Consider the following 230686-nt stretch of genomic DNA (forward strand, 5'->3'; position numbering starts at 1 on the left):
AGGAGGCATATGTCACTTCCGGTTTTTGTTTCATTGTTAAATAACATATGCTAAGATATAGCATAGATATTATATGGGAGGAAACAAATGAACGAAGTTCATTTCTTGTTAATGTTTCCGACGAAATGCCGCTGACCGAAGGGAGGGGGCAACACATATTAGACAGGGAGGAAACAAATGAAGGAAAGAAAGATAAATTTAATAATTAATGTAATATGTTTTCTGATGATTGCAGCTTACGCAATATATATTATAGTTGAATGGAAAAATATACCGGGAACGGTTCCAACTCATTTTAATGCTGCCGGGAAACCTGATAATTATGGCAGTAAGGCAAGCCTGATTGTTGAACCTATAATTGCATTACTACTTATGGGACTGTTTATTTTTATAGAAAAATTCCCACAGGCATGGAATTTTCCGGTTAAAGTTACTGAAGAAAATAAGGAACGTCTGTATGGGTGTGGGCTTAAAATAATTGGAGCAATAAAAATTTTAGCAGTTAGTGTATGCATTTATGGGGGACTGAGTTCAGCTTCAAATAATCAGCTTCCGGGCTGGCCGGTATTGGCTGTTATAGTAGCAATGTTTGTGGTTGTTATAGTGGGGATTATTTATACAATCAGGAATAAGTAAAAATCTATGTTATTAGTGTGTTGGTTAATGAGTTTTACGACTATTGTTCCTTTGATGAGGCGTGTGATTTTTATAAGCGGTATACAGGTAGCAATATAAAAATAAATAAAACTGCTCAAACAATTTCAGTGTCGGGGTATGATGTTAGAAAAGATAAATTTATAGAAAATTATATTACAATGGATTGGAAAAATAAATTGTACATATATAAAAATCAAGATGGGAAAGATATTGTTTTTGACGGGAAATAAAAGTTACAAGCCGGGATTTATTCCCTGCTTGTAGTCTTTGCCGTAATGTATCACTTTATAAGATACTCATAAACCATTCCACTGTTTCAGGAGTTGGTGAAAAATTCTACGCTTTTTTGCTTTACAACGAACCTTGCAGCACCGTACAGAGAAATGCTCAGTCAGAGAAAATCCATTCATATAACAGATAAAGAGACAAATGTTACATATTATTTAATTAGTAATAAGGGATTTTACAATATGATTTAAGGAGTGGTAAAGGTATTTGTTTTATGTGAGAATCTGGGAGGAGAGTTTGTAAATAACATTGAAACAGTTGAAAGCAGATATTTTGCAAAAGAGGAAATACCGGATAACTTAGCAGAAGAAAAAGTAAATCGTCAACAGATACTAATGTGTTTTGAAGCAAATGAAACTGCTTACTGGACAACAAAGTTTGATTAATGGTACTATATAGGCAAAGAAAAAACTCCTGATAGAATATGATTAATTAAAGGAGAAAAGAAAGAGAGGAAAAATATGAATCCATTAGAGTTAATGAAAGCAAAGGGAATGATACAGGACTTTGGACAAAGACATCCAATGATTCCAAAATTTTTCAAGCGTGCCAGTCTTGAAATAAAGGAAGGTACAATAATAGAAATGGTGGTTACTGCACCGGATGGAGAACCTATAAAGACTAATTTCAGAGTGCAGGCGGAAGATTTGGAACTTTTAAATAGTTTAAAGGGTATTAGTTAGTTTTAAAGGAGGAGAGTCATGAATAAAAAGTTTATATTTAAAGCAATGACAATTTGGGCTTTATGTGTTGTAATGTCAACACCGGTTGTGGCTGCCACTAAAAATGATAACAGGGAAGCGGTGACAACTGCCACAAAAAAGTCAGATGAGTTGTCGGGGAAACTGGTTACCAAAAAGGGAAAAACATATTATGTGGTAAAAGGTAAAAAGGTCAAAAATAAGGTTATTACCATTAAAAAAAGCAGATATTTATTTGATGAAAATGGTGTAATGGTTAAAGGATGGGCAAAATATAATAAACATTTTTATTTCTTTGGACGTTCAAATGGTAAACAACTTAAAAACAGAACTATTGACGGAATAAGAATTTGCAAAAACGGCAGAGCAAAAATAACAAAACTTAATGCTCAAAAAATTAAAACTATGATTAGAGCAAGAAAAATGGTGGATAAAATATGCAAGTCAACAGATTCAAAAGAAGTGAAATTAAGAAAATGCTTTGACTGGATTTCTGACATACCTTATAAAAGATATCGTTTTCTAAATAAGATATATAAAGAGAAAGGATGGGAATCTACATTTGCCAATGATATTTTTATAAAGGGTGAAGGCTGTTGCGTTTCCCAGTCATCAGCACTGGCATTTATGGTACATGAATGTGGGTACAAAAATGTTTATGTAGTTCACGACACAGGACATGCATGGATGGAACTAAAGGGCAGGGTTTATGATGCTTTGTTTGCAAAGGCTAAGGACTATGAAAAATATTATAATCTTCCATATAAAGATTATGGCTGCCATATAGTAGATAAAAGAAAAATATAGAATACATAAAAGGGTTTCACTCTAAACTGAGTGGAACCCTTTTCCAATAATTTCGCTGGTATTTGAAATAAGCAGGAAAGCTCCCGGAGAGTTTTCCCTTATAAAATTACGAAGCTTAACCGCTTCACTTGGACTTAAAACCGTAAGTATAATATATTTGTTATCCCCCGTAAATGAACCGGTGGCAGATACCAGTGTGGAATCACGTTTTAGTGTGGTTTCTATGTATTGACAGATAGGTTTGGGGTCAGTGCAGACAACGTGAAAGTATTTTGAACGGTTAAGACTTTCAATAAAGTTGTCAATAAGGGCTGAACGGACAATTAGTCCAAGCATTGAATAGAGACCTGTTTTTACATCAAAAACAAAGAAACCGGCAGCTGTAAATAAGATATCAGAGAAAAGGAGTCCTCTTCCAATATTTACGCTGGTATACTTCTTTAAAATCATGGCAATAACATCTGTTCCACCACTTGAAGCCCCGATATTAAATAAAACGGCAGAGCCTAGAGCAGGAAGAAGTATGGCAAAAACCAGTTCCAGCAATGGCTCGTCTGTAAGGGGCTTACTCATAGGAAATATCCTTTCAAGTAAAGACAATGAAACAGAAAGTAAAATAGTGCTGTAAGCAGTTTTAGCTGCAAAATCACGTCCAAGTATTATAAAGCCAATAATAAGTAATAAAATATTGGCAATAAATGAAAAATCACCGGCTGACAGAGGAGTAAATCTGGCAACTAAAACTGCCATACCCGTTATGCCACCAAAAGTAAAATTGTTAGCAAATTTAAAAAAGTAAATGCCCACAGCCATTATTAAAGTGCTTATGGTAAGAAGGCTAAAATTCTTTAATTTAGATTTCATAATAACTCCTGATATAATTTCTAAACACACTAATTGTTATAAAAATTTTAACGTTCATTACACATAAAGTCAATAAATGATATGTCATAAAACCTACGCATAATTATATTTTTTTCTTTGTTCTACAAAGAAGAAAATAGTAACACATAATGTTAAAACTTCTGCTACATTTACTGCAGACCAAATTCCTGCAATACCGAAAATAATCGGCAAAATAAGCACCGACACAATTTGAAATAACAGTGTGCGGAGAAAGGAAATGGCAGCAGAAACCAGCCCGTTGTTTAAGGCAGTGAAGAATGAGGAACCAAATATATTGAACCCGTTTATTAAATAAACAAGACAGTATATTCTAAAGCCTGCTAAAGCCATTTCAAATAAATCACTATCATATCCTACAAATAACCAGGCAAGGGTAGAAGCCGATAACTGTGCCAGAACAACAAGAACGATACCGGAGACACCAATAAATGTAAGACTTTTCTTAAACAGACTTTTTAGTTCACGATGATTTTTAGCACCATAATGAAAGCTTGTTATAGGGGCACTTCCTATTGAATAACCAAAGAATATTGACATAAAAATAAAGTTTACATACATAATTGCACCATAGGCAGCTACTCCGTTTTCCCCGGCAAAATTCATTAACTGAATATTGTAGAGAGAGTTTACAATTGAACTGGAAAGGTTAGTCATAAGTTCAGATGAACCATTGGCACAGGTTTTTAAAAGTATCCTCCCTTCAAAGTGGGTTTTTCCAAGACGAAGCTGACTGGAATTAGGTCTTGCAAAATATAGTATGGGAAATAATCCACCTATAAATTCACCACAAATTGTTGCAATGGCAGCACCTGTAAGCCCAAAACCTAATAGGGCAACAAAAATATAATCAAGAACAATATTGGTAACTCCGGCAGCTATTATGACACCCAATCCCAGCTTTTGCTTTTCCGCGGTAACAAAGAAACTTTGAAAAACATTTTGAAGCATAAAGGCCGTTATGGAAATAAGGGACAGCCGGCCGTATAGTATGCAGTTATTTAAAAGTTCTCCTGTTGCACCTAGAGCTTTGGCAATAGGTGGAATAAGGAAAAAACTTATAATGGCAAGTAAAATACCAAATATAATTGTTACATAAACTAAAAGCGAGAAATACTCATTGGCTTTCTTTTTATTACCTTCTCCCAGAGTTTTAGCCACAATGGCACTTCCTCCTGTTCCAATCATAAATCCAAGGGCTGATATTGCCATGATAAATGGAAGGATAAGATTTATGGCGGCAAGGGCAGTCTTTCCCACATAATTAGATACAAATAAGCCGTCAACCACACTGTAAATAGACGTAAATATCATCATAATAATAGGTGGAATAACAAATCTAAGCAGTTTTGAATATGTGAAATGTTCTGATAATTGAGTACTCATTTTAATCTCTATTCCGCCTCCTCGTGGTTCTTAATTTTGTTAAATGCTTCTCTAAGGGCTGTTATATGTTTGCTTTGCAAAATAAGCATTTGACGTCGCTCATCTTCCGTAAGACTTGAAATGGCTTCATTTTCTAAAGTAATAATAGGGTAAATCGTCTCCTTAATATAATCCCTTCCGGCATCAGTAAGGTTTATGTGCATGTTTCGTCCTTTACCGTTGCTTAAATAAATGTATCCTAATTTTTCCAGTGAACGAATAGAAGAATGAATTGTCTGTTTGGGAATAAATGTACTCTTACTTATATCGCGTTGAAGACAACCGTCTCCTAACTCGCAGATTGAATATAGTATGTCCAGTGAACTGTTGGATATTCCAAGTTTTAGGGCGGCATCGTGATAGATGTTATTAAATTCCTTAAATAATTTATTTGATTCCAAAAGAGCGGGGCTCATTTCAGGTTTTTTAATATTTTTTGTATTCATAAATTATAAATCACTCCTGCAAGTCTGATTTCGTACTTAACAGCATAGTACGAAATCGGACTTGTGTCAAGTACAAGATATAAGCAAATTTTGTTGTATGGTTGTAAGCGTTCACAAAATTTTCACAAAAAAATTAGCACTCACCTCTTGTTATTGTGACGTTGGTTTTGTCTAGTTTCATATAGTCCCGTAACGCCCTAGTTACAAGGGTTTCACGGATTTTGAAAATTTGTAGCTGTTCATCAAAAATCGTCATTTTTCAGAAATTTGGGGTCAAAATTGGCGTCAGATAGCACACCAGAGAGAAAAATTAAATATTTTATAGACTATGGAACGTACACTTTTGGCGTTCCTTTTCTATTTCCAGTCGTTCAGAAATGGACGGCTTTTTTCATACCCAAAATCGAAAGGAGAAAGAGAAAATATGAATAAGCTAGTAAAGCGATTGCTGACAGGAACGCTTGCTTTTGCAACCATTCTCACGGCATTACCAGTGACGGCGGTTCATGCTTCCGGCAATCAATATTGGACAGAATCAGCAGAACGTGTCGGCTACATTGAACACGTTATGAATGATGGTTCTATCAAATCTACATTCAATGAGGGACACATGAAAGTTGAGGGCGAAACTGCCTACTGCGTGGATATCAACACCAGTTTTAAGAATGGATATAAAACACGTTCTGACGCAAGCTCCCGTATGAGTAGCGATCAGATTGCGGACGTTGCTCTTTCCTTAGAGTACGTCAAGCAATATACCGCTTCTCATACGAACTTGAATTACAAACAGGGATACTTGCTGGAACAATGTGTTGTCTGGCAGAGATTGAGTGAACAGCTCGGCTGGCAGTGCGACAACGTCAGAGCTTCCTATAATGAAATCTCACAGGCAGTACAGAATGAAGTGTACGCTGGTGCGAAAGCATTTGTGAAAGCAAATAAGGGACGCTATGAATGTGGCGGTTACATTTACACTGGCGAAGGACAGGACATCGGACAGTTCTGGGCGAAGTTAAATGTGGGAAATGCAAAGGTCAAAAAGACTTCTTCCAATCCCACTGTCACAGATAGCAATGCCAATTATTCTTTTGAGAGTGCGACATTTGGTGTCTATTCTGATAAGGGCTGTAACAGCCAGCTTGCCACACTTACTGCCGATGGAAACGGCGATACCAAAGAAGTTGAGGTAAAAGCCGGAACAGTTTACATCAAAGAGCTTTCTGCTCCAAAAGGTTACAAGCTGGATTCTACTGTCCATGCCTTAAATGTGGAAGTTGGAAAAACAGCGACTTTGACTGTTGCCGACACTCCAAAAGTTACAGAAACTTTGATTGATTTATTCAAAATTGACATGGAAACAGGCAAATCCAGTCCACAAGGAACTGCTTCTTTAGAGGGTGCAGAGTTCACATGGAGCTATTATGATGGTTACTACAATGCAGACAATCTTCCTGCAAAAGCTACCCGTACATGGACAACCAAAACCGTTGCCGAAAAAGACAGTGACGGAACTATCCATTATGTATCCAGACTTGCCGACAGCTACAAAGTATCCGGCGACAGCTTCTATACACAGGACGGTAAAAATGTATTGCCACTTGGTACACTCACTGTCACAGAAACAAAAGCACCAAACGGCTACTTATTAGATGGTGCATATATGCAGGCTGACGGAAGTTCCGAACAGATTAAGGGAACGTACCTTACACAGATTTCCGAAGATGGAGAACTTGCCGTACTTTCTGGAAGCAACCAGTATTCCGTATCTGACAAGGTTATCCGTGGCGGTGTAAAAATCCAGAAACGTGACCTTGAAACAAAGGATACCAAAGCACAGGGAAGTGCGACCTTACAGTACACAGAGTTCAATATCATTTCTTTAAATGACAGTCCTGTACTGGTTGTGGGAAAATTATACAACAAGAATGAAACCGTAAAGAAGATTCAGACAGGCATTGATGGAATTGCTTCTACTTCTGCCGACTTGCTCCCTTACGGAAATTACAGATTAGAAGAAAGCAAAGCACCAGAGGGCTACTTGACAGATGGTGCAAAGGCAATCGACTTTTCTATCACGGAAGATGGAAAAATCGTGGACTTGACCGACAAATCCCACTCTGTCTACAACCAGATTAAACGTGGCGATATTGAGGGTGTAAAAATCGGTGCAGGTACACACAAACGTCTTGCAGGTGTTCCATTCAGAATTACAAGCAAGACAACGGGAGAATCCCATATTGTAGTTACTGACAAAAACGGTCAGTTCTCTACTGCTTCAAGCTGGGCTTCCCACAAGGTCAATACCAATGCCGGAAAATCCAGTGAGGACGGTGTATGGTTTGGGACATCTGAACCAGACGACAGCAAAGGTGCATTACTCTATGATACCTATGTGATTGAGGAATTAAAGTGTGATTCCAACGCCGGATTTAAGCTGATTCCAGCCTTTGAGGTGGTCGTATCCAGAAATAAAGTGACCGTAGATTTAGGGACACTGACCGATGAATACGAAAAAGAAATCACAATCCATACCACAGCTACCGACAAGAAAACAGGCGAAAAAATGATTGTTGCCGGAAAAGACATCAAGATCGTGGACAAAGTCACACTTGATGGCTTGGAAACAGGCAGAAAATATAAACTTTCTGGCTGGCAGATGTTAAAGGAAGAAAACGCCGAACTTCTGATTGATGGGAAACGTGTAGACAGTGATTACACTTTCACTGCTGACAGCGAAAAAATGACGGTTGAGATTACTTACAGTTTTGATGGTTCAGCTCTTGGCGGTCAGAACCTTGTTACCTTTGAGGAATTGTACGATATGAGCAATCCGAAAGAGCCTGTCAAGGTTGCCGAACATAAGGACATCAACGATGATGGACAGACCGTTCTTATCACGGAACGTATCATCAAAATCCATACTACCGCTACGGACAAGAACGGCAAGAAAGAAATCGAAGCCGGAAAAGATGTAACGATTGTGGATAAAGTCACATTAGATGGTCTGGAAGTTGGAACAAAATACAAACTTTCCGGCTGGCAGATGTTAAAAAAGGAAAATGCAAAACTTCTGATTGATGGAAAGAAAGTATCCAATGATTATGAGTTTACAGCCGACAATGAAAAAATGACAGTTGAGATTGCCTTTACCTTTGATGGTTCTTTTCTTGGTGGCAAGAGCCTTGTCACATTTGAGGAATTATACGATATGACTAATCCAGACGAACCAAAGAAAGTGACGGAACATAAGGACATCACAGACGATGGACAGACTGTGACAATCAAGGAAGTGCCGGAAGTCCCAGACACACCAAAGGATACCGACACGCCGGATACACCATCTACGATTACTAAGACAAGTGACAGTCCAAAAACAGGCGACAATACCAATATCTATGCTTATCTTGTCATGCTCAGTCTTTCCTGCGTAGGGCTTGGCGGTATGCTTTACTTCAAACGCCGTAGAAAGAAATCATAAGGCGGTAAGGTAGCGGTTGGTAGAGCGTTCAAGGTCGCCACCCTTTTTGCAACTTCACGCTCCCGTGAAGCACTTGGTTTACAGGAGCGTGAAGTCCACTAGGGGCGTGGGGAGTGTAGCTCCCCACAACGTACAGCAGGAAAGAAACTAAAACTGAAAGAAAAGAGGTCAATTATTTATGGAATTAAGATTTGTCGTACCAAACATGGAAGAGACTTTCGGGAACTTGGAGTTTGCCGGAGAAAACACTACGAAACAGCAGAGAATCAACGGGCGTATGGCTGTCATTACCAGAAGCTACAACCTGTATTCCGATGTGCAGAGAGCCGATGATGTAGTTGTGACACTTCCTGCCAAAGCTGGCGAAAAACATTTCTCGCCGGAGCAGAAAGTAAAACTTATCAACCCACGTATTACTACCGATGGGTATAAAATCGGGGAACGTGGATTTGTCAATTATATCCTGCTTGCAGACGATATGTTACCAGCAGAAAGTAAATAAGGAGGTATTCAGATTATGAGATTAGCAAATGGAATCGTTATTGATAAAGAAAAGACTTTCGGAGTGTTGAAGTTCTCCGCATTACGCCGTGAGGTTCATGTACAAAATGAAGATGGAACGGTAAGTGAGGAAATTAAGGAACGTACCTACGATTTGAAATGCAACACACAGGGACGCATGATACAGGTATCCGTTCCAGCGACTGTGCCGTTAAAGGACTATGACTACAACGCCGAAGTGGAACTTATCAACCCTGTGGCAGATACGGTAGCCAATGCAAATTACCGTGGTGCAGATGTGGACTGGTATGTAAAAGCAGACGATATTGTTATGAAAAATAAAAGTAATTTGGGAGAAAATGTAACACCAAACCATGATAAAACAATAGCTAATAGAAACAAATAAAACCTACTTAGTATTTGATTGCAAGTAATGCTGATTGACGATATAATGTCCTTAAAATATACAAAGGACGTGATATAAATATGGTTGAGAAATTGCTGGATACTTTAAAAATTTTTTTGGAAAAATATTTTATTCCAACGATAATTGCGGTTGTGTTGGCTTTTATTACATATTATAAAACTCCAGCAGACAATGCATTATTGACAAAACTTACTACTACAGGATTTGGTGTTTTTGTTTTTTGCTTGTGGTTTTTACTAATTGTGTTAATTATCTGGGGAATAGATAAAGTCAAGGGATTTTGGGCTTCGATAAAAGATAAAAAACATCAAGAAGCTCTCGTTAAGCAAGAGAATGATAAGGCTATAGATTTTCTTTGGACAGAAATAGATAAATTGTCTTTGAAAGATTACAAACAATTACTCGAATTTGTAGATAATGAAAACGCACCTATCACGGTATCGGGAATTGACTTTCAACAGACATTTTTAAATTCTAATTGGTTTCATCGAACTGAAATTGAAGCTTCTAAACAAGTTCCAATTTCATTCGTCCACAATGAAAATACATCATCAAATTTTATTCCTTTACCAGCTTATGAAACAATTCCTGCAAAATATCAATATGTACTTAAAGATGAAATTTATGAATTGATAAAATATTCGCTAGATAATTATGGAAAAATTGGTCATATACAAAGATAAAAAATTTAATGTAAAAGCAGTTAGTCTATAAGATTGACTGCTTTTCTTATACCCAAAGAAAGGAGCTTTTATGAAAACATGGAAATTTAAAGGTAACAGGATTCGTGCCAGTGACAAATCTCTGGTCTATCATTTCTGTATCGGCTGGCTGTTGCTCCTGTTCGTTGCGGTGTTCCTGTTACTGAATCTGCGACAGCTTCTTGTTACAGACTGGAAAGATTGTAACCTGCTCCATGCCGGAATTACTTGGACTGCCTACAATTCCATTACGGTTCTGATAGCGACTGGTGTTTGTGCATTAGTCGCTTTTCTCTACTACCGTTACGGATATGACCGTATCAAGAGGTTATTACACCGACAAAAACTGGCTCGTATGGTGCTGGAAAACAAATGGTATGAAGCGGAAAACACCAAAGACAGCGATTTTTTCACTGACCTGCAAAGCAGATCAAGAGAAAAAATCGTGTGGTTTCCGAAAATCTACTACCAGATGGACAAAGGATTGCTCCATATCCTGTGTGAAATCACAATGGGAAAATATCAAGAACAGCTCCTGTCCTTAGAGGATAAACTGGAATCGGGGCTGTACTGTGAGCTGACCGACAAGACACTGCATGACGGCTATATTGAATATACCCTGCTCTATGATATGATAGCGAACCGTATTTCGATTGATGAAGTGATTGCCGAAAACGGCGGTCTGCGGTTAATGAAAAATCTGGTGTGGGAATATGATTCACTTCCCCATGCCCTTATCTGCGGTGGTACAGGTGGTGGAAAGACCTATTTTTTGCTGACCATCATTGAAGCATTGCTTAGAACCAATGCGGATTTATATATTCTTGACCCGAAGAACGCTGACCTTGCAGACTTGGGAACAGTCATGGGAAATGTCTACCACACGAAAGACGATATGATTGACTGCGTCAATGCCTTTTATGAGGGCATGGTCACACGCTCGGAAGAAATGAAACTGCACCCGAACTACCGCACAGGAGAAAACTATGCCTATCTGGGGCTTGCTCCACAGTTCCTTATCTTTGATGAATATGTGGCGTTCTTGGAAATGCTCACGACAAAAGAAAGCACTGCACTGTTAAGCCAGCTAAAGAAAATTGTCATGCTCGGCAGACAGGCTGGATACTTTCTGATTGTGGCTTGCCAGCGTCCAGACGCAAAGTATTTCGGGGACGGTATCAGAGATAACTTTAACTTCCGTGTGGGGCTTGGTCGCATGAGTGAACTCGGCTACGGTATGCTCTTTGGAAGTGATGTAAAAAAACAGTTTTTCCAGAAGCGAATCAAAGGGCGTGGATACTGTGATGTGGGAACAAGCGTCATATCAGAATTTTATACTCCCCTTGTACCCAAAGGCTATGATTTCTTGGGTACGATTGGGGAACTTGCACACATAAGGCAGGACGGACAGGTGGCGTGCGAAGCGAAAGCCACAGGTACGGATTAGCCTTGCTGGTGTGGCGGTAGCCACGCCAGCAGACAACAGCCCCTCGGTATCTAACAGAGGGGCACAAATCACAAGGAAACATACACAAAAGTTGCCGATTCTTGGCTCAAATCAAGCGTTTGGTAGCTTTTTTTACTGCTGTGACATCGGATACAAAATGTCACAGTTTTTTCGTAAAGGGGGTATCGCACTGAATGATACAGAGTGGATACAGGATTTTGCAGACAGACGTTTGCAGTACGGTGTATCCCAGACGAAACTTGCGGTCATGGCTGGAATCAGCCGTGAACATTTAAGCCGTATCGAATCCGGCAAGGTGGCGGTCACAGAAGAAATGAAAGTGAAACTTTTGGAAGCTCTGGAAAAATTCAATCCAGAAGCACCGCTTACCATGCTGTTTGATTATGTGAGGATACGGTTTCCGACACTGGATATTGGACACATCATCAAAGATATTTTACAGCTCAATATTCAGTACATGATACATGAGGACTTCGGGCATTACAGTTATACAGAACACTACTACATCGGAGATATTTTCGTATATACTTCTCCCGATGAAGAAAAAGGTGTCCTGCTGGAACTGAAAGGAAAAGGCTGTCGCCAGTTTGAAAGTTATCTGCTGGCACAGGAACGGAGCTGGTATGATTTTCTTATGGACGCTCTGGTGGACGGTGGTGTGATGAAACGCCTTGACCTTGCCATCAATGACCATACGGGAATGTTAGATATTCCAGAACTAACCGAAAAATGCCGGAATGAGGAATGTGTATCGGTGTTCCGTTCCTTTAAGTCCTATGCTTCCGGCGAACTGGTCAAGCATGAGGAACAGGACAAGGCTGGTATGGGGTATACGCTTTATATCGGTTCACTGAAAAGTGAGGTGTACTTCTGTGTCTATGAAAAAAGCTATGAGCAGTACATCAAACTTGGGATTCCCATTGAGGAAGCACCCATAAAAAACAGATTTGAAATACGGTTGAAAAATGAACGTGCTTATTATGCTGTCCGTGACCTGCTGACTTACTATGACGCTGAACGGACGGCATTTTCTATTATCAACCGTTATGTACGCTTTGTGGATAAGGAAGCAGACAAGAAACGGAGCGACTGGAAATTATCTGTCCGCTGGGCGTGGTTCATCGGGGAAAACAGAGAGCCGTTAAAGCTCACGACCAAACCCGAACCCTACACACTGGACAGAACTCTACGCTGGATTCAACGGCAGGTTGACCCGACACTTAAAATGCTGGAAACAATCACAGCAAAAACAGGCGTTGATTATCTGAAAGAAATCCGTAAATCCACAAAACTGACGGAAAAGCACTACAAGATAATCGAACAACAGACCACATCTACCGAAGATGTGATTTTAGAAAAGGAGAATTGAAAAATGCAACGATTATTATTTGACTTCCTGCTCTTCTCTTTAGGTGGAACAGTTGGCGTGATTGCCATGTGTATTTTACAGGCTGGCAGACAGTCTGACAGAAAAATGATGGAACTGAAAGGAGAAAAGAAATAATGAATTTTGGACAGAACCTTTATAACTGGTTTTTAAGCAACGCACAGAGCCTTGTACTGATGGCGATTGTTGTTATCGGTATCTACTTGGGATTTAAGCGTGAGTTTTCCAAACTCATCGGATTCTTGGTAGTTGCCTTAATAGCCGTTGGTCTTGTATTCAATGCATCCGGCGTAAAAGACGTATTGTTACAGTTATTCAATAAGATTATTGGAGCGTAAAATTAAGAATCCCACATTTTGAACACAAACTTGTGGTAATATACTAATATCATTAAAATGTTTAAAGGAGATTCTTATTATGGTTAGATACAGTATTGAAATCGGACAGAAAGAACAAGATATTTTAAAAGAAATCGTTTTAGCCAGTGATAAAAATGTAAAGAAACGTAAATTTGCAACAGGGTTATCGTCTGTGATGGCTGTCATAATGTTAATATACACGATTCTTTGCTTTATGAATAGTCGTATTGGCTATGGTATTATTGGATTATTATTTTCAGTTTTCTTTATCTGGATTATCATAAACGGAGCTAACACATTTCAGAAAAAAGTAATAAATATTGTTCATTCAAAGATGGATAATAAACTGACTTCGGGAAAACGTGAATATTGTTTTGATACCGATGGAGTTGCAGTTAGTTCTGATATTGGTAACGGGACTAATCATTGGAACGCCTTTAAATGTTGGGGGATTTTCAGAAATTACATATATATCAGAACAATAAAAAATGAAATGGTTCTTGTTAATCAAAATGATTTGTCTGAAAATGATGTAAAAGAGTTAAAATCCCTTTTGAGTCAGAATTTAAAAGAAGAAACGCTTTAATATTGTTTTAGAGTTAAGCAGTCTTTCAGTTATGATCGACTGCTTTTTTCATACTCAAAATTAGAAGAAAGGACTGAATTACGATGGAAGAATGTAGCGTATTGATTGAAACGACCAAATCAGCAGAGGATAAAACCTCTCGCTGGTTTGATTTACCCATTGATTATGAGCTGTTCCGTGACCTGCTCGGTGTGGAAGCTGACAGCAAAGACTATCAAATCACAGATATGAAGCTCCCCTTTGCTGGCGATATTGTAAGGACAACTTCTGTCAGACGATTAAACAAGCTATACTTTGCTTACACGGATTTATCGCCAGAAGTTCAGCAGGCATACAAAGAGTTGATTCCTTATTGTGGCGGTGTAGAGGATTTATTGCAGGAATCCGAAGAATTTTTGTTTTATCCAGAGTGTCACAACATCATGGACGTTGCCCGTTACCGCTTGGAGCATAACATTGAATTTTCTGCTCTTTCCGAAAAAGGAAAGAAATATTTTAATCTGGAAGCCTACGCCCATGAACTGGAAGAAAAAGGACGTTATGCTCTCTGCAACAACGGTATGTTCAAACTTTGACAGGTGGTATTGCTTATGGCAGAAATGAAAGTATTTGTTATCAATCTTGATGAACAGGAAAAAGATACAGGCTGTGCGTGGTTTACACTTCCCTGCAACATAGAAGCATTAAAACAATCCATTGGTTTACCGCCGGACAGTGACCGTTATCTTATCAGTGATTATGATTTTCCTTTTGAAATCCTGCAAGATACAGACCTCGACTTGCTAAATAATGTCTGCCTTGCAATTTCAGAGAGTGAAATCCCACCCGAAGATATACCTGCAATTCAAAGAGAATGGTTTTCAAACCTGCAAGAGCTGGAAGCCGGACTTTGCAATATTACATACCATCGGAACTGTTCAGATATGGAAGAAACATCAGAACATTTCCTGTGTGTGCATGGCAGATTTTATGAATACAATGAGTGAAAGGAAGTGACCGTTTATGCTTGATGATATGCAAGTCTATATAGCCAATCTTGGCAAGTACAATGAGGGAGAACTGGTCGGGGACTGGTTCTCTTTTCCGTTGGACGAAGAAGTGATTGCAGAACGTATCGGCTTAAATGCAGAGTACGAAGAATACGCAATCCATGATACGGACAACTTCCCGATGGAGATTAGCGAATACATTTCCATCGAAGAACTGAACCGTATCTATGAGCAGTTGGAAGAATTACCGGATTACCTGCTGGACGACTTGGACAGTTTTATATCCTGCTATGGAAGTCTGGAAGAACTGGTGGAACATAAGGACGACATCATTCTGTATTCCGGCTGTGAAACGATGACCGATTTAGCCTACTATCTGATTGATGAAGAACAGATACTCGGAGAAATCCCGTCCTCTTTACAGAACTATATCGACTATGAAGCCTACGGGCGTGACCTCGATATAGAGGGGACATTTATTGCAACAAACGCTGGTATCTGTGAGGTACTGCGTTAAGGGCTGGCAGATCAGCACCGCCACTGGTGCTACTGTCAGCTTTTCTCTTGGGGGCAGTCTGGAAAATCCGGCTGTCCCTGTTGTTATGAAAATGAAGAAAGGAGCATTTACAAGTGAAGAAAATCCGAAGTTATACAAGTATCTGGAACGTGGAAAAGGTACTGTATGCCATCAATGATGTAAACCTGCCATTCCCTGTGACCTTTACCCAGATTACATGGTTTGTACTGACGGAATTTATCATCATTCTGTTTGCAGATGTACCGCCACTTTCCATGATTGAGGGAGCATTTTTAAAATATTTCGGGATTCCCGTTGCTCTTACATGGTTTATGTCACAGAAAACCTTTGACGGGAAAAAGCCATACAGTTACATCAAGACGATGGTGCTGTATGCTCTGCGTCCCAAAGTGACTTATGCCGGAAAAGCCGTGAACCTGCATAAGCAGAAATTTGAGGAAACTATCACGGCAGTAAGGAGTGTGACCTATGTTCCCGATTAAATATATCGACAATAACCTTGTCTGGAATAAGGACAATGAGGTGTTCGCCTACTATGAGCTGATACCGTACAATTATTCATTCTTATCCCCAGAACAGAAATACCTTGTGCATGACAGCTTCCGTCAGCTTATCGCACAGTCCCGTGAGGGAAAGATTCATGCGTTGCAGATTGCAACTGAAAGTTCAATCCGAAGCATACAGGAACAGTCAAAGAAGCTGGTCACTGGAAAGCTCCGTGAGGTAGCAATCCAAAAGATAGACGACCAGACCGAAGCCCTTGTATCCATGATAGGCGACAATCAAGTAGATTACCGTTTCTTTCTGGGATTCAAGCTCATGGTCACAGAGGACGAAGTCAATCTGAAGAACATCAAAAAATCGGTATTTCTGACATTCCGTGAGTTTTTGAATGAGGTAAGGCATACGCTGATGAACGACTTTGTTTCTATGAGCAATGATGAAATCAACCGTTATGTGAAGATGGAGAAATTACTGGAAAACAAAATCTCCCGTAGGTTCAAAATCCGCCGACTGGAAGCCAAAGACTTTGCGTATCTGATGGAACACCTCTACGGCAGGGACGGGATAGCCTATGAAGATTATGAGTATCCTCTTCCAAAAAGAAAATTAAAAAGAGAAACACTGATTAAGTATTATGACCTTATCCGTCCTACCCGTTGCGTGGTGGAAGAAAGCCAGCGATATTTGCGTCTGGAACATGAGGACAGTGAAAGCTATGTGTCCTACTTTACGGTCAATGCCATTGTCGGAGAACTGGACTTCCCATCATCGGAAATCTTTTATTTCCAGCAACAGCAGTTCACATTCCCTGTGGATACGTCCATGAATGTTGAGATTGTCGGAAATAAGAAAGCCTTAACCACTGTCCGTAATAAGAAAAAGGAATTAAAGGACTTGGACAATCACGCCTATCAAGCCGGAAATGAAACAAGTTCAAATGTGGTGGAAGCCTTAGACAGTGTCGATGAACTGGAAACAGATTTAGACCAGAGCAAGGAAAGTATGTACAAGTTAAGTTACGTCATACGGGTATCTGCACCCGATCTTGACGAACTGAAACGCCGTTGTGATGAAGTCAAGGACTTTTACGATGATTTGAATGTGAAGCTGGTTCGCCCTGCCGGAGATATGATGGGACTGCATGGAGAGTTTCTTCCAGCCAGCAAACGTTATATCAATGATTATATCCAGTATGTGAAATCCGACTTTTTAGCCGGACTTGGTTTCGGTGCTACCCAGATGTTGGGAGAAAATACAGGAATCTATATCGGATATTCCGTGGATACGGGAAGAAATGTCTACCTACAACCGTCCCTTGCCAGTCAAGGGGTAAAAGGTACGATCACAAATGCGTTGGCTTCTGCTTTTGTCGGTTCGCTTGGTGGTGGAAAATCATTCTGTAATAACCTGCTGGTGTATTATTCCGTCCTGTTCGGTGGACAGGCAGTTATCCTAGACCCGAAAAGTGAGCGTGGGAACTGGAAAGAAACACTGCCGGAGATTGCAGAGGAAATCAACATTGTAAACATTACCAGTGATTCCAGCAATCAAGGGCTGTTAGACCCGTATGTGATTATGAAAGATGTCAAGGACGCTGAAAGTCTTGCCATTGATATTCTGACGTTCCTTACAGGTATCAGCAGTCGTGATGGCGAAAAGTTTCCTGTCCTTAGAAAAGCTGTCCGCACGGTATCCCAGAATCAGAACCACGGGCTGTTGCAGGTCATTGAGGAACTGCGGAAAGAGGATACTGCCGTATCCCGTAACATTGCAGACCATATCGAAAGTTTTACTGACTATAATTTTGCACAGCTCCTGTTCTCGGACGGTTCGGTGGAAAATGCAATCAGTCTGGATAACCAGCTCAACATCATACAGGTTGCAGATTTGGTTCTGCCGGATAAGGATACCACCTTTGAGGAATACACGACCATTGAGCTGTTGTCGGTATCCATCTTAATTGTTATCAGTACCTTTGCCCTTGACTTTATTCACAGTGACCGAAGTATTTTTAAAATTGTAGACTTGGACGAAGCATGGGCGTTCTTAAATGTGGCACAAGGAGAAACACTCTCAAACAAGCTGGTGCGTGCTGGTAGAGCCATGAACGCCGGAGTTTATTTCGTGACACAATCCTCTGGGGACGTATCGAAAGAAAGTCTGAAAAATAACATCGGTTTAAAGTTTGCTTTCCGCTCCACAGATACCAATGAAATCAAGCAGACCTTAGAGTTTTTCGGGCTGGACAGTGAGGACGAAAACAACCAGAAACGGTTGAGGGATTTGGAGAACGGACAATGCTTAATGCAGGATTTATACGGGCGTGTCGGTGTGGTACAGATACACCCTGTCTTTGTAGAACTGCTCCATGCCTTTGATACCAGACCGCCGATAAAAAGTGAGGTGGATTTGGAATGATAAAATCTATCACAAGAGAAAAGGTATTCCATGTACTGAAACTGGTACTGCTTGCCGTGACCGTTACGCTGGTACTGCTGTCCCTGCTTGGGACGGTAGCTCATGCGTCTGGACTGGTCGATGATACGGTCAATGCAGACAACCTGTATTCAAAGTATCCGCTTTCCAACTATCAGCTTGATTTCTATGTGGACAATAGCTGGTCTTGGCTACCGTGGAACTGGCTGGACGGCATTGGAAAATCGGTGCAGTACGGGCTTTACTGTATCACAAATTTTGTCTGGACAATCAGCCTGTATCTTAGCAATGCCACAGGATATGTGGTGCAACAGGCGTATAAGCTGGACTTCATCAATGACATGGCAGACAGTATCGGGAAAAGTATCCAGACACTTGCCGGAGTGACCGAAAACGGATTTTCCAGCAGTGGATTCTATGTGGGATTCCTGCTCATTATCATTCTGATTGTAGGTGTTTACACCGCCTATACAGGGCTTCTCAAACGGGAAACAAGCAAAGCACTTCACGCTGTTATCAACTTTGTGGTGGTGTTCATTGTGTCTGCGTCCTTTATTGCTTATGCTCCCAATTATATCCAGAAAATCAATGATTTCAGTTCGGACATCAGCACCGCTTCTCTGGACTTGGGGACAAAAATCATGCTCCCCGATTCACAAAGCAAAGGCAAGGACAGCGTAGACCTTATCCGTGACAGCCTTTTTGCGATACAGGTAGAAAAACCGTGGCTGTTGTTGCAGTTCGGGAACAGCGATACCGAAGAAATCGGGACTGACCGTGTAGAAGCTCTGGTATCTGCCAGCCCGTCCGATGAAGATGGGGAAACAAGGGAAAATGTTGTGAAAACAGAGATTGAAGATAACGACAATGACAACCTTACCATTCCACAGGTCGTCAACCGTCTGGGTATGGTGTTCTTCCTGCTCATTTTCAATCTCGGTATTACAATCTTTATCTTCCTGCTTACCGGCATGATGTTATTTTCCCAGATACTTTTTATCATATATGCCATGTTTCTGCCTATCAGCTTCTTACTGTCCATGATACCAACCTATGAAAATATGGCGAAACAGGCAGTTGTCCGTGTGTTCAATGCCATTATGACAAGAGCCGGAATCACACTGATTGTGACCGTGGCATTTTCGATTTCCAGTATGTTCTACAACATCTCCACGGACTATCCGTTCTTTATGGTGGCGTTTTTGCAGATAATCTGCTTTGCCGGAATCTATATGAAACTCGGAGAACTAATGAGTATGTTCAGTCTTAATGCCAATGACAGCCAGCAGATAGGTCGCCGGATATTCCGTAGACCGATGGTATTCATGCGACATCGGGCAAGACGTATGGAACACAGGATTGCAAGGGCTGTCGGTGCTGGAAGTGTTGCAGGTGCGGTGGCTGGTGCAAGTGTTGCCAGAGCCGGAAATCCAGCAACGAACCAACCGCCAAAGAAACGGGAAAATACCTCTGCCAGCATGGGAAGCCGTGTCGGTTCTGCGGTAGGTGCTGTGATGGATACGAAAAATAAAGTCCGTGACAGTGCTTCCTCTCTGAAAGAAAATGTGAAAGACCTGCCGACACAGGCTGGTTATGCCGTCCATTCTGCCAAACAGAAAGCAAAAGATAATGTATCGGACTTTAAGCGTGGCGTTGTGGAAGAACGGGAAAATCGACAGGAACAGCGTACACAGAAACGCAACCTGCACAGGGAAAATATCTCACAGAAAAAGCAGGAATTACAGAAAGCACAGGAAGCAAGGCAGACAGTTCATGCGAATGGATCAGCGACAGCCGGAGCTACCAGAAGCCATGAACGCCCTGTTGCCACACCTGTTCCAAAACCTGCACCGACCGATACAGTTACGAAGCCAGATATGAAACGTCCTGTTACTTCTCCTGTGATAAAAAATGCAGAAGTCAAGGCTGGAAAAGAAACTATCCGAACCAACATCAGACAGGAACAACAGGTCAAATCGGTTGCCAGAACAAACCAGACAAACATAGAGGAATCCAGAAGTAATCGAAAGAAAACCACTGTACAGAAACAGGTCAACCAAAAACAGAATCGTAAGACTGTTACGAAGCAACTAGAGAAAGGACGGAAGAAATGAGATTAAAACGTATCCTTATCATAGGTACGATATTTCCAGTCCTTTTCTCCATTGTCCTCTTTTTCGGGATATTGATTTCCGGCGAAGATGACGACAATTCAAACAGCTATTCGCCTGTCTATTCTGGCATGAACCTGTCAGCCGATGTCCTCAAACATCAGCCGATGGTAGAAAGATACGCCAGAGAAAACGGTATTTCGGAGTATGTGAACGTCCTGCTTGCCATCATACAGGTGGAAAGTGGCGGTACAGCTACCGATGTCATGCAGTCCAGTGAAAGTCTGGGGTTACCGCCGAACTCATTAAATACAGAGGAATCTATCAAGCAGGGGTGTAAATATTTTGCGTCCCTGCTTTCTTCCTGTAAAGGGAAAGGTATGACAGACATTAACGTGGTCATTCAATCTTATAACTATGGCGGTGGCTATGCTGACTATGTGGCGAAGAATGGGAAAAAGCACAGTTTCAATCTTGCAGAGAATTTCGCAAGAAACAAATCTGGCGGTACAAAAGTGACCTATACCAATCCGATAGCTGTCAGTAAAAATGGTGGCTGGCGTTATAACTACGGAAATATGTTTTATGTGGAGCTGGTCAACCAATATCTGAATATAAAACAGTTCAGTAACGAAACGGTACAGGCGGTTATGAATGAAGCATTGAAATATCAAGGTTGGAAGTATGTCTACGGTGGCAGTAACCCGAACACCTCTTTTGACTGTTCTGGTCTTACCCAGTGGTGCTACGGAAAAGCAGAAATCAGCCTGCCACGAATCGCACAGGCACAGTATGACGCAACCCAGCATATCCCATTGTCACAGGCACAGGCTGGCGATTTGGTCTTTTTCCATTCCACCTACAACACCAGTGACTATGTTACCCATGTAGGAATCTATGTGGGTAACAATCAGATGTATCATGCCGGAAATCCAATCGGCTATACTGATTTGACCTCTGCCTACTGGCAACAGCACATCATTTGTGCCGGAAGAATTAAGCAATAGAAAGGACTTGAAATATGTTTAAGAAGAAAGAAAAAACAATGAAAGAACCCAAAGAAAAGAAAGTGCGTACCATAAAAGTCGGGACACACAAGAAATCTGTCCTGCTGTTGTGGGCGGTGCTTCTGGCAAGCACCAGCTTTGGTGTGTATAAGAACTTTACCGCCATTGACACCCACACGGTACATGAAAAAGAAATCATTCAGCTAATATTGAACGATACCAACGGTATTGAGAATTTCGTCAAGAACTTTGCGAAAGCCTACTACTCATGGGATACCAGCAAGGAAGCCATTGAAGCAAGGACAACAGAAATCAGTAAATACCTTACCAGAGAATTACAGGACTTGAACGCCGATACCATCAGAACGGACATACCGACCAGTGCGACCGTTACAAATGTGCTGGTCTGGAATGTAGAACAGTCTGGAACGGACGATTTTACCGTTGCCTACGAAGTAGATCAGCAGGTAAAAGAGGGAGAACAGACACAGGCAGTCACAGAAAACTACACCGTGACCGTTCATATGGATAAGGACGGTGCAATGGTCATTACCCAGAATCCGACACTTGCTCCGACAGTGCAGAAATCAAAGTATGAACCGAAAGCACAGGAAGCCGATGTCAGTGTCAGTTCCGATACAGTCAAGGACGCTACCGCTTTCTTGGAAACATTCTTTAAACTCTATCCAACAGCTACGGAAAAGGAACTTGCCTACTATGTCAAAGACGGTGTGCTTGCTCCTGTATCCGGCGACTATGTATTTTCAGAACTGGTAAACCCTGTCTTTACCGAAGACGGTGATAACCTCAAGGTCAGCGTGTCTGTGAAATATCTGGATAACAAGTCGAAAATGACGCAAATCTCACAGTATGAGCTTGTGTTACATAAGAACGATAACTGGAAGATTGTAGAATAAATATTACAGCAGAATAGTATGGTAATTGTTTATCCAATCTATACTATTCTGCTTACAATTAGATTGACAAAATAAGAATCCCTCTCATATAATTGGTTGCAATGGTATTGAGGAAATACAACCTTAAATGTATAATGGGAAAGTAGCATTGCAGGAATGAGGTAGGCTAATGAATAAAATATTGATTATTGAAGATGATTTAGAAATAAATGCGTTATTGGCTGATTTTCTAAAAGAAAAAGGATATGCTGTGCATTGCCAATATGATGGACTTCATGTTCTGGATTTTTTGAATAAAGAAAAAATTGATTTGATTATACTTGATATTATGCTTCCTTATCGGAGTGGTGATATTATTTTATCTGATGTACGCAAGAAATTTACGATACCTGTTATTATTATTTCAGCGAAAGAAACTACACAAAATAAAATCGACTTGCTTCGTCTGGGAGCAGACGATTATATCACAAAACCTTTTGATATGGAAGAAGTGCTTGCCAGAATTGAAAGTAATCTGCGAAGAGTACAATTTCAAAATAGCCAGACAGAATGTTTGCAATATAACAATCTGACTTTAGACCTAGAGAAAAATACAGCATTTTTGAATGGAATAGAATTATCCTTAACCGCTAAAGAATTTGGCATTTTAGAATTGTTGATGAAATATCCAGATAAAGTATTTTCAAAATCGAATCTTTTTCAAAGTGTTTGGGATACAGAATATATTGCTGAAGATAATACACTTAATGTTCATATCAGTAATTTACGCAATAAATTAAAAGCGATATGCTCTGATACAGAATTTATTGATACTGTTTGGGGCATTGGCTACCGCCTACATAAAGCTAAGGATTAAACGTTCCTTAGCTTTATTATTTTTTTAACTTTTCTCATTACGATTTAAGAAATTCTTTAAAATTGCCCGTTATACTGGTTTAAGTAAAGGAGGTTTGGGATATGAGTTCAATTATTTTAGAAGCAAAGTCTTTAACCAAAGAATATAAACAAACATTAGCATTAGACCACATAAATTTACAAATAAAAAAAGGAAAAATTTATGGATTTATTGGTCAAAACGGAGCAGGTAAGACTACTTTTTTAAGATTAGTCACAGGGCTTGCGTTTCCAACAAGTGGTACACTTTCTTTATGGGGAAATTCTGGAACAGAAGAATTGCAGAAACAGCGTAAACGAATTGGAAGTATGATTGAAATGCCTGCCCTATTCCCGTCAATGACTGCCTATCAAAATATGGAAGTACAGCGTATTCAACGCGGCATACCAGATAAATCAGTTATTAAAAGGACATTAGATATGGTTGGATTGCAAGATACAGGTAAAAAGAGTGTCCGCAATTTTTCATTAGGTATGCGTCAACGATTGGGGATAGCGATTGCACTTTTAAATACACCAGAACTATTGATTTTAGACGAACCTATCAATGGTCTTGACCCTGCTGGAATTGTAGAAATTAGAAATTTATTAAAAATTTTGAATAAAGAATATGGTATGACCATTTTGGTTTCAAGCCATATCTTAGAAGAATTGTATCAAACAGCATCAGAATTTATTCTGATTGACCATGGAAAAATTATAGAAGAGATTTCTGATTATGAATTAAATGAACGGTGTAAACGACATATAGCAATTAAAACAACAGATGTTCAGAAAACGGTTCTGGTTTTGGAAGAGAATCTTCATACAGATAACTTTAAACTAATGCCAGATGGCATAATTCGTTTGTATGATTATTTGAATGATTTAGAGACAGTTGCGTCTGCTTTGGCAGAATCGCACATTCTTGTAACAGGACTTTCTGTATCTGGCGATACTTTGGAGGACTATTTTTTGAGCAAAATAGGAGGAACAAAAGATGTCAAATCTCCTAAAAACTGAGTTATATAAGTTGTTTCACAGTTGGTATTTTTGGGGAATTGGAATATTCAATCTCCTTTTAAGTAGCATATTGCTGTTAGATAGTAAAGAACGCTCTTCAAACTTAATTATGGCATCATTATACAATATTCCGTTACTCTATTTTTTGAGTATAGTGTTTATAGCATTGTTCATTGGAAGTGATTTTAGTGGAAGAACTTTAAATACTTATATTACTGCCGGACATAAAAGAAGTTCTATATTTAGAGTAAAGTTAATTGTATCTCAAATAGGTTGTATTATCATTCTGGTATTTCCATTATTTGTACATGGAATTATTAGTCAATTTTATATTGGAGAAAAACTTTTTTGGAATGATAGCACATATACTATGGTTTTACTAACTCTGTTTGCCATGATAACACTGTGTGCATTACCGATATTTTTTGCTTTTATTTTTCGTGATATGGGGAAAACACTGACAGTTTCAATGGTTTTATTTTTTGTTATGATTTTTTTGCTGAACGGTGAATCTGCACAAATAATCAGCAGAATAATACCAATGGGACAACTTAGGTTAATTTCATTGCAAAAGGTCTATTCGACAAACTTTTGCTTGCTTGTAGATTTTTTATGGAATTTTATTTTATATTTCATTGCAGGTAGTGTTTTTTTACATACAGACTTGAAATAACCGGAGGTGTTTTTTATGGATAAATTATTAAAACTGGAAAAATATCAGTTGTTACATAATTCTATTTACTGGTGTGGTATGATTGGAATATTTATTTTAGGATTTTTTACAGCAGATACTTATGTTACAGAGGTCATGGGATCGACAGAAGAAATTGCTTCTTCTCTTGCTGATATTTTTAATGGAATGGTGTATGATTCTACGTTTCTTCTTATCATCATGTCGGCTATACTTGCATTGATTTTAGGACAGGAATTTTCTAAGAGAACAATAAACTTAGAGGTCAGTGCTGGACATTCCAGAAAACAAATTTTTACAAGTAAAATAATATCGTATTTAATTGCTTTTAATCTTATGGCTCTTGTCTATCCAGTTTCAGGGTGCATAAGGGAATTTGGACGCTTTGGTGTTGCAGACGTGGGAATGTTTTTTTACAATATTATAAAAGCAATCATTTATTCTTGTCTGCTTAATAGTGCGATATTTCTAATTGCAATACTTATTTGTTGCTATTTACAGGATGCTGTAAAAGCAACTTCGGTTACAGTAATTATTATTTTTGGTCTTAGCTTATATCTTGGCTATGGAATGATGTTGAGATTACCAGTCGGTTTTTTACCTACTTATCAAATCAGAATCGTTGTCAGCATGAAAACCTTTTTTCAACCGATAGCTATTTTAGTAGGATGTATATGGTCTGGTATATTGGTATTGCTTTCGTGGATAAAATTTTGTAAATGTGATTTTAAATAGGTGGAGAAAATGTCTAACATAGAATGGATTTTAATTATCATAACAATATTTTTAGTAATACTGCTATTTCGATATATTCAATTAAAAAAACAAATCCGTAATCTTGCGGATCAAGTTAATGAATTGAATTCTGGAAATTCACAGCAGATGTTAGACATTTCGTTGATTGATAAAGATTTAGAAAGACTGGCTGGTATATTGAATCAATATAATATCAGACAACGACAGGCTGTTGCAGGCGTATTACGCAATGAAGAGTATTTAAAAGAATCTGTTGCTAATATATCACATGATTTGCGTACACCTCTTACAGTCATTCTTGGTCATTTACAATTATTGCAAAAAGAAAATTTGGAATCCAGTCAAGCACAGCGTGTAAAAGTGATTTTTAGCAAAGCCGAAAAAATGAAAGAATTGGTAGAAACATTCTATGACCTTTCTATTTTGGAGGAACAGCAGACAGTTCCAGAAAAAGAAAAGTTTAATATATCTAATATGTTAATAAATTTAATTACGGAAAATGCCGTTGCATTAGAAAAGGAGAATATTTTACCCGAAATAAATCTCCCAGATTATTCAATATACGTATATTCTGATAAAAATATGGTAGAACGAATTTTACAAAATCTGTTGACAAATGCAATTAAGTATTCTGTTGGAACGATAAAAATAACACTTATGGAGAAAGAAAATAATAATATTATATTTACCATTGAAAATCCAATGAGTGACAGTTCAGAAATTGATTGCAATCGACTTTTTGACCGTTTTTATACAGGCGATAAATCAAGACATAATGGAAGTACAGGATTGGGACTTGCGGTAGTAAAAACACTTGTTGCCATTCTTGGCGGAAATATTGTTGCAAAAGTACATGCCAATAGCCTTATTATTACTCTTGAATTATAAAGTATTGAAGATATATTCGTATGATAATTCATTGAAGAGTGGACATCAAAATGTAAAGTCAATAGTTTGTAAAGTCCAGTTACAAACTATTGGCTTTTTTCATTACTGTGTAACAAGTAAATTTACGATAAAGAAATAAGGATAGTCGGCTCTTATTTGTTGCCTGCGGAGCAGATCAACAAATAAATGTTGAAGAATCTGTATAGGAAAACAGAGAAAACAAGAAGCAAATCACTTCTTATTCTCTCTGCTGTTCAAGATACCGTCAATCGTACCTTGAATGATTTTTAATTCATTATCACTCAATAAATCAAGTGACGAATCTATCTGACGGCGGGCTGTGTTTTTCTCAACATTCTTCGCTGGATAGAAATACTCGTCAACAGATATATTGAACATTGTAACTAAATCATGGAATAACTGAAAGCTAGGGTGTTTTCCGATATTTTCAATATCTGCGATATGACGTTCTCCGTAAAAGACTTTATCGCCTAAATCATTTCTGGAAAGCCCTGCTTTCTCTCTGGCTTCTCTGATTGCCAGTCCTAAAGGACGAAAATCAAAGCTGTGTGTATCTTTCTTTTTTCTCATTTTTAATCACCTAGCATGAGTTTATACTTCATGTTATGCGATTAGAATGTATTAAAAACTCATATTATATGCACTATAAATTCAAATAAAGTATTACCTAGTTCGGTAAATAAAAAAAACCGTTCTGTGGGTAATCTCTTTTATAATGTCCAAAAATATAGGGACGGTTTTGGTATAACCAGAGCTGTCCTGTTTCTATTTTCACAGGATTGCTCTGGTCAAGGAGCAATTTGTGATTCTAAGTAAAACAGGCAGTCTATACCAACAACCGAATTTATTCCGTTTTTTTCTCAGTACATCATCAGTCCTTGAACATGAATTAAAAACTCATATATCAGATGTTTTAAAAACAGTCTATTTGTTATTGGTGCAAATAGGCTGTTTTCATATTTACAAAAAATTTTTTCAATCCTGCAACAAATCACACCCTGCCGTACAGATATGGTGCGGAAAGAGGGATACATACTTTTCACTTTATAGAGAAAGGGGGTGTGATTTTGAAACCATCAGACTTCCAAAAGACAATACAGTGTCAGTTTGACTGTAAGCTCAAAAAGGTTGTGAAAGGCATTGCCCGTAACTACCGCAAGGAATTAGCCAGACGACAGGCAAAGGAAGTATCCTTTTGTGAGCTTCCAGAGATTGTTGTTGAGAAATTGATTGTATGGGACGATTACGAAAGTGAATATACAACATTCGATGTGTGCGGTACAGAAATCCGTGTACTTGACGAAGAACTTGCAGAAGCACTGAAACAGTTGCCGGAGCAGAGCCGGAACATTGTATTGATGTTTTTCTTCTTGGATATGAGTGATTCGGAGATAGGCGAAAAGCTGAACATTAACCGAAGCACATCATACAGGCACAGAAGAAATTCACTTGAAGAAATCAGAAAGCAGTTAAAGGAGAAGAAAACAAATGAAGAATAAGCAACACACACTTCCATCATTTTTTCTCATATCATCAGCCGTAGACGGTAACGAAAACGCCATAGAAAAGCTGTTGCTGTTCTATGAAGCCTACATATCAAAATGTTGTTTACGCCCATTTTATGATGAATACGGTAACGTATACATTGTGGTTGATATGGAATTAAAGGGACGTATCAGAGAAGCCCTTTTGAAAATGATATGTGAATTTGAAATAGACGAACATTAAGTAATATTTGAGCGGAGCATGATTTAACAAACTCCCCTCTTTCCTGTTCCGCTTTTTCTTATCATTCTGTATCAGTCCATTTGCAAAAATGAATTGATACAGGCTGACAAGAGCCTAACAGTTCTTTGACAAGTGAATAAAGCAGTCAGATACGTTTGTGCTTGCAGTGAGCCATCAGAGGTTGTACGCCGTGACTTTTCCAATCGGGAGATAGCGATTCATGCAATGATCTGGGAGCGACCGTTGGAAAAGTCGCTCTGCCATGACCTGCAACACAGGATAATGATACACCCGTATGACACGGTTCAGCCCACAGGAATGGGAATGGTTGAGATACCAGCGGAGCTTGCCGAAGCCGTCTGATTGCTTGTAAAAAGCACATGGTAAAGGAGAATGATACTTTTACTGGTGTGTAGAAAATGACGATAATACAGGTCGGTAAAAGGAGGGCTGACAGATGAACAAAACAAAAGAAAGACCAATCTCACAGCCGATAACGGTAAATATAGATAAATTGTCTGCAATGTTATCTTGTGGTCATGCTACTGCAAGAAAGATTGGAGAACAGGCAGGAGCAAAAATTATAATTGGACGCAGGGTTCTTTATTCGGTAGAAAAAGTCAAAAATTACCTCTCATATCTGGAAGAATAGCACCCTTTTTCATTTATGTTTCTTGTGATATATGGTATAATATTTACAGACATAACCACGTCATGAGAACAAAAAGGAGTCTATTACAGAAAGGAATGTTTCTCATGGCAAATAGCAGAAAAGACCATAAAGGAAGAAAATTAAGAGAGGGCGAAAGCTGGCGTAAAGATGGTAGATACAGTTACCGTTATACAGATATAAGAAGCGGAAAACGTCTGACAGTATATGCAAAGGATTTACCGGAATTAAGGGAAAAGGAAAAGCAGATTGCAAAAGACTTGGAAGATAACATTTTAACTGATGGAGCAATCAAAAAACTTACTCTTAATAAATTGTTTGAAAGATATATGTCTACTAGGGAGCTGAAAGAATCTACTAGAGCAAATTATCTGAAAACATGGGAGAATCGTGTCAAAGATGAAATTGGAAACATCAGGGTTGTTCAGATTTTACCATCACACATCAAATCATTTTACTCAAAACTTTCTAAAGCAGGATATGCATATTCTACAATAAAATTTATTGACAATATGATTTGTCCGGCACTGGAAATGGCTGTTGATGATGATATTATCCGCAAGAATCCGGCAAAGTTTTCTATCAGTGATTATGGTAGACAGGCAGAAGAACGTATTGCCTTAACAGTTTTACAACAGGAAAAAATGCTGGAATTTGTGAAAAATAATCAAGTATACAACACCTACTATCCAATGCTCAGAATCATGTTAGGAACTGGTGTAAGGTGCGGAGAACTGATTGGATTGACTTGGGAAGATGTAGATGTCAGAACAAAAGCGGTAAGTATTGACCATCAGTTGATTTATAAAGATTTAGGAGATGGCTATAAATTCCATATTTCCACGCCAAAGACGGATTCTGGAATCCGAACTATCCCTATGACATCAGATGTACAAAGAGCATTTGAAGAACAAAAGAAATTAAACTTTATGCTTCAAAAAGGAAAAGATGTTGAGATAGACGGTTATAAAGGATTCATTTTCATGGCAAAGTCCGGCAGACCGCTCATGCCTAGTGCAATAAACAATATCTTATATAATATTGTAGACGCATATAACAAAAAAGAAGTTCAAATTGCAAAGACTGAACATAGAAATGCTGAATTGTTACCAACAGTATCCGCTCACATTATGCGACATACGGCTTGTACCAGAATGGCAGAAAAGAGGATAGACGTAAAAGTTCTTCAATATATTATGGGACACGCCCACATAGATGTAACAATGGACGTATATAACCATGTAAGTGAGATGTCCAGAATTGAGAGTGAAATCACAAGGCTGGAAAGCGTAGCAATTAGTTGACACCAAAAATAAAAAAATTGGTGTCAAAATGGTGTCAAATCAAGAAAAAGTGATGATTATAAGGAAAAAAAGTGTTGCAAACCCCGTAAAATCAAGGTTTGCAAAAAAAATCTCAAAAAATTAGCACTCACCTCTTGACAGTGCTAACAAAAAGAGCTATAACATAGTCAGAACAAAGGAAGAGACATAAGAAATCAAGAATATGAGTTCAAGATTCCTGGTCGCAGAGCCTTAAGTTCAAGTCAACAACACCTCGGATTTCTCCGATAGTGTCGAAATAAAATTTTTTAATTATATTTTGAAAGGAGACATGACTTATGATGATGCCTAGTATTTTTGGAGAAAACTTATTTGATGATTTTATGAATGATTTTGCATTCCCTGCATTTGAGGATGTAGATAAGGAATTGTATGGTAAACATGCAAAGAACTTAATGAAGACAGATGTTAAGGATACAGAAAATGGATATGAAGTGGATATAGATCTTCCGGGATTTAAGAAAGATGAAATCAAAGTTAAATTAGAAGACGGAGTCTTAACAATTAGTGCAGCTAAGGGATTAGACAAAGACGAAAAGGATAAGAAGGGCAGCTACTTAAGACGTGAACGTTATGCAGGCAGCATGAGCAGAAGCTTTTATGTAGGTGACCACGTTACAGTAGAGGATATACATCCTAAATATGAAAATGGTATTTTATCATTTAGTGTTCCAAAAGCGGAAAATAAACCAATTGAGGAAAAGAACAAATACATTGCAATTGAAGGATAATCCATTCCATAAAATAAAAGGGAGTGTCAAAGGTTTAAAAGCCTTTGGCACTTCCTTTTTTACGTCATAAATTAAGGCAAATAACAGGGTTACAATGAGTTTACAATAAGAAAAATTTCGGCTAAAATTGAATATAGTTTAAAATTAAGAAATAGAAGGCGATTGATATGATACAGTTAGTTCAGGGATTAGATGACAGAGTTTATGGTTATGAAAAAAGGAAAAATACCAATTTTGTTGTCACATCGGGAATTTCCGATTGGGCAATAAAATTTAAGACAGGATGTAAATCAGAGTACGTCATAATTAACATTCAGGGAAAATAGAAGGAGAATCAGATATGAGAAGAAAAGACAGAGAAATAACAGATTTTGATGAAATGATGGAAATAGTAAAAAAATGTGATACATGCAGGCTGGCATTAAATGATGGAGAGTATCCGTATATTGTGCCACTTAATTTTGGACATGAGGTAAAGGATGGGAAACTGACTCTTTATTTCCACTGTGCAAATGAAGGAAAGAAACTGGATTTAATTAGAAAAAACAATAAGGTAACATTTGAAATGGATTGTGACCATAATTTCATACTTTATGAAGAGAGAATGAGCTGTACCATGGGATATGAAAGTGTTATAGGCCATGGTACAATTGAATTCGTGGCTGAAGAAGATAAGTTTGAAGCATTGAAAATACTTATGAGACATTATCATGCAGAGGATTTTGTTTTTAACACAAAGCCGATACCTGTAACAACTGTTTTCAAGTTAGAGGTTGAGGATATGACAGGAAAAAGAAGAAACAACATTCACTAAAATAGGGATAATATAAGCGAGGAACTAAATTGAATATTTTATCATTAGAAAATATAACACATTCATATACTGAAAGAAAATTATTTGACAACACAAGCTTTTATCTTCATGAAGGGGAAAAAGTAGGAGTTATTGGAATAAATGGAACAGGTAAGTCTACCTTACTGAAAATTATGGCAGGATTGGAAGTGCCGGATGAGGGAGAGGTAATAAAGGCATCAAATATGATGATTCACTATCTGCCACAAAATCCTAAGTTTAATGACGGGGATACAGTGTTAGAAAGTGTTCAAAACATGATACATCATCATGCCAATGAAAACGAATTGGTAAAGGCTAAGTCTATGATGACAAGACTGGGCATAACGGATTTTGAACAAAAAACAGGAGAATTGTCAGGGGGACAGAGAAAAAGGCTGGCATTGGTTTCAGTGCTTATTACCCCATGTGATATATTAATATTGGACGAGCCTACCAACCATTTAGACAGTGAAATGGCACAATGGTTGGAAAATCAGTTAAAAGCATTTAAAGGGGCACTGGTCATGGTTACTCACGACAGATATTTTCTTGACAGTGTGACCAACCGCATAATTGAGTTAGACAAAGGAAAAATATACAGCTATGATGAAAAGTATTCAGGCTTTTTGCAGAGAAAGGCAGAAAGGGAAGACAGCGTCAAGGCAAGTGAGCGAAAGAGACAAAGTATATTAAGAAAAGAAATTGAGTGGATGCAAAGGGGAGCCAGGGCAAGGTCTACTAAGCAGAAAGCACATATTAAAAGATATGAGGATTTGAAAAATCAAAAGGGAATTGAAACAGAAGACAAAATAGAGTTAAGCAGCATTAAATCAAGAATGGGAAAAACAACCATTGAAATGGAAAACATATGTAAAGCTTACGGTGAAAATGTGTTAATAAAGGATTTTTCCTACAACTTTTTAAAAGGTGACAGGGTAGGTTTTGTAGGAAAGAACGGTTGCGGAAAAACAACCTTAATGAAAATAATTGATGGCAGAATAAAACCTGATAGTGGAATAGTTAATATTGGACAAACAATTAAAATCGGATATTACACTCAGGAAATTGAAAATGACAAAGATGCAGGCATTGCCTATATGAACCCTGATGACAAGGTAATTGATTATATAAAAAACACTGCGGAATTTGTGAGAACTCAGGAGGGGCTGGTTTCAGCTTCTGTTATGTTAGAGAGGTTTTTGTTCCCGTCCTCTCAGCAATATAGCAAAATTGAGAAGCTTTCCGGAGGAGAGAAAAGAAGACTTAACCTGCTTCGGGTTTTAATGGTGGCACCGAATGTTTTAATATTAGATGAGCCTACAAATGATTTGGACATTGAAACCATGACAATTTTAGAGGACTACTTAGATAGTTTTGACGGAATTGTTATTACGGTATCCCATGACAGATATTTCTTAGACCGGGTAGTTAGGAGAATATTTTCTTTTGAAGGAAATGGAGTAATAAAACAGTATGAAGGCGGTTATACGGATTATTACAATAAGAAACAGGAAGAAGTGGAACACACCAAAGAACAGGAGAAGCCGGCTTCAAAAGGCAGGCAGGAGAAAACAGTTTATAAAAGTAAAAATAAGAAACTTAAATTTTCTTATAATGAACAAAGGGAATATGACACAATAGAAGATGATATTGGAAAATTAGAGAAAAAACTTGAAAAGTTAGATATTGATATGAACAAAAATGCCACTAATTCCGTGAAATTAAAGGAATTGATGGATGAGAAGGAAGAAACGGAAGCTTTGTTAATGGAAAAAATGGACAGATGGGAGTATCTGGAAGATTTGGCAAAGAAAATTCAGCAGCAGTAATGTTAATACAGTGCAGGTGATGTTAATGGCGTATAGTGAGTTAATTAAAAAATTTGATAAAGTCCGTAATTATATGCGGGATTTTTATGCTTATGGATTTCACACCCGAAATGATTTTGATAAAAAAAGTGCCAGAAGTTATGATAATGAGCGGAGACGAATAGAAAGCTGGCTTTCAGATTATATGAATTTCAGACAACAGTCCGGTGGCAAACAGATATTTTTCTCCGTTGACAGCAGAAAAATTCTTCACAATCCACTGTATAGGGCTTATAAGGCAAAAAGTTTTACAGATAAAGATATTGTGCTTCATTTTTATATAATGGATATTTTAGCTGATGAAAAATGCCATAGCTTTAAGGAAATTGCAGAAAGGGTTTATTCTGAATATCTTTCTTTTTTTGATACTGATATGTTACCTGATGAGTCGACAATAAGAAATAAAGTAAAAGAATATGTTGATTTAGGTCTTATTAATGAGATTAGGCAGGGAAACGGAATCAGCTATGAAAGAGGAAAAAGTGTTTATATAGGTGAAGATGGGATGGATGCTGTAGCCTTTGCTGCGGAAGAAACACCGGTAGGAGTTGTTGGTTCTTTTATTTTAGACAAATACAACGGAAACAGGGATTATTTTTCCTTTAAACACAGATACATGATGGAGGCTTTAGAGCAGCAGATAATAGTTGATATTTTATTATGTAAAAAAAGAAATGAATCAATAGAACTAACAATGAAAAGCAGTAAGATTAGGGTATTTCCTCTTAAAATATATATAAGTACACAAAACGGACGACAATATTTAATGGGATATTATTACCGGGAACGCAGACCTGCCATGTACCGAATAGATAATATTGAAAAAATAGGAACCATAGGTTTTGAGAAAAATCATCAGCTGTATGATTCCTATGGAGATAAGTTTGGGGCACATATGTGGGGAGTTTCTTCAGGAAAAAGAGACAGCAGAATTTTAGAACAGTTGAAAATGACAATAAACATAGAGGAAGGTGAAGAATTTATTATTAACAGACTTATGCGTGAAAAAAGATGTGGCACAGTAACAAGAGCAAACGAAAGTACGGTTGAATTTGAGGCGGATGTTTATAGTGCACAGGAAATGATGCCATGGATAAGAACATTTATTGGGAGAATAGAGAAGTTGGAATGCAGCAATCATGCCGTGGAAAAGGTTTTCTATGATGATTTAGAGGCAATGTATTCCATGTACCAGGGAGAAAAGAATGATATTTAACGAAGTATATGGAATTTACTACAATGTAGTGGGAAAAATATTGAAGGAAGCTGTGAAAGGTGAAATTAGCCTTGATAAAATTAAGGAAATAACGGGAAAAGAGGCATTTGGCGAAAGTATAACGGTGATTCCTGATAAATTATTAAAAAAGCAGTGGCCTTTAATGGATGATAATTTTGAGACGCCTTTAAAGAATAATCCGGATATGCCTCTTACAACAATAGAGAAAATGTGGCTTAAGGCTATTTTATCTGACAAAAGAATTAGTTTGTTTGAACCTTCTTTTGACGGACTTGAGGATGTGGAGCCGCTTTATGACAAGGATACCTTTGTGTATTTTGACAGATATTCAGATGGAGATCCTTATGATGATATTGAGTACAGGGAGCATTTCAGACTTATACTTGTGGCAATAAAGGAAAGAAGGATTGTAAGAATTGTTTATAAAGGCAGGAAAGGAAAGCACATCCATACCTTAATTCCGAAAGGGCTGGAGTATTCGTCTAAGGATGACAAATTCAGGCTTGTTGCAGAAAGCTTAAAAGGCACTCAGTATATCATTAATATGCAAAAAATTACGAAATGTCAGGTGATGGAGGGTTTTGGAAAAGATAGTGTAAGAAAAAGGAAACTGGCGTTTGGTGAAGTTATTTTGCGGTTGAAGGATTATAGGAAGGCTCTTGAAAGGGCTATGCTAAGTTTTTCGGATTTGGAAAAAGAAACAATTAAGTTAGATAATAATACATATCAAATTAAACTGAAGTATTGTGTGGATGATGAAACGGAAATACTTATAAGAATACTGGCATTTGGCCCATTGATTGAGGTAATGGGGCCTGATGATTTTAGAGACAAAATAAAAGAAAGACTTTTAAGACAGAGAAAGTTGTGAATTCTTTTGAGTTCGCAACTTTTTTTCAATGATAACCTGATAAATGAAATGTATTATGTATTTATCAAAGGAAAGGAAGAGATAAATATGGATAGAATTGAAATCAAGGGAAAAGTCAATACAGCAATTTGTTACGCAAAGGTAGTTGAGAATGAAGCAATTGAGCAGATAAGAAGAATGTGTGATTACCCAATGACGGAAGGGGCAAAAATAAGAATTATGCCTGATGTTCATTCCGGAAAAGGATGTACCATAGGAACTACCATGACCATAAAAGACAGGGTAGTTCCTAATGTGGTTGGTGTTGATATCGGCTGTGGAATGTATACAGTGTGCTTAGGAAAGGGTGAAATTGACTTTGCAAAAGTTGACGAAGCAGCACATTTTATTCCGTCAGGAGGTAATGTGTGGGAGGGAAGAATAGAGAGATTTGACCTTACCAAATTAAAATGTTACAGAAAATTAAAGGATACAAGAAGACTTGAAAGGTCATTAGGCACATTAGGAGGGGGAAATCATTTTATTGAAATTGATGAGGCATCAGATGGAAATAAATATCTGATAATACATTCAGGAAGTAGAAATCTGGGAAAACAGGTGGCTGACTATTATCAGAATCTGGCGATAGATTTAGACAAGGGATTAGAAACTTATTTTGTGGCAAGAGAGGAATTGATTAAAACATATAAAGAGCAGGGAAGGAGAAAAGAAATTCAGCAGGCTTTAAAGGAGCTGGAGAAAACACGTTATGAAAATGAGCCACAAAATCCTGAAGATTTATGTTATTTATATGGAAAGTATATGGAGGATTATCTTTTTGATGTGGAAATATGTCAGAATTTTGCCAAAAGAAACAGGGAAAAAATGGCTGAAATTATATTAGAGAGGACAGGTATGACGGGAAATAATGCTTTTCATACAGTTCATAATTATATAAATACTGAAGAAATGATTTTACGAAAAGGTTCAATAGCTGCCCACAAAGGGGAAAAGGTATTGATACCTATTAACATGAGAGATGGCTCGGTTTTAGCTGTGGGAAAGGGAAATCCGGAATGGAATTATTCAGCACCTCACGGAGCAGGAAGAATTATGTCAAGAACAATGGCAAGGGAAAAATTGTCTATGGAGGAATATGCTGCATCTATGACGGATGTATATACAACATCAGTGTCAGAGGCAACATTAGACGAAGCACCAATGGCGTACAAATCATTAGATGATATTATAGATGTAATAAAGGAGTCGGTGGAAATTATGGAGGTAATGAAACCGGTGTATAATTTTAAGGCGTAGGAGAAGAATATGAGGGAAATTATATTAGAGGAATTACGGAAAATAGAAGAAGTAGAAAAAGTGAAAATTATAATGGCGGTGGAATCCGGTAGCAGGGCGTGGGGATTTGCCTCACCGGATAGCGATTACGACGTTAGGTTTATATATGTACGAAAACCGGAGGACTACTTAAAGTTAGAGGGAAACAGGGATGTAATAGAGTGGAAATTAGATGAGGTATTAGATATTAATGGATGGGATTTAAGAAAAGCGTTACGGTTACTATATAAATCAAATCCCACAATATTCGAGTGGAGTGCATCGCCTATTGTATATTGGGAAACAGAGGATTTTAAGAAATTAAAAAAATTACTTCCCCGGTATTTTTCAATGAAGAAAAGCCTTTATCACTACCGGAGTATGGCGGAGCGTACATATATTGAGCATTTGCAGGGAGAAGAGGTAAAGGCAAAGAAATATTTCTATTCCATGAGACCGTTACTTGCTGCAAAATGGATATTAGATAAAAAATGTGCGCCACCAATGTTGTTTGAAGAGCTAATGGAGGCAGAGTTAGAGGAAATTTTAAAACCAGAGGTAGAAAAATTATTGAAAATAAAAAGGGATTTGACGGAAATGGGGATGGTAAAAAAGAATAAAATTATTGATGAATATATTGAAAAATCCATAACAAAAATCGAGAGAATCGCAGAAAATATGGAGAATGAATCAGTGGAGTGGAAATCACTTAATGACTTATTTTTGGAAATGATTCAGTGGTAATAGGGAAGGGCGTATCTTGAATGTACACTAAAAGCATACATTAATTCGACAAAAATTTTTTTAGTTTTTTTTTGTACACAAATAAAGGATATTAAGGTGAAACAAAATCAGTTATACTTAACATAACAAAGGAAAAAGGAGAAAAGTTATGAAGAGTGCTGATAAAGAAAAGATGGGGGCTTATTTAAAGAAACTTATAGAGGAACGATATCCATCACATAGGAAATTTGGGAAGGCATATCTTGAGGCAATAGATGTTCAGGTAAATGATGAAGAATTAAGGAAAATAAGTAATAAACTTTCACAAATAATTAATGGGAAAAAGGGTATACAGCTTGAAGACCTTATGGTATTTACAGATTTGCTGGGGGTATCTTGTGAAGAGATTATTACCGGGGGCAATTACTTTGTACCGGTGGCTAGTCATATGACAAACTATGAAATTGCCTTTACAGATGATCCTCGTGTTTGGAAAAAATATATGGAGCGGGAAGATAAGATATTTTTAAATAGTGATGAATATGGAAAAACAGTTATTGAATACGCTTTAGAATTTAAAAATTATAAGTTTATGAAATATCTTATGGACGAGGGATATATATGGCTTGTGGATAACAGTGAATGGAAAAATTTTGGATATTCATATGGTGCAGGTACAAGTGTGAAGAAGCGTGACTTTAGAGATTATGACACAAGTGTACCATTTTTGATTTATACTCAGGATAGAATACGGACTCAGACAATTGCACTGGCAATAGAAAATAATGATTTGGACATACTCGATACCCTTTTGGCAAGGGACAATCCATTTTTACATGTTGCTGGTACTTTGGGATTTGCCTATGGTTTGGAGCGGTACTATAATGCGGATTTAATGAAAGCGGTTTCTGAATCCGACCAAAAGGTTTTGGATTATTTATCAAGAGAATTTGAAATTAAAGATATATATAACAATGAGAATACATTTATTTACCCGTATATGGGGGAACTGATTGATATAATGCTTAAAACTAACAGAAAAGAAGTAGAGTTGTTAATTAGAAGATCATTAAAACATAATAAGGAAACACTTAAAAAGTTAGAAACAATGATTAGGGATGCGTATCAGAGTGTGGGTGAAAACTGTGATTGGTTAGAAAAAGAGTCTGTTATGGAAATGGCGTTAAGATGTTTTAGGTTTGATAACGAGAACAAAATAGTAAATTATATTTATCATAAAGAAAAACAGTCTAGTGAAAAGATAGTTACAAATATTGTTTATATTTCTGAAAAATCATCAGCACCATTAATAAATGAACTGATTTCTGAAATAAATGAATTATATTCCCGGATTTCATCTTTGGGGGATAAATCATTAACAAAGCAGATTATTAATTGGATTGAAAGTAAAGAGTGGTAAATTTATTGGCAGTCAGAAAAGTTGTGAATCTTATATATTCGCAACTTTTTTCTTTATATAAAAAAACACTTGACTTAGTATCAAAAAGATGATAAGTTATGCATAAACATAACATCAATTTGATACAAAGAAAAGGAGATATGAGTATTATGGAAAAAAATAAGAAAAAAATATTAATTGTGGTGGATATGCAAAAGGACTTCACATCGGGAGTGCTGGGAAATGCTGAATGTGAGGCTGCTGTGCAGGAAGTGGTAAAGGTAATTAATTCAAACCAATACGACGAAATATATCTTACAAGAGATACTCATCATAATGATTATCTGGAAACTCAGGAGGGTAAAAATCTGCCGGTGGAGCATTGTATTGAATTTTCAGATGGATGGAAAATTCGTCAGGAAATTATGGAAGCTGTTAAAGATAAAAAAGTTGAAATTGTCAACAAGCCGTCTTTTGGTTCTCTTTTCCTTGCAGAGGAGCTTAAAAATAAATATTTTAATGAAATGGAAAAGGTTGAAGTTACTCTTGTGGGGGTATGCACGGGAATATGTGTTATTAGTAATGCAATGCTTATTAAAGCCACGTTGCCTGAAACTAAAATAAATGTTATTGAAAAGGCATGCGCCTGTGTAACGTTAGCTTCCCATAAAAATGCAATTGAGGCAATGAAAATGTGTCAGATTAACATAATTTAATGGGAACAAATAAGAAATATTTAAATGAATTAAAAGAAAGAGGTTAGTATTATGGAACAGATTATTAATAGTTTATTGGAAAATGATTTATATAAATTTTCAATGGGTCAGGTAATTTACCACCAGTTTAGTGATTACAAAACAACATGGGATTTTAAATGCAGAAATAAGGATGTGTATTTTACATCTGAAATGGTGGAGGAAATAAAGGAGCAGATTAAGTTATATTGCAATCTTAGATTTACGGAAAATGAGCTGGAATATCTTCACAGCATTAAGTGGTTAAAGGGTTCATACGTTGATTTTCTCAGATTGTGGCAGCCAAGATATGAAGATTTTGAGATAACAACAGATGCAGATTGCGGATTGACCATTGAAACAAAGGGAACATGGCTTAATACATCAATGTATGAAATTCCTGCATTGGCTATTGTAAATGAAGTTTATTTTAGAATGGCTTATGATTATGATGAATTATTTGAAAGCTTTAAGAAAAGACTTGATGAAAAATGTGAAAAACTGAAAGACGGAAAGTTGGAATTAGGCAATTTCTCAGAATTTGGTCTGAGAAGAAGATTGTCTGCTAAAGCTCAGGAAATAGCAATTGAGAAACTGGCTGATTTAAGTGGTAAAATGCATGGAACTACTAAGTTTATTGGAACAAGTAATGTATACCTGGCAAAGAAGTACAATCTTACTCCTGTAGGAACTATGGCTCATGAATGGATTATGTGTGTAGGACAGGGAAATCATAAACACAATCCGGCATATTCAAACTGGTATGCTTTGGATGCATGGGTTAAGGAGTACGGTATATTAAACGGTACTGCTTTAACGGATACAATTACAACGGATTGCTTCTTAAAGGACTTCCAGCTGACTTATGCAACTTTATTTAGTGGTGTAAGACACGACAGCGGAGACCCTTTTGAATGGGGAGAAAAAATGATTAAACATTACAAGAACCTTGGAATTAATCCGCAAAACAAAACTTTGTTGTTTAGTGATTCGCTTGATTTTGAAAGAGCTGATAAATTATACAAATATTTTAGTAAAAAGATTAATGTTGCATTTGGCATTGGCACATATATAAGTAATGATACTGATGTACCGGCACTTAATATTGTAATGAAAACCACAAAGTGCAATGGAATGGATGTGGCAAAAATAAGTGATACTCCGGGAAAAGGTATGTGCAGAAATCCAAAATACGAACATTATTTAACAAGATGCATAGATTGGAGAATGCAAAATGACTGAGAAAGATTTTTTGAAGGAATATGACATAACAAAGTACGACAGACCATCAATTGCCACGGATATTGTATTGTTTACACTGGATAATTCAATTAAAAATGCCAAAAAAGTCAATGTTGGACCGTTACAGATATTATTGATAAAAAGAGCTTCTAATCCCTTTAAAGGTCAGTGGGCATTGCCCGGTGGATTTTATGAGAAGGGTGAAACATTGGAGGAGGCGGCAGCACGTGAACTTTACGAAGAAACTAATGTAAGAAATGCGTATCTTGAAAATACTAAAACCTTTAGTGAAACAGGGAGAGATCCCCGTGGATGGATTGTGTCAAATGCTTTTATTGGGGCAATAAATAAAAGTGACTGCAATTTAAGAGCAGATTCTGATGCATGGGAGGCAAAGTGGTTTAATTTATCTGAAGAAAAAGAGGCAGGAGAAAACTGTACAGTGTACAATTTGAATTTAACTGCTGAGGATGATTCCTGTAGCATAAACATAGTGGTAAAGTGTGATAAAACCATGGAAATGGGCAGGGTAAAGCATAAATGGAGCATTTGTAAATCAGATAATCTTGGATTTGACCATGCATTAATTATTACGGAGCTGTTTCAGAAACTAAAGAATGGTATTCTTAGTGATATAAGATTATTGTTTGAGTTTGTTCCGGAAACATTTACTGTGGGGCAGCTAGAGGCCACATACAAGGCGATATTTAATATTGACGGAAAGGTTCCTAATTTTAGAAGAAAGATAGGTAACTATATTGTTGAAACCGATGAGTGGGAAAGGGAAACATCTTATAGACCGCCAAAGCTGTGCGTAAGGAATATGGAGGTTTTTTGAGGGAAAATAGATTATGAAAGAATTGTTTTGGGATATAAGCACTAATTTGTCAGACAATATCTGACAAATTAGGATGGTCGTATATATGTGAACTAATTACAATTGATGATTTAAAACGCTTAGTGGATAGAATTATTAATGAAGCTGGTGAATAGAACAATTATTTGTATTGCAGGTTTCATTTATGGATAGACAGTTGGGGGTGACTGTCTATTTTTTTACAAAAGATTTTCAATTAAAAGGTATAAATTGAGCCCCATCCTACATAAAAAGTAGAAGACGAAATATGGTAATATATGGTATAATTTGAAAGTATTAAAAAATGAGTCTTGAAAAAAGTATGAATAATTAGCTTGACATGACAAGAGAGGAAAATGAAAATGAGCAGAAAAGAAAATATTCTAAATGCATGGATTATGGTGGAACATTTAACTGAAGGAAATATAAATATAAGAGATAAATCAATTAAATCATTTGACGGAAAAACAGATTTTTATAGTATGTTTGCTCAAAAAATACAGGAAAGAAAATTCGATAAAAATCAAAAAGATGCAGGAATAGTTGTTTACTTTGAAATCTTTGGGTTTAACGAAGTGGTAGAGATAATTCGCAAAAAATATAATTTAGAACCTACGGATGAGGAAATTAGAGTTGGAGAAAAATTTAGTTTTGCATTAGGATTCGATAAGAATTTAGCATTACGGGAGGACCTTACATTTGTTACCATAAGCACCTATATTCGTAATTTTAAAGAAATTCCAATAAAAAATACATTTAATGAATATGAGCGTGAGTTTAAAACACAGATTTCACAATTATTTATGGAAGATGAGGATGAAGAAAATATAGATTTTATTAACAAGAAAGTAAAATTCAATGATGCAATGAACTACATCATAAATAAGTATGAAGTCAATTTGAAAAATTGTAGATTCCAGTTAGTAAATAATTTAGACACCGATGCAGCAAATATGCATTCATTTTTTGTGGAAGATTTGGAAAGGGCAAAGAAAGATTGTTCTTCCAATTTGGATAGGTATCTTCTGGGAAAAGCAAATAAAAGAATCAATTTGGATAGTAAAAATACGTCAGTTAACTTTAATCCTGATATTTTTGAAAAAATTCTACAACCTAAAAATTATCCCATTGCCAGATTCCCGAGTAAAACAAAATATTCTCTTAGTTTTATGCAACAGGTTGCTGTTAATCTTGCAATTGGCTATGACAACAGTCAAATAAGAAGCGTTAATGGACCACCGGGAACTGGAAAAACAACCCTGTTAAAGGATATTTTTGCGGAATTGCTGGTAAGACAGGCATACGAAATAGCTAATTTATCTGATAAAGTTATAAAGGCAAATCCAACAAAGGGATATTATGAAAATATATGTATTGGGAAAATGCCTGAAAATATTGCTGAAAATAATATTATTGTTGCAAGTTCTAATAATAGTGCCGTCCAAAATATTGTTAATGAGCTTCCACTTATACAAGGAATAGACGATAAATTTGTAGAGGAATTAAAAGAAGCCGATTATTTTTGGGAGATTGCAAATTCAGAATTGTCGTCAGAATGGATAGAGGATAAGGAAAGCGGAAAAAAGCAAGAGAAACTTATAATGAAAAGAAATCCGGGTGAAGATATGTGTTGGGGGACTTTTTCTCTTGAAGGGGGAAAGAAGAGTAATATGGCAAATATTATCATGAATATTAAGCACATGCTTAATCATTTGGAAAAAGAATATATTTCAGACAAAGGAGTATATGAGAAATTTTTAACTTACTATAATCAGGTAGAAAATATTAGGCGAAAAGCACAAAGATATTATAAAAATATACAAGAATATGAAAAATGCTGTATTTTATTAAAAAAATTACAGGAGAATTATAAAAAGACTAAAGAAACAAAGAGAGTTGAATTAGAATGTAAATTGGCTCAATATAGGGAGATGAACAAGGAAAAAAGTCTGGACATTGATGATTTAAAAAAACAGTACGAAGATATAGAACAGAGCAAGGAGATGGTTGATAAAAACAGACAAAGTATAGAATGGTGCATACAATTATTATTAAACCGGAAACCACGATTTTTTTCATTACCGAAAACTAAAAAGGAATATAAGAAAAAAACAGGAGAGGTCGGTCAGCGACTTGAAGAGTGCATAAGTCAAAGCGAAGAGATTGAATGTGAGAGAAGAAAGATAAATTCAAAAATTCAGGAACGTCAAAATGAATTAGATGAATTGCTTTCAAAGGAAAAACAAGAAAAATGTATATTTGATGAGTGGATAATAAAGCAAGAGGGTGAAATAACAAAGGTTGAAGAAAAATGCAAAAATTATAAAAATACAATAAGTGATAAAAATTTCAAGAAGCTTGATATGGGCTTAGAATATGAAGAATTACAATTGTCTAATCCATGGTTTGAGGAAATATACAGAATTGCTCAATCCAAATTATTTATTGCGGCGCTAAAAGTAAGAAAGCAATTTTTGTATGATAATTTGAAGAGTATAAAAAAAGCCATAATGGTATGGAATAGGCAGAAAGAGGGAATATATGAAAAGACCTTGGTTTTGTCAGCATGGAACTGGATAAATATGGCGATACCTGTAATAAGCTCAACATTTGCCAGTTTTTCACGGATGTGTGAAAATCTTGGAACATCAACATTGGGACATTTATTTATAGATGAGGGAGGACAGGCATTGCCACAGGCAAGTGTAGGAGCCATAAATCGCAGCAAGCACATTATGGTGTTAGGAGATCCAGAACAAATAAAGCCGGTATTAACATTAGATTCTAATGTATTAGCAATGCTTGGTGAACATTTTAATGTGAGTGAAAAATATTTATCAGGCACAGCATCGACACAAACCCTTGCAGACGAAATAAGTAAATATGGATTTTATAAAGAGCAGGATGAAGCATGGGAGTCATGGGTTGGAATACCGTTGTGGGTTCATAGAAGATGTAAAAGCCCGATGTTTAAAATCTCCAATAAAATTTCCTATAATGGCTATATGGTTCAAGGTGTTGAAGGAAAGGGAAAGGTGGATTGGTTTGACATTGGTGGAACGGCAAGTGACAAATATGTTGAAGAACAGGGAAGATTTCTGTTGCGAAAAATAGAGGCAATGATTCAAAATGACAAAAAAATAATAGACAGAAATGAAAAAGATACGATATATGTAATTACTCCGTTTGCAAATGTTGCATATCAACTGGCAAAACTATTAAAGAATATAGAGTTTACCAGGTATGATGAGAAGAATAAGCCTACAAATGTTGGAACGATTCACACTTTTCAGGGAAAAGAAGCACCTATCGTATTCCTAGTATTAGGTGCTGATAAAAACAGTAGAGGAGCTGCAAGATGGGCAGTGGAAGAACCTAATATGATGAATGTTGCAGTAACCCGTTCAAAAGAAGAATTTTATATTATTGGTGACAAAAGATTATATTTGGATTTGGGCAGTGATGTTGTTAGAGATACATATAGTATTATTAAAAATTATAATACTCATCAGATGGACAACAAGGTAGGGGATAAGAGTGCATCTGAAATACAGGTCTGAATATTAAGGATGAATAAGATATTTTGTAGACATAATTTGCAGACTATATTAAAATACAGTATATTATGGTTTATTTTGCCATTGGAGGAAGTGAATAAATGGAAACATATTATTTAATTGATTTTGAAAATGTTCATAATGAGGGCATTGCCAATATTAAAAGTATGACTAAAACGGATCACATGCATATTTTTTCAACACAAAATGCTACAAATATAAATAAAGATGTATTTTGGATTAATGGAGATATTAAATCTCATTTAGTACCTGCTAAAAAGCAATCATTAGATATGCATTTGGTATCTTATTTGGGATATTTGTTAGGTATTCATGGGAAAGATTGTTGTTATGTGATTATTAGTAAAGATAAGGATTATGATAATATAGTGAAATTCTGGAAAGAGGAAGGTTATCAGAATATTTCCCGTAAGGAGAAGTTGCCTGGAAATGAACCTGTTCAGAAGAAAACAAAACAGGCAGGTTCACAGCCTAAAAGTAATTCCCAAACTGCCAATGGCAGAATTAGTGCCGGTATGGCATATAGGCTTGATGGAAAGGATAGATGTGAGTTAAATATTTTTATACAACACAATCTTGTTAATAGGGGATACGATCACAGCTCAGCAAATCGGATTTGCAAGTATGTAGTAACTCATTGCAATGATGAAAGAATGTTAAGTGGAATACACAATGATATAAAGAAAGATTTTGAAAACTATTCAGATGTGTATGGAGATATAAAGTCAATTCTTGAAGATTTTGTGCAATCCAAAAACAAAGATACAAAAAGGGAGTCGCGGGTTCGTTCTTTTTTCGGGCAGCATTTTAAGAAAAAAGTATATACAGATTGTAAAGAGGAAATTATACAAACTATCCTGAATGCGGAATCAAAGCAACAGGTGAACAATGGTTTGTCTAAGTTATATACGGACGGAGAAGTGGTTTCCCATATCTATAAAGTGGTACAACCTTTGATTAAGGAGCTGCCGGGAAAGTAAATGACTTTCATATAGAAAAATTATTAAGGATGACAAATTAAAGATAAAATAATATTAAACTAATAAATACATAAACTTGACAAATAAACGACCGTTTACTAGAATAAAAGTGAACGGTCGTTTATTTACATATGGAGGTAACTGAAAATGAGGAACAGAAAAGAAGAAATATTAATTGTGGCACTTCATTTGTTTGCGAGAGATGGTTATGAGGCAGTTTCTGTAAGTCAGATAGCCGGAGCATTGGGCATAACAAAGGGAGCGTTGTATCGCCATTTTAAAAGTAAAAGAGATATTTTTGATTGCATTGTACAGCGTATGGAACAGGAAGATAGTGAGCAGGCGGCAGACAACAATATGCCTGAAGATAATAAAGAAAGTATGCCGGAGAAATACGAGACTATTTCTTTGGAGGATTTTATTCAATATAGTAAATCTATGTTTGAGTATTGGACGGAGGATGATTTCCCTTCATCTTTTAGAAAGATGCTGACAATAGAGCAGTTTAGAAGCGAAGAAATGCAGAAATTGTATCAACAGTACCTTGCGTCAGGGCCTGTCTCATATGTAAAGGATTTGTTTGCTGTCATGAATATTGAGAATGCTAATGAAAAGGCAGTTAGATTCTATGGAACCATGTATTTTTATTACAGTGCTTATGATGGCGCAAAAGATAAGAAAAAGATAAAAAAAGAATTTGAATCAGCTATATGCAGTATGGCGAAGGAAATTGAAATTAAGCAATAAATTCGGCATTTGTGCCGGAACTTGACTTTGTTATGTATAAGGATGGGGAGTTAATAGGACAGAATATGTTTATGAAGGCAACTATAGCAGCAGATGATGGAAGAAAAATCCCAATTATGACTATGGGACCAATTTGCATAAAAAATGAATTTAAAGGTAAAGGATATGGAAAAATGTTGCTTGATTATTCCTTGGAAAAAGCAGCAAATTTTGGCTGCGGGGCATTATGTTTTGAAGGGAATATTGATTTTTACGGCAAAAGCGGCTTTAAGCAGGCCAGTGAGTTCGGAATACGTTATTATGGATTGCCGGAGGGAGAGGATGCATCATTTTTTTGCTATGTAAAATACATTTGACATGGTAAATCTATCGTATGTAAAGTATTTTTGATAGCCAAAAACAGGCTTGGGGGTTAATATTAAGTACGCAAGGGAGGTAAAGAAATGGAATTGGGAAAGCAAATAAAAACATATCGTCAGGAAGCAAATATGTCTCAGGAAGAATTAGCTTATCGTGTTTATGTTTCCAGACAGACAATTTCAAACTGGGAAAATGATAAATGCTACCCGGATGTTAAGAGTTTAATCTTATTGGGGGAAATTTTCCATGTATCTCTTGATAAATTAATTAAAGGAGATGTTGATATTATGAAAGAAGTAATCAAAAAAGAAGAAGTTGAAAAAATGAATCGGTATGGAGTCATCTATACGGTGGCCCTGGGCATTACTGTTGTATCAGCGGTACCATTATTTATATGGCTTGGCATATGGGCATTTATTCCATGGGGAATTATTTATGCGGTTGCTTTATATTGGGGGATAAAGGTGGAAAAAGTGAAGAAAAACAATGACGTCAAAACATATAAGGAAATTGTTGCATTTTCCGAAGGAAAATTGCTGGATGATATACAAAAGCAACGGGAGATAGGTAAGCGTCCATATCAGAAAGTTTTAATAGTTGGTGCAAGTGCTGTGATTACCTTTGTTATTTGTATATTAATTGGATTGATTATGAATGCTTGGGAAAATTAGGAGGGAAGAGTGAGACAGCGGATAAGGGGGTGAGATGTGGAACTGATGAAATTACATAGGAAAGAGAGGAATGATGTAAGGTGAGAACTTAAAAATCGGAGACTATGAAGAAAAGTCTGTAAATTAGATTCTTTTATGATAATGATAGGCGAAAGGCTTGAAAAATCAGCTTTTCGCCCTTTGTTTATATATAACAGTTACTAAAACGCATGTCAAGAGCAGGCGTTTCTGCCGCCTGCTTTGCGATGGAATATTGCCTATTCTGGAAGGCGTCCTTCGTACATAATACTTAGTTCTCCAATTACAGAGAACAAGTCAGATGCAATATATCATTGAAAAGCCTAAGACAGAAAGTGGCGAGAGATATGTTCCAATGTCTGGTGAGGTGGCGGCTTGTTTCAAGAGAATACTTAAGGGCAGGGTCAATCCCAAAGTTGAACCGATGGTTGATGGAATGACAGGATTTTTATTCCTTGATAAGAATGATATGCCTATGGTGGCATTACATTGGGAAAAGTATTTTCAGCATATTCGGGAAAAGTACAATAGCATATATAAGGTTCAGATGCCGCCAATCACACCGCATATGTGTCGTCATACGTTTTGTTCTAATATGGCTAAGTCGGGAATGAATCCGAAGATACTTCAGTATATTATGGGACACTCGGATATCAGTGTTACGATGAATACCTATACTCATGTTAAATTTCAGGATGCACAGGAAGATTTTTAAAAAGCAATTAATTCATAATGACCTGATGAAAATGAGAGAAAAATGGCTGAATGCCAGTATATATATTAATCCCCAATTTCTTACCTGTCGATTCCCAATGGCAGATTTGCCTTTGGTGCAGACTTGAAATTTACCAAAGTTTTTACCAAAATTGATGACAAAAAATATGCAAAGATATGCCAAAATATGCTAGAATAAGTGAAAAATGAAGAAAGGTAAAAAGGCTTGAAAAGCCCGAAAATACTGGAAATATGAGAAAAATCAAGATTTTATTTATCTGCCACGGCAGGAGACTAACTTCTTGTTAAAAGTGCTTTATTTACTAGGGTTTGAGCGATACAGCATTGGATTTTAGCCCATTTTTAGGACAAATGAACAGAGAGCATCGGTATGGAAAATAGAATATTAGGACATCTAAATAAGTCCATATACTTGTATTTATTATGAGTATGTGGGCTTATTTTAGTGCCTTAAAATCGAAAGACACACAAATACCCACTAATGGTCATAAAGTGCCTATATGAGCCACAGAGAGCATCACAGAGCCTTTATATGACCTAAATAAGAAATACGCATTTCATTGGCATAAGTATGGAAGGAGGTGAGACATTTGAAAATATCAGAGTTGCAATCTATCTGTAAATATGACGATAGTATTATGGAAGAATTTAAACAATGTCATCCAAAGCAGATTATAAGTGAGGATATTTATATTCCAATATGGAAGGTGGAATATAAATATAATACTGCTCGTGGTAATCCTAAGACAGCCACAAAATATATATTTTTAGAAGAAAGTGCATGGGACATGGTTGATAATGAATTTATGAGCCATATAAAATCTATAAATGAAAATTATCCAGAACGAAAGCTATCAAACGTAGAAATTCTTGATGCTGAGTTTATGGGTAAAGTATATATATCTCTTGAATAATTATATGTTTTTCAATCGTATTAAAATCCCTGTAAACAGGGTTGTATAGCGAGATGCCGTGTATTACCCACGAAACATAGTGACAATTTAATAATGGTTAAAACGTAAAATCTTTCACCTTGACCTAAGATAATTGGTTTCTAAGAAAAAGATAGACTCCTTTAACAGATTGGTAAAATCTAAAAGTTAAAGGAAAGATTACGGTTGAATCCAATATACAATGAGTATATAAAGTTTTTAAGAGATATGTCAGGTGAAAAGTTGCCTGAGTTTAAAGAAGGTTATTTTTGGCTTGATAAACAAATCATAAAAGGATTTGATTTACAAGGTCATGAACACAAATTTTATAGAGTAAAAGTTTCAGATAATTTAGAAACTGTAGAAGTAATAAAGCTAAAAAATTATGACAATATATCGGATGTGGATTTAGCAAGTTGGCAAGATTCAATCGAATTACAGAAAGAACATCTAACGCAGCTTGAAGCTGATTCATTAGAACTAATCAAAGAAAAGACAGAGAAGTTTAATACATATACTTCAATAATTCCTGTTTCTATGGGTAAGGATTCAATGCTTACCTGTCATCTAGTCAGAAAATTATATCCAGAAACAAAAGCAATATTCAATAATACTTCACTTGACTGTGCTGATACATACAGAATGGTTAAGACTTTCCCTAACTGTGAGATTATGAATCCTGAGAAGGGATTTTACCAATATATTAAAGAACAAAATATTATATTTAATAGAATTTCTCGTGGTTGTTGTAGAATCTTCAAAGTAGGTGAAATGGTTAGGCGTTTAGACCATAACAAACCATATTTAATGTGGATGGGTATGCGAAATGAAGAATCTAATACTAGAAGCGGATATCAAGATGAATGGGTAAACGAAGCTGAATGGGGAAATACATGTTGGCAGGGAATACTACCAATAAGAAAATGGGACGAAATAGATGTCTGGTTATATACAATATGGAAAAATATTGAAATAAATTCAAAGTATAAAAAGGGATATTCAAGGGTTGGCTGTGCCATATCGTGCCCTTACTACACCAAATCAACGTGGATTCTTGATAAATATTGGTATCCAACAATGAGAAATCGTTGGGAGAATATTTTAAAAGAAGACTTTATAAGTAATTCAAAATGGTTAGTTATGAATTGTACAGTAGATGAATATATCAATCAAGCTTGGAATGGCGGTGTGTTTAGAGACGAACCAACAAAAGAGGTTATTGAAGAGTATGCCAAGTATAGCAATTTAGATAAGAGAGTTGCTGCACAGTATTTTAATAAATATTGTGATAATGGATGTAAGTCTCAATCTGGTAAGTTGAAGCGAATTAAAGCAAAGGATGTTATTGGTATGAACTTAAAATATCATGGAAGGAATATCAATAAGTTTTATTGTAAAAAGTGTCTTATGAAAATGTATAACATGGATGAAGAAAAATGGAACAAACAAGTAGAAAGTTTTAAACAATCAGGATGTGATTTGTTTTAATTTTATAGTTCTTTTGTTAGCAAAGAGTATTTGAATGTTTGGAACAGTAACAAAGTATTTTAGAGACAAAGGTTATGGATTTATCCGTGGACAGAATGGTAAATCATATTTTATCCATAAGTCAAATTTAGATGGTGAATATATTGAATCAGGATATTATGTGTTTTTCAGACCATTTGTAACTGACAGGAGCGATTATAACGCAAAGGATATTTCTGTAATTGATGCACCAGAGAGGAGCAGACAGCATGGCAAAAGTAATAGATAATATGGATGATTTGGCTATTGCATTGCAACCAGTAATGAAAAAGATGGTTGATGGAATGGCGAATAGAGTATATGAGACATTGAATTTCTTTCTACAGAGATATTACGATTCATATGATCCGATTTTCTATCGCAGACAATATGATTTTTTGAGGTCAGGTTTTAAGGTTGATGCAAGAATTGTCAGAGGTAAGGCGGTAGCATCGGTTTATATTGATGTGGACTATATGAGTAATTACTATGGTGTAACTGGTCAACAGGTCGCAACATGGGCGAATGAAGGTCTGCATGGTGGGAAGAATTTAGCATCTAATACACCTCATGTATGGGATGTAACGATGGCAAATACTGTTGATAATGGAGCATTGGTAAGAGATGCAGTTGCTTATTTGAGAAGTCAAGGGTTCACAGTCAGAGTATAAGGAAGGAGAATTATAATTATGACAAATAATGAAATATGGGAAAATATTAGACATAACAATATGAAACGTGATGGAGTAAATAATCCTATCAAAGTTGATAATTTTGTTTACGAAATCTATTCATTAATGAAAGAACGAGATTTTTCAATTATCGAATCTGACGAGATTGTAAAGTCCCTGTCTGGTCTAATTGAAAATGATAAAAAGTTAATATTGAGAGAACCACTAAAAACAGTGGAGAAATATAATAAAGAGGGCTAATTCAGAACGTAAGTTTACAACATTTTAAGGAAGGAGGGGGAATACAATGAGATTACTTAAACAGGATGTAATAAACAAATTAGCTGAAAAGACAGGCTTATATAAAAAGGATGTACGAGCTGTACTAGATTCATTTCATGAATTAGTTTATGAAGAATTAGATGCAGATAATTCGATTCTTATCACAAATCTTTTTAAGGTTGAACCAATAACAGTTGATTCAAGAAAAAGATACAGTCCGTATGTTGATGATAATTACTATATTGAGAAAGAACATAAGACAGTAAAAATCACACCAGCTTCAAATCTATTGGATAGCTTAAAGAAAGAGGAAGAGTAATGGGTAAGATTTTACATATCAAGGATGCTTATTTTGAGTTACCAGATAAGCACAATGATGATATAGGGTGCATGGTTACATTACTTGGTCTGCACCTACAACAGAATAAGGATATTGCTGATAGTGAGCAATGTAAAATTGAATATGAAGTGATTGAGAATGTGGAAGAAAAAGGGGATATAATAAGAATGGAAGTTGATTCAATATTAACAGATAAAGAAGGTAATTCAATTATGGTTAAATCGGTACAACCAGAGTATATGTTAGATTCTATACTATAAAAATGGGGAACGATTAATCGTCGTTCCCATTTTCAGTGTTATTGTTTGAATTTGATGTTGGTTTGAAATTGAAAGTTTCAGTTATATATTCTGGTTGTGGTGTTGAAACTGAAATTGACTCTCCGTTATTATTAGTTAAATTAATATCGGTATTCATTTTGATAATATCATCATCTGACATTGATCTCACCTCCTTGAATGTGTATTTGCTGTATGCTTTCTTGAACATGTTTTGATTCATAATAATTAATAGAAACATTGATTGCAAATGTAATAAATGTAATCAAAAAGGTAGCCATTATTAAACGAATAAGATAATGGTGCTTTTTATTTTTTATTACATTAAGTTCACGATTTTTAATTGCATCGTTGATAAATCTTTCTGCCATTTTTTGTTCAAGTAATTTATTGGCTTGCTCACTTTGCTCTGGCTTGACGGAATTCAAAACATTAGTATTTTGAATCGCAATAGCTTTTATAGGAAAAGTTGGTCTGTCATAGCCAGAATAAGTTTTGAAAAACATAAAAATACAAACAATAAACATAGCAGTATTTAGTATACAAAATATAAAATATATGCATGTATACCAACATGAATTGTATTCTTTGATTTGAGTCCAAAGATATATTAGTGCACTACCAAGAACCGTTAAAAACGTAATGCAGGTTGTTATTTTATTATTTAATCTATCATTGAATTCAATTTCTTTATAATACAAATCTTTGTATTCTTCTAAAAGGTTAATAATATATCACCACATTTCTTCTGTATACAAATAATTATAATAAATAAATTATCAAATGTACAGACAGAACGTAAGTTTTGAAGTAATCGGCAGACATACACCGATTCTAAACAAATGTATGGATATTTCCCAACAGGCAGGAAGTAAAAGAAAGTCTGTATCAGAGTTCAAGAATATCTAACGTGCAATTCTGCACATTTTCCAATAAGAGAAATTGAATAACACGACTGCTGCATATAGCAGTTTATTAGGGTGCGTCATTTATGTCGCACCTATTTCTTGACCTCTGGTTTATCAAAAAGGAGGAAAATGATTAGTGAAAATAAGATTAAATGTATGTATTTCAATAAACGATTCAATGAGAAACCACAGGGAAAACAATGTGGATGGGTGCAGAAAAGTTTAATTGAGACAGAAATTGCAATAGAAGATTTGGCAGATGCTTTATGTCATGGAGCATCATTTAAGCCAGGAGTTTTAGTTGGTGGTATGAAAGCTGATAACTGGACACAGCAACAGTTATTTGGCTTGGATTTTGATAATGGAATGTGCATAGAAGAAGCATATAACAAGGTCATTTCTCTTGGAATTGTACCATGTTTTATGTACACCACATTTTCATACAAGGAAGAACATCATAAATTCCGCATGATATTCTGCAATGATACAGTTATTACAGATGGCAGTATCAGAGATAAATTACAAGCTACACTTATGGGTGCGGTAGGTGGAATTGATGAGGTATGTTTCAATAGAGATAGATTGTTTTTCGGTGGTAAGGGGAATGAGGTATTATATCCATCTTATGACAGTAGAATCAATGCAGAAGCAGTTATTGATAAATACTGGAAAGATGAATATGAGCAATATATATCAAATGCACAGCCAAAATCAAAGAAGAAGCCTGCTGCAAAAAAGGAAAAAGCTGATATAGAGGTAAAGCCTGTATATGAAAACTTAAATGTCAAAGCAATTAAGGAGCATGATGTTGAATATTTGCGTACAGTATTAGCACATGAACCGATTGAATTTGATACAAAAAATGAATTTTGGGATTATATCTACTTGGAACTGGATATTGCAGAGCTGATAGATATTGATAATCCGAGGTCTTTTTGCTGTATTCTGCATGAAGATCATAACCCTTCTGCAAACATCTTTACTACGAAAAATGGAGTTCAAAAGTATAGATGTTGTTCTGAAAATCTTACTCTTAACATAAAACAGTTGATTGAAATGTTAGGAGATTTCAAGTCTGAATTTAAAGCAATTCAATTCATAATGGATATTTATAATCTGTCCATAAAGGAATCACAATGGAGCATTGAACAGCGTGAAAACATAGACATGATGATAAGTAATATCACTCTGAATAAATTTCAAGAGCTATGTCCACAGGCTGATAAAAATATCAAATATGCAAAGGACACATTTCTTATGATGCTGTCTATTGCACGAAACAATATTTATAGCGAGAAGTTTTCTAATGACGATGGAGAAATAATCTTTTACGTTACCAATAAAAAGTTGGCTGAATACATGGGAAAAGGTAATAGCCAGAAGAAGATTGACAAAATCAATAAGTATGTGAAAATGCTTATCTATCACGATTTAATACGAATATTAGATAATGACCAGATACCAAAGGAATTATTGAAAAACGCATTAAAATATACGAATGGCAATAAGAATCGTGTCAATTTCTATGCTATTCCATCATGGGTAGTACAACAGTTGAAAACAATAGAAGATAACGGAATCCGTTGGAAAGATAAAGGTTATAGAATTGGTGGTGTATCGTTTGATATGTTCTATCGTTCTGAAGGTTTTGAGGTAGCCGCCTCATTATATCCACAGTATAAGAAAAAGAAAAATGAATATGGTGAGATTGTAAACAGAACTACTACAAAGGCTAGTGATGAGCGTACATTGAAGATTTCAGAAGTGATTTTGCATTGTATTCAAAGAAAAGGATATTGTACCGAGAAAGAAGTCGTTTATATTCTTGGTAATGAGTACAGATACGAAGTCACAGAGACACAGATTAAGCGATGTTTAAATGAGATTATGGATTGTTATGGATTGAAGAAAGTCAAAGCTAATAAGGTATTAAAGGAACAATTTGATATAAAATCAGACGGTTATCCCTACATAATAATTGAAGATGAGATGTAAGGGTAGGTAAAAGGGTAGGGTTGTAACTAAGATATATATATGTTACTACCCACCCCTTTTACCCCTATTCGATATTGATTGACTGAAAGACAGTATGAATTTGATTCTGCTGTCTTATTTTTATGCGAAGAATAAGGAGAAATTTTATAAATGGATACAGCAAAAATATGTAAGAAAAGTGGGAGAGAACTCCCAATAGAAAGGTTTGGAATAAACCATAATTATACAAGATGTGTATGTAAAGAGTGCTTCAATGAAGGAATGCGAGAAAAGCGTTATCAACAAAGACTGTCGGATGGCTTGGAAATATATCATAAAGATAAGTCTATGAGGATAAAACGAAAATATAAGAAACCATACCATTTTCAGATATTGTATAGGTCGGAATCGGGTATTCCGAATATTGCAAAAGATGAAGTGTTTGTGCGTTTATTTGACTATAAATCTGCATGGACTTCTAATTATGGCAGGATAATTGAGAGGTTAGATGATGGCACATATCAGCTTGTAAAAGCTGTGTATTCAAGAGCCACAAAGGAATTGACCTATACATTAGACAGGAATGTTTATTTCAAGTCTAAGAACAGATGGGGATATAGGAATGAGAAGGTAACTGCCAGTAGCCTTGTAATTAAGATGTTTGTTGTCAATTATGACATGAAAAATAATACTATGGTGTGGCATAAGAACAATGATACAAAGGATAATTACTACAAGCATTTATTCCCAGTCACAGACAAACAGTACAATGAGATTTTAAGAGTGAATGAACAGGACGGAACAATCACAGATAAGCAGATTATGGAGATTGTCAATGCGGTAGAGTTTAAGCCCGATGATTGGAAACCTTGGCATAATAAAAGAACTTATGAAGGTGTCGGCTATGTTGGAGGAGATATTGATTATGAATCATACTCATTTATCAAGTGGAAAAATATGATACAGCGTTGTTATAGTGATGTTGTGCATAAATTAAAACCTTATTACATGGATAAGGAAGTTTGTATTGAATGGCAGAACTACCAGAATTTCAAGATATGGTTTGACGCACATTATATTACTGGAACTAAGGTCGATCTGGACAAAGACCTACTCTATAAAGAAGGTAATATATACAGTCCAGAAACGTGTGCGTTTATGACGCATTTCTTGAATACAGTATTTGAAGATAGAGGAATTGAAAGCAACATCAAACAGAATGATGATGGTACATATTCAGTATCAATGATAGTTCTTAATAAGAAGATGGATATAGGTGTATTCGATTCAGAGGAAGAAGCGCATACTGGATTTATAGATGGCAAGATTGATTATATTTGTGACCTTGCAGAAAAGTGTAAGGACAAAGTGCCAGATTATGTGTATGAAGGTATGCTGAATTATAAGATTGAAATTGACTAATAATCGGAGGTGGCAGATTTAACCCTGTTGCCTCTTTGCAGTTTATAAAGGAGAAAAAGGAAATATGGCTTATATAAAGGTCAAAGATAGAAGAAGATTTGAACGAAAAGAGTTCAGAGATTACATAAAGCTATCAGATGATAAAGTGCTTGATACAAAAAAGAATAATATAGATTTACTTGGAGATGATGAAATATTTGTACAGTTGGAAGATACACAGCATTATTGGATTTCAAGTCATGGCAGACTTACAAACAATATGAGGAAAGATAAAACATTCTTCTTTCATAAAATGGATAGCGGTGATCAAAAAAGAAGTGTGCATTGGACGATTGTAACCTATGATATTGACGGAACTGCTTTACATGAAGAAACAAGTCCAGAAATTCTTGTAGCAAAGTATTTCTTAATCAAGCCGACAGGGCGTAATAAAGTATGGCACATAGACGAGAATATGAATAATAACTATTACAAGAATCTGATTTATGTATCTGTGGAAGAGTATGAGTTGTTGAGAAAACACGTTAAAACAGTTGCAGAGCTTGGCAGAGAACAGGAATATTATGATTATAATACTGTCAAGGGCAATCCAGCTTATTCTATATGGGCTGGTATTTATGCAAGATGCTATGGTGGTAGTTCATTATTGGTGAATCAATGCTACGATGATGCTTATATGTGTGACGATTGGAAGAATAGCAGAGATTCTTTTGCTGAATGGTATTCTGCTAACTATTATGAGTGTAACGGAGAACGCATGGCAGTTGATAAGGATTTATTATGTCGTGGCAATAAAGAGTATGCACCAGACAAGTGTTGTATATTACCTGAGACTATCAATTCTGCCTTGGCAAGTGCTACAAAGAGAAGAAGCCGTTATAAATCAGCAAAGGTTTATGCTATCGGTGTTGATTATGACAAAGCAAGGGATAAGTTCTTTGCAAGGATCACACCATTCGGGCATGACAAACAAGTTAAGCTGCATTATTGGGACACAGAGGAAGAAGCGTTTCAAGAATATAAGTTATTCAAGGAATCGGAGATTAGGGTATTGGCATTGAGATACAGAGATAAGATACCAGACAGACTGTTTGATGCATTGATTAAATATGAGGTGCGTCCTTATAATCCGTATGAGAGTTGAAATTAGGGTATATTGGATATTAATTTATCTGATATGCCCTATTTTTTTTACCTTTTTTAAAGGCTGATATGGTAAAATAGAGAAGGATATAATAAGAATGCATTGGAGGTTATGGAATGGATGGATTAGATATGTTTAATGAAGATATTGATAAGTTTTTGGATATGATCGAAGATTTTGGTTTGGCTCAAAAAGATTATTACGATGAATTTTCAAAAATGTGCTTAAAATATTCGGACAGTTCTATAGTGCCATATTCATTGTGCCATGAATTGATAACAGGGGAATACCCATGTGAAGAATATTATATGCCGATGCTTATGGATGTATATTCATATTACAATATAGGTGAAGATTTCTTAGATTTATTACAAAGATTGATTGATGATGGTTACTGTATTGAATATCAAAGAAAGACACATGAGTTGATAAAGGATAATATTCAGGATGGTTTTGTAATTGCATATCGTGGTGAATACGCAATAGAAGATAAAGGAAATTTAGATTATAAACAGTCTGTCAGCTATTCATTGGATTATGAACAGGCTAAGTTTTTTGCAACAAGATTTAATATGTTACCATTGACCAAAAGCGTTGTATATACAGTAAAAGTACCAGTCGATGATGTACTTGCTTATATTGACAGAGAAGATGAAGTTGTGTGCTTGCCTATCTGTATGGGTGGCAAGATGGAAGTAATAAAAGAAGAATCATTTTTATAATGGTTGGTCTGTATCAGATGGAATATATCTAACAATATCGCAAATATCACAATTGAGAATCCGACACAGATCATTAAGTGTCTTAGTGGATACATCTTTATTGTGCTTTAATCGGTGGAGTGTGCTATGTGACATATGATATTTATTTGTAAGTGTGTACCAGTTTTCACTTGAATTTTCAAGAGTATTCCAGAATGGGGAATAATCAATCATCATAGCACCTCCGTTTCGTTAGCATATGAAATAAGTGTACTTTGTATTCTTTGAATTGAATATCTTCGCTAAAAGGGATATAATGGAGCTAATAGGATTGGAGGTAGAAGGTATGGCAAATATATGTACTTGTTGTGGAAAGAAGATACCATTCCTTGATATTGATTATGACTTAATAAAAATTGGTAACGAGGAATATAGGTTATGTGCAAAATGTAGGAGCAAGATAAATTGGTACATAGATGGGAATATACCTATTGAAGAAGTGATTTCCGATGATACAGATAAAAATGTTGCTGATTATATCAGGAATATAAAATCAGAAGAAGATATTGCTATTGAAAATCAGGAAAAAGAGCGAATTGAAAATAAGATTACAGCACAGAAAAATGATCCATTATATGATGATATACACCAGATAGCAGGAGATTTGAGATTTATAAAAAATCTTATTATCATTGGTCTTGTGTGTGGTTTTATACTTGGAATTATTGGAATAATTGGATTGCTGTAAGAAAGAGAGGTAGATATTATGTCAGATATGTATTGTCCTAAATGTAAAACATTATTGAATAATGATGAAAAGGCATCTGGTAAATGTTTTAACTGCGGTGCGTCATTCAGTAGTGTGCTGCCAGAAGAGAAGAAAAGCACTCAAACATCGGATGCAATTAGCAATGAAAATGCTATTGGTGGAATCTTAAAAGCTATTGGAATTTTAATACTGATTATCGGTACAATAGGAAGTATTGTAATTGCTGGTGGAGATGGTTACGGATATGAATTTTCATTTGCAAGATTTATTTTGCCATAGATAGGAACTATTGTAAGTGGCATGATGTTTCTTGGATTTGCAGAGATTATACAATTATTACAGGATATTAAGAATAAACTGAAATAGGAGAGTGGATGAACATATGGCACTCATAAAATGTCCTGAGTGTGGACAGGAAATATCTGATACTGCAAAAAGTTGTCCTCATTGTGGATATAAGACGAAAAGTAGGAAGTTCATGTTGGGCTTTTTAAATGACACAATGAATTTTATTATGGCAGAAATTATAAGCGTTGTTATAGGAATAGTCGGAATATTTGTCTTTAATAAGGGCAAGTCAGAAATGTTATTCTGGGTAAAATCAAAAGCGGAATTAGGTGTAGAAGATGCAATGTATTGCATTAACAATATCTCAAAATATACATTTATGAAAAATGTTGGAATTTTTATGATAGGAATAGCAGTAGTACTATGCATTCTTATGGCAGTTTATAAATTTTCGTCAATAAATCAAAAGGTGATGGAACATGAAGAAGAATAAGAAGATTATTATACCTTGCGTCATTGTTGTGGTCGTTGCAGTATTGCTTATTATCTGCTTTGCATTCAAAGGTAACTCTGTCAGCGGAACATGGGTTATTGATTATTACATAACAGATAGCGGAAACATTAAGCAAGAAGATATTGGAGAGTATTACGGAACTGATTTCCAGAAGATGTATGATTCTTTCTCTGTACAGTTTGAGAGTGGAAATAAAGCTACACTCAATTTACCTTCTGCATCTGGTGACAAGGAAGAAAGAAACTGTGATTATGAGATAAAGGGCAAAGAGATTTATCTTACTGCTGAAGGTGAAACAGTCAAGGCATTTGAGATTAAAGGTGATTCGCTGACCGTATATGGAATCACTAATCTTGATGGAAGTATCGTATTGAAGAAAAAATAATTTTTGCTATTTTTATGGGTACGTCTGCTGCTGTTAGGTACTTAATGTGGCATAGTTTAAGAGTACCCCCATGTAAAGGAGAGTGAAGCTGATGAATAAAAAGAAGATAACATTACATATTGTAATTCCAATTTTACTTACAATATTGTCATATTTCATTTCAATTTCATTTATATTTAAGATACCAGATCCAAGGGGGATTGGATATATACCTGAAACATACTATTTTGCATTTAAGTTAGCATTTGGAGTGTGTGCTGTTTCGTCCATTATATCTGCAATATTATATGTTGGTAACAAAAAGAAATAATATAGAGGTTCAGCTATGAAAAGATTAGTATTGATATTTGCAATGGTATTTTGTTTATGTGGATGTTCTTCAAAACAGACAACATTTACCAATAATGATTTTGCGTTATCAGAAACAAATATTACATCAAAAGGGATTATGTGTGGAAGTACATCAGAAGAATTTAAGACAGCATATTCAGATTTTGTAAAAACTATTGGAGTAATGTATTCTGATGATAATTCAATAAAAGAAAGTACAATTGACAAGATAGATTATGATAAATCATGCAGAGTATATTTATCTGCAATTTGTATTGATGATGATTGTATATCTACAAATGATTTTATAAAACAGAATAAAATAAAAAACGGCATTGATAATTGGTTTTCTGAAAATACAGAATATCTTGATAGTCACACTGCAATTTATAAATGTTTAATATTTACTTTTGAGAATGGCAACGTTTATAATATTGAATCCTATGAGAAAAATTATAATGATGAAAAATAAATTACAGTAGTTTTTACATATCCCCACCCATATAACAGGTACTTAAATCTCACAGGTTTAAGAGTACCCCCACATGCGTATATGCTTGCTTAAATCAATGATTTTGAGGGCAAATCGGCTTTGTAATTGTGTAGCTGATTAAGTTTACCTATGGTGTATTATGAAGCGGATTTGGTGCGATTTCTATTGATTTTCTCTAAGGATATGAGGTATTATATGTCACAAGTAGAGTAGGAGAGAGGGTATATTATGGAGAAGTTATCAAAAAAATATAAAATTTATTTATCGTGTCTTGGTGTCCTGTTTATTATAGGGATTGGTTTTGTATTTTATTCATCTAATCAAGAAAAGAAAGCTATAGAACAAAAGCAAAATATTGAAAATATGTCGATTCTATGGTGGGTTTAGAAAAAAATATTACAAATAAACTAAATAATATTAAAAATGGCGCAATGGTTACTATTGGTGATCATGGTTATATTGCTGAACAACTTAAAAATATAAGCGATAATAATATTCTTTTATATAATTATCAAAATGAGAATATAGAATATTTGGACAAATATACAAAATCACAAACAAATTATGATACTTATGGACAATATTACGACCATCTTTGTAAAAAATATAACATGGATAACAAAAGCGATGATATTGAATATAAAGAATGGTACAATCAATGTGCTCAGAAACTTATTGATTTAGTAAAATCGAAATAAGCTATAAAATATCGGAGAGGTAAATTTCAGCAGTCGGTCTGTGGAACAACCAACAACAGGGCGGTAGAGAAAAACAGATCCATTTTTTAGTTTATGCCACCCCCGACACACCATATCATACTAAATCAGTAGGAATATATACAATAAAATATATCAATAGAATAGTATAAAAAATAAGGGTGTAACTTCATCAGCTACACCCTTTTATTATGTCTTTCTGTATTCTGTTTGTTATGCTTCATTCAAAATATATTCAACTGCTTTTTCTGCCTTGCTTGAAGCTGATACAATAAACTTGTTATCATTTCTTAAAACTCTTAACCAACTTTGTATATATGCGGTTGAATTTCTGAAGCTTTTCTTTGTTTCAATTCCTATTATGTTCATCAAGTTAGCACTTCCAATTTCTGCAACAAGTTCTTCTTTGCTATATTCTTCAGAGCCAAAAGCCACAAGTTTATTTTTTCTTTCCTCTGCTCTGTTGCATCTGCTTTCTTTCATTGTGCTATGTACTGATTCGTGAAAAGCTGTACTATAATATTCTTCTGATTGCTTGAACTGTTCAAATAATGGTAACTGTATATAATCCATTGAAGGACTATAAAAAGCCTTATTCCCTTTGATATGTTCAACTTTTATATGTTCTTTGTTCCAATAATCAGTTAAAACCTTTTCAGCTTTTTCTATCGGCTCTATGTCGTTTAAATCCTCTTTCTTTAATGGCTCTACTCCGTCAACTTGTGAGATATGAAAAACATTTATATATTTTAATAGTGGTATGTTTTTCATTGTCTTTGTTCCATCTTCCTGGACTTCTTCAATAGGGTATATCTTCCAAAATACAATTATTTCTGATTTTTCACCCTTGCGGATGTGACCGTCTAACTCTTGCCACTGCTTAAATGTTGCATATTCTCCTTTATGTTTTAACAACATTTGATTAAGTATTGAATAACTCTTTTTGCTTATTCTGTTATATGCTCCATCTCTTACACCAGTCCACGGCTTTTCCCACGGTATCACGCCATTTTCCAACTGTTCTATTATCCTATCTGTTACCATTTCATATACATTTTTACTCATATGAAAACCTCCTTTGAAAATTTGATATTGTTTTGTTGTTGTCTTAATTATAATATGGGTACATATAAAATGTCAAGAAATATGTACCCATAAAATTGCACAAAAATATGTACCCATATTTGCATATTTTGCATATTGATATGTACCCATATTCGTGATAATATGTACCCATACCGATGAGGTACACAACAAAACAATATCATTTTAAGGAGGTAGTCATTATGTGTATGACAAAATCAGAATTAGAAGCAAAGGTTGAGGAAGTAAGAAAGTACAAGGCTATGGCAGAGGAAGCCACCAACATTCAGAAAGCCTTAGAGCAGGAGATTATCTCATATATGAATGAGAACAACTTGACAGAAGAGTTTACCGATTCAGCAAAGATTACTTACAAGCCACAGACTAGAGCAACACTTGACAAGAAGCGTTTAGAGGAAGATTTGGGAAGTCTGGAAGAGTACACCAAAACAACAACCTACAATGTTTTAAGAATTAAGTAACAAGCGGTTAGCAGTAACAACAGGGCAAAGGGTGGAGCAATCCACCCGATACCCTAAAGAATAGGAGTGTTGAAAGTGTTAGTGATAATCAAATTAAAGGGTATTTATATCGGTGAAACGATAATGAACAAGGAAGAAATAAAAAGAGCAGAGGCTTCAGGCTTCACAATTATTCATAGATAGGAGGCTTTATAGTATGCAGACACAGACAATTCAATTTGCAGTAGTAACTAAAAACGGAGTAGTCCAGCAAATCGGCAAGAGTACCATATCACAGCCAAAAACTAATTTTAAAGGTGGCTCTATCAAGTGGTATGAGGATAAGAAGAAAGCGGACAAGTAATATATAAGGCGGTGACGGTTAAGCCGTGGGAGGTTCAGTCCTCCGCTTGCCTATCGGCAGTAATGCCATAAATACACATAGAAAGAAGGTGAGACAATGACAAGTGCAGATTTAACAGTATTACAGCCATATTGTGAAAATAATATGCGACTACTGAAAAAAATATCAAAATCAATCTTCTTAAGGTTAGGCGAACCATTGACAGAAGCAGACTATGACGATTTTTACAGTACCGCAAATTTGACATTATGGCAGGCTTACAACTCTTATGATAGTAGCAAGGGTACAAGTTTCAATACACATCTTTGTAATTGCTTAAAGAAGAAGTTTAAAACAGAGATACGAGACAGGCACAGAGAAGTAAGAGTTATCAATCAGCTTGCGACTTCATTAGATGCAACTAATGACAGCGAGGAAGAATGTAGCATACTGGATTTTATACCATCCGATTTTGATACATTCGAGGAAGTAGCAAAAAACAACAACGAACAATTTCAAGATAAGGTACAGCAGTACATTTCAAAACTTTCTAATCAGCAGGTTAATATATTGAATCTTCTGATAGATGGGTACAAGCCTAAAGACATACGGCAGATTTTAGAAATTTCATCAACTGAATATGCCGAAAATATGAAGATTATGAGAAGTTTTGAAAATGTAAAGATTTTATTTTAGGAGGTAATCACTATGAAGAATATTAGAAAGCAGACATTTACATTAGAGCAGTATTTAAAGGATATGAAGGCAGAGAAAATCAGAACGGATCAGGAGTGCCAGCGTTTAAGCGGACAATGGAATCCGAATATGGTTAATGAACTGATAGCGTCAGTTCTTACAGATGATTATATCCCACCTATTATTTTAGGCGAGGAAACAACATCAAATGGAATTACAAGACAGTGGATAATTGACGGATTACAGAGAAGTAGCACATTATCATTATTCAGATACGGAAATACAAGAATTACAAAGAATCTTGATGAATATATGGTTACTTATCAGAGGAAGGCAACAGACGAAAATGGAAACATAAAGCGAGACGAGCAGGGCGAAATTGTGTGGGAGAATGTAGATTTTGACATTCGTAACAAGACATACGAGCAGTTACCAGAGGAATTAAAAGAGATTTTCAATGGCTATCAGATGGAGGTTGTAATTCATCAGAATTGCGACACAATGGAAATTTCAAAGCTGGTACGCAAATTAAATAATTGCAAGCCAATGAACCAGGCACAGCGAGCTTTTACCTATATAGACGCTTTTGCAAGGGAGATAAGAGAAATTGCAGACAACAGATTTTTCAAGGATATGTACTCTTGTAATAACAAGGACAGAATAAACGGAACTTTTGAAAGAGCCATCGGAGATATGGTTATCTTATGTGAATATCCGAGCCAGTACAGAAAAGATACAAAGGTAGGCTTCAAATGGTTAAACGAAAATGCAACCATTCTTGATTTTGAAAATCTCAATGATTTACTTACAAGATTGACAGAATCAACGGAAATTACAAGCGAAATAAGGGAACTGTTCAACAGAAAGAATGGTTATATCTTTGTAGCAACATTCAAGGCATTTACAGAGTTAGGAAGGGAAGATAAAGAGTTTGGTGAGTTCCTTCACTGGTTAATCACAGAGGGAAAAGATACAGAAATCAACGGAAAGACATGGACTGAATTAGATATTGATCGTTCAACAAGGGACAGCGGAACAGTACACGGAAAACTTGACTATCTTACAGCACTTGTTAAGCAGTATTTTACAGAGGTTAAGAATGTAGCATAAAGGCAAAGGGGAGGGGCAACCTTCCCCGACTATAAGAGAGGTAAAGCGAAATGTACACAATATCAGATATTTTAATGGATATAAACAGAGGTTGTCTTGCTAACAATATGATTGAGGATAGATTTACATACAGAATTGTATATTTTGTCAATGAGGGAAACAACGGAAAGAAGTTTTATATTGACAGCTTATACAGAGATTTACGGAAATCATTAGAAAGCATTATCAGAGGCAATTTAACATTAACCAATAATATTGTTATAGCAGAAACAACAGTATTAAAAAGAGGAAAATGCACTTGTTTACAAAGCAAATCATATTCATTCAGTTTGGAAGAATATTTTAAGCGTATCAAGGGAGAGTGTAACAGTAACAGAAATCTTTATAGCAGATATGCAGGATAAAAGGGAAGGCAGGTAAATATTATGATAACATCAAAATTTTTCAATATGGGACAGATAGTAGTTACAAAATCAATCAATGACTTAATGGCAACGGAACAGAAATTTGCAGTTGAGGTTACAGTTGCATTACAGAGATATGCGGTTAAGGACTGGGGAAATCTGGACGAGGAAGATAAAAAGACAAATGAAGAAGCATTGAAATATCCAGATGATTTATATGTAATGGGTGCTTATGATACCTCAAAGGGAAAAATCTGGATCATCACAAATAGAGTCTCCGAAAAGGCAGGAGATAACGCAACGACAGTTTGTTTTCCTGATGAAAGATAAAAGTGAACTGTAAAGGATAGGGGCAGTCTGAAAAATGGCTGTCCTCAATGGAAAAGAGGTTGATATTATGGCTTATGTACTGACGAATGGAAGTTATTATGTAAGAATGACCACAACTGGTGGAGTAGCAAAGACCAGAGATATAAATGAAGCACGAATATATTTGACTACTGAAAAAGCAAAAGAAAGAATGATAAAAGCACCGGGCAAAACAAGCGGATATTACATACAGGATATAGAAACAAATGCGAAATATAAATTGAGCAGAGGTAAGGGAAGAATAAATTTTCCTAAAGAAGTAAGAGAATTGATATACGATACAGCAAAAGGTAAATGTGCGTTGTGTGGCAGAAAAATAACCTATGAAAATATGACACTGGATCATATTGTACCACTTGCTATGAATGGAGCAGATGATGTAAGCAACCTTCAATGTACTTGTGAGGCTTGCAATCTTTTCAAAGGTTCAGTTTTACCAGATGATTTTATGGAGCGTATAACAGAAATCTTCTTATATCAGATGGATAAGAAGCAAGGCAAGCGGTTATTGTAGAAAATTGTGCATAAACTATTGAATAAAATGGTATAAGAGAAAAGAGTGTCTTTTATGGCACTCTTTATGTACCCATAGAAATTAGTTGAAAATTTGGAGGAGGTGTTATATACTTATTATGAAGAGGTATATAGAAACGGAGGGTTGCATGATGGCTTCCGCAACTGATAAACAAAAAGACAGTTTGAAAGAATATATGAAAAAAATTAAAGATATAAAACTCAGAGTTCCAGAGGAATATTTGCAACCTATTAAAGATCATGCAAAAGCCAAAGGAATGAGTGTTAATCAATTAGTTATCTCATTACTTGAAAAAGATATGGGGATAGAAATAGTAACTGTAAGGGAACAGAACAAGCAAAATAAGGGAAATGAAAACGAATAATCGGTTGATTTGAAACACGAATTTCATCCGAAATTTTAAAGGAGGTATGACCTATGACAGCAACTAGAAGGGAAGCTATTGAATTATTGGAAAGAGTACCAGAAGATAAACTGACCTATGTTGTTCAGATTTTGAGTGGTATTGATGGTTTGATAAGTATATCAGACAGACGCACAAAGAAAATTGATTTAGACCAGTTTGTTATGCCTACAACAGAGCGTGGCAGAAATGCAGATGAATATATAAGGGAGATGAGAGATAATGACAGACTTTAAAAGAGTGTTTGTTGATACAGCACCTATTATATACTATCTTGAAAACAGTCCTTTATATTCAGAGGCTATAAAGAGATTTTTTACAATGTGTATAGAAAAGAATATACAGGTTGTTACTTCTGCCATAACAATAGAAGAATATCTCGTATATCCTTATTCAAGTGGTAAAATGGATTTTGTAGATAATTTTAAACGCTTCTTAGATTATATGAATGTTGAAATCATAGACATAAATTCAGATATTGCAGAGCAAGCATCTAAACTTAGAGGACAATATAAGGGATTTAAAGCAATGGATGCATTACAAATATCATCAGCGATTGAATCCAGATGTGATATGTTTTTTACTAATGATAAGCAGTTAAGACAGGAAAAAGAAATCCCATGTATGACAATGGAAGATTTGAAATAACAAACAAAGCACCAACGGAAAGAGACATATCTTTCTGAAGGTGCTATTTTTAACTCTGCTGCCGATTGTGAATATTATCAACAACTTTTTCTAATTCTACTGTATGCCAGCGATTGCGAATGATCTGTTGCTTTAATTCTGAGATGCGTTTGTTGGTGTAGTGTTCCATCCAATTCATAAGGCAAGCTGGAATAAATTTCTCAGGTATCTTCTGAATGATGGAAAATAGAATGTCTTCTGATTTATTGAAAATCTCATGTAACAAGTCTTTGAAGCGATTCGGCTTCTGTATCTCAATATTTATTTGTATCAACTCCTTCCATATATAGTATAGCGGTAAAAATGCAATGCTACAAGTGAAAATGGAAACTGTCTATAAAGGTGTCATTTTACGGAGAATGTATATTATGTAGGAAAATGTATTTGTAAAGGTATCAATATGATTTACAGATATGTTCGTAAAGTGACAGGTATTTTATAGATAGAAAGGACGGAAAGCAATGGGAAATGGCGAACATGAAATATATGGATATGCTAGAGTTTCCACAAAGGAACAAAATCTTGCAAGACAGTTAGAGCAATTAAAAGAGTTTGGTATTCCAGACAGAAATATTAAATGTGATAAGGTTAGTGGAAAGTCATTTAATAGAAGAGAGTACAATGCTTTAGTTGGAACAGAGGAAACAGCACCATTATTAAGGAATGGAGACTTGCTTGTTATTGTCAGTCTTGACAGGTTAGGTAGAAACTATACGGAAATCAAAGAACAATGGAATTATATAATCAATGAGATTGGAGCAGATATTGTTGTATTGGATATGCCACTACTTGATACAAGACAATCTGATGATAATTTGGATAAGAAATTTATAGCAGACCTGGTATTGCAGATTCTTTCTTATGTAGCACAGAAAGAACTTGAAAATACAAGACGGAGACAAAAACAGGGAATGGATGTTATGCCGGTTATAAATGGAAAGAAAACTTCATTAAAGACTGGTAGACCAACAGGAAGACCAAACGCAGAATTTCCCGAAGGTTGGAAAGAATATTATGATAAATGGAGACTAGGAGAAATGACAGCAACAAAGTGTATGGAAATTCTGAATTTGAAAAGGTCAACATTTTATAAGCTGGTTAAGATTTATGAAAAGGATCTGTGAATTTAATAGAAGGATGAAGAAATATAGAGAAACATTATATGAAGCATTTACCAAAGATGGGAGGCATAGACAGATGAAAAGACAAGTAGCATATAAGCAAGGATATAAAATTGTTATCTGTGGAAAATTTTATGAGGTGTCAGATACAAAGAGGATTTTACATTATGGAAATCTATCTCATATACCAACAGTACAAGAGGTATGGAATAAAACAATAGGAATACAGTTAGCAGAAGAGAATTATAAAGTACATAGGAATAATGCATATAGCAGATTGAGAGGAAAAGCCATTGGAGCATAAAGAATCAAATAATCATAAGTGTATCAGATTTGTTATATCTCTGATTATACTTTGCGGTTTATTTTATTTATCGTGGAGGTGGAAATTATAATGGATGGAATTTTTGAAAGCCAGGCTTTTTGTAATGGAGTTGCTGTAGGAATCAACATTTATCAGCAAAAGGTTATTATGGCACATGAGAATAATGAAGCTATTAAGATTAATGGAGAATTATATTATATCCAAAGCGGAAAGGAACGATTACAGGAAATGATTGATAAAATGTGTAAATAGCTTATCGAACCTTATATCGCAGAATGCGGAAATACTTGATTTTCCTATATCTTTTTGATTAGGAAATGCGATAACATACTATTTTAGTAGAAATTAAGCAACATCGTAAAAACCTTGTAACTACAATGTAATTATAAATTAATATGCAAAATATTGAATTGCATATACAATTTGGATTTTTGCTGTAACTACAATGGATTTTAATAATTTTTCTTAAAAAGGGCTTATCGTCAATAGAAAGCAATTTTTTAATGTAACCAGTATCATTACAACAAAACCACAACACGCAGGAAAGAGAGGTCAACACAATGAAAATAAACGCAGAAACAAAATTTGAAGTAGGACGGGAAGTTTTTCTTATTAAGAAACGGAAAAAAGTAATCGAGACAAAGCTACCTGCGACATATGTTTTGGAACTGGTAGTATTTCATACAAAGGATATGACATGAGTTGTCCTAAGTGTCATGGAAATAGAAGCATTGTATTAGATTCAAAAGATATGATGATATATGTAATAAAAGATTCGTGCAAAATTACTAGCTGTAGATATATGATTACCCAAAAGGAATCCTGTCTATATTACAAAACAAGCAGTAGAAATGGTCTTGTTCCAGAAAATGAAATATTCGCCACACCGGAAGAAGCAGAAACCAGATGCAACGAACTTAACAAGGAGGTCAGGGATAATGGCAACAGATAGACAGACACCATGCTTATATTATGTTTGTGCCGGACTTTGCACTAAAGGTAGAAAAGCGGATCACGCTCATTACTGCCAGCACTGTAACAAATATAGACCAAGAGCAAAGGTAAGATATAAAAATCAGAAGAAAGAAAAACTGGAAAAGATCAGAAAGAATGAGAGGTATTAAATGAAGAGAAAATTAAAAATCTTTACATATGGATTCTATATAGGAATGATCCTATGGGCGTGCGGTTTGGTCGCATCTATGATTGTGGAAAATGTAACAATGAAAATGCTTTTAATATTCATACCACTAGCAATATATCAGTTTTTCACAATAGGCAAGGGAATCATTGAGGATAAGATTAAGAGAGGAAGGTATTAAGATTATGGAACAACCAAAGTACAGATTTGAAGATTTACATTTACAGAGTGATAAGAACTATACAGATATAAATGATACGATAGTTGGATTTTTATTCGACAGAGATATTATTGTACCTTCTGACATTCAGATTAGATTAGAGGATATAATCAATAATATGTTAGCCGAACATTTTGTGAAAACACGGCAGGTATTATATCCATATGATTTTGAGGTATCAATCAGCATGGAGATGGACACACGAACAAATAAAGTAATTATTAGTACATATATTGTCAATGCTGACGATTTAAACTTACATACAGAAATCGACACAGATACATTACATGATTATGGAAGGACAAAGAAGTATTTCTTTAATGAATTAGGTTGCATTGTATTAAATAGAATCGGACAGTTACAAAAGGCAGCCAATGTAAAAGGCTGGTTAGCATCATAACATTATAATGAGGAAGAAAGAGGTCACATTATGATAGATACAAATATTGAATCATTAGCAATCAAAGCGGAAATTAAACAGAGACTTAGAAAAGAGATGGAGAATCGTATATCAGAGGATGATATGAAATTCGTTCTAAAAACATTTGACGATGTATCAAGCCGATTCAGATTTTCCAAGAAAAAGCAGATAGAAAAAATCGGCAAGGTATGTTATACTCATTAGGTATTAAGGGCGTGATGAACCCTTGATATACATTTTTTAATCATAGGATTACCTATAGATTGAAATTGTTTTGTTGTTGAAAAGTCATGGCTGTAACAGGTCATGGCTTTTCTGTTTTATGGAAAGAATTGTATTTGTGGAAAATCTGTAATCTGTTATAATAGGTATTACATAGAAATATAAAAAATAAGATTTGCAAAGGAGATATATGTAATACCTATAAAACGATTTTAAATCATAAATATGCACTATATAGGTACTACATATAAATAATATATATGAGTGAAAGCAAAGTATCTGATTCACAGAAACAAGCCCAGAAAAGATATGATAAGAAAATAAAGATGGTGTCAGTAAAATACACTCTTTCCGAAATGGAAGAATACACACAGCTAAAAGAATATCTGGAAAAGACTAATCAAAGTATGAACGGATTTGTTAAAGGACTGATTAGATCTTATTTTGCATCAGGGCAAGGCACGATATATGAAAGACCACTTGAAAGGAAGCTTCATAATACAAGAACATACCATAACTACAAAAATATAACTATAGATGATGTGCAACCTTTGATAGATTATTTTGGGAAAACACAAACACAGATATTATTGAGCCAATATGAAAGAATTTTTGAAGATGCTGTTTTAGCTGAAAGAGAAGAGTATGAGACAAAATTATTGATATGGATGGAAGATGTTATGAAAAGAGTTGAACAAGGTGAGTTTGAGGATATGAAACGAAATGAAAAATACCATAAGTTAAAGGCTGAATTGATTGAATTGATGAAATAGAAAAAATAATCAGTATAGGTATTACATATAAGCACTATATAAAGATTTTGAAATATAAGTCTTTGTATGGTGCTTTTTTAATTTGCACAAAAATACAAAAACAAGTGGAGAATATTATGTTGAAAGGGTTGATTGCAAAACATTTCATAAAAATTTTCTCATTCTGTGGAAATCTGATAAGAGAATGTTTTGACAACAAAATTTTTGATGGTGTGGAAATTTTGCAAAAAACAATTTCCAAAAGGCGAATAAGTATATAGATGGCAGAAATGCCAATATATTTTTTAGCATTTAATGATGAGAGGCAAGGAGGTGTGGAAAGTAATGACAAAGTTTGATTATGAAATTCTAATGTTACTTTGTAATCAGAATGTGGACAATCCATTAAAAGCTATGAATATTTTACAGATATTAGAAGAGATACCAGTAGTGAGAAGAAAATCATATAGTACGACATACAGACATTTACTGAGTATGGCACAACAGGGATATGTCAAATGTGGTCTTATTGATGGATTGGCAAGCACTTATTACATAAGTGAACTTGGTAGAGCTTGTTGCAAATCATAAAAGAGAATGGAGATGAAGAAATGTGAAGGTAATTAGTTATCTGATACTAAGCTGGTTATACAGAAATGATGCAAAAAGTAAGATTATAGCAGCTACAAGAAAGATGATACTTGATGGACTTGCAGAAGAAGGAACAAGTTATTGTGACAGAACCATTCATAACAACCTTAAACAGTTGATAGAAGATGGATATGTAAAAAATGGAATCACAAAAGGATGTGCTTATACATATTACATCACAACAAAAGGTATGAAATGGTTGAAAGATATGGAAGAGGAAGAAACGGAGGAATAATTACTATGAATAAGAAAATCAACGCAGGACTTAAAATTACAGGCATTGGATGTGGTCAGTGTGGAACACAGATTATCGCAGAAATTGAGAAGGCTGTAAATCTTCTTGATGGAGATAAATCAAATCTTTCCTTTATTGGAATCAATACAAGCACAGAAGATTTATCATCTGTTAGCTTATCTCACAAAATTCATATCAATAATTCTAAAGGTGCTGCTTGCGATAGGAATAAGAGTACAGAAGCATTGGCAGAAGGTATTGACGAAATTCTGGAAGAATTACAGTCATACATTATCGAAGATTCCATTATTTTCATTGCATTCTCATATGGTGGAGGCACAGGATCAGCGATAGCCCCTATCCTTAGTGGAATTTTAAAGGAAATGGGATATACAGTTGGGATGATTCCAGTATTACCGGCAGATACAGAGCCATTAAAAGTAAGAGATAATGCAAGATTGACGTTCAATGAGATTGAAGAACTGAAGCCTGGTATGGGAAGTATTTTCATCCTTGATAACAATGCAAGTGACAAGATTACTGTAAATAAGGTGTTTGCATCACTTTTCACAGGTATTCTTTGCATTAACAATAAATCGCAGGATGGAAATATGGATCTGGCAGAAATTGAAGCTTGCTTAAAATGTCCTTAATTTTCTGTCATTACAAAGACCAATGCGACAAAGGGAACTACTGCAAACATCATTGATATTCTGAACAAGGAAAACAATATCTTTGCTAAGAGAGAAGATAAGACAGTTACTATCATGGGCATTTCAGAAGCAGTTTCCGCAAAGGATAGCAAGATAGATATTATTCAGTTGCGTAAAGAAATTGGAACAGCACCTACAGAATTTCATGGTTATCTTTCTGAATCGGAAGAGAATGTGGTTATCCTTAGTGGTCTGACAATGCCATACAGTAGAGTGGATATAATGACAGAATCTATTGAGAAAGAGGCTGTGAATGTTCAAAACTCTATGAAGGCATTAACAGAAGTGCGAACTGCAAAATCATTGGATATTTTTGGACAGAAAGCAAAACCAGTTGCAACTCCACCAAAGACAAAAGGCTTATCAGCATTAGAGGCATTAAAAGCAAGAAGAATCACCAAGTAAAACAGAGAACAATATATTAGAGGTCATTCGGTTTGAACGATAAAGGAAGTCACGAGATACTTTCTCATTCCTGCCTTATACAGAAGAAAGGAAACAGAAGATATGGCAAAAGGATTAACAAGATGTAACGTATGTGGAAAAACGGCAGAGCAGGTATTTGAAGGTCAGATGCTTATTAGCATCCATGATCGTATCGGTTATGGCAGTAAATATGACGGAAGTATGATTGATTTAGATATTTGTTCTGATTGTTTTGACAAATTGATTGATAGTTTCACAGAAAAGTGTGCAATCAATCTAATTAAAGAGAATTTTTAAAATACGGAGGAATTTAAGAAATGAAAGGTACAGTTAAATTTTTTGATGGTGCAAAAGGTTGGGGATTTATCACAGATGAAAACAAAAATGATGTATTCGTACATTATTCAAATATTCAGATGGAAGGTCGCAAATCTTTAAACCAGAATGATGTTGTTGAATTTGAAATTGGAGAAGGTAAAGACGGAAGAACACAGGCGGTAAATGTAAAAAGACAACTTTCTGTTAATGAAGACGGAAGTGTTACAGCCTATGACGCTGAATTAAATCAGTAAAAATCGTTCTCCAAATGGAGAACAATTAAATAACAGAGATATATTTGCGGTGAGAGTAGCAAGTCTACCAATGAATGAGATTGGTTACAATGTCATCTAATGTAGATGCACATAATTCCCCTTTTATTAAAACAATTATCAGTGAAGATGCTGATTACATAATTTGACGGAATCACAGGCACATTACCTTTATGGTGGTGTGCCTACATTAAATTGAAAGAGAGGTACATTTATATGGAACAGAGAGAAATTATATTAAGACAACAGTTAGGTAAGCATGGCTATAAATTAAAAGGTGCAAATGAAAGATTCTTTGTCAAAGGTACATATACAGACAAGGTAGCATCACCATTAGATGATAAGAAACAGTCAGTTTATATGACATTGGATGAAGTAGAAAAATGGCTGAACGACAGAATCAATGAAGAAAAGCAGAAGGAGCAGCTATGGAAAGACAAGCTCAATAAATATAAGAGCATTCTGAAATATCCACAGTATGCCGAGTGGTGCAAGAATGTTGTATTTGATACCCTAAATAGATTCAGAACCAAAGGCAGTAAATGGCTTATTAACGAGGATAGAACCTTTATTGAATCAGAGGTACTTAATCCAAAGAGTGAACTGTATGCTTTTACAGAATATAATGTATCAAATATTCTGGACGAGTTACATATTCATAAATTTTACAATATGCCAATCCTAGAGGAAATCAGAATTGCTTTTTCGGAGATATATTACAAAAAATATGAAGAACTGAATGCAGATATACTTGAAAAAGAAGTGGACGATGGAGAGTTTATCTTACAGGATTTGGTAGGCGATGGCGAACTGACAGAGAATGATTTATTGGAAATTGCTTTCAATGACATTGGTGTTGATGGTCTGAAAAAATATATTTTGAATGTGGAGGATTAACAGTATGAAGTTTCATGTATTAAAACCAGATTTTGATAATGAAGAAATGGTAAAAGTTTATACAAGCAACGAGGATTTTAATAAGCAAACAGTAAGAGAATGTTTGTATGGTATAGGAAAAACGGAACAATGGGAGCCTGGATTTTATATGATTGCTGGTTATGAAAATGATAAATACGTTGAATTGTTAGGTTGCTATGCACATTCAGTAGATTTTGAGATTGCTTTATATTTTGATAAAGTACCGCCAGTTGTAGATGAGGTATGGGAAAATTTAGTTAAAGGCGAAAAAATTATACAGTAAGATTGGAGGAATGCACTATTATTACAGAAGAAACAACAGACTATATGGATTATCTGAATCCATGCAATAAAAATCAGACAGCAAAGGTATTGGAAAGATTCTTTTATGTCTCAAATGGAAGGGATTACATATCTGTTATACCAGATGAAGCAGAAAGAATAACAAAATTACCAACACTTGACGAAGTGAAGGAAGATACAAATAGAGTAGTCACATATGCAAAAGAGATTATCCTGAATGCTGATAAATATAAGGATATGGATATAGAAGAAAGTGTCTTAAAACAGTATGCGTGCAACATAGATCCTTTGCTTGATAAGATTATTGCTATAAATATTGCAGATATTTTAAGCCAAAACAAAAAGCCTCAAAATAAGAAACAGTTGAAAAATGTATGGGTTAAATCTCTTGAAGAATTAAAAACGGATTGGGACAGAGAATTGGAAGCTATACCATCTGTACAAAATACGAGCTATGAAGTAGATACAACAAATCTTCAAGTCGGAATGGTAGTAAAAAACTACAAAGAATTATGCGAATTACTTCATGAGAAGCCATTAAAATCTGGTAATAATTCGCATAAGGCACAACAAAAAAGATGGGCAAGATATTTCAGTATGGAAAAGGGAAGAGGAAGAAGTATTGTGATTTTAGATATTTATGATGAACCACTTCCTGCTGATGATAAAAGAAAAGCTGGTAATAGAAATATCTATCTGAAATATATTGAGACTATTCTTCTAAAGTATATGTATTATAAAAAAGGACAAGTATGCTATGCAACCAGAAATCAGTTATGGAGTATTTTAGGCATGATAAATAGTAATTATAAAAAAATTCCACTTCATGCATTACAAGTAGAAGTTGAATACAGCAATGTAACAAAATGGCAATTAAATAACTTCTATATGAGATGTAATTCTAGGCTCAATTCTATTTTATTCACAGCTTTAAATAATCTTAGCAATAGAAGTCTGATAGATTACCAGATTCAGACAATGATTGTTGTTCCAAGTACAGATAAGAAAAATACATTAAGCAGACATTATGTTGCAGATGATGATGAAATTGGAAGAATATTAGCAGTTGAAAGAAAAGTGCTGAATAATATGGGATTGGAAAGTAAAAATCATGCTGCTTGCACTATGCGATTAAATGAATTTTACAACAAAGTCAATGAAATATTGTTTGATATGTATGGATGGGAACGCAAGTATGAAAGAATAAAAATTATTTTCAATGAGGCTGATATACAAGAAGCCATTACAAAAAATGAATATGAGTTACAGATGTTGTATCTGAATGAATTGGTTATAGGATCAATAGATAAAAATGCTCAGACTGTTTCTGATAATAGGATGAAAAAAGCATTGATTGAATATGACGAATATGTGGAAAACTGGAAAGAAGATAATTGGGGCAAAGTTCCAGCGTTGAAAGATGTAGAGGAGATATTTACATATCCAAAATACTATGTTGATATTCAAAGAAAATTATCGCAAAAGTTCTTATCCATTAAGTATGAGAAGAAACAGGAAGAAAAAAGAAAACAATATGACAAGGAATTAGATGATATATTTGCAAATTTAGGAGTGGAATAATTTAGACCCCCATTTAGACACTCTAATATATATTACATATACCTAGTTGGTGTGTCTAATTGGGGGTGTTTTTAAATATCATCCTATTACGAATATAAAATGTCATTTTTTAGGGGGATTCTCTAATATATTATATTAGGAAAACCCACCCAAAATGAAAATAGAAAAATAAATAAAGTTACAACTGATAATGATTTTCGCTTGATTGGACTGGCATGTTGCGTAAGCAACTGACAGGACACATCAACGAAAAAGGCAGACAGATAAGGATTGACACCGTAGGTGGCAAGACTATCTGGCTGACTAACAGGGTGTGGGATGTTCCCACTAATATATTATGTCACAGACAGTTGGTCAATCGCTTCTTACGAAGCTCATGCCCTTGCATCCGTTCTTACGAACGTCTGCAAATAAAAATCAGATAGAAGAAGGAGAATATTTAAGATGAAAGTAGAAAATTTAACAGTAGGCAATATCTATTATGTTTCAGTTACAGATTATAAAGGAATAGCAACTTCTTTTAAGGTTGGGAAGTTAGTAGAAATTGTTAATAAAAGTAGTGTAATTCTTGAGGATAGAAAAGGAAAACAATTTAAGAGTGCAGTAAAAAAATTACATAAAACAGCAGATAAGGCAGTTCAGACTAAAAAAGGAAAGCAGTTAGCAAAACAGTATATGGCTGAATTGAAGCAAAAAGAGGAAGAAAGTCTGGTTGATAAGAAAATACAAAGAAGAATAAAACAGTTGGGAAAATCAATATATGTAACAATGGTAAAAAATAAATACATTGTTAAAGGTTATGAGCAATCAATATCTTTTCGTACAGTAGAAGAATTAAATGCATGGATAGATACCGAACTTGCAAAATTTGAGAATATTAAAGCAGAAATATTGAATAATGGGTATAAGCATTTATGTGTAACCTGTAAAGATGGACATAAGGAATACTACACCATTATCAATATATCATTCAAGAAATTTGAAATATTTTGTAAGCATTTCAGAGGAAACAGCCAATACCTTGAGAATGAAAATTTATTGATGCGTGAGGATGTAAGAGGTCTTAAATTAAGGATTCATAAATAGAAGGAGATTTTAATAATGGCAAATAAAAATAACGAATATTGTTGTATGTGTGGAAGTAAAAAAGATGAAGTAGAAAAGCTAATTAGAGGTAAATATGGTTACATCTGTGATAGCTGTATCAGCATTGCAAGTGACTTACTCAATGATGAGGAAGAGGAATCTATCACAAATAATATGCAGTTGGCTACACCTTCACAGATTAAAGCACATTTGAATCAGTATGTGATTGGACAGGATGAAGCAAAAAGAACACTTGCAGTTGCGGTCTACAATCACTATAAGAGATTAAAGCAAAATAAAAAATCTGATGTTGAAATACAGAAATCCAATATTCTTATGATTGGTTCAACCGGGAGTGGAAAGACATATCTTGCACAGTCACTTGCTAAATTCTTAGGTGTTCCATTTGCTATTGCTGATGCTACCTGTTTAACTGAGGCTGGATATGTCGGCGAAGATGTTGAAACTATGTTAAGAACACTCTTACAGAATGCAAATTATGACATTGAATCAGCACAAAGAGGAATTATCTATATTGATGAGATAGATAAGATTTCTCGTAAAGGCGAGAATGTTTCTATCACAAGAGATGTGTCAGGTGAGGGAGTACAGCAAGCACTTCTTAAAATCATTGAAGGTACAGTATCAGAAGTGCCAGTGACAGGAAGTAGGAAACATCCGCAAGCTGAAACAATAAAGATTGATACATCGAACATACTTTTTATCTGTGGTGGTGCATTTGATGGAATTGATAAACTCATCAGCAAGGAAGAGATTCATAATAGCATTGGATTTGGTGCTAATGTTTCCGATAAGAAAGAATCAGTTGCTGATTTGTCAAAGGTTGAACAGCACGATCTTGTAAAATATGGTCTTATGCCAGAACTTGTTGGCAGACTTCCTATTGTAACTGCACTCAATCCGCTATCAGAGGATGATTTGGTACATATTCTCACAGAGCCAAAGAATGCTATCACAAAGCAGTACCAGGAATTGCTATCTATGGATGGTGTAAAGTTAGAGTTTGAGGACGAAGCATTGAGAAAGATTGCAGAGTTGGCTATTCAGAAGAAAACAGGTGCAAGAGGTCTTAGAAGCATCATTGAATCCGCTATGCAGAAAGTTATGTTTGATGTTCCTGATATGGCAAGTGCAAAGAAAGTTGTTGTAACTGCTGCTTGTGTAGAAGGAAAAACGGATGCACTGGTATATGGAGCAAGGAATAAGAAGATAGCGTAAGGGTAACATTACAATTTCAATCCGATAGATAGTAGGAGTGAAACGGAAGTGCATTATAATTCATTTCCGTTTGAACACAAAGAACATATCAGAAGGAGAATATATATTATATGGATAAATTTATAGTTGAAACAGGAAATAAAGACACAGCCGAATTAAACAGACTTACAAGAGTAATCATGTTGCATGATATATGGAACAGACAGTATCACAACACAGTTAGCAGTATATTTCAAAAGCACAAGAGTGTAGATGATTGGTCGCAGGATGAATTGATGAAAGTTGCTCTATGCGGTGTAAAGTATATAAAATACGTTGCTGACATTGAGCGCGAAAATCAGAGGTTGGATTCAAGCTACAATACACCATTTGCAGTAAAAGAGGCAGGATTTAATCTGATAGATGGTTTGTTTGGTGTTATAGGTCGAATTAAGCTAAATAATCTGATTAACCTATTCCCGATAGATAAAATCTATGATGGGGATAAATGGGGCTGTAAGGATTACTTTTTCACGATGGATGTTCTGAAGGAGAAAGGTTTTGATAATGCAGTTGGTCGTGATGGAGTATTCAATCTCATGTGGGATTATGAGAACAGAGATTTGAGAGAGTTCACAGTATTCTATATGAGCTGTATGAGTGCCATGTATAAACAGCAGAGTGGTGTTAGCTTTGCTGAAAAGTTTTGTGAAGATAATGGGATCGGTACATATACAATGGACAAAGAAAATGGTCTGCTTATTGATAATCAGAGTGGAGAAATTGCAAAAATGAGCAATAAACCTTCATTTATGCAGATTGTGAAGTGATTTTGCAGTTTTTAAAATAGTGACATTCGATTTTGACTGTACCTACAAGGAAAAATTTTTTGAAAAAGCCAATGAAACTATCATTTCTTTACACAGTGCTTTCACAGGTCGTTACATGAGTTTTCAATGCTTGTGTAATGGCTTTTCGTGCGTAATTCACGCAACTATCCGTAATGATTTAGATAATAACAGAATAATCAAAAAAGTTTCTTCCTTAGCGGAGAATATAATAAGTAGAAGGTGTATTTATTTGTAGAGAGTTCAAACATCTCCATTGATAAAAGCACATTCTGTAACAGGTATAATAAAAATAATTAGTACGATTGGAGAAAAAGTTAATGAATGATAAGAAAAAATTTGAACCTAGAAGATTTAGAATATATAAGCTGAGTACATTTGATGCACTTACCGATGAGGAACGTAAATTTCACATGGCTTATAAAGATGCAAAAAAGGAAAAGGTATTTCTAAAGGAACAGCGAGACAATTTAATTGCATCATTTGATGGTGTTAGAAAGATAGATAGAAATCGTCTGTATATATATAACTATGATGAAAATGGAGAAATCATAGAGGGTTCAGGACGAGAGAACATTGATAAGCAAGTTGCATTAGCTGAAAGTGAAATGGCAAGAATGGCTACAGACTTTTCAGAAAAGGATCCGCTTGTAATGGAGATTGTATATCTTAAAACATCGAAGCTTAATGAGGTATTGCATCAGATTGTAGATAGAGGATTGGATATTGATGGTCAGCATTATATTTTCTATTCCAGCACAACAAATCAGATGAAGCGTGGAGAGTGCATTCTTTTAAAAGAGAATTTTTACAAAACACATGAGCAAGAGATTACACTTGGTCTGACTGATGAGGTAGTAAATGCAAGGGGCGGTTGCAATATTGGAAAGAGACTTGCATATAATGGACTGCTGCTTTCTACTTCATTTATACCAAATGATTATCAGCTAACACTTGATGATTGTTTGATTGTACCAGACTTTGAGACTATAATTAATGAAAAAGTTGAGTGCATTGACCATGATGATAATAGTATCACTAATATATCAGTAAGGAACGAGGACATTAAAATACCGCAGACAGATGGTGCAGGAATTTTTCTGCCAGGAGTGTTACCTTATTCTTGTCAGATTCGTTGTGGACATATTAAAGGTTGTGTATTTCCTTTAGATTTTAGAAAGTTCTTACAACTAGACGAAGTTGAAGGTGTTAAACCAAGTGCAATAGTTTCTGATCCATGGGGCAAAAAGCATGATGTAATTAAGGAAAATATCAAAATTATATTGACTGCTTCACAAGTAAAAATGTGGAAATATTATGAATCGTGGGAAGAATTAAAGGAAACATACAATGCTTGTGGCAAGAAGATCGCAATAAACAATTTTGCCGAAGAACCCAAGGGATGGGAAAAGACCAGTTATCAATATCTTCATACATTAGACCGTGATAAATTTACCAATGACAAAATGAAAGAGCTTTGTGAGAATACATTGAAAAAGCTTAAGGACATGAAAACTGATGCTGGTAAAATTGCTGAGATTTTAAGTGAACCATATCTTTCAGATGCAATAACAGCATATCCTGAGTTAATCCAAGATAAACATATTCAAAAAAAATTGGAAAACAAATTCAGAAGTGAGAGAAAAGATGCTTGTGGAAATAAGCTTATACTGGAAGATTCATTATATGCTTATATTTGTCCGGATTTGTATGCATTTTGTGAATGGCTGTTTTGCGGTATTGAAAATCCTAAAGGTATTATACCAAGGGATCATGTGTACTGTAGCTTCTACAATGATGAACCATACAACAAATATGATGTCGTTGATTGTTTAAGATCTCCACATTTATATATGGAACATGGAATAAGGAATCTTGTAAAAGGCGATGAATTGGAACAATGCAAGGATTGGTTTATAGGAAATGATCTTGTTGTAAGTAGTCATGATTTATTATGTCGTATCCTTCAGTTTGATGTTGACGGAGATCATGCTTTAGTCACACCAAATAAGACTATGATAGAGTGTGCGCCGACAGATAAACATATTTTGTACTACACAGGATTTGATGCAGATAAGCCACAGATTACTAAAGAAGCAATTTATAAGGCACTTGTAGCAAGTATGGACAATTCAAATATAGGCGATATTTCTAATGCTATGACCAAGAACTATAATAATGAAGAGATTGATGATGAATTTAATAAGGTCATGTGTTGTTATAATAATTTGACCATAGATTTTCCTAAGACACAGCAGAATATTTGTTTAGGAAAGTATGATGACAAATTTAAACAGCTTATTAATGAACAACCGCCATATTTCTTTCAGTATGCTAAGAATAAGAAGCGTGATAATTGTAAGCCACTTTCTGATAGTAATTGTGATCGCATATGTGCTTATATTCGCAAGAGCACAAGCAACAAGAGATATACATGGAAAACAGATAAGCCATTTAAAGTAGGTGTACTTTTTGACGAAAGTATCAAAGTTGATATAACGGATGAAGCATATAGAAGATTGGAACAACTTATGTTCGATCTGAAGCGTAGAGAACAGTCATTGACGTTTAGAATCAATAATGAGATAGAGCAGTTGGATAAATCCGATGCAATGCGTGAGAAGATAAGTAAATATGATGTGTTCTATACAATGTGTGATAAAATGATACTCTGTATTTTTGACGGAGACAGAAAACGTGCGACAGCATACCTCACAGATTTTGAGTATTTACAGAGAGAAAACTGTGATAGCGGTAAAAATATCTTGTGGAATTGCTATGGAGATATTATTCTTGAAAATATTAAAGCCAATGTCGGAAATCCTGCTGGTATACCTGAAAGAAAACCACACTATAAGAAAAAGGGCAGTGGAAAGAAAAATAGAGAGGTACATGAAATTGGTAAAAGTGTTATAGAAAAAATCAATAAAGACATTGAAGAGGTTTCTACAGTTACCATATATAAGGATGAATTAGAATGGATAGATAATCTTCCGTACAGGAAAAACTGTAGTAATGATAGAGAGTTATTATTTATCTTGATGGTGCAGCAGAAGAGAAGCAAATCTGGGAAAGTTTGGGTATATGCCAATAAGAGGACTGCGTTAACCTGTAATGGACTTGATAAGATGATTGGTGATGGTGTGTGTGTTGCTAAGAAGGGAATCAAACGTTTAGAAAATATGGGAGCTATTTTTATTATTGTGCATGGAAAAGATATGGAGATAATTGTTAATTGTCCAGATTTTGATAAAACAAAAAGTGCATATAAAATAGAGAGCAAACAAAGAAATCCAATTATTCCATTCTATGAGCACAATAAGGAAAGAGTAATTACAGAGTGTCCGTATTGTCATAATAAGTACATCAAGGTTGGCAATATGAAAACTTGTCAGAATGTAACTTGTCGAGAACAGTTAATTATGGATCGCAAACTCGGATATAAATAATTTGGACAATTAGTTGTTAAATAGTGATAATGATAAAGCCTTGAAAACAAAGGAAAATTGTTACTATTGCACAAAAACGTCAATTTATAATAGGGAGAGGAATAACATAATTTCTCTCCAATTATTTATTTAAAGAATTGGAGAAGACTATGAATCAAGAAAAATTAAGGAATAAATTGATTTCAATAGTTGATTCTGGTCTTAATGCCAGAGCTATTGCAGATCATACTAAAATTTCGTATGAAAGTTTGGCAAAATATAAACAGGGTAAAATGTATCTTATTCCTGCTGATGCAGACAAGCTTGAAAAATACTTATCGTTGGTACAGATTCCAACATCAATTTAGGCTTTACAGTTTGCCTATAGACATAATACCTCTATAGGATTTTACTATTTTTACACTATAAGTGGGGCGTAAGTCCCACACGGTAATATCACTCGAAAGAGTGTTTATTATACATTTTGAATATCATACTATGGGCAGGACGTTGATGCCTGCCCCTACAAAAACGATAATAATGATTGTCACCTTGAGCAAGTGATAATTTTTATTATAAATTAGCTGATACATTGTCCTCAAACAGCAGTGTGTTGGTAGAGTACCGAGTGTATTCAAAACAATAAACAATGATTGAGCGGACAGGCTGATTCAAACTAGGTTTGTCCGTGAAAATCAGAAAAAAGTAGTGTTTTGTCGATTATTGGTATATAATGGTAATATAATACTAATGATTGGAGAATGAAACGTATGTTAAAGGATGTTCATAAATACTATTCTTTAAATTTAAAAACAATAGGATATCTTTTATTTATTAAAATCTTTGGAAATACATCTGTTAATTCGTTTATTAACATTATAGTTCCAATTATATTATCGGTATTATTATCTTTTCCGTCAGAAAAAAGAGATAAGAATTTTAATAATTATATTTGGGCGATTATAATATTTATTATTTGTTTTAATCTGTTATCTTACATTGCAACATACATAAAAAATAAAAATGAAAAATGGAAATCGCTTTTAAGTAGCGTTGCAGAACATATAAGTGCAATTCATATAGAAACAGGTACTAATATTTATAGAATGCACAAACATACTAAATCTAGTATTATAAAAAATCAACTTGTAGATAAAACACATTTCAATCAAATAGCAGATTTTCAAGAAATGTCATTTTTAGTGTGCAGATCTATATATGATATTATTGAAAGAGAATTGGAATGTTATGAATGTGAAGTGACTGTATATCAAAAATTTCTAAAAAGTAATAATAAGAAATGTGATAATATTAAAATGATTGCATATGCAACAAAAGGAAGTATAATTCCTTCTACATATGACAAAATCTATACCATAAATAAAAATGCACCCAACACTGTTTTTATGAAACTTTTTAAAAATAATCAATCGGATGCTATTATATGTCATAATCAAAAATCAGTAAAAGAAAAATTTATCTGGTTATCCGAAAGTGAAGAACGAGAGAAAAATATTCATCAGTATATTGGTATTCCTATAAAGAGCAACTCAAATAATGTGGTTTGTATTTTGCAAATTGATGTTGCACAGAAAAAACTACTTGGTAGAAATTATAAAGAAGTTAAATATTTTGCCGATGATATACTAAAACCATTTTCTTCAATTCTTTATAATGCCTATGAAAGAGATAATGTATTTAATACTTTTTATGATGTATGGGCAAACTCATGTAGTCAAAGATAATAGGAGATTTTATATAATGCATGTTAAAAAGATTAAAAAAATTACGAAAAAAGGTGAATATATAATGACAAGCGAATCTACATTTGTTGAAATGAATCAAGAAGAATATATAGATTGCTATAGAAATTATCGTTTCGACAAAGAAGGAATGGAAGAGTTGGCAAAAAAATCTGTTCAGATGTTGGAGAACTATTCAATGCAAAGGGAACTTGAAGAATTAGAAGAAGAAAATTATTATGCCTTAAGTGAACGATATAAAAATTATTCAATGTTTGAATTAATAAAAAAATTATTTGAATAATTGTAAATATAATAAAAGAGCAGGGCTAATTAATCTCCTGCTCTTTTACTACAAATGTGACCAATTTAGCATTGGTTATCATTTTTTTATCTACAAAAATAGCAAAGGAGGCTAAAAATTGACACAGGAAGAGTTACGTGATCTGTTAAAAGAACGGACACAGAAGGAAAAACAGATTTACATTGCCAATGTAACAGGCATTGATAAAGATGTGCTATCAAGATTCAAATTAGGAAAAATCAATTTATATCCGGCATTATTCGCAAAACTGGAAAACTATCTATTAAATTCATAACAAACAATTCAAATTTATCTCAGGCGAAAAGCCACAATCTGATTATTCAATCAAAAATTCAATAAAAAATGTACAACTTGATAAAATTCATGGATATGGTCGCTGAAATCATTTAGCAACCATTTATTTGTATGCTGAAATTTATAGGAAGGAGTCGTAATTGAATAATTTTATTTTACAGTTGGTTGCTGGTCTTAGCAAAACGAAAAGCAAGCAACAGATTAAGTCAGACGCAAAAAGTCTTGGCGATATGTATGTCAAGCTGATTGGAAACCTTGATATGCCAAAGACAAGGAAAGCAATCAAAGCACAGTTGAAGGGATTAAATAATCTTACATTCAACATCACACCGAATGTAAATACAAAAGGTGTACAGTCGGCAACCAAACAAGCAATTGACAACGCACAAAGGGTTGCAAATAGTAATAAGGTTCATCTGAATTTTGACACAAGCAAGCAGCAGTTAGTGAATCAGATTAAGATTTTGGGAAGGAATAATAACAAACTTTTCAGTGATCGAGAAATGACCGCTAAATACAATCAGTTGCTTAATTCTGCTAATGTAGCAAAGAGTACAGGTGAATTAAAAACTCTTAGAGGTGAATTATCGGCATTTAAGACGGAGCTTGTAGCAACGAATAATGCAGGATTAACATGGGGTTCAAAATTTAAGAAATCCATTGAAAGTTACGCAAAATTCTTTAGTGGTGCAAGTATGATTTATGCACTTTCTAATCAAGTTAGGAATGCAGCCACAGAAGCAAAGACATTAGATGATAGTCTTGTTGACCTTCAGAAGGTAACAAATGAAATAGGTGACAGAGACGCACTATACAAGTATTTTGATAAATCACTTAGTAAGGCACAAGAACTTAATGTAAAAGTTGGTTCATTAATTGATGCTGTAACAGAGTTTAAGAAGCTTGGTTGGAATTTAGACGATGCAGAGCTTGGGGCGAAATGGGCGAACATCTTATCAAACGTTGGAGACGTAGACCTTGATACGGCAATCGGTTCAATTAAAACCTCTATTGCTTCATTTGATGAAATTGGTGGTTATGGAAACGACCAGATGGACAAGAAACTTGAAGCCTATACAGACCTCATTAATAATATGTCAAACAAGTACAGTATTGATGCGGAAGGATTAGCTGAAAGTATCAGATTAAGTGCTGGTACATTGACAGAAGCACATATGAGTATTGAACAGGCTGCTACAATGTTTGCTACAGCTAATAAATACTATAATGATCCGTCATACCTCGGTAACACAGCAAAAATCGGTTCATTAAGAATGCGAGCTTCATCTGGTGATACAGATGCTATTGAAGAGTTGCAGGAAATGGGCGAAGAAGTTGACGATTTAGCAACAGCCACAAGTAACTTACGTGAAAAACTCATGGCATTAACTGGTGTTGATATTATGGAAGATGAACATACTTTCAAATCCTATTATGACCAGTTATACGAGATTTCACAAGTTATGGATAAGTTGGATGATACCTCACGTGCAAATGTTCTTGAGACTATGTTTGGTAAGAGCCGCTCGGCAGCGGGTGCAGCGATATTATCTGGCATGAAGGAATCTGCATCAGCTTATGAAGATGCAATCAATAGTGCAGGAAGTGCTACAGAAGAGTATCAAACTTGGATGACCAGTGCTGACGCAGCGTGTCAGAGGTTTTCTAACACTCTTACAGAGACATATCAAGGCATTATCAATGGTAATACAGTCCGTGACCTTGCTAACTTAGGTTCGGCAGTTTTGGAATTTGCCAATAACTGGGGAATCGTAGAAGGTACGCTAAAAGGTGTAATTGCACTTGGTATTGGAAAATTCCTTACAACAGGCACAATGGCACTCATTACAGCTACAAAACAAGTAGAACAGTATGGAAAAGCCTTACAGATGGCAAGTAATGTTCCGAATGGTAACTTATCTGCTAGATTCCAGGCATTAAAGAGTATTGCACAGGTAACAAGTACATTGACAACAGAGCAGTTAAGAAATGTATTAGCCACAAACACACTCACTCAGGCTGATCGTGTAAGAATCTTACAGATGCAAGGCATGACAAAAGAGATGGCATTACAGAAAATTGCTGAAATGAATCTAACGCAAGCGACCAATGCACAGACCGCAGCTAACACAGCAAGTACAGCGAGTACGTTTTCACTAAAAGCAGCAATGATTGGACTTGGAGCAACTTTAAAGAGTGTATTCCTTAGCAATCCAGTAGGAATTGTGCTGATGGGTATTAGCCTTGGAGTTAGTGCAGTAACTTCCGCAGTATCTAAGCATAATCAAGCGGTAGAAGAAGCAAGACAGAAAGCTAAAGAAGCAGCAGACAACGCTAATACTTTAGGTGATGAGATTGCAGAATTAGCAAACAAATACATTCAATTATCGGATGCAGTAAAAACAGATGCAAGTGCTAAAGAAGACTTAATGACTACACAGACAGAGTTATTAAAGAAACTTGGACTTGAAGGAGAAAGCATTGATGATTTGATTGCAAAGTATGGTTCATTATCAAATGCCATTAAACAAGCAAGCATTGATTCATTGAAAAATCAACAGACAGACTTGATTGCTGGTGTAAATGCAGCAAAAGAAGAGTTGATGGATGTTGCGAAAGATAACTTCTGGGGTACTAACAACATTATTAGTGCATCGGGAGAAGAAGCAGTAAAAGCATTTAAAGAGCTTGAAAAAGCTGGTGTAATTGATAGTGGTTCATATGGTACTGGTGGTGGTCAGTTAGTTTTAATTGGCGATGATACAGTTGAGGGAGCATTAGAAAATTACAAAAAGCTTGAAGATGCAGTAAACGCATTAAGAGATTCAAAAGCATTCACGGCTGATGAATTATCAGACAATTCACTATTTAATTCTATCTATAGTAGATATAGTGAGATGAAGGAATCAGTAGAGGCATATAATTCATCTATTGATAACTTAAATGAAAACTTGGCTCAACAGACAATGTTGACAGCGTTACAGGGTAATAAATTACCTAAGACAGAAGAAGATTTTAACAAATTTAAACAGGAGCTGATTGATACAGCAGTTGCAAGTAAACAATTTATTGGAAATGAAAAGGAGATTACCGATGTGATTAACAATTATCTATCGACAGTTCCTGAGTTTGAAGGCTATTACAGCATTCCTCTGGAGAACGAACTTGATAAAGTAGATGAATTGTTGAATCAAGAGGACTTTTCAAAATCCTTCAAACAAGCATGGAAAGACCTCGATAATGTAGATAGCAAGTCTGACATGAAGAATACCAAGAAAGACCTTACTACTCTTGCTGAATCAGGTAAACTTACAAGGAAAACTTTTGAAGCAACAGAAGGTGCAAAAACTTGGTTATCACAAATAGAAATTGATGCTGATGTTGCAATTAAGAAAATCAATGATTTGGTTGATAATTCTAAACAGTTAAATTCTCTTAAATCAAGCATTAAATCAATTCAGGATGCATATGCCGATAAGCGTGATAATGGTGTTGCCGGTGCAGATACTCTTAGCGGTATGGAATCTGAATTTGGTAAACTTAAATCTTGGAATGAATTTAAAAACACACTTGGTTCTACTACTTCTACTCTTGCAGACTGTCAGGAAGCACAGAATAAACTTGCAAGTGAATACGTTAATTCTAACAACTTCTTATCTCAGCTTACAGAAGAAAACAAGGATTATTATACAAGCCAGTTAAAAGATTTAGGTATAAAGAATGCACAGGAAGTTGTTACTACTCAACTTGAAAATAAAGCAAAAAGTTTAAACCTTGCATATTCTGCTCTTAGCAAAGAACAAAAGAAAACTGTTAAAAGTGGCGAAGAGTTGGCAGAAATGTCGGGTACTGATATTGCTATGTTACTTGGCGAAGCTAATGGTTCTAAAAAGGCAAGAATTGAACTTGCGAAACTTGCTTATCAAACAACCAATTGGTCAGATTTAGACGCTACCCAAACCATAGAACAGTTAAATAACATTGCTAAAGCTGCTGGAATTGCTGCTAATAATATTAGTTTATATAAAAATGCATTAAATGAAGACGATCCTAATAAATATCATAGCACAATTCAGGGTTCGAGTTTAGAAGCTGCTGCAAAAGCCAATGGAATGACTGTTGCTGAATATGCTAAAAAGATGGCAAAGGATCAAGTTGGTAACAAATTAAATAAAAAGGGCAAAAAGACTAGAACAAAAATTGATATCGACCTTTCTCTTCCTAAAGTAACTGGTTCTGGAAAAGGTTCTGGTTCTTCTTCCTCTTCTTCCAAGGTATTTGACTGGATTGAAGTTCGTTTAAAACGATTGGAAGATAAAGTTAAGAAAACGGTTGACAATATAAACGATTATGCAACTAAAGAGACTAAAAATAAGCTTTTCGAAAAGGCGAAATCTCAATATGACGATTTACTGAAAGGTTATGAAACCGCTGCAAAAAAATATAAAAAGAAGTTAGATAGAATTAAGTTGTCTTCTTCTCTGAAAAAGAAAATTCAGAGTGGTGATTATTCTATTCAGACAATCAAAGGCTCTACGAAAAATGAGAAGACATTAGATGCTATAGACAAATATCAGGAATATTGGGACAAGTATACTGGTGCAAGAGATAATATTATTGAAACTAAGAATAATAAGCGAGAGCTTATCAAGAAACAATTAGAAGATGATATATCTGACTTGGAAGATGATTTGGAATTATTGCAGTATGAAGCCGATAAAACTCAAAGCCGTATTGAGAAAAACGAAACTAAGGGTTTTGCTGCCACAAAAAATGACTATAAGGAACAGATTAATAATTCTAAAAAGCAAATAACAAAATGGAATGACGAAAAGAAAGCCTATCAGTCATATCTCAAAAACAATAATATCGCAAAGACTTCAGATGAATATCAGGATATTAAGCAGAAAATTCGTGATATTGATAAAAATATATCCGATGCTGAGAAAAACCAGTTAGAATGGAATAAGTCAATATCTGAATTACCGTATCAAAATCTTGAGAAGTTTAAAAATGTTCTTGATGCTATTTCTAGTCGTTATGAAAAGATAATCTCATTCTGGGAGTCACAGGGACATACTAAAAACGAATCGCAAATCACAAAACAGATTTCCATCGGTCTTAATGAGTTATCTCAGCTTAAAAAAGAACGTGATGAAAAATGGAATCAGATTAACAAAACGTTATCAGACAAAGGATTGAATTCTTCCCAGAATAAGCAGTTTAAGGCTTTGTATGAAGGAATGCGTGAAGGTACTATTACTGTTGACCAATTTTATAAGAGTATCAGCAAACTTGGTATCTCTAAAAAGACTTTTGATTCATGGGATGGACTTCGGGATAAACTTCAAGAAGTTGATGGTCTTGACGGAGATATTCTTGATAAACAGGCAGAAATCGAAAACAATTATGACGATTTGTTGACACCTTGGATTAATTCAATTCAAGATTTAATTGACAAAATTAATGACCTTAATGATGCTCAGTCTAAAGCCGTTGAACTTGAAAAACTTCAACAGGCATTACAGAGTGTTAAGCAAAATAAGAAGAATTTAATCTATCACGAGGATTATGGTTTTAATTATGAGGCTAATAATAGTGCAGTTAAGGAAGCACAGGACAATCTTGATGATTATTATAATCAGGAACAACTCGATACACTAAACAAGATTTTAGATTGGCTAAATGACCACAAAGATGATATGAACTTCTTTGACAAAAACGGAAAACCTCTGTATAAGACCGTAGATGAAGCAGTTAAGGCTGTAACTAAGGGAATGACTGAGGGAATGTCAGAGAGTGTCAAGAAAATGTTTGACAATCTTACTTTTTCTATTGATAAGAATGGTAAGATTACAGCTAGTGTTCCTAAATATGTAGCCGGTACAAAATATGCCAAGGGTGGAATGTCTATAGTTGGTGAAAAAGGTGCTGAGTTAAGATTACTTAATTCTGGTGATCAGATTTTACCACATGACTTAACGGAAAATTTGTGGAAATTCGGATTAAACCCGACACAAATGATATTAGATAATATTCAAATACCTGATATCAGTAATTTAGTTAAAAATACCGGTGGTGAAATGGTTAATAATAATGTTTCTATTGGAACAGTTACTTTGCCAAATATCAACGACTTATCAAAAGCTAATGATGTATTTAATGCGTTAGCTGGTCTTAGTTCATATGCTCTTCAACAAGCAAATAAAAGATAATTAACATAGGCTGTGTTGCAGAAATGCTACAGAAAGAAAAGCAGAATAGAAAAGATAATGAATTTAATGATTATGGTTATGTATTCAGAGGACAACATGAAAATCCAGAGCCTATATCAAAAAACATGATTAGTCGCTGGTGTGGAACAATCGGAGAGATAATCAGTGTAAAGAATTTAAGGCATTTTGATTTCAGACATACAGCTATCAAACGACTTATGAAAGCAAGCGGAAGTGTAGGAATGACAAGTATTATTATGGATTGTCCTAACTTAAAATCACAGGCAAGGTTTTTGATTGATGAAGAAATGAATAACGACTTGCTACAGAAATATAAGGATATTTGTGAAATATAAAACATGGAGGAAAAGTTAAATGACAAAGAAAATGGAAAAACTTATTAGAAATTATTGGAGTATCAGTAAGATTGTTGCGGTAGTGCTTACAATCTGCAATTACAGTATATGGACAGAACCTTTTAGCTTTATCAAGGCTATTGTGATACTTATTATTGGTTCAGTTGCTACTTTTATTGCAATCAATGTACTTGATATGGTTGTAGGTATTATTGTAGGAATTTGTAAGAAAATTCATAGACATTTCTATGACAAAAGATTATTAAAAGCATTCTGTGAACAGAAGGAAGATGAGGTGTAAAAGATGGACAATATTACAGCAAAACATTATATAGAATATACAAAGGATGGCATTACAGATAAATTCCACGAAGGAGATAAGGTAATATGCCGAACTGCGGATAAGGAATACACAGGAAAGATTACTTGTGTCGGAGAATTTAAAGAGAATGAAGAAGCAGAGTCAGTAACAGTCATTTGTCTTGATACTTCTAAGTCTGTATGGAGTTATTCAAGTGAGATTATCAAATTTGATGATATTGAGTTTATGTGCAAGGATTTCTTGGCAGATACAGATATAAACAGTGACATTTCAGATGAAGAAACAAAGAAAAGTACATATATCCATATGTTTACAGGCATGGGATATGATAGATTCAAAGTGGAAAAAACATGGAATTGCTTGGATAAACTTATGAAACAGTTTGATATTCCATTTGAAAAAGCTATGGGCTGTATGATGTATGCACTCAAATATGATTGTGGAATTGAAATTCCATTAAGAAATATTTGCGGTATTGATGTAGGACTTGTACAGAAGTCGATACCAGTATATCAGAAAGAAATAGTCAAATGTTTTGGCATGGCATTGGCAGGAGGTCTTGTGTATCTGCTTGCTGAAAGCTTATCAAAAGAATAGTAACAGAATATATTATTTTGATTAGGGCAGAGGTTGTAATGACTTCTGCCTTTTATATTAAGGAGCGTGATAATATGCCAGGAATGAAAGGTATTTATAGATTTAATCCTGCTTTGGTTGGAGGAATTATAGGATTGATTATTGATTTAATCTTATGCAAAATACTTCCCTAATAAAAATCCAACAACAGCACCTATAATCGTTATAATTGTTGAATATATCCAATAATGCTTGTTATTGTCTATCAGAGTTTGATTAATTTCTTTTAAGTTGTTATTGGTAGTTTGTAATTCATCAATCTTTGTATTACAAGTATCAATAAGTTTATTCTGAGTTTCAATCTGAGCATTTAACTTCATATTTTCATATTGGATAGCATCAAGTTTATTATTTGATTTCTGTTGCTCTTTTACCATAGGATTCTCAATTTTAGGTATAGGAGTTTGCTGAAAATTATAACGAATAGGTGATGCAGAATCCAATAATTTTTGTGCATCAATATTTTTCAGTTGATTACTTAGTTCTGCTGGAGTTAGATTGATTTTATCCATAGAGAATATCCCCCTTAAACAATTTTATTTATTATAACACATATTAGTATAAAGGAGTGTGATTTTTATAGAAATGACAGAACAAGAAGAAAGAACCAGTTGTGTAATACCCATTTGGCAGAAATATACACTATCTGTTCAAGAAGCAGCAGAATATTTTGGATTTAGCGACAAGAAGATTAGAAAGATTGTTGATGAACACGAACACGACAATTTTATATTGTGGAATGGTACAAGACCACGCATAAAAAGACAATTATTTGAAAAGTTTGTAGATGAGAAATTGACAGCCATTTAGTGCTGATTATATAGGATTTAATAGATTTTGAGCCTTAGTTATGGTATATTATGAAGTATCATGCCGAGGCTCTTCTGTATGAAAGGAGAGATACGGATTGTCAGAAATTAGAAAAGACAGCAAAGGTCGTAGATTAGCGACTGGTGAGAGCCAGGATAAAGATGGAAGATACCGTTATAAATACAATGATGTGTTTGGAAAGAGGAAGTCTGTATATAGTTGGAGATTGACTGAATCTGATCCGTACCCAAAGGGTAAACGCAAGGACATTTCCCTCAGAGAGAAAGAAAAAGAAGTTGAAAAAGCATTGAGAAATGCAGTTGCAACCAATGGTGGGAATATGACGGTGTTAGAATTGGTGCAAAAGTATATAAGCCAAAAAAGAGGTGTGAAGCATAATACACAGGCGAATTATAATTTTGTTATCAATGTGATTAAAAAAGAAGATTTTGGAGCAAGGCGAATTGATACAATCAAATTGTCAGATGCTAAAATATGGCTGATTAAGTTACAGGATGATGGCAGAGGATATAGCAGTATTCATTCTATCAGAGGTGTTGTAAGACCAGCTTTTCAAATGGCAGTAGATGATGATTTGATAAATAAGAATCCGTTTGAGTTCCAGCTTGCAACAGTAGTTGTGAATGATAGTGTGACGAGAGAAGCTATAACAAGAAAACAGCAGAGAGAATTTTTGAGGTTTATCAAAGAGGACAAACATTTCTGTAAATACTATGATGGAATTTACATCTTGTTTTATACTGGATTGCGTGTTTCTGAATTTGTCGGATTGACCATCAATGATATTGAATTTGACAAAGAAAGAATCAAAGTAGATCATCAATTACAGAGAACACGCAATATGGAGTATGAAATATTGACACCTAAGACGGAAAAAGGTGAAAGATATGTTCCGATGCAGAAAGATGTTGCAGATTGTTTTCGTAGAATCATTCAGAATAGAAAGCATCCAAAGATTGAGCCTATGATAGATGGTTATAGTGGCTTTTTATTTTTAGATAAGAATGATATGCCTATGGTGGCATTGCATTGGGAGAAGTATTTTCAACATATCCGTGAAAAGTACAACAGTATTTATAAAGTGCAAATGCCTTGTATTACACCTCATGTTTGCAGACACACCTTCTGCTCTAATATGGCAAAGTCTGGTATGAATCCAAAGACATTACAATATATTATGGGACATTCAGACATAGGAGTTACCCTTAATACATATACTCATTTACAGTTTGAGGATGCCTTAGTAGAGATGAAAAAGGTCGTGGGCTAAAAGGCATGAATTTAGCCCAAAATTTAGCCCAAACGAAGGAAAAGTTATGCAAAGTTATTCCAAATTATGCTGAAAATGTGAACAAAAACACTATCACAGAAATATTGCAGAATTGTTGTAAGTGCCGAAAATACAGTAAAATCAAGCGTTTAGAGAGGTTTTAAAGATATGATTAAAATACTATTTGTATGCCACGGCAATATCTGCCGTTCCACCATGGCACAATACGTCCTTCAACATATGGTTGAACAGGAAGGCATAGCCTGGCAGTTTTACATCGACTCAGCAGCTACAAGCTACGAAGAAATTGGAAATCCCGTCCATCCAGGAACTAGAAACAAGCTAAATCTTGAAGGAATTTACTGCGGAAATCATCGTGCAAGAAGGATGACAAAACAGGATTACGAATATTTTGACTACATCATAGGAATGGACACTGCAAATAAAAAAAATATTATGAGAATTATTGGAAGAGATAAGGACAACAAGGTGTACAAACTGTTGACTTTCGCCAACGATTCGGCAGACATAGCGGATCCGTGGTACACAGGAAATTTTGATATCACATATTCTGATGTGGTGCGGGGATGCAGAGGCTTTCTGGAATATTTACAACAGAAGTCTTAACAAGTTTATAAAGTAAAAATTTCTGCTTGCTTACAACATATGCTAAGTAGTTTTGTATTGAAAAATTAATTTTAGTATATAGCGCATTTATTTTCAGGCACATAGTTCTCATATCATTTGCTATAAACGTTAATTACAGGAAAAAGCTAAAAATACAAGAATATTATTGTATTTTTAGAAAGTGAAAATTAGTCAATTTAAGTCCGGTACAATAATATTCTTATTTAATACTTTATTTAATGTAAATATCATGAAAAAATTAGTCATACCAGCCATTAAATTCAATTATTTACAGTAAATATTGAAAAAATCAGGAAAAAAATGTACTTTTTATACTCTACATTAGTTTCAATAAGGAAAAATACGGCAAAATTATATTAAAACAAATTTATTAATGTAATTTTGCCGTTTCCAACTATCATAACAATTTCTCAGCTAATCATCAATCTGAATCTGCAAGACAACCTCCAAAGATTCCAACTTTTACTCCCAACACATCGCTACATCTTCTCACAGATATCCCTTGCAACATATACACCGCTTGCGGATGCATGAGACAGTGAGTGGGTTACGCCACTGCCGTCCCCGATAATATATAATCCATTGTATTTACATTCAAGATTGTCATTAAGTTCCACTTCCATATTGTAGAATTTAACCTCTACTCCGTAGAGCAAAGTATCGTCATTAGCTGTTCCCGGAGCGATTTTATCTAATGCATAAATCATTTCAATAATGCCGTCTAAAATACGTTTAGGAAGCACAAGACTTAAATCTCCCGGAGTTGCTGAGAGAGTAGGAGTAACAAGTCCTTCCTCGATACGGTTCTCAGTGCTGCGTCGACCTCTTACCAAATCGCCAAAACGCTGAACAATAACGCCACCCCCTAACATATTTGAAAGTCTGGCAATGCTTTCGCCGTAGCCGTTACTATCTTTGAAAGGTTCTGAAAAATGCTTAGCCACAAGAAGGGCAAAGTTAGTATTTTTAGTCTGCATTTCTTCGCTTTCGTAACTGTGTCCATTGACCGTTACAATGCCGTTTGTATTTTCGTTTACCACAATACCGTGAGGATTCATACAGAAAGTACGGACGTTATCCTCGAATTGTTGTGTACGGTAAACAATTTTGCTTTCATAGAGTTCGTCTGTAAGATGGGAAAAAATAACAGCAGGGAGTTCCACACGGACACCAATATCCACACGATTTGATTTGGTTGGGATATCCATTTCGTGACAAACTTTTTCCATCCATTTGCTTCCGCTTCGACCAACAGAAACAATACATTTAGGGCTTTCAAAGGAGCCATCCGCCGTATGAATAACATAGCCGTCGTCTGTTTTCTCGATTGAAACCACAGGTGTATCAAAGTAAAAATCAATAGTTTCTTTTAATTCATTATATAAATTTTCCAAAACAACGTAGTTAATATCCGTTCCTAAATGTCGAACCGATGCATCTAAAAGTTTTAACTTGTTTTGCATACATATTTTCTTAAATTTAGTTCCGGCGGTAGAGTACAAATGGGTCCCTTCTCCACCGTGGGACATATTAATATCGTCCACATATCTCATTAAATCAAGAGCCTTTGTTTTTCCAATGTGTTCGTATAATGTTCCACCAAAATCATTTGTAATATTGTATTTTCCATCAGAAAAAGCTCCGGCGCCACCAAAGCCACTCATAATAGAACAGCTTTTACAGTTGATGCAATTAGGAACTTTATTGCCGTCAATAGGACATTTTCTCATGGAAAGCTTGTGACCCTCCTCAAAAACGGCAATTGAAAGTTCAGGCTTTTTTCTGGTTAGCTCGTAAGCTGCAAAAATACCTCCAGGACCGGCTCCAATAATAATAACGTCGTAATGCTTCATAAAAATCCTCCTAATTTAATATGTAATGCCAACTTATTTAGTCGGTGTGAAATTGCCAAAAACGCAAAAAAATACCGCTAAATAAAGTATATCTATAAAAGCGGTTATAGATAACTATTTGCGGCAGTTAGTAGAAACGTTCATCCGTATTATGAACTTATATAATCCTTACAGATAATATCAGAAATAATACATAAAAGCAATAGTGAATGTTATGAGAAAATGTTGTGAAAAATCCCCGGCACCTTATTAATTACATAAAAAAACACAATATCTGAAATTCTGTTGTAAATTTTAATACCCAAGGAAACTTAATCTCGGGTTTTTACATTAATAATTGGAAAATAATCATATTTTATTGTAAATTTTAATTACAACTCGCCCATATTGTTAGCTAAGTCAACATCAGATAAAAAAATTACAATAAAAATCAAGTGAAACAAATATTTTATTGTAATTTAAAATTCATTTAGAAATCAAAATGCATATATTTACAATAAAAAAATACAAGAATTGATATATTAATGTAATTTCCTAAAAACAAGCCTAATTATCTTCCACCAAGCTATAAAAATTTGAATTATCTACATTAAAAATCTACAAAAATACTCATATTAATGTAACGTCCCCACAGAAACATCACAACGTCCCACCCCCTCGGGACCTCACAGAATCCCACCCCACGTAGCATTCACCATCCACCCCACGTAACATTCACCATCCACCCCACGCAGCATCCATCCGGGAATATCACCACATCCCGGAATCACAACAATTCCCACAAGAATCTCCCGCAAGTATTTACAAGCCCCACACTTACCACAATTCCTCCATCACCCACTTTTGCAAATTTGCAATGGCTTTTAATGTGTGCTATAGTTTAAATATGAAGGGAGCAGGAATAAAATGAATTTGGACAAAACATCAGGTCAGATAATTATGTCATTATGTCAGGAGGCGGGCATATCCAGAAGTGAGCTTGCCAGAAGATTAGGAGTTACTCCGTCTCAAATCAGCCGAATAGTAAATGAAGAAACTAAAACTATAAGCAGTGAGATATTAATTGCAATGACAAAGGAATTTGGAGTGTCGGCAGACTATATTTTAGGATTGACAGACAAAAAAGCAGGTAACAATAGTGTGGATAACCCGGTGATATTCCATGGCACAATGAAAAACATTAGTACAGATGATTTTACGGAAAATAACAACAGTGTGGACACCAAAAAAACATCCGTTATCACAACGCCTGCCAGAACCACAACGCCTAACATCACCAGAACTGCCATGTTACTTATGAGCTCGGCATTTCCTCTTGGAAAATGTCTTGAATTTATTGAGAACATAGAAGATATTCCACAAAAGGAAATGGCATACGCTGAGTATTATTACTTTAGCGGTCACCATGAAAAGGCAGTTACATACGCTGAAATGTACTTAAATCATGAGGATATAATGCTTAAATTGTCGGCAAGTCTTATATATACCTTTGCAAATCTGTCATTAGACAGAATCAATTCGGCAAGACTTGGTCTTGAGAGGCTAAAAGAATATCTTGAAAAAGCCATGGCTGAAAACACCGACAAAAAAACAAGGGCATGTTGCGTATTTGTTGCTTCGGCGGCTCACACGCTGCTTCATCTTCCGGTAGGTCATATACCACCATTGTCTGAATACCTTACGGAATTTACCAAAGGAATGCAGTTGTGGGGAGTATATGTTTTGGCTCACAAGGCGTATCTTAATAAGGAATATGAGCGTTCATTAGGAATTGTTCAGGCATGCATTATGACCTGTGACAAAACATACCCAATAGCTATGATATATTTAAATCTTGTGGCAGCAATGGATGCCATGAATATGATGAAAAAGGACGAGGCAAAAAAATACTTTATGGAGGCATGGAGAATTGCAAAGCCTGACGATTTAATAGAAGGAATAGGAGAGCATCATGGGCTTTTGCAGGGGTTGATAGAAACCTGTATGAGAAAAGAATATCCAAAGGATTATGCCAGAATAATTGATATTACATATAGATTCAGCGCCGGTTGGAGACGAATCCACAATCCTGATACTAACGAGGATGTGGCGGATAACCTAACCACCACGGAATTTACCATTGCCATGCTTGCCAACAGAGGATGGACAAATAAGGAAATAGCAGAATATATGGATATTACCCAAAGAACGGTAAAACAACATTTAACCTGCGTATTTAATAAACTAAATATAACCAACAGAAAACAACTAAAGGATTTTATGCTGCGATAATAGCTTATAGCTAAAGGACTCCATGCTACAATAACAAGCCGAATAACTCTATACTGCATAATAGCCCGAATAACAGCTTATAGCCAAATAACTCTATACTACCATAACAGCCCGAACAACAGCCAAAAGACTTCATACTTAGATAAAGTCCAACAACAAAATGACTTCATTCCCAGATAATCTCCCCGGAAAAACGTATATACCACCTTTGCATATCACTTAAAAGTTGGTGCACAAAGATAGAACCCCAAAAAACGTATATATCACCTTTGCACATCACTTAAGAGCCGATGCACAAAGGTAGAATCCCGGGGAAATGTCCATTTTTCCTTAAAAACGTACGATGGCAGAAAAACTTCTTTCGTTTATAATTTTACTTATAAACAAAGCCCGATTTATACGCAATTGTAATTTATACTTTTGAAACTTACATAATATAATAAAAACGGGAAGGAAGGAGATGAATCTATGCCAAAACACAGATTTAAAACTTTAAAACAAAGCAAAAAGATTCTAAGCACAATACTTGCCACGGCGATAGTGGTTACAAGTATTCCGGCTGTGGAATTTTTTAGAGGTGCTGTTAATGTAAATGCGGCAGTTACTTACGAACCTAAAAAAATAGGAGTTTCCTTAATGTGCAACGATATGTTGTCAGGGGACAATGCCGATAACGTATACAAAGCATTAACAAGAACCAACTCCTTAGCAGAAGATTCAAGGAACGGAAGTGCATTTAACAATGTAAATATGCTGGGTCTTACATACCAGAACAGGCATGGAGGCGCAGGAAAATCTTACTGGGCTGAATTAAAAAGCAGTAAGTTTGTTGGCCTCTATGATTTAGCAAAGAAAGGTCAGATTGAGCAAAGCATTTGTGCAAATGTTAAAAACCATAATCATAGAAGTACAAAACGTCATTGGAACAAAATAAAACAGTACGGAAAAATAATTTTCGGATACCCAAAAGCCGATAACAATGACTGGTTTTATGGCAGACTATTTGAAACAAAAGACAATTCTGATTATTCAGAAATTGGAGGAAACGGATGCTGGAATACAACTAATCCTGACAGAGGTTACAAAAACCGTCTTGTAGTATATATGACTGCAAAAAAAGGCTGTGACGGTTGTAGTGGTGCATACATAGAAAATGTATCTATAGCATTAAAGGATACAAAGGCACCTACTATTTCAAGTATAAAAATTACTTCAGCAGCTAACAGCGACAGTGAAACGACCTATTTTAAGGCAGGTCAGACCCTTTACGCTAAGGTAAAATTCAGTGAATATGTACGTTTGGCAGATAACAAGAATTCAAGTAAACAGTCTACTAATATTAAGTTAGGTTTGTCTTTAGCAAAGAAAAATACAAAGAATGCTACCCACATTCAGGCAAAACTTGTTAGTTTAAAGAATGATACGGCAATTTTCTCTTACGACATACCGGCAACTATTAAGGTAAATAACAAAACAGAGGCTATGGATTACTTTGTATCAGGTCTTGCAGACATTGATAAACAAAGCAGTCTTATAGTGAAATCATCAGCAAATAAGAACTCAAAATTTGACCGTGCATTTTTAGATAACAATGGAAATACACTTTCAAACAGTAGTTCAACCATATCAAAATTAAAAAGTGGTATAAACGATTCCACTAAATTTGAAAATGAAATTAAAAAGACCACCAGTGCCATTACTGATATTGCAGGAAATCCGTTGGATATCAACAGCTTCAGGGATGATTCTGCCTACAAAAACGGTGTAAGCATAAGCAGGGTTTATTTAGATGCAGTAAGCCCTAACATTAAAAGTGTTAAGCTTTCATCTAATCAGAAAATAAACAATTTAAATGACAACGAAAACTATTATTTAAAAGTAGGAACAAAATTAACAGCCAGTGTGGAATATAATGAAAATATTAAAAAAGTTTCCGGAACAAACCTTGCCAAAATACAGGCAAAGTTTAATATATATAGTTCCGCAGGAAAACAGATTACGGCAAAAGCTAAAAGTATTTACTATGGTGATTCCACCAAAATCACTTTTGAACCGGTAACCATCACTGGTGATATGGTTATAAAACCAAAATCCAGTGGGAAAAAGAAGGAAGACTACAGAATAACCATATTAGATATTGAAAATAGAAATTTGTTAAAAGACTATTCGGATAACGAGGCAGGTACCGTTGGAGATTTAAGAAATGACACATCAAAAACATTTTACTTAGATAATAAGGCACCTGTAATTATGGTGGAAGATAGTGTGCCTGATGACACTAAAACTTATGATATGGCAAGATGCGATATAACCGGAGAGGTGTATAGAATTGTCCTTAACACAACTGATAATGATGAGGAAAGCGGAAGTGATAAAAAGCCTTTTGCTTCCGGTGTCAGAGATGGAAAAGGCTCTATAAGTGTTGATTTGCAAAGCAGCACCGTTAAAAAATTCAGGTATATTTTGTCACCGAAGGAACTTAGCAAAAGCGAGCTTTCCCGAAGAACATTTAAGGAAGGGGAATCAAACAAAAATCTGATATTAGAAGGAACAGATGACAGTGATACAACCTTTACTCTTACAGGAGAAAGGACTTATGTATATTTGTATCTGAAATTTATTGACGAAATTGACTATTCCCCGGTTACATCAGGTATAAAGGTCAAAATGACGGCGGCAGATGTAAACACTAACTTAGCTACAGCTACCATTAAATATAATTATAATCCTGAAGATAAGATTAGCCCTGAAATTTCATATAGAGGAATAAGTCTTAAGGAAAATGCAGACAACAGCGCATATCAGGAAGCTAAAGTCAGAATTAAAGACGAAGGTGGTGTTGATATAAACGCCATAAAGTATATATGGGTTAAAAAGGGGGAAGTGGTTCCGGATTTAAAATCATACAAAGTTTTACCTGCCGGTATGGTAGAAAAAGTAAAAACAAATAACGGAAAAGTAACGGAATGTATTGCAACCATAAAAACGGAAAATGTGACTCAGAATCAGGTTTATTCCGGAGATCTTTATGTGTATGCACGGGATGTATCAAAAAATAAGAATAGTACTACAAGTGGAAAGTTAGTTACAGCAAACATTGATATGACTATGCCGGAAATGCAGATTTCATTACCAACAGATGTTCCAAACAAAAAATCATCATTAGTGGTAGATGGACCTTTTACATCAAGTAGTAACGATGTAGGTATGTTTGTTGCCATTGAAGACCCTTGTAATGAAGGTTACTATTTTGTCAGAAAGCAGTCTGGAAAGTCAGCCTATATTGCATTAAATAGGGAAGAATTTTTAAATGGAGATGATTTCCCATATTCTGATGAATATGATAAAAACAAAATAAAACTGTGGACATATGCCAAAATCACCGGCAGTGGCAGTGAGTACACCATTGCAGAGGCGGCAAAATTAGCAGATAATGGTACATACAGACAGAGATTTTTGGCTATAGCATCAGATAAATACTATGGAAAATTAAATGTAATGGCAGGTACCGGATTTAAGGCATCAGCATTTGAATGGGGCACCGGCACTATTAAATTTGATGCTTCAAAGGGAAAATTAATTAAGGATTCATTTATTATGATTCCTGATATGTATTCCCTGTCAGATACTCAGGATATAGAACTTAATCTGTATCACATTTATGCCAGAAAGGCATTGAAGGTTGAATTGACGGCTAAGGGTAATTATGGACAGCAGGTAGATAAAAGACTTTGTTATCAGTATAACCCGGAAGATTATCAGCCGGAGTATTTATCCAGCCTTAAAAATGCAAAGTTCAGTTTTAAAATATCAAATATCAGAACTAATGATTTTGTGACAGAGGATATAAATTACAATTCTGAAAATACATATATTAAGCTTAAAAATGTAGACACAGGAAAATATGTTTACCAGTGGCAGTTAGCAACAGGAGTTACAACTGATGAAATAACCATACCGGAAGACCTTAAGTTAGAAAATGGTCATTATGCAGTGGAAGTATCTATTTGTAATTATGTAGATGGAAAGGCAAAGGATTGTATTTCAACAGCTACCTACGATGATATTTACCTGTATGATTATTCTAATGAAATGACGGAAGCTTTTGGTATTGACAGTGTATCAACCAAAATTAATTTTACCGCTAAGGACGAACATGGAAATGACGAAAAGCCACCATATTACGGCTTTGTAAAAACCGGAGACTATAACTTTACAAGAAGTTTTGTACAGGAAAGAGAAAAGGATTATACATCTGATTTTAAGGAGGCATATGATGCAGATACATTATATCTTGGAAACTGTGCCACAGACACCTATGATGATAATCAGGTAATTTCATATGACAGAACAATTAAAATGTCAATAAACGCCATGGAAAAAGATGATTTGGATAATTACTGGATAAAAGTATGGGCAGGAGACGGAGAAAATGTCAGAGCAGTAAAATGGTTCAAGTTTGAAAGTTTTAATGACACAGACAAAACAATGTCCATTAACATTAAACCAATTGATGCTGCAAAAGTTAAAAATGCAGAAACTCCTGAAGATTTTTATTCATCAGACATTTCAGACACTGTATGTGAAATACCTGTGTTTGAAGGTTCAAATACTATTTCATATCAGATTATGAACATAGGCGGAAATAAGTCTGAAATTCATGAAATAGAAATTATGTATCACACTAAGGCACCAACCCTTAACATAGATGTTGACAAACCGGATAAGGTTGTAACAACTATGGAAGCAAGGGTTATGGAAATTAGCAGTGACTTAGTAATTAAAGATGTAAATCTTTACGAAACTGATTTTAAGGGGGATGAGTCAAAAGTTAATGCAATAGATGAAAGAACCTTTAATTACAGTAAAAACGGAAGACATTTGTATTATGCAATAGACGGATATTACAATTTATCTTTCAGACAGTTTTATATTGAAAACATAGACAGTTATGTGCCAACAGCTTCCTTTAAGTCTGTAAATCCTGCAACTTATATTTCTCTTGATAGTGAAGGGGAATTTAACGGTTACATGGAAAATGCAAGTTTAGAGGTGGAAGTTTTAGATGATAAGTCGTTAATGGAATCAGACATTAAAATATCAGTAGATGGAAGAGAACCATATGCTGTGGATTTAAGTGATAAGTGGGATTACGGAGACGGCTACGGTGGAACCTATATTGGCAGACAAAGACTTGAAAATACAGGAATGAAGGAAATTCAGATATCCTTTGGCCCTGAACAGGATGGCAGATATTATCTCAACATATATATAAAAATGAATGATGATATAGATGCCACAAAGAAGTACAAGGAAAAAGTTAACCATACAGTGGAAATCAATGTAAGCGACCAGGTAGGAAATGAGTTGGACAAAAAAATAACCACTGATGGCAGGGAGTTTTACGGACTAAATAATGTTCCTAAAATCAAGGAGGTATGCCCTCAGCCGGACGCTGAAATGATTACCTTGGAATTTACTGCCAATGTAATGGTAACTAACATAAACGGAAATGATGTTCCTGAAAAAGTATATGAAAGAATGGATATGATGGATAGATTCCCTATCACCAAGGCAGAGGAAATGGGACATTACTTTGAAGGAGCAGACTTAGGAGATATTGTATTAAAGGATTACTTTGGAATCAGTAAGGACGGAACATACAGTATTGAATATAAGGATGTTTATAATAACAGGTATAAGGAAACTTTTAAGGTTGAAGATTTCTTTGGAAATTATGCGGCAGACATTCAGTATAGTACATTGTCAAAAACTAACCAGAATGTTGTAGCTACAATTACAGGAGTGGATAAAAAAGCTGAGCTTAGTCTTAAGGAGGGCAGTGAAGAAAGCGACAACTATAAGATAACCTGGAATAAAGATAAGTCCAAGGCAACCATAGAGTTTAGTCAAAATGACTCAGTTACCTTTAACCTTACGGTAAAGGGCGCTGCAGAGGAAAAAACTGTTGAATACAATGTTTCCGTAGGAAATATTGATAAAAAAGCACCGGATGACGTTCAGGTAACATGGGTATTTAAGGAAAACGGCGATATTTACACAGGAGCAGTTATTAATCCTGAAGATTTGCTGTACCTTACTACAAATAATGACATAGATGTGTATATATCTTCTCCATCAGAGGACATATATGCAGTAAATGGAAAGGAACTTAAATATACATTTACATATTCAAAGGATATGAATAGAAGCTACACCTTTGAATATGCAGATGAATGTGGAAATGAAGGAAAGCCGGTTACGGTAACATTGCCGGATGAACTGATAATGACACCATATGAGACGCCGGTCCCTGAGGAGGGAGAAGAAAGGGAAGATAAGGATGCACCGGGTATTTCAGCAGAGGTGTATGCCGTATATGATGGTATGGCTGAATACAAAACATCATGGAATCCTGACAGTGACTCCTTTGAGGAAATTGCTGAGGACATAGGTTATACCGGCGGATACAAAATCAAATACACTTTATTTGACCAAAGTAAGTCAAAAATAGTTGTATTAAATGGTTTAAATGCATCTGCAAAGGACGTTACCTATGACAGCTCTTCCCGGAAAATTGACGGAGTGAAGGTTTCAGAAAATGATGGCACTGTAATTATAACAAAGAAGTGTTCAATCACTGTTGTAGCTGTAGATGAAAAGGGAAATAAAACATCCCATAGTTATACACCGTCAAAATTTGATACGGAAAAACCTACAGTTACGGTAAAGAAGGTAGGAAAGAGTTTTACATTAATGAGGTTGCAATTCTATACCGACGACAATACTGATGCTAAAAATCAGAATGGAACCATAGTTCCTGTAACCACAGGATTAAAAATGGGATTAGATGAGGACGGATATTATTATTACAAAGAAATAACTAATAACGGAACTTATAATACAACCTTTAAGGATAAGAGTGGAAACAGAACTACCGTAACCACAAAGATAACTGAAATTGATAATCAGGCGCCTACTATTAAGGTATCGTCATGGAGTCCATGTTACACCAATGATGGAAAGGCATACGAAAAGCTGGCACCGACAGAGCCGGTTAATACTTCGGTAACTTTGTCCTTAGACTTTGATAAGACGGTGTCAGAACTTAAGGTGTTCTACCAAAAAGGTGATACCTGGGTTGAGGATAAAAATACATTCTCAAAGACCTTTATTGAATTAGGAGGAAGAACGGCAAAGGTTGAATTTAACAATAAGGTTTTAGGAATTGTTAAGGTAGTGGCTACATCGCCTAACGGCATGAGCAATGAGCTTACGGATATTGATTTAGTAGGAATTATTGATAAGACGGCACCAAAAGTTACATTTACTCAAAAGACAGAAAATAACACTGTAAAGGTAATTTACAAAGCTGACGAAAAGGTTCTTGTAACAGGCTGTGATTATGACACAACCTACGGTGCTAACACGGAAATTCCTTTTACAATAAAGGAAAACGGAACATATCAGATTACGTTTACCGACATGGCAGGAAATGTGACGGTAAAATCAATTACCGTGAACAACATAGATGAGACACCACCTAGTGTGTTTGCAGTAGGAATGCCGGAGGATTATGTTACTCCTGAAAACTGCAAGGTAAAGGTTACCATGTCTGAAAAGGGAACCATTACCTTCCAGGGAAAAGACTACAGTGTTAATGCACCGGTAGATGCCAATAAAGACGGAAAATATGTAGGTGACGAGTTAGACTGGATTACATTACCTATTAATTCCAATGGAAGCTATCAGATAAAGGCAACTGATGAGGCAGGTCTTGTATCCTACAAGCTGTTGGAAATTAAATATGTAGATGAGGTAGCACCTCACATTCAGTTTAATAAATCAGTAATAAGTGTATCTCAGGGAACTTCCGTAAAGGAATTAAAGGAAATGTTATTAGACGATAGCACTTTCATATTGTGGGATGATGTGGACTTAGCACCACAGATTATCATTAAAAATATGTTAAGTGAAAACCAGTTAAATGTTCAGGGCATATACGAGGTAACATATGTTCTTACAGACAGTGCAGGAAACAAACGTAATGTAAACAGATATGTAAAGGTTATTAGTTCAGCAAACCTTAAGGTAAGGGCTAACGGTGAATTAATGACATCCTGTGACACAACGGTATTGTTTGACAGCAACGTAGACATTACTCTTGAAAAATCCAAGAGGGTAGGTGAATCCTTTAAGATTTACTATAAAGAGGGAATCAGAAAGGCAGGTTCCATGAAAAATGCCAAGGTTTCTAAAAATGGTAAATTGACGGATTTAGGAAAGGGATTCCATACCTTGTACATTGTTACACAAAATAAAGAGTCATATTTAACATATCTTTATATAAGCAGATAGGAGGACAGATATATGAAAAAAATATTTAACAAAAAAGTTTTTAACAGCATTATCTGTCTGGTACTTTCAGCAGTGTTGGTTATAACAGGGATGCCGGTGGATTCACTGGCAGCCCCAAATGAGCCGGCAACTAATGAAGGTGACGGATTTGAGATAAACAGTCAGATTCTTTCATTGGAGAATGATTATACATCTGTCCATATGTCCGGTACAAATGGAGGGTTTTATATATCAAATGTAGAAGGTGATAAAACAATAAAATCTGACAACAATAAGGAACTTTTGTATCACAGTGATGATTTTGATACATCATTTACATCCTTTAAAATAACAAAAAACGGAGAAACAAAAAATTACATTTTTGGTGAGGATTACTCCTATGAAGGAATAAAAACAAGTCCTGTAACAGTATCAAAGGATGCCACCGGACTGTCAGCTAAGTGGACATTAGGGGAACTTGAGTTTACCCAGCGTTTAGAACTGGCAAATTCAGGCTCTAATGAACATGGAATGGTTTGCATAAGCTATAACGTAAAGAATAATGGAACAGATGATGTAAAAATAGAAGCAAGAATACTTTTAGACTCAGCTATTGGCAGTCAGGATTATGTATATTATGAACTTCCTGATACATCATATAGCAGCGACATTATACAGAAGGAATGTATTATAAAAGCCGGTGAAGTGCCATCAACCTTTTATGCTTATGATGATTTAAAAAATCCTTCAGCTACAGCTAATACTGTTATTTCATCAAAGGGAATGCTTAAGCAGATTGCTTTTGCCCACTGGAATTCTTTAGCAGCAACAGATTTTGATTTTGCTCCAAATGAATCCTTTGATTTTACCAGTGATGGAAATGAAGAATACGGGACAGCCGACAGTGCCATGGCAATGTATTATGACTTGGGAACAGTTAGTGCAGGAAAACAGGGATTAGTAAATACATACTATGGTGTATATTCTAATGAAAAGGTTAAGCCGGAAGTTGACACAGTAGCGTTTAACATGACGGCACCGGCTACTCTTAGCCTGTCAGCTGATGGAAAACAGTATATATCTAATTGCAATAGAGACGAAAGTGGTAAGTTTAAGGAAGACGGAATTTTTAACATTCAGGCATCCCTTAAGAATGTATCAAATAATACAGATTACAACGAGGTAGTTGTAGCAGTTTATGCATCAGAAGGGATTACACCGTTAAATGAGCATCAGCAGAAATTATCCTATGAAACCAGCTATGCCAGACCTTTTACCAGTTCTTACGTGGACTTTAAAAAGGGAACAAACATTAACATACCGTTTTATTTTAAGGCGGATGTGGATACCTCTGCCAGCTACAGAAAAATAACCTTTAGGGTATATAAAATATCAGATGGAACAGATTCAAATCTTTTGTACGAAAATATGTTGTATGAAGGCTCAACTTATGTGTTGTGTCCGGGAGGAAATGGAAAACTTCCTGAAATAACCTTTAACAGTGCAACACCAAAGATTTTGTACAATGATTTATCAAGACATTTGTACATTACAGGAAGAAATTTTGGCATGCTTGAAGATAAAAGCAGATATACTCTCTATGCCCAGGGTGAGGATGAGAGATATGAAATACCTTCTTCTAACATAACCATATATGCTGAGGAAAACAAGCTGGATATTCTTTTTAATGAGAAAATGAAACCGGGAACATATCAGCTTATATTTGACTGGACGGAGCCACCTGGTGGAGTTGCCAAAAAACTTACAGGAGAGGCACTTTCCATAGTAATGTCTGATGATATGAAGTATAGAAACGATTACTACGGACTGTTGGCAGTAGTTCAGGAAAAAGGCACTAAAGGGGACAATGCCAAATATGATATAAAGACATTTTCCGATGAAAAGGAATACGAAAAAAATAAGAAAGAATATGAAGAAGTATTACTTTTGTTTAAAGGGGACTTTATAAAAGATGATACTTTTGATAAAGGGGATGATAAAAGCAACGTAAAATATGTTGCAAAGTCAATTAATGGGGAAAAAGACAAGGTTGTAATTAACGGATGTATTGATGCTTTTGACGGCACCGTAACTCTTACTAAAAAGGATGGAAAAATAGATACGGACTTTGATGATATTACATTAAATGCATCTGTGGAAAACACAAGAATATATAAGGGAAATGCCGGATTTACGTCCATTGAGGATGGGGAGGAAATTACCCTTGTACCATATAATACTGACGGTAAGGAATTAAAGGATTTTGGAGATGAAACCATTACCCTTGTATATCCTTCAGCCCTTAACGGATTAATGACCATTGCAGGAATGGCGTTTAACTTATCTTTCGCAAAACTTGGCATGATGTATGACACCAAGGCAGAAAGAGCAGCTGATGTAAAGGCAGGGGAGGCAAAAGGATTTGTAATGTCCTTTTCAGCACGTTTGGATTTAAGCTTCCTTATTCCGCTATCAAAGCGTGGAAGCACTGGAAGTAATACAGGAAGCAACAGTGGTTACAACGTATTTTCCGATATGGGAGCCAAGGCAACAGACCTTAGAAATGAATGGGTTAAAACTTTCAAGAGAAATAATGGAACATCAGGCTCCATAAAGGATGATGACGATAAAGGGGAAACTCAGGGAACAGTAGAGGTTAAAAACGTCCTTTACGGAATGAATCAGGGATTTATCGGCGTTAATTTTGGCGTGGAATTAAAGGTTCCGGGATACACCGCTTCAATGCCTAACATTGAAGGAAAGTTAGAGGTAAATACCGTTAATGACTGGTCATTTAGTGTAGAAGGAAAAGCAGCCTTCCTTAAATCCATAACCTTGGAGGTTAAGTTAGGATTTAAGAGTCACAACAACGTTCCTATAGTGGATAATCTGTACTTCTATATTCAGGGAGTAAAACCGGGAATTAATTTAGATTCCCTTGGTGTAAGCTGGATTATGGGAGGCGGTGGCGGATTTGAAAACATGTATGACACACTGTTTTGCGCCAGCGAAGTACCGCCAATCCGATTACTCCTTAGCGTATCCTTCGGACTATTTCAGGCATTAGATGCCAGAGCGGATTTCTCTTTGGGACTTACGGGATTTGGGGTAAAAATATCAAACCTTAAAGTTTCAAATACTGATATAAAAATTATGGATTACGCTAAACTTCAGGTAGACTGGATACCTTACTATAAGCTTCTTATGCAATGTAGCATAAAGTGTCTTGGAGTAATAGAAGGTAAGGGTTATATTATAATGGATACCAGTACAGGAGCAGAAGAAGCCTTTGAGGCATATGCTCAGGCGGCAGTTAAAATTCCTGATTTCATTCCATTAATTGGTGGAATAGAAGTAGGAAGTGCAGCTCTTGGACTTAACTCAACCCGTATATGGGGAGCACTTAAGGTTTTAGGATTTTCAACAGGTATATCTTATGTATATGGTGGTGATTTGTCATTTGGCTCTGAGGCAAAGGTAGAGCCAACGTACCCGCAATATTTAGAGGAAGCCGGTGTGAAAGACATTAATGGCAAAACATGGTATGCAGTAGGATATGATGCCGAAAAGAAGGATACTCTTTACATGAGTCTTGCTTCAAATATTCATGAAACGGCATCTTCAACAGGAGGAAATCTTTTGGCAGATGGAAGTGGCAGTGTGTCATCAAGTCTTCATTCTGACATAACAAAGACCTATCACGATTTTACGTTAGGCCAGTATGAAAACGGCGGTGCTCAGGTGTTAAGTGTAGCTTTTAGCGCAGACACCTTAGAACAGGCTGACAAGTCAAAAGCAGGATTTAAGATTAAAGATGAAGCAGGTAAGGAAATCACTTTGAAATATTATGATAATTCAAAGAGTGATGAAGAAAATGCAGATGCAAATGCCAACTTCTCATATGATGAAGATAAAAAACAGGGAACCATAGTAGTGTCCTTTACAGACAAAAATCTTTATAACAAAACTTATAAAGTTAATACTGTAGAAGCTTCTGAACTTATTCTTTATGCTGTGGACCCGCTGCCGGAAGTAACTACGGTAAGTGTAGCAAAAACTAAATATTCTGACACAGACAATAAGGTGACAGTGAACTGGAATGGAAATGCCAAGATGACTGACCTTGATAAAATGGATATTTATGTGGTAGAGGATTTAGATGTGGAAAGTGAGGGAGGAACTCCGGTTGCAACCCTTACTAAAAAGGATATTGCAAAGAAAACCACTACCATACAGCTTCCAAAAACTCTTACAGCAGGTAAATACTATATCCGTGTTGTATACAGTAAGGAAGATGTTACTACAGGCATAGTAAATACCACAGGCACTTTTGAGTACACCAACAATACCCAGCCGGCTAAAATCGGAAGTGTTTCAGTATCTAATGCAGGAGACTTACAATTTAAAGCTCAGGTGGATGCAGCAGGGGACAGTAAATGTGCAGGAGCTGTATTTAAGGTATATGAAGTAAATGAAAAAGGTGAAAAAACAGAATTGCCGGATTACACTGTTTCCGCAGCAAAAAATGAGGCAAAGGAAATATATGCCATACTTGGAGGCAGCAGTGAAAACAGTTCTGAAAATGAAAAGGGAAAAACCATTGTTAAAAAAGAAGGCCTTAAGGCTAATGGAAAGTACATAATTTCAGCTACACCTTTTAATAAATTGATGGATAACAAGGGAAATCTTACAGGATTAACTTATGGCGAAGAAACATTTTCAGATGAAATTGTACTTAATACACCAAATAAGGCTACCATAAAGCTTACTGCTGATAAGAAAAAATATCAGGTAGGAAGATTAGAGCATGTAAAGGATGACAATGAAAATGTTGTGGAAAAAACAGTAATGTATGACACATATGATTCTTCAACCATTAACTTTACGGCTACATCTGATATGAAAGTGTCAGGAACATGGGTGTTAGATGGAGAAGAAGTTGAAACAGGAACATTTACGGATACAAACTCCATACCTATTTCATTAAGTAACATAGCAGATGGTGACCACACCATAACGGTATATGGAAAAAATGAAAATGGAGACGGATTTAGTGAATATTTCGTATTTAACGTAGATACCACAGCACCAACATTGCTTCTTAAGTCACCTACTAAGGGTTCAGGCTTTGAGGAAGACGGTACTTTAACAGTAAGTGGAATGACGGAAGATGATGCCTATATTACAATTAATGTAGACGGAAAGCCGGTTTTGAGACAGAAAACTTTAAAGGATATTAAGGCAACAATGGGAGAAGAAGGAGATTTCTCATTTGATATTAATATCGGTAAGGGTTATTATAAAAAGGAAGTAGAAGTCATTGTAAGTGATGAAATCGGAAACACTCAAAAGGCACAGTGCGAAGTCTTTAACAACGGAATGGGAAATGTTAAAAGCTTAGATGTGGCGTTGAGTGCCGATACTACTGATAATACGGAAAAGGAATGGATTTCTTATTCTAATAAAAACCTGTTCTTAAGCGATAAGGATGACACATCAGTGGCAATGCAGTTATGTGCCATAACTAATGACAATAATACCATTGTTTTAAATGGCATGGAAAATGTTGACTGGAATATGAAAGCGGTTCTTGGAAGTGCTGAAATGGATAGCAACAAACTTACAGTGAAAAAAGGCAGTCACGGTTTTGTTGAAGGAAAGCTTATTCTGGTAGATGGAGCAGCATTATCAACATCATTTACCTTTGGAGCTGAGGTTCAGGGACAGACACAGGAAAAAGGCTACAAGGTTATTTATAAGGCTAACGGTGGAAAGGGAGCCATGACAGACCCTAACAGTCCTTATAGTAAAAACGACTCTGTATTAGTTTCAAAATGCGGATTTACCTATCAGGGTAAAACCTTTGTATCATGGAACACTAAGGCAGATGGTTCAGGAACCACATATGTTCCGGGAGACAAATTCTATATTAAAGGTGATGTTACCTTGTATGCTATATGGAAAAAATCCTCCGGTGGAGATAGTGTAAAGCCGGGAGATAATAGCACTGTAAAAGTAGGAAGCACCCAGACTGTAGGAAAGGCAAAATACAGAGTGACATTCCAAGGAGCAGTAACATATCTTGGAACAACTGACAAGAAGGCTAAGAAGCTTACAATACCTGATACCATAAAGATAAAAGGTAAAACCTATAAGGTTACGGCAGTGGGAACTAACGTAGCTAAAAGTAATAAGAAGCTTACCAGCGTTATAATAGGAAAGAACGTTACGGTTATAGCAGCCAAAGCCTTCTACAAGAAAAAGAAACTAAAGAGCATTAAGTTTAAATCATCTAAGATTTCAAAAATTGGCAAATATGCTTTTAAGGGCATAAGCAAAAAGGCAGTGTTTAAGGTGCCAAAGAAAGCCAAAAAGAAATACAAGAAGAAACTTAGTAAAAAAACGGGATTCGTTAAGAAGACAATGAAATTAAAGTAAGGCATAGGGGTGCCCTTGAAAGTCAAAATCTTTCAGGGGCGCCTAATGCTGTAAAAAAGGAGTAGCATGATTATGGAGAAAATAAAAGAACTGCTAAATAAAAATAAAAAAATAACAGGCATAGTGGCAGTTACTTTATGCGCCTTAGTGGTGATAGTGGTGGCACTGGCAGCTACCGGTGGTAATGGCAGTGGTGACAGAAAAAGGGCAAAACAACTGTTTGACAATGCAGAAAAGGAGATTGCCCACATTAAAAAGGATGTCCCTAAGATGGATAGAGACACCTTCATAACCATAGATGACAAGGTGATAGTGGGATTTGTGGAAATTCCGGATAAAAATATCAGATATCCTGTAATAAATGTATTTGACAAAAACACCTATGCATATTCCCTATGTAGAAGTGGTGATGGTATGCCCTGGGATATAGAAGGTATGACTATTTACGGAATAGACTCATTTACAGATGCCCTTGATGAAATAAAAAACGGGGATAAGCTGATATTTGAAGACTTGGCCGGAGAAAAATATGAATATAAATATGAAAAAGATGCAGAGAAAGATAAGAATAAAGTAATAGATTATGGAATAAAAATATGTAAGGTGGATAGCGAAGGAAAAGAAAAAGGATATTTTTTGTTTGTAAGAGATTAAAAAAGTACATCATTAATAATATTAATAATAATGTAGGAAGACATTATTTAGTAAGAAAATGTTAGAACATTAGGAAAAAACAATAAAAACTGATAAAAATATCGAAAAAAATAGATTCTTCTGTAAAAAAAATAGTAAACCGACAAAAAATATCAGGTTTTAGTATGGAATTAAAAAAAAAGAAATGCTATAATACTGAAAGGTGGAGGACTTTGTGAATATTAGAAAAAGGTAAAACGTTTTACCTTTTCTTCAAATTTGGTTAGTATTTACAAAGTTTTTTGATTTAAAAAAAGATTATTTAAATAATGATGAAATGATAAGAAAGGGGCAAAAATCGTAATGAAAGTAAACAGACGATTGATTAAGAAAATACTGTCAGTTGTATTGGCAGTAGCAATGACAATCGGAACAGTTAATTTACAACCGTTTGTCAGTGAGGTTAAGGCGGCTACAACTATTAAGTTTGTTGGTAACTCGGATGTAGCTAATGACAATGCCAGAGTCTATGTTATTGATGGGGCGGTATCAGATTCATCTGCGTACAGGAACAGCAATAATGAGATGATTGCCGGTAAGGAGATGACAAGATCGACGACTGAAGATTACACATGGACAGCAGAAGTTGATTCAGATGTTGTTACTTTTGTAAGAGTATCACCGGTTCAAGACAATGGGGTATCTTATTACTGGAATGATTGGATGAATACTCAAAGAGGAAACAATACAGTATATACTGTTACAGCTATGGGAACAGGTGAATGGGGAGACGGAACAGTACCGGAAGTAACGTTCACTTTAGTAAATAAGATATCTGATTCAGAGAGATTTGCTAATTTTTCAAACTTTGGTGCACAGTTATATCTTCATGATAATGATACAAATACTGACTATAAATTTGAACAGCAGTCAGATGTATCCTTGTGGACTACATCTATTCCAAAGACTGTAGGAAACAATATACAGATTGAAAGAAGAGGATCAGATGGAGCAGTTTGGGGTAAATGGGGAGCTTTTGACAGAAAGTCGTATACAAAATATTATATAACGAATTTTAAGGATAGTGACGATACCTCATGTACAGGACAGTGGACTGATCCGAGTGTTTCAGACAGCATTTATGGTGAACAATTAAGTGATGCTAATTATGGATATAACTTTGATAATTTAAAATTAGAAGGTATGACAGATACAAACTCTGATGAAAGCAGTCGTAGTACGTTGTTTACAGTACCAGCTGTTATGTATAATTACAAAAAAGGTGGCGGAGCTTCATGGTGGGATCAGTTCCAGAATTTCAATGATGCAATGAAAGCAAGATATTGGGGTGAAGGAAAAATGACATACCCGATGGTTACCGGAGCACCTGACAGCAGAAATTATATATTAGAAGGTGGTATTAATGCAGTTGGTTCAAGACCATTGTATAAACTAATAGGTCAGGATTCGACTTATTCAATAAATGACAGGTTGTGGTACACAAACCATAATATATCAGGTGATGGAAATGGAAATAATGAAACAAGTTTGGTAGGCAGTCCACTTCAGGGGCTGGTTGCACCATATCTTTCAACAAACAGACAGTTGTTATCATCAGAAAATAATGTTATTATGCCATTTTTTGATGATAATTTCTTAAAAGATTATGCTGACATTTATGGTTCTATGGAAAATCCTATTCAGTTTCCGTTTAGGGTCACAGAGGATGGACATTATATATTTGACAGTAAGTCAGGTAAAGATAATGTTTATATGAATTCAGAAGGAAATCTTGTATATAATTCAAGTTCAACTGCAACTATAACAAATCCTTCTGAAAATGCCAGTGGTGAAGTTGGATTCTTCCCATTTAACACACCTATTTCAGGTAATGTTAATAATAATGCAACTTTGGCTGATTCAAAACCCGGCAAGGAAGATACCAAGGTAAACTATGGCTTTGGTATGAGACTGGGGATTCCGTTTACGGTATCTGATAAAACAGCAACAGCAAATGCTAAAAGAATTGACTTGGCAAAAACTGGAGGAAGTAGTTCAGCCGATGCAAAGTATAAAGATTTTAATGTTAAAAACAGTGCAGCTAAGTATGTTGTAGTTAAATTAGCAGAAGCTAGAAATGTTAATGTTGATAATATACGAATAAACGGAACTGATTACTGGTTGACAAATGGAAATGCAACAATTACATATCCGGGATTAAGTAAATTCACAGATGAAAATGTTGTTAGTCTTGATAACAATAATGATGGATACATTTTATTAAAACTTAATGAAACAACTGATATTAACAGCGTATCAGTAGGATATAGGTCATATGTAGATGATGCTGTTATGAAGGTGTATGCATTAAGCGATGAAAGTGAAATTACAAATCTTCCTGATATTGTAGAAGATACAGTATTTAGATTCTCAGGAGATGACGACTTGTGGGTATATGTTGACGGAAAATTAGCACTTGATGTTGGTGGTGCCCATGGACGTGCAACAGGTAGCATTAACTTTACAACAGGTGAGGTTAATGTTGACAATCCATATAAGGTTACAGATACAGGAATTGAGAAAGCAACAGCCAGTTCAGTACAGGATTGGATAAAAAATCTTGATAGAAGTAAGACACATACATTGTCAGTTTTCTATATGGAACGAGGCTTGTATGATTCAAACCTTATGATTGACTTCAACTTGGACGCTGTTGATTTAACGCAGAAGAATGGTCTTACAGTTACAAATACAATGGATTTATCTAATATCCAGAAAACATTGCAGAACACCGTTTCAGGAATTATGGAAAAAGATAAATTCACTTATGATGTTAGTGATTTATCAGACACAACTAAGACATTATTTGAAAACAACAGTATTTCATTTGGCGGAAACGGAACTGTTACACAGACAGAAGAAATTGACGGCTCTACAGAAAATGGTATACGTGGTGATAAGGTATCAATAAAGCAAAAAGAAGATAAGCGTTTTGATACATCATATTCCATAACTGATGGAGATGGTGAAAAGTTTGCAGAAAATGTATCAGGCTTAGAGGCAAATGATGGGCGTACTGATGGACAGAACAGTGTGACTATTCAGAATAAAACAGCTGCTGCAGCAGGTGAGGATGTAAGCATTAAGGTTGATTACTTAAATGCTGCTAAGGCGACAGGTTTCTCTGTAGCTAAGGAATTTGTTGGTACAGAAAGTGCTTCAGCATATACATTTGAAGTTAAGTATACACAGTTATTTGGAGCTTCTAATGAGACCTATGGGTTAAGCGGTTCTTTAGCAGGGGTATCATATACAGTATATGATAGTGATACCAATGCAAAAATTGGAGATAAAACCGTATCAGCAGACAGCACTATTGAGATTAGTGCCGGACAGAAAGCTGTATTTACAGGTATTCCGGTAAATACAAAGATTAAAGTTACAGAGTTAAATGCAACAAAAACATTTAAGAATGTAAAGGTTTCAGGCTCAGAGGAGTCGGTTGAAAATGCTACATTCACAACAAATGATGGAACAATGGCAACTCTTGCATATACAAATGAACCTGAATTTGTATTTACAAATACAGAGGCGGATATGAAGAGACTTGTATATTATACAGAGATTGGTAAAACAACTAATTTACCATTGCCGGCTGAGTTTACACATAAGACAACTAAAGAAGGTCAGTCTGGAACAACAACTACAGTTAGTCATGAAAAGACATCTTCTATAGCTATGGATAACACAGTAAGTAATGGCATGGCAACTGGTTTAACAACAATATCGAATGTTCAGGCTACTATAAACGGAAGTAATGAACATAAGCTGAAGATAACATCTCCTGGAAAAGGAGGTTATGGAATTGAGTCTATAACAATTAATAATACTACTTATGGTTATACAGCAATTAAAAATCAGTATTTAACAGGAACCAGCAGTGGCGATTTAGATAATATGCTTATGAATATAGATGGATCAATAATCATTCCGTTTACAATGACAAATGATGGAGATGTTAATGTGTCTATAAGATATAAAGGATGGAATTGTTCATATGTATGGCCTGTAGTATTGGATGAAGGTGTTACTACAACAGTAACAACTCCGGGAACAGAGTCAGTAACATATAATGATTACACTCTTGAAAATGCTTCATCAGACATTACATTTACACATAATGCAGATGCTTCTAACAAGGCAGAAGTTACATGGGAGAATGGTGATGTTAGCAACGAATCAAGCATTAATAAGATGACATTTACATCAAAACATGTAGGTTATGATAAGTTTGTTCTTAAGTTAGCAGATAATGTTAATAACGGAACACAGAAAGTAGAAGTAGTAGTTTATAACTATAATGTAAATGATAAAGTTTACGTTTTAGATTACGGTTTAAAGACAGACTTGTTTGCTGATACTAATGGTATCTTAGGTGGTACAACACCTTATAATTATGATAAGAACTTTAGTGTTACAAATAAATCAATTTTGCAGGATGATACAGACGCAGATGGATATACAGTATTAGGTATGTCTGATAGCACAGTTGGTGCTAATTACAAGAATTCACTTAATTATACATATAGTGATGGCGAGTTTAAGAACCAGATGGACTTCAATCAGGCAACAGCATTATGGGCTGATTCAAAGCTTATGTACACACCTAAGAAGTTCATGAGTGATGTAGATACTTTCTATATGGGAGTTCAGGTTACAAAGGACGGCGTTGCATCAGGTGCATCTGATTTAGATGCTTCAAATGCTACACCGGTTATGACATCCAAGGTAGAAGTAATGCCGGCTAATATTGTGTATTATGAGGATAACTTCTCTAATATTGGAACAGATGAAAATATTGATTCTAAGAGCGGGATTATTTATTCAGGAAATGTAACAATTAATGGTGAGACAAAAGACAGTTCACAGTCTAATGCATTGGATATGCAGTACGGATATGATCCGGCATATGAAGATGAAAGTTACGGTAATAGTAATGGAAGCTCACACGAGTTAGGTAAATCTGCTATGGCAGCCTTTGAGTTCAAGGGTACAGGATTTGATATTGTAAGTAGAACAAATCGTTCAACAGGAGTTATTGTTGTAAGCGTATACAACAAGACAGATGATACAAAGATAACTAAAAACAATGGTATGTTAATTGTTCAGAATGGATGGAGTAACCTTGTTAAGAGTATGATTATTGATACATCATACGAAAATGGTGATTTGTATCAGGTTCCAGTAATAACATGGAGAAATGATACAGGAGAAGCTGGTGACTATATTGTTACTATAACTTCACTTAAAGGAAATAATTCAGAAGCAAAGAGTGTATTTATTGACGGAATCAGAATTTATAATCCGGCTAAGGGTAACTCAACAGCTGAAGGTAAATATGATGATAACAATGAGTTAGGTGCAACAGTAAGCGAAATAAAACAGCTTATATTAGGAGCAAACTTTAAGTTTAATTATGATGACCCATTGAGTTCAACATATGATAAACAGGGAGTTATTTCCTTAGCTAAGTATACAGGAAATGGAGCAGCCTTCCTTACAGGTAAGTCGGTAGTAGAATCCTTTAACGGATACAATACAGATAACACTAAGGAGTTGGATCCAAACACAACTAAGGATATGATGACATATGCAGTAAGTGGACCAAACAATGAATTGTATTTAAGTGCAGGATATGGTTTGGCATTTATGTATGACAATTTAGAGGGTTACACAGGAAATTCCAAGACAATTCAGGTTGGAATAAAGAATGTTAAGGGAAGTGAACTTAAACTTCAGTACTTAAAGGAAGTTAATAACAGTGCTGTATGGACAGATATTGCTACAATTAAATCAGCAACAGAGTTGTATTATAAACTTGATACACTTGGAGATAAGTATGATGGAAAGTTGTACTTAAGAGTTGCAGGTGGTGACGGATATGTTTCATTAACATGCATGAAAGTCGTAGGATACAAATTAAGTCCGGTAACAGCAACTACAGTTGAAGATAAAGGTGTTAAATCAGAATTAAATCCTACTGATGTAGTTATAAAGGCAGGATATAATACAAAATCAGATAGTTTTATTAAAGACAGATATGCCATGGTTAAGGTAACAACACCTGTGGCAGTAGATGATATCAAAGTATTTGATGCAAATGGAAAAGAAGTAACACTTACAACAGCTTCAAGTAAGACAGTTGATGGTGGACTAGAATGGACTCTCAAGTTCAAAGCAAGTAAGACAGAAAACATAAAGGCAAGTACAATGTATATTGTTGGATATGATGAAGAAGGATACAGATCTGAAAAGTTTGGATTTGATGGAAAGGTGGTACAGGAATAATGAAGAAATATAGTAAACCTGAAATCTGCATTGAAAAGTTTGATATGGATATTGAGATTTTAGCAACTGTAGAGATGGGATCAGATTTATATAATGAATTAAAAGATACGTATAAGTCAACAATGGTACCGGCAGGTGCACCTGAAACAGATGAGGCATTTGAAGCATGGGTAAAGAGTATGGGATATGACACACCTACTAGTGGATTGTGTTACTTTACTCCGACTATGCCATCATAAGATAATAAAAAGGAAAACCCTTTCCTGACTTTTGTCGGGAAAGGGTTTTATAAATAATATGGATATAAAAATTAATTTAGCAGGATTAATAATTGAAATTGAAGGATTCCCTTATAAGGAGGTACCCGAAAATATGGTGCCTTTTATATGTAACAATGAAAAGGAAGCAGATTTCAAATATAGAATCATGGTGGAAAGTGAGTTGAAGAGTGATAAAGGCACTCTGATATTTGAAAACAATATCAGAAAAATATATATAAACAACAGCAAATATTTTGTTTATTTCAGTTACAAAATGGGAGATGACAGTAGTCTGGAAATAAGTACAGTGTTTGACATAGAATCAAAGGAAGCACAAATTTATGTTGATAGAAAGTTTATTGAATTAACTAATGGTCCAGGACTTTTAATGAGTAGCCTTGATATTGATTTGGTTTTACTTCTTTTCAACCGCATTATTATGCATGCTTCCGTAGTTGAATATCAAAATCAGGCAATCCTTTTTAGTGGACCTTCAGAGATTGGAAAATCAACTCAGGCAAACTTGTGGAAAAAATACATGAATGCTGATATACTTAATGGTGACAGGGCTACTATAGATATTTCTAAGGATATTACTAATGTTTATGGTTCTCCTTATGCAGGAAGTTCTAAGATATATAGAAATGAGTCTGCACCTATTAAAGCAATTATTTTGCTTAAACAGGGAGAAAAAAATTCTATCAGGCAGTTGGTGGGAATGGAATTGTATAGAAATATGTTTCCACGATTTTCTCTTGCCAGATGGGATGATAAGCTGTCAAATATTAGCATGAATATTATAGAAGAAATTATTAGCAGGATACCGGTATATGAATTAACCTGTCTGCCGGACGAAGAAGCAGTAAAGTTAGTTTGTGATACGGTATTTTAATAAGGAGAAATTTTGTGAGTGATTTGAATAATCCTTTTAAGCCTAACCTTAGAACCGGTTTGTATTTAAAAGCCATGAAGGACAGGGCACCGATACATGGTTCTTTTGAATTGACACCCAGATGTAATCTGAATTGTAAAATGTGCTACATCAGAATGTCTGAGAAGGAAATGTGTAGTGCCGGCAGGGAATGGACGGCAAATCAATGGATAGATTTTGGAAAAGTGTGCAGGGATAAGGGCATGCTGTTTCTTTTACTTACAGGTGGGGAGCCTTTTTTTAGAAAGGATTTTAAAGAGATATATACTGAATTGAATAAAATGGGATTTATAATTACCATTAATTCTAATGGCATATTAATTACTGATGAGGTTGTCTGTTGGCTGAAAAAATGTCCACCATCAAAAATCAGAATAACTTTATATGGTGGAAGTAATGAAACTTACAGTCGTTTATGTGGTGATTCCCATGGATTTGATAAGGTGACCGCTGCCATTGACAGGTTGCTTGAAGCGGGAATAGCGGTAGCATTAAATGCCAGCTTCACACCTTACAATGTATGCGATATAGAGGCTATATACGATTTTGCAAAGAAGCGGAAATTAAAAGTTAAGCCTATGGTGTATATGTTTCCACCTATCAGACGCTTTGAAAGTGAAAATAAGGTTTTAAGATTCACGGAAGAAGAAGCAGGACAGGCACTTTTTAGAACCAAAAAGGCTGAAATGGATAGTGGAGTTTTGTATTGGTTTATTAAAAGAATGCAACAGGGTTTTAGAGCAGATGAAGATGACGGTTGCATTGTGGCTGAGGAAGAAAACATGGGGTGCATAGCAGGAAAATGTTCTTTCTGGATTACATGGGATGGACGTATGACACCTTGTGGAATGATGAATCAGCCTGTTGTAAATCCCAAAGAAAAATCCTTTGATGAGTGCTGGGATTACATAGTGAAGGAAACTGACAAGATCTTTTTACCCAAAGCCTGCACCCGGTGTGAGCATAGAAATGCATGTACCGTTTGTGGAGCTTTAGCTGTTGCAGAAGGTCATGGTGATTCCACGGTAAAACCGGAATATTTGTGTGGAATAACCGATGAGTACCTAAGACAATGCCAGAGTTTTGTAAGTAATATTGAATCATTAGTAAAGGCGGAGAATGAAGATGAATAGCAAAAATAAAAAGATAATTGTAATTGTTATAGTTGTTTGTGTGGTGCTACTGTTAGTAGGAACTATACTGTTTTTTAAAAACGCCAATAATAACAAGAGCGAAGTAGAAAGCATGAAAAAAGAAGCACAAAAGAATACTGCTTTAAGCCCTGAGAAATTAGAAAGCATAACTAATAATGTAACCAGAGTAGAGGACTATGTAGAGCCGGGAAAGAATACATTGGAAGTTGACAAAATTCAGGGATTTACAACTAAAAAAAGCGTAAAAAATTCTACAACTAATCAGAAAGATAAGAAAAGTAATAAAGACGATAAAAAAAGTGAAAAGGTAGAATTATCAGACAGCAATCTCATTATTGAAAAAGTGGGAAGTTATACAGGAAATTATTTAGAGGATGGCAGCGATGAGCCTATAGAAAAGGTGGCAGCCATTATTATATCCAATACATCTGACAAGATGTTACAGGTAGGTGATATTACCTTTAAAGTTAGTGACAAGGAAAATGCTACCTTCAGAGTAACTAATCTGTTGCCTCATACATCGGCTTTGGTGTTGGAATCTAATAAGAGAAAATACAGTGATAAGGACGATTATTCTTACGGAAATGTAGTTAATGCCTACTTAGATGCCCCGGATTTGTTAGAGGATAAGTTTGAAGTAATTAAGGAAAACGGAAATCTCAAGCTTAAAAACAAAACAGACAAAACCTATAAGAAGGTATATGTTTATTATAAATATGTGCAGTCAGGTGGAGCATTTATGGGAGGTATAACTTACAGAGTGCCCTTTGAAAACATAGAAGGTAAGAAAACTGTTACATCAGTGGCTAATCATTTTAGTGCCAATACCAGTGTAATAGTGGATGTACAAATAGCAGAGGAATAGGAGAGTAAGGTTATGAGAAAAGAGTTTAAGAAAATAGTTACCTGGGGAATGGTAGTTGCCATGGCTTTTTCCCCGGCACCATCTGTTTTTACAACCGGTGCTAACACTGTCTATGCTGACAGCGCTACATCAGGCAGTTGTGGAAGTGAGGCACAGTGGTCTTATGACGGTGTCAGTGAAACACTGACAATTAGTGGTAAAGGAGCGGTGAGTAGTTCACCTTTTTCTGAAATAGCATTTAAAAAACTTATTATCGAAGAGGGAATTACACAGATTAATAGTAGAAGATTCCTTGGAAGTAGTGCTTTAGAAAGTGTTAGTCTTCCAAAAACCATTACCAATTTAGGAGAATATGCGTTTGAAAATTGTCAAAGTTTAAAAGAGATTCTAGTAGATGATGAAAATGAAAATTTTAAGTCAACAGATGGTGTTTTGTACACAAAAAATATGCAGACACTATTAATATATCCTGCAAACAGGGAAAATACAGATTTTTCAATTCCTGAAACAGTTAGAAGTTTTGGTGACTATGCCTTTGACTACAGTCAAAATCTTGAAAACATAACCATTCCGGCAGGACTTAGAAGCATGGGTGAATATGAACCCTTTTATTGTGCTAAGTCAATTAAAAACTTTGATGTTGCCACAGGTAATGGCTATTATGCATCAAAGGACGGCTGTCTGTATTCAAAGGATTTAAAGAAGCTTATTAAGTATACAATTGCAGGAGAGGACAAATCAGTAACAATAGATGGCTCAACCATCATAAACGATAATGCCTTTTACAATTCAGCAAATCTTGAAGAAGTAGTTCTTAAAAACTCTGTTAGTGAAATCGGCTATATGGCTTTTTATAACTGCGATAAATTAAGCAAATTAACTATAGAAAACAGTGAATGTAAGATAAATGACATTTTAAATAATAGCAACGTTACAATTTGCGGATATGCTGCATCTACAGCAGATACATACGCTAAAAGAAATGATTTGCAGTTTAGTGAATTATCAGAGAAGAAGGTTAGTTCTATTGAAATATCAGAATATCCAAAGAAAACTGTATTTGCTATAGGTGATAAATTTAATTGTGTAGGTCTTGAAATAAAGGTTAATTATGTAGACGGAACCAGTGCAATTAAAAGTTCAGGCTTTTCAGTTAAGGGCTTTGCCTCTGACAAGGTGGAAAGAAGAACTCTTACTGTTGAGTATGGAGGAAAAACAACAACATATGATATTGTAGTGGTAACTCAGTTAAATATACAGGATTTAACCACAAGAAAGAACACCACGGTAAATGTTGTTGAAAAGAATCAGACTAGCCGTTTAAGATTTATTCCGGCTAAATCAGGAGATTATAATATTTATTCCATAGGTGATGATACAGATACATGGGCAGCTCTCTATGATGTAGATGAAAATCTCTTATTAGAAAATGATGACAGAGGGGAACTTTCTGACGGAAATTATGACAGCAATTTCTTTATCAGTTATCACCTTGAAGCTAATAAGGTATATTTCCTTGATACAAAATTTGAGGATAAAAACGCTATTGGAAGTTTTGATGTAGCAGTGAAGCTTATTAAGGAAGATGAAACAGAAGCTCCAACTACAGAGTCAACCACAGAGGCACCGACAGCAGAGCCAACTACAGAGCCTGGCAGCGAGCCTGTAACATCACAGCCGGCAACAGAGCCGGGGAGCGAACCAACGGCAGTGGCTCCAACACAGAAGCCTACAACAGTGGCTCCTACGCAACCGGAAACCACTACAAAGACTTCCGGAGGGGAAAATATTACCACTAAAAAACAGCAAACTACCACTGTAGGTAAAGTGACTGTTAAAAAGACAAAAGTGTCTAAATTCAGCAAAAAATTAGCTTCAAACAAGGTTAAAATATCCCTTAATAAGATAAAAGGCATAAGCGGATATGAAATTAAAATTTCAAGTTCTAAGAAATATGCCAAATCAAAAACCGTAACCAAGAAGGTTAAGAAAAATGTCTTTACAGTTAAAAGTAGCAAAATAAAGAACAAAAAAGTTCTGTATGTAAAGGTAAGATGTTATAAAAAAGTCGGTAAAAAGGTATATTATAGTAGATGGACTTCTAAAAAGGTTAAAATTAAAAAATAGGTTAAGCCATAGGCTTTTATGAAAGGACGAGGCAAATTGTACAAGAATATTCCAAAACAGGAAAAAATATTATTAAAGAATTTAGTTGAATATCGGGATGGACAGGTTGTTAGCAAGACTTTGGTTCAAAACGATTTTGTAAGTGTTACCATTTTTTCTTTCGATAAGGGAGAGGAAATATCAACTCATGCATCAGGTGGAGATGCCATGGTTACTGTACTTGACGGAAAAGGCCGTTTTACAGTAGGTGGAGAGGTGTTCACCTTAACAGAAGGTGAATCACTTATTATGCCAAAGGATGTTCCTCATGCAGTTTTTGGGGAAGAAAAATTCAAGATGGAATTAGTTGTTTCATTCTAGTGTAAAAATATTTCCGACGAAATGCCTCTGACCGCAGGGAAGAGGTTCTACATATTATGCAAGGAGGTTTTTTCATGAAAACAAAAACAGCTGTTATAACAGGTGCAAGTTCCGGAATTGGAATGGAGTTTGCCAGAGCTTTTGCCAGAATGGGCTACAGCCTTATCCTTACTGCAAGAAGAAAGGACAGGCTGGAAAAATTGGCATCGGAACTTTCAGTTCCCTGTGAGATTGTTGTCTCTGATTTGTCTAACGAATTGGAGTGTTATCAGTTATGGGAAAAAATATCTCATAGGGACATTAATGTTTTTATAAATAATGCAGGTTTTGGCACCTGTGGAAATTTTCAGGATACGGATTTAGCAAAGGAAGTTTCCATGATTAATGTAAATATCAGGGCAATGCATATTTTATTTAAAAAAGTCCTTCAAAAAATGAAACTCCAGGGTTATGGAAGAATTTTAAACGTAGCCTCCTCAGCAGGGCTTCTTCCGGCAGGGCCTTATATGGCGACATATTATGCTACAAAGGCATATGTTACAAGCATTACCCAGGCGGTGGCACAGGAATTAAAAGAAGAGGGCAGTAAAATCTATGTGGGGGCGCTGTGTCCCGGACCTGTAGACACGGAATTTAATGAAATGGCAGATGTTGTTTTTGCCCTTAAAGGAATTACTCCTAAATGCTGTGTTAAGGAAGCCTTAATGGGAATGAAAAAGAGAAAGGTTATTATTGTACCTTCATTAAAAATGAAAATATGCGTAATGGGACAAAAACTTTTGCCAAAGCAGAGTCTGCTTAAAATAGTTGCAATGCAGCAGAAGAAAAAGACAAAGAACTAAAGATTACATTATATCAGAGCATTTTGCAAAGCACCAATAGAGAAAATTACGTTAGACGTTTGACAAAGCTATGTTAGGGCGTTTTAGGAAAGGACAAATATGAGTACATTTAACGTAGAATTAAAAAAGGTAGTGGATGACAGTTATGATATTGAAATTGGTTTTTCTTTGGAAGAAAAGTTAATTTTAGATTTAAAAGCCGGTCTTGTAGGGAATATAAAGAAATATGTAGTTGTAACAGATTCTGTGGTTAAGGATTTATATGGTGAAAAAATACATAAGTTAATTGAAACAGCAGGATTTAAGACAGATTTGATTGTTTTTGAAGCCGGTGAAAAAAGTAAAACAAGAGAGACAAAGGAGTATGTGGAAGATACAATGCTTTCAAAGGGATACCGCAGAGATTGCTGTATTATAGCAGTAGGCGGCGGAGTGGTTACGGACTTGGCAGGCTTTGTGGCAGGAACCTATGGAAGAGGCGTACCTTTTATAAATTATGCCACCACATTACTTGCTTCTGCTGATGCATCAGTTGGAGGCAAAACCGCAGTAGATACTCCTCTTGCTACAAACCTTATTGGAATGTTTAACCAACCTCAAAAGGTTTACATTGATATTGCCGCATGGAAGACTCTTCCAAAGAGACAGTTATCCAGTGGCTTGGCAGAAACCATAAAGCATGCATGTTTAGCCAGCAGTGATTTCTTTGAATATTTAGAGAAGAATATTGATAAAATAATGGCTGTGGATAAAGATGTTTGCGAAAAGGTTGCAGAGGAAAATTGCAGTATAAAATATCATGTTGTAATGAAGGATGAAAGGGAAAGCGGACTTAGGGAGGTCCTTAATTTAGGTCATACCGTTGGCAGGGCAATTGAAACTGTAAGCGATTACCGGCTTCTTCACGGTGAAGCATTGGCTATAGGCATGGTGGCAGAGGTAAATCTGGCAAAGAAAATGGGATATGTTACAGAGGAAGAGAGAACAAGGGTTATAAACCTATATCAAAAGGCACAGCTTCCAACAGAAATTCCTGATTACATAGACAGGGAAGCTTTAGTAAAGAAGCTTTATACTGATAAAAAAGTTAAGGATGGAAAATTACGTTTTGTTATTCAAAATGGAATCGGAGCTATTGTTGAGTTCTCGCCGGGAGTTTATGCAACACAGGTTGAAGAAAGTGTAGCAAGAGAAATTATTATGGATATGTAAAAATAAGCTGTCGAATTGGCGACAGCTTATTTAAATGAAAAAAGATTTGATTCACTTTTTTATTTTAGAGTGCAACATAATTTATTTAATTATGTGATATTTTTTACCCATTTGTAGGACAATGCCCTAGGCATTCCTACAACCATTTTTCCTAATTCATCAGCGGAAACCATCAGGTAAACCCAGTATACCGGAAGATGAAGTCCAACTGCACCAAGGAATACCATAGGAATTCCCACCAGCCAGTTGCCCACAAAGTTTGCCAAGAAGCAATACAGACTGTCTCCGCCGCTTCTTAAAATACCTGCTACAATGGCAAAGTTCTCTGCCCTAAATGGCATGGTCAAAGCAAAAATAACCATCATTTTTTGAGCATAGCCTAAGGATTCCTCGCCTACATTAAACATACTAAGAAGCAGTGGTGAGAATAATGCTATAATTACTCCCAGAACAAATGCAACTGCCGGTATAAGAACCATAAATCGTCTGCTGTAGGCCTTTACCAACTCTAATTTATTTTCACCCAATAATTTACCAAGCATAATTCCGGCAGCAGTTCCAATTCCCTGAGATAGAATCATTGCTAACTGGGTAAAGGTGTTTACAATCTGCAAAGCCGCCTGGGATGCAGTTCCGGTGTATTTGTATCCGATATTGTAAATGTTATTTCCAATGGCAAATACAACCTCACACATAATAAGAAATGTTCCGTAGTGAAAGTATTTTTTTACATCACTAAAGGAAAACTGGAAATATTCTTTTATCGGTGCACAAATCGGAAACTTCTTTATAATGGATACGCCATATAAAAACAGAAGCTCAAGGGTAAGGGCGATGATTGTACCTATGGCAGCACCCCGGACTCCAAGCTTTGGAGCACCAAAATTTCCAAATATAAGTATGTAGTTAAAAATTGTATTTGTTGAAAGAGAAATAATTGTTCCAAACATTGTTATAAATGTTTTTTCCGTGCTTACTAAAGATATGGAACATACATTTATAAGTCCGATAAGGACACATGAAATACTCATTATTTTCATATAAGAACTTCCAAGGGCTATAACCTCAGGGTCCTTCGAGTAAAGCAACATAATCGTATCCGAAAATAATGCCGTAAATATGGCGAATATAATGGAAAACGTCAGGTTTAATATAAACATCAGTCCCATATAATGATGAATAGACCTGGTATCTTTCTTTCCCCAATATTGGGATATAAAAACGCCGCCTGTGGCAGTTATTCCATTAAAAAGATAGAACAAAAGTCCAATCCAGCCACTTCCCATGGCTACGGCAGTAACCTCGGCAGCACCTAGCTGTCCAATCATAAAAACATCAAGCATATTAACTAATGCCTGAAAAAAGTTCTGTAGAGCAACAGGCGCTCCCAGTACCAGAATCTGCTTATAAAAAGCACGGTTATCGATAGTAACTTGTCCCATAAATTTTTGTAAAAACAACAGGGAGATACATTACAAAGTATGAGGTTAGATACCAAGTGAAATACCCGAAAAAACTCCCTGTTTTGCCCCCTTCCGATAAATATCACTTTATTCTATCACTAATAAAAAATATGTCTACAACTAAATCAAAAAATGTTGAAATTTTTTGTTGAAGTGAAAAGTTTATTTCTACTTCAGCCAAAATTTTTTGGACATTGTGGTTATTGGGCGTTGGATTTTTTTGACGTTGGGGTTATTTTGATGGAATCATTTAGAAATCGCCCCTTCCCCGACTTGAACTAAAGAAACAAACCGGGAAAAGAAAGATTTCATAATGAATTCCCGGCATGAATCACCTCTTACCCGGCTGAAACCAAAGAAACAAACCGGGAAAAGAAGGATTTCATAATGAATTCCCGGCATGAATCACCTCTTACCCGGTTGAAACCAAAGAAACAAACCGGGAAAAGAAAGATTTCATAATGAATTCCCGGCATGAATCACCTCTTACCCGGCTGAAACCAAAGAAACAAACCGGGAAAAGAAGGATTTCATAATGAATTCCTGGCATGAATCGCCCCTTCCCCGGCTAAAACCAAAGAAACAAACCGGTAAAAGAAAGATTTCATAATGAATTCCCGGCATAAATCACCTCTTACCCGGTTGAAACCAAAGAAACAAACCGGGAAAAGAAGGATTTCATAACGAATTCCTGGCACGAATTGTTTCTTCCCCGGCTGAAACCAAAGAAACAAACCGGGAAAACAACAATTTCATGATTAATTCCCGGCACGAATCCTAACTTGCCATTGAAACTAACATCGAGCCTGACACATAACCTAAAAAAGAGTTACACATATTTCAAAAATTGTGCTAGTATTATATAAAAGTAACTTAAGTCGAGGAGTTAAATATATGAGAGACGGACGTGAAGAAGAAATTAGGAATATTGTTGGAGAATTGTTGGAAGACTATAAGGATGACAGAACAATCAATCAGATTGAACTTTTTGACCAACCGGATACGGAGGTTATAGTTGATATATTAGATAAGATGTTGAAAATTGTCTTTCCGGGATTCTTCAGGGAAAAAACCTATAGATTTTATAATTTAAACAGCAGACTTACGGTTTTGTTAGAAGATGTTATGTTTAATTTGAATAAACAAATTGCCATAGCTCTTAGGCAGTTGCCGGAAAATCAGAATGCAAACGAAGACGAAATGGCTGAAAAAGCTGAAAAGATTACATTAGAGTTTTTCAAAAAGATTCCTTTGATAAGAGAGTATACAGAGACAGATGTTCAGGCGGCTTTTGATGGTGACCCAGCGGCATTTAACAGAAATGAGATAATTTTGTCTTATCCGGGATTATACACTATTACCATAAACCGTATTGCCCATGAACTTTTTAAACTGTCGGTACCACTTATTCCAAGAATTATGACTGAACATGCTCACAGTCAGACCGGAATAGACATTCATCCGGGAGCAACTATTGGAAAATATTTCTTTATGGATCATGGAACAGGAATAGTTGTGGGAGAAACAACTATCATTGGTGATAATGTAAAGGTGTATCAGGGAGTAACCATTGGTGCCCTGTCTACAAGAGGCGGTCAGAAATTAAAGGGTGTAAAGAGGCATCCGACTATTGAGGATAACGTTACTATTTATTCAGGGGCTTCGGTACTTGGAGGTGAAACTGTAATAGGAAGAAATTCAGTAATAGGAAGTAACGCATTTATCACCAGTTCCATTGCACCGGAAACCAGGGTAAGCATCAAAAATCAGGAGTTAAATTACAAAACCGGAAAAAACAAAAAAGAGGCTTCAGGCATTGAAATAACTGATTTAGAGCAGGATGAAAGCTGGTTTTATATTATTTAGAAAACATGCAGAATATGCATAAAAATAAAATGTGGGATAACCATATAATGTGGAATGCCTGAAATTAATTAGAAATACAGGAGTTTGGGGCATTCTCATAAAAATAAGGTGTGTCGTTGGGCACATCTAAAATATTAGGAGGAAATACTATGGAGTTAAAAGGATCAAGAACAGAGGCAAATTTAATGGCTGCATTTGCAGGAGAGTCACAGGCAAGAAATAAGTACACATATTACGCATCAAAGGCAAAAAAGGATGGATATGTTCAGATTGCAAATATTTTTGAAGAAACAGCAGCTAATGAAAAGGAACATGCAAAAATCTGGTTTAAATTATTACATGGCGGAGCAATTCCATCAACTGTAGAGAATTTAAAGGATGCGGCTGCAGGTGAAAATTACGAGTGGACAGATATGTATGCAGAGTTTGCCAAGGAAGCAAGAGAAGAAGGCTTTAACGAAATCGCAGATTTGTTTGACGGTGTTGCAAAAATTGAAAAAGAACATGAAGAAAGATACAAGAAATTACTGGAAAATATTGAAGGTGATTTGGTATTTTCAAAGGATGGAGATTGCGTATGGCAGTGCTTAAACTGTGGACATATTGTTATCGGTAAAAAGGCACCGGAAGTTTGCCCTGTCTGTGCACATCCACAGTCTTATTTCCAGGTAAAACCTGAAAACTATTAATATGTAAATGACTACTTAGTAGGCAAAGAACCAATTTGACAAGAAGGAGACGGTTATGAAAACGGGACTTGTATTAGAAGGCGGAGCCATGCGTGGTATGTATACTGCAGGTGTTCTGGATGTAATGATGGAAAATAATATTACTGTGGACGGAACCATAGGAGTTTCAGCAGGTGCTACTTTTGGCTGTAATTTCAAATCAAAGCAGATTGGTCGTACCATCAGGTACAATTTAAAATATTCCAAAGATCCCCGATATGTGGGAATAAGATCTCTGATAAAAACCGGTGATTTGTATGGAGCAGATTTCTGTTACAGGCAGTTGCCGGAAAAATTAGATGTTTTTGACATAAAAACATATCAGGAAAATCCAATGGAGTTTTACGCCGTGGCAACAGATATTGAAACAGGAAAGCCGGTTTATCACAAATGCCCTAATGGAGACAGGGTGGATGTTGAATGGTATCGTGCATCTGCATCTATGCCTCTGGTATCTAATATAGTTGAAATAGACGGACAAAAGATGTTAGACGGCGGAATTGCTGATCCTATTCCTATTCATGAGTTTCAGAAAATGGGATATGACAGAAATGTTATTATTCTTACCCAGCATGATGGTTATCGGAAGAAAAAAAGCAGTGCTCTTCCTTTAATTAAGTTAAAAATGGGAAAGAAGTACCCTAATTTAGTGCATGATATGGAAATAAGACATGAAATGTACAACAAAACTCTTGACGATATCAGGGAAATGGAGAAGAAAAAGCAGGTATATGTAATCCGTCCAAATAATCCTATTAAAATTAAAAGGACAGAGACTGATCCGGAAAAGTTAAAGGCTTTGTACGAGACCGGTAGAAAAGAAGGATTACAGCATATTGAAAATATTAAAAAGTTTTTAGAAATGTAATTGGCAAAAATCGGGTATGATTTTCCTTTTTTGGTTCAAAATAATGTTGAATAATAAAAAAAGGAGAGTCATATGAAAGACAGAATTTTTGGTGTATTACAACGTGTAGGCAGGTCTTTTATGCTTCCTATAGCCATATTGCCGGTAGCAGGTTTACTTCTTGGAATAGGTGGCTCATTTACTAATGAAACCACTCTTAAAACATATGGATTAGAAGGAATCATGGGGCAGGGGACAGTTTTTCACGGAATCTTTCAGGTTATGAATGATGCCGGAAATATTGTGTTCTCTAACCTGCCTATTTTGTTTGCCATTGGGGTAGCCATAGGCATGGCAAAAAAGGAGAAAGAAGTTGCGGCGCTGTCTGCGGTAATTGCGTTTTTTATTATGCATGCATCAATTAGTGCTCTTATATCTATAAATGGTGGAATTGAAAATATGCTTCAGGGGGCAGTGGCTGATGTATGCGGAATTACATCACTGCAAATGGGTGTTTTCGGTGGAATTGTTGTTGGTCTGGGAGTGGCGGCACTTCACAACAGGTTTTATCGAATTGAACTTCCTCAGGTTTTATCGTTTTTCGGAGGAACGAGATTTGTACCTATTATAAGTGCACTTGTTTACACTTTGGTGGGAATATTGATGTATTTTATCTGGCCACCGATCCAAATAGGAATAAACTCAGTAGGAAATGTTGTACTTAATTCAGGATACATCGGAACATGGGTTTACGGATTTATGGAAAGATTGTTAATTCCCTTTGGACTGCATCATGTATTTTATATTCCTTTCTGGCAGACTGCTGTTGGGGGAACAATGGAAGTTGGAGGGCGTATTGTTGAAGGTGCCCAAAACATTTTCTTTGCACAGTTGGCAGATTCAGGAGTAACTCATTTTGCAGTTTCGGCTACAAGATTTATGTCAGGAAAATTTCCACTTATGATTTTCGGACTTCCCGGGGCAGCTCTTGCCATGTATCGCACGGCACAGCCCGGAAAAAGAAAACTTGTATATGGACTTTTACTTTCAGCAGCACTGACGTCAATGGTTACAGGTATCACTGAGCCTTTAGAGTTCACATTTTTATTTGTAGCGCCTCTTTTGTATGGAATACATTGCGTTTTTGCCGGCTTAGCTTACGCATTAATGCATTTCTTTAATGTTGGAGTAGGAATGACTTTTTCAGGGGGACTTATTGACCTTTTCCTTTTTGGTATTTTACAGGGAAATGCCAAAACAAACTGGATATGGGTTGTTATTGTAGGAGTGTTTTATTTCATAATTTATTATTTCTTATTTAGTTTCCTTATTAAAAAACTTAATTTAAGAACTCCCGGAAGATTTGATGATGACGAGGTTAAATTATATAAACGAAGTGATGTGGATGCGAAAAAGAAAGGCAGCTCAGGAACTGATTTGGGAGATACAGCAGTAAGTGAATCCGATGGTGTAGCAGGAAGTAAATCAGGCAGCTCAGCAGGAAGTGACGAGGGAGATGGCTCTAAAGAAGCAATCGCTAATGAATTGTCTATTGCCATTTGCAAAGGCTTAGGTGGAAAAGACAATATTTCAGATGTGGATTGCTGTGCTACAAGGTTAAGGTGTACGGTTTTTAATGCCGATTTGGTAAATGATTCAGTTCTGAGAATGACAGGTGCATCAGGGGTTGTTCACAAAGGCAATGGGGTGCAAATAATATACGGGCCAAAAGTCACGGTAATAAAATCTGATTTTGAGGAATTTTTAGAAAGTGACTTAGCAGATACCATAGGAAAAGAAACGGAGGCTTTAAGGGAGAACCATAAGGATAGTATCAGAGAAAATAATGAGAATGATACCATAGAGAGGAATAAGAATGGTACCATGGAAAGTAATGAGAATAATGGGAATGGTATTACGAGGAAAGAAACAAGTATTACATCCGGAGGGAAAAAGATTCTTGTTTTAAGTCCAATTACCGGATTTGCGGATAAAATTGAAAATGTGCCTGATGAGGCTTTTGCTTCAAAAATGATGGGGGATGGTGCTGCGGTGACACCAAGGGCACCGATAGTCAAGGCACCGGTAGATGGAGAAGTGACATTTGTCTTTGATTCTAAGCATGCCATAGGAATAAAGGATTCAAATGGATTAAATTATATTATTCATGTGGGAATTGATACAGTAAAGTTAGGAGGAAAAGGATTCGATGTGTTTGTAAGAGCCGGAGACAAAGTAAAATATGGAGACACTCTTATGAAACTTGATTTGGAATATTTGAAGAAAAATGCTCCATCCATTGTATCACCGGTTTTGTGCACTGATATGAATAACAGGATGACTATAAAACTTCTAAAAGAAGGTGCAGTACAGGCAGGAGAAGAATTGTTTGAAATTGAAATTTCGGAATAGCTGTGGAGATAGGCAGGGCAGGTGAAATTACAAAAATGAAATTTCACCGCCCCGGTTTCCTACTCCACAATTATATTTAGCCAATCGCCTTTTTTCACAAGAATAAATCCCACAACAGATTTAATGGCATCAAGCATACTTATAATAAAGAACATCCACACAATCGGCAGATTAGTGAAATGTGCCAGTAGCATTGCCACAGGTACATTTACCGCCCATATAAAACCACTGTCAAAAATAAAAGTCATAACCGTTTTGCCACCACTTCTAAGAGTAAAGTACGCCGCATTGGTAAAGGCGTTAAATGGTGTGGCAAGAACATATACCAAAATAAATCTTGTGGCAAGATAACGTATTTCTCCGGTTGTGTTATATATACGTGGGAACAAAGGTGCTGCAATAAGCAACAGGGCAGATACTCCAAGAGAAATCATTAAAGAAAAAGTGATCATCTTCGTATCCGTTTCCTTAGCCTCTTTTAGCTTGCCGGCACCAATTAACTGACCAATAACAATAGAAATGGCAATGCCCATTGTTAAGAAAAATGTATTAACTACATTATTAAGAGTGTTGGAAATATTAAGCCCGGCTATGGCCGAAAGTCCTCTGGTAGAAAGTGCCTGTGTCTGCATTGTTATTCCGGCGGCCCAAAGCAATTCGTTAAATAATAAGGGAGTACCGCGTAAAAGAATCTTTTTTACAAGAGAGGAAGGCACATGCAAATTGCTATAAACACCTTTAATAAACCTATATTTATCACTGTGTCTGTAGGTATAAATTATAAGATATCCACATTCAACAAATCTTGACATAACTGTTGCAATGGCAGCACCTATGACTCCCAGTTTTGGAAAACCAAGTAAACCGAATATTAAAAGAGCATTGAAAACAAAGTCAACAATAACGGCTAAAAGTCCTGCTATCATAGGAACCATGGTTTGACCGGCTTCCTTAAGGGTTGTGCTATAGCAATTTGCCACTACAAAAGGAATAATACTAAAAAGCATGATGTATAGATAATCCCTGGCATATTTAAATGTAGCATGGATATTTCCGGAAGCCCCACCTTCATGCAGGAACATATTAATTAAAGGTTCGTGGAGAATAATTAAAACACACATGCTTATGGCAATAATAAATATTCCTATAATTAATTTCATTCTAAATACATTTCTGGCACCATTATGATTATTCTGACCGAAATATTGGGCAGAAAAAATTCCCGCTCCGGACATTCCACCAAAAACTGCCAGATTAAACACAAAAAATAACTGGTTAATAATGGCAACACCGGTCATCTGGTCTGTTCCGATTTTTCCTACCATTACATTATCAAGCATAGCAACAAAGTTAGTAAGAAGATTTTGAATAACAATAGGCAGTGCAATAGCCATAATCATTTTGTAAAAAGCTTTGTCGCCAAAATATTTTGTTCTAAAAGTCTGTTTTCCTTCCGCAACCATTAAAATAACCTCATCTCATTAAATAATTTAAATAAAAACAGCAATAAATAACTGTATAAAATAATCACAATAATTAATTGCAATAGGTAGTAGAATAACACATGATTCCACTACAATCAATATAAAAATATAAATTAATTTTATAGTTTTAAGATATATTGGTAATGTGCATTATTATAATAGAAGAAAAACTTAAAATAGTGGCGTTAAAAATGTTTACAATTTATTAACAAATCTTTTTTAATAAAATTGTTGACAAAGTACTTTGATAGTGATATTTTAGTGTCAGATGAAATATTAGCACTCGAAACTAATGAGTGCTAATAAATCAAAGAAAGGAGATGCTTATGGAACTTAGTGATAGAAAAGAAAAGATTTTAGATGCTATCATCAGAAGCTACTTAGAAACAGGCGAGCCGGTAGGTTCCAGAACCATTTCCAAGAACACTGATTTGAATTTAAGTTCAGCTACCATTAGAAATGAAATGTCTGACTTAGAAGAGATGGGATACATTATCCAGCCCCATACATCGGCAGGACGTATTCCTACAGATAAGGGTTACAGATTTTATGTGGACAATATCTTAAAGGATAAGATGTCTGAGTTAGATGAAAGAGAAAAGAAGGTAACTGAAAAAGAAGATTTGTTAATTGAGAAGGTTGATAAGGTTGAGACATTACTTCAAAATATGGCAAAGGTATTAGCAAATAATACCAATTATGCCACCATGGTATCCGCACCGAAGTCTCAGGAGAATAAAATCAAGTTTGTTCAATTATCAGTAATTGATGAAAATCAGTTGTTATGCACTGTTGTTTCTGACAAGAATCACGTAGTTAACAGAATTATAAAGACTACACAGCAGATTAGTCAGGAAATGATAGTGAGATTGAATGTGGCACTTAACACTGTTTTGGCAGGTTTGTCATTAGAGGAAATCAACTTAGGAGTTATTTCCACATTAACATCTCAGGCAGGAGAACTTGAGGGATTGGTTAATGAAGTGTTAAAGACCATTACGGAAGCTATTGCTACAGAGGCACAGATGAAGATTTACACATCAGGTGCCACTAATATTTTTAAATATCCTGAGCTTAGTGATAAGGAAAGAGCCAGCCAGTTACTTACAACATTAGAAGAAAAGTCACAGCTGACAGAACTTATTAATGAAAGTGATGAGGAAACAGGCATTCAGGTATATATAGGTAGTGAGAGCCCGGTTAAGTCCATGAAGGATTGTAGCGTTGTCACGGCAACATACGAGCTTGAAGATGGATTTAAAGGAACTATCGGTATTATAGGACCGAAGCGAATGGACTACGAAAAGGTTGTTGAAACTTTAAGAACTGTTAAAGAACAGTTAAGTGAGACTTTTAAAGATGATAATTAGTATAAAGTTTTAAGAAAGGATGATTATCCGATGCAAAAGGAAAATAAAGATTTAGATGAGAACCTTGAAAAAGATGTGGCAAATGAAGAAACTACAGAGAAAGTAAAGGAAGAATCTAAAAAAGAAGAAAAGTCACAGGATGCAAAATCACAGGATGTGGCAGAGGAAAAACAGGAGGCATCAGACAAGAATGAAAATCCTGATAAGAAAAAAAAGCGTGGCTTAAAGAAGAAGGACAAAAAAGACCAGCAGATAGAGGAACTTAATGATAAGTACCAGAGATTATTTGCAGAGTTCCAAAACTTCAGAAGCCGAAGCGAAAAGGAAAAGGCAGCAATGTTTGAAACAGGTGCCAAATCTATTATAGAGAAGATACTTCCTATAGTAGACAACTTTGAAAGAGGAGTTGCAGCACTTAGTGAAGAAGATTTAGAGTCACCTGTAGGACAGGGAATGAATCTTATTTATAAACAATTACTTTCAACTCTTGATGAAATGGGAGTTACAGCTATTGAAGCCGAAGGAAAGGAATTTGACTCTGACCTTCACAATGCAGTAATGCATGAGGAAAACGATGAACTTGGTGAAAACATTGTTTCTCAGGAACTGCAGAAAGGCTATAAATATAGAGATACTGTTATTAGACACAGTATGGTAAAAGTTGCAAATTAACTAAAGTTTTATGTTATTTTAGGAGGAAAATAAAATGGGAAAGATTATTGGTATTGATTTAGGAACAACAAACTCATGTGTAGCTGTTATGGAAGGTGGAGAACCTACAGTTATAACAAATGCAGATGGAGCAAGAACAACTCCTTCAGTAGTTGCTTTTAAAAAAGATGGTGAAAGATTAGTTGGTGAGCAGGCTAAACGTCAGGCAGTAACTAATGCAGAAGGTACAGTATCATCAATTAAGAGACATATGGGTACAGATTATAAAGTTACTATTAACGACAAGTCTTATACACCACAGGCTATTTCAGCTATGATTCTTCAGAAGTTGAAAGCTGATGCAGAAAGCTATCTTGGTGAAAAAGTTACAGAAGCAGTTATAACTGTTCCGGCATATTTCAATGATGCTCAGAGACAGGCTACAAAGGATGCAGGTAAGATTGCAGGTCTTGATGTTAAGAGAATTATCAACGAGCCTACAGCAGCAGCTTTGGCTTATGGTCTTGATAATGAAAAAGAACAAAAGATTATGGTATACGATTTAGGTGGTGGAACATTTGATGTATCTGTTATCGAAATCGGTGATGGCGTTATCGAAGTTTTAGCAACAAACGGTGATAATAAGCTTGGTGGTGATGACTTTGATAAGAAGGTTATGGATTATATGGTAGCTGACTTTAAGTCAAAAACAGGTATTGACCTTTCAAATGATAAGATGGCTATGGAAAGAATTAAAGCTGAAGCAGAAGATGCTAAGAAGAAACTTTCATCATCTACACAGGTTGAAATTAACATCCCATTCATTACAGCTAATGAGCAGGGACCACAGCATCTTAACATGACTCTTACAAAGGCTAAGTTTGATGAACTTACAAGAGACTTAGTTGAGAGAACAGCTATTCCTGTACAGAATGCGTTAAAGGATGCAGGAATTACAGCTTCAGAGCTTAGCAAAGTATTATTAGTTGGTGGTTCTACAAGAATCCCGGCTGTTCAGGATAAGGTTAAACAGTTAACAGGTCACGAGCCATCAAAGAAGATGAATCCTGATGAATGTGTAGCTATTGGTGCCTCAATTCAGGGTGGTAAATTAGCAGGTGACGCAGGTGCCGGTGATATTCTTCTTCTTGATGTTACTCCACTTTCATTATCAATTGAAACAATGGGGGGTGTTGCTACAAGACTTATTGAGAGAAATACAACTATTCCTACAAAGAAGAGCCAGATTTTCTCAACAGCAGCAGATAACCAGACAGCAGTTGATATTAACGTAGTACAGGGTGAGAGACAGTTCGCAAGAGATAACAAGTCCCTTGGACAGTTCAGACTTGATGGAATTCCTCCAGCAAGAAGAGGTGTTCCACAGATTGAGGTTACATTTGATATTGATGCAAACGGTATTGTTAATGTATCAGCTAAAGACCTTGGAACAGGCAAGGAACAGCACATTACAATTACAGCCGGATCAAATATGTCAGATGAAGATATTGATAAGGCAGTTAAGGAAGCAGCTGAATATGAAGCAGCTGATAAGAAACGTAAGGAAGCAATTGATGCAAAGAATGACGCTGAAGCTATCATTACTCAGACAGAACAGGCAATGAGCGAAGCCGGTGATAAGTTAGCAGAAGGTGATAAGCAGGCAGTTCAGGCTGACATCGATGCATTAAAGGCCACAGTTTCTGCAATTGGTGCTAATGAACCTACAGAGGCTCAGGTTGAGGAATTAAAGGCTGGAAAAGAGAAATTAATGAACTCAGCACAGCAGTTATTCCAGAAGATGTACGAACAGGCACAGGGTGCTGCAGGAGCACAGGGTGCAGGTCCTGACATGAATGCAGGTGGAGCCGCACCACATGATGACGATGTGGTTGATGGAGACTTCACAGAAGTATAAATTAAAAATATAATGGGGTGATGCCCCTTATTACCGGAGAATCCCGCCCGTTTCAAACGGACGGGTTTTCCCACGAAATAAGATACGCTATTTTTTAACGATGGAAGGTATATTATTATGGCAGATAAGAGAGATTATTATGAGGTGTTAGGCGTTGACAAGAACGCTGATGCAGCCACAATAAAAAAAGCATATAGAACTCTGGCAAAAAAGTATCACCCTGATGCAAATCCGGGAAATGAAGAGGCAGCTGCAAAGTTCAAGGAAGCATCAGAAGCATATGCGGTGTTATCTGATGATGAAAAGAGAAAGCAGTACGACCAGTTTGGTCATGCGGCTTTTGATGGCAGTGGCGGAGCAGGTGGCTTTGACTTTAACAATATGGATTTCGGTGATATTTTCGGTGGATTCGGTGATATCTTTGGTGATATTTTCGGAGGTGGAAGCCGTGGACGTTCAAGAAGCAATAACGGTCCAATGCGTGGAGCCGATGTGAGATGTGGTATCCGAATTACTTTTGAAGAGGCTGTATTTGGATGCAAGAAGGAAGTTACAATTAATTACAAGGAAATATGTAAAACCTGTAACGGAACAGGTGCAAAGCCTGGAACTTCTCCTGAAAAGTGTCCTAAATGTAATGGTCAGGGTCAGTATGTTTCACGTCAGCAGACTATGTTTGGTATGATGCAAAGTACTCAGGTATGTCCTGATTGTCGCGGAACAGGTAAAATTATCAAGGAAAAATGTCCTGATTGCTATGGCAATGGATATAAACAGACGAAGAAGAAAGTTACTATTGATATTCCTGCAGGTATTGATGATATGCAGAGAATCCGTAAAACAGGTGAAGGGGAACCGGGTACAAACGGTGGTCCAAGAGGTGATTTGTTAGTTGATGTTCGTGTATCTCCAAGTGCAAACTTTGAGCGTGATGGTATGAATTTGTATAACAATACCCGTATATCATATGCACAGGCAGCATTAGGTGGAGATATTCGTGTCAAAACCATAGATGGTGATGTTAAATTTAACATTAAGCCGGGTACACAAACAGGAACACGTATCAGACTTAAGGGAAAGGGCGTTTGCAATGTACACAATCAGAATACAAAGGGAGACCAGTATTCAACTCTTGTGGTAGACGTTCCTACTCACTTAAATTCAGAACAAAAAGAGCTTCTTAAGAAATTTGATGAAATCTCAGGCAATACACTTCATGAGTTTGACGATGCAAAACCGGGAGGAACTGAGAAGAAGAGAAAGAAGAAATTCTTTTAAAAATAGAGAAATTCAGATTTGCTGAAAATTAAATCTGAAAGAATAAAGGCAGTTAGAATGAACAATTTGCTTAAACTAACTGCCTTTGTTTTATTTAAAAATGTATATTATTTAAAGTCATATTTTGTTTATCGCTTGTTAAGTGGTACATATGCCGTAGGTTTTGCCACGTTCTTGTAAGCCGGACGGATAATCTTTCCGGCATTAATGATTTCTTCAATACGGTGTGCACTCCAACCTGCCATTCTGGCGGCAGCAAACATTGGGGTATATAATTCATCAGGTAAACCTAACATCGAATATACAAATCCACTGTAGAAATCTACGTTGGCACTAACACTTTTCTTTCTGTTGTGAGCCTTTGAAATAACCTCAGGGGCAAGACGTTCAACATTTTCATAAAGATGATACTCGTCCATAAGATTCTTTTCTTCGGCAAGTTTTTTTGTGAAACTCTTCAAAAGTTTGGCTCTTGGGTCTGATATGGCATAAACAGCATGACCAATACCATATATTAATCCTGACTGGTCAAAGAGACGTTTATCTAAGATACCCTTAAGATAATTTTTAACCTCATCATCGTCGTTCCAGTCATTAACAGTTTCTTTCATGTTATCAAACATTTTCTTAACCTTAACATTAGCACCACCGTGTCTTGGACCCTTTAAGGAACAAAGAGAGGCGGCAATTGCTGAGTATGTATCTGTTCCTGATGAAGATACAACATGGTTAGTAAAGGTTGAGTTATTACCACCGCCATGTTCTGCATGAAGAACAAGTGCCAAATCCAAAATTTTAGCTTCCAAATTAGTATAGGAGCTGTCGGGTCTTAAAAGTCTTAAGATATTTTCAGCTGTTGATAGCTTAGGGTCAGGATTTATAATGTGAAGATTATCATGATAGTGATAATGCCTCATTGACTGATATCCATATACTGAAATAAGAGGAACTCTTGCTATAAGACTTAAACTCTGACGTAAAACGTTTGGAATGGAAGTATCATCAGGGTTATCGTCCCATGAATACAGGGACAATACACATCGTGCCAAAAGATTCATCATATCCTTGCTTGTAGCCTTCATAACAATGTCTCTTACAAAGGATGAAGGAAGATTACAAAATGAAGCAAGAACATTATTGAAATTTTCAAGGCGTTTTGCATTAGGTAGTTCGCCAAATAATAACAGGTAAGTTACTTCCTCAAATCCGAATCTGTCCTCAGCAATAAATCCATTAACAATATCTTCTATATTCATTCCACGGTAGAACAGCTGTCCCTCGCATGGAACCGTAACACCGTCAACCACCTCAAATGAATGAACATCACCTATTTCAGTAAGACCGGTAAGAACACCTTTTCCACCTTTTTCACGTAAACCTCTTTTAACGTTATATACATCATAGAGACTTGGATCTATGCAGGAATTGTTTACGCAACGGTCAGCGTACCTTTCAATTTGTGCCGTAAGCTTATCTTCAGTCTCAAATGAATTTTCATTTAATAGCAATATATTTTCCCTCCTTTTTTTAAAATTAAAATTAAGTAATTGTCATAAAAAAACACAATATGACAATTTATTTTAACATAAAAATAGAATAAACTCAACTTAAGGAAAAACAATAAGACACTTCCTCAATACCGGGTTTTGTGATACAATAAACCCAAATGGCTAATAGCATATTTATTATATTTACCACAGAGGTTTGATATGGACATATTTGATTATGCAAGAAATATAAATAGTGAAAAAGAGTCACCCTTAGCCAGCAGGCTGCGTCCGAAAACACTAGAGCAGGTTGTAGGACAGGAGCATATTATAGGCGAGGGAAAACTTCTATATAGAGCAATAAAGGCAGATAAAATCAGTTCGGTTATTTTTTACGGCCCTCCGGGAACAGGGAAAACAACTCTTGCCAAGGTTATTGCTAATACTACCAGTGCTGAATTTAAACAGTTAAATGCTACAGTGGCAGGAAAAAAGGACATGGAAGAGGTAGTGGAAACTGCCAAACAGAACATGGCAATGAGTGGCAAAAAGACTATTTTGTTTATAGATGAGATTCATAGATTTAACAAGGGACAGCAGGACTATCTTTTACCTTTCGTGGAGGATGGAACAATAATCCTTATAGGAGCTACTACTGAAAATCCTTATTTTGAGGTAAATTCAGCTTTAATATCCCGTTCAATTATATTTGAATTAAAACCTTTGTCCACGGAAAATATTGAAAAGTTAATATATAGAGCCGTTGAAGATAAAGAAAATGGAATGGGAATTTACAACGGAGTTATTGATAAAGATGCAGCACGGTTTTTGGCGGAAATATCTAACGGTGATGCAAGAACAGCACTAAATGCAGTTGAATTAGGTATCCTTACCACTGATAAAAGCCAAGATGGAAAGATACATATAACACTAGATGTGGCAGAGCAGTGTATACAAAAAAGAGCATTAAGATATGACAAGTCAGGGGACAACCACTATGATACAATATCTGCATTTATAAAAAGCATGCGTGGCTCAGACCCGGATGCGGCAGTGTATTATTTAGCCAGAATGCTGTATGCAGGAGAAAGCGTTGACTTCATAGCGAGAAGAATAATGATTTGTGCAGCAGAGGATGTGGGAATGGCAAATCCACAGGCATTAGTTGTAGCCACGGCGGCAGCACAGTCGGTACATCAGGTGGGAATGCCGGAGGCACAGATTATTTTGTCAGAAGCGGTAATATATGTTGCTTCTTCACCGAAGAGCAATTCAGCCTACAATGCCATATTTAAGGCAATGGATACAGTGAAAAATACAGTAACCAGTAAGGTGCCGGTGCATTTAATGGACGCACATTATAAAGGTTCAGCGGCACTGGGACATGGTATAGGATATAAATATGCACACGATTATCCTAACCATTATGTTAATCAGCAGTATCTTCCGGATGAACTGGTAGGTTCAAAGTTTTACAATCCGGGAGATTTAGGATATGAAGCAGAAGTTAAAGAATATTTTAAAAAGATAAGAGGTATTGATTAATTGAAGGCATTAATAGATAAACTGGCATCAGGAAATGCGGTGTATGAAACACCGGATGCGGAAATATCTGAAAATAGAATAGCAGTGGAATTAGAGCAGGGGGAAAGCACATACGGAGAGATTGCCATTAATGGTAAGCACGGAATGAGCGTTAAAGGTATTGTTTTTTCCACTGACAATCACATTGAATTTGAGAACAACCAGTTTAATGGGATTAACAATAAGGTTAAATATGTTGTATCCTCTAAAAATATGTATGAGGGACAGGTAATAAGCGGAACCATTAGTGTAATAACCACTGCTGGGGACTATGCCATTCCTTTTGGCATAACAGTGAAAAAGCAGGTTATAACATCTTCCATAGGTGAAATTACAGCTCTTACGGACTTTGTGAAACTTGTAAGAGTGAGCTATGATGAGGCACTTTTGCTGTTTTTATCAAAGGAATTTAAAACATATTTCCTTAAAAAAGATGACCATGCCCTTACTTTGTATAATCAGGTAATGAGAAATACTAACAGAAACATTGCTCTTGAGGAATTTTTAGTAGGAATGAAACTAAAGGACAAAGTGAAAATAAGTATTTCTAATACCATAAAAGAGTATACGGATATAAAAGAAAACTATGGCGATGTGTTAAATATTTCAAGAAGCGGCTGGGGCTACGTGGACATAGACGTGGAAGTTCAGGGAGACTTCTTCTATGGCTGTAAGGACAAAATTTCCGGAGATGAATTTAACGGAAAAATTGCTGAATATCAGTATCTCATTAATGCAGGAAGACTTCACGGAGGAAGTAATTGCGGAAGAATTATTTTAAGAAGCTCTAACGAAAAACTGGTGTATGATGTGGTTATTGTAAATCAGAAAGACAGTATTGATGAGTACCTTAAAAACAAAAAAAGTACCATCAATATGGTAAAAAACTATCTGGATTTCCGTACCGGGGTTATAGATGGTAAAAAATGGAAAAGTAATCTTTTAAATCTTGCTGAGGAAAGATTAATAGCTAATAAAAATGACATTGTTGGAGTTTTGGCAAAGGCTCAGGTGGGAATAACTAATAATGATGACGAAATGGCATTAGAATATTTAAACAGGGCATCTAATCTTGTTTCCATTAAAGATGAAAAGTCTGTAATTTATTATTGCTATTATTTATATTTAAAATCTATATATAAAAATGATGCTTCCTACACATATGAAGTTAAGGAAGAAATAAAAGGTTATTTTGAAGGCGGATACGACAAATGGCAGCTTTTATGGATGCTGTTTTACATGGATGACAGGTATGATGAAAATCCAAGCCTTAAATATACATTAGTAAAGAGAATGTTTAATAACGGCTGTCACAGCCCTATTATGTATTATGAGGCAGCAAAGGTTATTAATGAGCAGCCGGAACTTTTTAGAATGCTTAACAAATTTGAAATCCAGATTTTAAATTTTGCCGGCAAGTATCATATGGTTGGAATAGAGTTGGCAAAACAGGCAGCAGATATTATTGGCAGGGAGAGGGAATTTAACGAAAACTATATTAATATCTTAAGCAGGTTATATGAGGAAACTGAAAGTACAGATGTACTTTACTGTATTTGCGGTGCAATTATTAATGGAAACAGAGCCAACAAGGAATACTCTAAGTGGATAAGTGAAGGTGTAAAAAAAGAATTAAAAATCACTAATCTTTACGAGTATTATATATACACAATAGATGTGGATAATTACAATATGCTGGAAAAATCAGCATATAAGTATTTTTCATATGGCACTGATACTTTAATGTATAACAGAGATTATTTTTACGCAAATCTTGTAACTAATTTCAGTGACACAGATGAAATTTATACTAAATGCTACAATGATTTGGAAAAATATGTAACAGAAGAGCTTATGAAGGGCAATAACAACCGTCATTTAAGAGTTATATACAACAGAATTTTAAATGATGATTTTATTGTGGGAAACTTAGGTGATAATATGGCTAAGGTTCTCCATACTTATTGTATCAGGGTTAATAACAGGAAAATAAAGCATGTTATTGTAAATCATAAAGAAATAAAAGATTTCCAGACAGTGTCCTTTATAGACGGAATGGCGTATGTTCAGTTATATACAGATAATCCGGTTATTGTATTTATGGACAAAAGGGGAAGAATTATTTCAGATGTGGAATATGAAATCTCAAAAATGGAAATAACGGCACCGGTTTCAAAGGTGGGAAGCAATCTTTTAACAGAATTATGTGACATTGAAAAAATCATGAGAAATCCTGCAGACAATCCGGGAAAGCTTATTGAATTAAAGGCAATGGTGGGTGCACCGGGACTTACTGAGGAATTTAGGCAAAGACTGATTGAGTTTATTGTGGATTATTATTACAAGGGCTACGATAAAGGAGATTTGGATATTTATCTTCTTCAAATTGATATGGCTTCACTGGATGTTAAATCACGAAATAAAGTAATGGAAGTTATGATTGAAAAGAACTTTATGGAAATGATTTATCCGTATATGGCAAAGTATGGTTATAAGGGAATAAGCAATTCCCTGTTAGAAAAGGTATGCATAGAGTTAGTGGCAAATCCTGAATGTGACCCAAATGACTATGTGGAAGAAATGTGTGCCAGTGCATTTAGAAACGGATGCAGGGATGAGGGAGTATTAAGGTTCCTTGGAAAATACTATGAGGCAGGAAGTCTTGAACTTTACCAGTTGTACCTTGCCATTAAAGCAAAAGGCATAAAGGATAATACAATGGCTGAACGTCTCTTGGTGCAGTATATTTTTGAAGGAAATACAGAAAACAAAATATATGATATTTATATGTCTTATTTAGAAGAAGCAACATCTACAGTTATAAGAAAGGCATTTTACACATATGTGACATACAACTACTTTATTAAGAAGGTGCAATGTCCGGATGTGGTGTGGGAAATTCTTGAGCAGGAATATGACAACGGATTAAACACACCGGTTATATGTAGTATTGCTTTTGTGGAGGCTATGTCTAAAAAAACAAGCCTTACTGAAAGACAGATTAAGATTCTTCAGTCATTAATAGAAACATTGGCAAAGAATAATATTAATTTTGAGTTTTATAAGAAGTTTAATAAGTGGTTTAAGATACCATTTAATCTTGTGGACAAAACCATAATTGATTTTAGAACAAATCCAAAACACAGGGTAGATATTACCTATAGCATAAAGACTCCTGAGGGACGTACAAAGAAAGTTACGGAAGAAATGGGAAGCATTTATCAGGGAATATTTACTAAGGAAATAATTATGTTTTATGGTGAAGAAATTGACTACAGCATTAAGGAGTATTCAGATGAAGACCCTGATGGAAAGGTAGTGGATAATTATTCCGTAAGAATAACAGAAAAAAATATTTACAACGATGAGTCACGTTTTGGAATGATAAATGGAATGATGATTTGCAGGGCTTTAGGAAGAGAGGATGCGGCAAGGGAGATAATGCAGTCATATGCTCTTTGTAAGGAAGCAGGCAAAGAAATCTTTAAGCTTTTATAAATTACATCGGAAATTAAGCTGGTACTAGGAGGACAAGGCTTTGGGAAAAGGAATGATTTTAGGAATAGATTTTTCTATGGACTATGCACAGATAGCATATTTGGATAATGATGGAAATCCCCAGTCCGTAAGTGTGGGAACAGAGGATAATTATATGATTCCCGCCGTTGTATGCTACAACAGTGAATTGAATGAATGGTCAGCAGGCGATGAGGCAGTTAATAAAGGAAGACTTGAAAAAAGCAAAGTTTACAAAAATCTTCCGGAAATATTCAACGAAGACAGTGAAAATGATGCTGATGAGGCAAAAAAAGCAGTTTCCACATTTATGTCATATCTAATTAAATTAGCGGTTAATTACAGCAACGGACGTTTAATAAAAAATATTCTTGTAACTGTAAATCAGGTAAATCCTCAGGTTATAAAGGGACTGCTGGAGGTATTTACTGAGTTGGGATACAATGAAAAAGACATAAAGGTAATAAGTCACTCAGAAAGCTTTGTATACTATGTTTTAAATCAGAATAAGGATATATGGATAAATAATGTTTTGTTTTTGCAGCTGGATAAACATGAGTTTTCATGTAGAAGATTAAATGTTATAAAAGGAAGACAGCCTCATGTGGCAGATGTAAGAATGACGGATTTAAGCAATTTATTCACTATGGATTTAGTTACAAGAGAGCCTCTTGGAGCTGATGAAATACTTTCTGAATTTTTGGAGGAACAGCTTAAAAAACATGTTGTGTCAGGAGTTTTTCTTTCAGGAGAAGGATTTTATGTAGACGGATGGCAGAAAACCTTATCCGTTTTGTGCAGAAACAGAAGAGTTTTTAAAGGTAGTAACCTTATAGTAAAAGGGGCAGCCTATGGCGCAAGAGAATTTTTCTATGTACCGGTTCTTGATAAATATCTTATTTCCTGTAAGGGACGTACGAGAGTTAAAATTGTTATGGCTGTTAAATATAAGGAACATGATAGTTACATTACCCTTTCAAACATTGGAGAGTATTGGCACCAGGCAAAATCAAAGGCTGAGTGTATAATGGAAAAACCTACGGAGGCTTCCTTTGAAATTCAGGACATTATGAATCATGCCAATGAAAGTTTCAAAATTGATTTAAAGGATTTTCCTAAGAGACCGCCAAATACCACAAGACTTGAAATAAATTTCAGATATCTTTCTGAAAATTCCTTTGAAATAGAAATAAAGGATTTAGGATTTGGAGAATTCTTTAAATCCTCAGGAATGTCAGTTAAAAAAGAAATTACTTTATAGAACTTTTAAGAGGAGACGTCATGAATTATATTACTTTGTGTACGATACATACAGAGAAACCATACTATATTAAGGAAGTCAACAAAAACATATATTCAATTGAGGAGTTAAGTTATTATTTGTACAATTATCTGTATTTAATAGATGATACCTTTTTCAGTGATACATTAATTGATTATATTGAAAATGAACTAAAGCAGACAACCATTGCTTCCGGGTTAAAGCAGATAATAGCAAAGAAAGGCGAACTGGGAGAAAAAATTGCCTTTGTTATTAAAAATTCCGGATATTATTCTGAAAGAGAAGCAGAAAAACTGGAAAATCATTTAGTTGCCCTTTGTTCAAAAACAACAGCTGAACGAATAAAGGCGAAGGCGGACATACTTATGGATACAGACAAATATAACATGGCAATTAACTACTATAACAGTATTCTTAACAAGGCTATAAACACAGAACTTCCGGAAAGATTTTACGGAGATGTTTACAACAATTTAGGTGTAGCATATGCAAGATTGTTTGAATATGAACATGGAGCAGCAGCCTTTAGATGTGCATACAGGTTAAATAAGTCCAACGAGTCCTTAGAGTCGGTTTTGCTATGTGATTTGTTAAGTGATAATGAAAAGAGACTTAACATAGATAAGGAAAAATATAAGGTAAGCGATACGGTTATTAACAGACTTAGGGCAGAACTTATAAAGAGAAAAGTGCATATACAGTCAGAGTGGAAAAAAGAAAATGAGGATATGTTTGTAACTCAGTGCAGAAAAGAATATATTGTGGAAATAAACAGTTAATTTGCTGATATTAGATGTTGACAAACATAAATAAAATATTTATCATTGACTATATGTTTAAATGCGTTGAGGAAAAGGAGTAGCAGATAACCCCTTATAGAGAAAGAGGGATGGTGGAAGCCTCTTAGGAAGGTATTTGTGAAGGTAGTTTCTAAGCAGCCGTGGTAAAAAATGGATTATCCAATTAGCCGCAGACGTTTCATCCCCGTTACAGGATAAGATAAGTGATAAAGAAAGGTGGTACCGCGATATATTCGCCCTTTGTGTGCTACCGGTTACTATACAAAAGAAAAGAGTGGCATGGCTGCTCTTTTTCTTTTCATAATCTTACAGAATAGGAGAAAACAATGAAGGAATTTGAAAAGAATTACAATCCCGCAGAGATTGAAGACAGACTTTATGAAAAGTGGCAGGAAAAGAAATATTTCCATGCAGAAGTAGACAGAAGCAGAAAGCCGTTTACTATTGTTATGCCACCTCCAAATATTACAGGGCAGCTTCATATGGGACATGCCCTTGATAATACAATGCAGGATATTTTGATTAGATTTAAGAGAATGCAGGGCTATGAAGCCTTATGGCTTCCGGGAACTGATCATGCATCAATTGCCACAGAAGCTAAGATTGTAGAAAAAATGCGTGAAGAAGGCATTACCAAGGAAGATATTGGGAGAGACGCATTCTTAGACAGAGCATGGGCGTGGAAAAAGCAGTACGGCGGACGTATTGTTTCACAGCTTAAAAAGATTGGTTCATCCTGTGACTGGGACAGAGAAAGATTTACCATGGATGAAGGCTGTTCAAAGGCGGTAAAGGAAGTTTTTGTTAATTTATATAACAAAAAGCAGATTTACAAGGGTGAAAGAATTATTAACTGGTGCCCTCATTGCCTTACATCTATTTCAGATGCAGAGGTAGAATATGAAGACCAGGCAGGTAAATTCTGGCACTTAAGATATCCTTTAACAGATGGTTCAGGATATATCCAGCTGGCTACAACAAGACCTGAAACATTACTTGGTGATACAGCAGTAGCAGTAAACCCAAATGATGACAGATATAAACATTTAATAGGAAAGATGCTTACACTTCCTTTAGTTGGAAGAGAAATCCCTATTATTGCCGATGACTATGTAGGTATTGACTTTGGTACCGGTGTAGTTAAAATTACACCTGCCCATGATCCTAACGATTTTGAAGTTGGACTTCGTCACAACTTACCTGTTATTAATGTTTTAACAGACGATGCTAAGATTGTTGATGATTATCCTAAGTACGCAGGTATGGACAGATATGAAGCAAGAAAGGCAATTGTAGAAGATTTAGACAAGGAAGGATATCTGGTTAAGGTTGAAGACCATGAACATAATGTAGGTACATGTTACAGATGTCATACAACTATTGAACCAAGAGTTTCAAAGCAGTGGTTTGTAAAGATGGATGAGCTGGCAAAGCCTGCAATAGAAGCTGTTAAAAAAGGTGACACTAAGTTTGTACCGGGATATTTTGATAAAACATATTTCCATTGGCTTGAAAATATCCGTGACTGGTGTATTTCACGTCAGTTATGGTGGGGACACCAGATTCCTGCATTTTACTGTGATGACTGTGGTGAAATGGTTGTAACAAAGGAAGACCATGCAGTATGTCCTAAGTGTGGTAAGGAAATGAGACAGGATCCGGATACTCTTGATACATGGTTCTCATCAGCATTATGGCCATTTAGTACGCTGGGCTGGCCTGATAAAACAGAAGAAATGGATTACTTCTATCCTACTAATACATTAGTAACAGGATATGATATTATACCTTTCTGGGTAATGAGAATGATGTTCTCAGGACTTGAACATACAGGAGAGGTACCTTTTGATACAGTTTTGATACACGGACTTGTTAGAGATTCACAGGGACGTAAAATGTCAAAATCTTTAGGAAACGGTATAGACCCATTGGAGGTTATTGATAAATATGGTGCTGACGCATTAAGATTTACCCTTATTACGGGAAATGCACCTGGTAACGACATGAGATTCTATTGGGAAAGAGTAGAGGCATCAAGAAACTTTGCCAATAAGGTTTGGAATGCTTCAAGATTTATCCAGATGAATCTTCCTGAAGAAAATATTGATTTAGGTAAGAAACCTGAAAACTTAACTGATGCAGATAAGTGGATTTTATCAAAAGTTAACACTTTGGCAAAAGATGTGACAGAAAATCTTGATAAATTTGAACTTGGTATAGCAGCTGACAAAATTTACAACTTTATTTGGGAAGAATTTTGTGACTGGTATATTGAAATGGTTAAGCCTAGATTGTACAATGATAATGATGATACAAAACAGGCTGCATTATGGACACTTAAGAAAGTATTAATTGACTCATTAAAACTTTTACATCCATATATGCCATTTATTACAGAGGAAATATTCTGTAATATTCAGGATGATGAAGAGTCCATTATGATTTCATCATGGCCTGAGTATTCAGAAGAAAACACATTTGAAAAAGAAGAAGCAGCAGTTGAAACTATTAAGGAAGCTGTACGTTCTATCAGAAATATACGTTCAGAGATGAATGTTGCACCAAGCAAGAAGGCAAAAGTATTTGTTGTATCTGATGATGCAACTGTACGTGAAATCTTTGAAAAGGGAAATGTATTCTTTGCTACCTTAGGATATGCCAGTGAGGTTATTATTCAAAGTGATAAGGAAGGCATTGAGGATGACGCTGTATCAGTAGTTATTCCAAAGGCTACTATTTACATGCCATTTGCCGAACTTGTTGACATTGCAAAGGAAATTGAGAGACTTCATAAGGAAGTTGAACGCCTTAACAAGGAACTTGCAAGAGTAAACGGAATGCTTTCAAATCCTAACTTTGTAAGTAAGGCTCCTGAAAAGAAAATAAATGAGGAGAAGGAAAAGAAGGCTAAATATGAACAGATGATGGAACAGGTTAAGGGACAGCTTTCACATTTAGAAAAATAAGGAGAAGGATATGATTAATTTTGAAGAAGAAATTAAAAAATTTCATCCAAGCCTTGAAATAGAAGAGGCAGAAAACGCCATCTATAACAACAATATATCAGACATTACTGATGTTATGATACAGATGGTTGAGGAACTAAAGGGCGAGAACAAATAAGCAAAGGATGGATTTAACAGATGATATGCTATAATTGTGGAAATGTCCTTACTAACAGTGATTATTGCAGTCACTGTGGTATGGATGTAAGCGTCTACAAGAGAATTGTGCGTTTGTCCAACACATATTACAACGTGGGTCTTACAAAGGCAAGAAACAGAGATTTAGCCGGAGCAGCAGATACCTTAAGACGTTGTGTTAAGTTAAACAAACGTAATATTGATGCCAGAAATCTTTTAGGACTTGTGTATTTTGAAATGGGAGAGACAGTTCAGGCATTTTCCGAGTGGGTTATGAGCACCAACATTCAGCCGGATAACAACCCGGCAGACCGATATCTTGTAGCTATACAGCAGGAAAAGGGAAAAGTAGACGAGTTGAATCATACTATAAAGAAGTTCAATGTAGCTCTTAATTATGCCAAGAGCGGAACTGACGACATGGCTATAATTCAGCTTAAGAAAGTCCTTAATCAGAATCCTAATCTGATAAAGGCCTATCAGCTTTTAGCTTTACTTTACACCAAAAACGGTCAGTACGAGAGAGCAAAGAGAACAATAAAGAAGTCTCTTAAAATTGACAAGTGCAATCCTTTAAGTATCCGTTATTTAAGAGAAATTAACGAGTATATGGAGGATGAAAAGAAAAATGATCCTGACAGGAGAATGGAGCGAAGACGAAGCTTAAGAGGTGTAATGGTTGACAGACCTTACTTAAGTGGAAATGATGTTATTGTTCCACAAAACAATTTTAAAGAGGCTATTAGCAGTGCCCAAAGTATTTTACACATAATAATAGGTGTCTTGCTTGGCGCAGCATTGGTTTACTTTATTGTTACTCCGGCAAGAATTGCAGGCATTTCTGATAAAGTAAATGACACAAAGGTTGAATATAATCAAAAGATTGCTATAAAAAATTCTACAATTTCCGAATTGCAGGATCAGGTGGATACAATAAAGAAGGAAAGGGACAAGCTTAAAACGAGTCTTGCCCAGTATACTGGCACGGGAAATACTTTAAGCACAAACTACAGTAATCTTTTAGAGGCAGTACAGTATTACTTAGCAAAGGATTACGACAATAGTGCAAAGTCATTAGAAAAGGTTGATGGCAAAATGAAGATGGAATCAGCTTCATTTACATCGGTGTACAAGTCATTAAGTGATCAGTTGTCATCAAGAGTGGAAAATTCAGCTTTTGATGCAGGTATGAGCGCCTACGAAAGTGCAGATTACGAAACAGCAATAACACAGTTTACAAAGTGTATTGAGGCAAATAAAAACAACGTTAAAGCGATTTATTACTTAGCCTATGCCTATAACAGGCAGGGAGATACAACTAACTCCAATAAGTATTTCAAGAAAATCGTTGATGATTTTGGAGATTCAGAATACGCAGATAGAGCAAGAAATATGTTATCAGACAATGGCGGCGATGACGGCAACAATGGTGATAACGGAGACAATGGCGGTGATAGCGGAGACGGCGGAAGTTCAGAATAAAATATAAAAATACTAAAGAAGAGAACCTTAAAAGGGTTCTCTTTTTGTGGTTATGGTAAAACAGGTATTGAGCCATGTTTATAAAATTTTAAGGGGGATTACAATGGAAGTTTTATATGAAGTAAGGGGAAGAAATCTGTTGATTTATTTACCGGAAGAATTAGACCATCATAATGCAAAAATCATAACAGAGCAGTCGGACTGGTATATTATTTCAAACAAAATTCAAAACATTATTTTTAATTTTAAAAGAACAAAATTTATGGACAGTTCAGGAATCGGGGTTATTATGGGACGGTATAAGTTAGTTAAAAACCGGGGCGGTAAAGTTACTGTTACTAATATTAATAATTCTATTGACAGAATATTAACTATTTCAGGTTTGTACAAAATTGTTGAAAAAACAATAACACCGGATTTATCCAGATATTAGGAGGAAAGTATGGAGAATAATATGAGCATTACGTTTGATGCCAAGTCACAAAATGAAAGTCTGGCAAGAATGGTGGTGGCTGCCTTTCTCACGGAGGTTGACCCTACAATCGAAGAAATAAATGACATAAAAACTGCTGTTTCAGAGGCAGTTACTAATGCAATAATTCACGGATACGGGGAAAAAACGGGAACTGTATACATGAAGTGCAACATGCTTACAAATAAAATAAAGAAAAATGATAGTACATACGAAACAGATACAACCATAAAAATTGAAATAAAAGATGAAGGTGTTGGAATTGAAAACATAGAAAAAGCAAGAGAGCCGTTGTTTACAACTAAACCGGAGTTAGAACGCTCCGGAATGGGATTTATGTTTATGGAAATGTTTATGGATGAACTGATTGTAGAGTCAGAAAAAGGTCGTGGTACTAAGGTTTCCATGACAAAGAGATTAACAAAGCAGGAAAAAATCTGATAATGGATGTATTATCGTTAATAGAAATGGCTCATAAGGGAGATAAAGCAGCAAGGGACAAGGTACTTTTAGAAAACAGTGGTCTTATCTGGAGCATTGTCAGGAGATTTTTAAACAGAGGCTATGAAAGTGAGGATTTATTTCAAATAGGCTGTATAGGAATGCTTAAGGCAATTGACAGGTTTGATGTTAATTTTAAAGTGGCATTTTCCACCTATGCAGTGCCACTGATAGCAGGAGAAATCAGACGCTTTTTAAGAGATGATGGCATTATTAAAATAAGCAGAACCATAAAAGAAAATCAATTGAAAATTTATTTAGAAACGGAAAAATTCAGAAAAGATAATAACAGGGAACCTACGGTGGAGGAATTGTCTAAAGTATGTGATTTAACCTGTGAGGAAATAATAACTGCATTAGATGCATCAAGAGAAGTGGAATCTATTTATAAGGAAATCGATACCGGGGATAATAAAAAGCAGACCATATTGGAAAAAATAGAGGATGAAAGCAGTCATGAGATAATGGTTATTAACCGCATAATGGTAAAACAGCTGTTAGAGACACTAGACGATACAGACAGAAAAATAATTATTTTAAGATATTTTCAAAATAAAACCCAGTCGGAAATTGCAAATATAGTGGGAATGACTCAGGTTCAGGTGTCAAGAACTGAAAAGAAAATTTTAGAAAAATTAAAAAAGCAAATTGGATAAATTAGAATAATATAGTGTTCATTGGATATAATGTATGTCATAAACAATTATAGAAAGGATTTGACAGGTATGAAAATCTTTAAAGTTATAATTATTATGGCTGCCATCATAATGGCTACAGGAATTGGTGTTTATTTGTGCTCTCAGGCGAAGGAAACAGAAAAAACTGAAACGGCAGTTATGATTTAGAGGTGGGCATGAGTGATACATTATATATAAAGTTAGATCAGTGCGTGGAAGTAACTCACGAAGATGTAACTATTGGCGATGTGGCAAAATTAGAATGTAAGAACATGTCAGTGGTAAACAGGTTAAAGCCCATTAAGCTTTTAACTGATCATTCCAATGGCAAAAAAAGATATATTGTTTCTATAATGGAAATTTTTGAAATAGTGGATGAAACCTTTGAAAATGTTGATGTACAAAGTGTTGGTGAAACAGACTGCATTATTGAATTTAAAAAGGCATATGCAGGGAAAAAATATCTGGAAATTATTAAGGTTATTTTAATATGTGTACTTTTGTTTTTCGGAGCAGGTTTTTCCATAATGTCATTTAACAATGACGTTTCAGTGGAAGGAATGTTTGAAAAAATCTGCAAGTTAGTGGCGGGAGACAAAAATACCGGAAAATCATTAATGGAATTATGCTATTCTGTGGGAATGGGGGTAGGAATCCTTGTATTTTATAACCATTTTGGGCTAAAGAGGTTTTCAAAGGATCCAACGCCTATTGAGGTTGAAATGCGAAAATATGAAACCGATGTTAATCAGACTTTAATTGAGGGGCATAACAGACAGGATGGAAAGTTGGATGTAAAATGACGTGGTGGAAATATATAATTTTGGGACTAACAGCATTTGGAGGAGGCAGTGTAATTTCAGCAGCGGTATTTGCCCTTATTGCCTCCACCGGTGTTATAACCAGAATGGCAGGGAAAACCCATACCGGAAAACATGTTACTAAATATGAGACAGCAGTTGTGGCAGGAGGTACATTGTGGAATATATTCTGGGTATTTTCCGTAAAACTTCATATGCCGGTAACGGTATCGGCAGTGCTACAACCCATAATAGGACTGTCTCAGGGAATCTTTGTAGGATGTCTTGCAATATCTTTAGCTGAGGCATTAAATGCTACGGCAATTTTTGCCAGAAGAGTGAAACTGAGAATAGGTTTTAGTTATATTATCTTAGCTGTGGCAGTGGGAAAAGTAACGGCGGCAATAATTCAGTTCGCTAACGGATGGGTTAAAAAATAGCATTAATGAAAGCATAAAGGGGAAAGTAATGGAAAGCGAAGAAAGAAAACAAAAATATAATGAATATGTTAAGCGGATAACTCCTGACAATAAGTTGTTTACCGATGTGTTTAATGCATTCTGGATAGGGGGAATTATTTGCCTTATGGGGCAGATATGGGTGGCAATATTTACTTACTTTGGAATGAACAAAGAGGATGCCGCAGCCTGGACTACACTGGTGCTTATTTTAGAAAGTGTTATTTTAACAGGTCTTAATATTTATCCGAAAATAGCCAAAAAAGGGGGAGCCGGATGTCTGGTTCCCATAACAGGTTTTGCCAATGGAGTGGTGGCACCGGCAATTGAATTTAAGGCAGAAGGGCAGATATTTGGTGTTGGAGCAAAAATATTTACCATTGCAGGGCCGGTTATTTTGTATGGAATATTTTCCAGCTGGATTGTGGGAGTCATATACATGATACTTCAGGCGGCAGGAATATTATAGAAGAGTATGGAAAAAATAGTGAAGAAATACCTTTGGGATTGGGATTTGAATTGGCAATGAATGATAAGGCAATGGAAAGTTTCTCGAAAATGCCTGAAGGTATCCTCCCTTTTTATTGAAAGCATATGAAAAAAGATATATAATAATTATGTTCGGGCACATAAAACGGTATGCCTTAAATTAAAAAATATGCTTTACAATACAGGGAGGGTACCTTGGATAAAAGGAAAAAAACAGCAGTTACAATTGTCATGACATGCATTTTAATTTTGATTATGGCACTGGTAATAATGTATAGAATAAAAGAAAACAACAGCAAAGATTACACAAAGTATGAGAATCAAAACACTAAGGAAACATCTACCATACAAAGCAGTAAAATAGGATTGCAGCGAAAAGATATCGAAAAAATATGGAATGACAGTGCGTTGGAGGGAAATAGGCAGGAAAAGGAATTTTACAGATTTGAATTTCCCATGTACAGAGGTGAAAGTGTAGAAGAGGTATTTAGCCTGTATTTCAGATTTTATGTATCATGCGAAGATGGAGAGTATTATTTAGACCCACGAATAATATTTGGTGGATTTTATAATGTTTCCGATATAAAAGATGACAAAATTTCAAAGGAATTTACCATTTTATCAGACAAAGAAAGCCTTAAGTTTAATATATTTAAGGATGAAAAGAAAAGTGCTGATGATGGGAATACATATAATGCAATGGCGTTTTCCACAGAGAACATTGACGAATTTGAAAAAATAGTCAAAAGTAAAAACGTAAATATAAAAATAACCCTTGATAACAGGAAGTTTGTGTTTGATTTGGGCAAAGATGAAAAGAAAAAGTTACATAGTCTGATTTCAGATTATAAGAAATTAGAAGAAAAGGTATGTGATGATAAACAGTAGTTTTTGACATGGAAATACAGGAAGGATAAATTATGCTGTCAGAAGAGAGAAAAAGAAATTTAGAAACAGGAAACAGGGTTAGGGAAATACGAAATGGTATGGACTACACTCAGACTGCAATGGCAAATGAATTAGATGTTTCTCTTTCTGCCTATAAAAAAATTGAGTCAGGAACTATGGCAATAACCATAAATATGCTAAAAACGTTAAACGAAAAGTTTGGAGTCTCTGCAGATTACATATTATTTGGTAAAGAAGAACATATTGAAGACATTGACGAATTTGTAGATAGTCTGTCCGAAGAGGAGGGCAGGGAAATCTATGAGGAGTTAATAGATTATTTTGTTAATCAAAAAAAGAAAACTTATATAGTAAAATAGTATTGTATAAAAAATGCTTTTCTGCTATAATATTTTCAATTTGTGCATAGGTAAGTTATGCACATTACAAAAGAATATATATCTTAAATTAAACTTACGAAAGGAAATACATTTATGAACGCTTTTCTAATCTTAGAAGACGGTACAGTCTTTAAAGGAACATCTATTGGATCTACAAAAGAAATTATTTCAGAAATAGTATTTAATACCTCAATGTGGGGATATTTAGAAGTGCTTACTGATCCCAGCTATGCAGGACAGGCAGTATGCATGACATATCCGCTTATTGGTAATTACGGTATTTGCCATGAAGATATGGAATCACTTAAACCATGGCCTGATGGTTACATAGTACATGAATTAAGCCGTATGCCAAGTAACTTCAGAAGTGATGATACCATCCAGCACTTTTTGGAGGAACATGATATTCCGGGAATCGCCGGTATTGATACAAGAGCCCTTACAAAGATTCTTCGTGAAAAGGGTACAATGAACGGTATGATTACCACTAATGAAAATTATAATTTAGACGAGGTATTACCTAAGATAAAAGAATATACAGTTACAGGAGTTGTTAAGAAAGTATCCTGTACAGAGAAAAAAGTTTTAAAGGGTGATGGATTTAACGTAGCTTTACTTGATATTGGAGCTAAAAATAATATTGCAAAGTCCCTTAATAAGAGAGGATGCAATGTTACAATTTATCCATGTGATACACCAGCAGAAGAAATTATTGCAGCTAATCCGGACGGAATTATGTTATCAAACGGACCGGGAGATCCAAAAGAATGCGTTTATCAAATTGAACAGATTAGAAAGTTATATGATACAGATATACCAATATTTGCCATATGCTTAGGTCATCAGCTGATGGCTTTAGCTACAGGGGCAGATACAAAGAAAATGAAATATGGACACAGAGGAGGAAACCATCCTGTGAAGGATATAGATTCAGGAAGAGTTTATATTTCATCCCAGAATCACGGATATATGGTAGATGGAGATACTATTAATCCGGATGTGGCAAAGGTTGCCTTTGTAAATGTAAATGATAAGACAGTAGAAGGTTTAAGATATATTAATAAGAATATTTTTACGGTTCAGTTCCATCCGGAAGCATGTCCGGGACCACAGGATTCGGATACACTTTTTGATGAATTTATCAATATGATGGAGGTGAGAAAAAATGCCTAGAGATACCAGAATAAAGAAAGTATTAGTTATTGGCTCAGGTCCTATTGTTATAGGTCAGGCAGCAGAATTTGATTACGCCGGAACACAGGCATGCCGTTCTTTAAAAGAAGAAGGCATTGAAGTAGTATTACTTAACTCAAACCCTGCTACAATTATGACAGATAAGGATATTGCAGATGAGGTCTATATTGAACCTCTTACAGTGCCGGTACTTAAGAAAGTTATAGAAAAAGAAAAACCTGACAGTATTCTTCCAACCCTTGGTGGACAGGCAGGACTTAACCTTGCCATGGAAATTGCTGAAACGGGATTTTTAGAGGAACATAACTGCAGACTTATAGGTACAACATCACAGACTATTAAGAAAGCAGAAGACCGTCTTGAATTTAAGGAAACAATGGAGAAAATCGGCGAGCCATGTGCTCCGTCTTTAGTTGTTGAAAATGTGGAAGACGGTATAGAATTTACCAACAAGATTGGATATCCGGTAGTTCTTCGTCCGGCATATACCCTTGGTGGCAGTGGCGGTGGTATCGCTCACAATCAGTTTGAATTAGTTGAGATTCTTGAAAACGGATTAAGACTTAGCCGTGTAGGTCAGGTTTTAGTAGAAAGATGTATTGCAGGATGGAAGGAAGTAGAGTACGAAGTTATGCGTGACTCTGCAGGAAACTGCATTACAGTATGTAACATGGAAAATATTGACCCTGTTGGTGTACATACAGGTGACAGTATAGTTGTTGCACCGTCTCAGACATTAGGAGATAAAGAGCATCAGATGCTTAGAACATCAGCTCTTAACATTATAAATGAATTAAACATTACAGGTGGATGTAACGTTCAGTATGCACTTCATCCTGAAAGCTTTGAGTATTGCGTAATTGAGGTAAACCCTAGAGTTAGCCGTTCATCAGCATTAGCATCAAAGGCTACAGGTTATCCTATTGCCAAGGTTGCTGCAAAGATTGCTTTAGGTTACACTCTTGACGAAATTAAGAATGCAATTACTCAGAAAACATATGCAAGTTTTGAGCCTACACTGGATTACTGTGTAGTAAAAATCCCAAGACTTCCATTTGATAAGTTTATTACAGCCAGCAGAAAGCTTACTACCCAGATGAAGGCTACCGGTGAGGTTATGAGTATCTGCAACAACTTTGAAGGTGCTTTAATGAAGGCTATACGTTCACTTGAGCAGCATGTTGAATGTCTTCTTGATTATGATTTCTCAAAATTAAGTGATTCAGAATTAGAAGATATGCTTCACAAAGTTGATGACAGACGTATCTGGGTTATTGCAGAGGCATTAAGACGTGGTGTAAGTTACGACCACATTCATGAAGTTACCATGATAGACAAGTGGTTTATAGACAAACTTGCCATTATTGTGGAAATGGAAAATGCGTTAAAGAACGGGCCTCTTACACCGGAACTGTTAAAGGAAGCAAAGAGAATTGAATTCCCTGATACTGTAATTAGCAGACTTACAGGAAAAAGCGAAGAAGAAATTAAAAACATGCGTTACGATAACAATATTGTGGCTGCATATAAGATAGTTGATACATGTGCTGCTGAATTTAAGGCAGCAACTCCATACTATTATTCAGTATATGGAGGGGAAAATGAATCAGTTGAAACAAACCCGCCAAAGAAGGTATTGGTTTTAGGTTCAGGTCCTATCCGTATCGGTCAGGGTATAGAATTTGACTTCTGTTCTGTACATTGTACATGGGCATTTAAAGAAGAAGGATTTGAAACAATTATAGTAAATAATAACCCTGAAACAGTTTCAACTGACTTTGATATAGCTGATAAGCTTTACTTTGAACCACTTACGCCGGAAGATGTTGAAAACATTGTAAACATTGAAAAACCGGATGGAGCGGTAGTTCAGTTTGGTGGACAGACAGCTATTAAGCTGACAGAATCTCTTATGAAGATGGGGGTTCCTATTCTTGGTACAAAGGCTGAGGATGTTGATGCCGCTGAAGATAGAGAGTTGTTTGACGAAATTCTTGAACAGTGCAAGATTCCAAGACCTACAGGGGGAACTGTATTTACTGCGGAAGAAGCTAAGAATGTAGCTAACAGACTGGGATATCCCGTACTTGTAAGACCTTCGTATGTTCTTGGAGGACAGGGAATGCAAATAGCAACCTGCGACCAGGAAGTTGAGGAATTTATGGAAATTATCAACAGAATAGCTCAGGATCATCCTATTTTGGTAGATAAGTATCTTCAGGGTACTGAGGTGGAAGTTGATGCAATTTGTGATGGAGAAGATATATTAATTCCAGGTGTAATGGAACATATTGAAAGAGCCGGAGTTCATTCAGGTGACAGTATTTCAGTATATCCTGCATATTCATTGTCACAAAAGATTATAGATACAATTGAAGACTATACAAGAAAACTTGCCATGTCACTTCATGTAAAGGGAATGATAAACATTCAGTTTATTGTATGTGACGGAAAGGTTTATGTAATTGAGGTTAATCCTCGTTCATCAAGAACAGTGCCGTACATTAGCAAAGTAACAGGTATTCCAATTGTAAAACTTGCTACAAAATGTATTATCGGTCACAAGATAAAAGAATTAGGATACAAGCCGGGATTACAGCCTAAGGCAGATTATTATGCAATAAAGATGCCGGTATTCTCATTTGAAAAAATACGAGGAGCAGAAACAAGTCTTGGACCTGAAATGAAGTCAACAGGTGAATGTCTTGGTATTGCAAAGACCTTTAATGAGGCACTGTATAAGGCATTCCTTGGAGCAGGTGTTGTACTTCCAAAGCATAAGAAAATAATTATTTCAGTTAAGGATGCAGACAAGCAGGAAGTTGTTCCACTTGCCCAGCGTTTTGAAAAATTAGGATATGAAGTATATGCTACAAGAACTACAGCAGAGGTTCTTCGTGAAAACGGAGTAAATGCAATAAAGGTTAATAAGATACATCAGGAAGCACCAACAGTAATGGATTTGCTTCTTGAACATAAGATTGATATTGTAATTGATACACCTACTCAGGGAAGAGATAAGAGCCGTGACGGTTTCCTTATTAGAAGAACATCTATAGAAACCGGTGTAAACTGTTTTACAAGCTTAGATACGGTGGATGCTTTACTTACAAGCTTAGAAAGCGATGCAAAGGAAAATCTTACATTAGTAGATATAGCTACATTGTAATTAAAATGGCATAGAAAAATGACTGTCTCACACGGCAGTCATTTTTACTGTGGTTTTGTATACAGGTAATAACATTATACTTGCATAATAATAGAAAATAACTTATGCTAGTAGTATATGTGGTAAATTGAAAAGGGTTTATACCACAATATAATTTGCATTTTAGCAGATAACAGGAGGAAGATAATGGATTATAATAAGGCTAAAGAGTTACTTGAAAAATATGGACAGGAACAGTTATTAAGGTACTATGATGAATTAAATGATGACCGGAAGGCATCACTTTTAAAGCAGATTGAAGGAATTGATTTTAGTCTTCTTGATTTAATTAAAGAAAATTCAGAGGCAAAGAAGGGTGTTATTACACCTCTTGATTCAGCAGTAACCATTGAAGATATAGAAAAGAATAAAGAAAAATATACCAACATCGGTATTTCAGCTATTAAAGAAGGAAAGGTAGGAGCACTTCTTTTAGCAGGTGGTATGGGTACAAGACTTGGTTCAGACAAGCCAAAGGGAATGTACAATATAGGACTTACTAAGGATGTTTACATTTTTGAAATGTTAATTAATAACCTTATGGATGTTGTAAACCAGTCAGGCACATGGGTTCCTCTCTACATTATGACCAGTGAGAAGAACAATGATGACACAATTAAATTCTTTGAAGAAAAGAATTATTTTGGTTACAACAAGGATTATGTTGATTTCTTTGTTCAGGAAATGGCACCGGCAGCATCCTTTGAAGGAAAGATTTACTTAGAGGATAAGGATAGAGTGTCTACATCACCAAACGGCAACGGCGGATGGTTTATTTCATTTGTAAATGCAGGACTTGCAAAGAAGGCTAAAGAAGCAGGTGTTGAATACATTAACGTATTTGCTGTTGACAATGTATGTCAGAGAATGGCTGATCCATGCTTTGTAGGTGCAATGATTGACGGTGGATACCGCTCAGCTTCAAAGGTTGTATCAAAGGCTACACCGGAAGAAAAAGTAGGTGTTTTATGCTTAGAAGACGGAAAGCCATCTATTGTAGAATACTATGAACTTACAGAAGAAATGAGATACCAGAAGAAAGAGGATGGAGATTTAGCATATAAGTATGGTGTTATTTTAAACTATCTCTTTAACATGGAAGATTTGGAAAAGAACCTTAACAGCAATTTAGTAGTTCATGTTGTAAAGAAGAAGGTTCCATATATAAATGAAGCAGGCGAAAAGATTAAGCCGGAAACAGAAAACGGATATAAATTTGAAACATTGGTTCTTGATATGGTTCATATGATGGATAACTGTTTAGCCTATGAAGTAGTAAGAGAAAAAGAATTTGCACCAATTAAGAACAAGACAGGAGTGGATTCAGTAGATTCTGCAAGAGAACTTTTGAAATTAAATGGAGTAGAATTATAATTTCACCGGAAAAGTTATTGTCCCGGTGAAAAATGTTAATATGTTTACCAGAATTAGAAGACGGAGTTAATAACCATGAAAAAAATACTTGAACTTATTACGGAAGAAATTAAAAAGGCATTTGAAGAATGTCAGTACGACAAAAAGTTAGGAAAAGTTGTTGTATCAAACAGACCTGACTTATGTCAGTACCAGTGTAATGGTGCTATGGCAGGTGCTAAGTTATACCATAAGGCACCTATTATGATAGCCAATGATGTTGTGGAAAAAATTAAGGAAAGCAAAATGTTCTCTTTAGTGGAAGCAGTTAATCCCGGTTTCATTAATATGAACTTAAATAATGAATTTGTTGCGCAGTACCTTAATGAAATGAAAAATGCACAGAAATTAGGCTGTGAAAATGAAAAGGAACAGACTATTGTTGTGGACTACGGTGGAGCTAATGTGGCAAAACCTCTTCATATAGGACATCTTCGTTCAGCAGTAATTGGTGAAAGTGTAAAAAGAATAACCAGATATATGGGAAATAAGGTTATAGGTGATGTTCATTTAGGAGACTGGGGTCTTCAAATGGGGCTTATAATTACAGAGCTTAAATGCAGAAAGCCGGATCTAGTATATTTTGATGAAAATTATACAGGGGAATATCCAAAAGAAGCACCTTTTGACATAACAGAGCTGGAGGAAATTTATCCTTGTGCCAGCAAAAAATCAAAGGAAGATGAAGCTTTTAAGGAAGAAGCTCATGAAGCTACTTTAAAGCTCCAGACAGGTTACGCACCGTACACAGCTATCTGGAAGCATATAATGGAAATTTCAAAGGCAGATTTAAAAAAGAATTATGATAATCTTGATGTGGAATTTGACTTATGGAAAGGTGAAAGTGATGCCCAGCCGTATATTCCGGGTCTAATTCAGGATTTAATTGACAAAGGTCTTGCATATGAAAGTCAGGGAGCTTTGGTTGTAGATATAGCAGAGGAAGGAGACAGCAAGGAACTTCCACCGTGCATCGTAAGAAAATCAGACGGAGCAGCACTTTATGCTACTTCTGATATTGCAACTTTAGTTCAAAGGGAACAGGATTTTCATCCTGACAAATATGTTTATTTAGCAGATAAGAGACAGGATTTACACTATACACAGTTCTTCCGCGTTGCAAAGAAGGCAGGAATTGTAAAGCCTGAAACAGAGCTTATATTTATTGGATTTGGTACTATGAACGGAAAGGACGGAAAGCCGTTTAAAACAAGAGAAGGTGGCGTAATGCGTCTTGAAAACCTCATAGCCCAGATTAATGATGCAGTTTATAACAAAATCATGGAAAACCGTTCAGTTAGTGAAGAAGAGGCAAAGGAAACTGCAAGAATAGTAGGACTTGCCGCTCTTAAGTATGGTGATTTGTCTAACCAGGCATCTAAGGATTATATTTTTGATATAGACCGTTTTGCATCCTTTGAAGGAAATACCGGACCATATGTTTTGTATACAATTGTCCGTATTAAGTCTATTATTGAAAAGTATAAGGCTGAAAATGGAAATATAAGTGATTTAACAATTAAGGCTTATGACAATCCGGAACAGATTCAGTTAATGCTTGAAATAGCAAAGGCAAACGAAGTTATTGAAAATGCAGCTAAGGAATTGGCGCCTCATAAGATTTGTTCATATGTTTATGATTTATCTAACGCATTTAACAGATTTTATCATGGAACAAAGATTTTAGCAGAAGAAGATGGTGATAAGAAGGCATCTTATATTGCTCTTATTACCCTTACAAAGGAAGTTCTTGAAACATGTATAGATTTACTTGGATTTAAGGCACCGGATAGAATGTAAATATTAATTTGTAATAAAAATATCCCAATGGAAATTAGTGAAAACACAAAATCCATTGGGATGTTTTTATAAGTTTAAACTACTGTGCTGTTGTTTCTTCAGCAGTAGTTTCTTCTACAGTTGTAGATTCTTCAGCAGTAGCTTTCTCAGATGTAGTTTCTGATGATGCAGTAGTTGTATCAACGGAAGTATCACCTTTGACATTCTTGTCGCCGTTCTGTATTAATTTGCTTCTAAGGCTTTCTAATTCAGACTGGCTAAGCTCAACGTGAGTTGTAGCAACAGGTGGTGTATACATACCTGTGGCAACTGCTATTGAATAGCCGATATATACAACAAAAGCAACACCTACAAGAGTAACAATGGCATAAGATAATATTTTCTTTGCACTGCCTTTCTTTTTGTTATTCTTACGATTGTACTTTTCCTGTTTGTATCGATCAACTTTTGCCTGACTCATTCCTATGTACCTCTCATAATATTTATTATTACTGACACCTATAGTGCCCCATACCTTTTACTAGTATAAAACAAAAATGGTTGTAAAACAAGTGTCATTTGAGATATAATGATTGTTACGTGATTAAATTAACAGGATGGATTTATTATGAAAACCTATGATGTGATTATTTTTGATTTAGACGGAACTCTTAGTGATTCAGGAGAAGGAATTACTAAATCGGCCCAGTATGCATTGTCTAAGTTTGGCATAAATAAGGAACCTGATGATTTGAAGCATTTTGTAGGACCACCTCTTAAGGAAGAGTTTAAAAATGCTTATAATTTTTCAGATGAGGATGCTGCTAAAGCAGTGGAATATTACAGAGAAAGATATAAACCTATAGGCATATATGAAACTTCGTTATACAAGGATGGAGACATTATGCTTAAAAGATTAAAGGATGCAGGAAAGTATCTGGCCATTGCCACATCTAAGCCACAGGCTATGGCGGAAGAAGTTTTGAGATATTTAGGAATTTATGATTATTTCGATAAAATTATGGGAGCAGACCTTATAGGACCGAGACAAAGTAAACAGTCAGTGTTAGAGGCTTTATTTAAAAAAATAGAAAATAAAGACAGGTCTAAATATATAATGATTGGTGATACTAAATTTGATATAATCGGTGCTAATTTAATGAAAATTGATTCTTTAGGTGTTTCTTACGGATATGGCAACAAAAAAGAAATGCTTGAGTTAGGAGCACTTAAGGTTTTAGATTCCACGAAAGAAATAGCAGACTTTCTGCTTAATTAAATTACACAGGTATAGAGAGGAGAACAGATGGATAGTAAAAAGAGAGAAAGGGTAACTATAGGTCGTATATGGGGGCTTATTTATCCTATGTTACTGTATTTAGGTGTAACCTTTGCAGTTGAATTTATATTTATGATTGCGGTGGCAGTGCTGGGTATTTCCAGGTATGGAGCTACTGATCAGGCACAATTATATGACTTTATTATGAATGCAACCATGAGTCAGGCTTTGTCAATGACATTGTTAGCAGGACTTGCAACAGCACCGATACTTATATTTATTTATATTCGTGACAATAATAAGGACAGAAGAAATGGTACCTTTGTAAAATATAAGTTAAATAATATTTTGAAATATTTACTTATAATTCCTTTTGGAGTATTTAATATGTTGTGGGCTAACTATTTTGTAGCATTACTTCAGCTTGTAATGCCTAAGTTTATGTTAGAAAGCTACACAGATACCCAGCAGATAATTGAGGGAGGCGGATTTCTGATACAGTTGTTGACAGCGGGAATCGTTGCACCTATTGTAGAGGAACTTATATTCAGAGGTCTTGTATACAGAAGAACGAAAAAAATGACAGGAACCATTGCAGCGGCAATACTTTCAGCTGCATTATTCGGAGTGTTCCATGGCAACTGGGTTCAGGCTCCTTATGCATTTATTATTGGCATAGTGGCAGTGTTTGTGTATGAGAAGTTTAAATCCATTGTGGCACCAATAATGTTGCATATGTCGGCAAATATTTTGTCAGTCCTTATAATGACCATGACATCATCAGATACACCTACAGTAGATAGCTTAAACATTGATACATTATCATATGTTTCATCCCTTATAATTTTCATATTTATAACGGGAGTTTTAGCAGCTGTGTTTGGAGTTATTATATGGAATAAGGTAAACCCGGTGGCAATAAATGCCAAAAAAGAAAATGAGATTTAAGGAGAAGAATAATGAAGTTATTAACAGTTACTATACCATGCTATAATTCCAGTGAATATATGGAAAAAAGCATAAGAAGTGCCTTAACAGGAGGCAACAGAGTTGAGATTATCGTGGTAGATGACGGCTCAAGTGATAATACACTGGAGATTGCCAACAAATACCAGAAAAAATTCCCTGACATTATAAAGGTTGTTCATCAGGAAAACGGTGGACATGGAGAAGCAGTAAATACAGGTATTAAAAATGCCACGGGATTATATTTTAAGGTGTTAGACAGTGATGACTGCTTAGGAAAAAAAGCATTAGAGAAGGTGCTGGATTTATTAGAAGATATGGTATCAAAGGATGCAGGTCTTGATATGTTAGTATCTAACTTTATGTATGACAAGCAGGGAACAAAGCACAAGAAAATCATGAAATACAAAAGTGCAATGCCTGTTAACAGAATGTTTGGATGGGATGAATTAAAATTCGGCATGACACAGTATCTTTTAATGCATTCAGTAATTTACCGTACAAAAATATTAAGGGAATGTGGAATGGTCCTTCCGAAGCATACATTTTATGTTGATAATATTTATGTATTCCAGCCACTGCCATATGTAAAGAATATTTATTATTTAGATGTATGTCTTTACAAATACTTTATAGGAAGAGATGATCAGTCTGTTCAGGAATCGATTATGATAAAGAGATTAGATCAGCAGTATCGTGTTACCAGATTAATGCTTGAAATTTACAATAACTCAAAAATTGACCATGAAAACATTGATAAGGCAATGGTTCATTATTTTGATATGATGATGTGTGTATCCTCTATATTATCTATCAGGGAAGGTTCAAAGCAAAGACTTGATGATAAGGAAAAATTGTGGAAGGATGTTAAGGAAAGCAACCCTGAACTTTATGAAAAGGTAAGAAAGTCAATATTAGGAAGAACAATGAACTTACCGGGAAAGGCAGGACGACAGATTTCAGTTATAGGATATAAGATTGCAAACAAGTTTGTAGGATTTAACTAAAAAATAAAGGGAAAGCACAAAAAACGTGCCTTCCCTTATTTTTTTCTTCTTTTATTAAGAAAATATAAAACCTGATGCTGATGTGGGTCTTTAACCACAGGAGCAGGAAAATCTACATTTCTAAACCACCATTTAAATACCACAAAATACAATACCGTTGCTAAAAGAATACCGCATATAACATCAATTACCGAATGCTGTTTTAAAAACATGGTAGATAAGCATATCAGTACAGATAGTATAAGGGACAGATGTTTAATTGTCTGTCGCGGTATCAGCTCCTTCATATGAGGGCTTTTAACCAGACATATATGAGTTGCTATTGTGGCAAAAACATGTATGCTTGGACATACATTGGTTGGTGTATCCTTATCATATAAAAAATGTACCAAATCAATTAATATATTGCTTCTGGACACATTATCCAGTCTAAGTTCAAGACCGTTGGGATAAAGGGTACATACCAAAAGTGCAATTGTCATTCCCGTAAATTCATATGCACAAATTCTGTAAAATTCGTTTTTGGAATGATAAAACAGAAAAACGAAAACTGCCGGAACATATAAAAACCATAACAAATACGGTATAACGAACCATTCACAAAAAGGAATCATGTCATCTAGGGGACAATGTAAAATATGTAGTCCCGGGTAATCTGCCGAAATATTCTTTTCTAACATAATAAACCAGGGCATATAGATGAACACGTACATAACCGGCCATATGTGCTTATATTTACGAAGTTCTTTCTTTAATTTAATCATAAGAAACCTTCTGTTTTTTATTTGTAATTCAGAGTATAAATCAGTGCCAACTCTCTATTTTTTTTACACAAAATAAAATTATCTGTTAAAATAAGTATGTGTGTAAAAAAGTACATACAACGGAAAGTATAACATTGTAAAAATGAAAAATAAAGAGGTATTTAGTTAAAATACAAAGTTATACACAATATATTATATGACCAAAATGGAAGGAAATGTTAAAGATGAACATAAACGGGATTATTGCAGAAGAATTAAAAGTAAAATTATGGCAGGTTGAGGCAGCAGTGAAATTAATAGATGAAGGAAATACAATTCCCTTTATTGCAAGATACAGAAAACCGGTTACGGGAGAATTAAATGACGAACAGCTAAGAGATTTAGATGAAAGATTGAAATATCTTAGAAATTTAGAGGAAAAGAAAAACACAGTTATTGCTTCCATTGAGGAACAGGGAAAAATGACTCCTGAACTTTTGAAAAAAATAGAAAAGGCTATGACAATAGTTGAAGTGGATGACATATACAGACCCTACAGACCAAAACGAAAAACAAGAGCCACGGAAGCTAAAGCTAAGGGATTAGAACCTTTGGCAATGATTTTTATGGCACAGATAAGCAGTAAAACTCCCCAGAAAGAGGCACAGGCTTTTGTAAATAAAGAAAAAGGTGTGGAAACCGTTGATGATGCAATTCAGGGAGCAAAGGATATTATTGCAGAATCAGTTTCAGATAATGCAGAGTTTAGGGATGCCATTAGAAATACAGTAATGAAACATGGGGAAATAGTGTCTGTTGCTAAAAATCCGGAAGAAAAAACACCATATGAAAATTATTACGATTATGTTGAGGGAGTAAATAAAATACCAGGACATAGAATACTGGCAATTAACCGCGGAGAAAAGGAAAAGGTATTAAATGTTAAGGTTGAAATGCCTGATGAAAATATAATAAAGGCATTAAATAAGGCGGTTATAACAAAACAGTCTGATTTTACACAGGTTATAAAGGACGCAGTGGAAGATGGTTACAAGCGTCTTATAAAGCCGGCAATTGAGCGTGAAGTAAGAAACAGCCTGACGGAAAAAGCAGAAGATGGGGCAATTGATGTATTTGGTGAGAACTTAAAGCAATTGCTTATGCAGCCGCCTATTATTGGAAAAAATGTTTTAGGATGGGACCCGGCATTTAGAACCGGTTGTAAGCTGGCAGTGGTTGATACTACAGGAAAGGTATTATACACTACAGTTATTTTCCCTACAGCACCGCAAAATAAGGTGGAAGAATCAAAGAAAGCTGTTCTTGATATAATAAAAAAATATAATGTTAGTCTTATATCCCTTGGAAATGGAACAGCATCAAGGGAATCAGAGGCAATTATTGTGGATATTATTAAGGAATGTCCTACAAAGGTAGAATATGTTATTGTAAATGAGGCGGGAGCCTCCGTATATTCTGCCAGTAAACTGGCAACAGAAGAATTTCCAAATTTTGATGTAGGTCAAAGAAGTGCCACATCTATGGCAAGAAGATTGCAGGATCCTTTGGCTGAGCTGGTTAAAATTGAGCCAAAGGCTATAGGTGTAGGGCAGTATCAGCATGACATGAACCAGAAAAAGTTAGAAGAAACTCTTGGAAACGTAGTGGAGGATTGTGTCAACAGTGTTGGTGTTGATTTAAATACTGCATCAGCTCCCCTTTTGGAATATATTTCAGGAATAAACAAAACTCTGGCAAAAAATATTGTGGAATATAGAGAAGAAAACGGACAGTTTAACAGCAGAAAGGAATTGCTTAAGGTTTCAAAATTAGGCCCAAAGGCATTTGAACAGTGTGCGGGATTTATGAGAATAAGAGACGGCATAGAACCTTTAGATTACACAAGTGTTCATCCTGAAAGCTATGCTGCCGCAAAGAAGCTTCTTAAGAAATATGGATATACTACATCAGATATTATATCCGGACAGGTGAAAATCTCAAAGGATGTTAAGGATTATAATAGTGTGGCTGAAGAAATAGGAACAGATAAAATCACTCTTAAGGATATGATATTGGAAATGGAACGCCCTGCAAGGGATCCAAGAGATGAAATGCCAAAGCCGATACTAAAAAGCGATGTATTAGACTTTGATGATTTAAAGGAAGGTATGGAATTAAAGGGAACAGTGAGAAACGTTATTGATTTTGGTGCCTTTGTAGATATAGGAGTTCATCAGGACGGACTTGTTCATATATCAGAAATGAGTGATAAATATATAAAACATCCATTGGATGTAGTGTCTGTCGGTGATGTGGTAAATGTAAGGGTATTAAGTGTTGATAAAGAGAGGAAGAGAATACAATTGTCAATGAAATTTTAAAAAAATAAAAAAAGTGCTTGACAATAATTGGATAAACGTATATATTAATAAGGCAGTTTGAATTCTGTATGGGATCTTAGCTCAGCTGGGAGAGCATCTGCCTTACAAGCAGGGGGTCACAGGTTCGAGCCCTGTAGGTCCCATTCATTTTCAAAAGATGCGAATTTAATATTTGGCGAGATAGCTCAGTTGGCTAGAGCACACGGTTCATACCCGTGGTGTCGAGGGTTCGAATCCCCCTCTCGCTATTAGATGAGAAAGTACCGAATAGTCGGTACTTTTTTCTTTATAATAATTAGAAACTGTGGTATACTAACTATTCGGGTATTACCCTATGGAGGTACACATGAGAATAGGAATGGGATATGATGTCCATAAGCTGGTTGAAGATAGAAAATTAATATTAGGAGGAGTTGATATTCCATACGAAAAAGGTTTGTTAGGACATTCAGATGCAGATGTGGTAGTTCATGCCATAATGGATGCTCTGTTAGGAGCTGCAGCATTAGGGGATATAGGAAAGCATTTTCCCGATACGGATGACAGATATAAGGGAATATCAAGCATTAAACTTTTACATCACGTAGGGGAATTGTTAAGAGAGAATAATTTTAAGATTGGAAATATAGATGCAACAATAATTTGCCAGAAACCAAAGCTTGCACCTTTTAGGGATGAAATGGTAAAAAATGTTGCCAAAGCATTAAATATCGAAGAAAGCAGAGTATGTATTAAAGCCACAACTGAGGAAGGATTGGGATTTACAGGTGAAGGTCTTGGAATATCCTCACAGGCTATAGCTTTATTAGAAGAAGGTTTAAATGAAAACGTATAATTTAAAAACTATTAAAGTTGAAGATTATAAATTACTTGATAAATATTACAGAATGAGAAGACCTCAGGCAGCAGACAGCAATCTTTTGGATTTATATCTATGGGAGAATTGTTACCCTACTAAGTATTTTACTACCGACAAAGGACTTATGTGGGTGGCGAAAAGCGAGGATGGACAGTTTTATTCAGCCATTCCCTGTTGCAGAAATGAGGATTTAAGGGAGTGTTTTTTAGAAACTCAGGAGTATTTTAATAATTGCCTGAAAAAGAAACTAACTATGTATGTGGTGGATAAAGAGGCAGTGGAGATTCTTGATTTACCTAAGGATGAATACGTGGTAGTCCCTGATAGGACATATTTTGATTATATATATGATGCTGAAAAATTAAGAACTTTCAGCGGTAAAAAATATCATGGCAAGAAAAATCATTTAAATGCTTTTAAAAGGGATTATGAGGGACGATATGAGTTTAAAATATTAACTAAAAATAACGAAAAAGAGATTCTTGATTTTATTGATAAATGGAAAATAACCAAGGAGCATTCACAGGAGCATGAATTTATTGATAGTGAAGCAAAGGGTGTAAAGTTTTTATTGGATAATGAGGAATATCTGGATTATAAGATGGCAGGTGTCTACATTGATGGCGAATTAAAGGCGTTTACCATTGGAAATTATTATAAAGAAGAGGACATGGTGTATATACCGGTGGAAAAAGCCGACCATAACATAAGAGGATTGTATCAGTATATATGTAGCGAGTTTTTAAAGGAAGTTTTCCCCATGGCAGGAAAAGTAAACCGCGAGGATGATATGGGACTTGATGGACTAAGAAAGTCAAAGGAGTCATATAATCCTATATATATGATTGAAAAATATACTATAATTCAAAAATAAGAGAGAGTTATTAATATGATTAGATTGTTGGAAAGTTTTGAGAAACTAAATATCAGACCCCTTTATGAACATTGTTTCAGTGAGGATGGAAAAGAATTTACTGATTATTATTTTTCAAAGTGTCTGCCACATAATGAAGTGGTGGTAAATGAGCAGGATGGGAAAATTGTGTCTGCACTTCACCTTATCCCTAAAAATCTGGTTGTGGGTTCCCTTAAGACCAATGTAATGTATATATACGCAGTGGGGACATTTGCAGGCTACAGGAACAAAGGTTATATGCACGAAATCTTCAATGAAGTTTTAAAGAAAATGTACGAAAACATGGATGCATTTACTTATCTTATTCCATCAGATGAAAATAATGCCGCCATATATGAGAGATTTGGCTTTAATTATGTTATGGACAAATTTGAGATAACTCCTACGGAGCATAGGAGGAAGGCAACTCATTCACTTATATTAAGAAAGGCAGATAACAGTGATTTGGTGAAATTATCAATTTTTGCCCAGTCAACAGCCTATAATAAGTATAGCGTGGTAGTGTCAAAGGATGTGGAGTATTTCAAAAGAATAAAAGAACTTATAGATGTTGAAGGCGGACATATTGACATATACGTGGAAAATAAAGTTATTGTGGGATATAGAATATGGATTGACCATGAAATATTTGAGGAAGTTTTAGATAGCAGCATACAATCTTTAAGTTGGGAAAGTGATGTAAGAAAGCCATATGTTATGGCAAGAATAATAAATATAAGAAAAACCCTAAGGATGTTTGAATTTAAAAACATAGATGAGATTGTGTTTAAAATAACAGATCCTATTTTAGATGAGAATAACGGTTATTTTGTTATGACACAAAAACATGGAAGTATAAAATTAGAAAAGAAGTCTGAAAAGGATATAGAGGGTGAGCCTGATTTTGACATAGGAATAGGCGAACTTACTGCACATATATTTGGGTATAAGTTGATTCCGGGATTGCCGGCAGTATGTAGAAAAGACAGCTTTTTTATAAATGATTACGTTTAATGGATAAGGAGTACAAAATGAAGATTTATAACACATTATCGAGAAAAAAAGAAGAATTTGTTCCTATAGAGGAAGGTAAGGTAAGAATGTATGTATGTGGACCTACAGTGTATAATCTTATACACATAGGAAACGCAAGACCTATGATTATATTTGATACTTTCAGAAGATATTTAGAGTATAAGGGATATGAGGTTAATTATGTTTCTAACTTCACCGATGTAGATGATAAAATCATTAAAAAGGCAATTGAAGAGGGAAGCACCGCTGAGGAAGTATCCCAGAGATATATAAAAGAATGTAAAAAAGATATGGCAGGAATGAATGTTAAACCTGCTACAACACATCCACTTGCCACTCAGGAAATTGATGGCATGATTGATATGATTAAAACGTTAATTGACAAGGGTTACGCATATGATTCTAACGGAACTGTTTATTACAGAACAAGAAAGTTTAGTGATTACGGAAAATTATCAAAGAAGAATATAGATGATTTAGAGGCAGGACACAGAGATATTAAGGTAGCAGGAGAGGAATCAAAGGAAGATCCTTTAGACTTTGTTTTGTGGAAGCCAAAGAAAGAGGGAGAGCCGGCATGGCCATCACCTTGGAGTGAGGGAAGACCGGGATGGCATATTGAGTGTTCAGTAATGTCTAAAAAGTATTTAGGAGACGAAATAGATATCCATGCAGGTGGTGAGGATTTGATTTTCCCACATCATGAAAATGAAATTGCCCAAAGCGAGGCAGCTAACGGATGTTGCTTTTCAAAATACTGGATGCACAATGGATTTTTAAATATTGACAATAAAAAAATGTCAAAATCTCTTGGAAATTTCTTTACAGTAAGAGATATTGCAGAAAAATATGACTTGCAGGTACTTAGATTTTTCATGCTTAGCGCCCATTATAGAAGTCCCCTTAACTTTAGCGATTCATTAATGGAAGCAGCAAAGAATGGATTAGAGAGAATAGTAACTGCCGGAGAAAAAATCAGGGAAGTTATGTCTAATGGAAAAGCTGGTGCTATTTCTCAGGAAGAAGAGAAACTGTTAAATGATGCAAAGGTATTTGTAACTAAGTTTGAAGATGCAATGGATGATGATTGCAATACGGCAAACGCCATTACAGCAGTATTTGAGCTTGTAAAATTTTCTAACAGTAATTTAGGTGATAATTCATCCAAAAAATTTGCCAAGTCATTATATGATGTATTAAGCAGGCTTTGTGATGTTCTTGGAATCATCCTTGAAAAGGAAGAAAAGGAAGTAGGGGATGAGGGCTACATTGAAGAAATGATTGCAAAACGTGCCCAGGCTAAAAAAGACAGAGATTTTGCATTAGCAGACAGCATACGTGATGAACTGGCAGCTAAGGGAATTATCCTTAAGGATACAAGAGAAGGAACAAAGTGGAGCAGAAGTTAGGAAATATATGATGGAACCGGATTTGTTTGGAATAATTAGAAAGAAGATGGAGTTAAAGGAGATTAATGTAAATGATTATTCTCCTTTGACCCTTGCCTATATTGGAGATGGCATTTACGAAATTGTAGTAAGAACCATTATTGTAGATGAGGCTAACAGACAGGTAAACAAAATACATAAGGCATCTTCCCAACTGGTAAAGGCACAAAGTCAGGCAAAAATGATTCATTTAATAATGGATATGCTGACAGAAGAGGAAAAGTCCATATATAAAAGAGGGCGTAACGCAAAGGCTGTTACAAGAGCAAAAAATGCCTCTATGTCAGATTACAGGGTAGCAACGGGATTTGAAGCTCTTATGGGCTGGCTTTATTTAAGTGGACAGTCAGACAGAATGATGGAGCTTATGAAAACCGGTATAGAACTTTTTAAGCAGGATAATATTAAAGAAGTATAAAGAGGTTATAATGAGATACGAGGAATTTGTAATAGAGGGAAGAAATGCCGTAATTGAGGCTTTTCGCGCAGGTAAAACCATAGACAAGCTTTTTGTTTTAGAGCATTGTAAGGAAGGCTCTATGAATACGGTGCTTAGGGAGGCCAAAAAGCAGGGTACTGTTATTAACTATGTAAAAAGAGAAAGACTTGACCAGATGTCAGAAACAGGAAAACATCAGGGAGTCATTGCATATATTGCAGCTTACGAATACGGGTCAGTTGAGGATATTTTAAAAAAGGCAGAGGATAAAGGTGAGCAGCCTTTTGTTATTATTTTAGATGATATTGAAGACCCGCATAACTTAGGGGCAATTATAAGAACAGCTAATTTAGCAGGGGCTCACGGAGTTATTATTCCAAAGCACAGGGCATCAGGGCTTACGGCAACAGTAGTTAAGGCATCAGCAGGAGCCATTAATTATACCCCGGTAGCAAAGGTTACAAATATTTCCAAAACCATTGAGGAACTTAAAGAAAAGGGATTGTGGTTTGTGTGTGCAGATATGGATGGCACAACAATGTACGACCTTGATTTAAAGGGACCAATAGGCCTGGTAATAGGAAACGAGGGAAAAGGTGTAAGCCGCCTTGTAAAGGAAAAATGTGATTTTATTGCAAAGGTGCCAATGTTTGGGGATATCGATTCTCTTAATGCTTCGGTAGCAGCAGGGGTTTTGGCATATGAAATAGTGAGACAGAGATTAAAATAAATAATTAAAAAAGCATCATAGAAATATGGTGCATTTTTAATACAATTATTGGAGGATAACATATGATTAGATTTGCAACAATAGGTACAAATTTTGTGGTTGAATGGTTTTTAAAATGTGCGGCACAGGTAGAGGGGCTGCAATATAACGGAACATATTCCAGAAACATTGAAAAAGCAGAAAAATTTGCCAAAGAGCATAATGGAAATCTTATTTTTGGTAATTTAGAAGAATTAGCAAAATCAAAGGATGTAGATGCGGTATATATTGCAAGTCCTAATTCTTTGCATTATGAACAGGCACGGCTTATGATAAAAAACAAAAAACATGTAATGATAGAAAAGACCATTACCAGCAATTTAAGAGAACTTAATGAGTTATGCCGGTTAGCTAAAGAGAACAATGTGGTTATAATGGAAGCCATGCGTTCAGTGTATTCACCGGGATTTTTGGCAATAAAAGATGCAATGAAAAAGATAGAGCCTGTAAGAAGAGTGGAGTTTCAGTATTGCCAGTATTCATCCAGGTACGATAAATACAAGAACGGAATAATTGAAAATGCCTTTAATCCGTCATTTTCTAATGGAGCATTAATGGATATTGGAGTATATTGCGTCCATCCGTTAGTAAAATTATTTGGATTGCCGGATGAAATAAAGGCAACAGCTACCATGCTTCCTGACAGTATAGACGGTCAGGGGACAATAACCTGTGCATATGACGGTATGATAGCAGATATTTCCTATTCCAAGATTACCAATGGAAGACTTCCAAGCCAGATTCAGGGAGAAAAAGGAACTATATTGATAGAGGACATACCAAATCCGAGAAAAATCAAAATAATATATAATGATGGTTATGAAGAAAACATAGAGAATATTCCATGTAAGGATTTGAATTTGGAATATGAGGCAGAAGAATGGGCAGAACTTATTAATAAAGGTGAGTTTACTGACAAACATATAAAGTATTCCGTAATGTGCATTAAGGTTATGGATGAAGCAAGAAGACAGCAAAATATTGTATTCCCTGCAGATAAATAAAGGATAGAATTTATACTTTCAGCACTGGCGTCATATAATTAAGTAAATATATTTTCAGGAATAGGGTATGATAAAAAAAATATTAAAAGGCGAAAGCGGCAGCGGGTTAAAAGGAATACTGTTTATTATTGGTATTTTTGCCATAGCTTTCTTTGCCGGAGAAGGCGTGGGGCTGGTAAAAGAAAAGGTTTTACCTGCTAGTAATGTTATTAAAAATGGTGAAAACTGGGGATTGGGATTTGGAGAAAGTGGAACTCAGCCTACGGGAACGGAATCACCGGAGGTTATGAAAAAATATAATGCCTTCTATATAGGAAGCGGGGATAAAAAAGAAATATATTTAACCTTTGACTGTGGATACGAGAATGGAAACACGCCTGCTATTTTAGATGCATTAAAAAAGCATAAAGTAAAGGCAACTTTCTTTGTGGTAGGCCATTTTTTAAAGGAAAACGAAGATTTAGTTAAAAGGATGGTGAAAGAAGGGCATACTGTAGGAAATCATACATATAATCATCCAAACATTGTAGGAATGGATAAAGAAAAATTTGCAAATGAGGTAGGACAGGTGGAGGAGCTATATAAAAGTATAACGGGAAAAAACATGACTAAGTATTACAGACCTCCCCAGGGAAAATACAATACGGATAATTTGAAAATGGCTCAGGAAATGGGGTACAAAACATTTTTCTGGAGTTTAGCATATGTGGACTGGAACAGGGATTCCCAGCCTACTAAAGAAGAAGCATTTGATAAATTGTTATCACGGATACATCCGGGGGCAATTGTTTTATTACATAACACATCAAAAACAAATGGGGAAATATTAGATGAATTGCTTAGCAAATGGGAAGAAATGGGGTATACTTTCGGAGTGTTAAAAAATTTGAAATAAAAAGCAGATTTTTTCGTTTATAGGATTACAGGTAAAAATATATATGCTATAATATTAAGTGGTGTGAAATAAAATTCCCCAATGTACAAATTAACCCACAATAGTGGAAAACAAGAGATAGGAGATTGTGAATATGAAAAGAATGGCGAAGAAAGCCATGGCATTGACCCTTGCAATGTGTTTGACATGTACGGCAGTGCCAACTATGGCAAATCAAAGTTTGAAAGTAACCAAAGAGAAAAAAGCAGTAAAGAGCAGCAGAAATTATGTTGAGGGTCAGGCTATTGTTATGTATGGAAACACTAAAACGTCAACAAGAAGTGCCGGCAGCAACATTGCAGATGATGATATGGAAGTTGTAGAAACATATGTTTTTAATTCAGATACATCAGTTAATGCAAAATCGGCTGACAAGGTTAGTGACAATGGATTTTCAGTGTCATTAGTTAAGTCTGATAAGTATAGTACCAAGGAATTAATTAGTATCTTAAAAAAGAAAAGTAACGTTAAATATGCTGAACCAAATTATAAAATAAAAGCATCAGACTACAATGACAGTTACTATAAGTATTTGTGGGGACTTGACAATAAGGGACAGAATAACGGTACAGAGGGCATTGATGTAAATGCAGACACACCATTATTAGATAATAAGGACAATAAGGAAAGAGTAATTGCAATAGTTGATACCGGTATTAATTACCAACATGAAGATTTAAAAGATATTGTTTGGAATAATCCTTATAACAACAGAAAATTATATGGCGAGCACGGCTATGATTTTGTTAATTATGACACAGACCCTATGGATGATAACGGTCATGGTTCACATTGTGCCGGAATTGCGGCAGGAAAATCAAATAATGGAGTTGGAATTGCCGGAATTGCTAAAAGTAACAATATAAAAGTAATGGCACTTAAAACTCTCAATGAAGAAGGCAGCGGAAGTGGAATGGATGCCATAGGAGCGTACAATTATATTTACAAGGCACAGCAGTTAGGTGTAAATGTAGTAGCTGTAAATAATTCCTGGGGTGGCTCAGCAGATGAAGAAGATGAAATTATAAAAAATCTTATTGAGCTTGTAGGAAAGAAAGGCGCTATATCTGTATGTGCAGCAGGAAATGATGGCTCTGATAATGATGAAAACTTAATGAATAATTATCCTTCATCTATAGATAGTACATATATAATTTCCGTTGCAGCTTCTAATGAAAAGGATGAATTGGCAGGATTTTCAAATTATGGAACAGAGAGCGTTGACATAGCAGCTCCCGGTGCTGATATTTTATCAACAGTTTCATATAATTGCTTTAATCCGGGAATATATGATAACAAAGATAAATTATGTAGTACATATGTTAATTTTGATAATGAAAGCATTTTGAATGTTTTTAATGAAGAAGGAAAGATGGTAGCTACACCTGAAAATAATGAAGTGGCTTACGGAACATTAAGTGAATCTGATGGAACTATGAATGTATCAACTACAAATAGTGAGTATTTTGGAGAAAAGTCTTATAACAACAAATCACTTAAATGGGAAATAAAAGGTGCACAGAAAGATGGAATGTATTTTATGTGCCTTCCATATACAATGAAGTCATCAGATACAGGTACATCAGCCAGTGCTATGGTTAAGGTAAGTGGTCCAAAGGCAACAAATGATGACTGGTTAGGTGGTGACAATTCGGTAATTTATGCCATAGATTGTAAATTAGACAAAAACGGAAAAGTGGATATAAGTGATTTAGATACTCTTGAAGATGGAGTGTTTGCCAGTGCTTATATAGATGAAAACGGTAATTACTGGTCTCATTTTTCAGGAGAGGTATCATCAAAGAGCAAAAAAGATGAACAACATGTAATATTGTTATGTGTTAGCTCATATGAGGAAGGTGATTTTACTGTTTATGTAGACAATTGGGGCATAAGCAGGGAAAATGTATCACCGGATGAATTTGGTATGTATGATTATTACAATGGAACATCTATGGCTACTCCATATGTTACAGGTGCTGTTGCAGCAGTGGCTAATGCATATACAAATGAAAATGCACTCCAGATAAAAGCAAGAATTTTAGGAAGTGCAAGAAATAATCATAATTTTGAAGGCAGGATATTAACAGGCGGAGTACTTGATTTATCTAAAATAGGTAATCCGACTATGACTATAGACAAGATTAAGTTTAACAGTAAAAAACAGATAGAAATATCCGGTTATTACACAGATAATGCTGAAGTATATATTAATGATAAAAAGATAAGTACAATATCAAATAATGGAAAGACAATTCTTGTTGATGGTAAATCATATCAGAATAAGTCAGTAAAGATAAAACTGGTTAAAGGTGAGCGTTCATATGAAAAAGAATACTTCTTTGCTACCGGTACCGGTTTCAACGTGGGACCATCTGTAGATGCAGAATTAAATGGCGGACAAATGATTTCTAATGGTGGAAATTTGATATATATAGATGGGGAAGGTACAGTGTCACAAGGAGTGGAATACAAAGACGAAGATACAGGTAAGGATGACTTTTACTGGCGATACGGTACGTTTGGTTTTTCATCAGATGTATTTGGAAAAGAATATGAAAATGCCGCAACTGCTTCGATTTATAATGAAACAGATTATGTATGTTCTAATGGTGTTGTTTATGGTTGTATAACTCTTGACGAAGGCTTTGCACAAAATACTATTTTGGCGTACTATGATAATGAAAAGGGTTGGAAGAAGCTTTCTAATATGCCTAAGGAAAAAGAAGGATTAAATGGAGTTATACTGGCTTCATATAATGGTGAACTTTATTTAATGGGCGGTACTGATGAAGATGATAATTTTTCAAAGACAGTTATGAAATATTCAACAGCATCTAAGAAGTGGTATTCCGCAAAGAGTTTACCGGAGGGCAGAGCATATTCAAAGGCTATCCAGGTAGGTAAAAAGATTGTTGTTACATTAGGTTCAAATGGTACAATGAATGTTCCGGCTAACCTGATATATGATGGAACAAAATGGACAAAGTCAAAAGCAACTATTGGAAAATCAATTGATACCCAGATAATTGAGGGCAAGAATAAAAAATTTGCTGTTTTAATGGGTGAAATTGGTCTTGTAAAAGGTGGAATCATATATACAAACTTACGTGTAGATTCATTAGGTGATACTTTCACATATAATATTGCAAAGGATAAGTTTATTGCTTCAAAGTATGCACTTAATGCATCAAATCTTGAATTTGATAATTTATATGCTACAACAGCAGGAGATAAATTATACGTTGTATATGGTTTTGCAATGGCTGATGACGACGGTAAAGAATTTGGGTCTAATAAAAGCAAGCTGTCAAATAAAGATTTTTATGATGAAGATGATTATGAGGATGATGCAAAGATATTATGTATTCCGATAGATTCCGGTGCGGTTTATGTTGAAGATACATCTGAGTTTGGTGCTTATGTAGAAGGTACGGGTTATTATCTGCCGGGAGATACAGTTACCTTGAAAGCAGCAGTAATGGATAAGAAAGTTAATATAAGCCAGTTCATAGTTAATGGAAAATCTGTTAAGAAGGGCAAAACCGGTTATGTATATACTGCAAGAGCATATGACTTACCGGCAAAAATCACGGCAAGTGTAAAAGCAGAGTATACCGATATATATATAAAGCCGGGAAAAACATCTGTTAAGAAAGCAGTAAGGGCTAAAAACAATAAGAGCATAAAACTTACACTTAAAAAGGTAGGTGCAGCTTCAGGATACCAGATTAAATATTCTACATCAAAGAAATTTGAAAAGAAAGTCACAAAAACTGTTAATACTAAGAAAAACATGGCTGTAATAAAGAAGCTTAGTGCTAAAAAGACATATTATATTAAGGCAAGAGCATACCGTAAAACAGGTAAATCAAAGAAATATGGCAGCTGGTCTAAGGTTAAGACAGTTAAGGTAAAGAAGAAATAAGAGGAGAAGTTAATGAGTTACGCAGATAAAGTATTTGTTGATATGTGCAGAGATATTCTTGATAACGGTATAGACACAAAGGGTGAAAAGGTCAGACCAAAGTGGGAGGACGGTACTTTTGCATATACCATAAAGAAATTCGGGGTTGTAAACAGATATGATTTAAAGAAGGAATTTCCGGCAATAACTCTTCGTAAAACAGGTTTTAAAAACTGCTTAGATGAGTTACTGTGGATATGGCAGAAAAAATCTAACAATGTAAATGATTTAAACAGCCATATATGGGATGCATGGGCTGATGAAAACGGTTCAATAGGTAAGGCATATGGCTACCAGTTAGGTGTTAAGCATCACTATAAGGAAGGTGATATGGATCAGGTAGACAGAGTTCTCTATGATTTAAAGAACAATCCTTACAGCAGACGAATACTTACAAACATTTATGTACATCAGGATTTGTCTGAAATGAATTTATATCCATGTGCATACAGCATGACTTTTAACGTAACGAAAAATAAAGAAACAGGGAAACTTGTATTAAACGGTATGTTAAATCAGCGTTCCCAGGATGTACTTACTGCAAATAACTGGAATGTTTGTCAGTATGCAGCTTTGGTTCACATATTGGCTCAGGTAAATGACATGGAGGTGGGAGAATTTGTCCATGTAATAGCTGATGCTCATATTTATGACAGACATGTTCCTTTAGTTGAGGAATTAATCAGCAGAGAGCAGTATCCGGCACCAAAATTGTGGATAAATCCTGAAATTAAGAATTTCTATGATTTTACGGTAGATGATTTAAAATTAGAAGATTATGTTACAGGTGAACAGATAAAAATACCTGTTGCAGTTTAGGAGGAACAAAATGAATTTAATTGTTGCAGTGGATAAGAATTGGGCTATAGGCTACAAAAATGATTTACTTGTAAGCATACCTGATGATATGAAATTTTTCAGGGAAACAACAACAGGAAAAGTTGTTATTATGGGAAAAAATACATTAGAAAGTTTTCCTAATTCAAAACCATTAAAAAATAGGGTGAACATTGTAATTGCTCTTGAAAAAGATTACAAGGTAGACGGGGCTACAGTGGTTTATTCTATAGAAGAGGCATTAGAGGAAGCTAAAAAATACAATACTGAAGATGTATTTGTAATTGGTGGAGGAAGCATTTATAAACAGATGCTTCCATACTGTGATACTGCATATGTTACTTATGTTGACTATGAATATGCAGCAGACACTTTCATACCTAATTTAGATGAAATGCCGGATGAATGGGAAATGGTTGAAGAAAGTGAAGAAAATACTTATTTCGATTTGGAGTATTATTTCAGAACTTATAAGCGTAAATAATATTAATTGATGTTATAAAAATAGAGTTGCAATTTAAGCAATTAACAGGCTTAAGTTACAGCTTTATTTTTATGCTAAAAAATAGAACCGTAATAAAAAATAGCGATACTTGAAAAATACAAAAAAACAAACAATAATTAAATTAATATATTAAAATATCAATAGGAGGTATTATGAAAAAAGGGTCTATAAAAAAGAAATTTAAAGCAATGATATCTTTTGTTTTGGCGTTAGTGCTATTGGTTCAGCCAATAACTATGCCTAAAGATGTGTATGCATCGGGTAATGTTAAACTTGAAATAAATGGTTTTCAGATAAGTGCAATGTTAGAAGCATTTAGAACCATTTACTCTGTATCGGAAACAGATAAAACAGATGAAATAGGATTGGTATACGGACTTGCCGATTCGGTTTCAGAAGATGAAATGATAGTAGGAAGCTTAAATACTACAGTTCATTCATATGCAGCAACACCATTGGGAGAGACAGGCAAAAAGTACAGTTCATTGGATAATGCAAAAAGCTACTGTCTTACAATGGAATTTATAAAAAATGCAGAGTTTTATAAACAGGGCATAAGTGTAAGGGCATATGCTAAATTAAAAGATGGCAGTTATGTTTATAGCAATATAAGCACAATGTCTGTATATGACGTAGCAGGAAAACTTTATAACAGAAATCTTATGAGTAATATGAGAGGTCATGAGTATCTGTATGATAGTATTCTTTCTGTTGTAGACAGTTCATATAAGAAGGTGGATTATATGAACAGAAATACTATTGTTACAGCAGAGGCTGAGGAAAATACTACAGTGGCACCTACTGAGAAACCGGCAGAACCGGAGACTACAGCAAAGCCTGAGGAAACAACTACAAAGGCTGAAGTAGATCGTACTACATATAAGAAACCGGGAGTTCAAAGTGAAGGTGCTGATGCTGAGGTGGCATCAAATATTTCCCTTAATAAATATATTGACGGAATTGATACGGAATTTTCATCTACAAAAGGAAATACTTCTAACAATGAAGGAATAAATAACTTGTTTGATGGAAATGTAAATACAAAATTCTTTACAGGGGATGCACCGGTTATTTCCATCGCATGGAAAATGAAACGTGCTACCATAATCAGAAACTACACATTAGTAACAGCAGGTGATGCAGCTACTTATCCACATAGAAATCCATATAAATGGAAATTGTTAGGCTCTGTAAACGGTACTGACTGGGTACAGCTTGATGCAGTGGACAATGGTGGAATAGGTCATGAAAATAACAAAGGATACTCATATGATACTGATGCTCAAAAAGCATGTCAGTTCTTTATGTTAAGAATTGAGAGCAGTGGTGATGATGGAAAGTTGTATTACGGCTCACAGTTGTCAGAAATATACATAAAAGGTGATGTTGTTCAGAAAACAGAAAACATTGGTGTTGATTTAGATGACCATATAAGTGGAATTAACACATCAGCTACAACTGTTGTAGGATATAATGGAAATGAAGGTGTTGAGAATCTTTTTGACGGTGATACATCAACAAAATTATTTACCAATACTGCAACACCATGTTCAATAGCGTGGACAATGAAGGAAAGCACATCGTTATATAGTTATACTTTAACAACTGCCAATGATAACGCTACATATAAGAACCGTTCAATAAAATCATGGGTGTTATATGGTTCAAATGATGGAAATAACTGGGATGTAATTGACACGGTAAATGATAGTGGAATAATGGATGTTAATTATGCTGATTATACATACATTGTAGATAACGTTGGCTCATATAAACATTTTAAATTAACAGTAACAGAAGGATATGGAGATTCATTCCAATTATCGGAAATTAGCTTAAAGGGATGTGCATTATTACTGGAAAATGAGTACGAAGCTATTTTCACAGGAGACTGGGATCAGGTTACTGCAACAAACTATAAGAAGAATCTTAAGGATTTATTCTATCAGGTTTATCCACGTCAGTATACAAGATGGGGAACAGGTTCAGAACCTAAGAGAATGTTTATAGTAGCAGATAAGGGTTATGACGGAGTTGCATACACTATGGGAAATTCCATTGTAATTTCAGTAGACTGGATGAATTCTAATCCGGTAGGTATAGGATATTTCTCTCACGAGCTTACTCATGCAGCACAGCAGTACGGAAATGTTACATCTTCCGGTTCAGCGTGGTGGGTTGAAAATATGGCGAACTATGGTGGATTCCGTTATTACCATTGGGCAACTGAAGACAATGTCCAGGTATACCAGGCAAGTGATACATCCCTTCAGGACTGGGGATATCAGGCATATGGCAATAACAAATGGTTCTTTGCATATATGGATGCAAAATATCCTACAACTAAGTCATCTGACGGAACTGTAAAATTAGGACTTATTGATAGCATAAATAATATGTTAAAGACAAATAAGGGAACAAAGTATGATGATAATCCAAAGGACACATCTACACCATGGAGCAAGCTGGTATATCAGATAACAGGATATGACTGTATTGAGTCACTTCGTCTTAAATATGTGGAAGAATTGAAGAATGGTACATGGGCATTTACAGGATTCAGATATTATCAGGATAACTGGATAACAGAAGGAATAGCAGGTGTTGATAATCCTACTTATCCTATGATTGGTCCTAAAACTCATGGCTCAAAAAAAGCCGCAAAGCTGGATACAGCTGTTACAAGTGGAAACAACTTGTGTAGTGGAGCGTCAATTCTTCATACATCAGGTCAGACAAATGTAAATGAAGCAGCTGAAAAGTTAATTGACGGAAATCTTGATACGAAATGGTGTTCAAGGAGTTCTTCCGAATCAACATTTAACGGTGTAATGCATTCAGTTAAAATTGACTTAGGAAGTAAGAAGACGTTTAATACATACACAATATACAATACACAAAGCAAAGAAAATTTTGCTAATGCATCAGAGTGGGAAATATTGGTATCAGAGGATGGAAAGACATGGACATCTGTTGATTATCAAAATAACAACAATAATTCGGTTTCATCATATAATATTGGTACACAGACAGCACGTTACGTTCAGATTAAAATATTTAATCCGGGAGATAGTGCAGGTACAATAAGGCTATATGAATTCCAGTTGTATAACAAATAATATATAAAAAATACCCCCTATAGTCGTATTAATTTAATTAAATATGGCTATAGGGGATTTTTTATTTCATTAAATTAAGCTCATGATAAAGGCGGGCAATTGGAAGTCCCACAACATTATTATAATCTCCATTGATACCTTTTACATATACGGCAAATTGTCCCTGAATACCGTATCCTCCGGCTTTGTCATAGCAATCTCCGGTAGAAATATAGCTGCTTATTTCTAGGTCTGTCATAGGATATAAAGTAACATCTGTAGATTCAAAAAATGAGTAAATTTCTTTATGCTTTGTATTAAAATCATATTTTATTAATGTAACTCCGGTATAAACCTTATGAGTTGAATCCTGAATGGATTTAATCATTGAAAATGCTTCTTCAAAGTTTTTAGGTTTTCCCATTATTTTACCGTTTTTGGTAACTATGGTGTCGGCACCAATAACTAAAAAAGACAAATCTTCAAAAGCCATAAGAGAAAAATCTATATGAGACATAAGCTTGTTAAAAACATCGTCAGCTTTTTGAAGGGAAAGTTCTTTTACAATATCGGAAGGGATAGATTTAGTGATTTTCTCATCAACCTCTGATTTTATGATTTCAAATTCAAAACCTGCCTGCTTCATAAGTTCACATCTTCTGGGAGATTGAGATGCTAAAATAATTTTTGTTTTATCTAAATTAATCATATTTACTCCTTAAACTTTAATATAAATACCAGTATAATTTACCAGTGAAAATAAATTTTGTAAACAACTAACAAAGTAATATTTTTAAGGATTATTATAGATAGAAATGAAAGAAAGGAAAGCAGTGGATGAATAAAATAAGAAAATTTATTGTTACAATGCTTGTAATTACCATGGTAACTACAGTGGCACCAATATGGAATGTTTCAGCAAATAATACTGTAGGTAAAAAGGTTACTGTCACAACAAAAAAGAAAAAGGTTAAAAGAAAAAAGAAACCTAAAGCCTATATAAAGGTAGCTAAGGTGAAACGCACAAAGAAAGCGGTAAAGGTGAAGGTTAAGTTCATTAACAAAACTAACCGGGAAAAATACTATGGTGAGGTATACTTTATCAAAAAATATGTTAATGGAAAATGGCGGAAAGTTGAGTATGGACATGGTGGTAAAATGGCTTTTAATAGCATAGCGTATGTACTTCCTAAAAAGTCATCGGCATATAAAACATATAATCTTACATATGCATATAATAAAGAAGACCTGCAACCGGGAAAATATAGAATATATGTGGACTATGATGTGAAGGCTAGGGGACGGTATGCTACATTCAGAATAAAAAGATAATCTATAGTAAAAAATAACAGCTTTTCTAAATATTAGAAGGCTGTTATTTTTTGTGAGGATTTTTATTGGTATATACAGGAATAATGTATTTTATTAGTGCAAAAACATGATTGAGTAATAAAGAAAAACGTTGTAAATCCGTTAATTTTTTCTAATATCAATAATTATTTATTGAAAAACGATAAAAATATATTGACTTTCATACATTAGAGGATTATTATGAATTGTAAGGATACCAGTAAATTAAAACTTTAAAAGGAGGACAAAATGAAGTTAAATATTACCAGATTTACAAAGGCTGTTCTTGATATTATGTTTGTTTTAGGAATACTTATCACAGCCACATTACCTTTTCTACTGAAAACATATGGAAAATATGTGGAGCCGGGAATAGAAAAGTACATATGGCAAAACAGTGTGGTATTGGGGCTTTGTGGAATATTTTCCCTTATGATTGTATGGGAGTTAAGAAAAATGTTTAAAACCGTAATAGCAGATGACTGCTTTGTTAGAAATAACGTGACAAGTCTTAAAAAAATGTCCATATACAGTGTAGGAATTGTATTTTTTATGGCAGTGAAATGCCTATTTAACATAACCCTTGCCACTATGGCGATAATGATGGTTTTTATAATTGCAGGATTATTTAGCCGTGTACTGGCACAGGTGTTTGACAAGGCCGTAACTTATAAACTGGAAAATGATTTAACAATATAGGAGGTGCCCGATGGCTATAGTAATAAATTTAGATGTGGTTATGGCACAAAGGAAAATGGGCTTAACGGAGTTATCCCAAAAGGTGGGAATAACTCAGGCAAATTTATCTATTCTTAAAAACAATAAGGCGAAAGCAATCCGTTTTTCAACATTAGATGAAATATGTAAGGTTTTACAGTGCCAGCCGGGAGATATATTACAGTTTGTGGAGGATTAATTTATGGAAAATAATATGAGAAAAGAAATGGAAGAGAAAGAAAAACAGGATTTTAAGGTGCTGGGATTATCGTCATTTATATATGCAGTGGTACTTACTTTTTGCCTTTACAAGAATTTTTCGGGAATTACCAATGTGCTGTGGACAGTGGCAACGGTAATTTATATTGCGTATGTGGCACGTAAATATGAAAAAAAGCAAAAGCCAATAAATATTTTTTATGATTGCGTAATCATACTTCTTGGAATTTCAAATTTTACTACGGATAATCAGAGTATTCTGTTTTTTAACTATATGGTGATTTTCATAGCCATAGCAGTAAATATGATATATATGTTTATTGACATAAAAAAACTGGGAATGTGCATTCAATCCATGGCTGTGTGCCAGTGTATATTTGGATGCATAGGAGAACTGTCAAAGCCTTTTACCCATGGAATAAAAGCATTAAAAATGGATAAAGACCGAAATAAAAATATAAAATACATATTAATTGGTGTAGGCTGTGCTCTGCCTGTTGTAATGATGGTAACCATTATCCTAGCCAGTGCAGATAGTGTTTTTAGAAACATGATAGTTAAAATTTTTAAATTAGATACTCTTATTCTTAATTTAACCGGAATAGTAATTATGATAATTGTATCTTATGCCCTGGCATATGCATTTTCTTTTTATGTGAAAAATGGAAAAGTATACATAAATGAAAAAGAAAACAAGATGGCTGCACTTCCCGTTAATATAATTATGTCAATGGTAGCTGTTGTTTATGTGATGTTTGCCACTATACAGGTGGTATATCTATTTGGTCATGGAGGCAGTCTTCCTCAGGGATATACATATGCACAATATGCCAGACAGGGATTTTTCCAGCTGTTGTTTTTAAGTTGTGTAAATGTTCTTGTTATACTGCTTACCATGGAATTTGTAAAAGTAAATAAATTCATGAAGGTGGTTTCGGGAGTAATATGCCTGTGTACATTTATAATGATATTTTCCAGCGAATACAGAATGAAAATGTACATAGAAGAGTATGGTCTCACTTTTTCAAGGATTTTTGTATTGTGGCTGTTAGTTGTTATAGGTATGGTTATGCTGGGATTAGTCATTAAAAACTTCCATAAAGAATTAAATTTATTTTCCTTTTCAATGGTAGTTGTAATATGCTGTTTTATTGTTTTGTCCTTTAGTCATGTTGATTATATTATAGCTAAATACAATTTATCCCAGTGTCAATATATTATGGATAAAAATAAAAATGATGACCCTTATGAGATAAATATTTATGTGGATATGGATTATATCATTAATCTTTCAGCAGACAGTGTGCCGGCGGTTTTGGATGAGAAAAATGAGAAGGTGACACGATATTTAAACAAAAAGAGGTATTATAAGAAATTAGAAAAATACAAAGACGGTGGAATAAGGAGTTTTAATTTATCAAGATATAATGCAGGAAAGAATGTAAAGTAAATATAAATACCATGGAAATAATCATTACTTGATTTTCTACACATAAGGTTTATAATAACTTTGTTTAGTATGTTCTTTTATGGGAGGATAGATAATTGAGAATTATTATTGCTGGAGATGGAAAAGTTGGCGCAACTCTGACTAGAAAATTGTCAGCAGAAGGGTGTGATTTAACTTTAATTGATTCCAATCCAAAGGTATTAGAGGCAAGCTTAGAGAGATATGACGTTATGGCAATTCAGGGAAACTGTGCATTAATGTCAGTATTGAATAAGGCTGAAATCAAAAAAACAGACTTGCTTATTGCAGCTACCGGAGCAGATGAAATTAATTTATTATCTTGTATGACAGCACATAAGATGAATGACAGATTACATACAATAGCAAGAATAAGAAATCCGGAATATAGTGAACAGATTTATAACATGAGCGGAGAATTTGGGTTATCTTTGGCTGTTAATCCTGAAAAGCAGACAGCAATTGAAATAGAGAGATTGCTTAAATATCCGGGATTTTTACAGAGAGATACCTTTGCAAAGGGAAAAGTTGAAATTGTGGAATTAGAAATTGATGGAAAGAGTGTTCTTAAAGATGTTTCCCTTAATGAACTGTACGGAATAATTAAGTGTAAAATACTGGTTTGCGCAGTTAGAAGAAATGGTGTTGTTGTGGCACCGGATGGTAACTTTATTTTAAGGGAAGGTGACCGTATTTACGTTACTGCACCAAGCACCAATATGAGTATTTTATTGAAAAATCTTGGTATTATTACCCATAAAATTAAAAATGTAATTTTGTGTGGTGGTGGAAGAGTAAGCTATTATTTGGCAAAGAAACTAGAAGGAACGGGAGTGTCTGTAAAGATTATTGAACAGGATCCCGACAGAGCGAGAAATCTTGCGGAAATGTTGCCGGAGACAACTATTATCAATGGTGATGCCAGCAGAAGAACTATGTTAGAAAGTCAGGGAATAGAAAATTGTGATGCATTAATTACCTTAACAGGTATGGACGAGCTTAACATTATTATTTCCTTATATGCTAAAAGCAGTGGAGTGCCGAAGGTTATTACAAAGGTTGCCCATACTGAAAAAAGTAATATACAGGACAGCTTGCAAATAGGAAGCGTGGTTTGTCCTAAAGAATTGTGCTGCAATACCATAGTAAGATATGTAAGAGCATTAGAGGCACAGACAGGAGCGGCAATTTCAGTTCATAGTATAGTTGACGGACAGGTGGAAGCTTTGGAATTTTTAGCTGACGAACATACTAAAAATTGCGGAATGGCATTAAGAGATGTAAAAGTAAGAAAAAATGTACTTATTGTATGTATTACTCACAAAGGAAAAACAGTTATACCTGATGGTGAATCAAAGTTTGAAGTGGGAGATACAGTTATTGTAGTTGCTACGGGAGATGCGGTAATACATAAGCTTAATGATATTTTTGATTAATGAAAGGAAGTAATAATGAACTATAAAGTTATGGGTCGTTTCATCTCAAAAATATTGGCAGTTGAAGCGGTCTTTATGACACCGGCAATGTTAATATGTGTCTTTGACAAAGAGTATAAGGCATTTATAAGTTTTGTCCTTAGTATATTAATTATTATGGCTGTATCAGCATTGTTATTTGTTTTGGGAAGAAAGGCAAAACAGCGTTTCTTTGTAAAGGAAGGTTTAGCCTGTGTAGGTTTAAGCTGGATAGCCATTAGTTTATTAGGATGTCTCCCTTTTTATATATCAGGGGAAATTCCACATTTTATTGATGCGTTATTTGAAATGGTATCAGGATTTACCACTACAGGTTCCTCAATTCTTCCTGAGGTGGAAACTATGTCCAGAGGAATGCTTTACTGGAGAAGTTTCAGTCACTGGTTAGGTGGAATGGGAGTTCTGGTATTTTTGCTGGCAGTTACTCCGGCTAATGGAAGAAGTAACAGATTTACTCTTCATCTATTAAGGGCTGAAAGCCCGGGGCCTAATGTGGAAAAATTAGCACCGAGAATGCGTGACACGGCAATGATATTATATATGTTATATATGGCACTTACAGTAATTAATGTAATATTTTTACTGTTAGGAGGAATGTCGTTGTTTGACTCAGTCTGTACGGCATTTGGAACAGCAGGAACCGGTGGATTTGGAATTAAAAATGACAGTATGGCAGGATATAGTCCTTACATTCAAAATGTCTGCACCATATTTATGTTATTGTTTGGTGTAAATTTCAGTTGTTATTACCTTCTTTTGTTAAGAAGATTTAAAACAGTGTTAAAGGATGGGGAACTTAGATTATATTTAGGATTGGTTGTTGCAAGCATTACAGCTATAACCATTAATATTTACCATATGTTTGGAAGTATTGGGGAAGCTTTACATCATGCAGCTTTTACCGTAGCCAGTATAATTACAACTACGGGTTTTGCTACTGTAGATTTTGATAAATGGCCTGAGTTTTCTAAATCAATAATAGTTGTGTTAATGATGATTGGAGCATGTGCAGGTAGTACCGGCGGCGGATTTAAGTGTGGAAGGTTGTTGCTATTGTTAAAGAGCATACGACGTGGAATAAGAAAGACCTTAAATCCAAATAAAGTTGAAGTTATAAGAAACAATGGAAATGCTGTAAATGAAAAAGTAATTAGCGGAATCAATATTTACGTGGCAACATATTTTATTATTATTTTTGGAAGCTTTTTGCTAATAGCAGTGGATGGATTTTCAATTATTACTAATTTTACGGCTGTTTTATCCTGCTTTAACAATATAGGTCCGGGACTTGATCAGGTAGGCCCTACATGTAATTTTGGACTATTTAGTGATTTTTCAAAAATAATATTAATAATAGATATGTTAGCCGGCAGATTGGAAATATACCCTATATTAATATTGTTTTCAAGGGATGTATGGAGTTTCAAAAGATAGAGTTGTGAAAAAAATACCGGTGATGTATAATATCTTTTATGATTAGGAGATAGTTATGGAAAAGAGACGTATACATTTATCAACGGCACAATTTATACTTTTAGGATTTGTAGGAATGATTATTATAGGAAGTCTTTTTCTGATGCTACCGTATTCTGCACGTAGTGGAGAAGGGGCTTCCTTTTTAGACTCATTATTTACGGCAACATCGGCAGTTTGCGTTACGGGATTAGTAGTTCAGGACACGGCGACGTATTGGTCAGACTTTGGACAGGCAGTGATATTATTTCTTATACAAATAGGTGGAATGGGAATAGTTACCATTGCGGTAGCTTTTGCCGCCATGTCAGGAAGAAAAATAGGTCTTATGCAAAGAACAGTTATGCAGGAGGCAATTTCTGCACCAAAGCTTGAGGGAATAGTAAGGCTTACAAGATTTATCATTAAAATGGCATTTGTAATTGAATTAACGGGAGCGGTTTTAATGTACCCTGTTTTTGCCGTTAAAATGGGGGCACTTAAAGGAATATGGTATTCGATTTTTCATTCAATATCAGCATTTTGCAATGGGGGATTTGACCTTATGGGAATAAATGAAAAGTATTCATCCTTTACATCTTTTTCCGGCAACATTGTAATTAATTTAGTTATTGTGCTTCTTATTTTATTGGGTGGAATAGGCTTTATGACCTGGGATGATATTAGAACACACAAATTTAAATTTAGTAAGTATAGAATGCAAAGCAAGGTTATTTTGTCAGCAACCATAGGACTTATAGTTATTCCTTTTGTTTATTTTTATTTTTGTGAATTTTCAGGAGCAAAATGGCATATGTCAGGGGCAGACAGGGCATTGGCATCTCTATTTCAAACAGTTACCCCTAGAACTGCCGGATTTAACACTGTGGATTTAACTAAGATTTCCGGGGCAGGACAGTTAATTATGATTGTGTTAATGATGGTAGGTGGTGCTACAGGTTCTACTGCAGGTGGAATGAAGATAACTACCATTGCGGTACTTTTGGCTTCGTCAATATCGGTGTTTAGAAGAAAATCATCCCCTCATTTGTTTAGGAGAAGAATTGCTGAAGAGGTAATAAAAAGTGCGGCAGCCATATTGCTGCTTTACAGCTTTTTGTTTCTTATGGGTGGAATTATAATATGTGCAGTGGATGGATTTAATATTATTGATACATTGTTTGAGTCGGCCTCTGCAGTATGCACGGTAGGTGTTACTCTTGGAATAACTCCTCATACAGGTGTGATTTCGAGAATTGTTCTTATAGTGCTTATGCTGTTTGGAAGAGTTGGCGGTCTCACAGTGATTTTTGCTACAGTATCAAGTAAGAGAAAAGATGTGGCAAAATTCCCGGAAGAAAAAATAATGGTAGGATAGGAGAAGATTATGAAATCAATTTTGTTAATAGGACTTGGACGATTTGGGAGACATATCGCTGAAAATCTGTATGAATTAAAGCATCAGGTTATGGCAGTAGATAAAAAAGAGGATAGAGTAAATGCAGTATTGGATTTTGTAACTAATGCTGTAATTGGTGACAGTACCAATGAGGAATTCCTGAAATCTTTAGGTGTAGGAAATTACGATGTATGTATGGTTTGTATCGGTGATGATTTTCAAAGTTCATTAGAAACCACATCACTTCTTAAAGAATTAGGGGCAAAAAAGGTTGTTTCAAGAGCTGCAAGAGATGTACATGCAAAGTTTTTGTTAAGAAACGGGGCAGATGAGGTGGTGTATCCAGAAAGACAGTTGGCAAAATGGAGTGCCATAAGATATACTTCCGACCATATTTTTGACTATGTTGAATTAGGGAAGGAATACTCAATATTTGAAATTGAAATCCCTAATGAGTGGGATGGCAAAACAGTAAGTGCAATAGATATCAGAGGACGTTTTGGTATAAACATAATGGCAATTAGACGTGACGGACGTCTGGATATAAATATTACTCCTGATATGGTGTTAACTGCAGGTTGTCATATGCTGGTTCTTGGCTCAAATAAGAACATAGAGAAATGTTTTCATATATAGGATAAAAGGTGAGAAAACGATTATTAAAATTTGTGGAATAACAACGGCTAATGAAGCAGAATATCTTAATAAGGTGAAAATTAATTTGGAAACCATTTTAAAATAAGATACTTCTTTATTTTTTTGACTTTATATGTTATTCTAGTTCTAGATTAAAATTGGAAGCAGTTTGTGCATAAAGCACCTTATTGCGACTAATAAAAACAGAAAAAAAGAGGAACATAAAATGAATAGAGTTTTACTTAAGTTAAGTGGTGAAGCCTTAGCTGGTGATAAGAAAACAGGCTTTGATGAAGAAACCTGTGTGGCAGTTGCAAAGCAGGTTAAAACTATTGTGGACAAAGGAGTACAGGTAGCTATTGTTATTGGTGGCGGAAACTTCTGGAGAGGAAGAACAAGCAATAAGATTGACAGACCTAAGGCAGATGGAATAGGTATGTTAGCTACTATTATGAATTGTATGTATGTATCAGAAATCTTTAGAACAGAAGGTATGGATACTAACGTATATACACCTTTTGCCTGTGGAACATGGACAAAGCTTTTCTCAAAGGATGAAGCAGTAGCTGATTTGAATAATGGAAAGGTTGTGTTCTTTGCAGGAGGAACGGGACATCCATATTTCTCAACAGATATGACCATGGTTTTAAGAGCAATTGAAATTGAAGCAGATTGTATCTTAGGAGCAAAGGCCATTGACGGTGTATATGACAGCGACCCGGCTAAGAACCCTGATGCAAAGAAATATGATGAACTTCCTATTTCTAAGATAGTTGATGACAGATTAGGTGTTATTGATTTAGCAGCCAGTGTTTTGGCAATGGAAAATAAAATGCCAATGCTTTTGTTTGGACTTAACGAAGAAGACAGTATAAATAAAGCCGTATCAGGAGAAAAAATCGGCACTAAAATAACTGTATAATAAAACATATTTTTAAAGGAGTAATAGATAAAATGGAAGAATTATTAATGACATATGAAGATAAAATGGAGAAGTCATTAGACAATCTTAAAGAGGAATACACAACAATCAGGGCAGGAAGAGCAAATCCTCATATCTTAGATAAAGTTAAGGTAGATTATTATGGAACACCCACACCTCTTCAGCAGGTAGGTAACATATCTGTTCCGGAGGCAAGGATGATTTGCATTCAGCCTTGGGATGCATCACTCTTAAAGGATATTGAAAGAGCAATTAATGCATCTGATTTAGGACTTACACCTACTAATGACGGAAAGCTTATACGTCTTGTATTTCCTGAACTTACAGAGGACAGAAGAAAAGAATTAGTAAAAGATGTCAAGAAAAAAGGCGAAAATGCTAAGGTTGCCATAAGAAACATTAGAAGAGATGCCATTGAAGCCGTTAAGAAAAAAGGCAAGGAAGATGGAATATCAGAAGATGAAATTAAAGGATATCAGGATGATGTTCAGAAATCTACTGATGCATATGTAAAGAAAATTGATGATGCCATAGATGCAAAGTCACAGGAGATAATGACAGTATAATATATGTGCTTATACACACTTACAGAGAATAGAGGGGACTATTGTTTCCTCTATTCTTTGCACTGTCAAAGATAATGTTTTACATAGGTTAATTTAGTGAAAGGCGGATAATGTATGGCTGAAAAAATAGACATTACGGGACTTAACATTCCACAGCATGTTGCAATTATTTTAGATGGAAACGGAAGATGGGCGAAAAAGCGTTTTCTTCCAAGAAACGCAGGACATGCAGCAGGGGCTAAAAATGTGGAAAAAATAATTGAAGATGCTCATGACATGGGAATTAAATATCTTACAATGTATGCATTTTCAACGGAAAACTGGAACAGACCGGAAGATGAAGTTAAGGCATTAATGAAGCTTTTAAGAAATTACTTAAAAGACTGTATTGAACGTGCCAACAAAAACGACATGAAGGTAAGAGTCATAGGTGATAAATCAAGATTAGATGATGATATTATTGACAGAATTAATGAATTAGAAGAATGTTCAAAGGATAATAAGGGAATTAACTTTATTATTGCCATTAATTATGGTAGCCGCGATGAAATAAGGCGTGCTGTTACAAAAATTTCACAGGATGTCAAAGATGGAGTTATAGAATCCCGGGATATATCTGAAAATCTTATTAGTTCATATCTTGATACGGCAGGAATACCGGATCCGGATTTACTTATCAGAACCAGCGGTGAAATAAGATTATCTAATTATCTTTTGTGGCAGTTAGCATATACGGAATTTTATTTCACGGATGTTTTGTGGCCGGATTTTGATAAGGAAGAATTGAAAAAGGCTATTGTAAAGTATAACCAGAGAGACAGAAGATTTGGAGGAGTTAAGGCATAACCATGATTTTAAGTAAATTTGCAAATAAATCTTTTCTGACAAGATTATTAAGTGGAATAGTGTTAGTGGCACTTATTCTGGCAACCATTATTCCCGGAGGAATAATTTTGTTGGTGGCTAATATGTTAATATCACTGGTGGGAGTATACGAATTATACAGGGTTCTTGGAATTGAAAAAAAACTTCCGGGAATTACGGGATATGTGGCAGTAGTTATCTACTATGGGCTTTTGTTCATGGGAAAAACACAAAACATGCTTATACTTATAATTGTATTTCTTATGTGTCTTCTGGCACAGTATGTATTTATGTTCCCGAAATATAAGACAGAGGAAATTTCCAATGCAATAATGTGCATGTTATATGCAGGTGTTATGTTGTCATATATTTACAATGTAAGGGCAGGAGACAATGGTGCTTATACCGTATGGCTTATATTCCTTTGCTCCTGGGGCAGTGATACATGTGCCTACCTGGCAGGAGTAGCCTTTGGAAAACATAAAATGGCACCGGTGCTTAGCCCTAAAAAGTCAATAGAAGGAGCTATAGGCGGAGTTGTTGGTGCAGCAGTTTTAGGGGCAGTATATGCTTCAGTTTTTGCAGATAATATTACAATAAATAATCCTGTAATAGTTTTTGCAGTAATATGTGCAGTAGGTGCTTTAATATCCATGGTGGGAGATTTGGCGGCATCGGCCATTAAAAGAAATCATGATATAAAGGATTATGGCAGACTTATTCCGGGACATGGCGGAATAATGGATAGATTTGACAGTGTTATATATGTAGCACCTGTTATATGGATTTTGGTACAGATTTTTTAAGGAGAATTAATGAAAAATATTACAATTTTAGGCTCTACAGGTTCCATAGGAACTCAGACTCTTGACATTGTAAGAGCCAATGATGATTTGCGTGTGGTTGCCATTGCAGCAGGCTCAAATATACAAAAATTAGAAGAACAGATAAGGGAATTTCATCCGGAAATAGTATGCGTATACAATGAAGAGGCGGCAGCTAATCTTAAGATAGCGGTGGCTGATACCTCCGTAAAGGTAGTAGCAGGAATGGACGGATTAATTGAGACAGCAGTATACAAAGGCGCCGATATTGTTGTAACGGCATTTGTGGGAATGATTGGTATACGTCCTACATTAGAGGCAATAAAGGCAGGAAAGGACATTGCCCTGGCAAATAAGGAGACACTGGTTACTGCAGGACATCTGGTAATTCAGGCAGCAAAGGATTATGGCGTAAAAATTTTGCCGGTAGACAGTGAGCATAGTGCCATATTTCAGTCCTTAAACGGTGAAAACAGAAAAGAAATTGATAAAATATTACTTACTGCTTCCGGAGGACCTTTTAGAGGAAGAACAAGGGAACAGATGAAGGATGTAAAGGTGGAAGATGCCCTTAAGCATCCTAACTGGACTATGGGACGAAAAATTACCATCGATTCAGCTACAATGGTTAACAAGGGATTAGAGGTAATTGAAGCAAAGTGGCTTTTTGACGTGGATTTTGATGATATTCAGGTAGTAGTCCAGCCACAAAGTCTTATTCATTCCATGGTACAGTTTAAAGACGGTGCCATTATAGCACAGTTAGGTACACCTGACATGAGACTGCCTATTCAGTATGCACTATACTATCCGGAAAGAAGATTTTTAGCCGGTGACAGGGTAGACTTTGGAAAGATAGCCCGGATTACCTTTGAAAATCCTGATACAGATAATTTTATCGGATTAAAGTTAGCATATGAGGCAGGACGGATTGGAGGCTCAATGCCTACAGTATTTAATGCGGCAAATGAAAAAGCAGTTGCAAAATTTCTTGATAGGAAAATAGGATTTTTGGAAATAACTGATATTATACAGTATTGTATGGAAAATCATAAGGTTAAGGAAAATCCTTCAGTAAGTGAAATATTAGAAATAGAACAATGGGCATATGAGCTTATTGAGAACAGGTGGTAAGAATGCAGACATTTATAGGAATTGTTATAGCTTTAATTATTTTTGGTGTATTAGTTTTAATTCACGAATTTGGACATTTTATTGTGGCAGTAAAGAATAAGGTTACTGTAAATGAGTTTTCCATAGGAATGGGACCTAGAATTTACAGCCATGTGGCAAAAAGCGGAACAAGATATTCCCTTAAACTTTTACCCTTAGGTGGTTCATGTGCCATGCTAGGGGAAGATGAAGACAGTAATGAAGAAGGCTCTTTTAATTCAAAATCAATATGGGCAAGAATGGCAATAGTTTTTGCCGGTCCTTTCTTTAACTTTATACTGGCTTTTGTTCTTGCTTTAATTGTTATTGGAGCAAAGGGAATTGATAAATCATATGTAACTTATGTTGATGAAAAATCACCGGCATATGAGGCAGGACTTAGAGTTGGAGACCAGATTACCAAATTTAACGGTGCCCATGCAACTCTTGGAAGGGAAATATATTTAGAGGAATATGTTAATCCTTTAGATGGAAGCAACATTAGCATTACCTTTACAAGAAACGGCGAGAAAAAGAGCATAACCTATAAGCCGTCAACCCAGAAGAAAGCTATTGTGGGAATGTCATATACTACTCAGGATACAAAGGCTACAGTGGAACAGGTTACTAAGAACTCTCCTATGGCTGAGGCAGGAGTTATGGCAGGAGATGTGGTTACGGAAATTGACGGAACTAAAATTACCACAGGAAGTGATATGGCTAAGTATATTAGTGAACACCCTTTTGGAGAAAAAGAGGTTAATATCACTTTAGACAGAAAAGGAAAAGAAATAAAGGTTGTACTTAAACCTAAGGTGACTGAGATAGCAGACAGAGGATTTGTTTATAATCTTGCAAGAGAAAAGGTTTCCTTTGGAAATGTTATTAAATATAGCTTCACGGAAGTAAGATATGAAATTGCAACAGTTTTAAAAAGTCTTAAAATGTTGGTTACAGGTCAGGTTTCTGCCAATGAAATTTCAGGCCCTGTAGGCATAGTAACGGTAATTGGAGATACTTATACCAGTGCTAAGTCATCAGGTGCCACTGTTACAATTTTGTCCCTTATTAATCTTGCAATTATGCTTAGTGCTAACTTAGGAGTTATGAATCTTTTGCCAATACCGGCATTAGATGGTGGACGTATTTTCTTATATCTTATAGAAATTATAATCGGAAAACCAATACCAAAGGATAAGGAAGGAATGATTCATTTTGTTGGATTTGTTCTTCTTATGGCATTAATGGTATTCTTATTATTTAACGATATAAGAAAGCTTATTTAATTGGAGAAAATATTATGTTTAGAGACAATACTAAAGTAATAAAAATAGGAAATAAAGTTATAGGCGGGGGAAATCCCATACTTATTCAGTCTATGACTAATACAAAAACTGAAGATGTGGAAGCTACAGTTAATCAGATTAAGGAATTAGAGGCTGCAGGATGTGACATTATAAGGTGTGCGGTTCCTACCATGGAAGCGGCTAAGGCTTTGGGAAAAATAAAAGAAAGTATCAATATTCCACTTGTGGCAGACATTCATTTTGATTACAGACTTGCCATAGCAGCTATAGAAAACGGGGCTGACAAAATAAGAATTAATCCCGGAAATATAGGTGATATGGACAGGGTAAAGGCAGTAGTTGACGTAGCAAAGGCAAAAAATATTCCTATAAGAGTAGGTGTAAACAGTGGTTCATTGGAAAAGCATATTTTAGATAAATATGGGAAGGTAACTGCTGAGGGCATTGTGGAAAGTGCTTTAGACAAGGTGAAAACAATAGAGGATTGGGGATATGATAATTTGGTAATTAGCATAAAATCCTCAGATGTAATGATGTGTGTAAAGGCTCATCAGTTAATTGCACAAAAAACTAATTATCCTTTACATGTGGGAATTACAGAGTCAGGAACAGTAACATCAGGAAACATAAAATCTGCAATAGGTCTGGGGCTTATTTTAAATCAGGGAATTGGAGATACAATAAGAGTTTCCCTTACAGGAAATCCTGTGGAGGAAATAAAAAGTGCCAAGCTTATTCTTAAAACTTTAGGTCTTAGAAAGGGTGGCATTTCCGTAGTTTCATGTCCTACATGTGGACGTACTCAGATTGATTTAATAGGCTTAGCAGGCAAGGTAGAAAATATGGTTACCAAATATGATGATTTGAATATTAAGGTAGCTGTAATGGGATGTGTTGTAAACGGACCGGGAGAAGCAAGAGAGGCAGATATAGGAATCGCAGGAGGAAAAGGAGAGGGACTTTTAATTAAAAAAGGTGAAATTATAAAGAAAGTTCCTGAAAATCAGCTTCTTGATGCACTAGAAGATGAGTTAAAGAATTGGAGGAGTTAGATTGGAAAAAAAGAAGTTTTTCGATGTTTTCCAGACAATTAAATTAAATGATGAGCTTACGGCTATGTTTGAATATGTGGATATTACAAAGATAGCTACTAATGTTGATCATACAAAAATGCGAATATATATTGAAAGCAGCAGACTTATTGAAAAGTCTGCTATTTTCACCGTTAGAGATGAAATTGCAAGAAATTTAAGAACGGGAAAACGGGTGGAGATTGAGATTATTGAAAAATATTCCCTGTCAAGTCAGTATACGGAGGAAAATCTTTTTGAAATATATAAAGATAGTATTATTATGGAGCTTAATGCCAAAAGCCCTATAGTAGCGGCAATGTTTAAAAAGGCTCCCATTAGATTTGATGAAAATAAAAAATTGATTATTGACTTAGAGCAAAGCATTGTGTCGGAAGCCAGAATGAAAGTTTTAAAGGATACCATTGAGAAAATCTTTAGGGACAGATTTGATATGCCTCTGGAAGTAAAAATTGAAAAGAAGGCTTTCCAGCAAAACAGATTTGCCATTAAAAATGCAAAGAGACTCCAAAATGAGGTTAATGTTCTGTTAGGAAAAAATCAAAATGAGGAAGAGACAAGGGAAGAAAAGCAGGAAAAAGTCAAGCCTGTAAGAGTGAAAAAGGCTACATATTCACAGGACCCTGATATGGTATACGGACGTGATTTTAAGTATGAGGGAGATACTAAGTTAAGCGATGTATTTGAAGGTACAGGTGAAACTGTAGTCAGGGGTCAGATTATGACCATGGAGGACAGGGAGACAAGAAACGGAAAATTCATTGTTACAATGGAAATTACGGATTTTACCGACAGTATTGCAGTTAAAATATTTTTAGCAGATGAGAACGTAAAGAAAGAGTTTTATTCAAAAGTTAAAAAGAACAGCTTTGTAAGGATAAAGGGCGTTGCCATGTTTGACACATATGACAGACAGGTGGAAATAAGCCGAGTGGACGGTATGAAGCTGATTCCGGCATTTTCTGTTGGAGAAAAGAGAAAGGATACTGCAGTAGAGAAAAGACTTGAACTTCATTGCCATACAAAGATGAGTGAAATGGACGGCGTAAGCGAATGCAAGAAAATCGTCCGTAGAGCTTACGAGTGGGGGCATAAGGCAATTGCCATTACAGACCATGGTGTGGTGCAGGCATTCCCTGATGCATGGCATGAATACTTGGATATAAAGAATGAATGTAAGAAGGCAGGAAAAGAGTGTGACTTCAAGGTTATCTACGGAGTTGAAGCATATCTTGTAGACGACTTAAAGGACATGATTGTAAATCCAAAGGGGCAGGGATTAGATGATACTTTTGTAGTATTTGATTTGGAAACTACAGGATTTAGTGCAAAGGCAGATAAGATAATTGAAATCGGTGCAGTGAAGGTGGAAAAGGGAAAGATAGTTGACAGGTTTAGCACCTTTGTAAACCCACAGGTTCCAATACCTTTTAGAATAGAGCAGCTTACAAGTATTAATGATAATATGGTTATTGATGCACCTACCATAGAAGAGATTCTTCCTAAATTCATGGAGTTTTGTAAGGGAGCAATTATGGTAGCACATAACGCTGATTTTGACATGAGTTTTATTTCGGCTAATTGTAACAGGCAGAACCTGCCATGCGATTTTACTGTTATTGATACCGTGGCAATGTCAAGATATTTGATTATTGGTCTTGGAAGGTACAAATTAGACAGCGTGGCAAAGGCACTGGGAATAGTATTAGACCATCACCACAGAGCAGTGGATGATGCAGAGTGTACAGCACTTATTTTCTTAAAACTGTGTAAAATGCTTGAGGACAAGGGAATAACTAACCTTGATGAATTAAATAAACAGGGAAAACAGTCTAAAAATCTTATAAATAAACTTCCGTCCCATCACGCCATTATTCTGGTTAAAAATTTAGTGGGAAGAGTTAATTTATACAGACTGATTTCCATATCACATATTGACACTTTCGCAAATAAGAAGCCACGAATATTAAAAAGTGATTATCTTAAATATTGTGAGGGACTGATGATTGGCAGTGCTTGTGAGGCAGGAGAGTTATATCAGGCTATTTTGCATGGAAGAACACAGCAGGAAATTGCCAGATTGGCGGAATTTTATGATTATTTTGAAGTCCAGCCCTTGGGAAATAATGAATTTATGTTAAAAACAGGCAATCCTGACATAGATAACAAAAAGAAGTTTTTGGTGGATTCAAAAGAGGATTTAATGGATGTAAACCGCAAAATCATTGAGCTGGGTAGGAAGTTTAATAAAATGACTGTTGCCACATGTGACGTTCATTTCCTTGACCCGGAAGATGAAATTTACCGTAGAATAATTCAGTACGGTAACGGATTTAAGGATGCAGACCATCAGGCACCTCTTTATCTTAGAACTACTGATGAGATGCTTAAGGAGTTTGAATATTTAGGCAGTGACGTTGCGGAAGAAATAGTAATTACAAATCCTAATAAAATAGCGGATATGATTGATAATATTTCACCGATTCATCCTGATAAATGCCCACCGGTGTTAGATAATTCTGAGGAGAATCTAAGAAAAATCTGCTTTGACCGTGCTCACGAAATTTATGGTGAGGATTTGCCAAAAATTGTTGAAGACCGACTGGAAATAGAATTGGATTCCATTATTGGTAACGGATATGCCGTTATGTACATAATGGCACAGAGACTTGTATGGAAGTCAAATGAAGATGGATATCTGGTAGGTTCAAGAGGTTCCGTAGGTTCATCCTTTGCGGCAACAATGTCAGGAATAACTGAGGTTAATCCTTTAGCACCTCATTATTACTGCTTAGACTGTAAAAGCTCATTTTTTGAGGATGAATACAGGGCACCGGAAGGGACGGATATTGAGGAAATCAAGAAAATACAGGCGGTTATTAAAGAAGAAAGGGCAGAGGGTGGTCTTGGATTTGACCTTCCGGATATGATTTGCCCTCATTGCGGAAAGCCGCTGCACAAGGATGGACTTGAAATTCCATTTGAAACATTCTTAGGTTTTGGCGGAACTAAGGAGCCGGATATTGACTTAAACTTTTCCGGTGAATATCAGGCAAATGCCCATGCATATACTGAGGTAATGTTTGGTAAAGGACATACTTTCAGGGCAGGAACTTATGCCGGTGTGGCTGAGAAAACAGCATTTGGATATGTTAAAAAATATTTTGATGACCATAATCAGGTAAAAAGAACTGCGGAGATTGACAGAATATCAAGAGGGTGTACAGGAATCAGAAGGAGTACCGGTCAGCATCCGGGAGGCATTGTTATTGTACCAAGGGATAAGGAAATATACGAATTTACACCTATCCAAAAGCCGGCAAATGATATGACAACGGATATTATAACTACCCACTTTGAATATCATGCTATTGATGCTAACCTTTTGAAACTGGATATTTTAGGACACGATGATCCTACCATGATTAGAAGGTTAGAAAAGCTGACTAATACTAATGTTCAAAGGGATGTGCCTTTTGATGACAAAAAGGTTATGTCGTTGTTTTTGAGCCCGGAGGCACTGGGAATTACATCAGAGGATATTGACGGATGCCCTACAGGTTCTTTGGGACTGCCGGAGTTAGGAACTGATTTTGTTATTCAGATGTTAGTAGACACAAAACCTACGAAAATCGCCGATTTGGTTAGATTGGCGGGACTTTCCCATGGCACGGATGTTTGGCTTGGCAATGCCCAGCAGCTTATTGCGGAGGGTAAATGCACTATTTCCACGGCAATATGTACCCGTGATGATATTATGGTTTATCTTATGGATAAGGGAATTGAGCCTCAGGTAAGTTTTGACATAATGGAGCATGTAAGAAAGGGAAGAGGTCTTTTAACATACAAGGATAAGAAAACAGGAGAGGAACATCAGGAAGAGGATGTAATGCGTGAACATAATGTTCCTGAATGGTATATCTGGTCCTGTAAAAAGATTAAATATATGTTCCCAAAAGCCCATGCGGCAGCTTATATTATGATGGCTTTGCGTGTGGCGTGGTACAAGGTGTATCATCCTTTAGCTTATTATGCTGCATATTTTGGAATCAGAGCCAAGGCCTTTGACTACGAAACCATGTGTAGAGGTCGTGAGAAAATGGAATATTACATGTCGGAGCTTAAGCGTAAAAAGGCAAATCATGAGGCCTCCAAAAAGGATGAAGATTCCTTGGGAGATATGAAGGTAGTTCAGGAAATGTATGCCAGAGGATTTGAGTTTTTACCAATAGATATTTATACTGCAAAGGCTCATGAGTTTCAGATAATAGACGGAAAGCTCATGCCAAGTTTAGACACAATCGAAGGTCTGGGAGAAAAGGCGGCAGACGGTTTAGTTGAAGCCGTACAGGCTCAGGATGGACCATTCGTGTCTAAAAATGACTTAAGAGAAAAAAGCAAGTTAAGTAAAACAGTAATAGAAACCATGTCCCAGTTAGGTTTGTTAGAAGGTATGCCGGAAGACAGCCAGCTGTCAATATTTGACTTTTAGGGAGGAAATGAAAGGAGTTGTGCTTTAACGAGTATAATCGTCAGGTAACAGCTCCTTTTTAATTTGAAAGATGTATGTGGAGCTAATGGATGATTCATACAGCGAAACAATTAAAAGATAAAGTGAGAAATCAGTCTTGCGGAAATAGTCGTGTGGTATGGTTGAGAAGAGTAAATCAAGAAATTCAACCGTATACAAGACATTTAATTGCCGGCCATGCAGGTAAATCTGGCCGGGAAATACTAAGTAATAAGTGAATTTCCGGTTAATACACACTTACATGGCTATTATGCGCCATACATCACCATAAAAAGATTGCCCATACCCCCCTAAAAGCTATCCAATCCCATTAATATCTTACATTATCAAACATCTTTACCTTAGATGATTTTATTACCTGTTCGTAAAGTTTAAGCCCAAGCACTGGGAAGAATTTAGAAGTAAAATTCATAAACTTAGCATCCTTTCCAACAATAATACGGGATTTTTGACGTATGATTTTTTTGATAATCTTTTCGGCAACCTTATCTACGTTAGCTGAAAACATATTTATAAGGCTGCTTTGGGAAATTACATATTGATGTCTGAAAATATCAGTCTTCATAAAGCCGGGACATGCGTAGCCTATGTACATTTCCCGTCCAAGTTCGGCAATAAGTACCTCAGAGTAAGCCTTAAGGGCAGCCTTGCTGGCACTGTAAATACTGGTTCCGATAATAGGAGCAAGAGCATCAGAACTGGAAATATTTAAAATTCCCGGCATTGTGGATTTTTTTAAAACAGGTAGCATAGAGTTAATTGCGTACCTGCAACTGTTGAAGTTGGTATTCATGCATTTTTCTACAGCTTCTTCACTATAATTATAGGATTTGTCAAATGGAAGAAGGATACCGGCATTATTAATTAAAATATCAATATTAATATTGTTTGCCAGAATCTTTTCAGAGAATATTTCCCAATTTTTCTTTACTCCAACATCAAAAAGCTGATACGTGAAAGCATCTTTTTGATAGCTGAGTTCATCAATTAAACTTTTCATTTTAGGTTCTGACTGACCAATGCCAATAACTTTGCAGTTGTGTTCCTTTATTAATCTGACAGTCATAGCACGTCCAAGCCCTGAAGAAGCACCGGTTATAAGCACTGTTTTTCCGTATATCCAATCCATTATCAATAGGTTTCCTTTCAAATTTCAAAATTTCAAAATTATAGCAAAAAGTACTTGCAAAATGTCACTTTATTGTTATAATAATACAGTAACATTTTTTAGGCTCGTTGGTCAAGTGGTTAAGACGCCGCCCTCTCAAGGCGGAATCAGGGGTTCAATTCCCCTACGAGCTGCTTATGGAGGAACTTCTATCTGTCTGGCAGGTAGGAGTTTTTTATTTGTGACAGGTGAAAGTTTGGCAGGCAGAAGTTTTTAATTAGGGGTTGACACCCGTAAAATAAAGGTCTATAGTAATAAGGTAAATATTGACTAGATAGTAAGGAGCGAACCACAAAGGTTCGCTCCTTTGTGTTGGAAGTTAAAGTAGGAGGTCTTAGTGTCAAGAAGAGAAGAATACGAAATGAAAACAGAAGCCCTGTTACAGCCTATTGTGGATGAGAAAGGTTTTGAACTGGTTGATGTTGAATATGTAAAAGAAGGAAGTAACTGGTACTTAAGAGCTTTTGTGGACAAACCGGGAGGGATTACCATTAATGATTTAGAATCAGTAAGCAGAAAATTAAGTGATTTATTAGATGAAGAAGATTTCATCAGCGACCCTTATATTTTAGAGGTTAGTTCTCCGGGACTTGGACGTCCGCTAAAAAAGGATAAGGATTTTGACAGAAGCATAGGTGAGGAAATTGAAATTCACTTATACAGAGCCATTGATGGCAACAAGCAGTATGTAGGATTGCTTAAGGCATATAATAAAGATACTATTACTATCGAAGATGAAAGCGGTAGTGAAATAAATATTGACAGGGTAAATGTTTCACTTGTCAGATTAACCATTGATTTTTAGGAGGATAATAAAAAAATGAACAAAGAGTTAATTGCAGCATTAGAATTGTTGGAAAAGGAAAAAGGTATTAGTAAAGAGTCATTATTTGAGGCAATTGAAAGTAATTTGGTAGTGGCATATAAGAATAACTTTAATAAAGCAGATAATGTTGTTGTAACAATGGACAGAGAAACAGGTGATTTTCACATTTACTCACAGAAAAAGGTTGTTGAAGAAGTAAATGATCCTGTTACAGAGATTTCCCTAGAAGATGCAAGAAGCATTAAGGCAGGCTATGACATAGATGATACTGTTAATGTAGAAATTCAGGCAAGAGATTTTGGTAGAATTGCCGCACAAAGTGCAAAGAACGGTATTTTACAGAAAATGCGTGAAGAGGAAAGAAAGAGCCTTTATCAGGAATATTATGAGAAGCAAAACGATATAATAACAGGTATTGTACAGAGAATAAACGGAAAGAATATCAGTATTAACTTAGGAAAGATAGATACAGTTCTTATGGAAAAAGAGCAGTCACCGGGAGAATTCTTCAGACCAAATGACAGAATTAAGTTATATGTAACTGAAGTTAAGGATAACGGTAAGGGACCAAGAGTAGTTGTATCAAGAACTCATCCTGAACTTGTAAAGAGATTATTTGAACAGGAAGTTGCTGAAATTCAGGACGGAACAGTTGAAATTAAGAGCATTGCAAGAGAGGCAGGTTCAAGAACAAAAATTGCGGTATGGTCTAACGATAAGAATGTTGATGCCGTAGGTGCATGCGTAGGTATGAACGGCGCAAGAGTAAATGCTGTTGTAGATGAACTTCAGGATGAAAAGATGGATATTATAAACTGGAGTGACAATCCGGCCATTTTAATTGAAAATGCGTTAAGCCCTTCAAAGGTAGTAGCGGTTCTTGCTGATCCGGATAATAAGGAAGCATTGGTAGTTGTCCCTGATCTTCAGTTGTCTTTGGCAATTGGTAAGGAAGGACAGAATGCAAGACTTGCAGCTAAACTTACAGGATTTAAAATTGACATTAAGAGTGAGTCACAGGCTAAGGCTGAAAATATTCAGTATGAGTTTAATGATGAAGACTACTATGATGAAGAAGAGTTTTACGATGGCGAGTATTATGACGATGAATACTATGATGATGAGTATTACGATGATGAATACGACGAAGAAGAATATGACGACGAGAAAGAAACAGAAGAACCTTCAGAAACAGAGCAGGCATAGGAGATAGTGTTATGGGTCAGGTGAAAAAAATCCCTACAAGAACTTGTACCGGGTGCAGACAGGTAAAAAACAAAAAAGATTTAATCAGAGTTGTCCGTGATAAGGAAGGAAACGTATTTGTAGACGTTACCGGAAGACAAAACGGCAGAGGCGCTTACATTTGTCCTAATGAAGAATGTCTTGAAAAGGCAGTGAAAAACAAGGGGCTGGAAAAGACACTTAAGATTTCACAGATAAGTGAGGAAGTTTATCAGCAGCTTAAAAAGGAATTAGGTGATGTAAATGAATAGTGTTTTAAAAAATGATGTACCGGACAAAGTTTTTTCCATGATAGGTTTAGCAACTAAGGCAGGCAAAACTTTTTCAGGTGAATTTTCAGTGGAAAAGGCAGTGAAAGAGAGAAAAGCAAAACTGGTTATTGTATCGGAAGACGCATCGGACAATACAAAGAAATTGTTTACTAATAAATGTGATTTTTATAAAATACCGGTTTTTGTTTGTGGCAGTCGCAGCCAGCTGGGAAAGGCTACAGGGAATCAGGAACGTGCATCCATAGCAATATCAGATGAAGGCTTTAGTAAGTCAATTATTAACATATTAACGGAAAATAATTAAAATGGAGGTAGCTAAATGGCAAAAATGAGAGTACGAGAGTTAGCTAAGGAATTAGATATAAAAAGTGCAGATATAGTTACGGCGCTTAGTGAGAAAGGCGTTGAAGTATTACCTGCAAGTTCAATAGAAGATGACAATATAGAATATGTAAAGAAAAAGTTCGCCCAAAAGGGTGATGGAACATCATCTGATGAAGATGCTAAAAAAGAAGAAAAGTCAAAGCCTAGAGTTTTAATTACCAGTAAAGGTATTGTAAGGACAGGGGAGCGACATGGAAAAGGCGAGAGAAGACGAAGACGACACAGCGAAGGTGAGCATAAGCATCACTCAAAGTCATCTGAGCAGGTAGAAGAAGTTGCAAAGAGTTTAGAGAAAGTAAAGCCGGAGCCAAAGGTTGAAACTAAGACAGAGGTTAAGCCGGAGTCAAAGCCGGAGGTTAAATCTGAAGTTAAGCCGGAAGTAAAGGCGGAATCAAAGGTTGAAGCTAAGGCAGAAGTTAAACCGGAGATAAAGGCGGAGTCAAAGCCTGAAGTTAAGGCGGAACCGGTTGAGAAAAAAACAGAAGAAAAATCTGAAACAGTTAAGCCGGAAAATAAAGAAAAAAATGAAAAAGTAATAGAGAAAAAAGAAGAGACACAGATGACTGAAGAAAACAAGAATGTTAAAGTTGAGGACAAAAAAATAGCCGATGTTAAAAAGGCAGAGCCGGAAAAGAAAGAGACAGCAAAGCCTGATAACAGACAGCAGAGAAATAACCAGCCTAAAAATGATAACCGTAACGGAAAGAGAAATGGCGACAGATTTGGAAATAATGACAGAAATAACCGTAACGGAAACCGTGGTGACAACAGAAATAATGACAGAAACGGTGATAACAGAAATGGCGGAAATTTCCAGAACAGAAATAACCGAAACGATAACAGAAATGATGACAGAAATCGTGGTGGAAATGACAGAAACGGAAACCGTAACAATGACAGAAATAACGGTAACTTCCGTGACAGAAATGGAAATAACGACAGAAACAACCGTAACGGAAATCGTGGTGATAACAGAAACGGTGGAAATTTCCAGAACAGAAATAACAGAAATGACAACAGAAATGACGACAGACGTGATTTCAGAAGAAATGACAGAGGAAACGATACTCCGGCAGAACCAATTCAGGATAAGAACAGAAAGTCAAGAGAAAACAAGATTCGTCAGGACAGACAGGAGCGTAATAAGAAGAATTACGAAGATGGCGGAAGAAAGGGCAAGAATGGAAAGAAAATTGACCTTTCAAAACCTGTAATGGAAAAGCCAAAGAAGAAAGAAGAAAAGAAAGAGGAAATCAAGGTTATTGAAGTACCTGATTTCATTACAATTGCCCAGCTTGCTGAAAAGATGAAAATGCAGCCATCAGCTATTATTAAGAAATTATTCCTTGAAGGGAAAATGGTTACGGTAAATACTGAGGTTGATTTTGACAGTGCAGAAGAAATAGCTATGGGCTATGATATTATGTGTGAAAAAGAAGAAAAGGTAGATATTATCGAAGAACTTCTTAAAGAGGACGAAGAGGATGAGAGCCTTATGGTTAAAAGACCTCCTGTTGTATGTGTAATGGGACACGTTGACCATGGTAAAACATCACTTCTTGATGCCATCAGGCAAACTAATGTTATTTCAGGTGAAGCAGGTGGTATTACACAGCATATTGGTGCATCTGTTGTTAAAATTAATGACAGAACAATAACATTCCTTGATACACCGGGACATGAGGCATTTACGGCAATGCGTATGCGTGGTGCACAGTCAACAGATATTGCAATTCTTGTAGTTGCAGCAGATGACGGTGTTATGCCACAGACTGTTGAAGCTATTAACCATGCTAAGGCAGCAGGAATTGAAATTATAGTAGCTATTAATAAGATTGATAAGCCGGGAGCAAATATTGACAGAGTTAAGCAGGGACTTGCAGAGCACGGACTTTTAGCTTCAGACTGGGGTGGAAATGTAGAAATGGTTCCTGTATCAGCCCACACTAAGGAAGGTATTGATGACCTTCTTGAAATGGTATTGCTTCAGGCAGATGTATTAGAGCTTAAGGCAAATCCTAACCGTGAGGCAAGAGGTATTGTTATTGAAGCTAAGCTTGACAAGGGTAAAGGACCGGTTGCTACAGTTTTAGTACAGAAGGGTACATTAAATATTGGAGCAAATATTGCAGCCGGAGCAAATCACGGCAGAGTCAGAGCTATGACAGATGATAAGGGTAACAGAATTAAGTCAGCAGGTCCATCTACTCCTGTGGAAATTTTAGGACTTAACGGAGTGCCAAATGCCGGTGAAGTATTTGTTTCAACAAAGACAGCAAATGAAGCTAAGGATTTTGCTAATACATTTGTTGAGGATAGCAAGGCTAAACTTATGGAAAGCAATAAGTTTAGAATTTCATTAGATGACCTTAATTCACAGATTGAAGCCGGAGAACTTAAGGAACTTAATATTATTATTAAGGCTGACGTTCAGGGTTCAGTAGAAGCTGTTAAGCAGAGTCTTATTAAGTTATCTAATGACGAAGTAGAAGTTAAGGTTATTCATGGTGGTGTAGGTGCAATTAACGAATCAGACGTTATACTTGCATCAACATCTAACGCAATTATTCTTGGATTTAATGTTAAGCCTGACGCAAGAGCAGAGGAAACAGCAAAGAATGAAAATGTTGACCTTAGATTATATTCTGTAATTTATACAGCTATAGATGATATTGAGCGTGCAATGAAGGGGATGCTTGAACCGATTTATGAAGAAAAGGTTATCGGTCATGCAGAAATCCGCCAGATTTTCAAGGCTTCAGGTATTGGAAATATTGCCGGTTCATATGTATTAGATGGTTCAATGCAAAGAGGTTGCAAGGCAAGAGTAACAAGAGAAGGAAAACAGATTTTTGAAGGACCTGTTGCATCTCTTAAGAGATTTAAGGATGATGTCAAGGAAGTTAAGGCAGGATATGAATGTGGACTTGTATTTGACGGATTTAATGAAATTGCCGAAGGCGACCAGGTTGAAGCTTATATTATGGTAGAAGTACCGAGGTAAGAAGAATGAGAAAGAATAGTATAAAAAATACCCGTATTAACGGGGAAGTTCAAAGAGAATTAAGTAACATTATCAGAGAACTTAAAGATCCGAGAGTGGGAATAATGACCAGTGTGACCGCAGTTGAGGTCACACCGGATCTTAAATACTGTAAGGCATATATTAGCGTTTTAGGCGACGATGAAACAAAGGCTGAAACATTGGCAGGACTTAAAAGTGCTGCAGGTTTTATCCGCAGGGAATTAGCCAGAACGGTAAATCTTAGAAATACTCCGGAGATTAAGTTTATTATGGACGAGTCTATTGAGTATGGAATGAGAATGTCTAAGTTAATTGATGATGTTAGAAAGAATGAAGAGTAAAGGTAAAGAATGAAGAAGATTGATGAGATTATAGGTGATTCTAAAACTGTGGGAATTGCAGGGCATGTAAGACCGGATGGAGATTGCGTAGGCTCATGCATGGCTCTTTATAATTATCTGAAAAAAAACAGACCGGATTTACAAGTTAAAGTTTATCTGGAATATGTCGACAGCAAATTTGATATTATTAAGGGTGTTAAAGAAATAGATACCAGTGGATATGATGGTACGGTTTATGATTTGTTTATATCCCTTGATACTGCAAGTTTAGACCGGTTAGGTCAGAATGAGGAGTTCTTCACTAATGCAAGGCGTACAGCTTGTATAGATCATCATGAAAGCAATAAAGGATATGCGGATTATAACTATATTGTGGCAGAGGCAAGTTCTGCCAGTGAGGTTTTATTTAATGTTTTAGATGAGGACAAATTTGATAAAACTGTTGCTGATCCCATGTATATGGGAATTGCTCATGATTCAGGAGTTTTCAGATTTCAGAGCACAACGGCTGAGACTATGCGCATTGCAGCAAAAATGATAGATTTTGGCGTTAAGCCAAATGAAATTTTAGAGGAAACATTTTACAGAAAAACCTATAACCAGATGATGGTTACGGCGAAAATACAAAGCGAAACAGTGCTTTGTATGGAAGGAAAGTGCATATATGGAGTTTGCACTTTTGATACAATGAAGAAGTATAATGTTACCACAAATGATTTAGATGCAGTAATCGCTTCCATAAGAAATGTTGATGGTGTGGAGGTCGCTATGTTTGCATACCAGTTAAAGGAGGATACTTATAAAATAAGCCTCCGTTCAAAAAAATATGTGGATGTAAGCAAAATTGCAGTGAGTTTCGGTGGTGGCGGACATGTAAGGGCTGCCGGATTTGAAGTAAAAGGCACTTTAGATGAAGTGGTTGCAAAGGTATTGTCATCAATAAAAGAAGATTTGTAATGAATATTGATAAGGAATAAATATATGATTAATGGTGTAATTAACGTATATAAAGAACCGGGTTTTACATCTCATGATGTTGTGGCAAAACTTAGGGGAATTTTAAAACAGAAAAAAATAGGTCATATGGGCACTCTTGATCCTAATGCGGTGGGAGTGCTTCCCGTATGTTTAGGCAAGGCAACTAAGTTGTGTGATATTTTATCTGAAAAGGATAAAACATATAATGCAACATTATTGCTGGGGTTAGATACAGATACCCAGGATACTTCAGGGGAAGTAATAAGTAAGGCGGATACTGATAGTATTATGGAACTGTCAGAGGATAAGGTTTTTGAAACCATAAAAAGTTATATTGGCGATTACGACCAGATTCCACCAATGTTTTCAGCCATAAAAATAGGTGGTGAAAAGTTATATAATCTGGCAAGACGTGGAGAAGTTATTGAGAGACCTGCAAGACATTGCAGAATAATTGATATAACGGTAACTAAAATGGAACTTCCAAGGGTTGATTTACATGTTACATGCTCTAAGGGAACATATATCAGAACTTTGTGTCATGATATAGGAAAGGACTTAGGAGTTGGTGGCTGTATGGAGAAGCTGGTGCGAACCAAGGTGGAAAGATTTAGTGTTGAAGACAGTATAACCCTAAAGCAGATTGAAGAATTCAGAGATAATAATACATTGGAGGATTATATTACACCGGTGGATGAAATGCTGGAAAATTATTCAAAATGCATGGTGTCTAAAGGCGCTGAAAAGCTTGTATATAATGGTAATATTTTTACATCCGGAAATACATTTTTAAAAATGAACCATGAAGATGGACAGATTGTAAGAGTGTATACTTCTGAGGGAGAATTTATAGGATTATATAAGTTTAACAGCGAAAAACAGATATATAAACCGGTGAAGATGTTTTTATAAGGCTTGTAACAGGGCATATTTCACGTAATTGATTAAGGAGAAAATATGCAGTGTATTTCAATAACTGATAATATAAAACTAAAGAATACAATTGTTACAATAGGAAAGTTTGACGGCATACATAAGGGTCACGAAAAACTCTTTGAGGAAATAAGGAAAAATGCCAATGGAAGGCAGAAGGTTGTATTGACCTTTGAAACCTCTCCTAAAGCTTTTTTAGAGGACAATGCCAACAAGACTATTGTAACAGAATCGGAAAAGCAGATGCTTTGCAAACAACAAAACATTGACGTGTATATGAAGATGCCCATGAAAAAAGAGTTTCTTGCATTAACACCTGAAATGTTTGTTAAGGATATTTTAAAAGAAAAAATCGGTGCCACAACTATAGTTTGTGGAACGGATTTTCACTTTGGAGCAATGGCTAAGGGGGATGTGGAGTTCCTTCGCAGTAACCAGAAAAAATATGGATATAATCTGATTGTGGTGGAAAAAGAGCAGTATCACAACAAAGATATTAGCAGTACATCCATTAGGGAGAAAATATCAAAAGGTGATATGGCAGAGGTTAATGAGATGCTGGACCACCCTTATAGTGTTATTGGAAGGGTTGAGCATGGCAAACAGCTGGGAAGAACAATAAATTTCCCTACGGCTAATATTATTCCCGAGGCAGTAAAGTTGTTGCCGCCTAACGGTGTTTATAGAACCAAGGTGGTTATAAATGGCGAAAAATTTGACTCCATAACCAATGTAGGGGTAAATCCTACAGTGGAAAGTGGAAAGAAGATAAAGGTTGAAACTAATATTTTGGATTATGAAGGAGACGTATACGGTGAAATAATACAGGTGTTATTTTTTGATTTCATAAGACCGGAGAGAACCTTTAGTAACATGGAAGAGTTGAAGCAGCAGATACAGCGAGATACAGAAAAGTGCAGAACTCTTGCAGGAAGAAAAAATTAAATACAGTAAAATCAGAACACATGTAGTGGTTGTAATGTAATGTCAGCCTTACATGTGTTTTTTTTGCCTAAAATAGAAAATATTTATTATGAAGAGTATGATGTCTGCTAATACATCCCAATTTTTTTATCACTACGCAATTTATACTTATCAAAACCCACAATCTAATAGAAAGTTACAAAATATTTATAAAAAATAACAAAAAGTGATTGATTTACTATAAGAAATGATGTAGTATTAAAAATGTACCGAGTATCATATGATATATAAATACGCGTAATATCAAATAACACAATCACATAAAAAGGTACAAACATATAATGAATATGTGAATGTAAAGTATGTACATTAAAAAATTACATGTAAATATTAAAAGTTTATTGGATTTAAATCAGAAAATTTCCGACGCATGCCGGAAGTGACATTTCATAATAGGAAAAATTTAGACCAGGTGTAGTGGGCTTAGTCGGAGAACCGGACAGCCATGTTAGACGGTAGCTTAATTTTAAGGACAGCTTAACTTCGTAGATTGTTCAGTTCTTTGTTTGCATCTACTATATAGCACTGGTTTAGATTTACAACTATTAGTAAATATTTTGAATATGATAGTTAAATTATGGAGGAATATTACGTGGTAGTAGTTAAGAAACTTATTTCAGCATTAATGAGCATGGCGCTTATCATGTCGCTGTGCATGGGTTCAGTGGTTTTTGCAGATGATACAACCATTGACAGTACCAAAAAGGGAAGCATTACTATACACAAGTATGACATGACCGCAGCAGGTAATGACAGTGTTGACACCGACAGCTTTGTGTCAGACGGAAAGAAGAACAGTGCAGCGGAAGATGCACTTAAGAAATATGCCATAAAGGGCGTTGAGTTTACATACATAAAGGTCGGAGACATCGCTCAGGATGAGGACAACGGTGTGGTAAGCATTAAGTATGAAATACCGGAAGAACTTCAGACAATTCTTGGTTTATCAGACAGTGACAAAAAAGTAATAAATGGAAAAAGCTATTTTACATCAGACAAAATCAACAGTGCATTATCAGACACATTAAAAAAGGGCATTGAAGCAAAGAACAAATTGGAGGAGTATGCAAAGGGCGGAACAGCAATGGACCTTACATCAGACATGGGCGTAACATCAAAGGACAATCTTGACCTTGGACTTTACTTAATTGTTGAGACAAAGGTTCCTGAGGAAGTGGTATCAACAACAGACCCGTTCTTTGTTTCCATTCCAATGACAAATTCCGAGGGGAACGGATGGTTTTATGACTTAAACCTTTACCCTAAGAACCAGACGGGAAATCCCACAATAGAAAAGCTCGTAAGAAATGCAGAAGGGAAAAATGCAACAGACGGCTCAAAAACAAAGCAGGATGACTCATACATCGTAACGGATAAGGATAAGACAGACTTTGCGGGAAAAAGAAGTGAGTATTCATATGACTCCTCAACCACCGCATCAGAAGGTGACATTTTAGATTACATCATAGTATCAAAACTCCCACACATCACAACTAAGGCAACATACCTTACACAGTACAGATTTGTTGACACATTATCAAAGGGAATAGAATACGAAAAGGACAGCGTGCAGATAGCATTTTATGAATCAAATCCTGAAACATGGGCGGCTGACATAAAGGCTCATGACAGGGGAAGCCAGGCAGGTGACGTAAAGACATATGATCCTGACGTAAACGGAGAAGACGGAAAGAATGCATCAGTAAATGACCTTACAAAGGCTACTGCAGTATGGAATGTTGCATCAGACAACAAACTTGCAAAAATTACAACAGGCAGTGGAAAGGATGACGCATCAACACTCACGGTTGACGTGACAGACAAGGGACTTAAGGAAATCAATGAGAAGTATTCAGATTACTACATGGTTGTGTATTATCAGGCAAGGGTAAATTCCGACGCAACCGCAGTGCTTGGTGACAGCGGAAACCCGAATGACGTATCACTTGCATGGAGCAGAACATCAGAAGGATACTATGATACATTAGAGGATGAGGCAACAGTATTCATTTATGGACTTGACATCACAAAGACATTTTCAGACAACGGCGGAAATGCGGAGAACGTAAGCTTCATTCTTTACAACGTAACAGACGGATACTACGTTGTTGCAGACAACAGCGAAACAGTTGGTGACAACAAAACATATTATGTGACAGGAAAGACAACAGACAGGAACAAGGCAACATCACTTGTTCCATCAAAAAAAGGCAAGTTGCTTGTATACGGACTTGAGGGTGACAGCTACGAGCTTACGGAAACAAAAACGGATGACGGCTACACACTGCTTAAGGACCCGGTTGAAATTGAAGTAACACCTGCAACACAGGACATTCAGTCTGCACTGGCAGGACATAACGGAATGGAAATCAATGAGGCAGACAGAAAGAATCCGACATCAGGAAAGGGAAGACCTGCAGGAAAGGTTGACATGGCAAGAGGAGACGTGGTAAGTGCAACGGCAAAAGTGGGCGGAAAGAACGCCACACTGTCAGCAGACGGCACTTCAGCCAATGCGATTGCAGGAATAAGCGTCGTAAACTCAAAGAAATGGAGTCTTCCACAGACAGGGGGACAGGCAATAAGACTTCTCCCGGTACTGGGACTCTTAATTGCGGGAGCAGGAATAGTTCTCACACGTAAAAAGGAAAAGGATGAAATTTAGAAAATTTCTCTTAAGGAAAATGATACCCGCATTAATCATTGCTGTTGGGGGGTTAATTGCGGCATACCCCTATATAAGTAATGAGATTGATAAAAACCGTGCATCATCAGTGATAACATCAAGTGAAAAAAGCATAAGCAGTACATCACAAAAAAAACTTGATGAAATAAGAAGGCAGGCGGACAAGTATAACAGTGAACTGGTAAACAGGGTTGGAGTGCTTCATGACCCATTTGACACTGATGTAATAAAAAAGGCACCAAAGGGCTATGAAAGCCAGCTGTCAGTGAACGGGAGTCCCGTAATGGGAGAAATAGTGATACCACAGATAGACGTGAAACTTCCCATATACCACGGAACGTCACAGACGGTGTTAGAGGCAGGGTGTGGCCACTTAGAGGGCACCTCACTTCCCGTGGGAGGAAAAAGCACCAACAGTGTCATAACGGGACACACGGGGCTTAGAAACAAGAAGCTGTTCACGGACCTTGAACTGTTAAGTGTGGGTGATGTCTTCTACATAAGGGTTCTGGGAGAAAGGCTGTGTTACCGTGTGTGCGAAATAAACGTCGTACTGCCCGGGGACACGGGAAAACTCTCCATCAGGGATGGAGAAGACCTGTGTACCCTTGTGACCTGCACGCCTTATGGAGTGAACGACCACAGACTTCTTGTAACCGGAAAAAGATGCAGTGACAACGCAGTAAGTGAAACAACCACGAAAAAAAGGCGGACATCACAGTGGATGAGGGAATATGAGACATGCATAATCATCGGACTGTTCCTTTCATTGCTGCTGGTGGTAACCGACAGGATTATAAGGAATAAAAATGGCAGGAAAAAGAAAAAAGGCAGGGACAGTGCTTAGAAGAGTGGCATTACTGCTTTTCATCATTACACTGATTGTGTCACTGTTTTATCTTGGAAATGACATAAGGGACTTATACAGCGTAAAACTTAAGTACACAAGAATAAAAAATGACATACAGGATGAAAAGACGAAAACCGTGGACTTTGAAAGGTTGTGGAAGATAAATCCGGACATTGTGGCATGGATAGAGATAGAAAACACGGGCATTTCATATCCCGTTGTAAGGGCCAAAAACAATGATGAATACCTGTACAGGGACATTGAGGGCAATTACAGCATTTACGGTTCAATATTTCTTGACGAAAGGCTGCATGACACTGAGATAATAAAAAACAGAAACAACATCATTTACGGACACAACATGGGAAGCTGGACCGGTGTAATGTTTGGAGAACTCAAGGAATATCTTAACAGTTCATACCTTAAGGGGCATGAAAGGGTGACACTTTATACAAGGGATGCAACCCTTCACTACACCGTGACTTCCGTAATGCACGCAGACATTTCATCAGATGTGTATGAAACGGACATAAAGGGTGATTACGGAAAGTGGATTAAGGAACAGATTAACAAGTCACTTTATCCGTGTGCAAGTTTAAGCGAAAGGGAAATGAGCAGGTGCAAAAGAGCCCTCACCCTTTCAACATGCGACACAACCCATGACAACAGTGAGAAGATAGTTGTTTTCTGTGTGGAAAGTAAAACAGATGATTAAGGCATGGTAAACAATAAATAATAAGTAATAAGTAATAATAGTAAGAATTAAGCATAAAAGCCCCGTTAAGAGTGAAAAGGCACGGATTAACGGGGACATTAAGAAATAAGGCAACAGACAAACAGATGAGGTGGGATTTATCCCATACTCAATTAACAGACAAGGAGGACGAGATGAGAGGACGAGCAAGGAAAATAACCACAATGCTCTTATCATCGGCACTGGTTGTGATAACCGTGTGCGGCGGCATTGTTCTTAAGAAAAGCAATGCAGACAACACGGCTTCCGTCATTCCGGGTGAATACCTGAAGGAATACTCAGGAAACATAACCTATGGAACAAACCTTTACGTGTGGTCCGGTGACAAGGCATTTGACCAAAAGAACTATCATCCCGACGGAAACCTTGGTGAAAACGAAAGCGTCACATACGAGGAAGGACAGCTTGACTTAACACCGGGTGCAACATCAGACGTGATATACAGGATAACGGATGAAAAGGGAGAGAGCAGACTCAGGCTTTACACCTTCACCGCAGTATCAGACAAGTCATCGTCAACGGTTCGTTCAGGAAAACAGGATGAGGTCATATATGGACTTAAGAAGTCGCCTTCATTTGGCGGTCAGGTTCCGGCAGACTACACGGACAGCGGAATAAGCCATGAAAATGAAAGGAAGTTAAGCATCACAAGAGGTGATGAGTATTATCCACAGCTGTCATTTCAGAACTATGACTCTGATGAGTTCGTTGTGTCGATAAGTGACGGAGAGGTAGACACAAGCAAACCCGGAACTTATGAGATAACATACAGCGTAAGCCCTGTAAGTGACGCAAGAATGTACTGGCATGAGAAGTACACCGTAAAGGTAACCGAAAAGCCGGCAGAAAGCATGGGAATGAAGGTTGCGGCAGATGACAACATCATTCATGCCACCGTAACGGATGAAAACGGAAATGACACGGAAGTGTTCAAGGGCTGTGATTATAACTTAAACGCAGGCGTTAAGACAATAACGGTCCAGAACAGAAGAGAGCACGCTGCAGAGGCAGACATCACGGTAAAAAGAAACGGCAGGACCATAGAAAACAGTGAAGTGATAAGGGACACTGAAAGAAAGGGCGATGACTTAATCATTGCCTTAAGAAATGACTATGATTACCGGGGAGTGGAGATAACACTTGGTAACGGCAAACTTCAGGATGAGCTGTTAAGCAGACCTGACAATGCGGTCAACGGCGGATGGGAAAGCCACGCAAACACAGGAATAATAACTGACAAAAAGAGTGACACCACTGTCAAGACAATGGCATCAAACATTTCTGACTTAATAAGTGACACCTTTGGCATCAAAACTGTAAATGCCGCATCAAACATAAAGCAGGGTACGGTGCTTAAAGCGGTATCGGGAATGGCGGTAAGCCATACCTGTGAGGAATACCATAACGGTGCACCGACAGGCGTTTCGGTTTTTGACGGTGTACAGGTCAAGTTCTCAAAGAATAAGCTGGTAAGTCTCATAGACGACATTGTATCATCTGAGGGACTTGGAATAGTAAGCACCGGTGACGTACCAACATCAATGTACTTAAACTGTGTTGACCACGGGGATGCCGGATACTACATGTCACAGCTTACAAAGTCAATGCTTTCATATGCAAATGCATACCTAAGGAATGACAACAACACATATTATGTTGAGATTGTCGGGGAATACCATGCAGCGGGAAGACAGAAACTGGCGGGAGCCATAAAGATACAGGTTGAAAAGAAACCGGCATACATACAGATAGTAAAGAAGACGGATGCAGGCGGAAGTCCCGGAGTTGTTGCGGGAGCCGTATACGGAGTGTTCAAGACGGAATCAGGAGCAAAAAGTGGAAAGAGCCCGTTGTTTAAGATGACACTTGATAAAGACGGAAAGGCAACAACAAGCGAGACACAGGCACTGAAACTTAAGACAGACACAAAGTATTACATAAGGGAGCTTGTAAACCCGAAGGGAACATACTTAAACAAAAAGGTTTACACCGTAAAGACAACAAAGGATGGAACATCAAAGAACAAGGCAGTAAGACTTTCAACGGTAAACAAACCGTGGAGAACAAGAATAAGTGTGCACAAGAAGGAAACAGGCACTGACAAGGACTTATCCGGTGCAAGGTTCACTGTTTCCCGGTGGAACGGCAGCAAGTACGTCACGGCAACATCCGTAGGAAACAATGGCGTGATAACAACAGACAGTAAGGGAAAAGCTGCAACCGGATGGCTTTATTACACCAAAAAGAACCAGGGCAAGTGGAGAATAGAGGAAACAGAGGCACCAAAGGGCCATAAGAACAACCACGCAAGAAAGGACATACAGATAAACAAGGATAATGCCAAGGACAGTGAGGAAGCACCACTTGAATGGACTGTTGACAATCCACTCACAACGGAATACGGATACATAAGCGTTCAAAAGGTTGTAAGTGACGCAGACGGAAACGACGTGTCAGCTGACTATGACATGACCGCAACCTTTACGGTTTATTCGGACAGCAACCTAAAGAAAAAGGTTACAACAATCACAACAAAGGGAACAACAGGCTACGGAAAGAGCAGTGCAATTCCAACGGGAACCTACTATGTAAAGGAAACATCATGGAATGCCGGTTATGAGCCTGCAGACAAAAACGCAGTAAAAACGGTAAATGTAACAAAGAATGCCACAACTGCCATTGAGGCAAAGCCGGGAGTTAATGCAAGAAAAGTGGGAAACCAGATTCCGTGGTATGCGGGACTTGCGG

General features: G+C 35.7%; 213 protein-coding genes, 3 tRNA genes, 1 pseudogene, 1 riboswitch and 1 other annotated feature (1 of these 219 only partly in view). Of the genes and pseudogenes, 200 read left to right on the forward strand and 17 right to left on the reverse strand.

The features are described 5' to 3' along the window. Positions 1–177 precede the first annotated feature (177 nt). From DWW68_RS03130 to DWW68_RS03150, 4 genes are all read left to right on the forward strand, one after another. Positions 178–636: a DUF1648 domain-containing protein gene (locus DWW68_RS03130; protein ID WP_118588832.1), complete on the forward strand. Its 459-nt coding sequence runs from the start codon at positions 178–180 to the stop codon at positions 634–636. A 503-nt stretch (positions 637–1139) separates the two neighbouring features. Continuing rightward, entirely contained in the window at positions 1140–1331 is a 192-nt protein-coding gene (locus DWW68_RS03140; RefSeq protein WP_118588834.1) for a hypothetical protein, read from the forward strand. A gap of 75 nt (positions 1332–1406) precedes the next feature. Further along, complete coding sequence (locus DWW68_RS03145; protein ID WP_021952610.1) at positions 1407–1628, forward strand: hypothetical protein; 222 nt, start codon at positions 1407–1409, stop codon at positions 1626–1628. A gap of 18 nt (positions 1629–1646) precedes the next feature. Further along, on the forward strand, positions 1647–2453 hold the full coding sequence (locus DWW68_RS03150; RefSeq protein WP_118588835.1) for a hypothetical protein: 807 nt from the start codon (positions 1647–1649) through the stop codon (positions 2451–2453). Between the two features lie 21 nt (positions 2454–2474). Here the strand turns inward: DWW68_RS03150 and DWW68_RS03155 are convergent, their stop codons facing one another. From DWW68_RS03155 to DWW68_RS03165, 3 genes are all read right to left on the reverse strand, one after another. Further along, positions 2475–3317 (reverse strand): YitT family protein, encoded by an 843-nt coding sequence (locus DWW68_RS03155; protein WP_118588836.1) that lies wholly within the window; start codon positions 3315–3317, stop codon positions 2475–2477. Between the two features lie 93 nt (positions 3318–3410). Then, entirely contained in the window at positions 3411–4742 is a 1332-nt protein-coding gene (locus DWW68_RS03160; protein ID WP_118588837.1) for an MATE family efflux transporter, read from the reverse strand. 8 nt (positions 4743–4750) lie between these two features. Further along, on the reverse strand, positions 4751–5227 hold the full coding sequence (locus tag DWW68_RS03165) for a MarR family winged helix-turn-helix transcriptional regulator (protein ID WP_021952614.1): 477 nt from the start codon (positions 5225–5227) through the stop codon (positions 4751–4753). Between the two features lie 424 nt (positions 5228–5651). Here DWW68_RS03165 and DWW68_RS03170 point away from each other — a divergent pair, with 424 nt between their 5' ends. From DWW68_RS03170 to DWW68_RS03280, 22 genes are all read left to right on the forward strand, one after another. After that, positions 5652–8705 (forward strand): VaFE repeat-containing surface-anchored protein, encoded by a 3054-nt coding sequence (locus DWW68_RS03170; protein WP_118588838.1) that lies wholly within the window; start codon positions 5652–5654, stop codon positions 8703–8705. Positions 8706–8883: 178 nt separating this feature from the next. Further along, positions 8884–9207: a YdcP family protein gene (locus DWW68_RS03175; protein WP_118588839.1), complete on the forward strand. Its 324-nt coding sequence runs from the start codon at positions 8884–8886 to the stop codon at positions 9205–9207. A 15-nt stretch (positions 9208–9222) separates the two neighbouring features. Continuing rightward, positions 9223–9612 carry a YdcP family protein gene (locus DWW68_RS03180; protein ID WP_118588840.1) on the forward strand — a complete coding sequence of 130 codons (390 nt, stop codon included), beginning with the start codon at positions 9223–9225 and terminating at the stop codon, positions 9610–9612. Positions 9613–9692: 80 nt separating this feature from the next. Further along, positions 9693–10316: a hypothetical protein gene (locus DWW68_RS03185; RefSeq protein WP_118588841.1), complete on the forward strand. Its 624-nt coding sequence runs from the start codon at positions 9693–9695 to the stop codon at positions 10314–10316. Between the two features lie 70 nt (positions 10317–10386). Then, positions 10387–11781: an FtsK/SpoIIIE domain-containing protein gene (locus tag DWW68_RS03190; RefSeq protein ID WP_118588842.1), complete on the forward strand. Its 1395-nt coding sequence runs from the start codon at positions 10387–10389 to the stop codon at positions 11779–11781. 184 nt (positions 11782–11965) lie between these two features. Beyond that, on the forward strand, positions 11966–13171 hold the full coding sequence (mobT, locus tag DWW68_RS03195) for a MobT family relaxase (RefSeq protein WP_206541819.1): 1206 nt from the start codon (positions 11966–11968) through the stop codon (positions 13169–13171). A gap of 3 nt (positions 13172–13174) precedes the next feature. Beyond that, positions 13175–13306 carry a DUF3789 domain-containing protein gene (locus tag DWW68_RS03200; protein ID WP_118327217.1) on the forward strand — a complete coding sequence of 44 codons (132 nt, stop codon included), beginning with the start codon at positions 13175–13177 and terminating at the stop codon, positions 13304–13306. Next, on the forward strand, positions 13306–13527 hold the full coding sequence (locus tag DWW68_RS03205) for a hypothetical protein (protein WP_055060385.1): 222 nt from the start codon (positions 13306–13308) through the stop codon (positions 13525–13527). The genes DWW68_RS03200 and DWW68_RS03205 overlap by 1 nt, the downstream gene beginning before the upstream one ends. A gap of 79 nt (positions 13528–13606) precedes the next feature. Continuing rightward, the gene (locus DWW68_RS03210; protein WP_055060386.1) at positions 13607–14134 is read left to right on the forward strand and encodes a YcxB family protein; all 528 of its coding nucleotides are present in this window, start codon (positions 13607–13609) and stop codon (positions 14132–14134) included. 83 nt (positions 14135–14217) lie between these two features. Next, the gene (locus DWW68_RS03215) at positions 14218–14709 is read left to right on the forward strand and encodes an antirestriction protein ArdA (protein ID WP_055060387.1); all 492 of its coding nucleotides are present in this window, start codon (positions 14218–14220) and stop codon (positions 14707–14709) included. Between the two features lie 15 nt (positions 14710–14724). Next, positions 14725–15120 carry a hypothetical protein gene (locus DWW68_RS03220; protein ID WP_055060388.1) on the forward strand — a complete coding sequence of 132 codons (396 nt, stop codon included), beginning with the start codon at positions 14725–14727 and terminating at the stop codon, positions 15118–15120. Positions 15121–15136: 16 nt separating this feature from the next. Next, positions 15137–15640 carry an antirestriction protein ArdA gene (locus DWW68_RS03225; protein WP_055060389.1) on the forward strand — a complete coding sequence of 168 codons (504 nt, stop codon included), beginning with the start codon at positions 15137–15139 and terminating at the stop codon, positions 15638–15640. Between the two features lie 113 nt (positions 15641–15753). Next, a complete protein-coding gene (locus tag DWW68_RS03235) occupies positions 15754–16143 on the forward strand; it encodes a conjugal transfer protein (RefSeq protein ID WP_005611098.1) in 390 nt (129 codons plus the stop codon). Beyond that, entirely contained in the window at positions 16130–18583 is a 2454-nt protein-coding gene (locus tag DWW68_RS03240; RefSeq protein ID WP_118588843.1) for an ATP-binding protein, read from the forward strand. Before DWW68_RS03235 ends, DWW68_RS03240 begins: the two co-directional genes overlap by 14 nt. After that, on the forward strand, positions 18580–20715 hold the full coding sequence (locus DWW68_RS03245) for a YtxH domain-containing protein (protein WP_118588844.1): 2136 nt from the start codon (positions 18580–18582) through the stop codon (positions 20713–20715). Before DWW68_RS03240 ends, DWW68_RS03245 begins: the two co-directional genes overlap by 4 nt. Next, positions 20712–21719 carry a bifunctional lysozyme/C40 family peptidase gene (locus DWW68_RS03250; RefSeq protein WP_118588845.1) on the forward strand — a complete coding sequence of 336 codons (1008 nt, stop codon included), beginning with the start codon at positions 20712–20714 and terminating at the stop codon, positions 21717–21719. The genes DWW68_RS03245 and DWW68_RS03250 overlap by 4 nt, the downstream gene beginning before the upstream one ends. Before the next feature lie 14 nt (positions 21720–21733). Beyond that, complete coding sequence (locus DWW68_RS03255; RefSeq protein ID WP_118588846.1) at positions 21734–22636, forward strand: conjugal transfer protein; 903 nt, start codon at positions 21734–21736, stop codon at positions 22634–22636. A 169-nt stretch (positions 22637–22805) separates the two neighbouring features. Beyond that, positions 22806–23492 carry a response regulator transcription factor gene (locus DWW68_RS03260; protein WP_005342931.1) on the forward strand — a complete coding sequence of 229 codons (687 nt, stop codon included), beginning with the start codon at positions 22806–22808 and terminating at the stop codon, positions 23490–23492. Between the two features lie 101 nt (positions 23493–23593). After that, on the forward strand, positions 23594–24532 hold the full coding sequence (locus DWW68_RS03265; protein ID WP_118588847.1) for an ATP-binding cassette domain-containing protein: 939 nt from the start codon (positions 23594–23596) through the stop codon (positions 24530–24532). Beyond that, positions 24510–25205 (forward strand): ABC transporter permease, encoded by a 696-nt coding sequence (locus tag DWW68_RS03270; protein ID WP_117961088.1) that lies wholly within the window; start codon positions 24510–24512, stop codon positions 25203–25205. Before DWW68_RS03265 ends, DWW68_RS03270 begins: the two co-directional genes overlap by 23 nt. 15 nt (positions 25206–25220) lie before the next feature. Next, on the forward strand, positions 25221–25958 hold the full coding sequence (locus tag DWW68_RS03275) for an ABC transporter permease (protein ID WP_005611112.1): 738 nt from the start codon (positions 25221–25223) through the stop codon (positions 25956–25958). Between the two features lie 9 nt (positions 25959–25967). Beyond that, positions 25968–26867: a HAMP domain-containing sensor histidine kinase gene (locus DWW68_RS03280; RefSeq protein WP_035403270.1), complete on the forward strand. Its 900-nt coding sequence runs from the start codon at positions 25968–25970 to the stop codon at positions 26865–26867. Positions 26868–27098: 231 nt separating this feature from the next. Here DWW68_RS03280 and DWW68_RS03285 read toward each other — a convergent pair whose 3' ends face one another. Continuing rightward, positions 27099–27458: a helix-turn-helix transcriptional regulator gene (locus DWW68_RS03285; RefSeq protein WP_005342894.1), complete on the reverse strand. Its 360-nt coding sequence runs from the start codon at positions 27456–27458 to the stop codon at positions 27099–27101. Between the two features lie 497 nt (positions 27459–27955). On the opposite strand from DWW68_RS03285, the gene DWW68_RS03290 reads away from it, so the two are divergent. The 29 genes from DWW68_RS03290 (at position 27956) to DWW68_RS03435 (ending at position 53519) form a co-directional block, all read left to right on the forward strand. Beyond that, positions 27956–28387, forward strand: coding sequence for a sigma-70 family RNA polymerase sigma factor (locus DWW68_RS03290; protein WP_044940673.1), 432 nt, complete (start codon positions 27956–27958; stop codon positions 28385–28387). Beyond that, positions 28377–28616, forward strand: a complete 240-nt coding sequence (locus DWW68_RS03295) for a helix-turn-helix domain-containing protein (protein WP_005423216.1) — start codon at positions 28377–28379, stop codon at positions 28614–28616. The genes DWW68_RS03290 and DWW68_RS03295 overlap by 11 nt, the downstream gene beginning before the upstream one ends. A gap of 457 nt (positions 28617–29073) precedes the next feature. Beyond that, complete coding sequence (locus DWW68_RS03300; protein WP_117961094.1) at positions 29074–29268, forward strand: hypothetical protein; 195 nt, start codon at positions 29074–29076, stop codon at positions 29266–29268. A 104-nt stretch (positions 29269–29372) separates the two neighbouring features. After that, entirely contained in the window at positions 29373–30590 is a 1218-nt protein-coding gene (locus tag DWW68_RS03305; protein ID WP_118588848.1) for a tyrosine-type recombinase/integrase, read from the forward strand. A gap of 317 nt (positions 30591–30907) precedes the next feature. Continuing rightward, a complete protein-coding gene (locus DWW68_RS03310; RefSeq protein ID WP_021952615.1) occupies positions 30908–31360 on the forward strand; it encodes an Hsp20/alpha crystallin family protein in 453 nt (150 codons plus the stop codon). 167 nt (positions 31361–31527) lie between these two features. Then, the gene (locus tag DWW68_RS03315) at positions 31528–31686 is read left to right on the forward strand and encodes a hypothetical protein (protein ID WP_199641173.1); all 159 of its coding nucleotides are present in this window, start codon (positions 31528–31530) and stop codon (positions 31684–31686) included. Positions 31687–31700: 14 nt separating this feature from the next. Further along, positions 31701–32174, forward strand: coding sequence for a pyridoxamine 5'-phosphate oxidase family protein (locus DWW68_RS03320; protein WP_021952618.1), 474 nt, complete (start codon positions 31701–31703; stop codon positions 32172–32174). 29 nt (positions 32175–32203) lie between these two features. Beyond that, positions 32204–34024, forward strand: coding sequence for an ABC-F family ATP-binding cassette domain-containing protein (locus DWW68_RS03325; RefSeq protein WP_118588849.1), 1821 nt, complete (start codon positions 32204–32206; stop codon positions 34022–34024). A gap of 25 nt (positions 34025–34049) precedes the next feature. After that, positions 34050–35279, forward strand: a complete 1230-nt coding sequence (locus tag DWW68_RS03330) for a WYL domain-containing protein (RefSeq protein ID WP_118588850.1) — start codon at positions 34050–34052, stop codon at positions 35277–35279. Next, positions 35269–36171: a WYL domain-containing protein gene (locus DWW68_RS03335; protein WP_118588851.1), complete on the forward strand. Its 903-nt coding sequence runs from the start codon at positions 35269–35271 to the stop codon at positions 36169–36171. The genes DWW68_RS03330 and DWW68_RS03335 overlap by 11 nt, the downstream gene beginning before the upstream one ends. Positions 36172–36258: 87 nt before the next feature. After that, on the forward strand, positions 36259–37467 hold the full coding sequence (locus tag DWW68_RS03340) for an RtcB family protein (protein WP_118588852.1): 1209 nt from the start codon (positions 36259–36261) through the stop codon (positions 37465–37467). A 9-nt stretch (positions 37468–37476) separates the two neighbouring features. Then, the gene (locus tag DWW68_RS03345; RefSeq protein ID WP_118588853.1) at positions 37477–38229 is read left to right on the forward strand and encodes a nucleotidyltransferase domain-containing protein; all 753 of its coding nucleotides are present in this window, start codon (positions 37477–37479) and stop codon (positions 38227–38229) included. A 148-nt stretch (positions 38230–38377) separates the two neighbouring features. Then, a complete protein-coding gene (locus tag DWW68_RS03350) occupies positions 38378–39628 on the forward strand; it encodes a hypothetical protein (protein ID WP_118588854.1) in 1251 nt (416 codons plus the stop codon). 149 nt (positions 39629–39777) lie between these two features. Then, entirely contained in the window at positions 39778–40323 is a 546-nt protein-coding gene (locus DWW68_RS03355; RefSeq protein ID WP_118588855.1) for an isochorismatase family protein, read from the forward strand. A gap of 51 nt (positions 40324–40374) precedes the next feature. Beyond that, a complete protein-coding gene (gene pncB, locus DWW68_RS03360) occupies positions 40375–41583 on the forward strand; it encodes a nicotinate phosphoribosyltransferase (RefSeq protein ID WP_118588856.1) in 1209 nt (402 codons plus the stop codon). Further along, complete coding sequence (locus tag DWW68_RS03365; RefSeq protein ID WP_118588857.1) at positions 41576–42421, forward strand: NUDIX domain-containing protein; 846 nt, start codon at positions 41576–41578, stop codon at positions 42419–42421. Before pncB ends, DWW68_RS03365 begins: the two co-directional genes overlap by 8 nt. 374 nt (positions 42422–42795) lie before the next feature. After that, complete coding sequence (locus DWW68_RS03370) at positions 42796–45999, forward strand: AAA domain-containing protein (RefSeq protein WP_243053008.1); 3204 nt, start codon at positions 42796–42798, stop codon at positions 45997–45999. A 98-nt stretch (positions 46000–46097) separates the two neighbouring features. Then, positions 46098–46997 carry a PIN domain-containing protein gene (locus tag DWW68_RS03375; protein WP_118588858.1) on the forward strand — a complete coding sequence of 300 codons (900 nt, stop codon included), beginning with the start codon at positions 46098–46100 and terminating at the stop codon, positions 46995–46997. A gap of 147 nt (positions 46998–47144) precedes the next feature. Beyond that, the gene (locus tag DWW68_RS03380) at positions 47145–47744 is read left to right on the forward strand and encodes a TetR/AcrR family transcriptional regulator (RefSeq protein WP_118588859.1); all 600 of its coding nucleotides are present in this window, start codon (positions 47145–47147) and stop codon (positions 47742–47744) included. Between the two features lie 71 nt (positions 47745–47815). Beyond that, complete coding sequence (locus DWW68_RS03385) at positions 47816–48100, forward strand: GNAT family N-acetyltransferase (protein WP_243053010.1); 285 nt, start codon at positions 47816–47818, stop codon at positions 48098–48100. An 87-nt stretch (positions 48101–48187) separates the two neighbouring features. Then, positions 48188–48775, forward strand: coding sequence for a helix-turn-helix transcriptional regulator (locus DWW68_RS03390; protein WP_118588860.1), 588 nt, complete (start codon positions 48188–48190; stop codon positions 48773–48775). A gap of 319 nt (positions 48776–49094) precedes the next feature. Then, entirely contained in the window at positions 49095–49508 is a 414-nt protein-coding gene (locus DWW68_RS03395; RefSeq protein WP_347497876.1) for a site-specific integrase, read from the forward strand. 610 nt (positions 49509–50118) lie between these two features. Next, entirely contained in the window at positions 50119–50442 is a 324-nt protein-coding gene (locus DWW68_RS03405) for a hypothetical protein (protein WP_118588861.1), read from the forward strand. 246 nt (positions 50443–50688) lie between these two features. Continuing rightward, positions 50689–51948 carry a phosphoadenosine phosphosulfate reductase family protein gene (locus DWW68_RS03410; protein WP_147365733.1) on the forward strand — a complete coding sequence of 420 codons (1260 nt, stop codon included), beginning with the start codon at positions 50689–50691 and terminating at the stop codon, positions 51946–51948. Positions 51949–51982: 34 nt separating this feature from the next. Then, positions 51983–52216 carry a cold shock domain-containing protein gene (locus tag DWW68_RS03415; protein ID WP_118588863.1) on the forward strand — a complete coding sequence of 78 codons (234 nt, stop codon included), beginning with the start codon at positions 51983–51985 and terminating at the stop codon, positions 52214–52216. Then, on the forward strand, positions 52197–52637 hold the full coding sequence (locus DWW68_RS03420; RefSeq protein WP_118588864.1) for a hypothetical protein: 441 nt from the start codon (positions 52197–52199) through the stop codon (positions 52635–52637). The genes DWW68_RS03415 and DWW68_RS03420 overlap by 20 nt, the downstream gene beginning before the upstream one ends. A gap of 18 nt (positions 52638–52655) precedes the next feature. Beyond that, positions 52656–52898 (forward strand): hypothetical protein, encoded by a 243-nt coding sequence (locus tag DWW68_RS03425; protein ID WP_118588865.1) that lies wholly within the window; start codon positions 52656–52658, stop codon positions 52896–52898. 46 nt (positions 52899–52944) lie between these two features. Further along, positions 52945–53238, forward strand: coding sequence for an HU family DNA-binding protein (locus DWW68_RS03430; RefSeq protein ID WP_118588866.1), 294 nt, complete (start codon positions 52945–52947; stop codon positions 53236–53238). Beyond that, on the forward strand, positions 53238–53519 hold the full coding sequence (locus DWW68_RS03435; RefSeq protein WP_118588867.1) for a hypothetical protein: 282 nt from the start codon (positions 53238–53240) through the stop codon (positions 53517–53519). Before DWW68_RS03430 ends, DWW68_RS03435 begins: the two co-directional genes overlap by 1 nt. Before the next feature lie 13 nt (positions 53520–53532). On the opposite strand, the gene DWW68_RS13365 is transcribed toward DWW68_RS03435, so the two are convergent. Continuing rightward, on the reverse strand, positions 53533–53700 hold the full coding sequence (locus tag DWW68_RS13365; protein WP_158576793.1) for a hypothetical protein: 168 nt from the start codon (positions 53698–53700) through the stop codon (positions 53533–53535). Beyond that, positions 53690–54238, reverse strand: a complete 549-nt coding sequence (locus DWW68_RS03440) for a hypothetical protein (RefSeq protein WP_118588868.1) — start codon at positions 54236–54238, stop codon at positions 53690–53692. Before DWW68_RS03440 ends, DWW68_RS13365 begins: the two co-directional genes overlap by 11 nt. Positions 54239–54574: 336 nt before the next feature. On the opposite strand from DWW68_RS03440, the gene DWW68_RS03445 reads away from it, so the two are divergent. The 4 genes from DWW68_RS03445 to DWW68_RS03460 all read left to right on the forward strand — a co-directional run bounded on the left by DWW68_RS03445 (position 54575) and on the right by DWW68_RS03460 (position 59707). Next, positions 54575–56440 carry a HAMP domain-containing histidine kinase gene (locus DWW68_RS03445; RefSeq protein WP_118588869.1) on the forward strand — a complete coding sequence of 622 codons (1866 nt, stop codon included), beginning with the start codon at positions 54575–54577 and terminating at the stop codon, positions 56438–56440. Positions 56441–56590: 150 nt separating this feature from the next. Beyond that, complete coding sequence (locus DWW68_RS03450) at positions 56591–57841, forward strand: hypothetical protein (protein ID WP_118588870.1); 1251 nt, start codon at positions 56591–56593, stop codon at positions 57839–57841. A gap of 64 nt (positions 57842–57905) precedes the next feature. Next, positions 57906–58985, forward strand: coding sequence for a hypothetical protein (locus tag DWW68_RS03455; RefSeq protein ID WP_118588871.1), 1080 nt, complete (start codon positions 57906–57908; stop codon positions 58983–58985). A gap of 116 nt (positions 58986–59101) precedes the next feature. Continuing rightward, on the forward strand, positions 59102–59707 hold the full coding sequence (locus DWW68_RS03460) for a hypothetical protein (protein WP_118588872.1): 606 nt from the start codon (positions 59102–59104) through the stop codon (positions 59705–59707). Here the strand turns inward: DWW68_RS03460 and DWW68_RS03465 are convergent. After that, entirely contained in the window at positions 59702–59923 is a 222-nt protein-coding gene (locus tag DWW68_RS03465; protein ID WP_347497877.1) for a helix-turn-helix domain-containing protein, read from the reverse strand. The genes DWW68_RS03460 and DWW68_RS03465 overlap by 6 nt on opposite strands. Before the next feature lie 109 nt (positions 59924–60032). Between DWW68_RS03465 and DWW68_RS03470 the strand changes: the two genes are divergently transcribed. From DWW68_RS03470 to DWW68_RS03500, 8 genes are all read left to right on the forward strand, one after another. Next, positions 60033–60434: a hypothetical protein gene (locus DWW68_RS03470; protein WP_118588874.1), complete on the forward strand. Its 402-nt coding sequence runs from the start codon at positions 60033–60035 to the stop codon at positions 60432–60434. Between the two features lie 18 nt (positions 60435–60452). Beyond that, positions 60453–60734, forward strand: coding sequence for a hypothetical protein (locus DWW68_RS03475; protein WP_118588875.1), 282 nt, complete (start codon positions 60453–60455; stop codon positions 60732–60734). Positions 60735–60825: 91 nt separating this feature from the next. Next, positions 60826–61236, forward strand: a complete 411-nt coding sequence (locus DWW68_RS03480) for a zinc ribbon domain-containing protein (RefSeq protein WP_243053013.1) — start codon at positions 60826–60828, stop codon at positions 61234–61236. Continuing rightward, complete coding sequence (locus DWW68_RS03485; protein ID WP_118588877.1) at positions 61223–61642, forward strand: hypothetical protein; 420 nt, start codon at positions 61223–61225, stop codon at positions 61640–61642. Before DWW68_RS03480 ends, DWW68_RS03485 begins: the two co-directional genes overlap by 14 nt. A gap of 91 nt (positions 61643–61733) precedes the next feature. Next, the gene (locus DWW68_RS03490) at positions 61734–61952 is read left to right on the forward strand and encodes a hypothetical protein (protein ID WP_118588878.1); all 219 of its coding nucleotides are present in this window, start codon (positions 61734–61736) and stop codon (positions 61950–61952) included. 15 nt (positions 61953–61967) lie between these two features. Further along, positions 61968–62444 (forward strand): hypothetical protein, encoded by a 477-nt coding sequence (locus tag DWW68_RS03495; RefSeq protein ID WP_118588879.1) that lies wholly within the window; start codon positions 61968–61970, stop codon positions 62442–62444. 249 nt (positions 62445–62693) lie between these two features. Next, complete coding sequence (locus DWW68_RS13370) at positions 62694–62852, forward strand: hypothetical protein (protein ID WP_158576794.1); 159 nt, start codon at positions 62694–62696, stop codon at positions 62850–62852. Beyond that, positions 62840–63163: a hypothetical protein gene (locus DWW68_RS03500; protein WP_118588880.1), complete on the forward strand. Its 324-nt coding sequence runs from the start codon at positions 62840–62842 to the stop codon at positions 63161–63163. Before DWW68_RS13370 ends, DWW68_RS03500 begins: the two co-directional genes overlap by 13 nt. 231 nt (positions 63164–63394) lie before the next feature. On the opposite strand, the gene DWW68_RS03505 is transcribed toward DWW68_RS03500, so the two are convergent. Next, positions 63395–64246 carry a zincin-like metallopeptidase domain-containing protein gene (locus DWW68_RS03505; RefSeq protein WP_118588881.1) on the reverse strand — a complete coding sequence of 284 codons (852 nt, stop codon included), beginning with the start codon at positions 64244–64246 and terminating at the stop codon, positions 63395–63397. Between the two features lie 227 nt (positions 64247–64473). Here DWW68_RS03505 and DWW68_RS03510 point away from each other — a divergent pair, with 227 nt between their 5' ends. The 42 genes and pseudogenes from DWW68_RS03510 to DWW68_RS03700 all read left to right on the forward strand — a co-directional run bounded on the left by DWW68_RS03510 (position 64474) and on the right by DWW68_RS03700 (position 95322). After that, positions 64474–64746, forward strand: coding sequence for a hypothetical protein (locus DWW68_RS03510; RefSeq protein WP_147365639.1), 273 nt, complete (start codon positions 64474–64476; stop codon positions 64744–64746). A gap of 196 nt (positions 64747–64942) precedes the next feature. Then, positions 64943–65089, forward strand: a complete 147-nt coding sequence (locus tag DWW68_RS13375) for a hypothetical protein (RefSeq protein WP_158576795.1) — start codon at positions 64943–64945, stop codon at positions 65087–65089. A gap of 96 nt (positions 65090–65185) precedes the next feature. Continuing rightward, on the forward strand, positions 65186–65764 hold the full coding sequence (locus DWW68_RS03515; protein WP_118588883.1) for a sigma-70 family RNA polymerase sigma factor: 579 nt from the start codon (positions 65186–65188) through the stop codon (positions 65762–65764). Positions 65765–65776: 12 nt separating this feature from the next. Beyond that, on the forward strand, positions 65777–66874 hold the full coding sequence (locus DWW68_RS03520; protein ID WP_118588884.1) for a DUF262 domain-containing protein: 1098 nt from the start codon (positions 65777–65779) through the stop codon (positions 66872–66874). Positions 66875–66924: 50 nt separating this feature from the next. Then, positions 66925–67278: a hypothetical protein gene (locus tag DWW68_RS03525; RefSeq protein ID WP_118588885.1), complete on the forward strand. Its 354-nt coding sequence runs from the start codon at positions 66925–66927 to the stop codon at positions 67276–67278. 21 nt (positions 67279–67299) lie between these two features. Continuing rightward, the gene (locus DWW68_RS03530) at positions 67300–67608 is read left to right on the forward strand and encodes a hypothetical protein (protein ID WP_118588886.1); all 309 of its coding nucleotides are present in this window, start codon (positions 67300–67302) and stop codon (positions 67606–67608) included. 34 nt (positions 67609–67642) lie between these two features. Then, a complete protein-coding gene (locus DWW68_RS03535) occupies positions 67643–68161 on the forward strand; it encodes an HNH endonuclease (protein WP_199641174.1) in 519 nt (172 codons plus the stop codon). Positions 68162–68309: 148 nt separating this feature from the next. Then, complete coding sequence (locus DWW68_RS03540) at positions 68310–68546, forward strand: CopG family antitoxin (RefSeq protein ID WP_147365640.1); 237 nt, start codon at positions 68310–68312, stop codon at positions 68544–68546. Positions 68547–68599: 53 nt separating this feature from the next. Beyond that, on the forward strand, positions 68600–68821 hold the full coding sequence (locus DWW68_RS03545) for a hypothetical protein (protein WP_118148441.1): 222 nt from the start codon (positions 68600–68602) through the stop codon (positions 68819–68821). Further along, a complete protein-coding gene (locus tag DWW68_RS03550) occupies positions 68808–69233 on the forward strand; it encodes a PIN domain-containing protein (RefSeq protein ID WP_118588888.1) in 426 nt (141 codons plus the stop codon). Before DWW68_RS03545 ends, DWW68_RS03550 begins: the two co-directional genes overlap by 14 nt. Positions 69234–69733: 500 nt before the next feature. Next, positions 69734–70396, forward strand: coding sequence for a recombinase family protein (locus DWW68_RS03560; protein ID WP_118588890.1), 663 nt, complete (start codon positions 69734–69736; stop codon positions 70394–70396). A 73-nt stretch (positions 70397–70469) separates the two neighbouring features. Next, complete coding sequence (locus DWW68_RS03565; protein ID WP_118588891.1) at positions 70470–70697, forward strand: hypothetical protein; 228 nt, start codon at positions 70470–70472, stop codon at positions 70695–70697. 90 nt (positions 70698–70787) lie between these two features. Continuing rightward, positions 70788–70970, forward strand: coding sequence for a hypothetical protein (locus DWW68_RS03570; RefSeq protein WP_118588892.1), 183 nt, complete (start codon positions 70788–70790; stop codon positions 70968–70970). A 308-nt stretch (positions 70971–71278) separates the two neighbouring features. After that, entirely contained in the window at positions 71279–71419 is a 141-nt protein-coding gene (locus DWW68_RS13380) for a hypothetical protein (RefSeq protein ID WP_158576796.1), read from the forward strand. Beyond that, on the forward strand, positions 71416–71670 hold the full coding sequence (locus DWW68_RS03575) for a hypothetical protein (protein WP_118588893.1): 255 nt from the start codon (positions 71416–71418) through the stop codon (positions 71668–71670). The genes DWW68_RS13380 and DWW68_RS03575 overlap by 4 nt, the downstream gene beginning before the upstream one ends. After that, entirely contained in the window at positions 71657–71842 is a 186-nt protein-coding gene (locus DWW68_RS03580) for a hypothetical protein (protein WP_118588894.1), read from the forward strand. The genes DWW68_RS03575 and DWW68_RS03580 overlap by 14 nt, the downstream gene beginning before the upstream one ends. After that, a complete protein-coding gene (locus DWW68_RS03585; RefSeq protein WP_118588895.1) occupies positions 71843–72040 on the forward strand; it encodes a hypothetical protein in 198 nt (65 codons plus the stop codon). Positions 72041–72044: 4 nt separating this feature from the next. Next, entirely contained in the window at positions 72045–72479 is a 435-nt protein-coding gene (locus tag DWW68_RS03590) for a hypothetical protein (RefSeq protein WP_118588896.1), read from the forward strand. A 30-nt stretch (positions 72480–72509) separates the two neighbouring features. Beyond that, a complete protein-coding gene (locus tag DWW68_RS03595) occupies positions 72510–72704 on the forward strand; it encodes a hypothetical protein (RefSeq protein ID WP_118588897.1) in 195 nt (64 codons plus the stop codon). Between the two features lie 278 nt (positions 72705–72982). Further along, positions 72983–73495 carry a hypothetical protein gene (locus tag DWW68_RS03600; RefSeq protein WP_118588898.1) on the forward strand — a complete coding sequence of 171 codons (513 nt, stop codon included), beginning with the start codon at positions 72983–72985 and terminating at the stop codon, positions 73493–73495. 324 nt (positions 73496–73819) lie between these two features. Further along, positions 73820–74065 carry a hypothetical protein gene (locus DWW68_RS03605; RefSeq protein WP_118588899.1) on the forward strand — a complete coding sequence of 82 codons (246 nt, stop codon included), beginning with the start codon at positions 73820–73822 and terminating at the stop codon, positions 74063–74065. Between the two features lie 22 nt (positions 74066–74087). Further along, a complete protein-coding gene (locus tag DWW68_RS03610; RefSeq protein WP_118588900.1) occupies positions 74088–74360 on the forward strand; it encodes a hypothetical protein in 273 nt (90 codons plus the stop codon). Between the two features lie 5 nt (positions 74361–74365). Further along, on the forward strand, positions 74366–75013 hold the full coding sequence (locus tag DWW68_RS03615) for a hypothetical protein (RefSeq protein ID WP_158576797.1): 648 nt from the start codon (positions 74366–74368) through the stop codon (positions 75011–75013). 114 nt (positions 75014–75127) lie between these two features. Continuing rightward, positions 75128–75478 (forward strand): hypothetical protein, encoded by a 351-nt coding sequence (locus DWW68_RS03620; protein ID WP_118588902.1) that lies wholly within the window; start codon positions 75128–75130, stop codon positions 75476–75478. A gap of 102 nt (positions 75479–75580) precedes the next feature. Beyond that, entirely contained in the window at positions 75581–75796 is a 216-nt protein-coding gene (locus tag DWW68_RS03625; protein WP_118588903.1) for a hypothetical protein, read from the forward strand. Positions 75797–75816: 20 nt separating this feature from the next. Continuing rightward, positions 75817–76011: pseudogene (locus tag DWW68_RS03630) on the forward strand (cold shock domain-containing protein); the annotation flags it as partial. Positions 76012–76305: 294 nt separating this feature from the next. Next, positions 76306–76986 carry a hypothetical protein gene (locus tag DWW68_RS03635; RefSeq protein WP_118588905.1) on the forward strand — a complete coding sequence of 227 codons (681 nt, stop codon included), beginning with the start codon at positions 76306–76308 and terminating at the stop codon, positions 76984–76986. 4 nt (positions 76987–76990) lie between these two features. Further along, positions 76991–77290 carry a hypothetical protein gene (locus DWW68_RS03640; RefSeq protein WP_118588906.1) on the forward strand — a complete coding sequence of 100 codons (300 nt, stop codon included), beginning with the start codon at positions 76991–76993 and terminating at the stop codon, positions 77288–77290. 44 nt (positions 77291–77334) lie between these two features. Next, a complete protein-coding gene (locus tag DWW68_RS03645; RefSeq protein ID WP_147365738.1) occupies positions 77335–78891 on the forward strand; it encodes a hypothetical protein in 1557 nt (518 codons plus the stop codon). Positions 78892–79106: 215 nt separating this feature from the next. Further along, positions 79107–79316, forward strand: a complete 210-nt coding sequence (locus DWW68_RS13325) for a hypothetical protein (protein ID WP_147365641.1) — start codon at positions 79107–79109, stop codon at positions 79314–79316. Positions 79317–79335: 19 nt separating this feature from the next. Continuing rightward, entirely contained in the window at positions 79336–79977 is a 642-nt protein-coding gene (locus DWW68_RS03650; protein WP_118588908.1) for a hypothetical protein, read from the forward strand. A 15-nt stretch (positions 79978–79992) separates the two neighbouring features. Beyond that, positions 79993–81216 (forward strand): ATP-dependent Clp protease ATP-binding subunit ClpX, encoded by a 1224-nt coding sequence (gene clpX / locus DWW68_RS03655; protein ID WP_118588909.1) that lies wholly within the window; start codon positions 79993–79995, stop codon positions 81214–81216. Between the two features lie 110 nt (positions 81217–81326). Beyond that, positions 81327–82025 (forward strand): hypothetical protein, encoded by a 699-nt coding sequence (locus DWW68_RS03660; protein ID WP_118588910.1) that lies wholly within the window; start codon positions 81327–81329, stop codon positions 82023–82025. Between the two features lie 338 nt (positions 82026–82363). After that, positions 82364–85492: a hypothetical protein gene (locus tag DWW68_RS03665; protein WP_118588911.1), complete on the forward strand. Its 3129-nt coding sequence runs from the start codon at positions 82364–82366 to the stop codon at positions 85490–85492. 149 nt (positions 85493–85641) lie between these two features. Continuing rightward, positions 85642–85839 (forward strand): hypothetical protein, encoded by a 198-nt coding sequence (locus DWW68_RS13385; protein WP_118588912.1) that lies wholly within the window; start codon positions 85642–85644, stop codon positions 85837–85839. A gap of 402 nt (positions 85840–86241) precedes the next feature. Continuing rightward, a complete protein-coding gene (locus DWW68_RS03675; RefSeq protein ID WP_118588913.1) occupies positions 86242–87216 on the forward strand; it encodes a hypothetical protein in 975 nt (324 codons plus the stop codon). Positions 87217–87280: 64 nt separating this feature from the next. Next, the gene (locus tag DWW68_RS03680; RefSeq protein WP_147365642.1) at positions 87281–87517 is read left to right on the forward strand and encodes a hypothetical protein; all 237 of its coding nucleotides are present in this window, start codon (positions 87281–87283) and stop codon (positions 87515–87517) included. 118 nt (positions 87518–87635) lie between these two features. Then, a complete protein-coding gene (locus DWW68_RS13585; protein WP_199641175.1) occupies positions 87636–87812 on the forward strand; it encodes a hypothetical protein in 177 nt (58 codons plus the stop codon). A gap of 160 nt (positions 87813–87972) precedes the next feature. Next, complete coding sequence (locus tag DWW68_RS03685; RefSeq protein WP_118588915.1) at positions 87973–94047, forward strand: phage tail tape measure protein; 6075 nt, start codon at positions 87973–87975, stop codon at positions 94045–94047. Positions 94048–94070: 23 nt separating this feature from the next. Continuing rightward, positions 94071–94403 (forward strand): hypothetical protein, encoded by a 333-nt coding sequence (locus DWW68_RS03690; protein WP_118588916.1) that lies wholly within the window; start codon positions 94071–94073, stop codon positions 94401–94403. A 19-nt stretch (positions 94404–94422) separates the two neighbouring features. Next, positions 94423–94704, forward strand: coding sequence for a hypothetical protein (locus DWW68_RS03695; RefSeq protein ID WP_118588917.1), 282 nt, complete (start codon positions 94423–94425; stop codon positions 94702–94704). Between the two features lie 3 nt (positions 94705–94707). Beyond that, positions 94708–95322 carry a hypothetical protein gene (locus DWW68_RS03700; protein ID WP_118588918.1) on the forward strand — a complete coding sequence of 205 codons (615 nt, stop codon included), beginning with the start codon at positions 94708–94710 and terminating at the stop codon, positions 95320–95322. Positions 95323–95474: 152 nt separating this feature from the next. Here DWW68_RS03700 and DWW68_RS03705 read toward each other — a convergent pair whose 3' ends face one another. After that, on the reverse strand, positions 95475–95873 hold the full coding sequence (locus DWW68_RS03705; protein ID WP_118588919.1) for a hypothetical protein: 399 nt from the start codon (positions 95871–95873) through the stop codon (positions 95475–95477). A gap of 58 nt (positions 95874–95931) precedes the next feature. Here DWW68_RS03705 and DWW68_RS03710 point away from each other — a divergent pair, with 58 nt between their 5' ends. From DWW68_RS03710 to DWW68_RS03720, 3 genes are all read left to right on the forward strand, one after another. After that, positions 95932–96171 (forward strand): excisionase, encoded by a 240-nt coding sequence (locus DWW68_RS03710; protein WP_243053015.1) that lies wholly within the window; start codon positions 95932–95934, stop codon positions 96169–96171. 97 nt (positions 96172–96268) lie between these two features. Continuing rightward, the gene (locus DWW68_RS03715) at positions 96269–97462 is read left to right on the forward strand and encodes a site-specific integrase (RefSeq protein ID WP_118588921.1); all 1194 of its coding nucleotides are present in this window, start codon (positions 96269–96271) and stop codon (positions 97460–97462) included. Between the two features lie 168 nt (positions 97463–97630). Then, the gene (locus DWW68_RS03720) at positions 97631–98089 is read left to right on the forward strand and encodes a low molecular weight protein-tyrosine-phosphatase (RefSeq protein WP_118588922.1); all 459 of its coding nucleotides are present in this window, start codon (positions 97631–97633) and stop codon (positions 98087–98089) included. A 500-nt stretch (positions 98090–98589) separates the two neighbouring features. On the opposite strand, the gene DWW68_RS03725 is transcribed toward DWW68_RS03720, so the two are convergent. Then, positions 98590–99963: an FAD-dependent protein gene (locus DWW68_RS03725; protein WP_021952636.1), complete on the reverse strand. Its 1374-nt coding sequence runs from the start codon at positions 99961–99963 to the stop codon at positions 98590–98592. An 87-nt stretch (positions 99964–100050) separates the two neighbouring features. Beyond that, positions 100051–100148, reverse strand: a riboswitch (purine riboswitch). Positions 100149–100869: 721 nt separating this feature from the next. Between DWW68_RS03725 and DWW68_RS13390 the strand changes: the two genes are divergently transcribed. The 13 genes from DWW68_RS13390 to aroB all read left to right on the forward strand — a co-directional run bounded on the left by DWW68_RS13390 (position 100870) and on the right by aroB (position 131741). Further along, positions 100870–102234 (forward strand): helix-turn-helix domain-containing protein, encoded by a 1365-nt coding sequence (locus tag DWW68_RS13390; RefSeq protein WP_021952637.1) that lies wholly within the window; start codon positions 100870–100872, stop codon positions 102232–102234. A gap of 468 nt (positions 102235–102702) precedes the next feature. Continuing rightward, entirely contained in the window at positions 102703–110592 is a 7890-nt protein-coding gene (locus DWW68_RS03735) for a hypothetical protein (protein ID WP_118588923.1), read from the forward strand. Positions 110593–110604: 12 nt separating this feature from the next. Next, positions 110605–117009: an InlB B-repeat-containing protein gene (locus DWW68_RS03740; RefSeq protein ID WP_118588924.1), complete on the forward strand. Its 6405-nt coding sequence runs from the start codon at positions 110605–110607 to the stop codon at positions 117007–117009. 72 nt (positions 117010–117081) lie between these two features. Beyond that, complete coding sequence (locus DWW68_RS03745; RefSeq protein ID WP_021952640.1) at positions 117082–117663, forward strand: hypothetical protein; 582 nt, start codon at positions 117082–117084, stop codon at positions 117661–117663. Between the two features lie 342 nt (positions 117664–118005). Beyond that, entirely contained in the window at positions 118006–123990 is a 5985-nt protein-coding gene (locus tag DWW68_RS03750; RefSeq protein WP_118588925.1) for a fibro-slime domain-containing protein, read from the forward strand. Continuing rightward, positions 123990–124229, forward strand: coding sequence for a hypothetical protein (locus tag DWW68_RS03755; RefSeq protein ID WP_021952642.1), 240 nt, complete (start codon positions 123990–123992; stop codon positions 124227–124229). Before DWW68_RS03750 ends, DWW68_RS03755 begins: the two co-directional genes overlap by 1 nt. 133 nt (positions 124230–124362) lie before the next feature. Beyond that, positions 124363–125142 (forward strand): hypothetical protein, encoded by a 780-nt coding sequence (locus DWW68_RS03760; protein WP_147365643.1) that lies wholly within the window; start codon positions 124363–124365, stop codon positions 125140–125142. 14 nt (positions 125143–125156) lie between these two features. Continuing rightward, positions 125157–126314 (forward strand): radical SAM protein, encoded by a 1158-nt coding sequence (locus DWW68_RS03765; protein ID WP_243053016.1) that lies wholly within the window; start codon positions 125157–125159, stop codon positions 126312–126314. After that, positions 126307–127200: a hypothetical protein gene (locus DWW68_RS03770; protein ID WP_118588927.1), complete on the forward strand. Its 894-nt coding sequence runs from the start codon at positions 126307–126309 to the stop codon at positions 127198–127200. Before DWW68_RS03765 ends, DWW68_RS03770 begins: the two co-directional genes overlap by 8 nt. Positions 127201–127212: 12 nt before the next feature. After that, the gene (locus tag DWW68_RS03775) at positions 127213–129327 is read left to right on the forward strand and encodes a leucine-rich repeat protein (protein WP_118588928.1); all 2115 of its coding nucleotides are present in this window, start codon (positions 127213–127215) and stop codon (positions 129325–129327) included. Between the two features lie 36 nt (positions 129328–129363). Then, positions 129364–129687 carry a cupin domain-containing protein gene (locus tag DWW68_RS03780; RefSeq protein WP_347497878.1) on the forward strand — a complete coding sequence of 108 codons (324 nt, stop codon included), beginning with the start codon at positions 129364–129366 and terminating at the stop codon, positions 129685–129687. Positions 129688–129761: 74 nt separating this feature from the next. Beyond that, entirely contained in the window at positions 129762–130529 is a 768-nt protein-coding gene (locus tag DWW68_RS03785; RefSeq protein ID WP_118588930.1) for an SDR family oxidoreductase, read from the forward strand. Positions 130530–130628: 99 nt separating this feature from the next. Next, positions 130629–131741 (forward strand): 3-dehydroquinate synthase, encoded by a 1113-nt coding sequence (aroB, locus tag DWW68_RS03790; protein WP_118588931.1) that lies wholly within the window; start codon positions 130629–130631, stop codon positions 131739–131741. Between the two features lie 89 nt (positions 131742–131830). On the opposite strand, the gene DWW68_RS03795 is transcribed toward aroB, so the two are convergent. Next, entirely contained in the window at positions 131831–133183 is a 1353-nt protein-coding gene (locus tag DWW68_RS03795) for an MATE family efflux transporter (RefSeq protein WP_118588932.1), read from the reverse strand. A 915-nt stretch (positions 133184–134098) separates the two neighbouring features. Here DWW68_RS03795 and epsC point away from each other — a divergent pair. From epsC to DWW68_RS03815, 4 genes are all read left to right on the forward strand, one after another. Then, a complete protein-coding gene (gene epsC / locus DWW68_RS03800; protein WP_021953431.1) occupies positions 134099–135070 on the forward strand; it encodes a serine O-acetyltransferase EpsC in 972 nt (323 codons plus the stop codon). Between the two features lie 149 nt (positions 135071–135219). Beyond that, positions 135220–135759, forward strand: a complete 540-nt coding sequence (rbr, locus tag DWW68_RS03805) for a rubrerythrin (RefSeq protein ID WP_021953430.1) — start codon at positions 135220–135222, stop codon at positions 135757–135759. A 55-nt stretch (positions 135760–135814) separates the two neighbouring features. After that, the gene (locus DWW68_RS03810) at positions 135815–136666 is read left to right on the forward strand and encodes a patatin family protein (protein ID WP_021953429.1); all 852 of its coding nucleotides are present in this window, start codon (positions 135815–135817) and stop codon (positions 136664–136666) included. 72 nt (positions 136667–136738) lie between these two features. Continuing rightward, positions 136739–139057, forward strand: a complete 2319-nt coding sequence (locus DWW68_RS03815) for a PTS transporter subunit IIABC (RefSeq protein WP_118588933.1) — start codon at positions 136739–136741, stop codon at positions 139055–139057. A 59-nt stretch (positions 139058–139116) separates the two neighbouring features. Here the strand turns inward: DWW68_RS03815 and DWW68_RS03820 are convergent, their stop codons facing one another. Continuing rightward, complete coding sequence (locus DWW68_RS03820) at positions 139117–140520, reverse strand: MATE family efflux transporter (RefSeq protein WP_243053017.1); 1404 nt, start codon at positions 140518–140520, stop codon at positions 139117–139119. Between the two features lie 347 nt (positions 140521–140867). On the opposite strand from DWW68_RS03820, the gene hrcA reads away from it, so the two are divergent. The 4 genes from hrcA to dnaJ all read left to right on the forward strand — a co-directional run bounded on the left by hrcA (position 140868) and on the right by dnaJ (position 145758). Continuing rightward, positions 140868–141911 carry a heat-inducible transcriptional repressor HrcA gene (gene hrcA / locus DWW68_RS03825; protein WP_118588934.1) on the forward strand — a complete coding sequence of 348 codons (1044 nt, stop codon included), beginning with the start codon at positions 140868–140870 and terminating at the stop codon, positions 141909–141911. Positions 141912–141941: 30 nt separating this feature from the next. Further along, entirely contained in the window at positions 141942–142583 is a 642-nt protein-coding gene (gene grpE / locus DWW68_RS03830) for a nucleotide exchange factor GrpE (protein WP_118588935.1), read from the forward strand. Positions 142584–142617: 34 nt separating this feature from the next. Further along, positions 142618–144480 (forward strand): molecular chaperone DnaK, encoded by a 1863-nt coding sequence (gene dnaK / locus DWW68_RS03835; RefSeq protein WP_118588936.1) that lies wholly within the window; start codon positions 142618–142620, stop codon positions 144478–144480. Between the two features lie 117 nt (positions 144481–144597). After that, on the forward strand, positions 144598–145758 hold the full coding sequence (gene dnaJ / locus DWW68_RS03840; protein ID WP_118588937.1) for a molecular chaperone DnaJ: 1161 nt from the start codon (positions 144598–144600) through the stop codon (positions 145756–145758). Positions 145759–145886: 128 nt separating this feature from the next. Here the strand turns inward: dnaJ and DWW68_RS03845 are convergent, their stop codons facing one another. Continuing rightward, entirely contained in the window at positions 145887–147215 is a 1329-nt protein-coding gene (locus DWW68_RS03845) for a citrate/2-methylcitrate synthase (protein WP_347497882.1), read from the reverse strand. Positions 147216–147467: 252 nt separating this feature from the next. Here DWW68_RS03845 and DWW68_RS03850 point away from each other — a divergent pair, with 252 nt between their 5' ends. From DWW68_RS03850 to argS, 19 genes are all read left to right on the forward strand, one after another. Continuing rightward, entirely contained in the window at positions 147468–148790 is a 1323-nt protein-coding gene (locus tag DWW68_RS03850; RefSeq protein ID WP_021953421.1) for a replication-associated recombination protein A, read from the forward strand. After that, the gene (locus DWW68_RS03855; RefSeq protein WP_118588938.1) at positions 148791–152327 is read left to right on the forward strand and encodes a DUF5717 family protein; all 3537 of its coding nucleotides are present in this window, start codon (positions 148791–148793) and stop codon (positions 152325–152327) included. A gap of 40 nt (positions 152328–152367) precedes the next feature. Next, positions 152368–153606, forward strand: coding sequence for a DUF5716 family protein (locus DWW68_RS03860; protein ID WP_118588939.1), 1239 nt, complete (start codon positions 152368–152370; stop codon positions 153604–153606). A gap of 20 nt (positions 153607–153626) precedes the next feature. Next, on the forward strand, positions 153627–154406 hold the full coding sequence (locus tag DWW68_RS03865; RefSeq protein WP_021953418.1) for a hypothetical protein: 780 nt from the start codon (positions 153627–153629) through the stop codon (positions 154404–154406). Between the two features lie 57 nt (positions 154407–154463). After that, positions 154464–154671, forward strand: a binding site (T-box leader). An 82-nt stretch (positions 154672–154753) separates the two neighbouring features. Then, positions 154754–157393, forward strand: a complete 2640-nt coding sequence (locus tag DWW68_RS03870) for a valine--tRNA ligase (RefSeq protein WP_118588940.1) — start codon at positions 154754–154756, stop codon at positions 157391–157393. Positions 157394–157403: 10 nt separating this feature from the next. After that, positions 157404–157550: a hypothetical protein gene (locus DWW68_RS13590; RefSeq protein ID WP_021953416.1), complete on the forward strand. Its 147-nt coding sequence runs from the start codon at positions 157404–157406 to the stop codon at positions 157548–157550. Between the two features lie 20 nt (positions 157551–157570). Continuing rightward, on the forward strand, positions 157571–159052 hold the full coding sequence (locus tag DWW68_RS03875; protein WP_118588941.1) for a tetratricopeptide repeat protein: 1482 nt from the start codon (positions 157571–157573) through the stop codon (positions 159050–159052). A 103-nt stretch (positions 159053–159155) separates the two neighbouring features. After that, complete coding sequence (locus DWW68_RS03880; RefSeq protein ID WP_021953414.1) at positions 159156–159485, forward strand: anti-sigma factor antagonist; 330 nt, start codon at positions 159156–159158, stop codon at positions 159483–159485. A 9-nt stretch (positions 159486–159494) separates the two neighbouring features. Next, positions 159495–159965, forward strand: coding sequence for an anti-sigma F factor (spoIIAB, locus tag DWW68_RS03885; RefSeq protein WP_021953413.1), 471 nt, complete (start codon positions 159495–159497; stop codon positions 159963–159965). A gap of 2 nt (positions 159966–159967) precedes the next feature. Then, entirely contained in the window at positions 159968–160681 is a 714-nt protein-coding gene (locus DWW68_RS03890) for a SigB/SigF/SigG family RNA polymerase sigma factor (RefSeq protein ID WP_118588942.1), read from the forward strand. Between the two features lie 197 nt (positions 160682–160878). After that, entirely contained in the window at positions 160879–161505 is a 627-nt protein-coding gene (locus tag DWW68_RS03895) for a stage V sporulation protein AA (RefSeq protein WP_118588943.1), read from the forward strand. Beyond that, the gene (locus DWW68_RS03900) at positions 161502–161942 is read left to right on the forward strand and encodes a stage V sporulation protein AB (RefSeq protein ID WP_118588944.1); all 441 of its coding nucleotides are present in this window, start codon (positions 161502–161504) and stop codon (positions 161940–161942) included. The genes DWW68_RS03895 and DWW68_RS03900 overlap by 4 nt, the downstream gene beginning before the upstream one ends. 28 nt (positions 161943–161970) lie before the next feature. Beyond that, positions 161971–162429 carry a SpoVA/SpoVAEb family sporulation membrane protein gene (locus tag DWW68_RS03905; RefSeq protein WP_118588945.1) on the forward strand — a complete coding sequence of 153 codons (459 nt, stop codon included), beginning with the start codon at positions 161971–161973 and terminating at the stop codon, positions 162427–162429. A 215-nt stretch (positions 162430–162644) separates the two neighbouring features. Further along, a complete protein-coding gene (locus DWW68_RS03910) occupies positions 162645–163337 on the forward strand; it encodes a hypothetical protein (RefSeq protein WP_021953407.1) in 693 nt (230 codons plus the stop codon). Between the two features lie 32 nt (positions 163338–163369). Then, positions 163370–163717, forward strand: coding sequence for a helix-turn-helix transcriptional regulator (locus DWW68_RS03915; protein ID WP_021953406.1), 348 nt, complete (start codon positions 163370–163372; stop codon positions 163715–163717). Positions 163718–163831: 114 nt separating this feature from the next. Then, positions 163832–164911 (forward strand): carbamoyl phosphate synthase small subunit, encoded by a 1080-nt coding sequence (locus DWW68_RS03920; RefSeq protein ID WP_021953405.1) that lies wholly within the window; start codon positions 163832–163834, stop codon positions 164909–164911. Further along, positions 164904–168101 (forward strand): carbamoyl-phosphate synthase large subunit, encoded by a 3198-nt coding sequence (gene carB / locus DWW68_RS03925; RefSeq protein ID WP_021953404.1) that lies wholly within the window; start codon positions 164904–164906, stop codon positions 168099–168101. Before DWW68_RS03920 ends, carB begins: the two co-directional genes overlap by 8 nt. 186 nt (positions 168102–168287) lie before the next feature. Then, positions 168288–169514, forward strand: a complete 1227-nt coding sequence (locus tag DWW68_RS03930) for a UTP--glucose-1-phosphate uridylyltransferase (RefSeq protein ID WP_118588946.1) — start codon at positions 168288–168290, stop codon at positions 169512–169514. Between the two features lie 75 nt (positions 169515–169589). Further along, a complete protein-coding gene (gene argS, locus DWW68_RS03935; protein ID WP_118588947.1) occupies positions 169590–171353 on the forward strand; it encodes an arginine--tRNA ligase in 1764 nt (587 codons plus the stop codon). A 79-nt stretch (positions 171354–171432) separates the two neighbouring features. Here the strand turns inward: argS and DWW68_RS03940 are convergent, their stop codons facing one another. Continuing rightward, the gene (locus DWW68_RS03940) at positions 171433–171813 is read right to left on the reverse strand and encodes a hypothetical protein (RefSeq protein WP_021953401.1); all 381 of its coding nucleotides are present in this window, start codon (positions 171811–171813) and stop codon (positions 171433–171435) included. Positions 171814–171960: 147 nt separating this feature from the next. Between DWW68_RS03940 and DWW68_RS03945 the strand changes: the two genes are divergently transcribed. From DWW68_RS03945 to DWW68_RS03955, 3 genes are read left to right on the forward strand one after another with little or no spacing between them, the layout of a single operon-like run. Beyond that, the gene (locus DWW68_RS03945; RefSeq protein ID WP_021953400.1) at positions 171961–172611 is read left to right on the forward strand and encodes an HAD-IA family hydrolase; all 651 of its coding nucleotides are present in this window, start codon (positions 171961–171963) and stop codon (positions 172609–172611) included. Between the two features lie 27 nt (positions 172612–172638). Then, the gene (locus tag DWW68_RS03950; protein ID WP_118588948.1) at positions 172639–173559 is read left to right on the forward strand and encodes a type II CAAX endopeptidase family protein; all 921 of its coding nucleotides are present in this window, start codon (positions 172639–172641) and stop codon (positions 173557–173559) included. Positions 173560–173570: 11 nt separating this feature from the next. Beyond that, positions 173571–174584, forward strand: a complete 1014-nt coding sequence (locus DWW68_RS03955) for a glycosyltransferase family 2 protein (RefSeq protein ID WP_118588949.1) — start codon at positions 173571–173573, stop codon at positions 174582–174584. A 35-nt stretch (positions 174585–174619) separates the two neighbouring features. Here DWW68_RS03955 and DWW68_RS03960 read toward each other — a convergent pair whose 3' ends face one another. Further along, positions 174620–175348: a phosphatase PAP2 family protein gene (locus DWW68_RS03960; RefSeq protein ID WP_118588950.1), complete on the reverse strand. Its 729-nt coding sequence runs from the start codon at positions 175346–175348 to the stop codon at positions 174620–174622. 224 nt (positions 175349–175572) lie between these two features. Between DWW68_RS03960 and DWW68_RS03965 the strand changes: the two genes are divergently transcribed. The 15 genes from DWW68_RS03965 (at position 175573) to DWW68_RS04035 (ending at position 193519) form a co-directional block, all read left to right on the forward strand. Further along, positions 175573–177708, forward strand: a complete 2136-nt coding sequence (locus DWW68_RS03965) for a Tex family protein (protein ID WP_118588951.1) — start codon at positions 175573–175575, stop codon at positions 177706–177708. Positions 177709–177778: 70 nt separating this feature from the next. Then, a tRNA-Val gene (locus DWW68_RS03970) sits at positions 177779–177851 on the forward strand. Between the two features lie 31 nt (positions 177852–177882). Continuing rightward, positions 177883–177956 (forward strand) — tRNA-Met (locus DWW68_RS03975). 98 nt (positions 177957–178054) lie between these two features. Beyond that, positions 178055–178543, forward strand: a complete 489-nt coding sequence (gene ispF / locus DWW68_RS03980) for a 2-C-methyl-D-erythritol 2,4-cyclodiphosphate synthase (RefSeq protein WP_021953395.1) — start codon at positions 178055–178057, stop codon at positions 178541–178543. Then, positions 178530–179441: a phosphatidylglycerol lysyltransferase domain-containing protein gene (locus tag DWW68_RS03985; RefSeq protein ID WP_021953394.1), complete on the forward strand. Its 912-nt coding sequence runs from the start codon at positions 178530–178532 to the stop codon at positions 179439–179441. Before ispF ends, DWW68_RS03985 begins: the two co-directional genes overlap by 14 nt. A 15-nt stretch (positions 179442–179456) precedes the next feature. After that, the gene (locus DWW68_RS03990) at positions 179457–180476 is read left to right on the forward strand and encodes a GNAT family N-acetyltransferase (RefSeq protein ID WP_118588952.1); all 1020 of its coding nucleotides are present in this window, start codon (positions 179457–179459) and stop codon (positions 180474–180476) included. Positions 180477–180493: 17 nt separating this feature from the next. After that, on the forward strand, positions 180494–181906 hold the full coding sequence (cysS, locus tag DWW68_RS03995) for a cysteine--tRNA ligase (RefSeq protein WP_118588953.1): 1413 nt from the start codon (positions 180494–180496) through the stop codon (positions 181904–181906). A gap of 7 nt (positions 181907–181913) precedes the next feature. Continuing rightward, entirely contained in the window at positions 181914–182363 is a 450-nt protein-coding gene (locus DWW68_RS04000) for a ribonuclease III domain-containing protein (protein WP_021953390.1), read from the forward strand. A gap of 10 nt (positions 182364–182373) precedes the next feature. After that, positions 182374–183114 (forward strand): 23S rRNA (guanosine(2251)-2'-O)-methyltransferase RlmB, encoded by a 741-nt coding sequence (gene rlmB, locus DWW68_RS04005; RefSeq protein WP_021953389.1) that lies wholly within the window; start codon positions 182374–182376, stop codon positions 183112–183114. Between the two features lie 62 nt (positions 183115–183176). Next, positions 183177–184157, forward strand: coding sequence for a Gfo/Idh/MocA family oxidoreductase (locus DWW68_RS04010; protein ID WP_021953388.1), 981 nt, complete (start codon positions 183177–183179; stop codon positions 184155–184157). A 67-nt stretch (positions 184158–184224) separates the two neighbouring features. Beyond that, positions 184225–185052 carry a polysaccharide deacetylase family protein gene (locus tag DWW68_RS04015; RefSeq protein ID WP_118588955.1) on the forward strand — a complete coding sequence of 276 codons (828 nt, stop codon included), beginning with the start codon at positions 184225–184227 and terminating at the stop codon, positions 185050–185052. A 133-nt stretch (positions 185053–185185) separates the two neighbouring features. Then, on the forward strand, positions 185186–189019 hold the full coding sequence (locus DWW68_RS04020; protein WP_118588956.1) for a S8 family serine peptidase: 3834 nt from the start codon (positions 185186–185188) through the stop codon (positions 189017–189019). A 12-nt stretch (positions 189020–189031) separates the two neighbouring features. Beyond that, positions 189032–189877 (forward strand): thymidylate synthase, encoded by an 846-nt coding sequence (gene thyA, locus DWW68_RS04025; protein ID WP_118588957.1) that lies wholly within the window; start codon positions 189032–189034, stop codon positions 189875–189877. A 10-nt stretch (positions 189878–189887) separates the two neighbouring features. After that, positions 189888–190379: a dihydrofolate reductase gene (locus DWW68_RS04030; RefSeq protein ID WP_118588958.1), complete on the forward strand. Its 492-nt coding sequence runs from the start codon at positions 189888–189890 to the stop codon at positions 190377–190379. Between the two features lie 173 nt (positions 190380–190552). Beyond that, positions 190553–193519 (forward strand): discoidin domain-containing protein, encoded by a 2967-nt coding sequence (locus DWW68_RS04035; protein WP_118588959.1) that lies wholly within the window; start codon positions 190553–190555, stop codon positions 193517–193519. A 61-nt stretch (positions 193520–193580) separates the two neighbouring features. Here the strand turns inward: DWW68_RS04035 and DWW68_RS04040 are convergent, their stop codons facing one another. Continuing rightward, positions 193581–194207: a Maf family protein gene (locus DWW68_RS04040; RefSeq protein WP_021953382.1), complete on the reverse strand. Its 627-nt coding sequence runs from the start codon at positions 194205–194207 to the stop codon at positions 193581–193583. A gap of 128 nt (positions 194208–194335) precedes the next feature. Between DWW68_RS04040 and DWW68_RS04045 the strand changes: the two genes are divergently transcribed. The 16 genes from DWW68_RS04045 (at position 194336) to polC (ending at position 213453) form a co-directional block, all read left to right on the forward strand. Next, entirely contained in the window at positions 194336–194830 is a 495-nt protein-coding gene (locus DWW68_RS04045) for an immunoglobulin-like domain-containing protein (RefSeq protein ID WP_118588960.1), read from the forward strand. A 267-nt stretch (positions 194831–195097) separates the two neighbouring features. Beyond that, positions 195098–195547 (forward strand): DUF2975 domain-containing protein, encoded by a 450-nt coding sequence (locus tag DWW68_RS04050; RefSeq protein ID WP_118588961.1) that lies wholly within the window; start codon positions 195098–195100, stop codon positions 195545–195547. A 10-nt stretch (positions 195548–195557) separates the two neighbouring features. Next, a complete protein-coding gene (locus DWW68_RS04055; RefSeq protein ID WP_021953379.1) occupies positions 195558–195764 on the forward strand; it encodes a helix-turn-helix transcriptional regulator in 207 nt (68 codons plus the stop codon). A 3-nt stretch (positions 195765–195767) separates the two neighbouring features. Beyond that, positions 195768–197234: a DUF4173 domain-containing protein gene (locus tag DWW68_RS04060; RefSeq protein WP_021953378.1), complete on the forward strand. Its 1467-nt coding sequence runs from the start codon at positions 195768–195770 to the stop codon at positions 197232–197234. Between the two features lie 95 nt (positions 197235–197329). Further along, a complete protein-coding gene (gene trkA / locus DWW68_RS04065) occupies positions 197330–198688 on the forward strand; it encodes a Trk system potassium transporter TrkA (RefSeq protein ID WP_118588962.1) in 1359 nt (452 codons plus the stop codon). Positions 198689–198703: 15 nt separating this feature from the next. After that, positions 198704–200161, forward strand: coding sequence for a TrkH family potassium uptake protein (locus DWW68_RS04070; protein ID WP_118588963.1), 1458 nt, complete (start codon positions 198704–198706; stop codon positions 200159–200161). A gap of 55 nt (positions 200162–200216) precedes the next feature. Next, positions 200217–201557 carry a potassium transporter TrkG gene (locus tag DWW68_RS04075; RefSeq protein ID WP_118588964.1) on the forward strand — a complete coding sequence of 447 codons (1341 nt, stop codon included), beginning with the start codon at positions 200217–200219 and terminating at the stop codon, positions 201555–201557. A gap of 9 nt (positions 201558–201566) precedes the next feature. Beyond that, entirely contained in the window at positions 201567–202214 is a 648-nt protein-coding gene (locus DWW68_RS04080; protein WP_021953374.1) for a TrkA family potassium uptake protein, read from the forward strand. 226 nt (positions 202215–202440) lie between these two features. Next, on the forward strand, positions 202441–203136 hold the full coding sequence (gene pyrH / locus DWW68_RS04085) for a UMP kinase (protein WP_021953373.1): 696 nt from the start codon (positions 202441–202443) through the stop codon (positions 203134–203136). A gap of 32 nt (positions 203137–203168) precedes the next feature. Next, positions 203169–203723, forward strand: a complete 555-nt coding sequence (gene frr, locus DWW68_RS04090; RefSeq protein ID WP_021953372.1) for a ribosome recycling factor — start codon at positions 203169–203171, stop codon at positions 203721–203723. A gap of 114 nt (positions 203724–203837) precedes the next feature. Next, complete coding sequence (locus DWW68_RS04095; protein ID WP_021953371.1) at positions 203838–204569, forward strand: isoprenyl transferase; 732 nt, start codon at positions 203838–203840, stop codon at positions 204567–204569. A 2-nt stretch (positions 204570–204571) separates the two neighbouring features. Beyond that, positions 204572–205393, forward strand: a complete 822-nt coding sequence (locus DWW68_RS04100; RefSeq protein WP_118588965.1) for a phosphatidate cytidylyltransferase — start codon at positions 204572–204574, stop codon at positions 205391–205393. A gap of 9 nt (positions 205394–205402) precedes the next feature. Further along, positions 205403–206545: a 1-deoxy-D-xylulose-5-phosphate reductoisomerase gene (locus DWW68_RS04105; protein ID WP_021953369.1), complete on the forward strand. Its 1143-nt coding sequence runs from the start codon at positions 205403–205405 to the stop codon at positions 206543–206545. 2 nt (positions 206546–206547) lie between these two features. After that, positions 206548–207849 (forward strand): RIP metalloprotease RseP, encoded by a 1302-nt coding sequence (gene rseP / locus DWW68_RS04110; RefSeq protein WP_118588966.1) that lies wholly within the window; start codon positions 206548–206550, stop codon positions 207847–207849. A 14-nt stretch (positions 207850–207863) separates the two neighbouring features. Next, on the forward strand, positions 207864–208922 hold the full coding sequence (gene ispG / locus DWW68_RS04115) for a flavodoxin-dependent (E)-4-hydroxy-3-methylbut-2-enyl-diphosphate synthase (protein WP_118588967.1): 1059 nt from the start codon (positions 207864–207866) through the stop codon (positions 208920–208922). Between the two features lies 1 nt (position 208923). Next, the gene (gene polC, locus DWW68_RS04120; protein ID WP_279220103.1) at positions 208924–213453 is read left to right on the forward strand and encodes a DNA polymerase III subunit alpha; all 4530 of its coding nucleotides are present in this window, start codon (positions 208924–208926) and stop codon (positions 213451–213453) included. 349 nt (positions 213454–213802) lie between these two features. On the opposite strand, the gene DWW68_RS04125 is transcribed toward polC, so the two are convergent. Next, positions 213803–214621, reverse strand: coding sequence for an SDR family NAD(P)-dependent oxidoreductase (locus DWW68_RS04125; RefSeq protein ID WP_118588968.1), 819 nt, complete (start codon positions 214619–214621; stop codon positions 213803–213805). A gap of 101 nt (positions 214622–214722) precedes the next feature. On the opposite strand from DWW68_RS04125, the gene DWW68_RS04130 reads away from it, so the two are divergent. The 14 genes from DWW68_RS04130 to DWW68_RS04195 form a co-directional block, all read left to right on the forward strand. Further along, positions 214723–214794, forward strand: a tRNA-Glu gene (locus DWW68_RS04130). 203 nt (positions 214795–214997) lie between these two features. After that, a complete protein-coding gene (gene rimP / locus DWW68_RS04135; RefSeq protein WP_021953364.1) occupies positions 214998–215465 on the forward strand; it encodes a ribosome maturation factor RimP in 468 nt (155 codons plus the stop codon). Between the two features lie 15 nt (positions 215466–215480). After that, positions 215481–216692: a transcription termination factor NusA gene (gene nusA, locus DWW68_RS04140; protein WP_021953363.1), complete on the forward strand. Its 1212-nt coding sequence runs from the start codon at positions 215481–215483 to the stop codon at positions 216690–216692. Positions 216693–216703: 11 nt separating this feature from the next. Beyond that, positions 216704–216982, forward strand: a complete 279-nt coding sequence (locus DWW68_RS04145) for a YlxR family protein (RefSeq protein ID WP_021953362.1) — start codon at positions 216704–216706, stop codon at positions 216980–216982. Continuing rightward, positions 216975–217307: a ribosomal L7Ae/L30e/S12e/Gadd45 family protein gene (locus DWW68_RS04150; protein WP_021953361.1), complete on the forward strand. Its 333-nt coding sequence runs from the start codon at positions 216975–216977 to the stop codon at positions 217305–217307. The genes DWW68_RS04145 and DWW68_RS04150 overlap by 8 nt, the downstream gene beginning before the upstream one ends. Before the next feature lie 15 nt (positions 217308–217322). Further along, positions 217323–220391, forward strand: coding sequence for a translation initiation factor IF-2 (infB, locus tag DWW68_RS04155; protein WP_199641176.1), 3069 nt, complete (start codon positions 217323–217325; stop codon positions 220389–220391). Between the two features lie 5 nt (positions 220392–220396). Then, positions 220397–220753: a 30S ribosome-binding factor RbfA gene (rbfA, locus tag DWW68_RS04160; RefSeq protein ID WP_021953359.1), complete on the forward strand. Its 357-nt coding sequence runs from the start codon at positions 220397–220399 to the stop codon at positions 220751–220753. 9 nt (positions 220754–220762) lie between these two features. After that, the gene (locus tag DWW68_RS04165; protein WP_118588969.1) at positions 220763–221710 is read left to right on the forward strand and encodes a bifunctional oligoribonuclease/PAP phosphatase NrnA; all 948 of its coding nucleotides are present in this window, start codon (positions 220763–220765) and stop codon (positions 221708–221710) included. A gap of 24 nt (positions 221711–221734) precedes the next feature. Then, positions 221735–222643 carry a tRNA pseudouridine(55) synthase TruB gene (gene truB / locus DWW68_RS04170; protein ID WP_118588970.1) on the forward strand — a complete coding sequence of 303 codons (909 nt, stop codon included), beginning with the start codon at positions 221735–221737 and terminating at the stop codon, positions 222641–222643. A 45-nt stretch (positions 222644–222688) separates the two neighbouring features. Next, a complete protein-coding gene (locus tag DWW68_RS04175; RefSeq protein WP_021953357.1) occupies positions 222689–223609 on the forward strand; it encodes a bifunctional riboflavin kinase/FAD synthetase in 921 nt (306 codons plus the stop codon). A 631-nt stretch (positions 223610–224240) separates the two neighbouring features. Beyond that, entirely contained in the window at positions 224241–226313 is a 2073-nt protein-coding gene (locus DWW68_RS04180; protein ID WP_158576798.1) for a SpaH/EbpB family LPXTG-anchored major pilin, read from the forward strand. After that, complete coding sequence (locus DWW68_RS04185) at positions 226303–227181, forward strand: class C sortase (protein WP_118588972.1); 879 nt, start codon at positions 226303–226305, stop codon at positions 227179–227181. The genes DWW68_RS04180 and DWW68_RS04185 overlap by 11 nt, the downstream gene beginning before the upstream one ends. Then, positions 227144–227899 carry a class B sortase gene (srtB, locus tag DWW68_RS04190; RefSeq protein WP_118588973.1) on the forward strand — a complete coding sequence of 252 codons (756 nt, stop codon included), beginning with the start codon at positions 227144–227146 and terminating at the stop codon, positions 227897–227899. The genes DWW68_RS04185 and srtB overlap by 38 nt, the downstream gene beginning before the upstream one ends. 173 nt (positions 227900–228072) lie before the next feature. After that, positions 228073–230686 carry the 5' portion of a SpaA isopeptide-forming pilin-related protein gene (locus DWW68_RS04195; RefSeq protein ID WP_118588974.1) on the forward strand. 659 nt of this gene lie beyond the right edge of the window, so 2614 of the gene's 3273 nt are visible here — the first part of the coding sequence; the start codon lies at positions 228073–228075; its stop codon lies beyond the right edge, outside the window.

Source organism: Eubacterium sp. AF16-48 (assembly GCF_003479405.1).
Lineage (GTDB): Bacteria > Bacillota > Clostridia > Lachnospirales > Lachnospiraceae > Eubacterium_G > Eubacterium_G segne.

Coding starts and splice junctions, on each gene's coding strand:
- DWW68_RS03130 (WP_118588832.1), top strand. CDS start 178: ATGAAGGAAAGAAAGATAAATTTAATAATTAATGTAATATGTTTTCTG.
- DWW68_RS03145 (WP_021952610.1), top strand. CDS start 1,407: ATGAATCCATTAGAGTTAATGAAAGCAAAGGGAATGATACAGGACTTT.
- DWW68_RS03150 (WP_118588835.1), top strand. CDS start 1,647: ATGAATAAAAAGTTTATATTTAAAGCAATGACAATTTGGGCTTTATGT.
- DWW68_RS03155 (WP_118588836.1), bottom strand. CDS start 3,317: ATGAAATCTAAATTAAAGAATTTTAGCCTTCTTACCATAAGCACTTTA.
- DWW68_RS03160 (WP_118588837.1), bottom strand. CDS start 4,742: ATGAGTACTCAATTATCAGAACATTTCACATATTCAAAACTGCTTAGA.
- DWW68_RS03165 (WP_021952614.1), bottom strand. CDS start 5,227: ATGAATACAAAAAATATTAAAAAACCTGAAATGAGCCCCGCTCTTTTG.
- DWW68_RS03170 (WP_118588838.1), top strand. CDS start 5,652: ATGAATAAGCTAGTAAAGCGATTGCTGACAGGAACGCTTGCTTTTGCA.
- DWW68_RS03175 (WP_118588839.1), top strand. CDS start 8,884: ATGGAATTAAGATTTGTCGTACCAAACATGGAAGAGACTTTCGGGAAC.
- DWW68_RS03180 (WP_118588840.1), top strand. CDS start 9,223: ATGAGATTAGCAAATGGAATCGTTATTGATAAAGAAAAGACTTTCGGA.
- DWW68_RS03185 (WP_118588841.1), top strand. CDS start 9,693: ATGGTTGAGAAATTGCTGGATACTTTAAAAATTTTTTTGGAAAAATAT.
- DWW68_RS03190 (WP_118588842.1), top strand. CDS start 10,387: ATGAAAACATGGAAATTTAAAGGTAACAGGATTCGTGCCAGTGACAAA.
- DWW68_RS03200 (WP_118327217.1), top strand. CDS start 13,175: ATGCAACGATTATTATTTGACTTCCTGCTCTTCTCTTTAGGTGGAACA.
- DWW68_RS03205 (WP_055060385.1), top strand. CDS start 13,306: ATGAATTTTGGACAGAACCTTTATAACTGGTTTTTAAGCAACGCACAG.
- DWW68_RS03210 (WP_055060386.1), top strand. CDS start 13,607: ATGGTTAGATACAGTATTGAAATCGGACAGAAAGAACAAGATATTTTA.
- DWW68_RS03215 (WP_055060387.1), top strand. CDS start 14,218: ATGGAAGAATGTAGCGTATTGATTGAAACGACCAAATCAGCAGAGGAT.
- DWW68_RS03220 (WP_055060388.1), top strand. CDS start 14,725: ATGGCAGAAATGAAAGTATTTGTTATCAATCTTGATGAACAGGAAAAA.
- DWW68_RS03225 (WP_055060389.1), top strand. CDS start 15,137: ATGCTTGATGATATGCAAGTCTATATAGCCAATCTTGGCAAGTACAAT.
- DWW68_RS03240 (WP_118588843.1), top strand. CDS start 16,130: ATGTTCCCGATTAAATATATCGACAATAACCTTGTCTGGAATAAGGAC.
- DWW68_RS03245 (WP_118588844.1), top strand. CDS start 18,580: ATGATAAAATCTATCACAAGAGAAAAGGTATTCCATGTACTGAAACTG.
- DWW68_RS03250 (WP_118588845.1), top strand. CDS start 20,712: ATGAGATTAAAACGTATCCTTATCATAGGTACGATATTTCCAGTCCTT.
- DWW68_RS03255 (WP_118588846.1), top strand. CDS start 21,734: ATGTTTAAGAAGAAAGAAAAAACAATGAAAGAACCCAAAGAAAAGAAA.
- DWW68_RS03260 (WP_005342931.1), top strand. CDS start 22,806: ATGAATAAAATATTGATTATTGAAGATGATTTAGAAATAAATGCGTTA.
- DWW68_RS03265 (WP_118588847.1), top strand. CDS start 23,594: ATGAGTTCAATTATTTTAGAAGCAAAGTCTTTAACCAAAGAATATAAA.
- DWW68_RS03270 (WP_117961088.1), top strand. CDS start 24,510: ATGTCAAATCTCCTAAAAACTGAGTTATATAAGTTGTTTCACAGTTGG.
- DWW68_RS03275 (WP_005611112.1), top strand. CDS start 25,221: ATGGATAAATTATTAAAACTGGAAAAATATCAGTTGTTACATAATTCT.
- DWW68_RS03280 (WP_035403270.1), top strand. CDS start 25,968: ATGTCTAACATAGAATGGATTTTAATTATCATAACAATATTTTTAGTA.
- DWW68_RS03285 (WP_005342894.1), bottom strand. CDS start 27,458: ATGAGAAAAAAGAAAGATACACACAGCTTTGATTTTCGTCCTTTAGGA.
- DWW68_RS03295 (WP_005423216.1), top strand. CDS start 28,377: ATGAAGAATAAGCAACACACACTTCCATCATTTTTTCTCATATCATCA.
- DWW68_RS03300 (WP_117961094.1), top strand. CDS start 29,074: ATGAACAAAACAAAAGAAAGACCAATCTCACAGCCGATAACGGTAAAT.
- DWW68_RS03305 (WP_118588848.1), top strand. CDS start 29,373: ATGGCAAATAGCAGAAAAGACCATAAAGGAAGAAAATTAAGAGAGGGC.
- DWW68_RS03310 (WP_021952615.1), top strand. CDS start 30,908: ATGATGATGCCTAGTATTTTTGGAGAAAACTTATTTGATGATTTTATG.
- DWW68_RS03315 (WP_199641173.1), top strand. CDS start 31,528: ATGATACAGTTAGTTCAGGGATTAGATGACAGAGTTTATGGTTATGAA.
- DWW68_RS03320 (WP_021952618.1), top strand. CDS start 31,701: ATGAGAAGAAAAGACAGAGAAATAACAGATTTTGATGAAATGATGGAA.
- DWW68_RS03330 (WP_118588850.1), top strand. CDS start 34,050: ATGGCGTATAGTGAGTTAATTAAAAAATTTGATAAAGTCCGTAATTAT.
- DWW68_RS03335 (WP_118588851.1), top strand. CDS start 35,269: ATGATATTTAACGAAGTATATGGAATTTACTACAATGTAGTGGGAAAA.
- DWW68_RS03340 (WP_118588852.1), top strand. CDS start 36,259: ATGGATAGAATTGAAATCAAGGGAAAAGTCAATACAGCAATTTGTTAC.
- DWW68_RS03345 (WP_118588853.1), top strand. CDS start 37,477: ATGAGGGAAATTATATTAGAGGAATTACGGAAAATAGAAGAAGTAGAA.
- DWW68_RS03350 (WP_118588854.1), top strand. CDS start 38,378: ATGAAGAGTGCTGATAAAGAAAAGATGGGGGCTTATTTAAAGAAACTT.
- DWW68_RS03355 (WP_118588855.1), top strand. CDS start 39,778: ATGGAAAAAAATAAGAAAAAAATATTAATTGTGGTGGATATGCAAAAG.
- pncB (WP_118588856.1), top strand. CDS start 40,375: ATGGAACAGATTATTAATAGTTTATTGGAAAATGATTTATATAAATTT.
- DWW68_RS03365 (WP_118588857.1), top strand. CDS start 41,576: ATGACTGAGAAAGATTTTTTGAAGGAATATGACATAACAAAGTACGAC.
- DWW68_RS03370 (WP_243053008.1), top strand. CDS start 42,796: ATGAAAATGAGCAGAAAAGAAAATATTCTAAATGCATGGATTATGGTG.
- DWW68_RS03375 (WP_118588858.1), top strand. CDS start 46,098: ATGGAAACATATTATTTAATTGATTTTGAAAATGTTCATAATGAGGGC.
- DWW68_RS03380 (WP_118588859.1), top strand. CDS start 47,145: ATGAGGAACAGAAAAGAAGAAATATTAATTGTGGCACTTCATTTGTTT.
- DWW68_RS03385 (WP_243053010.1), top strand. CDS start 47,816: ATGAAGGCAACTATAGCAGCAGATGATGGAAGAAAAATCCCAATTATG.
- DWW68_RS03390 (WP_118588860.1), top strand. CDS start 48,188: ATGGAATTGGGAAAGCAAATAAAAACATATCGTCAGGAAGCAAATATG.
- DWW68_RS03395 (WP_347497876.1), top strand. CDS start 49,095: ATGCAATATATCATTGAAAAGCCTAAGACAGAAAGTGGCGAGAGATAT.
- DWW68_RS03410 (WP_147365733.1), top strand. CDS start 50,689: ATGTCAGGTGAAAAGTTGCCTGAGTTTAAAGAAGGTTATTTTTGGCTT.
- DWW68_RS03415 (WP_118588863.1), top strand. CDS start 51,983: ATGTTTGGAACAGTAACAAAGTATTTTAGAGACAAAGGTTATGGATTT.
- DWW68_RS03420 (WP_118588864.1), top strand. CDS start 52,197: ATGGCAAAAGTAATAGATAATATGGATGATTTGGCTATTGCATTGCAA.
- DWW68_RS03425 (WP_118588865.1), top strand. CDS start 52,656: ATGACAAATAATGAAATATGGGAAAATATTAGACATAACAATATGAAA.
- DWW68_RS03430 (WP_118588866.1), top strand. CDS start 52,945: ATGAGATTACTTAAACAGGATGTAATAAACAAATTAGCTGAAAAGACA.
- DWW68_RS03435 (WP_118588867.1), top strand. CDS start 53,238: ATGGGTAAGATTTTACATATCAAGGATGCTTATTTTGAGTTACCAGAT.
- DWW68_RS13365 (WP_158576793.1), bottom strand. CDS start 53,700: ATGTCAGATGATGATATTATCAAAATGAATACCGATATTAATTTAACT.
- DWW68_RS03445 (WP_118588869.1), top strand. CDS start 54,575: ATGATTAGTGAAAATAAGATTAAATGTATGTATTTCAATAAACGATTC.
- DWW68_RS03450 (WP_118588870.1), top strand. CDS start 56,591: ATGGATACAGCAAAAATATGTAAGAAAAGTGGGAGAGAACTCCCAATA.
- DWW68_RS03455 (WP_118588871.1), top strand. CDS start 57,906: ATGGCTTATATAAAGGTCAAAGATAGAAGAAGATTTGAACGAAAAGAG.
- DWW68_RS03460 (WP_118588872.1), top strand. CDS start 59,102: ATGGATGGATTAGATATGTTTAATGAAGATATTGATAAGTTTTTGGAT.
- DWW68_RS03465 (WP_347497877.1), bottom strand. CDS start 59,923: ATGATGATTGATTATTCCCCATTCTGGAATACTCTTGAAAATTCAAGT.
- DWW68_RS03470 (WP_118588874.1), top strand. CDS start 60,033: ATGGCAAATATATGTACTTGTTGTGGAAAGAAGATACCATTCCTTGAT.
- DWW68_RS03475 (WP_118588875.1), top strand. CDS start 60,453: ATGTCAGATATGTATTGTCCTAAATGTAAAACATTATTGAATAATGAT.
- DWW68_RS03485 (WP_118588877.1), top strand. CDS start 61,223: ATGAAGAAGAATAAGAAGATTATTATACCTTGCGTCATTGTTGTGGTC.
- DWW68_RS03490 (WP_118588878.1), top strand. CDS start 61,734: ATGAATAAAAAGAAGATAACATTACATATTGTAATTCCAATTTTACTT.
- DWW68_RS03495 (WP_118588879.1), top strand. CDS start 61,968: ATGAAAAGATTAGTATTGATATTTGCAATGGTATTTTGTTTATGTGGA.
- DWW68_RS13370 (WP_158576794.1), top strand. CDS start 62,694: ATGGAGAAGTTATCAAAAAAATATAAAATTTATTTATCGTGTCTTGGT.
- DWW68_RS03500 (WP_118588880.1), top strand. CDS start 62,840: ATGGTGGGTTTAGAAAAAAATATTACAAATAAACTAAATAATATTAAA.
- DWW68_RS03505 (WP_118588881.1), bottom strand. CDS start 64,246: ATGAGTAAAAATGTATATGAAATGGTAACAGATAGGATAATAGAACAG.
- DWW68_RS03510 (WP_147365639.1), top strand. CDS start 64,474: ATGACAAAATCAGAATTAGAAGCAAAGGTTGAGGAAGTAAGAAAGTAC.
- DWW68_RS13375 (WP_158576795.1), top strand. CDS start 64,943: ATGCAGACACAGACAATTCAATTTGCAGTAGTAACTAAAAACGGAGTA.
- DWW68_RS03515 (WP_118588883.1), top strand. CDS start 65,186: ATGACAAGTGCAGATTTAACAGTATTACAGCCATATTGTGAAAATAAT.
- DWW68_RS03520 (WP_118588884.1), top strand. CDS start 65,777: ATGAAGAATATTAGAAAGCAGACATTTACATTAGAGCAGTATTTAAAG.
- DWW68_RS03525 (WP_118588885.1), top strand. CDS start 66,925: ATGTACACAATATCAGATATTTTAATGGATATAAACAGAGGTTGTCTT.
- DWW68_RS03530 (WP_118588886.1), top strand. CDS start 67,300: ATGATAACATCAAAATTTTTCAATATGGGACAGATAGTAGTTACAAAA.
- DWW68_RS03535 (WP_199641174.1), top strand. CDS start 67,643: ATGGCTGTCCTCAATGGAAAAGAGGTTGATATTATGGCTTATGTACTG.
- DWW68_RS03540 (WP_147365640.1), top strand. CDS start 68,310: ATGATGGCTTCCGCAACTGATAAACAAAAAGACAGTTTGAAAGAATAT.
- DWW68_RS03545 (WP_118148441.1), top strand. CDS start 68,600: ATGACAGCAACTAGAAGGGAAGCTATTGAATTATTGGAAAGAGTACCA.
- DWW68_RS03550 (WP_118588888.1), top strand. CDS start 68,808: ATGACAGACTTTAAAAGAGTGTTTGTTGATACAGCACCTATTATATAC.
- DWW68_RS03560 (WP_118588890.1), top strand. CDS start 69,734: ATGGGAAATGGCGAACATGAAATATATGGATATGCTAGAGTTTCCACA.
- DWW68_RS03565 (WP_118588891.1), top strand. CDS start 70,470: ATGAAAAGACAAGTAGCATATAAGCAAGGATATAAAATTGTTATCTGT.
- DWW68_RS03570 (WP_118588892.1), top strand. CDS start 70,788: ATGGATGGAATTTTTGAAAGCCAGGCTTTTTGTAATGGAGTTGCTGTA.
- DWW68_RS13380 (WP_158576796.1), top strand. CDS start 71,279: ATGAAAATAAACGCAGAAACAAAATTTGAAGTAGGACGGGAAGTTTTT.
- DWW68_RS03575 (WP_118588893.1), top strand. CDS start 71,416: ATGAGTTGTCCTAAGTGTCATGGAAATAGAAGCATTGTATTAGATTCA.
- DWW68_RS03580 (WP_118588894.1), top strand. CDS start 71,657: ATGGCAACAGATAGACAGACACCATGCTTATATTATGTTTGTGCCGGA.
- DWW68_RS03585 (WP_118588895.1), top strand. CDS start 71,843: ATGAAGAGAAAATTAAAAATCTTTACATATGGATTCTATATAGGAATG.
- DWW68_RS03590 (WP_118588896.1), top strand. CDS start 72,045: ATGGAACAACCAAAGTACAGATTTGAAGATTTACATTTACAGAGTGAT.
- DWW68_RS03595 (WP_118588897.1), top strand. CDS start 72,510: ATGATAGATACAAATATTGAATCATTAGCAATCAAAGCGGAAATTAAA.
- DWW68_RS03600 (WP_118588898.1), top strand. CDS start 72,983: ATGAGTGAAAGCAAAGTATCTGATTCACAGAAACAAGCCCAGAAAAGA.
- DWW68_RS03605 (WP_118588899.1), top strand. CDS start 73,820: ATGACAAAGTTTGATTATGAAATTCTAATGTTACTTTGTAATCAGAAT.
- DWW68_RS03615 (WP_158576797.1), top strand. CDS start 74,366: ATGAATAAGAAAATCAACGCAGGACTTAAAATTACAGGCATTGGATGT.
- DWW68_RS03620 (WP_118588902.1), top strand. CDS start 75,128: ATGGGCATTTCAGAAGCAGTTTCCGCAAAGGATAGCAAGATAGATATT.
- DWW68_RS03625 (WP_118588903.1), top strand. CDS start 75,581: ATGGCAAAAGGATTAACAAGATGTAACGTATGTGGAAAAACGGCAGAG.
- DWW68_RS03635 (WP_118588905.1), top strand. CDS start 76,306: ATGGAACAGAGAGAAATTATATTAAGACAACAGTTAGGTAAGCATGGC.
- DWW68_RS03640 (WP_118588906.1), top strand. CDS start 76,991: ATGAAGTTTCATGTATTAAAACCAGATTTTGATAATGAAGAAATGGTA.
- DWW68_RS03645 (WP_147365738.1), top strand. CDS start 77,335: ATGGATTATCTGAATCCATGCAATAAAAATCAGACAGCAAAGGTATTG.
- DWW68_RS13325 (WP_147365641.1), top strand. CDS start 79,107: ATGTTGCGTAAGCAACTGACAGGACACATCAACGAAAAAGGCAGACAG.
- DWW68_RS03650 (WP_118588908.1), top strand. CDS start 79,336: ATGAAAGTAGAAAATTTAACAGTAGGCAATATCTATTATGTTTCAGTT.
- clpX (WP_118588909.1), top strand. CDS start 79,993: ATGGCAAATAAAAATAACGAATATTGTTGTATGTGTGGAAGTAAAAAA.
- DWW68_RS03660 (WP_118588910.1), top strand. CDS start 81,327: ATGGATAAATTTATAGTTGAAACAGGAAATAAAGACACAGCCGAATTA.
- DWW68_RS03665 (WP_118588911.1), top strand. CDS start 82,364: ATGAATGATAAGAAAAAATTTGAACCTAGAAGATTTAGAATATATAAG.
- DWW68_RS13385 (WP_118588912.1), top strand. CDS start 85,642: ATGAATCAAGAAAAATTAAGGAATAAATTGATTTCAATAGTTGATTCT.
- DWW68_RS03675 (WP_118588913.1), top strand. CDS start 86,242: ATGTTAAAGGATGTTCATAAATACTATTCTTTAAATTTAAAAACAATA.
- DWW68_RS03680 (WP_147365642.1), top strand. CDS start 87,281: ATGACAAGCGAATCTACATTTGTTGAAATGAATCAAGAAGAATATATA.
- DWW68_RS03690 (WP_118588916.1), top strand. CDS start 94,071: ATGCTACAGAAAGAAAAGCAGAATAGAAAAGATAATGAATTTAATGAT.
- DWW68_RS03695 (WP_118588917.1), top strand. CDS start 94,423: ATGACAAAGAAAATGGAAAAACTTATTAGAAATTATTGGAGTATCAGT.
- DWW68_RS03700 (WP_118588918.1), top strand. CDS start 94,708: ATGGACAATATTACAGCAAAACATTATATAGAATATACAAAGGATGGC.
- DWW68_RS03705 (WP_118588919.1), bottom strand. CDS start 95,873: ATGGATAAAATCAATCTAACTCCAGCAGAACTAAGTAATCAACTGAAA.
- DWW68_RS03720 (WP_118588922.1), top strand. CDS start 97,631: ATGATTAAAATACTATTTGTATGCCACGGCAATATCTGCCGTTCCACC.
- DWW68_RS03725 (WP_021952636.1), bottom strand. CDS start 99,963: ATGAAGCATTACGACGTTATTATTATTGGAGCCGGTCCTGGAGGTATT.
- DWW68_RS13390 (WP_021952637.1), top strand. CDS start 100,870: ATGAATTTGGACAAAACATCAGGTCAGATAATTATGTCATTATGTCAG.
- DWW68_RS03735 (WP_118588923.1), top strand. CDS start 102,703: ATGCCAAAACACAGATTTAAAACTTTAAAACAAAGCAAAAAGATTCTA.
- DWW68_RS03740 (WP_118588924.1), top strand. CDS start 110,605: ATGAAAAAAATATTTAACAAAAAAGTTTTTAACAGCATTATCTGTCTG.
- DWW68_RS03745 (WP_021952640.1), top strand. CDS start 117,082: ATGGAGAAAATAAAAGAACTGCTAAATAAAAATAAAAAAATAACAGGC.
- DWW68_RS03750 (WP_118588925.1), top strand. CDS start 118,006: ATGAAAGTAAACAGACGATTGATTAAGAAAATACTGTCAGTTGTATTG.
- DWW68_RS03755 (WP_021952642.1), top strand. CDS start 123,990: ATGAAGAAATATAGTAAACCTGAAATCTGCATTGAAAAGTTTGATATG.
- DWW68_RS03760 (WP_147365643.1), top strand. CDS start 124,363: ATGGTGCCTTTTATATGTAACAATGAAAAGGAAGCAGATTTCAAATAT.
- DWW68_RS03770 (WP_118588927.1), top strand. CDS start 126,307: ATGAATAGCAAAAATAAAAAGATAATTGTAATTGTTATAGTTGTTTGT.
- DWW68_RS03775 (WP_118588928.1), top strand. CDS start 127,213: ATGAGAAAAGAGTTTAAGAAAATAGTTACCTGGGGAATGGTAGTTGCC.
- DWW68_RS03785 (WP_118588930.1), top strand. CDS start 129,762: ATGAAAACAAAAACAGCTGTTATAACAGGTGCAAGTTCCGGAATTGGA.
- aroB (WP_118588931.1), top strand. CDS start 130,629: ATGAGTACATTTAACGTAGAATTAAAAAAGGTAGTGGATGACAGTTAT.
- DWW68_RS03795 (WP_118588932.1), bottom strand. CDS start 133,183: ATGGGACAAGTTACTATCGATAACCGTGCTTTTTATAAGCAGATTCTG.
- epsC (WP_021953431.1), top strand. CDS start 134,099: ATGAGAGACGGACGTGAAGAAGAAATTAGGAATATTGTTGGAGAATTG.
- rbr (WP_021953430.1), top strand. CDS start 135,220: ATGGAGTTAAAAGGATCAAGAACAGAGGCAAATTTAATGGCTGCATTT.
- DWW68_RS03810 (WP_021953429.1), top strand. CDS start 135,815: ATGAAAACGGGACTTGTATTAGAAGGCGGAGCCATGCGTGGTATGTAT.
- DWW68_RS03815 (WP_118588933.1), top strand. CDS start 136,739: ATGAAAGACAGAATTTTTGGTGTATTACAACGTGTAGGCAGGTCTTTT.
- DWW68_RS03820 (WP_243053017.1), bottom strand. CDS start 140,520: ATGGTTGCGGAAGGAAAACAGACTTTTAGAACAAAATATTTTGGCGAC.
- hrcA (WP_118588934.1), top strand. CDS start 140,868: ATGGAACTTAGTGATAGAAAAGAAAAGATTTTAGATGCTATCATCAGA.
- grpE (WP_118588935.1), top strand. CDS start 141,942: ATGCAAAAGGAAAATAAAGATTTAGATGAGAACCTTGAAAAAGATGTG.
- dnaK (WP_118588936.1), top strand. CDS start 142,618: ATGGGAAAGATTATTGGTATTGATTTAGGAACAACAAACTCATGTGTA.
- dnaJ (WP_118588937.1), top strand. CDS start 144,598: ATGGCAGATAAGAGAGATTATTATGAGGTGTTAGGCGTTGACAAGAAC.
- DWW68_RS03850 (WP_021953421.1), top strand. CDS start 147,468: ATGGACATATTTGATTATGCAAGAAATATAAATAGTGAAAAAGAGTCA.
- DWW68_RS03865 (WP_021953418.1), top strand. CDS start 153,627: ATGAATTATATTACTTTGTGTACGATACATACAGAGAAACCATACTAT.
- DWW68_RS03870 (WP_118588940.1), top strand. CDS start 154,754: ATGAAGGAATTTGAAAAGAATTACAATCCCGCAGAGATTGAAGACAGA.
- DWW68_RS13590 (WP_021953416.1), top strand. CDS start 157,404: ATGATTAATTTTGAAGAAGAAATTAAAAAATTTCATCCAAGCCTTGAA.
- DWW68_RS03875 (WP_118588941.1), top strand. CDS start 157,571: ATGATATGCTATAATTGTGGAAATGTCCTTACTAACAGTGATTATTGC.
- DWW68_RS03880 (WP_021953414.1), top strand. CDS start 159,156: ATGGAAGTTTTATATGAAGTAAGGGGAAGAAATCTGTTGATTTATTTA.
- spoIIAB (WP_021953413.1), top strand. CDS start 159,495: ATGGAGAATAATATGAGCATTACGTTTGATGCCAAGTCACAAAATGAA.
- DWW68_RS03890 (WP_118588942.1), top strand. CDS start 159,968: ATGGATGTATTATCGTTAATAGAAATGGCTCATAAGGGAGATAAAGCA.
- DWW68_RS03895 (WP_118588943.1), top strand. CDS start 160,879: ATGAGTGATACATTATATATAAAGTTAGATCAGTGCGTGGAAGTAACT.
- DWW68_RS03900 (WP_118588944.1), top strand. CDS start 161,502: ATGACGTGGTGGAAATATATAATTTTGGGACTAACAGCATTTGGAGGA.
- DWW68_RS03905 (WP_118588945.1), top strand. CDS start 161,971: ATGGAAAGCGAAGAAAGAAAACAAAAATATAATGAATATGTTAAGCGG.
- DWW68_RS03915 (WP_021953406.1), top strand. CDS start 163,370: ATGCTGTCAGAAGAGAGAAAAAGAAATTTAGAAACAGGAAACAGGGTT.
- DWW68_RS03920 (WP_021953405.1), top strand. CDS start 163,832: ATGAACGCTTTTCTAATCTTAGAAGACGGTACAGTCTTTAAAGGAACA.
- carB (WP_021953404.1), top strand. CDS start 164,904: ATGCCTAGAGATACCAGAATAAAGAAAGTATTAGTTATTGGCTCAGGT.
- DWW68_RS03930 (WP_118588946.1), top strand. CDS start 168,288: ATGGATTATAATAAGGCTAAAGAGTTACTTGAAAAATATGGACAGGAA.
- argS (WP_118588947.1), top strand. CDS start 169,590: ATGAAAAAAATACTTGAACTTATTACGGAAGAAATTAAAAAGGCATTT.
- DWW68_RS03940 (WP_021953401.1), bottom strand. CDS start 171,813: ATGAGTCAGGCAAAAGTTGATCGATACAAACAGGAAAAGTACAATCGT.
- DWW68_RS03945 (WP_021953400.1), top strand. CDS start 171,961: ATGAAAACCTATGATGTGATTATTTTTGATTTAGACGGAACTCTTAGT.
- DWW68_RS03950 (WP_118588948.1), top strand. CDS start 172,639: ATGGATAGTAAAAAGAGAGAAAGGGTAACTATAGGTCGTATATGGGGG.
- DWW68_RS03955 (WP_118588949.1), top strand. CDS start 173,571: ATGAAGTTATTAACAGTTACTATACCATGCTATAATTCCAGTGAATAT.
- DWW68_RS03960 (WP_118588950.1), bottom strand. CDS start 175,348: ATGATTAAATTAAAGAAAGAACTTCGTAAATATAAGCACATATGGCCG.
- DWW68_RS03965 (WP_118588951.1), top strand. CDS start 175,573: ATGAACATAAACGGGATTATTGCAGAAGAATTAAAAGTAAAATTATGG.
- ispF (WP_021953395.1), top strand. CDS start 178,055: ATGAGAATAGGAATGGGATATGATGTCCATAAGCTGGTTGAAGATAGA.
- DWW68_RS03985 (WP_021953394.1), top strand. CDS start 178,530: ATGAAAACGTATAATTTAAAAACTATTAAAGTTGAAGATTATAAATTA.
- DWW68_RS03990 (WP_118588952.1), top strand. CDS start 179,457: ATGATTAGATTGTTGGAAAGTTTTGAGAAACTAAATATCAGACCCCTT.
- cysS (WP_118588953.1), top strand. CDS start 180,494: ATGAAGATTTATAACACATTATCGAGAAAAAAAGAAGAATTTGTTCCT.
- DWW68_RS04000 (WP_021953390.1), top strand. CDS start 181,914: ATGATGGAACCGGATTTGTTTGGAATAATTAGAAAGAAGATGGAGTTA.
- rlmB (WP_021953389.1), top strand. CDS start 182,374: ATGAGATACGAGGAATTTGTAATAGAGGGAAGAAATGCCGTAATTGAG.
- DWW68_RS04010 (WP_021953388.1), top strand. CDS start 183,177: ATGATTAGATTTGCAACAATAGGTACAAATTTTGTGGTTGAATGGTTT.
- DWW68_RS04015 (WP_118588955.1), top strand. CDS start 184,225: ATGATAAAAAAAATATTAAAAGGCGAAAGCGGCAGCGGGTTAAAAGGA.
- DWW68_RS04020 (WP_118588956.1), top strand. CDS start 185,186: ATGAAAAGAATGGCGAAGAAAGCCATGGCATTGACCCTTGCAATGTGT.
- thyA (WP_118588957.1), top strand. CDS start 189,032: ATGAGTTACGCAGATAAAGTATTTGTTGATATGTGCAGAGATATTCTT.
- DWW68_RS04030 (WP_118588958.1), top strand. CDS start 189,888: ATGAATTTAATTGTTGCAGTGGATAAGAATTGGGCTATAGGCTACAAA.
- DWW68_RS04035 (WP_118588959.1), top strand. CDS start 190,553: ATGAAAAAAGGGTCTATAAAAAAGAAATTTAAAGCAATGATATCTTTT.
- DWW68_RS04040 (WP_021953382.1), bottom strand. CDS start 194,207: ATGATTAATTTAGATAAAACAAAAATTATTTTAGCATCTCAATCTCCC.
- DWW68_RS04045 (WP_118588960.1), top strand. CDS start 194,336: ATGAATAAAATAAGAAAATTTATTGTTACAATGCTTGTAATTACCATG.
- DWW68_RS04050 (WP_118588961.1), top strand. CDS start 195,098: ATGAAGTTAAATATTACCAGATTTACAAAGGCTGTTCTTGATATTATG.
- DWW68_RS04055 (WP_021953379.1), top strand. CDS start 195,558: ATGGCTATAGTAATAAATTTAGATGTGGTTATGGCACAAAGGAAAATG.
- DWW68_RS04060 (WP_021953378.1), top strand. CDS start 195,768: ATGGAAAATAATATGAGAAAAGAAATGGAAGAGAAAGAAAAACAGGAT.
- DWW68_RS04070 (WP_118588963.1), top strand. CDS start 198,704: ATGAACTATAAAGTTATGGGTCGTTTCATCTCAAAAATATTGGCAGTT.
- DWW68_RS04075 (WP_118588964.1), top strand. CDS start 200,217: ATGGAAAAGAGACGTATACATTTATCAACGGCACAATTTATACTTTTA.
- DWW68_RS04080 (WP_021953374.1), top strand. CDS start 201,567: ATGAAATCAATTTTGTTAATAGGACTTGGACGATTTGGGAGACATATC.
- pyrH (WP_021953373.1), top strand. CDS start 202,441: ATGAATAGAGTTTTACTTAAGTTAAGTGGTGAAGCCTTAGCTGGTGAT.
- frr (WP_021953372.1), top strand. CDS start 203,169: ATGGAAGAATTATTAATGACATATGAAGATAAAATGGAGAAGTCATTA.
- DWW68_RS04095 (WP_021953371.1), top strand. CDS start 203,838: ATGGCTGAAAAAATAGACATTACGGGACTTAACATTCCACAGCATGTT.
- DWW68_RS04100 (WP_118588965.1), top strand. CDS start 204,572: ATGATTTTAAGTAAATTTGCAAATAAATCTTTTCTGACAAGATTATTA.
- DWW68_RS04105 (WP_021953369.1), top strand. CDS start 205,403: ATGAAAAATATTACAATTTTAGGCTCTACAGGTTCCATAGGAACTCAG.
- rseP (WP_118588966.1), top strand. CDS start 206,548: ATGCAGACATTTATAGGAATTGTTATAGCTTTAATTATTTTTGGTGTA.
- ispG (WP_118588967.1), top strand. CDS start 207,864: ATGTTTAGAGACAATACTAAAGTAATAAAAATAGGAAATAAAGTTATA.
- DWW68_RS04125 (WP_118588968.1), bottom strand. CDS start 214,621: ATGGATTGGATATACGGAAAAACAGTGCTTATAACCGGTGCTTCTTCA.
- nusA (WP_021953363.1), top strand. CDS start 215,481: ATGAACAAAGAGTTAATTGCAGCATTAGAATTGTTGGAAAAGGAAAAA.
- DWW68_RS04145 (WP_021953362.1), top strand. CDS start 216,704: ATGGGTCAGGTGAAAAAAATCCCTACAAGAACTTGTACCGGGTGCAGA.
- DWW68_RS04150 (WP_021953361.1), top strand. CDS start 216,975: ATGAATAGTGTTTTAAAAAATGATGTACCGGACAAAGTTTTTTCCATG.
- infB (WP_199641176.1), top strand. CDS start 217,323: ATGGCAAAAATGAGAGTACGAGAGTTAGCTAAGGAATTAGATATAAAA.
- rbfA (WP_021953359.1), top strand. CDS start 220,397: ATGAGAAAGAATAGTATAAAAAATACCCGTATTAACGGGGAAGTTCAA.
- DWW68_RS04165 (WP_118588969.1), top strand. CDS start 220,763: ATGAAGAAGATTGATGAGATTATAGGTGATTCTAAAACTGTGGGAATT.
- truB (WP_118588970.1), top strand. CDS start 221,735: ATGATTAATGGTGTAATTAACGTATATAAAGAACCGGGTTTTACATCT.
- DWW68_RS04175 (WP_021953357.1), top strand. CDS start 222,689: ATGCAGTGTATTTCAATAACTGATAATATAAAACTAAAGAATACAATT.
- DWW68_RS04185 (WP_118588972.1), top strand. CDS start 226,303: ATGAAATTTAGAAAATTTCTCTTAAGGAAAATGATACCCGCATTAATC.
- srtB (WP_118588973.1), top strand. CDS start 227,144: ATGGCAGGAAAAAGAAAAAAGGCAGGGACAGTGCTTAGAAGAGTGGCA.